204 protein-coding genes and 1 tRNA gene (2 of these 205 running past the window's edge) are annotated in these 230686 nt (G+C 66.7%); 121 read left to right on the forward strand and 84 right to left on the reverse strand.

Going from position 1 to position 230686, the window contains the following annotated elements:
* Together purM and purN are read left to right on the forward strand one after the other, a co-directional pair.
* Positions 1–964: the 3' portion of a phosphoribosylformylglycinamidine cyclo-ligase gene (gene purM / locus IEW24_RS01340; RefSeq protein ID WP_188574693.1), read on the forward strand. Its footprint begins 107 nt before the window's first position; only the last 964 of its 1071 coding nucleotides appear in the window; the start codon falls outside the window, past its left edge; it ends in the stop codon at positions 962–964.
* On the forward strand, positions 961–1614 hold the full coding sequence (purN, locus tag IEW24_RS01345; RefSeq protein WP_188574695.1) for a phosphoribosylglycinamide formyltransferase: 654 nt from the start codon (positions 961–963) through the stop codon (positions 1612–1614). Before purM ends, purN begins: the two co-directional genes overlap by 4 nt.
* Positions 1615–1650: 36 nt before the next feature.
* Here the strand turns inward: purN and IEW24_RS01350 are convergent, their stop codons facing one another.
* The 5 genes from IEW24_RS01350 to IEW24_RS01370 form a co-directional block, all read right to left on the reverse strand.
* Positions 1651–3744: a molybdopterin-containing oxidoreductase family protein gene (locus IEW24_RS01350; RefSeq protein ID WP_188574697.1), complete on the reverse strand. Its 2094-nt coding sequence runs from the start codon at positions 3742–3744 to the stop codon at positions 1651–1653.
* 113 nt (positions 3745–3857) lie between these two features.
* The gene (locus IEW24_RS01355; protein ID WP_188574698.1) at positions 3858–4601 is read right to left on the reverse strand and encodes a TerC family protein; all 744 of its coding nucleotides are present in this window, start codon (positions 4599–4601) and stop codon (positions 3858–3860) included.
* A 163-nt stretch (positions 4602–4764) separates the two neighbouring features.
* A complete protein-coding gene (locus IEW24_RS01360) occupies positions 4765–5463 on the reverse strand; it encodes a TerC family protein (protein WP_188574700.1) in 699 nt (232 codons plus the stop codon).
* 161 nt (positions 5464–5624) lie between these two features.
* The gene (gene ndk, locus IEW24_RS01365) at positions 5625–6047 is read right to left on the reverse strand and encodes a nucleoside-diphosphate kinase (RefSeq protein ID WP_188574702.1); all 423 of its coding nucleotides are present in this window, start codon (positions 6045–6047) and stop codon (positions 5625–5627) included.
* Between the two features lie 135 nt (positions 6048–6182).
* Positions 6183–6791 carry a TetR/AcrR family transcriptional regulator gene (locus tag IEW24_RS01370; RefSeq protein WP_188574704.1) on the reverse strand — a complete coding sequence of 203 codons (609 nt, stop codon included), beginning with the start codon at positions 6789–6791 and terminating at the stop codon, positions 6183–6185.
* 92 nt (positions 6792–6883) lie between these two features.
* On the opposite strand from IEW24_RS01370, the gene IEW24_RS01375 reads away from it, so the two are divergent.
* Entirely contained in the window at positions 6884–7870 is a 987-nt protein-coding gene (locus IEW24_RS01375; RefSeq protein ID WP_188574706.1) for an aldo/keto reductase, read from the forward strand.
* Positions 7871–7898: 28 nt separating this feature from the next.
* Here IEW24_RS01375 and IEW24_RS01380 read toward each other — a convergent pair whose 3' ends face one another.
* The 5 genes from IEW24_RS01380 to IEW24_RS01400 form a co-directional block, all read right to left on the reverse strand.
* Complete coding sequence (locus IEW24_RS01380) at positions 7899–8375, reverse strand: MaoC family dehydratase (RefSeq protein WP_188574708.1); 477 nt, start codon at positions 8373–8375, stop codon at positions 7899–7901.
* Entirely contained in the window at positions 8372–8836 is a 465-nt protein-coding gene (locus IEW24_RS01385) for a MaoC family dehydratase (RefSeq protein WP_188574710.1), read from the reverse strand. The genes IEW24_RS01380 and IEW24_RS01385 overlap by 4 nt, the downstream gene beginning before the upstream one ends.
* Positions 8837–8932: 96 nt before the next feature.
* Complete coding sequence (ychF, locus tag IEW24_RS01390) at positions 8933–10030, reverse strand: redox-regulated ATPase YchF (protein WP_188574711.1); 1098 nt, start codon at positions 10028–10030, stop codon at positions 8933–8935.
* Positions 10031–10147: 117 nt separating this feature from the next.
* Positions 10148–10759 carry an aminoacyl-tRNA hydrolase gene (gene pth / locus IEW24_RS01395; protein WP_188574713.1) on the reverse strand — a complete coding sequence of 204 codons (612 nt, stop codon included), beginning with the start codon at positions 10757–10759 and terminating at the stop codon, positions 10148–10150.
* Between the two features lie 25 nt (positions 10760–10784).
* Entirely contained in the window at positions 10785–11408 is a 624-nt protein-coding gene (locus IEW24_RS01400) for a 50S ribosomal protein L25/general stress protein Ctc (RefSeq protein ID WP_188574715.1), read from the reverse strand.
* 170 nt (positions 11409–11578) lie between these two features.
* Here IEW24_RS01400 and IEW24_RS01405 point away from each other — a divergent pair, with 170 nt between their 5' ends.
* On the forward strand, positions 11579–12598 hold the full coding sequence (locus tag IEW24_RS01405) for a c-type cytochrome (protein WP_244644078.1): 1020 nt from the start codon (positions 11579–11581) through the stop codon (positions 12596–12598).
* A 13-nt stretch (positions 12599–12611) separates the two neighbouring features.
* On the opposite strand, the gene IEW24_RS28965 is transcribed toward IEW24_RS01405, so the two are convergent.
* Together IEW24_RS28965 and IEW24_RS01410 are read right to left on the reverse strand one after the other, a co-directional pair.
* Positions 12612–12746, reverse strand: a complete 135-nt coding sequence (locus IEW24_RS28965; protein WP_280514950.1) for a hypothetical protein — start codon at positions 12744–12746, stop codon at positions 12612–12614.
* Between the two features lie 90 nt (positions 12747–12836).
* Positions 12837–15017, reverse strand: a complete 2181-nt coding sequence (locus IEW24_RS01410) for a primosomal protein N' (protein ID WP_188574716.1) — start codon at positions 15015–15017, stop codon at positions 12837–12839.
* A gap of 143 nt (positions 15018–15160) precedes the next feature.
* On the opposite strand from IEW24_RS01410, the gene obgE reads away from it, so the two are divergent.
* From obgE to IEW24_RS01505, 19 genes are all read left to right on the forward strand, one after another.
* The gene (obgE, locus tag IEW24_RS01415; protein WP_188574719.1) at positions 15161–16198 is read left to right on the forward strand and encodes a GTPase ObgE; all 1038 of its coding nucleotides are present in this window, start codon (positions 15161–15163) and stop codon (positions 16196–16198) included.
* A gap of 27 nt (positions 16199–16225) precedes the next feature.
* Positions 16226–16405 (forward strand): hypothetical protein, encoded by a 180-nt coding sequence (locus IEW24_RS01420; RefSeq protein ID WP_188574720.1) that lies wholly within the window; start codon positions 16226–16228, stop codon positions 16403–16405.
* 127 nt (positions 16406–16532) lie between these two features.
* Positions 16533–17663 carry a glutamate 5-kinase gene (proB, locus tag IEW24_RS01425; RefSeq protein ID WP_210324112.1) on the forward strand — a complete coding sequence of 377 codons (1131 nt, stop codon included), beginning with the start codon at positions 16533–16535 and terminating at the stop codon, positions 17661–17663.
* A 295-nt stretch (positions 17664–17958) separates the two neighbouring features.
* Complete coding sequence (locus IEW24_RS01430) at positions 17959–19191, forward strand: glutamate-5-semialdehyde dehydrogenase (protein ID WP_373870022.1); 1233 nt, start codon at positions 17959–17961, stop codon at positions 19189–19191.
* Between the two features lie 20 nt (positions 19192–19211).
* Positions 19212–19877 carry a nicotinate-nucleotide adenylyltransferase gene (locus IEW24_RS01435; protein WP_188574724.1) on the forward strand — a complete coding sequence of 222 codons (666 nt, stop codon included), beginning with the start codon at positions 19212–19214 and terminating at the stop codon, positions 19875–19877.
* 116 nt (positions 19878–19993) lie between these two features.
* Entirely contained in the window at positions 19994–20374 is a 381-nt protein-coding gene (rsfS, locus tag IEW24_RS01440; protein ID WP_244644080.1) for a ribosome silencing factor, read from the forward strand.
* A gap of 34 nt (positions 20375–20408) precedes the next feature.
* Positions 20409–20891: a 23S rRNA (pseudouridine(1915)-N(3))-methyltransferase RlmH gene (gene rlmH / locus IEW24_RS01445; RefSeq protein WP_188574726.1), complete on the forward strand. Its 483-nt coding sequence runs from the start codon at positions 20409–20411 to the stop codon at positions 20889–20891.
* 248 nt (positions 20892–21139) lie between these two features.
* Positions 21140–22309 carry a murein hydrolase activator EnvC family protein gene (locus tag IEW24_RS01450; RefSeq protein ID WP_244644082.1) on the forward strand — a complete coding sequence of 390 codons (1170 nt, stop codon included), beginning with the start codon at positions 21140–21142 and terminating at the stop codon, positions 22307–22309.
* Positions 22306–23655, forward strand: coding sequence for a S41 family peptidase (locus tag IEW24_RS01455; protein ID WP_188577237.1), 1350 nt, complete (start codon positions 22306–22308; stop codon positions 23653–23655). Before IEW24_RS01450 ends, IEW24_RS01455 begins: the two co-directional genes overlap by 4 nt.
* Before the next feature lie 494 nt (positions 23656–24149).
* Complete coding sequence (locus IEW24_RS01460; protein WP_188574730.1) at positions 24150–24824, forward strand: amino acid ABC transporter permease; 675 nt, start codon at positions 24150–24152, stop codon at positions 24822–24824.
* Positions 24821–25480, forward strand: a complete 660-nt coding sequence (locus tag IEW24_RS01465; RefSeq protein ID WP_188574732.1) for an amino acid ABC transporter permease — start codon at positions 24821–24823, stop codon at positions 25478–25480. Before IEW24_RS01460 ends, IEW24_RS01465 begins: the two co-directional genes overlap by 4 nt.
* Positions 25458–26183, forward strand: coding sequence for an amino acid ABC transporter ATP-binding protein (locus IEW24_RS01470; RefSeq protein ID WP_188574734.1), 726 nt, complete (start codon positions 25458–25460; stop codon positions 26181–26183). Before IEW24_RS01465 ends, IEW24_RS01470 begins: the two co-directional genes overlap by 23 nt.
* Positions 26184–26727: 544 nt before the next feature.
* Positions 26728–27288, forward strand: a complete 561-nt coding sequence (locus IEW24_RS01475) for a F0F1 ATP synthase subunit delta (protein ID WP_188574735.1) — start codon at positions 26728–26730, stop codon at positions 27286–27288.
* Positions 27288–28820: a F0F1 ATP synthase subunit alpha gene (gene atpA, locus IEW24_RS01480; protein WP_188574737.1), complete on the forward strand. Its 1533-nt coding sequence runs from the start codon at positions 27288–27290 to the stop codon at positions 28818–28820. The genes IEW24_RS01475 and atpA overlap by 1 nt, the downstream gene beginning before the upstream one ends.
* A 39-nt stretch (positions 28821–28859) precedes the next feature.
* The gene (locus tag IEW24_RS01485; protein WP_188574739.1) at positions 28860–29732 is read left to right on the forward strand and encodes a F0F1 ATP synthase subunit gamma; all 873 of its coding nucleotides are present in this window, start codon (positions 28860–28862) and stop codon (positions 29730–29732) included.
* 34 nt (positions 29733–29766) lie between these two features.
* A complete protein-coding gene (atpD, locus tag IEW24_RS01490) occupies positions 29767–31203 on the forward strand; it encodes a F0F1 ATP synthase subunit beta (RefSeq protein WP_188574741.1) in 1437 nt (478 codons plus the stop codon).
* A 159-nt stretch (positions 31204–31362) separates the two neighbouring features.
* Positions 31363–31782, forward strand: coding sequence for a F0F1 ATP synthase subunit epsilon (locus IEW24_RS01495; protein ID WP_188574742.1), 420 nt, complete (start codon positions 31363–31365; stop codon positions 31780–31782).
* A 174-nt stretch (positions 31783–31956) separates the two neighbouring features.
* Positions 31957–32898: a LysR family transcriptional regulator gene (locus tag IEW24_RS01500; protein ID WP_188574744.1), complete on the forward strand. Its 942-nt coding sequence runs from the start codon at positions 31957–31959 to the stop codon at positions 32896–32898.
* A gap of 204 nt (positions 32899–33102) precedes the next feature.
* Complete coding sequence (locus IEW24_RS01505; protein WP_188574746.1) at positions 33103–34053, forward strand: DMT family transporter; 951 nt, start codon at positions 33103–33105, stop codon at positions 34051–34053.
* 10 nt (positions 34054–34063) lie between these two features.
* On the opposite strand, the gene IEW24_RS01510 is transcribed toward IEW24_RS01505, so the two are convergent.
* A complete protein-coding gene (locus tag IEW24_RS01510; protein ID WP_188574747.1) occupies positions 34064–35560 on the reverse strand; it encodes a CoA-acylating methylmalonate-semialdehyde dehydrogenase in 1497 nt (498 codons plus the stop codon).
* Between the two features lie 106 nt (positions 35561–35666).
* Between IEW24_RS01510 and IEW24_RS01515 the strand changes: the two genes are divergently transcribed.
* Complete coding sequence (locus IEW24_RS01515; protein WP_188574749.1) at positions 35667–36578, forward strand: LysR family transcriptional regulator; 912 nt, start codon at positions 35667–35669, stop codon at positions 36576–36578.
* An 11-nt stretch (positions 36579–36589) separates the two neighbouring features.
* Here IEW24_RS01515 and IEW24_RS01520 read toward each other — a convergent pair whose 3' ends face one another.
* Positions 36590–37276, reverse strand: coding sequence for a YoaK family protein (locus IEW24_RS01520; protein ID WP_188574751.1), 687 nt, complete (start codon positions 37274–37276; stop codon positions 36590–36592).
* A 244-nt stretch (positions 37277–37520) separates the two neighbouring features.
* On the opposite strand from IEW24_RS01520, the gene IEW24_RS01525 reads away from it, so the two are divergent.
* On the forward strand, positions 37521–38063 hold the full coding sequence (locus tag IEW24_RS01525; RefSeq protein ID WP_188574753.1) for a Dps family protein: 543 nt from the start codon (positions 37521–37523) through the stop codon (positions 38061–38063).
* 90 nt (positions 38064–38153) lie between these two features.
* On the opposite strand, the gene IEW24_RS01530 is transcribed toward IEW24_RS01525, so the two are convergent.
* The 7 genes from IEW24_RS01530 to IEW24_RS01560 all read right to left on the reverse strand — a co-directional run bounded on the left by IEW24_RS01530 (position 38154) and on the right by IEW24_RS01560 (position 54612).
* Positions 38154–38432, reverse strand: a complete 279-nt coding sequence (locus tag IEW24_RS01530) for a hypothetical protein (RefSeq protein ID WP_188574755.1) — start codon at positions 38430–38432, stop codon at positions 38154–38156.
* Positions 38433–38595: 163 nt separating this feature from the next.
* Positions 38596–41394, reverse strand: coding sequence for a malto-oligosyltrehalose synthase (gene treY / locus IEW24_RS01535; RefSeq protein WP_188574757.1), 2799 nt, complete (start codon positions 41392–41394; stop codon positions 38596–38598).
* A complete protein-coding gene (malQ, locus tag IEW24_RS01540) occupies positions 41391–43520 on the reverse strand; it encodes a 4-alpha-glucanotransferase (protein WP_188574759.1) in 2130 nt (709 codons plus the stop codon). The genes treY and malQ overlap by 4 nt, the downstream gene beginning before the upstream one ends.
* Before the next feature lie 19 nt (positions 43521–43539).
* Positions 43540–45681: a glycogen debranching protein GlgX gene (gene glgX / locus IEW24_RS01545; RefSeq protein WP_188574760.1), complete on the reverse strand. Its 2142-nt coding sequence runs from the start codon at positions 45679–45681 to the stop codon at positions 43540–43542.
* 10 nt (positions 45682–45691) lie between these two features.
* A complete protein-coding gene (glgB, locus tag IEW24_RS01550) occupies positions 45692–47938 on the reverse strand; it encodes a 1,4-alpha-glucan branching protein GlgB (RefSeq protein WP_188577239.1) in 2247 nt (748 codons plus the stop codon).
* Between the two features lie 64 nt (positions 47939–48002).
* Positions 48003–51311, reverse strand: coding sequence for a maltose alpha-D-glucosyltransferase (gene treS / locus IEW24_RS01555; RefSeq protein ID WP_210324113.1), 3309 nt, complete (start codon positions 51309–51311; stop codon positions 48003–48005).
* 4 nt (positions 51312–51315) lie between these two features.
* Positions 51316–54612, reverse strand: a complete 3297-nt coding sequence (locus tag IEW24_RS01560) for a maltotransferase domain-containing protein (RefSeq protein ID WP_188574764.1) — start codon at positions 54610–54612, stop codon at positions 51316–51318.
* Between the two features lie 266 nt (positions 54613–54878).
* On the opposite strand from IEW24_RS01560, the gene IEW24_RS01565 reads away from it, so the two are divergent.
* Together IEW24_RS01565 and IEW24_RS01570 are read left to right on the forward strand one after the other, a co-directional pair.
* Positions 54879–56540 (forward strand): alpha-amylase family glycosyl hydrolase, encoded by a 1662-nt coding sequence (locus IEW24_RS01565; RefSeq protein WP_188574766.1) that lies wholly within the window; start codon positions 54879–54881, stop codon positions 56538–56540.
* A gap of 126 nt (positions 56541–56666) precedes the next feature.
* On the forward strand, positions 56667–57134 hold the full coding sequence (locus tag IEW24_RS01570) for a hypothetical protein (protein WP_188574768.1): 468 nt from the start codon (positions 56667–56669) through the stop codon (positions 57132–57134).
* Here IEW24_RS01570 and dmeF read toward each other — a convergent pair.
* Positions 57106–58086: a CDF family Co(II)/Ni(II) efflux transporter DmeF gene (dmeF, locus tag IEW24_RS01575; RefSeq protein WP_188574770.1), complete on the reverse strand. Its 981-nt coding sequence runs from the start codon at positions 58084–58086 to the stop codon at positions 57106–57108. The two genes, IEW24_RS01570 and dmeF, sit on opposite strands and share 29 nt — an antisense overlap.
* Before the next feature lie 54 nt (positions 58087–58140).
* Here dmeF and IEW24_RS01580 point away from each other — a divergent pair, with 54 nt between their 5' ends.
* Positions 58141–58356 carry a hypothetical protein gene (locus tag IEW24_RS01580; RefSeq protein WP_188574772.1) on the forward strand — a complete coding sequence of 72 codons (216 nt, stop codon included), beginning with the start codon at positions 58141–58143 and terminating at the stop codon, positions 58354–58356.
* A 14-nt stretch (positions 58357–58370) separates the two neighbouring features.
* Here the strand turns inward: IEW24_RS01580 and IEW24_RS01585 are convergent, their stop codons facing one another.
* The 10 genes from IEW24_RS01585 to IEW24_RS01630 form a co-directional block, all read right to left on the reverse strand.
* The gene (locus IEW24_RS01585; RefSeq protein WP_188574774.1) at positions 58371–58643 is read right to left on the reverse strand and encodes a metal/formaldehyde-sensitive transcriptional repressor; all 273 of its coding nucleotides are present in this window, start codon (positions 58641–58643) and stop codon (positions 58371–58373) included.
* Positions 58644–58934: 291 nt separating this feature from the next.
* Positions 58935–60224, reverse strand: a complete 1290-nt coding sequence (locus tag IEW24_RS01590) for a hypothetical protein (protein WP_188574776.1) — start codon at positions 60222–60224, stop codon at positions 58935–58937.
* Positions 60225–60387: 163 nt separating this feature from the next.
* Positions 60388–60891, reverse strand: coding sequence for a DUF1993 domain-containing protein (locus IEW24_RS01595; protein ID WP_244644084.1), 504 nt, complete (start codon positions 60889–60891; stop codon positions 60388–60390).
* A gap of 199 nt (positions 60892–61090) precedes the next feature.
* On the reverse strand, positions 61091–62950 hold the full coding sequence (locus IEW24_RS01600) for an ABC-F family ATP-binding cassette domain-containing protein (RefSeq protein WP_188574778.1): 1860 nt from the start codon (positions 62948–62950) through the stop codon (positions 61091–61093).
* Between the two features lie 75 nt (positions 62951–63025).
* Positions 63026–64165 carry an acyltransferase family protein gene (locus IEW24_RS01605; RefSeq protein ID WP_188574780.1) on the reverse strand — a complete coding sequence of 380 codons (1140 nt, stop codon included), beginning with the start codon at positions 64163–64165 and terminating at the stop codon, positions 63026–63028.
* 7 nt (positions 64166–64172) lie between these two features.
* Positions 64173–65651 carry a pyridoxal phosphate-dependent decarboxylase family protein gene (locus IEW24_RS01610; RefSeq protein ID WP_244644086.1) on the reverse strand — a complete coding sequence of 493 codons (1479 nt, stop codon included), beginning with the start codon at positions 65649–65651 and terminating at the stop codon, positions 64173–64175.
* A 603-nt stretch (positions 65652–66254) separates the two neighbouring features.
* A complete protein-coding gene (locus IEW24_RS01615) occupies positions 66255–66905 on the reverse strand; it encodes a ChrR family anti-sigma-E factor (RefSeq protein ID WP_188574784.1) in 651 nt (216 codons plus the stop codon).
* Positions 66902–67480 (reverse strand): sigma-70 family RNA polymerase sigma factor, encoded by a 579-nt coding sequence (locus IEW24_RS01620; protein ID WP_188574786.1) that lies wholly within the window; start codon positions 67478–67480, stop codon positions 66902–66904. Before IEW24_RS01620 ends, IEW24_RS01615 begins: the two co-directional genes overlap by 4 nt.
* Positions 67481–67909: 429 nt before the next feature.
* Entirely contained in the window at positions 67910–68836 is a 927-nt protein-coding gene (locus IEW24_RS01625; RefSeq protein WP_188574788.1) for a response regulator, read from the reverse strand.
* A complete protein-coding gene (locus IEW24_RS01630) occupies positions 68826–72194 on the reverse strand; it encodes a hybrid sensor histidine kinase/response regulator (protein WP_188574790.1) in 3369 nt (1122 codons plus the stop codon). The genes IEW24_RS01625 and IEW24_RS01630 overlap by 11 nt, the downstream gene beginning before the upstream one ends.
* A gap of 464 nt (positions 72195–72658) precedes the next feature.
* Here IEW24_RS01630 and urtA point away from each other — a divergent pair, with 464 nt between their 5' ends.
* The 7 genes from urtA (at position 72659) to IEW24_RS01665 (ending at position 79713) form a co-directional block, all read left to right on the forward strand.
* Complete coding sequence (urtA, locus tag IEW24_RS01635; protein ID WP_188574792.1) at positions 72659–73939, forward strand: urea ABC transporter substrate-binding protein; 1281 nt, start codon at positions 72659–72661, stop codon at positions 73937–73939.
* A gap of 385 nt (positions 73940–74324) precedes the next feature.
* Positions 74325–75251 (forward strand): urea ABC transporter permease subunit UrtB, encoded by a 927-nt coding sequence (gene urtB / locus IEW24_RS01640; protein ID WP_188574794.1) that lies wholly within the window; start codon positions 74325–74327, stop codon positions 75249–75251.
* Positions 75252–75261: 10 nt separating this feature from the next.
* Positions 75262–76395 (forward strand): urea ABC transporter permease subunit UrtC, encoded by a 1134-nt coding sequence (gene urtC, locus IEW24_RS01645; protein ID WP_188574796.1) that lies wholly within the window; start codon positions 75262–75264, stop codon positions 76393–76395.
* A gap of 15 nt (positions 76396–76410) precedes the next feature.
* On the forward strand, positions 76411–77178 hold the full coding sequence (urtD, locus tag IEW24_RS01650) for an urea ABC transporter ATP-binding protein UrtD (protein WP_188574798.1): 768 nt from the start codon (positions 76411–76413) through the stop codon (positions 77176–77178).
* Between the two features lie 11 nt (positions 77179–77189).
* Complete coding sequence (gene urtE, locus IEW24_RS01655) at positions 77190–77879, forward strand: urea ABC transporter ATP-binding subunit UrtE (RefSeq protein WP_188574800.1); 690 nt, start codon at positions 77190–77192, stop codon at positions 77877–77879.
* Between the two features lie 129 nt (positions 77880–78008).
* Positions 78009–79238: a formamidase gene (gene fmdA, locus IEW24_RS01660; protein WP_188574802.1), complete on the forward strand. Its 1230-nt coding sequence runs from the start codon at positions 78009–78011 to the stop codon at positions 79236–79238.
* Between the two features lie 133 nt (positions 79239–79371).
* Positions 79372–79713 carry an FmdB family zinc ribbon protein gene (locus tag IEW24_RS01665; protein WP_188574804.1) on the forward strand — a complete coding sequence of 114 codons (342 nt, stop codon included), beginning with the start codon at positions 79372–79374 and terminating at the stop codon, positions 79711–79713.
* A 16-nt stretch (positions 79714–79729) separates the two neighbouring features.
* Here the strand turns inward: IEW24_RS01665 and IEW24_RS01670 are convergent, their stop codons facing one another.
* Entirely contained in the window at positions 79730–80086 is a 357-nt protein-coding gene (locus IEW24_RS01670; protein ID WP_188574806.1) for a VOC family protein, read from the reverse strand.
* Positions 80087–80118: 32 nt separating this feature from the next.
* Positions 80119–81096 carry an alpha/beta hydrolase gene (locus IEW24_RS01675; protein ID WP_188574808.1) on the reverse strand — a complete coding sequence of 326 codons (978 nt, stop codon included), beginning with the start codon at positions 81094–81096 and terminating at the stop codon, positions 80119–80121.
* A 399-nt stretch (positions 81097–81495) separates the two neighbouring features.
* On the opposite strand from IEW24_RS01675, the gene IEW24_RS01680 reads away from it, so the two are divergent.
* The 12 genes from IEW24_RS01680 (at position 81496) to IEW24_RS01735 (ending at position 96789) form a co-directional block, all read left to right on the forward strand.
* The gene (locus tag IEW24_RS01680) at positions 81496–82314 is read left to right on the forward strand and encodes a TetR/AcrR family transcriptional regulator (RefSeq protein ID WP_188574811.1); all 819 of its coding nucleotides are present in this window, start codon (positions 81496–81498) and stop codon (positions 82312–82314) included.
* A 287-nt stretch (positions 82315–82601) separates the two neighbouring features.
* Positions 82602–83669 (forward strand): ABC transporter substrate-binding protein, encoded by a 1068-nt coding sequence (locus IEW24_RS01685; protein WP_188574813.1) that lies wholly within the window; start codon positions 82602–82604, stop codon positions 83667–83669.
* A 19-nt stretch (positions 83670–83688) separates the two neighbouring features.
* Positions 83689–84783, forward strand: a complete 1095-nt coding sequence (locus tag IEW24_RS01690; protein ID WP_188574815.1) for an ABC transporter ATP-binding protein — start codon at positions 83689–83691, stop codon at positions 84781–84783.
* On the forward strand, positions 84780–85655 hold the full coding sequence (locus IEW24_RS01695; RefSeq protein ID WP_188574817.1) for an ABC transporter permease: 876 nt from the start codon (positions 84780–84782) through the stop codon (positions 85653–85655). Before IEW24_RS01690 ends, IEW24_RS01695 begins: the two co-directional genes overlap by 4 nt.
* 9 nt (positions 85656–85664) lie before the next feature.
* On the forward strand, positions 85665–86459 hold the full coding sequence (locus IEW24_RS01700; protein ID WP_188574819.1) for an ABC transporter permease: 795 nt from the start codon (positions 85665–85667) through the stop codon (positions 86457–86459).
* Between the two features lie 225 nt (positions 86460–86684).
* Positions 86685–88790, forward strand: coding sequence for a hydantoinase/oxoprolinase family protein (locus tag IEW24_RS01705; RefSeq protein WP_188574822.1), 2106 nt, complete (start codon positions 86685–86687; stop codon positions 88788–88790).
* Positions 88787–90400 (forward strand): hydantoinase B/oxoprolinase family protein, encoded by a 1614-nt coding sequence (locus IEW24_RS01710; RefSeq protein WP_244644087.1) that lies wholly within the window; start codon positions 88787–88789, stop codon positions 90398–90400. The genes IEW24_RS01705 and IEW24_RS01710 overlap by 4 nt, the downstream gene beginning before the upstream one ends.
* 289 nt (positions 90401–90689) lie before the next feature.
* Positions 90690–92807: a hydantoinase/oxoprolinase family protein gene (locus IEW24_RS01715; protein ID WP_188574823.1), complete on the forward strand. Its 2118-nt coding sequence runs from the start codon at positions 90690–90692 to the stop codon at positions 92805–92807.
* A complete protein-coding gene (locus tag IEW24_RS01720) occupies positions 92800–94536 on the forward strand; it encodes a hydantoinase B/oxoprolinase family protein (RefSeq protein WP_188574826.1) in 1737 nt (578 codons plus the stop codon). Before IEW24_RS01715 ends, IEW24_RS01720 begins: the two co-directional genes overlap by 8 nt.
* A gap of 247 nt (positions 94537–94783) precedes the next feature.
* Complete coding sequence (locus IEW24_RS01725) at positions 94784–96028, forward strand: cupin domain-containing protein (protein WP_188574828.1); 1245 nt, start codon at positions 94784–94786, stop codon at positions 96026–96028.
* Between the two features lie 110 nt (positions 96029–96138).
* Entirely contained in the window at positions 96139–96363 is a 225-nt protein-coding gene (locus tag IEW24_RS01730) for a tautomerase family protein (RefSeq protein WP_188574830.1), read from the forward strand.
* Positions 96364–96393: 30 nt separating this feature from the next.
* A complete protein-coding gene (locus IEW24_RS01735) occupies positions 96394–96789 on the forward strand; it encodes a GFA family protein (RefSeq protein WP_188574832.1) in 396 nt (131 codons plus the stop codon).
* Between the two features lie 38 nt (positions 96790–96827).
* On the opposite strand, the gene IEW24_RS01740 is transcribed toward IEW24_RS01735, so the two are convergent.
* The 4 genes from IEW24_RS01740 to IEW24_RS01755 form a co-directional block, all read right to left on the reverse strand.
* On the reverse strand, positions 96828–97199 hold the full coding sequence (locus IEW24_RS01740) for a response regulator transcription factor (RefSeq protein WP_188574835.1): 372 nt from the start codon (positions 97197–97199) through the stop codon (positions 96828–96830).
* A 194-nt stretch (positions 97200–97393) separates the two neighbouring features.
* Positions 97394–98047 carry a response regulator transcription factor gene (locus IEW24_RS01745; RefSeq protein WP_188574836.1) on the reverse strand — a complete coding sequence of 218 codons (654 nt, stop codon included), beginning with the start codon at positions 98045–98047 and terminating at the stop codon, positions 97394–97396.
* Positions 98044–99507, reverse strand: a complete 1464-nt coding sequence (locus tag IEW24_RS01750) for a sensor histidine kinase (RefSeq protein WP_188574839.1) — start codon at positions 99505–99507, stop codon at positions 98044–98046. The genes IEW24_RS01745 and IEW24_RS01750 overlap by 4 nt, the downstream gene beginning before the upstream one ends.
* A gap of 258 nt (positions 99508–99765) precedes the next feature.
* Positions 99766–100563, reverse strand: a complete 798-nt coding sequence (locus IEW24_RS01755; RefSeq protein WP_188574841.1) for an SDR family oxidoreductase — start codon at positions 100561–100563, stop codon at positions 99766–99768.
* Between the two features lie 109 nt (positions 100564–100672).
* Here IEW24_RS01755 and IEW24_RS01760 point away from each other — a divergent pair, with 109 nt between their 5' ends.
* A complete protein-coding gene (locus tag IEW24_RS01760; RefSeq protein WP_188574843.1) occupies positions 100673–101158 on the forward strand; it encodes a winged helix-turn-helix transcriptional regulator in 486 nt (161 codons plus the stop codon).
* 33 nt (positions 101159–101191) lie between these two features.
* Here the strand turns inward: IEW24_RS01760 and IEW24_RS01765 are convergent, their stop codons facing one another.
* The gene (locus IEW24_RS01765) at positions 101192–102256 is read right to left on the reverse strand and encodes a patatin-like phospholipase family protein (RefSeq protein WP_188574845.1); all 1065 of its coding nucleotides are present in this window, start codon (positions 102254–102256) and stop codon (positions 101192–101194) included.
* A 212-nt stretch (positions 102257–102468) separates the two neighbouring features.
* On the opposite strand from IEW24_RS01765, the gene treZ reads away from it, so the two are divergent.
* The 6 genes from treZ to IEW24_RS01795 all read left to right on the forward strand — a co-directional run bounded on the left by treZ (position 102469) and on the right by IEW24_RS01795 (position 109178).
* A complete protein-coding gene (gene treZ, locus IEW24_RS01770) occupies positions 102469–104295 on the forward strand; it encodes a malto-oligosyltrehalose trehalohydrolase (RefSeq protein WP_244644088.1) in 1827 nt (608 codons plus the stop codon).
* 228 nt (positions 104296–104523) lie between these two features.
* Positions 104524–105009 (forward strand): putative pterin-binding protein, encoded by a 486-nt coding sequence (locus IEW24_RS01775; protein ID WP_188574847.1) that lies wholly within the window; start codon positions 104524–104526, stop codon positions 105007–105009.
* A gap of 25 nt (positions 105010–105034) precedes the next feature.
* Positions 105035–106735: a sensor histidine kinase gene (locus tag IEW24_RS01780; protein WP_188574849.1), complete on the forward strand. Its 1701-nt coding sequence runs from the start codon at positions 105035–105037 to the stop codon at positions 106733–106735.
* Between the two features lie 13 nt (positions 106736–106748).
* Positions 106749–107159, forward strand: a complete 411-nt coding sequence (locus IEW24_RS01785) for a response regulator (protein WP_244644089.1) — start codon at positions 106749–106751, stop codon at positions 107157–107159.
* 1 nt (position 107160) lies between these two features.
* Positions 107161–108390 carry an EAL domain-containing response regulator gene (locus tag IEW24_RS01790; protein WP_188574851.1) on the forward strand — a complete coding sequence of 410 codons (1230 nt, stop codon included), beginning with the start codon at positions 107161–107163 and terminating at the stop codon, positions 108388–108390.
* The gene (locus IEW24_RS01795) at positions 108387–109178 is read left to right on the forward strand and encodes a response regulator (protein WP_188574854.1); all 792 of its coding nucleotides are present in this window, start codon (positions 108387–108389) and stop codon (positions 109176–109178) included. The genes IEW24_RS01790 and IEW24_RS01795 overlap by 4 nt, the downstream gene beginning before the upstream one ends.
* Positions 109179–109784: 606 nt before the next feature.
* Here the strand turns inward: IEW24_RS01795 and IEW24_RS01800 are convergent.
* Both IEW24_RS01800 and IEW24_RS01805 read right to left on the reverse strand, forming a co-directional pair.
* Positions 109785–110453: a response regulator transcription factor gene (locus IEW24_RS01800; RefSeq protein WP_188574855.1), complete on the reverse strand. Its 669-nt coding sequence runs from the start codon at positions 110451–110453 to the stop codon at positions 109785–109787.
* Positions 110454–111385: 932 nt separating this feature from the next.
* Positions 111386–111772: a response regulator gene (locus IEW24_RS01805; protein WP_188574857.1), complete on the reverse strand. Its 387-nt coding sequence runs from the start codon at positions 111770–111772 to the stop codon at positions 111386–111388.
* A 293-nt stretch (positions 111773–112065) separates the two neighbouring features.
* On the opposite strand from IEW24_RS01805, the gene IEW24_RS01810 reads away from it, so the two are divergent.
* Positions 112066–112686 carry a protein phosphatase CheZ gene (locus IEW24_RS01810; protein WP_244644092.1) on the forward strand — a complete coding sequence of 207 codons (621 nt, stop codon included), beginning with the start codon at positions 112066–112068 and terminating at the stop codon, positions 112684–112686.
* A 282-nt stretch (positions 112687–112968) separates the two neighbouring features.
* Here IEW24_RS01810 and IEW24_RS01815 read toward each other — a convergent pair whose 3' ends face one another.
* The 26 genes from IEW24_RS01815 to motA all read right to left on the reverse strand — a co-directional run bounded on the left by IEW24_RS01815 (position 112969) and on the right by motA (position 139725).
* Entirely contained in the window at positions 112969–113562 is a 594-nt protein-coding gene (locus IEW24_RS01815; protein ID WP_188574860.1) for a transglycosylase SLT domain-containing protein, read from the reverse strand.
* Positions 113495–115330 (reverse strand): flagellar hook-length control protein FliK, encoded by a 1836-nt coding sequence (locus IEW24_RS01820; protein ID WP_188574861.1) that lies wholly within the window; start codon positions 115328–115330, stop codon positions 113495–113497. The genes IEW24_RS01815 and IEW24_RS01820 overlap by 68 nt, the downstream gene beginning before the upstream one ends.
* Positions 115327–118077, reverse strand: a complete 2751-nt coding sequence (locus IEW24_RS01825; RefSeq protein WP_188574863.1) for a MotC family chemotaxis protein — start codon at positions 118075–118077, stop codon at positions 115327–115329. The genes IEW24_RS01820 and IEW24_RS01825 overlap by 4 nt, the downstream gene beginning before the upstream one ends.
* Complete coding sequence (locus tag IEW24_RS01830; protein ID WP_188574865.1) at positions 118077–119489, reverse strand: MotB family protein; 1413 nt, start codon at positions 119487–119489, stop codon at positions 118077–118079. Before IEW24_RS01830 ends, IEW24_RS01825 begins: the two co-directional genes overlap by 1 nt.
* Positions 119490–119497: 8 nt before the next feature.
* Positions 119498–120193 (reverse strand): hypothetical protein, encoded by a 696-nt coding sequence (locus tag IEW24_RS01835; protein ID WP_188574867.1) that lies wholly within the window; start codon positions 120191–120193, stop codon positions 119498–119500.
* Positions 120190–121875: a flagellar basal-body MS-ring/collar protein FliF gene (gene fliF / locus IEW24_RS01840; RefSeq protein WP_188574869.1), complete on the reverse strand. Its 1686-nt coding sequence runs from the start codon at positions 121873–121875 to the stop codon at positions 120190–120192. Before fliF ends, IEW24_RS01835 begins: the two co-directional genes overlap by 4 nt.
* A 419-nt stretch (positions 121876–122294) precedes the next feature.
* A complete protein-coding gene (locus IEW24_RS01845) occupies positions 122295–123350 on the reverse strand; it encodes a flagellin N-terminal helical domain-containing protein (RefSeq protein ID WP_188574870.1) in 1056 nt (351 codons plus the stop codon).
* A 733-nt stretch (positions 123351–124083) separates the two neighbouring features.
* The gene (locus IEW24_RS01850) at positions 124084–125139 is read right to left on the reverse strand and encodes a flagellin N-terminal helical domain-containing protein (protein WP_188574874.1); all 1056 of its coding nucleotides are present in this window, start codon (positions 125137–125139) and stop codon (positions 124084–124086) included.
* An 810-nt stretch (positions 125140–125949) separates the two neighbouring features.
* Complete coding sequence (locus IEW24_RS01855) at positions 125950–127008, reverse strand: flagellin N-terminal helical domain-containing protein (protein ID WP_188574876.1); 1059 nt, start codon at positions 127006–127008, stop codon at positions 125950–125952.
* A 370-nt stretch (positions 127009–127378) separates the two neighbouring features.
* Complete coding sequence (locus IEW24_RS01860; RefSeq protein WP_188574878.1) at positions 127379–128290, reverse strand: EscR/YscR/HrcR family type III secretion system export apparatus protein; 912 nt, start codon at positions 128288–128290, stop codon at positions 127379–127381.
* Positions 128287–128823, reverse strand: a complete 537-nt coding sequence (locus tag IEW24_RS01865; RefSeq protein ID WP_188574880.1) for a flagellar basal body-associated FliL family protein — start codon at positions 128821–128823, stop codon at positions 128287–128289. The genes IEW24_RS01860 and IEW24_RS01865 overlap by 4 nt, the downstream gene beginning before the upstream one ends.
* Before the next feature lie 18 nt (positions 128824–128841).
* On the reverse strand, positions 128842–129561 hold the full coding sequence (gene flgH, locus IEW24_RS01870) for a flagellar basal body L-ring protein FlgH (RefSeq protein ID WP_188574881.1): 720 nt from the start codon (positions 129559–129561) through the stop codon (positions 128842–128844).
* Entirely contained in the window at positions 129561–130250 is a 690-nt protein-coding gene (locus IEW24_RS01875) for a MotE family protein (protein WP_188574884.1), read from the reverse strand. The genes flgH and IEW24_RS01875 overlap by 1 nt, the downstream gene beginning before the upstream one ends.
* Before the next feature lie 363 nt (positions 130251–130613).
* Positions 130614–131714, reverse strand: coding sequence for a flagellar basal body P-ring protein FlgI (gene flgI, locus IEW24_RS01880; RefSeq protein ID WP_188574886.1), 1101 nt, complete (start codon positions 131712–131714; stop codon positions 130614–130616).
* Positions 131711–132283 (reverse strand): flagellar basal body P-ring formation chaperone FlgA, encoded by a 573-nt coding sequence (gene flgA / locus IEW24_RS01885; protein ID WP_188574888.1) that lies wholly within the window; start codon positions 132281–132283, stop codon positions 131711–131713. The genes flgI and flgA overlap by 4 nt, the downstream gene beginning before the upstream one ends.
* 44 nt (positions 132284–132327) lie before the next feature.
* Positions 132328–133116, reverse strand: a complete 789-nt coding sequence (gene flgG / locus IEW24_RS01890; RefSeq protein WP_188574890.1) for a flagellar basal-body rod protein FlgG — start codon at positions 133114–133116, stop codon at positions 132328–132330.
* Between the two features lie 12 nt (positions 133117–133128).
* Positions 133129–133461 (reverse strand): flagellar hook-basal body complex protein FliE, encoded by a 333-nt coding sequence (gene fliE, locus IEW24_RS01895; RefSeq protein ID WP_188574892.1) that lies wholly within the window; start codon positions 133459–133461, stop codon positions 133129–133131.
* The gene (gene flgC / locus IEW24_RS01900; RefSeq protein ID WP_188577249.1) at positions 133458–133877 is read right to left on the reverse strand and encodes a flagellar basal body rod protein FlgC; all 420 of its coding nucleotides are present in this window, start codon (positions 133875–133877) and stop codon (positions 133458–133460) included. The genes fliE and flgC overlap by 4 nt, the downstream gene beginning before the upstream one ends.
* Before the next feature lie 2 nt (positions 133878–133879).
* Positions 133880–134263, reverse strand: a complete 384-nt coding sequence (gene flgB / locus IEW24_RS01905; RefSeq protein WP_188574894.1) for a flagellar basal body rod protein FlgB — start codon at positions 134261–134263, stop codon at positions 133880–133882.
* Between the two features lie 349 nt (positions 134264–134612).
* On the reverse strand, positions 134613–135065 hold the full coding sequence (locus IEW24_RS01910; protein ID WP_188574897.1) for a BspJ family T4SS effector nucleomodulin: 453 nt from the start codon (positions 135063–135065) through the stop codon (positions 134613–134615).
* Positions 135049–136128 carry a flagellar biosynthesis protein FlhB gene (gene flhB / locus IEW24_RS01915; RefSeq protein WP_188574899.1) on the reverse strand — a complete coding sequence of 360 codons (1080 nt, stop codon included), beginning with the start codon at positions 136126–136128 and terminating at the stop codon, positions 135049–135051. Before flhB ends, IEW24_RS01910 begins: the two co-directional genes overlap by 17 nt.
* Positions 136129–136140: 12 nt before the next feature.
* Complete coding sequence (locus IEW24_RS01920) at positions 136141–137166, reverse strand: flagellar motor switch protein FliG (protein ID WP_244644094.1); 1026 nt, start codon at positions 137164–137166, stop codon at positions 136141–136143.
* A gap of 14 nt (positions 137167–137180) precedes the next feature.
* Positions 137181–137534, reverse strand: a complete 354-nt coding sequence (gene fliN / locus IEW24_RS01925) for a flagellar motor switch protein FliN (RefSeq protein ID WP_188574903.1) — start codon at positions 137532–137534, stop codon at positions 137181–137183.
* A 39-nt stretch (positions 137535–137573) separates the two neighbouring features.
* Entirely contained in the window at positions 137574–137921 is a 348-nt protein-coding gene (locus IEW24_RS01930) for a hypothetical protein (RefSeq protein WP_188574906.1), read from the reverse strand.
* Complete coding sequence (locus IEW24_RS01935) at positions 137902–138831, reverse strand: flagellar motor switch protein FliM (RefSeq protein WP_188574908.1); 930 nt, start codon at positions 138829–138831, stop codon at positions 137902–137904. The genes IEW24_RS01930 and IEW24_RS01935 overlap by 20 nt, the downstream gene beginning before the upstream one ends.
* Before the next feature lie 3 nt (positions 138832–138834).
* On the reverse strand, positions 138835–139725 hold the full coding sequence (motA, locus tag IEW24_RS01940) for a flagellar motor stator protein MotA (RefSeq protein ID WP_188574910.1): 891 nt from the start codon (positions 139723–139725) through the stop codon (positions 138835–138837).
* Between the two features lie 256 nt (positions 139726–139981).
* On the opposite strand from motA, the gene flgF reads away from it, so the two are divergent.
* The 22 genes from flgF to IEW24_RS02050 all read left to right on the forward strand — a co-directional run bounded on the left by flgF (position 139982) and on the right by IEW24_RS02050 (position 162316).
* The gene (gene flgF / locus IEW24_RS01945; protein ID WP_188574912.1) at positions 139982–140704 is read left to right on the forward strand and encodes a flagellar basal-body rod protein FlgF; all 723 of its coding nucleotides are present in this window, start codon (positions 139982–139984) and stop codon (positions 140702–140704) included.
* A 39-nt stretch (positions 140705–140743) separates the two neighbouring features.
* A complete protein-coding gene (gene fliI, locus IEW24_RS01950) occupies positions 140744–142063 on the forward strand; it encodes a flagellar protein export ATPase FliI (RefSeq protein WP_188574914.1) in 1320 nt (439 codons plus the stop codon).
* A gap of 118 nt (positions 142064–142181) precedes the next feature.
* Positions 142182–143483 (forward strand): flagellar hook protein FlgE, encoded by a 1302-nt coding sequence (locus IEW24_RS01955; protein WP_188574916.1) that lies wholly within the window; start codon positions 142182–142184, stop codon positions 143481–143483.
* A 34-nt stretch (positions 143484–143517) separates the two neighbouring features.
* Positions 143518–144939, forward strand: a complete 1422-nt coding sequence (flgK, locus tag IEW24_RS01960; RefSeq protein WP_188574918.1) for a flagellar hook-associated protein FlgK — start codon at positions 143518–143520, stop codon at positions 144937–144939.
* An 8-nt stretch (positions 144940–144947) separates the two neighbouring features.
* Positions 144948–146006, forward strand: coding sequence for a flagellar hook-associated family protein (locus tag IEW24_RS01965; RefSeq protein WP_188574920.1), 1059 nt, complete (start codon positions 144948–144950; stop codon positions 146004–146006).
* Between the two features lie 21 nt (positions 146007–146027).
* Complete coding sequence (flaF, locus tag IEW24_RS01970; RefSeq protein ID WP_188574922.1) at positions 146028–146375, forward strand: flagellar biosynthesis regulator FlaF; 348 nt, start codon at positions 146028–146030, stop codon at positions 146373–146375.
* On the forward strand, positions 146372–146782 hold the full coding sequence (flbT, locus tag IEW24_RS01975; RefSeq protein ID WP_210324115.1) for a flagellar biosynthesis repressor FlbT: 411 nt from the start codon (positions 146372–146374) through the stop codon (positions 146780–146782). The genes flaF and flbT overlap by 4 nt, the downstream gene beginning before the upstream one ends.
* Positions 146783–146851: 69 nt before the next feature.
* The gene (flgD, locus tag IEW24_RS01980; protein ID WP_188574924.1) at positions 146852–147256 is read left to right on the forward strand and encodes a flagellar hook assembly protein FlgD; all 405 of its coding nucleotides are present in this window, start codon (positions 146852–146854) and stop codon (positions 147254–147256) included.
* Entirely contained in the window at positions 147253–147519 is a 267-nt protein-coding gene (gene fliQ / locus IEW24_RS01985; protein ID WP_188574926.1) for a flagellar biosynthesis protein FliQ, read from the forward strand. The genes flgD and fliQ overlap by 4 nt, the downstream gene beginning before the upstream one ends.
* Before the next feature lie 349 nt (positions 147520–147868).
* On the forward strand, positions 147869–149950 hold the full coding sequence (gene flhA / locus IEW24_RS01990) for a flagellar biosynthesis protein FlhA (RefSeq protein WP_188574928.1): 2082 nt from the start codon (positions 147869–147871) through the stop codon (positions 149948–149950).
* A complete protein-coding gene (fliR, locus tag IEW24_RS01995; RefSeq protein ID WP_188574930.1) occupies positions 149947–150702 on the forward strand; it encodes a flagellar biosynthesis protein FliR in 756 nt (251 codons plus the stop codon). Before flhA ends, fliR begins: the two co-directional genes overlap by 4 nt.
* A 56-nt stretch (positions 150703–150758) precedes the next feature.
* Complete coding sequence (locus tag IEW24_RS02000; protein ID WP_188574932.1) at positions 150759–151190, forward strand: hypothetical protein; 432 nt, start codon at positions 150759–150761, stop codon at positions 151188–151190.
* Positions 151191–151242: 52 nt separating this feature from the next.
* Positions 151243–151881 carry a rod-binding protein gene (locus IEW24_RS02005; RefSeq protein WP_188574933.1) on the forward strand — a complete coding sequence of 213 codons (639 nt, stop codon included), beginning with the start codon at positions 151243–151245 and terminating at the stop codon, positions 151879–151881.
* 10 nt (positions 151882–151891) lie between these two features.
* Positions 151892–152356: a flagellar biosynthesis protein FlgN gene (locus IEW24_RS02010; protein ID WP_308468210.1), complete on the forward strand. Its 465-nt coding sequence runs from the start codon at positions 151892–151894 to the stop codon at positions 152354–152356.
* Positions 152353–152868: a hypothetical protein gene (locus tag IEW24_RS02015; protein ID WP_188574935.1), complete on the forward strand. Its 516-nt coding sequence runs from the start codon at positions 152353–152355 to the stop codon at positions 152866–152868. Before IEW24_RS02010 ends, IEW24_RS02015 begins: the two co-directional genes overlap by 4 nt.
* 144 nt (positions 152869–153012) lie before the next feature.
* The gene (locus tag IEW24_RS02020; protein WP_244644096.1) at positions 153013–154572 is read left to right on the forward strand and encodes a methyl-accepting chemotaxis protein; all 1560 of its coding nucleotides are present in this window, start codon (positions 153013–153015) and stop codon (positions 154570–154572) included.
* A 420-nt stretch (positions 154573–154992) separates the two neighbouring features.
* Positions 154993–157749: a hybrid sensor histidine kinase/response regulator gene (locus IEW24_RS02025; RefSeq protein ID WP_188574939.1), complete on the forward strand. Its 2757-nt coding sequence runs from the start codon at positions 154993–154995 to the stop codon at positions 157747–157749.
* Positions 157746–158228, forward strand: coding sequence for a chemotaxis protein CheW (locus tag IEW24_RS02030; RefSeq protein ID WP_188574941.1), 483 nt, complete (start codon positions 157746–157748; stop codon positions 158226–158228). Before IEW24_RS02025 ends, IEW24_RS02030 begins: the two co-directional genes overlap by 4 nt.
* A gap of 29 nt (positions 158229–158257) precedes the next feature.
* A complete protein-coding gene (locus IEW24_RS02035) occupies positions 158258–158641 on the forward strand; it encodes a response regulator (protein WP_188574943.1) in 384 nt (127 codons plus the stop codon).
* Entirely contained in the window at positions 158638–159855 is a 1218-nt protein-coding gene (locus tag IEW24_RS02040) for a protein-glutamate methylesterase/protein-glutamine glutaminase (protein ID WP_210324116.1), read from the forward strand. Before IEW24_RS02035 ends, IEW24_RS02040 begins: the two co-directional genes overlap by 4 nt.
* The gene (locus IEW24_RS02045; protein WP_373870023.1) at positions 159855–160706 is read left to right on the forward strand and encodes a CheR family methyltransferase; all 852 of its coding nucleotides are present in this window, start codon (positions 159855–159857) and stop codon (positions 160704–160706) included. The genes IEW24_RS02040 and IEW24_RS02045 overlap by 1 nt, the downstream gene beginning before the upstream one ends.
* 272 nt (positions 160707–160978) lie before the next feature.
* Positions 160979–162316: a globin-coupled sensor protein gene (locus tag IEW24_RS02050; protein ID WP_188574949.1), complete on the forward strand. Its 1338-nt coding sequence runs from the start codon at positions 160979–160981 to the stop codon at positions 162314–162316.
* Positions 162317–162397: 81 nt separating this feature from the next.
* Here IEW24_RS02050 and IEW24_RS02055 read toward each other — a convergent pair whose 3' ends face one another.
* Together IEW24_RS02055 and IEW24_RS02060 are read right to left on the reverse strand one after the other, a co-directional pair.
* Entirely contained in the window at positions 162398–162925 is a 528-nt protein-coding gene (locus IEW24_RS02055; RefSeq protein WP_188574951.1) for a UCP034077 family protein, read from the reverse strand.
* Positions 162926–163014: 89 nt separating this feature from the next.
* On the reverse strand, positions 163015–163284 hold the full coding sequence (locus IEW24_RS02060; RefSeq protein ID WP_188574953.1) for a hypothetical protein: 270 nt from the start codon (positions 163282–163284) through the stop codon (positions 163015–163017).
* Between the two features lie 493 nt (positions 163285–163777).
* On the opposite strand from IEW24_RS02060, the gene IEW24_RS02065 reads away from it, so the two are divergent.
* Complete coding sequence (locus IEW24_RS02065; protein WP_188574955.1) at positions 163778–164377, forward strand: glycosyltransferase; 600 nt, start codon at positions 163778–163780, stop codon at positions 164375–164377.
* Between the two features lie 19 nt (positions 164378–164396).
* Here the strand turns inward: IEW24_RS02065 and IEW24_RS02070 are convergent, their stop codons facing one another.
* Entirely contained in the window at positions 164397–164606 is a 210-nt protein-coding gene (locus tag IEW24_RS02070; RefSeq protein WP_188574956.1) for a DUF1127 domain-containing protein, read from the reverse strand.
* 443 nt (positions 164607–165049) lie between these two features.
* On the opposite strand from IEW24_RS02070, the gene IEW24_RS02075 reads away from it, so the two are divergent.
* From IEW24_RS02075 to chrA, 4 genes are all read left to right on the forward strand, one after another.
* A tRNA-Gln gene (locus tag IEW24_RS02075) sits at positions 165050–165123 on the forward strand.
* A gap of 351 nt (positions 165124–165474) precedes the next feature.
* A complete protein-coding gene (locus IEW24_RS02080) occupies positions 165475–166233 on the forward strand; it encodes a class I SAM-dependent methyltransferase (protein ID WP_188574958.1) in 759 nt (252 codons plus the stop codon).
* A 158-nt stretch (positions 166234–166391) separates the two neighbouring features.
* Positions 166392–167210, forward strand: a complete 819-nt coding sequence (locus tag IEW24_RS02085; RefSeq protein ID WP_188577255.1) for a chromate resistance protein ChrB domain-containing protein — start codon at positions 166392–166394, stop codon at positions 167208–167210.
* An 11-nt stretch (positions 167211–167221) separates the two neighbouring features.
* Positions 167222–168625: a chromate efflux transporter gene (chrA, locus tag IEW24_RS02090; protein ID WP_188574960.1), complete on the forward strand. Its 1404-nt coding sequence runs from the start codon at positions 167222–167224 to the stop codon at positions 168623–168625.
* Positions 168626–168716: 91 nt separating this feature from the next.
* Here chrA and IEW24_RS02095 read toward each other — a convergent pair whose 3' ends face one another.
* Complete coding sequence (locus IEW24_RS02095) at positions 168717–170369, reverse strand: EAL domain-containing protein (protein ID WP_244644099.1); 1653 nt, start codon at positions 170367–170369, stop codon at positions 168717–168719.
* Between the two features lie 193 nt (positions 170370–170562).
* On the opposite strand from IEW24_RS02095, the gene IEW24_RS02100 reads away from it, so the two are divergent.
* A complete protein-coding gene (locus IEW24_RS02100; protein ID WP_188574962.1) occupies positions 170563–170850 on the forward strand; it encodes a hypothetical protein in 288 nt (95 codons plus the stop codon).
* A gap of 118 nt (positions 170851–170968) precedes the next feature.
* Here the strand turns inward: IEW24_RS02100 and IEW24_RS02105 are convergent, their stop codons facing one another.
* Complete coding sequence (locus IEW24_RS02105) at positions 170969–171220, reverse strand: hypothetical protein (RefSeq protein ID WP_188574964.1); 252 nt, start codon at positions 171218–171220, stop codon at positions 170969–170971.
* A gap of 435 nt (positions 171221–171655) precedes the next feature.
* Here IEW24_RS02105 and IEW24_RS02110 point away from each other — a divergent pair, with 435 nt between their 5' ends.
* Positions 171656–172720, forward strand: a complete 1065-nt coding sequence (locus tag IEW24_RS02110) for a YeiH family protein (RefSeq protein ID WP_188574966.1) — start codon at positions 171656–171658, stop codon at positions 172718–172720.
* A 4-nt stretch (positions 172721–172724) separates the two neighbouring features.
* Positions 172725–173630, forward strand: a complete 906-nt coding sequence (locus IEW24_RS02115; RefSeq protein WP_188574967.1) for a LysR substrate-binding domain-containing protein — start codon at positions 172725–172727, stop codon at positions 173628–173630.
* Here IEW24_RS02115 and IEW24_RS02120 read toward each other — a convergent pair whose 3' ends face one another.
* From IEW24_RS02120 to IEW24_RS02130, 3 genes are all read right to left on the reverse strand, one after another.
* Positions 173631–174326, reverse strand: a complete 696-nt coding sequence (locus IEW24_RS02120) for a fumarylacetoacetate hydrolase family protein (protein ID WP_188574969.1) — start codon at positions 174324–174326, stop codon at positions 173631–173633. It abuts the gene before it with no gap.
* Between the two features lie 167 nt (positions 174327–174493).
* Positions 174494–175150 carry a peptide-methionine (S)-S-oxide reductase MsrA gene (gene msrA, locus IEW24_RS02125; RefSeq protein WP_188574971.1) on the reverse strand — a complete coding sequence of 219 codons (657 nt, stop codon included), beginning with the start codon at positions 175148–175150 and terminating at the stop codon, positions 174494–174496.
* A gap of 121 nt (positions 175151–175271) precedes the next feature.
* A complete protein-coding gene (locus IEW24_RS02130) occupies positions 175272–175586 on the reverse strand; it encodes a hypothetical protein (RefSeq protein ID WP_188574972.1) in 315 nt (104 codons plus the stop codon).
* Between the two features lie 262 nt (positions 175587–175848).
* Here IEW24_RS02130 and IEW24_RS02135 point away from each other — a divergent pair, with 262 nt between their 5' ends.
* The 13 genes from IEW24_RS02135 (at position 175849) to trxA (ending at position 192926) form a co-directional block, all read left to right on the forward strand.
* Positions 175849–176358, forward strand: a complete 510-nt coding sequence (locus IEW24_RS02135) for a GNAT family N-acetyltransferase (protein ID WP_188577259.1) — start codon at positions 175849–175851, stop codon at positions 176356–176358.
* A 143-nt stretch (positions 176359–176501) separates the two neighbouring features.
* Positions 176502–177032, forward strand: coding sequence for an inorganic diphosphatase (gene ppa, locus IEW24_RS02140; RefSeq protein WP_188574974.1), 531 nt, complete (start codon positions 176502–176504; stop codon positions 177030–177032).
* A 236-nt stretch (positions 177033–177268) separates the two neighbouring features.
* Positions 177269–177751, forward strand: coding sequence for a dUTP diphosphatase (gene dut, locus IEW24_RS02145; protein ID WP_188574976.1), 483 nt, complete (start codon positions 177269–177271; stop codon positions 177749–177751).
* A gap of 10 nt (positions 177752–177761) precedes the next feature.
* On the forward strand, positions 177762–178202 hold the full coding sequence (locus tag IEW24_RS02150; protein ID WP_188574981.1) for an RrF2 family transcriptional regulator: 441 nt from the start codon (positions 177762–177764) through the stop codon (positions 178200–178202).
* A 64-nt stretch (positions 178203–178266) separates the two neighbouring features.
* Positions 178267–179253: a cysteine synthase A gene (gene cysK / locus IEW24_RS02155; RefSeq protein WP_188574983.1), complete on the forward strand. Its 987-nt coding sequence runs from the start codon at positions 178267–178269 to the stop codon at positions 179251–179253.
* Positions 179254–179430: 177 nt separating this feature from the next.
* Positions 179431–180246, forward strand: coding sequence for a hypothetical protein (locus IEW24_RS02160; RefSeq protein ID WP_373870024.1), 816 nt, complete (start codon positions 179431–179433; stop codon positions 180244–180246).
* Positions 180247–180459: 213 nt separating this feature from the next.
* Complete coding sequence (locus tag IEW24_RS02165; RefSeq protein WP_188574985.1) at positions 180460–183012, forward strand: sensor histidine kinase; 2553 nt, start codon at positions 180460–180462, stop codon at positions 183010–183012.
* The gene (gene tsaE / locus IEW24_RS02170) at positions 183009–184562 is read left to right on the forward strand and encodes a tRNA (adenosine(37)-N6)-threonylcarbamoyltransferase complex ATPase subunit type 1 TsaE (protein ID WP_188574987.1); all 1554 of its coding nucleotides are present in this window, start codon (positions 183009–183011) and stop codon (positions 184560–184562) included. Before IEW24_RS02165 ends, tsaE begins: the two co-directional genes overlap by 4 nt.
* 17 nt (positions 184563–184579) lie before the next feature.
* Complete coding sequence (locus IEW24_RS02175; RefSeq protein ID WP_188577262.1) at positions 184580–185281, forward strand: nucleotidyltransferase family protein; 702 nt, start codon at positions 184580–184582, stop codon at positions 185279–185281.
* 114 nt (positions 185282–185395) lie between these two features.
* Positions 185396–188443 carry a double-strand break repair protein AddB gene (gene addB / locus IEW24_RS02180; protein WP_188574989.1) on the forward strand — a complete coding sequence of 1016 codons (3048 nt, stop codon included), beginning with the start codon at positions 185396–185398 and terminating at the stop codon, positions 188441–188443.
* Positions 188440–191931, forward strand: a complete 3492-nt coding sequence (gene addA, locus IEW24_RS02185; protein WP_188574991.1) for a double-strand break repair helicase AddA — start codon at positions 188440–188442, stop codon at positions 191929–191931. Before addB ends, addA begins: the two co-directional genes overlap by 4 nt.
* A gap of 96 nt (positions 191932–192027) precedes the next feature.
* Positions 192028–192285 carry a hypothetical protein gene (locus tag IEW24_RS02190; RefSeq protein WP_188574993.1) on the forward strand — a complete coding sequence of 86 codons (258 nt, stop codon included), beginning with the start codon at positions 192028–192030 and terminating at the stop codon, positions 192283–192285.
* Between the two features lie 320 nt (positions 192286–192605).
* Entirely contained in the window at positions 192606–192926 is a 321-nt protein-coding gene (gene trxA, locus IEW24_RS02195) for a thioredoxin (protein ID WP_188574995.1), read from the forward strand.
* Positions 192927–192996: 70 nt separating this feature from the next.
* On the opposite strand, the gene IEW24_RS02200 is transcribed toward trxA, so the two are convergent.
* On the reverse strand, positions 192997–193503 hold the full coding sequence (locus IEW24_RS02200; protein WP_188574997.1) for a flavin reductase family protein: 507 nt from the start codon (positions 193501–193503) through the stop codon (positions 192997–192999).
* Between the two features lie 353 nt (positions 193504–193856).
* On the opposite strand from IEW24_RS02200, the gene IEW24_RS02205 reads away from it, so the two are divergent.
* On the forward strand, positions 193857–194501 hold the full coding sequence (locus IEW24_RS02205) for an invasion associated locus B family protein (RefSeq protein WP_188574999.1): 645 nt from the start codon (positions 193857–193859) through the stop codon (positions 194499–194501).
* A 466-nt stretch (positions 194502–194967) separates the two neighbouring features.
* Positions 194968–196071 carry a DUF2778 domain-containing protein gene (locus tag IEW24_RS02210; protein WP_244644104.1) on the forward strand — a complete coding sequence of 368 codons (1104 nt, stop codon included), beginning with the start codon at positions 194968–194970 and terminating at the stop codon, positions 196069–196071.
* A gap of 100 nt (positions 196072–196171) precedes the next feature.
* Here the strand turns inward: IEW24_RS02210 and IEW24_RS02215 are convergent, their stop codons facing one another.
* On the reverse strand, positions 196172–196903 hold the full coding sequence (locus IEW24_RS02215; protein ID WP_188575001.1) for a GntR family transcriptional regulator: 732 nt from the start codon (positions 196901–196903) through the stop codon (positions 196172–196174).
* Positions 196904–197166: 263 nt separating this feature from the next.
* Here IEW24_RS02215 and IEW24_RS02220 point away from each other — a divergent pair, with 263 nt between their 5' ends.
* The 12 genes from IEW24_RS02220 (at position 197167) to IEW24_RS02275 (ending at position 208160) form a co-directional block, all read left to right on the forward strand.
* Complete coding sequence (locus IEW24_RS02220; RefSeq protein ID WP_188575003.1) at positions 197167–198399, forward strand: alpha/beta hydrolase family protein; 1233 nt, start codon at positions 197167–197169, stop codon at positions 198397–198399.
* 10 nt (positions 198400–198409) lie between these two features.
* Positions 198410–199081: a cysteine hydrolase family protein gene (locus IEW24_RS02225; RefSeq protein WP_188575005.1), complete on the forward strand. Its 672-nt coding sequence runs from the start codon at positions 198410–198412 to the stop codon at positions 199079–199081.
* Positions 199082–199160: 79 nt separating this feature from the next.
* A complete protein-coding gene (locus tag IEW24_RS02230) occupies positions 199161–200045 on the forward strand; it encodes a polysaccharide deacetylase family protein (RefSeq protein ID WP_210324117.1) in 885 nt (294 codons plus the stop codon).
* A gap of 8 nt (positions 200046–200053) precedes the next feature.
* Complete coding sequence (locus IEW24_RS02235; RefSeq protein ID WP_188575007.1) at positions 200054–200770, forward strand: fumarylacetoacetate hydrolase family protein; 717 nt, start codon at positions 200054–200056, stop codon at positions 200768–200770.
* A gap of 1 nt (position 200771) precedes the next feature.
* A complete protein-coding gene (locus tag IEW24_RS02240) occupies positions 200772–201668 on the forward strand; it encodes a polysaccharide deacetylase family protein (RefSeq protein WP_188575008.1) in 897 nt (298 codons plus the stop codon).
* The gene (locus tag IEW24_RS02245; protein ID WP_188575010.1) at positions 201665–202525 is read left to right on the forward strand and encodes a branched-chain amino acid ABC transporter permease; all 861 of its coding nucleotides are present in this window, start codon (positions 201665–201667) and stop codon (positions 202523–202525) included. Before IEW24_RS02240 ends, IEW24_RS02245 begins: the two co-directional genes overlap by 4 nt.
* Positions 202525–203490, forward strand: coding sequence for a branched-chain amino acid ABC transporter permease (locus IEW24_RS02250; protein ID WP_188575012.1), 966 nt, complete (start codon positions 202525–202527; stop codon positions 203488–203490). Before IEW24_RS02245 ends, IEW24_RS02250 begins: the two co-directional genes overlap by 1 nt.
* Positions 203491–203543: 53 nt before the next feature.
* A complete protein-coding gene (locus IEW24_RS02255; RefSeq protein ID WP_188575013.1) occupies positions 203544–204797 on the forward strand; it encodes an ABC transporter substrate-binding protein in 1254 nt (417 codons plus the stop codon).
* Positions 204798–205034: 237 nt separating this feature from the next.
* A complete protein-coding gene (locus tag IEW24_RS02260) occupies positions 205035–205790 on the forward strand; it encodes an ABC transporter ATP-binding protein (RefSeq protein ID WP_210324118.1) in 756 nt (251 codons plus the stop codon).
* Positions 205783–206487, forward strand: coding sequence for an ABC transporter ATP-binding protein (locus IEW24_RS02265; protein WP_188575018.1), 705 nt, complete (start codon positions 205783–205785; stop codon positions 206485–206487). The genes IEW24_RS02260 and IEW24_RS02265 overlap by 8 nt, the downstream gene beginning before the upstream one ends.
* A 12-nt stretch (positions 206488–206499) precedes the next feature.
* Positions 206500–206742, forward strand: coding sequence for a hypothetical protein (locus IEW24_RS02270; protein WP_188575020.1), 243 nt, complete (start codon positions 206500–206502; stop codon positions 206740–206742).
* Positions 206739–208160: an amidase gene (locus IEW24_RS02275; RefSeq protein WP_188575021.1), complete on the forward strand. Its 1422-nt coding sequence runs from the start codon at positions 206739–206741 to the stop codon at positions 208158–208160. Before IEW24_RS02270 ends, IEW24_RS02275 begins: the two co-directional genes overlap by 4 nt.
* Positions 208161–208380: 220 nt before the next feature.
* Here IEW24_RS02275 and poxB read toward each other — a convergent pair whose 3' ends face one another.
* Entirely contained in the window at positions 208381–210108 is a 1728-nt protein-coding gene (gene poxB, locus IEW24_RS02280) for a ubiquinone-dependent pyruvate dehydrogenase (RefSeq protein ID WP_188575023.1), read from the reverse strand.
* 180 nt (positions 210109–210288) lie between these two features.
* On the opposite strand from poxB, the gene IEW24_RS02285 reads away from it, so the two are divergent.
* Positions 210289–211455, forward strand: coding sequence for an FUSC family protein (locus IEW24_RS02285; RefSeq protein ID WP_188575025.1), 1167 nt, complete (start codon positions 210289–210291; stop codon positions 211453–211455).
* 64 nt (positions 211456–211519) lie between these two features.
* On the opposite strand, the gene IEW24_RS02290 is transcribed toward IEW24_RS02285, so the two are convergent.
* Complete coding sequence (locus IEW24_RS02290) at positions 211520–213613, reverse strand: methyl-accepting chemotaxis protein (RefSeq protein WP_188575027.1); 2094 nt, start codon at positions 213611–213613, stop codon at positions 211520–211522.
* A gap of 161 nt (positions 213614–213774) precedes the next feature.
* Complete coding sequence (gene aptA, locus IEW24_RS02295) at positions 213775–215124, reverse strand: omega-aminotransferase AptA (protein ID WP_188575029.1); 1350 nt, start codon at positions 215122–215124, stop codon at positions 213775–213777.
* A 304-nt stretch (positions 215125–215428) separates the two neighbouring features.
* Here aptA and IEW24_RS02300 point away from each other — a divergent pair, with 304 nt between their 5' ends.
* The 5 genes from IEW24_RS02300 (at position 215429) to IEW24_RS02320 (ending at position 220706) form a co-directional block, all read left to right on the forward strand.
* Positions 215429–216850 carry an aminotransferase-like domain-containing protein gene (locus IEW24_RS02300; protein ID WP_188575030.1) on the forward strand — a complete coding sequence of 474 codons (1422 nt, stop codon included), beginning with the start codon at positions 215429–215431 and terminating at the stop codon, positions 216848–216850.
* Between the two features lie 116 nt (positions 216851–216966).
* Complete coding sequence (locus IEW24_RS02305) at positions 216967–217905, forward strand: dihydrodipicolinate synthase family protein (RefSeq protein WP_188575032.1); 939 nt, start codon at positions 216967–216969, stop codon at positions 217903–217905.
* A 95-nt stretch (positions 217906–218000) separates the two neighbouring features.
* Positions 218001–218729, forward strand: coding sequence for an SDR family oxidoreductase (locus tag IEW24_RS02310; RefSeq protein WP_188575033.1), 729 nt, complete (start codon positions 218001–218003; stop codon positions 218727–218729).
* Positions 218730–218767: 38 nt separating this feature from the next.
* The gene (locus tag IEW24_RS02315; RefSeq protein WP_373870026.1) at positions 218768–219874 is read left to right on the forward strand and encodes a DSD1 family PLP-dependent enzyme; all 1107 of its coding nucleotides are present in this window, start codon (positions 218768–218770) and stop codon (positions 219872–219874) included.
* Positions 219875–220340: 466 nt separating this feature from the next.
* On the forward strand, positions 220341–220706 hold the full coding sequence (locus IEW24_RS02320; RefSeq protein ID WP_188575036.1) for a hypothetical protein: 366 nt from the start codon (positions 220341–220343) through the stop codon (positions 220704–220706).
* Positions 220707–220740: 34 nt separating this feature from the next.
* On the opposite strand, the gene mdoH is transcribed toward IEW24_RS02320, so the two are convergent.
* The 3 genes from mdoH to IEW24_RS02335 all read right to left on the reverse strand — a co-directional run bounded on the left by mdoH (position 220741) and on the right by IEW24_RS02335 (position 226516).
* Entirely contained in the window at positions 220741–222918 is a 2178-nt protein-coding gene (gene mdoH / locus IEW24_RS02325; RefSeq protein ID WP_188575038.1) for a glucans biosynthesis glucosyltransferase MdoH, read from the reverse strand.
* Positions 222918–224453: an OpgD/OpgG family glucan biosynthesis protein gene (locus IEW24_RS02330; RefSeq protein WP_188575040.1), complete on the reverse strand. Its 1536-nt coding sequence runs from the start codon at positions 224451–224453 to the stop codon at positions 222918–222920. The genes mdoH and IEW24_RS02330 overlap by 1 nt, the downstream gene beginning before the upstream one ends.
* A gap of 488 nt (positions 224454–224941) precedes the next feature.
* Complete coding sequence (locus IEW24_RS02335; protein ID WP_188575042.1) at positions 224942–226516, reverse strand: FAD-dependent monooxygenase; 1575 nt, start codon at positions 226514–226516, stop codon at positions 224942–224944.
* A gap of 226 nt (positions 226517–226742) precedes the next feature.
* On the opposite strand from IEW24_RS02335, the gene IEW24_RS02340 reads away from it, so the two are divergent.
* On the forward strand, positions 226743–228140 hold the full coding sequence (locus tag IEW24_RS02340; protein ID WP_188575044.1) for a DUF3422 family protein: 1398 nt from the start codon (positions 226743–226745) through the stop codon (positions 228138–228140).
* Positions 228141–228492: 352 nt separating this feature from the next.
* On the forward strand, positions 228493–229341 hold the full coding sequence (locus IEW24_RS02345; protein WP_188575046.1) for an alpha/beta hydrolase: 849 nt from the start codon (positions 228493–228495) through the stop codon (positions 229339–229341).
* A gap of 57 nt (positions 229342–229398) precedes the next feature.
* On the opposite strand, the gene IEW24_RS02350 is transcribed toward IEW24_RS02345, so the two are convergent.
* Entirely contained in the window at positions 229399–230376 is a 978-nt protein-coding gene (locus tag IEW24_RS02350) for a hypothetical protein (RefSeq protein ID WP_188575047.1), read from the reverse strand.
* A gap of 262 nt (positions 230377–230638) precedes the next feature.
* Between IEW24_RS02350 and IEW24_RS02355 the strand changes: the two genes are divergently transcribed.
* On the forward strand, positions 230639–230686 hold the beginning of the coding sequence (locus IEW24_RS02355; RefSeq protein WP_188575049.1) for an MBL fold metallo-hydrolase. 594 nt of this gene lie beyond the right edge of the window; 48 of the gene's 642 nt are visible here — the first part of the coding sequence; its start codon is at positions 230639–230641; its stop codon lies off the right edge, out of view.

Raw genomic sequence — 230686 nt, forward strand, 5'->3', positions numbered from 1 at the left:
TGCCGACGCGGACATCGGCGGCTTCGGCGGCCTGTTCGACCTGAAACGCGCCGGCTTCACCGATCCGCTGCTGGTGGCCGCCACCGACGGCGTCGGAACCAAGCTGAAGATCGCTATCGAGACCAACCAGCACGGCACCATCGGCATTGATCTCGTGGCGATGTGCGTCAACGACCTGATCGTGCAGGGCGCAGAGCCGCTGTTCTTCCTCGACTATTTCGCCACCGGCCGCCTCGCCCCCGACGTGGGCGCGCAGATCGTCGCGGGTGTCGCGAAGGGCTGCAAGGACTCGGGCTGCGCGCTCATCGGCGGCGAGACCGCCGAAATGCCGGGCATGTATGGCGACGGCGACTACGACCTCGCCGGCTTCTCCGTCGGCGCGGTGGAGCGCGACCAGTTGTTGCCGCGCCCCGATGTGGCGGCGGGCGACGTGATCCTCGGCCTGTCGTCCTCGGGCGTGCATTCCAATGGCTATTCTCTGGTGCGCCGCATCGTCGAGCGCTCGGGCCTTGCCTGGGATGCGCCCGCGCCCTTCGCCACCGACCGCACCCTCGGCGCGGCGCTGCTGGAGCCGACCCGCCTCTATGTGAAGAGCGTGCTGAAGGTGCTGCGCGACACCGGTGCCATCAAGGCGCTGGCCCACATCACCGGCGGCGGCATCACCGAGAACCTGCCGCGCGTGCTGCCTGAGGGGACGCTCGCCCGGGTGGATCTGAACAATCTCATCGTGCCGCCGGTCTTCCGCTGGCTCGCCGCCACCGGCAATGTGGCGCCCGAAGAGATGCTGCGCGCCTTCAACTGCGGCATCGGCATGGCCGTGGTCGTGGCTGCACCCGACGCGGAGAAGGTGGCGGACGCCTTCGCCGATGCGGGCGAGACCGTGACCCATCTGGGCGTGATCGAGCCGGGCGAGGGCGCGGCTCACGTCACCTATGACGGCCAGCTTGCCCTGGGTGTCGCATGAGCGGGCGCAAGCGCGTCGCCGTCCTCATCTCGGGGCGCGGCTCGAACATGGCGGCGCTGGTGAAGGCGGCGGAAACCCCCGACTTCCCGGCCGAGATCGCCCTTGTGCTCTCCAACCGTGCGGATGCGGCTGGCCTTGCCTTCGCGCAGGAGCACGGCATCGAGACGCTGGTGCTGAGCCATAAGGACTATGCCGACCGCATCGCCTTCGACGCGGCGCTGGACGCGCATCTGCGGATCGCGGGCATCGAGATCATCTGCCTTGCCGGCTTCATGCGTCTGCTGACGCCGTGGCTGGTGGAGCGCTGGCGCGACCGCATGATCAACGTGCATCCCTCGCTGCTGCCGAGCTTCAAGGGCCTCGACACCCACGCCCGCGCCATCGAGACCGGTGTGCGCTTCCATGGCTGCACGGTGCATTTCGTGCGTGCCGAGATGGACGCTGGGCCGATCATCCTGCAGGCGGCGGTGCCGGTGCAGGATGACGATACGCCGGACGTGCTCGCCGCCCGCGTGCTGGAGCAGGAGCATGTGATCTATCCGCAGGGTCTCGGCCTTCTGGCCGCCGGCCGCCTCGCGGTGGAGCAGGAGCGTGTGTTCGTGGACGGCGCGACGCCGTTGCGCGAGGTGATGATCGCGCCGCAGGTTTGAGCCTGCTGCCGCCCGGCCACAGCCGGGCGGGTCTTTTCAAAGCTTCACCACGTCCACACGGTTGTCGTGGAAGGCCGCGCCGCCAGCCGGGGCCACCGGGTCCGCGCCCGTCAGCGTGTTGATGCCGCGCCCGCCCTGATGGGCGAAGTTTGGGTGGATCTGCTCGGCGATCACCACCCCTCGCCGCACGCCATCGAACAGTTTGGCCTTCAGCGTCACCGCGCCACGCAGGTTGCGGACTTCCACATCATCGCCCTCGGCAATGCCCCGCGCATCCGCATCCTCGGGATGGATGAGCAGCGTCGGCCCGCCCTCGCGCTTGGCCGAGGTGGGCGTCTCGTTGAAGGTCGAGTTGAGGAAATTCCGCGCGGGTGCCGTCACGAGGCGGAAGGGGTGTTCCTCCGTCGGCTCCTCGATGATGGCCCAATGGTCCGGAAATTCCGGCATCTGCTCCCACGGGCCGAACAGGCCGGGGGTGGGGATGGGCGGGCGCTTCCAGTCAGGCTTCAGGCGATAGCGGCCGTCCTTGTGGCCGAAGCCGGAGAGGAAGTGGGCGCTCTCGAACTCCGGCTGCACGTCGAGGAAGCGCTGGGCCTCCAGATTCTCCAGCGAGCCGCGCTGGGAGGCGTTCAGCGTCCAGTCGATCAGTTCGCGCGGGCTCATGGCGAAGCCCGGATGCTCGGCGCCCACCCGGCTGGCGATGGCGCAGATCACGTCGTGATTGGTGCGGCACTCGCCCGGCGGGTCCACGAGTTTCGGGCCGAGCAGCAAGTGCTGGTGGCCGCCGCCCTGATAGATGTCGTCATGCTCGGTGAACATGGTGGCGGGCAGCACGATGTCCGCCTGCCGGGCGGTCTCGGTCATGAACTGCTCATGCACCGCCACGAAGAGGTCGTCCCGCGCAAAACCGCGCTTCACCCGCTCCTGATCGGGGGCGATGCTCATGGGATTGGTGTTCTGGATGAGCATGGCCGTGACCGGCGGTCCGCCAGCCAGCACCTCGGGATCGCCGGTGAGCACCGCGCCGATGCGGGACTGGTCGAGCTGGCGCACCTTGGGGTCGAGGATGTCCAGCCCCTCGATCATGGTTTTCCGCGTGCGGAAGATGCCGGAATTGGAGTGGAAGGCCCCGCCGCCCTCATGCTGCCACGCCCCGGAGATGACGGGGATGGAGGCGATGGCATGCATGTTCACCGCGCCGTTGCGGCTGCGGGAGAGGCCGTAGCCGATGCGGAAGAAGCTTCTGGGCGTCTCGCCCACCAGCTTGCCGAAGGCCTCGATCTCCTCAACCGGCAGGCCGGTGATGGCGGACGCCCATTCCGGCGTGCGCGTCTTCAGATGCCCCTCGAAGTCCGCCACGTCATTGGCATAGCGCTCCAGATAGGCACGGTCGGCGCGTCCGTCGCGGAACAGGATGTGCATGAGCGCGCAAGCCAGCGCGCCGTCCGTGCCGGGGCGGATGAGCAGGGGGATGTCGGCCTGCTCCATGGTGGGGGTACGATAGACATCGACCACCGCGATCTTCGCACCGCGCTCTTTGCGCGCCTTCACCGCGTGGGTCATCACATTGACCTGGGTGGCTACCGCATTGGTGCCCCAGATGATGACGAGATCGGACACCGCCATCTCGCGCGGGTCGGTGCCACCCAGCCGCCCGGTGCCGGCGATGTAGCCGCTCCAGGCGGGGTTCACGCAGATCGAGGAGAAGAAGCGGGAGTATTTCTTGGCATGGGTCAGCCGGTTGATGCCGTCGCGCATCACGAGGCCCATGGTGCCCGCATAGAAATAGGGCCAGACGCTTTCCGCGCCATGGGTCCGCTCGGCCTTCAGCAGCCCCTCGGCCACCCGGTCCAGCGCCTCGTCCCAGGAGATGCGCTCGAACTGTCCGGAGCCCTTGGGGCCGGTCCGGCGCATGGGATGCATGAGGCGCTCGGCGTGCTCGGTGCGCTCCGCATAGCGGGCGACCTTCGCGCAGATGACGCCAGCCGTGTAGCTGTTGTCCTTCGCCCCGCGCACGCGGCCGATGCGCTTGCCCTCCAGCACCTCCACTTCCAGCGCGCAGGTGGACGGACAGTCGTGCGGGCAGGCGGATGCGCGGATCAGCGGCTGGGCGGCAACGTGGGTGTTCATGACGGCTCCTTGGAGGCTTTATAGCTGAAAGCCAACAAGGGTTGCGAGGGGCGGGCGGCCGAAGAGCAGCATGCCCAAAAGGAAAAGGGCGGGCCGAAGCCCGCCCTCCTGTATCAGGCGCTGTGCGAGGAGGCCGTATCCGGCTTCTTGCGCATGACGAGGCCGATGGCGACCACCAGCACCGCGCCGAGCGCGCCGGCCAAATAGTGCGGCAGGGCTGCCGGGCCGATGCCGCCGGGGGCTTCCGCGTCCGGCTTCACCCACTCCGGGTTGAAGCTCTGCAGGTAGCCGATGCTGATGACATCGCCCACCAGCATCTCGCCGGCGATGAAGCCCAGCAGCGCCGCGCCCGCCCACACGAGGACGGGGAACTTGGCGAGCAGGGCCAGCACCAGCTGGGAGCCGGCGACGATCAGCGGAATGGTCAGCAGCAGGCCGAAGATGAACAGCTCGGGATGGCCGCGCGAGGCGGCGGCGATGGCTACCACGTTGTCGAGGCTCATGACCGCATCGGCGATGGCGATGGTGCGCACCGCTGCCCACAGGCTGGTGGAGGCAGCGATATCATGGGCGCCTTCCTCTTCGGTCAGCACCAGCTTGGCGGCGATCCACAGCAGCAGCAGGCCGCCGACGATCTTCAGGAAGGGCACGCCCAGCAGGTAGGAAATGGCGAGCGCGAAAATGATGCGCAGGCCAACGGCGGCACCCGCACCCAGAATGATGCCCCATTTCCGCTGGCCGGGCGGCAGCGACCGGCACGCCAGCGCGATGACCACGGCATTGTCACCGGACAGGAGAAGGTCGATCCAGATGATCTGGAGCAGCGAAAGCCAGAAGGTGGGGTTACTGAAATCCATTCCGCAGTCTCATTGGCACGGATGTTATGGGAAATGTTCGATACCTTACCTAAGGTAATTTCATCAAGCCCGTGTCAGTCCCGTCAGATCTCTGACGAATACGGCAAGTGATGAGGGCTCTCGGCAATGGTCGCGAACATAGCGTGATATGAAGAGAGCAGGATCAGGCGGCCTGATCCTGTCGTCGCAGGCGCATCCGGCCCCAGACCCAGGCCACGCACACAACGAATGCGGCACCGATGAAGGCGGCGGGGTGCAGCCAGTGTTCGGCGACCTCGGGACCACCGATGCGGCTGACGAGGGCATCGTCGGTCAACAGCATCTCGCCTGCCACCCAGCCGAGCAGCGCAGCGCCCGCCCAGACCATGATGGGAAACCGATCAATCAGCGCCATCACCAGCGACGAACCGGCGACAATCAGCGGGATGGAGATGGCGAGGCCGAGGATGAGCAGCAGGAAGTTGCCGTTAGCTACGGCTGCCACCGCCACCACATTGTCGAGGCTCATGAAGACGTCGGCCAATGCCACGGTGCCCACGGCCCGCAGCAGGCTGTCGCTGGCCTGCACGGCTTCCTCGCCGTCCTCGCTGGGCAGGGCCAGGTCGATGGCGATGTAGAACAGGGCGAGCGAGCCGATCACCTTTAGCCACGGCAGGGCGAGCAGGGTCGCCACGAGGCCGGTGAACACGATGCGCAGCGCCACGGCGACGCCGGAGCCGAGAATGATGCCCCACTTGCGTGAGCGTGGCGGCAGCGACCGGCAGGCCATGGCGATGACCACGGCATTGTCGCCGGAAAGCAGAACGTTGATCCAGACGATCTGAAGGAAGGCGATCCAGAATTCGGGCGAGCTAAGCGTCATGCCGGAGGCCTTTCCCTTTGTGCCGTGGGCCGATGGCCCGGCGGGATTAGCTCCTCCTACGTCAGGTCTCGATCCGTCTCAAGCGCAAACAACGCCGGATCGCACGGCGGGTTCGCCGGAAATATCCCGCGCGGCACAGGAATGCCGCGCGGGAGGTATCGTCAGCCGACGATCTCGTTCTGCGCGAAGAACTGCGCGATCTCGACCGCGGCGTTCTCGGCGCTGTCCGAACCGTGCACCGAGTTGGCCTCGATGGACTCGGCGAACAGCTTGCGGATGGTGCCCTCGGCGGCATTCGCCGGGTTGGTGGCGCCCATCACGTCGCGATAGGCGGCAATGGCGCCTTCGCCTTCGAGCACCTGCACCACGACGGGGCCGGTGGTCATGAAGGCGACGAGATCGCCGAAGAAGGGACGCGCGCGGTGCACGGCGTAGAAGGTCTCAGCCTGCGCCGTGGTGAGCAGGATGCGCTTCTGGGCGACAATGCGAAGGCCAGCCTTTTCGATGACCGCATTGACCGCGCCGGTGAGGTTGCGACGCGTCGCGTCGGGCTTGATGATCGAGAAAGTGCGCTCGATCGCCATGATGACCGTCCTGTTTATCTTGAGCTGAAAAGGGACGCGCATTCACGCGCGGTGCGGGGCTCTTAGCAGCCGGGGCGATCTGCGGCAAGGGAAGGGGGGCGAAGGTGGTTGTGGCAGATGGCGTGGCAACGGGCGTCATGTCCGGGCGGAAGGCGCCAGTACCGCGTCCAGGGCCGCCTCCACCACCGTCTCCACGGGAAAAGCCAAGGTGCCGCCCAGCACGCGCGGCCAGAACAGCGGCTCCTTCACCGCGCCGAGGAACTGGGCTGCCGCCAGCGCCGGATCACCCGCACCACGTAGGTGCCCGGCCCGCTGAAGCTCCGCGAAATAGGCCGCCAGTCCGGAGTTCAGATGCTGCTTGCCGGCCTGATGATAGGCGGGGGCGAGTTCCGGGAAGCGCGGCGCCTCGGCGATGAGGAGGCGCAGGAAGGCGATCACGTCCGGTTGATCCCAGTGGGTGATCAGGCGGTCCACATAGGACCGCAGAAGCGTGCGGGGATCGGCGTCCGCGGGCTCGGTAAGGGGCGGAGCGGAGGTGAAGCGGCCCCACACCTCTGCGACCACCGCGCTGAAAAGCTCGGCCTTGCCGGGATAATATTGATAGAGCGTGCGTTTGGAGACGGGCGCGGCGGACGCCACCGCGTCCATGCTCGTGCCGCCGTAGCCGCGCTCCAGAAACAGGACGCGGGCGGCAGCGCGGATGCGGGCGGCGTTGCCACGCCGGTCTGGCTTCAGCGGTGTCATCTTGACAATGTAAACGATCTGGTTTACTTTTCCAGTGCTGGCGACGTCCTGTCCGCCACGCACTTCCCACATGTCGACTTATGAGGCGCACCATGGACCATCGTCCGCTCGGTCGCACTGGCCTTTCCGTGTCCGCTATCGGCCTCGGCTGCATGGGCATGTCCGAATACTATGGCCCCAGCGACGACGCCGTCTCGCTGGGCACCCTCGACGCTGCGCTGGATGCCGGCATCAATTTCCTCGACTCCGCCGACATGTACGGCTGGGGCCATAACGAGCGCCTGCTGGGCGGCTTCCTGAAGGGCAAGCGCGACAAGGTCGTGCTGGCCACCAAGTTCGGAAACGTGCGCGGTCCCAATGGCGAGCGTCTCGGCATCAAGGGCACGCCCGAATATGTGCGCAGCGCCTGCGAGGCCAGTCTCCAGCGCCTCGGCATCGAGACCATCGATCTCTATTACCAGCACCGCGTCGATCCCAAGACGCCCATCGAGGACACGGTGGGCGAGATGAAGCGGCTGGTGGAGGAGGGCAAGGTGCGCTTCCTCGGCCTCTCCGAATGCTCGGTGGCCACCCTGAAGCGCGCTCATGCGGTACATCCCATCTCTGCCGTCCAGACCGAATACTCGCTCTGGACCCGCGATCCCGAGGCCGAGATGTTCTCGGTCTGCGAGGAACTGGGCGTCTCGTTCGTGGCCTACAGCCCGTTGGGCCGGGCGTTCCTCACCGGCGCCGTGACCACGCTGGATGGGCTGGCGGACAACGATTTCCGCCGCAACAATCCGCGCTTCCAGGGGGATGCGTTCGAGAAGAACAAGCGTTTGACGGAGGCGCTGGCCGCCTTCGCCGCTGCCCGCAACGCCACCTCGGCGCAGATCGCTCTGGCGTGGATCCTCAACAAGCAGTCGAACGTGATCCCGATCCCCGGTACCCGGCGGATCAAGTATCTGCAGGAGAATGCGGCAGCCACCGCCATCCGCCTGTCGCCGGCAGAGATCTCCGAACTCGACGCATTGTTCCCGGCCTCTGCGGTGGCGGGCACGCGCTATCCCGAACCGGTGATGGGCAACCTCAACATCTGAGGGCGCGAACCTCTGGAGCGCAGTCAGGTCAGACCGACCGGCGCTCCAGAAAGCCGACGCTGTCGAATTCGATCACCAGATCGCCATGCTGGTTGGTGCCGGTGTTGTGGGCGGTGAGGATGCCCCACTTGGGCCGGCTCTTGCTGACCTGCTTCTCCTTCACCTCGGAGGCATAGGTGATGGTGTCGCCCACATAGACGGGCTTCAGCCAGCGCAGGTTCTTGAAGCCGGGCGAGGGATTTCCGCTGGGCACCGGCAGACCGGCGGCGCGGGCCTCGAGAACGCCCTTCTGCTGGTGGTCGACAAAGCAGCGCATCCATTGCGCGGCGGTGTGCCAGCCGGAGGCGCAGAGCGCGCCGAACAGGCTGCGCTTGGCCGCCTCGTCGTCCACATGGAAGGGCTGGGGGTCGTATTGCGTGGCGAACGCGATGATCTCATCGCGCGTGAAATGGTGGATGCCCAGCACCTCGCGGCTGCCGATGTCGCAATCCTCGAAGAATCTCATGCCAGTCGCGCCCCCGGATTACGCCGCGCGAACATGATGGTCATGGTCTGGTCCATGGCCACGCTGGTCTTGGACTTCAGCAGTTCGAAGCGGAAGGTTACGAGGCCCAGTTCCGGCCGGCTCTTGGACGAGCGGCTCTCCAGCACGGTCCGGCGCAGGGTGAGCACATCGTTCGGCCGCACCGGCTCACGCCAGTTGGTGTCCTGAACGCCGGGCGAGCCCATGCCGGCGGCGCGCAGCAGGAAGCCGTCGCAGATCAGTCGCGTCATGATGGCGCAGGAGTGCCAGCCCGAAGCTGCCAGTCCCCCGAGGATGGAGGCGGCGCCTGCCACTGGGTCGAGATGCATGGGCTGGGGGTCGAAGCGGGTGGCGAAATCGACGATTTCAGCCTCCGTCACTGTGTAGGAGCCGAACGTTTTCGTCTCCCCGACCACGAAGTCTTCCCAATAGATATCGGGCATCCCATCCTCCGGCTTCGCGTCCGATCACAGTCGCAACACAGCCGGAGGTCAAGCCGGGGCGGTGGAGAACGCCCCGGCGGCCACATCATTCAAATGTCAGTTGGCGAAGCGGAAATGCAGCACGTCACCGTCCTGCACCACATATTCCTTGCCTTCCAGCCGCAGACGGCCGGCATCGCGCGAGCCGCTTTCGCCCTTGTACTGGACGTAGTCGGCGTAAGCGATCGTCTCCGAGCGGATGAAGCCCTTCTCGAAATCCGAGTGGATGACGCCGGCCGCCGCAGGCGCCTTGGTGCCCTTGGTGATGGTCCAGGCGCGGGCTTCCTTCGGGCCGACCGTGAAGTAGGTGGCCAGATCGAGCAGTTCATAACCGGCGCGGATCACGCGGTTCAGACCGGGCTCTTCCAGATCGATGGCGTCCAGATACTCGCGCTGCTCCTCTTCGGGCAGCACGGCGATCTCGCTCTCGATCTTGGCCGAGACCACCACCGCCTTGGCGCCTTCCTCGGCGGCGCGGGCGAACACCTGCGCGGAGAGCGAATTGCCCTCCTTGGCCGAGCTTTCCTCGACGTTGCAGACATAGAGCACCGGCTTGGCGGTCATCAGGCCCAGCATGTCGAACAGCTTGCGCTCATCGGCCTTCACCTCGGCGAAGCGGGCGGGCTTGCCGTCGCGCAGCAGCACAAGGGCGCGCTGCATCAGCTCAAGCGTGTCCTTGCCTTCCTTGTCCAGCGTGCGGAGCTTCTTCTCCAGCGCGGTGGCGCGCTTCTCGAGGCTTTCGAGGTCGGCGAGCATCAGCTCGGTCTCGATGATCTCGATGTCGTCCACGGGCGAGATCTTGCCTTCCACGTGGGTCACGTCGCCGTCCTCGAAGCAGCGCACCACATGGGCGATGGCGTCGCACTCGCGGATGTTGGCGAGGAACTGGTTGCCGAGGCCCTCGCCCTTGGAGGCGCCGCGCACGAGGCCGGCGATGTCCACGAAGGTGAGGCGGGTGGGGATGATCTGGCCCGAGCCGGCGATGCCGGCGAGTGTGGTCAGGCGCGCATCGGGCACGGCCACGTCACCGACATTCGGCTCGATGGTGCAGAAGGGGTAGTTCGCAGCCTGCGCCGCCGCCGTCTGGGTGAGGGCGTTGAAGAGAGTGGACTTGCCCACGTTGGGAAGGCCCACGATGCCGCATTTGAAGCCCATGCTGGGTGATCTTTCTCGGGAAGAACGGGATCGGGAATAAGTTGGCGCGATCCATAAAGGGCGCGGCCGCATTTGTTAAGCGCGCGGAGCGTGGAGGTCCCCGGCGCGAAACGACGCTCAGGCCCGCGGGGCGCCCAGCGTCTTCTGGTCGGCGAAGCCCTGCGCGTCCATGAACAGGTGCGCGCGGTTCTGGAATTCCTCGCCCTTGCCGGCGGTGAGCAGGTCGGCGAAGTCCGCGCAGGCGGTGCAGGTGGCATCCACCCATTCGCGCTCGGCCTTGCCGAAATCGTTCAGAACATAGGAATGCACGAGGGCCTTGTCGCCCGGATGGCCGATGCCGAGGCGCACGCGCCAATAGTCATTGCCGCACTGGGCGGTGATGGAGCGCAGGCCGTTGTGGCCGGCATTGCCGCCGCCCTTCTTCACCCGGATCTTGGCGGGGGGAAGGTCCAGCTCGTCATGGAAGACGATGATGCGCTCAAGCGGGATCTTGTAGAATTTGGCGGCTTCGGCGACCGCGCGGCCGCTCTCGTTCATGAAGGTCTCGGGCAGCAGGGCCAGAACCTTCTCGCCGGCGATCTCGCCTTCGCTGACCGCGCCCTGGAAGCGCCGCCGCCAGGGGGAGAGGCGATGGCGGCGGACGATCGCGTCCACCGCCATGAAGCCGATATTGTGCCGGTTGCCGGCATATTTCGGGCCGGGGTTGCCGAGGCCTGCGAGCAGGAACACGGTGCTTCTCCAGCCCGAAAGGTCGTCAGGCCTTGGCGGCTTCGGCAGCGGCGGCAGCCGCTTCGTCAGCTTCCGCTTCCTTCAGGCCCGACGGCGCCACGATGGTGGCGAGGGTGTCGTCGCCCGACACAGCCGATTCCACGCCGGCCGGCAGCTTGATGGCCGACAGGTGGATGGTGTCGCCGAGCTCGCGGCCGGTGAGGTCAACGGTGATGGCGTCGGGGATCGACTCGGCCGGGCAATCCAGCGAGACCGCATGGGCCACGACGTTCAGCGTGCCGCCAGCCTTGATGCCGGGCGCCTTGTCCTGGTTCTCGAAGTGCACGGGCACTTCGACCGTGACGCGCGCACCCTGCGAGACGCGCAGGAAGTCGATGTGCAGCGGCAGGTCCTTGACCGGGTCGAGCTGATAGTCGCGGGGAATGACGCGATGCTTCGTGCCGTCCACGTCGATCTCGAACAGGGTGGTCAGGAAGTGGCCGGCATAGATGATGCGGGTGATCTCGCGATGGTTCACGGAGATCGTCACCGGCTCCTTCTTCTCACCGTAGATCACGGCGGGCACGCGTCCGGCGAGGCGCTCAGCACGGGCGGCCCCCTTGCCGGCCCGGGTGCGCGCCGTGGCCTTCAATTCCTTGATGGCGGTCATGGCTATCGTCCTTGTCTATAACTGGTCTAAAACAGCCAACGGCCGCTCGCGCGGCCGTTCCGGCTTTCCCGTCCGGCACGCCTCCAGGGGGGCGCATGCCATCAGGGAAGGCGGGCTTATAGCGGCCTTGGGGTGGGAAGGCAACAAACATAAGGGGTCGGGGGGCTTCCATGGGGCTGTGGGCAGGGGTGATGCGCACATCGCGCATGGCGGTGGCTGTGTTGGCGTTCGGGGTGCTGGTGCACGCAGAGGCGGAAGCCCAGCCGGCCGCGCGGCAGGTCGCGGTGTGGGACGTGCCCGATGTGGACCTGCTGCCCGATGACGACCTCGGCCGGCTGGTGCGCTACGGGCGCTCCGTGCTGCGGGAGACCTCCGCCCATATCGGCCCGGCGGTTGCCGACCCCGCGATGCGCTTTGCCGGCAACAACATGGCCTGCGGCGATTGCCACCTGAATTCCGGCTTGAAGAAATTCGGCCTGCCGCTGGTAGTGGCGTCCGCCGACTATCCCGCCTACAGCACCCGTCGCGGCGATGAGGCCACACTGGTGGATCGCCTCAATTCCTGCATGACGCGCAGCATGAACGGCCGCCCCATGCCGGCGGACGCACGCCCCATGCAGGCGCTGGTGGCCTATCTCGGCCTGCTGGCGAAACACATTCCGGCGGATGCTCGCATCGCGGGTGGCGGAGCGGGGGCGATGCCCGAGCTGGATCGGTCGGCAGATCCGCAGCGCGGGGCAGGAGTGTTCGCGAGCCAGTGCGCCGAGTGCCACCGCCGCGATGGGCTGGGTGTCCGTCGCAACGCGGCGGATGCCAGCTTCGGCTATGCGGTGCCACCGCTGTGGGGCGACGACAGCTTCAATGATGGAGCGGGCCTTGGCCGGCTCATCACCATGGCCAATTTCGTTCACAACAACATGCCCAACGGCACCGACTGGCAGATGCCGCAGCTGCGCCCCGAGGACGCATGGGACGTGGGCGCCTTCGTGCTCTCCCAGCCCCGGCCACACCGGGCCGGGACCGGCAAGGATTTTCCGGACCTGCTGAACAAGCCGGTGGACACGGCTTACGGCCCCTATGCCGACGATTTCCCCGAAGCCCAGCACAAATACGGCCCCTTCGCGCCCATCCGGGCGGCGGCGGAGAAGCTGAAAGCAGAGAAGGGCAGCGTGCCCAACCCGGATCGCTGATCCCGGGCAGGGCCTATTCCGCCTTGGGGCCGGCGGAACAGGTCTTGGGGGTATCGGTCTTCTGCCAGAAGAAGTCGCCGCAGCGATCGCAGCCGGACACCATGAGGCCGAGGGCTGCCACCAGCGACAGGCGCATCATCATCCGCATCGGCCATTCTCCCGTTCCGTGCGGCGAAGCTATCCCGCGCCGGACGGGGAGGGAAGCGCCCACATGCTTCTACATGAATGAAGCCGGTTCCTACATGAAGCTCATGGGGTCCACGTCGATGGACACCTTGGTGTTGCCCGTGGGGCGGGGAGCCACCTCGCGCCAGGCGCGCAGATAGCCCGACAGGTCGAACCCGCGCGGCGCGCGCACCAGCAGTCGCCAGCGGTGGCGGCCGCGCAGCACCGCGAGCGGCGCCTCCGCCGGCCCCAGCACCCGCACGCCTTCGGCACGCGGCGCACTGGCGGCGAGGCGGCGGGCGTGACCTTCGGCTGCCGGCCCCTCATTGGCGGAGATGACGAGGCTGGCCAGCCGGCCATAAGGCGGCAGATGGGCTTCTTCCCGCGCGTTGATCTCGGTCTCGTAGAAGGCGGTGCGATCACCCTTCACCAGCGCCTGCATCACCGGATGCTCGGGCATGTGGGTCTGGATGAAGCCGCGCCCCTCGGTTGCTCCACGCCCGGCGCGTCCGGCCACCTGATGCACCAGCTGGAAGGTGCGCTCGGCCGCGCGGGGATCACCCTGGCCGAGGCCCACATCCGCATCCACCACCCCCACCAGCGCCAGGCCGGGGAAGTTGTGCCCCTTGGCCACCAACTGGGTGCCGACGATCACATCCACCTCGCCCTTGGCGACCGCGTCCAGTTCCGCCCGCATGCGCTCCATGCCGCCGGTCATGTCGCTGGAGAGCACGAGGCTGCGGGCCTCGGGGAACAGGACCTGCACTTCCTCCTGCAACCGCTCCACGCCGGGGCCGCAGGGCACCATGCTGTCCTTCTCGCCGCAGGCGGGGCAGTTCTCCGGCACCGGCGCGTTATAGCCGCAATGGTGGCAGGTGAGGCGCCGCCGGAAGCGATGCTCCACCAGCCAGGCGGAGCAGGACGGGCATTTCACCCGCACGCCGCAGGAGCGGCACAAGGTGAGCGGCGCATAGCCGCGGCGGTTGAGGAACAGCAGCGCCTGCCCGCCGTCTTCAAGCGTCTGGCCGATCTCGGCCTGCAGGCGGGGCGCGATCCAGCGCCCGCGTGGCGGGCCTTCCTTGCGCAGGTCGATGGGCGCCAGCCCCGGCACCTTGGCGCCGCCGAAGCGCAGTGGGAGGGCGAGGCGCCCGTAGCGTCCACGCCGGGCATTCACTTCGGTCTCGATAGATGGGGTCGCGGAGGCGAGCACGATGGGTGAGGAACTGAAACGCGCCCGCACCACCGCCATGTCGCGGGCGTGATAGGCGACGCCATCCTCCTGCTTGTAGGCAGGGTCGTGTTCCTCATCGACGATGGTGAGGGCCAGATCCCGGAACGGCAGGAACAGGGCCGAGCGCGCCCCGGCCACCACCTGCACCTCGCCCTCCGCCACGCCGCGCAGGATGCGCCCGCGCCTGCGGGTGGAGACACCCGAATGCCATTCGGCCGGGGTGACGCCGAAGCGGCGGGTGAAGCGGTCGAGGAAGGCCTGCGTCAGCGCGATTTCGGGCAGCAGGATCAGGGCCTGCCGGCCGGCGCGGATGCTCTCTGCCACCGCCTCGAAATAGACCTCCGTCTTGCCCGAGCCGGTGACGCCATCCAGCAGATGCACCGAGAAGGCCCGCGCCTTGACCGCCTCCACCATGGCGGCGGCGGCTTCCGCCTGCGGCTCGCTCAAGGTGGGCGTGGCATGATCCGGGTCCGGCGTCTCGGCGGCGGGAGGCGGGGGCAGGACGAGGGTTTCCAGCGCGCCCTCGTCCACCATGCCGTCCACCACCGAGGGGGAGACGCCTGCCTCCCGGGCGGCATCGGTCTTGGCCCGCACGAAGCCGTCGGACATCACGTCCAGCAAACGCCGGCGGGCGGCGGTGAGGCGCTCCGGCGTGTGGCCGGTGGCGCGCACGCCCACTCGTTCGCGGGCCGGGGAGGGGTTCTCCTCGTGGCGCAGGGCCATGCGCAGCACCATGCCGCGCGGCGCCAGCGTATAATCCGCCATCCAGTCGATGAGCTTGATGAGGTCCGGCGGCAGGGCACGATGATCGAGCCGCTTTTTCACCGCCTTGAGCTTGGAGGTATCGACCTCTTTTGCCTGGGCATCGCCGCGGCGCGGCCAGACGCAGCCGACCATGAGCCGCGAGCCGAGCGGCACGGTGACGAGATCGCCGGGCACAAGCGCGAGCCCGTCGGGGACCAGATAGGAATAGGGAGTATCGAGTCCGAGCGGCAGCAGGACATCGACGGTGGAGGCGGTCATGTTCCTCTTTTGGTCTGGCTGAGGGCAAAGGTCAAAGGGGAATGGGTCGCAGCGCGCTGCCACCGCTTCAGGCACTGCCGGAAGGTTGAGCAGTGCCAACGCTGCTCTTGCTTTGCGACACTCCTGCGTCTACGTGCAGGCCCATGAAATTCCTCGATCAGGCCAAGGTCTATGTGCGCTCCGGTGACGGTGGCGCAGGATGCGTCTCTTTCCGGCGCGAAAAATTCATCGAGTTCGGCGGTCCCGACGGTGGGAACGGCGGACGCGGCGGTGACGTGTGGATCGAGTGCGTCGATGGCCTCAACACGCTGATCGATTATCGCTACCAGCAGCACTTCAAGGCCAAGAAGGGCGAGCATGGCATGGGCGCCAACCGCACCGGTGCGCGCGGCACCGATGTGGTGCTGAAGGTGCCCGCCGGCACGCAGGTGCTGGACGAATTCGAGGAAACCATCCTCGCCGACCTCACCGAGGTGGGGCAGAAGCTGAAGCTGCTGGAAGGCGGCAATGGCGGTTTCGGCAATGCCGAGTTCAAGACCTCCACCAATCAGGCCCCGCGCCGCGCCAATCCTGGCCTTGAAGGTCAGGAAAGGTATATCTGGCTGCGTCTGAAGCTCATCGCCGACGCTGGCCTCGTGGGGCTGCCGAATGCGGGCAAGAGCACCTTCCTGTCCGCAACCACCGCCGCCAAGCCGAAGATCGCCGACTATCCCTTCACGACCCTGCATCCCGGCCTCGGCGTGGTGCGGGTGGACGGGCGCGAGTTCGTGCTGGCCGACATTCCCGGCCTGATCGAGGGCGCCCATGAGGGGGCTGGCCTTGGCGACCGCTTCCTCGGCCATGTGGAGCGTTGCCGGGTGCTGCTGCATCTGGTGGACGGCACCTGTGAGCATGCGGGCAAGGCCTACAAGACCGTGCGGCAGGAACTCCTCGCCTATGGCGGCGGGCTGGAGGATCGGGTGGAGATCGTGGCCCTGTCCAAGATCGACTCGCTGACCCCTGAACTGCTGAAGCAGCAGAAGGAGCGCCTGCAGCGGGCGGCGAAGAAGAAGCCTCTGCTGCTCTCGTCCCAGTCGGGGAAGGGCATCCCGGAGGCGCTGCGCGCGCTGCTCGCCGTCATCGACGAGAGCCGCGAGGCCGAGAAGGCTTCGACGAAGAAGAAGGAATGGCAGCCGCTGTAGCGGCTGTCCTCCAGATCGGAATCTCTGATGGCAGAACGGTTTGAGCGCCATAAGCAGCCCTGGACCTACGAGGAGATCCAGAAGCTGCACACCTGCGCCAAGAAGGGCATGTCACTGAAGGCCATCGCGCAGGCGCTGACCCGCAGCGAAGAGTCGGTGAAGATCCGGGCCAAGCTCGACAAGCTGACCATCGCCAAGCTGCGCTGACGGACCGCCCGAGGGAGATGTCGCGGCCTCTGTTCCCGCAGCTCCGCTTGGGCTATCGAGGCGGCCGCATGTGCCGGGTGCCGGGGATGGCCCGACCCCGCAGCCTTGCCCAAGCGAAGATCTGCCCGTGACTCAAGCCGCTCCCGCTCTTTCCGACTTCCGCCGCATCGTCATCAAGGTGGGATCCGCGCTGCTCGTGGATCAGGCGCGGGGCAAGGTGCGGCTGCCATGGCTCACCTCGCTGGCCGAGGACATCGGGGCCCTGCATGCGCGTGGCGCGGACGTGCTGGTGGTCTCTTCCGGCGCCATCGCGCTCGGGCGCACGGTGCTGCATCTGCCGCGCGGCCCCCTGAAGCTGGAGGACAGCCAGGCCGCTGCCGCCGTGGGCCAGATCGCCTTGGCGCGGACCTGGGCGGAAATCCTCGGCCATGAGGACATCACCGCCGGTCAGGTGCTGCTGACGCTGGGCGATACCGAGGAGCGCCGCCGCTACCTCAACGCCCGTTCCACTCTGGCCAAGCTGCTGGAATATCGCGCGGTCCCCGTCATCAACGAGAATGACACGGTGGCCACCAGCGAGATCCGCTATGGCGACAATGATCGCCTCGCTGCCCGCGTCGCCACCATGGCCAGCGCCGACCTGCTGGTGCTGCTGTCCGACATCGACGGGCTCTACACCGCCCCGCCGGCGCAGGATCCCAACGCCCAGCACATCCCCGTGGTGCCGCGCATCACCGGCGAGATCGAGAACATGGCAGGAGCTGCCGGCTCGGAGCTGTCGCGTGGCGGCATGAAGACCAAGATCGAGGCCGGCAAGATCGCCACCTCGGCGGGCACCCATATGGTGATCGCCTCCGGCCACCTGAAGAATCCGCTCCGGCGCATTCAGGACGGGGGGCGCTGCACCTGGTTCCTGGCAGGGGCGACGCCCGCCCGTGCCCGCAAGGCCTGGATCGCCGGCACGCTGGAGGCACGGGGGGTGCTGCATCTCGACGAGGGTGCGGTTGCCGCGCTCCGGCGCGGGGCGAGCCTGCTGCCGGCAGGCGTGAAGAGGGTCGAGGGGGCCTTCGAGCGGGGCGATGCGGTGCTGCTGCGTGGACCGGACGGCAGCGAGATCGGGCGTGGGCTGGTGGCCTATGACCATGACCATGCCGAACGCATCCGGGGCCGCTCCACCGCCGAGATCGAGGCGCTGCTGGGTGTTCCCGGTCGCGCGGAGATGGTCCATCGTGACGACATGGCGCTTGGCGCGGAGTGAATGGCCGGGACAATTTCGCAAGAGTTCCAAATGTCGTCGGGCCCTGTGACCTTTGCAAACCACATGCTAAGGATGCCGTAGCCGGCTGTTCACAAGTCGGGGCGCGCGCCGGTTTCGGTGCGCCTATATAGGGATAGGGTTCATCTGGCCGTTCCGGGTGCATGGCACACGGAGGGACAGGCTCCGGGAACGTGAGAGAGTTTCGCCAATGGCCATGCCGAACGCCGCCCGCCTCTCCGTGGCCGCCAGCGCCTCCGGTGCCGCGCCCGTAGACGTGCCGGCCGTCCTGTCGCAGATGGGGCGGGCCGCCCGCGCTGCCGCGCGGACGCTCGCTCTGGCTTCGGCGGAGCAGAAGACCTCAGCCTTGAAAGCCGCCGCCGCGCACGTGCGCGCCGCCTCGGCCGATATTCTCGCCGCCAATGCGCAGGACATGGTGCGCGCCAAAGCGGATGGCATGAGCGCTGCCTTTCAGGATCGTCTGGCGCTGACGGAAGCGCGCATCGACGCCATTGCCGCCGGCATCGAGATGGTGGCCGGCCTGCCGGACCCGGTGGGCGCGGTCATCGAAAGCTGGACCCGCCCCAACGGACTTCAGATCGAGCGCGTGCGCACGCCGCTGGGCGTGATCGGCGTGATTTATGAGAGCCGCCCCAATGTAACGGCGGATGCCGCCGCACTTTGCGTGCGGGCCGGCAATGCGGTGATCCTGCGCGGTGGCTCGGACAGTCTGGGCTCATCGGCGGCCATTCATCGCGCCTTCGTGGCGGGGCTGGCGGAAGCGGGCCTGTCGCCGGACTGCGTGCAGTTCGTGCCGGTCGCGGATCGCGCCGCCGTGGGGCTGATGCTCGGCGGTCTCGACGGCAATATCGACGTGATCGTGCCGCGTGGCGGCAAGGGGCTGGTGGCGCGCGTGCAGAGCGAGGCGCGGGTGCCGGTGTTCGCCCATCTCGACGGCATCGTGCATGTCTATGTGCATGAGGCTGCGGATCTCGATATGGCCAGGACCGTGCTGCTGAACGCCAAGATGCGCCGGACCGGCATCTGCGGCGCGGCCGAGACTCTTCTGGTGGACGAGGCGGTATCGGCCACCCATCTGAAGCCTCTTGTCCAGACGCTGCTCGATGCCGGCTGCGAAGTGCGCGGCGATGCGGCGGCGCAGGCGGCGGATGCGCGGGTGAAGCCTGCGGTGGATGCCGACTGGGACACCGAATATGAGGACGCCATCATCTCCGTGAAATTGGTGCCCGGCATCGGGGATGCCATCGCCCATATCGAGGGCCATGGCTCCCATCACACCGATTCGATCATCACCGCCGATCAGGCGGCGGCTGACCGCTTCCTTGCCGAAGTGGATTCGGCCATCGTGATGCACAACGCCTCTACCCAGTTCGCCGATGGTGGCGAGTTCGGGTTCGGTGCGGAAATCGGCATCGCGACCGGGCGCATGCATGCGCGCGGGCCGGTGGGAGCGGAGCAGCTCACCTCGTTCAAGTATCGCGTGCACGGCGCCGGGCAGACCCGGCCGTGAGCTGCGAACCGCGCATAGGGATGCCGATGCCCCCGATCAGCACCCGCGCCGCCGTCAGCATGCCCATGGCTTCGCCGGGCATGCGGGTTGGCCTGTTCGGCGGCTCCTTCAATCCGGCACATGCGGCCCATCGGGCGGCCAGCCTGCTGGCGCTGCGGCGCCTCCAGCTTGACCGTATCTGGTGGCTGGTGACACCGGGCAATCCGCTGAAGGACAATTGGGACCTGCCCTCTATCGAGGAACGGGTCGCCTTCGCCCGCCGGATCGCCCACCATCCGCTCATCGACGTCACCGGCGTCGAGGCGACTCTGGGCACAAGCTACAGCTACGAAACCATCTCCACTCTGGTGGAGCGCCTGCCGCGGGTGCGTTTCGTCTGGATCATGGGCGCGGACAATCTGGCCCATTTCGCCCGCTGGCAGCGCTGGCGGGACATCGCCTCCCTGGTGCCCGTCGCGGTGGTGGATCGGCTGGGCGACAGCCTGTGCGCCACCTCCTCCCGCGCGGCGCAAGCCCTTGCGCCGTATAGGGTGCCGGAGCAGCAGGCATCGGCCCTGGCCGATATGGCGCCGCCCGCATGGACCTTCCTGCACGGGCTGAAATCACCCATCTCATCGACCGAGATCCGGGCTGCCCGCCGCAAGCTGGAACCGGCCTCTGCCCAGCCTGAATTCACCATCCCTTGAAATTTGCCGCTTCTGACGGCATTCTGTAGGCGCGATCCCAAGGGCGAGACCTCGTCCGCCCCAGGGGATCGTTGAACTTACCGAGAGGATCCGAGCCCCTGTCTACGACGGCTCTCTTGGCGGCCGCAGACTCCATCGCAGCCGCACCGATCTCGAAGGCGCAGCTTGACGCCGAGGAGATTCTCGCACTCGTTCTCGCCCGTCTGGATGACGAGAAGTCCGAGGAAACCATCTCCATCGACCTGCGTGGAAAAACGTCGATCGCCGATTACATGGTCGTGACCTCCGGCCGCTCCCAGCGGCATGTGGGCGCCATGGCCGAGCACCTCATCGAGGTGCTCAAGGAGGCGGGCGTTCGTCAGATCCGCGTCGAAGGTCAGCCAGCCTGTGACTGGGTACTGATCGACGCTGGCGATGTGATCGTCCATGTCTTCCAGCCCGAAGTCCGCAGCTTCTACAATATCGAGAAGATGTGGTCGGGAACCGCCCGCGCCTGATGGCGCCGGCGTGATCCTGCAAGCCTGACGCGCCATGCGCGTCCTTCTTGTCACTGTCGGCCGGCTGAAAGCCGGGGCCGAGCGGGATCTCGTATCCCGCTATATCGACCGGGCGAAGGCCGGCGGCCGGGCACTTGGGCTCGCCGGCTTCGACACGATCGAGCTTGCGGAATCGGCTGCCCGCCGTCCGGATGACCGGATGGCCGAGGAGGGGCAGGCCATTCTGGCGGCCGTCCCGGCCGGCGCAACGCTCATCGCGCTCGATCCGCGCGGGCGCAATCTCACCAGCGAAGCTTTTGCCGAACGCGTCCGGGCTGACCGTGATGGTGGTGTGCCTGCTGTGTGCTGCGTTATTGGCGGGGCGGACGGGCTGGCGGATGTGGTGCGCAGCCGGGCGGATATCCTGCTGGCCTTCGGTGCAGCGACGTTTCCTCACCAACTGGTGCGGGTGATGCTGGCGGAGCAGGTCTACCGCGCCACCACCATTCTCGCTGGCCATCCTTATCACCGCGCCTGAGCCGCGGGTGGGGCGGGATGCGGCAGATAAAGTGCTGGCGGCGGTTTCTCGGGCCGGATTGGGCCAACCCGGCCGGCTCTATGGTTTACATCTCCTCAACCTCGTGCGGGTAAATGTGGTCCATGCGCGCCCGTACCGGCTGGTTCCTCTGCACCCTGGCGATCTGCGCGGCGGCCGCCGCCGTGCCCTTGCGCGCGCAGGCGCCAGCCCCCACGCCCCCAGCGCCTCGCCCGCGTCCGGCGCCAGCCGTGAACACGGATGCGCTGAACGCGGACATTCGCGGGGCTGCGGAATTTCAGGCGCAGGTCCGGGCCGAACTCGATTCGGTGAAAAGTGACCGGGCCCGCTTCAACCAACTTCTGGTGGATACCACCACGCGCCTGCGGACCGTCGAACAGAAGATTACCGATCTCGAAGGGCGCATCGCGGCGCTGGATGCGAATGCCACGGACATCCGCACATCCCTGCTGAAGCGACGGGATGTGCTGGCCGAAGTGCTGGGTGCGCTGGTCCGCATGGGGCGCAATCCGCCGCCTGCTTTGCTGATGCGCCCTGATGATGCGCTGGACGCCGTGCGCTCCGCGATTCTGCTGGGCGCCCTGCTGCCGGAGATGCGGGTCGAGGCCGAGACGCTGGCGGCTGATCTCGCCGATCTCTCGCGCACCCGCACCGAACTCTCCAATGCCCGCGACACGCTGACGGGACTGCGAACCTCCATGGAAGAGGATCGCAAGCGGTTGTCCACCTACGTGACGGAGCGGCAGCGGCGCGTGACGGAAGGGAATGCAGGGCTTCCGGCGGAAAAAGCGCAGGCCGAGGCGGTCGCGAAGTCCACAGGAGATGTGCACGATCTTGTGACACGGCTGGAGACGGAGGTGGCACCGGCCGCCCGTGCCGCCGTGGAGGCGAGCAAACCACCGGAGCCCGGCAAGACGCAGACGGCCGCGCTTGGCGATGCGGCCCGCATCGCGCCGGCACGCCCCTTTCTGGAGGCTAAAGGCTTGCTGCCGCTACCAGTTGCTGGGGTTCGCCTGCGCGATTTCGGCACCGCCGACGGTCTGGGCGGGACCGATAAGGGCATGACCTTTGCCACCCGCGCGGGCGCGCAGGTGGCGGCACCGACCGACGGTTGGGTGGTTTATGCCGGACCTTTCCGCTCTTACGGACAACTCTTGATCATCAATGCGGGCGGCGGATACCATATTCTCTTGGCGGGCATGGAGCGGATCACCGTCGAGCTGGGGCAGTTCGTACTCGCAGGTGAACCCGTTGCCGTGATGGGCAATGTTTCTCGCTCTCCCGCTGCAGGCTCGGCCTCGGGGCAGCCTCAATTGTATGTGGAGTTCCGCAAAGACGGACTCTCGATAGATCCCGCCCCTTGGTGGGCGGCAACGGACAGTCAGAAGGTGCGCGGATAATGCGTCGTACGTCACTCTTCCTTCTCGGCGTTGCGGCCGGTGCGCTGGTGGCTGTTGCCGCCGTGCAGCCGCGCCTGTTCCTCGGCACTGCCGCCGAGGCCGCCGCTTCAGATACGTATCGGCAGCTCAGCCTGTTCGGCGACGTGTTCGAGCGCATCCGCTCGGACTATGTGGAAAAGCCGGATGACGCGAAGCTGGTGGAGGCGGCCGTCAACGGCATGCTGACCAGCCTCGATCCCCACTCCTCCTACATGGACGCGAAGAGCTTCCGCGACATGCAGGTGCAGACGCGCGGCGAGTTCGGCGGCCTCGGCATCGAGGTCACGATGGAAGACGGCCTCGTGAAGGTCATCGCTCCCATCGATGACACCCCGGCGGCCAAGGCCGGCGTGCAGGCCGGCGACATCATCACCAAGCTGGATGGCGAGCAGGTGCAGGGCCTGACGCTGAACCAGGCGGTGGAGAAGATGCGCGGCGCCGTGAATACGCCGATCACTCTCACCATCGCCCGCAAGGGCGCGGATAAGCCGGTCGAGATCAAGGTCGTTCGCGACACCATCAAGATCAAGGCCGTTCGGTCTCGCATCGAGGATGGCGACATCGGCTACCTGCGCATCACCTCGTTCAACGAGCAGACCTTCGACAATCTGAAGAAGGCCATCGAGGAACAGACCGCCCAGATCGGGCCGGACAAGGTGAAGGGCTTCATCGTCGACCTGCGCAACAACCCCGGCGGTCTGCTCGATCAGGCCATCGCGGTGTCGGATGCATTCCTGGAGCGGGGCGAGATCGTCTCCACCCGCGGCCGCAACGCCGACGAGACGCAGCGCTTCTCCGCCCGCAGCGGCGACCTTGCCAAGGGCAAGCCGGTGATCGTGCTGGTGAACGGCGGTTCGGCCTCGGCCTCCGAGATCGTGGCCGGCGCCCTTCAGGACCACAAGCGCGCCACCATTCTTGGCTCGCGCAGCTTCGGCAAGGGCTCGGTGCAGACCATCATCCCGCTCGGCGGTAACGGCGCGCTGCGCCTGACCACCGCGCGTTATTACACGCCCTCCGGCCGCTCCATCCAGGCCAAGGGCATCGAGCCCGACATCATCCTGGTGCAGGATATGCCGGCCGAGCAGAAGGCGAAGGTCGAAAGCGCGGGTGGCGACACCACCCGTGGCGAGGCTTCGCTGCGCGGCCACCTGAAGAACGGCGACGACGAGCAGACGGGTTCGCCCTCCTACGTTCCGCCGGATCCGAAGGACGACACGCAGCTGAAGATGGCCAAGGAACTGCTGGAGGGCACCGTCAAGAACGCAGCCTTCCCGCCGAACCCCAACAAGACCTCCCAGTCGAACTGACCGGGGCTTTCACTGATCTTCGAGAACCCCGCCGGCTCTGTCGGCGGGGTTTTTCTTTGCGCGGTTGAGAATTGGAAGACCGCCGCTATGCGTGGACGTTGCTGTTCGTTTGGGCATGAAATGCCAATTCTGATTATTTTCTGATCTGATTTGTCGGCTCTCCATTTTCTCGTCCGCCGAAGAGATGGGCGAATGTCGTGTTTTTGGGCGCGTTGCCGCTCGGTGAATGTATTTGGCACGGGGCTTGCTGTGATCGGCGCAGATGCTGGAGAGCCTCAATGCGCAATCGCCACCCATCTCAGCTCGTCGCGGAACCGGGAGCGGGGAGAGGGTGCGCAGCGGCATTCCCTCACATGGGGAACCCGGCGCGGGCGTCTCGCGATGCGCGCGCCCTCCCTGGCAGACTGTTGTAGCCGGCTGGTCTCTGATCCGTGGGTGATGGTGGCGGGGCGGATGCCCTGCCGTGGTGAAGGGCTAACCGGGGCGCCGTGCCAATGGCCTATGTTTTTGATTACGCAGCGATCATCCCCTATGCGCCTTTGATCGCGAAGGGGGTGGGCATCACTGTGGAGCTGACCGTGGTCGGCGGTGTGCTGGGCGTTGGTCTCGGCATCGCCTGCGCCTGGGCGCGCAGCCTCGGGCCTAAGTGGCTGCGCCCTCCGGTGTCGCTCTATGTGGAGATGATCCGCAACACGCCCTTCCTCATCCAGCTGTTCTTCATCTTCTTCGGCCTGCCCTCCACCGGCCTCCAGCTCGGTGAAATGCAGGCGGCCATCCTGGCCATGGTCATCAACCTCGGCGCCTATAGCTGCGAGATCATCCGTGCCGGCATCGAGGCGACGCCACGCGGACAGTTCGAGGCCGGTGCCAGCCTTGCCATGACCCGCATTCAGACCTTCCGCCATGTGGTGCTGATGCCCGCGCTCCAGCGCATCTGGCCGGCACTGACGTCGCAGATCGTCATTGTCATGTTCGGCTCGGCGGTGTGTTCGCAGATCGCGGTGGAGGACATCACCTTCGCCGCCCAGTTCATCCAGGCACGCACCTTCCGGGCGTTCGAGGTCTATATCCTCGCCACCATCCTCTATCTCCTCCTCGCGCTGCTGCTCCGGCAGGTCATGCGCGGGTTGGGCTCGCTCATGTTCCCGCGCCGGAGGGTTGCACGATGATCCAGTTTTCCACCTGGGATATCCTGCGCAACCTGCTGTTCGCGGCTGAGTGGACCATCCTTTTGTCGCTGGTGGCTTTCGTGGGCGGCGGCGCGCTGGGGCTCATCGTCCTGTTCGCCCGCACCGGGCGGAGCACGCTGCTGCGGCGCGTGAGCATCCTCTATATCGAGCTGATCCAGGGCACCCCGCTGCTGATGCAGCTGTTCCTGTCCTTCTTCGGTCTTGCGCTTATGGGCTTCGACGTGCCGCCCTGGTTCGCCGCCGGCCTGTCGCTGACCCTGTGGACCTCGGCCTTTCTCGCCGAGATCTGGCGCGGCTGCGTGGAGGCGATCCCGCGTGGCCAGTGGGAAGCCTCATCCAGCCTCGCCATGACCTATTTCGAGCAGATGCGCCATGTGGTGCTGCCGCAGGCCCTGCGCATCGCGGTGCCGCCCACCGTGGGCTTCTCGGTGCAGGTGGTGAAGGGCACGGCGCTGACGTCCATCATCGGCTTCGTGGAGCTGTCCAAGGCGGCCACCATGATCACCAACGCCACCTTCCAGCCGTTCCTGGTCTATGGGCTCGCGGCGCTCGTCTATTTCGCCTTGTGCTGGCCGCTCTCCAAGAGCAGCCAGATCCTGGAAAGGAAGCTGAATGTCGCTCATCGCAATCACTGAGGTGCGCAAGCGCTTCGGCGACAACGAGGTGCTGAAGGGCATCAATCTCGACGTCGAGGCGGGCGAGGTGGTGGCCATCATCGGCAAGAGCGGCTCGGGCAAGTCGACGCTGCTGCGCTGCATCAACGGGCTGGAGACCATCGATGGTGGCTCGATCATGGTCGCGGGCGCTCACCTTGCGCCTGACGACGCGCACTTAAGAGCGCTCCGGCTGAAGGTCGGCATGATCTTCCAGTCCTTCAACCTGTTCCCGCACCTGACCGCAGGCCGCAACGTGATGCTCTCGCCCATGGTGGTGAAGAAGGTGTCCGCCAAGGAGGCCGAGGCCGAGGCGAGGGCGCGGATGGAGCAGGTGGGGCTCGGGCACAAGTTCGATGCCTATCCGGACGAATTGTCCGGCGGCCAGCAGCAGCGGGTCGCCATCGCCCGGGCCCTGGCCATGCAGCCTTTGGCGCTCCTGTGCGACGAGATCACCTCGGCGCTCGATCCGGAGCTGGTGAACGAGGTGCTGCAGGTGGTGGGCAAGCTCGCCGGGGAGGGCATGACGCTGATGATGGTGACGCACGAGATGCGCTTCGCGCGCGAGGTGTGCGACCGTGTGGTGTTCATGCATCAGGGCCGCGTGCACGAGATTGGCCCGCCCGCAGAAGTCTTCGCCAATCCGAAGACCCCGGAGCTCCAGCAGTTCCTCGGCATGCTCTGAGACGTGAAAGCCGGCAGGGTGAGGTGTGGCTCGCGTCGGATCGAGGCCGGCGGCCGGTCATCCACGATTTTCTCCACAACTGCTGTCTCGGCTGATCGCGTCCGTAACGGGCGGTCAAACGGGCCGGCGGCCCCGGCTTCCGGGGACTGCGCGGATCAGGCGAATCGCATAGGGCCCTTGCGGGCGGGACGGGCGCGAGATGCCGCTAACCTGCCGTAATTCCGTATTTCCGCCCCTAAACGAGGGATTTTCGGCGGCTCCCGCAACGCGATTTCGGGCGGCCGTGGGAATGATGCTGGAGGCGTGTTCTGTTCCCTTTGGGAACGGGCGGCGCAGGCCTTTCGGTCATCCGGTGCGGCAATCCAGCACGGTGTGGGGATTCCGACCGTGTTGCCGCACGAAAGGACGTGTGTTAGGGAACCCGCGACGTCCGGGCTGCGGCATTCAGTGCCGTCTTGGGCCTAAGAAAAATCTTCCCTACAGATCAAGGGCTTGCCGACACCCCGTTCCACTGGGTGGACCGGCTGGGGCAGATCGAAGAGAGGTGCGGCAGGTGCAGACGATCGTGTCAGGCATGGCGGGGCGCTATGCAACCGCTCTGTTCGAGCTGGCCGAGGAGGCCGGTTCCACCGACGCCGTTGCGGCGGATCTGGATCGGATCAAGGCCCTGATCGCCGAGAGCGCTGATTTTCAGCGCCTGGTGAAGAGCCCGGTATTCACCTCCGAGCAGCAGCTCAAGGCCGTTGGCGCGGTGCTCACCGCCGCCGGCATTTCCGGCATCTCGGCCAAATTCGTGAAGCTGGTGGCGCAGAATCGCCGCCTGTTCGCGCTCCCTGGAATTTTTGATGCGTTCGCGGCGCTGGTTGCTGCCAAGCGCGGCGAGACCGTCGCCAAGGTGACGGTCGCCGAGCCGCTGAACGACGCACATTACGCGACGCTGAAAGACGCGCTCGCCCAACAGACCGGTAAGGACGTGAGCCTCGACGTGACCGTCGATCCGTCCATCCTCGGTGGTCTTGTCGTGAAGCTCGGCTCGCGCATGGTCGACGCTTCGCTCAAGACCAAACTCAATTCTATCCGGCATGCGATGAAAGAGGTCCGCTGATGGACATTCGAGCCGCTGAAATCTCCGCGATCCTCAAGGAGCAGATCCAGAATTTCGGTCAGGAGGCGGAAGTCTCTGAAGTTGGCCAGGTTCTGTCGGTCGGCGACGGCATCGCGCGCGTCTACGGTCTGGACAACGTCCAGGCCGGCGAGATGGTCGAGTTCGAGAATGGCACGCGCGGCATGGCGCTGAACCTCGAAATCGACAACGTCGGTATCGTGATCTTCGGTTCCGACCGCGAGATCAAGGAAGGCCAGACCGTCAAGCGCACCGGCGCCATCGTGGACGTTCCGGTCGGCCGTGGCCTGCTCGGCCGCGTCGTGGACGCTCTCGGCAACCCGATCGACGGCAAGGGCCCGATCGAGTCGTCCGAGCGCCGCCGCGTGGACGTGAAGGCGCCGGGCATCATCCCGCGCAAGTCCGTGCATGAGCCCATGCAGACGGGCCTCAAGGCCATCGACGCGCTGATCCCGATCGGCCGTGGCCAGCGCGAGCTCATCATCGGCGATCGCCAGACCGGCAAGACCGCCGTGGCGCTCGACGCCATCCTGAACCAGAAGCCGCTGAACGTGGCCGGCGCGCCGGAGAGCCAGAAGCTCTACTGCGTGTACGTCGCGGTGGGCCAGAAGCGCTCCACCGTCGCCCAGTTCGTGAAGGTGCTGGAAGAGCAGGGCGCGCTGGAATACTCCATCGTCGTCGCGGCCACCGCCTCCGACCCGGCCCCCATGCAGTTCCTGGCGCCGTTCGCCGGCACCGCCATGGGCGAGTACTTCCGCGACAACGGCATGCATGCCCTGATCATCCACGATGACCTGTCCAAGCAGGCCGTCGCGTATCGTCAGATGTCGCTGCTGCTGCGCCGCCCGCCGGGCCGCGAAGCCTATCCGGGCGACGTGTTCTACCTCCACTCCCGCCTGCTCGAGCGCGCCGCCAAGCTCAATGACGAGAACGGCGCCGGTTCGCTGACCGCTCTGCCGGTCATCGAGACCCAGGCGAACGACGTGTCGGCCTACATCCCGACCAACGTGATCTCGATCACCGACGGCCAGATCTTCCTTGAGTCCGATCTGTTCTACCAGGGCATCCGCCCGGCGGTGAACGTCGGTCTCTCGGTGTCGCGTGTGGGCTCCTCGGCCCAGATCAAGGCGATGAAGCAGGTTGCGGGCAAGATCAAGGGCGAGCTGGCCCAGTATCGCGAGCTGGCGGCCTTCGCCCAGTTCGGCTCGGACCTCGACGCCTCCACCCAGAAGCTGCTCAACCGTGGCGCCCGCCTCACCGAGCTGCTGAAGCAGAGCCAGTTCTCCCCCCTGAAGGTGGAAGAGCAGGTGGTGGTGATCTTCGCCGGCACCAACGGCTATCTGGACGGCCTGCCCGTCTCGAAGGTGCGCGAGTTCGAGACCGGCCTGCTGCTGGCGCTCCGTTCGCAGCATCAGGACATCCTCGACACCATCCGCACGTCCAAGGAACTCTCCAAGGACACCACGGCGAACCTGACGAAGGCGCTCGACGCTTTCGCCAAGAGCTTCGCCTGATTGGTGCCCTCGGGCCTCTGACGTGAAGGAACGGGTGCGATGCCGAGCCTGAAAGACCTAAAAAACCGCATCGCTTCGGTGAAGGCGACGCAGAAGATCACCAAGGCGATGCAGATGGTCGCCGCGGCGAAGCTGCGCCGCGCCCAGGTGGCTGCGGAAGCCGCCCGTCCCTATGCGGAACGGATGGAAAGCGTGCTCGGCAACATCGCCTCCGGCATGGTGCAGAGCTCCGACACGCCGCTTCTGCTAGCGGGAACGGGCAAGGACGAGAAGCACCTGCTTCTCGTCTGCACGTCCGAGCGCGGCCTGTGCGGTGCGTTCAACACGTCCATCATCCGCGCGGTGCGCGAGCGGGCCAGCCAGCTCATTGCCCAGGGCAAGGACGTCAAGTTCTTCTGCGTCGGGCGTAAGGGCTATGACCAGCTGCGCCGGATTTATCCGGGGCAGATCGTTGAACTCGTCGACCTGCGCTCCGTGCGCACCCTCGGCTTCACGAACGCTCACGACATCGCCGAGAAGGTCATCGACCGCTTCAACAAGGGCGAGTTCGATGTCTGCACGCTGTTCTATTCGCACTTCAAGAGCGTGATCTCGCAGATTCCGACCGCGCAGCAGATCATTCCCGCCACCTTCCCCGAGAAGGCTGCCGGCGAGAGCGCGGTCTATGACTACGAGCCGGAGGAAAGCGAGATCCTCGCGGACCTCCTGCCGCGCAACGTGGCGGTGCAGGTTTTCCGCGCGCTCCTCGAGAATCAGGCTTCGTTCTATGGCTCGCAGATGAGCGCCATGGACAATGCCACGCGGAACGCGGGCGACATGATCAAGAAGCAGACGCTGATCTACAACCGGACGCGTCAGGCCATGATCACCAAGGAACTCATCGAAATCATCTCCGGCGCCGAAGCGCTCTGACGGCAGCGCGGTCAAGGACAAAGGACCTACGAAAATGGCGAACAAGAACGGACGCATCACCCAGGTCATCGGCGCCGTCGTCGACGTGCAGTTCGATGCGCATCTTCCGGAAATCCTGAACGCGCTGGAAACCACCAACCAGGGCAACCGCCTTGTGCTCGAGGTGGCGCAGCATCTCGGTGAGAACACCGTCCGCACCATCGCCATGGACTCGTCCGAAGGTCTGGTGCGTGGCCAGGTCGTGACCGACACCGGCCTGCCGATCATGGTGCCGGTGGGCGAGGCCACCCTCGGCCGCATCATGAACGTCATCGGTGAAGCCGTGGACGAGCTGGGCCCGGTGGTCGGCGAGACCACCCGCGCCATCCATCAGCCGGCCCCGTCCTACGCCGACCAGTCCACGGAAGCCGAGATCCTCGTCACCGGCATCAAGGTGGTGGATCTGCTGGCTCCCTACTCCAAGGGCGGCAAGATCGGCCTGTTCGGCGGCGCCGGCGTGGGCAAGACCGTGCTCATCATGGAGCTCATCAACAACATCGCGAAGGCGCACGGCGGTTACTCCGTGTTCGCCGGCGTGGGTGAGCGCACCCGCGAGGGCAACGATCTCTATCACGAGATGATCGAGTCCAAGGTGAACGTGGACCCGCATGAGAACAACGGCTCGTCCGCCGGTTCCAAGTGCGCCCTCGTGTACGGCCAGATGAACGAGCCCCCGGGCGCCCGCGCCCGCGTCGCTCTGACCGGCCTGACCGTCGCCGAGCACTTCCGCGACCAGGGCCAGGACGTGCTGTTCTTCGTGGACAACATCTTCCGCTTCACCCAGGCCGGCTCGGAAGTGTCGGCTCTGCTGGGCCGCATCCCGTCGGCGGTGGGCTATCAGCCTACGCTGGCCACGGACATGGGCGCCCTGCAGGAGCGCATCACCACCACCACCAAGGGTTCGATCACCTCGGTGCAGGCCATCTACGTGCCCGCCGACGATCTGACCGACCCGGCGCCTGCCGCCTCGTTCGCCCATCTGGACGCGACCACCGTGCTCTCGCGCTCGATCGCGGAAAAGGGCATCTACCCGGCGGTGGATCCGCTGGACTCCACCTCGCGCATCCTGTCCCCGCTGGTCATCGGCGAGGAGCACTACAATGTGGCCCGTCAGGTTCAGCAGACCCTGCAGCGCTACAAGGCCCTGCAGGACATCATCGCGATCCTGGGCATGGACGAGCTGTCCGAAGAGGACAAGCTGACCGTGGCCCGCGCCCGCAAGATCGAGCGCTTCCTGTCGCAGCCCTTCCACGTGGCGGAAGTGTTCACCGGTTCGCCCGGCAAGCTGGTCGACCTGGCCGACACCATCAAGGGCTTCAAGGGCCTGGTGGAAGGCAAGTACGACCACATGCCCGAGCAGGCCTTCTACATGGTGGGTTCCATTGAGGAAGCCATCGAGAAGGGCAAGAAGATGGCCGCTGAGGCGGCCTGATCTTCACGCCGGTCGGACCCTTCGGGGTCCGTGCAGAACAAGCCGCCGGACGGGGTCCGGCGGCCGCAAGATAAAGAGGGGCCTTGCCCCTCGGGGCGAGGCTAACGCGCGCCGGAGCCGCTGGTCTTCGGCCGGCATCGCTCAGCTCGGAGACAACAGATGGCCACCTTTTCTTTCGAGCTCGTCTCCCCTGAGCGGCTCGTTTACTCCGGTCAGGTCACCGAGGTGATCGTTCCCGGCACGGAAGGCGAGTTCGGCGTCATGGCCGGCCACGCTCCGTTCATCTCCACGATCAGCGCGGGCATCCTCACCATCAAGGGTGACGGCGCCGAGAAGCGTCTGTTCGTGCGTGGCGGTTTCGCCGAAGCCAACCCGCAGGGGCTGACGGTGCTCGCCGAGCAGGCGACCCCGGTGGAGAGCTTCGATCGCGCCGCCCTGCAGCAGCTCATCAAGGATGCGCAGGAAGACGTGTCCGATGCCCGCACCGACGAGGGCCGCCAGAAGGCCGAGCGCAATCTCGCCGACCTGCAGCAGGTGGCGATGATCCTCGATCTCAACGCCGGCCAGACCGCGCACTGAGCGCATCGCCAGCACTGTTCGGAAGCGGCCCCTTCGGGGGCCGTTTTGCGTTTGGGCTGGTTGTGCTGCTGCCGGGGGCAGGGTTTCGGGCCGTATGGCCCGGCTCTTCGCGTGAGCCTTTCTGCCGATCCCGTCCGGCTCTAATGTCCCGGCGTCCTGAGGAAGGCCATTTCCATGCCCCAGCCCGGCACGCCCACCTTTGACCAGCTTCGCGTCTTCCTCGCCGTGGTGGATGCCGGCAGCTTCACTGCGGCTGCCAGGACGTTGGGCCGGGCGACCTCGGTGGTCAGCTACGCCATAAGCAATCTCGAGGCCCAACTCGGCGTCGCTCTCTTCGATCGCACGCACACCAAAACGCCGGTGCTGACCGAGGCCGGCCGTACCGTGCTGTCCGAGGCCCGCACCGTGGCCAATGGCATGGACGGCCTCCGCGCCAAGGTGAAGGGGCTGATGGAAGGGCTCGAGGCGGAAGTGCACGTGGCGCTGGACGTCATGCTGCCGGCCGCCCGCGTGGTGGATGCGCTGAAGGCCTTCGCGGAAGCGTTCCCCACCGTGACGCTGCGTCTGTACGTGGAAGCGCTCGGTGCAGTGGCGGAGATGGTGTTGAACGGCCGGGCGGTCATCGGCGTCAGCGGCCAGTTGCCGGTGGTCGCGCCGGGGCTTGAGCATATCGACGTGGGCTATGTGGATCTCATTCCCGTTGCCGCGCCGGACCATCCACTGGCTGTGGCCGGCAGGAACGTGCCGGGGGCCGGGCGGGATCATGTGCAACTCGTGCTGACAGACCGCTCGCCTTTGACGGAGGGGGTGGAGTTCGCCGTGGTGAGCAACCGGACCTGGCGGCTCGCCGATGTGGGCTCCAAGCACATGCTGCTGCGGGAGGGCATCGGCTGGGGCAATCTTCCGGAGCCCATGGTGCGGGAAGATCTGGCCGCCGGCCGTCTCGTCCATCTCGATCTGCCGGATCTAAGGGGCGGGCGATACCATCTGCAGGCCATCTATCGCGCCGACATGCCGCCTGGGCCTGCGGGCTCCTGGCTCATCCAACGCTTCCAGCAGCAGGCCTGTAGCGAGGCACATGGCCTCGCAGCGGCGAAGCCGCCCGTCGAGAGCTAGCCTCGCTCTTCGGTGACAAGACGCTGCCTGCGGTTCGCCGGCCCTCGCGTGACCAGAGAGAGAAGCGGCAGCGCAATTTGGAGGTGGCGTGTACCGGAAAATAGGGCAATATTGCTTACCTTACTTTTCCGTGCCGCCGCGCCGACCGGCACCCTCACGGGCGATCGCATCATGCGTGTCGCCTGCGCGCCAAAGAGGCACTCGATGACCGCGCCAGCCACTCCGGCCAATGCCACCTCCCACACGGGCGGTTCTGTTCTGCGCACCTCCACCCGCCTCGGTATCCTCGGCGCCGTGCTGACGGTGATGGTGTGGACCAACTGGATCGTCTCGACGCGTTTCATGATGCAGGCGCAGCATCCGCTTTCGGCGAGCCTTCTGTCCTTCATCCGCTTCGGCACGGCCGCGATCCTGCTGGCCCCTGCGTGGTGGCGCTTCCGCATCTATCCACGCCAGTCACCGCCGCTGGCCCTCCTCGGGCTTATGGCGGCCGGGCTGCCCTATCAGTTCATGGTGCTGTGGGGACTGCATTATGCCCCGGCCAGCGAGGCCGGGCCGCTGCTGGCGGGAACGCTGCCGCTGTTCATCGCGCTGCTCTCCGCGGTCTTCCTGCGCGAGCGCATCACGCTTTACCGGGCCATCGGCGTAGGGCTGATCACGCAGGGGGTCATCGCCGTTCTCGGGCAGGGGCTGTTCGATTTCGCGGCCGGCACCTGGAAGGGGCATCTGGCGATTCTCGCCGCTGCGGGCGCCTGGTCGGTCTACACCATCGCCTTCCGCTACAGCCGGCTCACCGGGCTGGAGGCGGCGGCCTTTGTCGGCCTGTGGTCGGTGATCGTGCTGTTGCCCTTCACAGCCGCCGACATCTGGGTGGAGATCCAGAATGCGCCGGCCGCGACGCTGGCGCACCAGTTTCTGACGCAGGGCCTGCTGGCCGGTGTGCTGGCGCTGCTCACCTATACGACGGCGGTGCGCCATCTCGGGGCCAGCCGGGCGACGGCGCTGACCGCGCTCACACCGCCCATGGCGCTGCTGGTGGGCATGCTGCTGCTGGGCGAGCGCCCCGGCCTGTGGCAGATGGCCGGGTGCGCCTTGATCGTGTGTGGCGTTGTGGCCGCCAGCGGCGTGCTGGGCACCCGCTCGCGGCCGTCCTGATCGCTGTTCGTCAGGCCAGAACGGGCATTACGAACTCGGCCCCGCCGCGCAGTCCGCCGGGCCAGCGCGACGTGGTGGTCTTCACGCGGGTGTAGAAGCCCACGCCTTCCAGGCCATAGACGTTGCGATCACCGAAGATGGACCGCTTCCAGCCGCCGAAGGAGTGATAGGCGATCGGAACCGGGATCGGCACGTTGATGCCCACCATGCCCGCCTGCACGCCGTAATCGAACGCGCGGGCGGCATCGCCATTGGCGGTGAAGATGGCGGCGCCGTTGCCGTACTCATGCTCGTTGACCAGCTTCAGGGCATCGCCCAGCTCCGGCACGCGGACCACACCGAGCACGGGGCCGAAGATCTCTTCCTTGTAGATCTTCATCTCCGGCTTCACGTCGTCGAACAGGCAGCCGCCGATGTAATAGCCGTTCTCGTGGCCCTGCAGCTTCAGGCCGCGACCGTCTACCACCAGCTTGGCGCCTTCGGCCACGCCGCTGTCCACATAGCCGGACACCTTGGCGAGGTGCTCCTTGGTGATGAGCGGACCCATCTCGCTGTCCTTGTCGATGCCGGGGCCGACCTTCAGTGCCTGCACGCGGGGCACGAGGCGCTCCATCAGGGCATCGCCCACACCACCGACGGCCACGGCCACCGACACCGCCATGCAGCGCTCGCCGGCCGAGCCGTAGCCCGCGCCCATGAGCGCATCGACGGTCTTGTCGAGATCGGCGTCGGGCATCACCACGAGGTGGTTCTTGGCGCCGCAAAGCGCCTGCGCGCGCTTACCGTGGGCGCAGGCGGTGCGATAGACATATTCGCCCACCAGCGTCGAGCCGACGAAACTCACCGCCGCGACCTTGGGATGGGCCAGCAGCGTGTCCACGGCTTCCTTGTCGCCGTTGACCACGTTGAAGACGCCCTTCGGCAGGCCGGCCTCGGCCAGCAGTTCGGCGAGGACCAGCGCCGTGCTCGGATCCTTCTCGGAGGGCTTCAGCACGAAGGTGTTGCCGCAGGCGAGCGCCATGGGGAACATCCACATGGGCACCATGGCCGGGAAGTTGAACGGGGTGATGCCCGCGCACACGCCCACCGGGTGGCGCATGGAGAAGGTGTCGATGCCCCGGCCGACCTGATCGGAGAACTCACCCTTCAGCAAATGCGGGATACCGCAGGCGAACTCCACCACCTCGATGCCGCGGATGATCTCGCCCTTGGCGTCGTCAATGGTCTTGCCATGCTCGCGGGTGATGAGGGCCGCGATGCGGTCCATGTTGCGCTCGACCAGTTCCTTGAAGCGGAACATCACGCGGGCACGGGCAGGGGCGGGGGTGGAGGCCCAGGTCGGCAGAGCGGCGGCGGCGGCCTGCACGGCCTCGTTCACCGTCGCGGCGCTGGCGAGGAGGACGGAAGCGATCTGCTCACCGGTCGCCGGATTGAAGGTGGCGGCGCTGCGCTCGCCTGCGGTCGCGCCGATATGGGTGCCGCCGATGTAATGGCCGATGGTGTCCAAGGGTCCGCCTCCTTGAGGGAAATGACGGTCCCCTTTTCGGTCTGGCATAAGCGCTTAGCAAGATTTAAGTTCGCCAAACCATTATGCGAAAATAGGCGTAAGCGACGTGAACTGGGACCATGCCCGTGTGTTCCTTGCCGTGGCCCGGGAGGGCCAGATGCTGGCGGCCGCGCGCAAGCTGGGGCTCGACCACGCCACCGTCACCCGGCGCCTCAACGCGCTGGAGGACGACCTTGGGGCGAAGGTGTTCGAGCGCAGCCCGGCGGGCTGTGTGCTGACGACCGCCGGGGAGACGCTGCTGGGCATTGCCGAGCGGGTGGAGGGGGAGATGGTCAAGGCCCAGTCTTTGCTGGGCAATGCAGACCTGCGCCTGTCAGGCACCGTACGCATCGGCGCGCCGGACGGCTTCGGCACCTATTTCCTGGCCGCCCGGCTGGGGGAATTGGCGGTGCGGCATCCGGATCTGGTGATCCAGCTGGTGCCGCTGCCGCAGACCTTCTCGCTGTCGAAGCGAGAGGCGGACATCGCCGTGGTGCTGGACCGTCCGCGCACCGGCCGCCTCATCGGCCGCAAACTCACCAATTATTCGCTGAGCCTTTATGCCGCCCGCAGCCATCTGGAGCGCCACGGCCCCATCGTCGGCGAGGCTGACCTCTCGGATCGGCTGGCCGTGACCTATGTGCAGGATCTCACCTATTCCACCGGGCTCGACTATATGGAGGCCCTGACCGGCCTCACCGCCCGCCGCTTCGAGTGCGCCAGCGTCGTCGGTCAGATGGAAGCGGTGCGGGCCGGTGCGGGCGTGGGCATCCTGCATGACTATGCGGCGGCGGCCTATCCGGAACTGGTGCCCGTGCTGCCCCACATGCGGTTCGAGCGCAGTTACTGGCTTGCCATGCATGCGGACATGCGCGGACTGCGGCGCATTTCCGAGGTGGAGCAGTTCATCGTCGCCGGCGTGCAGGCTGAGCGCCGGACTTTCGTGGTGCAGCGAGCGGTTGCGGCAACGGCGGGCTGAGCCCGCCGTGCTCAGGGTTTTGCCGCTGGCACCGGCGTGGCGTTCGGCAGCGCGAAGGCCGCCAGCGCGACCAGCGGGGGCAGCAGGAACACCCACATGCCCGACAGCACATAGACCAAAGCGGCAATGCCGCAGCCGATGGCGAAGGCGACGACGTTGAAGGCCAGCTTCTTCAACCGGGCGTGGACTGCCTGACGTTGCGGTTCGGCAACGCCTCGCATCAGGTCGGTGATGTCGACCATGATCTGTGTTGTGCTGCCGGTCATCAGCGTGGATGGCGCGGCGTCCGTGAGATGGGTGCGGTGGATGCCGTTCTGGATCGCCATGGCGGCCACCAGAAGCATGCCGGCCAGCATGGCGGGGGCGGCATCGCTGTTGGGGAAGGGGCCGACGCCGATGAACAGCGCCGCCGCCATCGCCAGAAGCAGAACCTTCAGGCCCATGAGGATTCGCAGGTCGGGCAGCCCGCGTGCCGCAAGGGCAGGGCCGAGCAGGCGGCTCACGATCACGACGACGCAGAAAACGGGCAGGGCCAGCAGCTTGGTCAGCGCACCCGAGGTGCCATGCACCATGGCGGCGCCGAAGGTGACGAAGTTGCCGGTCACGTGGGCGGTGAAAAGCCCCTGAAGGGCCAGGAAGCCGGAAGTGTCCACATAGCCAGCATTGAAGCTCAGGGCCACCGGAAGAGTGAGTTTCATATCGGTTCTCTGCGCCCCCAAAAGTGCGCTTCGCGCTCCCCAAGTGCGGCAACACAGCGCACTTTCGCGCGTCGCGCCAGCGCAACCAAATGCCGCGGCCATTGGGACATTTCGTCATCACAATGCGGCGGATCGAACAATACGGTCTGGCTGACGTTCACTATCGTCGTGACCGCAGGGCGCGCCGCAACCTGCCACAACGGAAATCTCCCGTGCGCGTCCCGCCCATAAGGAGTGACATTCCATGGCCACCAAGCCCGCTGCCAAGCCTGCCGCAAAATCCCGCCGCACCGCGCCGCTCCAGACCCCTAGCAACCTGCCGTCCAATGCCACCAAGGACATCGCGGCGGCGCTCACCACGCTGCTGGCCGATACCTTTGTGCTCTACATGAAGACCAAGAATTTCCACTGGCACATGTCCGGCCCCAACTTCCGCGACTATCATCTGCTGCTGGATGAGCATGGCGACCAGATCTTTGCCATGACCGACGACATGGCCGAGCGCGCCCGCAAGATCGGCGGCACCACGCTGCGCTCCATCGGCCATGCGGCGCGCCTGCAGCGGCTGGAGGACAATGACGCCGAGTATGTCACCCCGCTCGACATGCTCTCCGAGCTGCGCGAGGACAATCTGAAGTTCACCCAGCTCATGCGCGAGGTCCATGATCTGTGCGACGAGCATGGCGATGTGGCAACGGCCAGCCTGCTGGAGAACTGGATCGACGAGACCGAGCGGCGGACGTGGTTCCTCTATGAGATCACCCGCACGCGCGGCGAAGGCGCCTGATCCTTCGCTTGCGTTAAATGAGAAGCCCCCGCCGGGATGCCGGCGGGGGCTTCTGCTCGATCCGGAACTCGCGCGGAGGACGCCGGAGCATCACTCCGGATCTGCGTCATCCTTGCCATGCTTCCGCGTCATCGACGGCGGATCGCTGGCGGGGAAGGATTCGTCCAGTGCCTCGTCCAGCAGGTCGGATTCGGCTTTGTCGTGCGCCTTCTCCTGCGCGCTCTTGGTCCCGATGACCTCAGCGCCAGTGATGTGGGCAGCGGCCGGCGGATCGCTGGCCGGAAAGCTCTCTTCCAGCGCCTCGTCGAGGCGCTCTTCCTGATCGCCAGTATCCTCTGCCGGAGTGGGATGGGGTGCCTTTGCGGTCATCTCTGTCTCCCTCATCGGTTGTCGGCGCAGAGGACCGACGCCTCGCCCATCCGCAGCGCCGATGCTCGCGCGGTTTGGCGCGGGAATGATTGCACGATGCTACGCCAGCATGCACCGGACCTGAAGAGGTAACGCCGCCCATCCCTGCCGGGTTTCCCTTTTGTCACGTCTGGCCCTGTCGCAGAAGCACGGCGACGGGCAGATCCGCGAGAAGCCCGGCCACCCCGACGCCTTCGGCGGAAATGTCGATCGTGCGCCCCGTCAGCACATCGTTGTAAGTGCCGGCGAACTGGGCGGGGACCGCGAGCGTCGTGTCCCTCCACACCTCCGGGGGCAGCAGTGGCATGTCGCTGCTTTCCAGCAAGGGCGCGGCGAGGCGCGAGACGAGCACGATCATCTGCGCCCCTTCGACCTCCCGGGCGAAGGCCAGGGCGTTGTCCTGTCGCGGCCCGCGCACCTCCAGCGCACGATAGGTGCCGGATGTGAACAACTGTGGCACATCGCGTCGTGCATGAAGCAGGCGGCCGATGAGGGCCTGCTTGACGTGCCCATCCCGCCAGCGGGGCAGGAGGCCGGCGGGCGCCGTGGCAGCCGGCGTGGCGAAGGCGGTGGTGCGGGCCTCGTAGTCCACCGGGCGGCGGTTGTCGGGATCCACGAGGCTGAGATCCCAGAACTCCGTGCCCTGATAGAGGTCCGGCACGCCGGGCACCGTATATTTCAGCGCCGTCTGGGCAAGGCTGTTCAGGGCGCCGGCAGGATCAATGCGCCGCACGAAATCGGACAGGATCTTTCGCGCCGGCACACCGTCCGCGCTCTTGAGCAGCGTTTCAAGGAATGCCCGGCTTGCGCTTTCATAGTCTTCATCCGGGAACACCCAGTTGGTGCGGCCCTTGGCCTCCCGCATGGCCTTCAGCTGCCACGCGCTCACGCGCTCGCACAGCTCTTCAAGGCCTTTCGTATCCTCCGGATCAAGCGCATGCGGCCAAGCGCCGATCAGCGTCTGGTAGAGCATGATCTCGTCGGCGCGACCGGGAGCGGGTCCCAGATCCTGCTCGGCGCGGAACGGGGCGCAGGCTCCCATCAGCGCATCCAGCACATCGCGCCAGATGTGAGGCAACTCGCTGATGACGGCGAGGCGCATGCGGCTGTCTTCGCCCCGCTTGTGGTCATGGGTGGCGGTGGCCAGCATGGCGTGCGGCAGGGCTGCGGCGCGGCGTGCTAGATGGTCGTGGAAGGCGGCCACCGGCATGGCGAGGTCGATGGGGTCCGAACCCACCTCATTGCGTGAGATCAGCCGCCCGTAGCGATAGAAAAGCGTGTCCTCCATGGATTTGGCGGCGATGGGCGCGGTGAGCTGCTGGAACTTCGCCAACGCATAGGCCCGCGTGCCGGTCTGCCAGACATCGCCGGTGGTCTCCGGCGTGATGCCGCTGACCCAGCGCGCCAGAAGGTCGAGCACCGGGTGGTCGATGGGCGGCAGCCGACGGCGTGCGTTCTCTGCCGCCCGGCGCAGGAACAGCGTGTCCTGCTGCGTGCGTCCCGCCGTGGTGACGTAGGAGCGATAGACCGGAAAGGCTACGACCAGTTCGTTCAGGGCGCGCCGGAGTGCGGCTTCCGTGATGTCGCGCGTGTCGAGATCGCTCAGAGCAAGCTGGTGTACGGAGCGGGTGGCGGTCTTCATCTCCGCGCCAAAGCCGTCGCGCAGGATCTGGCGGCGGGCGCTTTCCAGCTGCGCGGCATAGGGCGTGCGCTCGCCGGAAGTCTCCTGCCAGATGGTCGTGAGCGCGGTGGCTGCCGCCTCGTTGTGAAGAACAGCTGACACCTCGTCCATGAAGTCATAGCCAGTGGTGCCTTCCACGGGCCAGTCGGCGGGCAGGCGTTCGCCGGGATGCAGGATCTTCTCCACCACCACATAGCCGCCGGGCAGCGCATCCTCCGGCCGCTGGTCCTCCAGCGCCTCCAACTGCCGCCGCAGGCGCTGGCAATAGGCGCCGGGGTCTGCGATGCCGTCCACATGGTCGATGCGCAGGCCGTCGATCAGCCCTTCCGTATAGAGGCGGAAGATGAGGGCGTGGGTCTGGTCGAACACGTCCGCCCGCTCCACCTTCACCCCGGCGAGGCCCGTGATGTCGAAGAAACGGCGCCAGTTGAGGTCGTCATTCGCCGTGCGCCACCACGCCAGCCTGTAGTTCTGGCGTTCCAGCAGGGCATGCAGGCGCGCCTTTCCATCCTCCGTGGTGGCGTCGAAGGCGGCGATGATGGGCTGGAGAAACGTCGCGCCTCCCGCCTCAGCCACGGCCTGCGAAAGCCGTGTCTGCGCACCTGCCACACGGTCCGGATGCGGGGCCGGCGTTGCGGCGATCTCCTCGAACAGCAGCCGGGCCTCGGCCAGTTCCGGCAGCTCGGCGCTGGCGAGCAGCTCCGCATAATTCAGCGGACAGATGGGAAAGATGTGCTCGTGATGGGAGATGTGGAAAGTACCGCGGGTCTCGTCATAGGCAAGCTGGAGCGCGCCTGCGGAAAGCGCCTCGCCATAGGGACGGTCGAGGAAGGGCGCGAGCAGCTTGCCGGTGAGCTGGGGATCAGCCGGTGTCCAGTCCACGTCGAACACTTCCGCATGGGCGCTGGCGCGGCCCCATTCCAGAGTGTCCAGCCACACCCGGTTGTCGGCTCCGCCTACACCCATGTGGTTGGGCACGATGTCGAGGATCAGCCCCATGCCCCGCGCCTTGAGGCCCACGGAAAGCCGCCGCAGGGCCTCCTCGCCGCCGGTCTCGGCATCGAGCGTGGTGTAGTCCACCGTGTCATAGCCGTGCCCGGAGCCCACACGTGAGGTGAGGAGCGGTGATGAGTAGATGTGGCTGATGCCGAGGGCGGAGAAATAGTCGAGCAGGGGGATGGCGTCGTCGAGCGTGAAGCCCTTGTGAAACTGCAGGCGGACGGTGGCACGGGGTGGGATCACGCCTGTCTCCTCTTTTGGCCGGCCGTGTCGGCGTGGCCGTCCCTGCGGGCATCATCGAGTTTCGCGAGACGGGCTTTCACCTCCGGCGCGTCCAGCATCTGCCCGGCTTCGACGGTGAAGCGGCGGCGCCAGTTGGGATGCTCGTCCACCGTGCCGGGCAGGTTGGGCTGCTCGATGAGCCCGAGCGCATCCTCCAGCGGGATCACCACCAGCGGCGCGGGCGTCCTGCCCACATAGGTGATGGCGGCATCCACCACCGGCTCCGTATCGTCGGAGGCGGGCTCCGCACCGGTGCCGATGGCTGTCCATAGCGCCTTGCGATCTGCCTCGCGATTGGTGCGCTCCTGCGCCTCGTCGATGCCTTCGCCCAGCAGGCCGAGCGGCGTGCGCCAGGTGATGTCGCGCCCGCTCCACCAGCCGGCGATGGTGGGCAGATCATGGGTGCCGGTGACGGCGGTTGCGGTGGGGCGATAATCGGCGGCGGCCGTGTAGGACGTGGCGTCGCGCTCGAACCACAGCACTTGCATGCCCATGATGCTGCGTTGTTGCAGCTTCTCGCGGAAGCCCTCGGGCACGGTGCCGAGATCCTCGCCCGTGACGATGGTGCGGTGGCGCTGGCTCTCCAGCGCCACGAGGCGCATCAGATCGTCGAACGGATAGGCGAGATAGGCGCCTTCCGACGGCTTCGCGCCGTCCGGCACCATCCAGAGCCGCATAAGGCCCATGATGTGGTCGATGCGTACGCCCCCCGCATGGGCCATGGTGGCGCGCAGCATGCCGAGGAAGGAGCGGAAGCCGCTCTCCACCATGGCGCGGGGGGAGAAGGCGGAGAGGCCCCACGCCTGCCCGATGGAATTGAGCAGATCCGGCGGCGCGCCGATGGAAAGGCCGATCAGCATGTCCTGCGGCCGGCTCCACGCCTGACTGCCGCCGCCGTCCGAGCCCACGGCCAGATCGCTGATGAGGCCGATGGGCATCCCCGCCGCCCGCGCCGCCGCCTGTGCGTCGGCAAGGCCGCGTGCGGCTGCATATTGCAGGAAGGCGTAGAAGCCCACTTCCGATGCGCTCTTGCGGGCGAAGGCGGCGACTGCCGCGCCGCGCGGGTCCTGGAAGCCCTCGGGCCACGTGCGCCAGTGCCACTTGCCAGGATCGGAGCCGAACATCTTGGCGTGCAGCGCCTCGAAGCGGGCGTGGTCCTCCAGCGCCTCGCCGCCCTCGGCGCGGAAGGCGGCGAAATCCGCCTGCATGTCCGCATGGCGGGGCAGCTCGATCTCATAGAGCTTGCGCAGCACGGCGAGGCGGGCGTCGCCCGCCGCATGCCATTGCACGGTGTCCGCGCGCTCGAAGTTGATCAGCTGGTCATGAAGGTCGAGACTGGCCGCTGCCGCAGCGGCGGCTGCCGGGCCGAACAAAGCAGAGGGATCGGCGTGCAAAGCGTTGAGGAACAGCCGGCTGGACGGCGCATAGGGGCTGAAATGGTGCGTGTCGGCCGAGAAGGGCGCATGCACCGGGCTCAGCACCAGCGCGGAGGCCCCCTGCGCGGCGGCGACGCGGGCGAAATCGGACAGGGCCGTGAAATCGCCAATGCCCCCTTCGCCGAGCACATCCTTGCCGGGTGTGCCTCGCCCCTGTCGACGCAAGGCATAGAGCTGGACGGCGAGCCCCCATAAGCGCGGGTCGCCATCCCCGGTGGCATCGGACAGATCGAAGCAGCGGGCGGGCGCGACGGCGAGCGTGGTCCGTGTGCCGCCGGCCTCGAAGGCGTGATAGCCGGGCATGTCGAAGGCGGGCAGCGTAAGGACACCGCCCTCCACCTCCGCTTCGCCTTCCACGACACCGCCGCCTTCCAGCGTCACGTGCCAGCGCTTGCGGCCAGTGGCGCCGGGCATGTGTACGCGCACCGGGGTGCCGGCATCGGCCGTCACCAGCGGGGGCGTCGTCGCCACGCCCTGCCGGGCGCGGGCCAGACTGTCGGCAAGGTCGCTCTCGGAATCGGCGGGCAGGCCGAGCGCACCGAGGATGGCGCGCAGCGCGTCCGTCGGCACGGTCTGTGGGCGGCCGAAGGCATCGAACCAGGTGGGAGATACGCCGGCGGCGCGGGCAAGATCGCGGAGGCTGTCGTCCATGGTCCCCTCGAAAGACAAGTCAGGCTGACGGCCGCGCCAGTGGCGCGGCGGTGGAGCGGGGCGGCATGTGCGCGGCGAGCAGGCGTACACTGCGGCCCTCGACGATGATGGATTGGGAGATGCCACGCTCCTCGGGAATGAGACCCGTGGCGCTGTCCACCAGCAGCCGCCACGTCAGGGCGGGCGTTGGCAAGGTAAAGGTGACAGGATGTGGCTTGCCGTTCAGCAGCAGCAGCAGCACGTCGAGGCCGAGCCCCTCGGCGGGCCCGGCCCGGCGCAGCGCCAGTGTCTGCCCGCCGTCCGCGTGCCAGCCTTCGCCGATCAGCTCCGTGCCGCTCTCGTCAAACCAGCCGATGTCACGCAGGCCATCGTCCAGTTCCTCGTGGCCGTGCAGGAAGCGCGGGGCACGCAGGATGGGATAGCGGGCGCGGATTTCAGCGAGGCGCGCCACGAAGGCGGTGAGGCTGCGGCCCTGGGGCGTCTGCGCCTGCTCCCAGTCCAGCCAGGAGAGATCGTTGTCCTGGCAATAGGCATTGTTGTTGCCCTGCTGGGTCCGGCCGAATTCATCGCCGGCCAGCAGCATGGGCGTGCCGTGAGAGAAGAAGACAGTGGAGAGCATGGCGCGGGCCACGCGACCACGCGTCTCAATGATCGCAGGATCATCACTCGCGCCTTCCGTACCCCAGTTGGCGCTGAAATTGGCGTCGTGGCCGTCGCGATTGTCCTCGCCATTGGCGAGATTGTGCTTGTGCTCGTATGAGACGAGATCGGCAAGCGTAAAGCCATCGTGCGAGGCCACGTAATTGATGGAGGCCCACGGTTTGCGGAAGCGTCGGTCGAACAGATCGCCCGAGCCGGAGAGGCGGGAGGCGAGGTTTCCGCGCTGGCCAAGCTCGCCGCGCCAGAAGCGGCGCACGCCGTCGCGGAAGCTGTCGTTCCATTCCGCAAAGCCCGGCGGCAGGTTGCCGAGCTGGTAGCCGTCCGGCCCGATGTCCCACGGCTCGGCGATCAGCTTCACATTGGCGAGGATCGGATCCTGCCGCATCACGTCGAAGAAGCCGGATCCGGGATCGAAGCCGTTGCCCTCGCGGCCGAGCGTCACGCCGAGATCGAAGCGGAAGCCGTCCACATGGAAGGCCGTCACCCAGTAGCGCAGGCTGTCCATCACCATCTGCAGCACGCGCGGATGGGAGAGGTTCACCGTGTTTCCGCAGCCGGTGTCGTTGATGTAATAGCGCTCGTCGCCGGGCACGAGCCGGTAGTAGCTGGCATTGTCGAGCCCCCGGAACGACAGGGTCGGCCCCAGCTCGCTGCCCTCGCAGGTGTGGTTGTAGACCACGTCCAGAATGACCTCGATGCCGGCTGCATGCAGGCGCCGGATCGCCGCGCGCATCTCGTGCAGCGATCCGGTGGCGAGATAGGATGGCTCGGGCGCGAAGAAGCCGAGTGTGGAATAGCCCCAATAATTGCGCAGGCCCTTCTCCAGCAGGAAGCGCTCCTGCAGGAAGGACTGAACGGGGAGCAATTCCACGCTGGTGATGCCGATCTTGACCAGATGGTCAATGACGCGCGGATTGCCCAGCGCGGCGAAGGTGCCACGTTCGTGCGCGCGGGCGTCACCCCGCCGCATGGTGTGGCCGCGCAGATGGGTCTCGTAGATCACCGTGTCCGACCATGCCACGATGGGCGAGCGGTCATCGCCCCAGTCTACAGTGCTGCCCACCACCACAGCCTTGGGCATGGCAGCGGCGCTGTCGCGGCGGTCCAGCGAGAGGTCGGCGCGCGGACCGCCGACGCGATAGCCGAACAGCGCATCTGACCAGCGCAGCGGGCCGAAAAGCTGGCGTGCGTAGGGATCCAGCAGCAGTTTCGCGGGGTTGAACCGGTGGCCGCGTGCGGGATCGAACGGGCCGTGGGCGCGATAGCCGTAGATCAGGCCCTCGAAGGCGCCCGGCAGATAGCCGTGCCAGACCTCGTCCGTGCATTCGGGCAGGGCGAGGCGGGCCACTTCGCGCCGGCCCGTAGGCTCGAACAGGCACAGCTCGATCTTCTGCGCATTGGCAGAGAAGACGGCGAAGTTGGTGCCGAGCCCGTCCGGCGTGGCGCCGAGCGGATAGGGCTGGCCCTTCTCCAGACGTTCGGGAATGGGCGGAAGCGTCATGGCGCCTCCCTCACGCCGACTGCGGCGTCAGGAACAGCGTCGAGAGCGGCGGCAAGGACAGCAACAGGCTGAAGGGTTGGCCGTGGCTCTCGTGTCCCTCGGCGGCAACGCTGCCGAGATTGCCTATTCCTGAGCCGCCATAGTCGGAGGCATCCGTGTTCACCGCCTCCGTCCAGTTGCCGCCCACCGGCACGCCAATGCGATAGTCGTGGCGGGGCACTGGAGTCATGTTGCACACCACCAGAACCGGCGGTGCATCGGGCGCATGGCGGAAGAAGGCGAAGACGGAATTGTCGATGTCGTCGCCGATGATCCAGGAGAAGCCGTCCGGCGTGGTGTCGCGCACCGAGAGGGCGGGCAAGGCCGAATAGGTGGCGTTCAGATCCCGCACCAGCTTCTGCATGCCGCGATGGAAGGGTTGATCGAGAAGATCCCACGCGATCTCGCCGTCATGGTTCCATTCGTGTGGCTGGGCGATTTCGCAGCCCATGAACAGCAGCTTCTTGCCGGGATGGCCCCACATGAAGCCGAGATAGGCCCGCATGTTGGCCATGCGCTGCCACTGGTCGCCCGGCATGCGGCCGAGCAGAGAGCCCTTTCCGTGCACCACCTCGTCATGGGAGATGGGCAGGATAAAGCGCTCCGAGAAGGCGTAGACCAGCCCGAACGTCATGTCGTGGTGGTGATAGCGGCGGTGGATGGTCTCGTGACCGATGTACTTCAGGGTGTCGTGCATCCACCCCATGTTCCATTTGAAGGAGAAGCCGAGGCCGCCGACCTGCACCGGCGCGGTGACGCCGGGCCATGCGGTGCTCTCCTCGGCGATTACGACGGCACCGGGCACCTCATTGGCCACCACCTCGTTGAGACGGCGCAGGAAGGCCACCGCCTCCAGATTCTCGCGCCCGCCATGGATATTGGGCACCCACTCACCGGATTTGCGGGAATAGTCGCGATAGAGCATGGAGGCCACCGCATCCACGCGCAGGCCATCGACGTGGAAATGCCGCAGCCATTCCAGCGCGCTGGCGATCAGGAAGCCGGAGACTTCCGAGCGGCCGAAATTGTAGATGAGGGTGTTCCAGTCGTGGTGGAAACCTTCACGTGGGTCGGCATGCTCATAAAGCGCGGTGCCGTCGAATTGCGCGAGGCCATGGGCGTCGCTCGGGAAATGGGCCGGCACCCAATCGAGGATGACACCCACACCGGCCTCGTGGCAGCGGTCCACGAAGCGCGCGAAGGCATGCGGCGAGCCGAAGCGTGACGTGGGTGCGAACTGGCCGAGCGGCTGGTAGCCCCACGAGCCGCCGAAGGGATGTTCCATGATGGGCAGCAGCTCAAGATGGGTGAAGCCCATCTCGGCGGCATAGGGGATGAGGCGGTCGCCCAGTTCCTCCCAGTTGGGGCTGCGCCAGCCATCTTCGTGAATGCGCATCCACGAGCCGGGATGCACCTCATAGATGGAGATGGGCGCTTCCGCTGACTGGCGTTCGGCGCGCGTGTCCATCCACGCCTTATCGCTCCAGTGGAATGGCGTCGGGTCCGCCACCACCGATGCGGTCGCGGGTGGCAACTCGGCAGTCTGCGCGACGGGGTCCGCCTTCAGCGGCAGCAGCGTGCCGTCGCGGGCGAGGATCTCGTATTTATAGCGGGTACCGGGGCCAAGACGAGGGATGAAGATTTCCCAGATGCCCGCGGCCTGACGATGGCGCATGGGGTGGCGGCGGCCGTCCCACATGTTGAAGTCGCCCACTACCGAGACCCGGGCTGCATTGGGGGCCCAGACGGCGAAGCGCACGCCCTGCACGCCTTCCAGCGTGGTGGCGTGCGAGCCCAGCACCTGCGAGAGGCCGAGATGGGTGCCCTCCGCCAGCAGATAAAGGTCGAGATCGCCAAGGATGGGCGCGAAGGAATAGGGGTCTTCGGTCTCGGTGACGGTTCCGTCCGGCCACGTGATCGCGAGCACGTAATGTGCCGGGGCGTCGTCCGCGCGTCCGCGCGGCACGGTGCGCTCGGGCATGCGACCGGCAAACAGGCCGGCCGGGTGGATCTTCTGCAATGGAGCCAGTGGTCGGCCACTGCCGCCTTCGAGCACTTCCACGGCGCTGGCGCCGGGCTGGAAGGTCCGCACCACCACGCCGTTGCTGATGGCATGAAGCCCCAGAACGGTGAAGGCATTGCCGTGGCGGCCCTCTGCGAGGTCGTTCACGTCATTGGTGTCGAGGGCGAGGTCGCTGTCGAAGCGCTCTGCCAGCATCATCGCAAATCTCCGGTGTGAGGCTGTGCGCGGTCGCACACGGACAGGCGGCGCGGACGCCGCCTCATGCGGGTTCCCCTTCCAGTTCTGCGTCTTCTTCCAGCTCCGCTGCGCCTGCGAGGCGAATGGCGAGACCGTGCAGGCCGCGCACCGGCAGCCCGAGCCAGCCGGGGCGGTTGGCTGCCTCGTAGCCGATCTCATAGGCCGCCTTTTCCAGCAGCAGCAGGTCGAGCAACTGGCGGTCAATGGCGGCGAAGGGGCCGCCGCCTTCCACATAGCCGCCGAGGAAGGTGCGTTCCGCCCGCACCTTGAAGCGGCGCAGCAGGTCGATGCGCTGCGTGCCGTGCGCCCAGGACTGGTCGGCCCCGACCATGGCGAGGGTCGCAGCCACATAGTCGATGGACCGTAGGAGGCCCGCCACGTCGCGCCACGGGCTCGCCTTGGCACGTCGTTCCTCGATGGACCGGCGTGGCTCGCCCTCGAAGTCGATAATGTAGGCATCACCGCTGGAAACGAGGATCTGGCCGAGGTGGAAGTCGCCATGGATGCGCGTCAGCGGCGTGCCCTCCACCGCTGCGGAGAGGCGGCGTACAGCAGCCATCAGCGGCTCGCGCACCTCAAGGATGCTCTGCGCAATGGTCTTCGTTTCCTCGTCCGGCCATGCCTCGGTGCCGGCAAGGATGTCGAGGGCGGCGGCGATCTCTCCCGCAATCTCCTCACCCAATGCGACGGCCTCCTCCGCGCTTGCCACATGCGGGTCGAAGTCGGGATTGACGCTCGGGCGAGCCAGCACTTCGTGCAGTTCCGCCAGCCGCCGTCCGAGGCCGCGCAGGAAGGGCGTGATGCCGGAGATGTGCTCCTCGAAACGGCTCTCCGCATCTTCCGGTGCGCCGGAGGTGGAATCCAGCGCGCGGCGCAGTTCATCCAGCGTCCAGACCCAGCCGTCGCCCTGATTGACCACGAAGCCCAGCATCAGGCCGAGCACGGCCGGCGAGCCGTCCGGGGCGAAGCGCACCAGTTCGCCCAGCAGCGGGGCCGTGTTCTGGTAGCCCTGCTCGGTGAGATAGCGCGACATCTCGGATTCAGGGTGCATGCCATAGAGCGTGCGCCGAACCACCTTGATGACCGCCGTGGAGCCGATGGTGATGGTGGAATTGGATTGCTCCGCCGCACTGCGCCTGATCTGCGCATCCTCGGGGATCTCCACCTCGTCCAGCCGGCTGGTGGGCACGAAACGCAGCTCGCCGCCGTCCGGCAGCGGCATGGCAGCCTGCCGCCGCAGCGCCCGCACCAGGGCGTGGGGCAGGGTGTCCGAGGTCAGCGCATCGGTGAGATAGCCCACGCGCCGGCCCTGGCGCACGCGGGTGAGCGCCAGCTGCGCCACAAGAGCGGGGGGCTGCTGGTCCTCCCACACGATGGTGAGCGGCATGGCGTAATGCTCGATGCGCCCGCCCACCTTCACCTCGATGTCGGCGAACTGGAAATCCTTCTCCCGTCCCGGCATGCCGGCGGCGAGGGCGAGGCGGGCACCGGTGATCTTCTCGTTCTTGGAGGCGAACCAGCGGCGGCGGCCGAGATAGGCCGGCAAGGCCTCGGCCTCGATCAGCGCGCGGTTCTTGGGCGAGAGGGCTTCCACGAGGCCGTTGCGGATCACCAGCGTGCTGAATTCGGGCAACTGCTCGGGGGGCGTGTTGTGCCAGCTCGGTTCCGCCACATCCTTGGAGAGCTGGAAGGCATACATGCCATAGGGCGGAATGGTGAGCAGATAGGCGAGACGGCCGATGGGCGGGAAGGGCGTGCCGCCCACCATGGACACCGGCACCCGGTGCTCGAACTCCTGCAAATCCAGCTCAACGGCCTGCAGCGTGTGCGAGAGGTTGGCGACGCACAGGATGGTCTCGTCCTCATACTCGCGCAGATAGGCAAGGACCTTGCGGTTGCCGGGATAGAGCAGGCGGAAGGTGCCGCGCCCGAACGCCTTGGTGCGCTTGCGCACGCTCAGCATCTGCCGGGTCCAGTTGAGCAGCGAATGCGGGTCGCGCAATTGCGCTTCCACGTTCAATGCGTTGAAGCCGTAGAGCGGATCCTGGATCGGCGGCAGCACCAGTTGCTCGGGGTCGGCGCGGGAGAAGCCGCCGTTGCGGTCCGGCGACCATTGCATGGGCGTGCGCACGCCGTCGCGATCGCCGAGATGGATGTTGTCACCCATGCCGATCTCGTCGCCATAATAGATGACGGGCGTTCCGGGCATGGTGAGGAGAAGGCCGTTCATCAGCTCGATGCGGCGCCGGTCGCGCTCCAGCAGAGGGGCGAGGCGGCGGCGGATACCGAGGTTGATACGGGCGCGCCGGTCGGCGGCGTAATAATTCCAGAGATAGTCGCGCTCGCTATCCGTCACCATTTCGAGCGTCAGCTCATCATGGTTGCGCAGGAAGATAGCCCATTGGCACGCTTCGGGGATTTCCGGCGTCTGGCGCAGGATGTCCGTGATCGGGAAGCGGTCTTCCTTGGCGATGGCCATGTACATGCGCGGCATCAGAGGGAAGTTGAACGCCATGTGGCATTCGTCACCGTTCTGGCCGAAATATTGCTGCGTATCTTCCGGCCACATATTGGCTTCTGCCAGCAGCATGCGGTCGCTGTAATGCTCGTCCAGATGGGCGCGGATCTTCTTCAGGATGTCATGCGTCTCGGAGAGGTTCTCGTTCGAGGTGCCCTCGCGCTCGATGAGATAAGGCACGGCGTCGAGCCGCAGGCCGTCCACGCCGATATCCAGCCAGAAGCGCATGACGGAGAGCACGCGCTCCAGCACCTCCGGATTGTCGAAGTTGAGATCCGGCTGGTGCGAGTAGAAGCGGTGCCAGAAATACTGGCCCGCCACCGGATCATAGGTCCAGTTGGATTTTTCCGTATCGAGGAAGATGATGCGGGTGCCCTGATAGCCCTGATCATCATCCGCCCAGACGTAATAGTTGCGCTCGGGCGAGCCCTTGGGCGCGTGGCGGGCGCGCTGGAACCAGGGATGCTGGTCAGAGGTGTGGTTGATCACCAGCTCGGTGATGACGCGCAGGCCGCGCGCATGCGCCGCCTCGATGAAGCGCCGCGCATCCTCCATGGTGCCATAATCGGGCGACACGCCCTCGTAGAGCGAGATGTCGTAACCGTCGTCGCGCCGGGGCGAGGGATAGAAGGGCAGCAGCCACAGCGTATCGACGCCGAGATCGGAAATGTAGTCCAGCTTGGAGATCAGGCCGGGAAAGTCGCCGATGCCGTCATTGTTGGCATCGAAGAACGACTTCACATGCAACTGATAGATCACCGCATCCTTGTACCAGAGCGGATCTAGATCGGAGCGCGAAGCGGCGGCATCCATGGCGTCAGCCCTCCACCCTGGAGAGGCGCCAGATGGCGAAGGGCAAAGCGGCGGGGTCGAGCCGCGCATGCTGCACCTTTCCGGTCCAGCGGAAGCTCGTGTCCGTCATCAGATCCTCCACCTCCACGCTGGCATGGTCCGGCAGATCCAGTTCCCAGAGCGGGATCTCGAAATCCACCTCCTGCGCGGCATGGGGATCCAGATTGACGGCGACAACAAGGAGGTTGTCGCGACTTGGCGTGGCCTTGGCGTAAGCGAGCACGTTGTCGTTCCAGGCATTGAGGAAAAGGACGGACTTGTGGGTGTGCAGTGCCGGGTTTTCCCGGCGGATGCGGTTCAGCCGCGTGATCTCGGCGACGATGTTTCCGGGCGCGGAATAGTCGCGGGCGCGGATCTCGTATTTGTCGGAGGAGGCATATTCCTCCTTGCCCGGCACGGGCTTGGCCTCGCACAGCTCGAAGCCGGAGAACACGCCCCAGAGCCCCGACAGGGTGGCGGCGAGCGCCGCGCGGGTGAGGAAGCCGCCTTGGCCCGAGGTCTGCAAGTAATAGGGGTTGATGTCCGGCGTGGTGACGAAGAAGTGTGGCCGGTAGATGTCGCTCACGGGCGGCTGGCACAGCTCCTCCAGATAGGAGGTCAGCTCCGTCTTGGTGTTGCGCCAGGTGAAGTAGGTGTAGGACTGGGAGAAGCCCACCTTCGCCAGCCGGTACATCATCTTCGGCTTGGTGAAGGCCTCCGCCAGGAACACCGTGTCCGGATGCTTTCCCCGTACATCCGCGATCAGCCACTGCCAGAAGGGCAAAGGCTTGGTGTGCGGATTGTCCACGCGGAACAGCTTTACGCCCTGCTCCACCCAATGCAGCACCACGTCGCGCAGCGCCAGCCACAGGCCGGGCACCGCATCCTTGGCGTAGAAGTCGACGTTGACGATGTCCTGATACTTCTTCGGCGGGTTCTCCGCATAGCGGATGGAGCCGTCCGGCCGATATGCGAACCAGCCGGGATGTTCTGTCAGCCAAGGGTGATCCGGCGCACACTGGATGGCGAAATCGAGCGCGATCTCAAGGCCATGCGCCTTCGCCGACGCCACAAGACGCAGGAAGTCCTCCGCCGTGCCGAGTTGGCGGTGGATGTCCGCATGGCCGCCGTCCTTCGAGCCGATGGCATAGGGGCTGCCGGGATCGTCGGGGCCGGGGGTGAGGGTGTTGTCGCGGCCCTTGCGGTTCTTCTCGCCGATGGGGTGGATCGGCGGGAAATAGAGCACGTCGAAGCCCATGTCGCGGATGCGCGGGAGGTCGGCGATCACGTCCGCGAATGTGCCATGGCGGGTGACATGGCCCGAGGTGGAGCGGGGGAAGATCTCGTACCAGCTGGCAAATCCGGCGCCTTCCCGCTCGGCGTCCACGGCGTAGGTGAAGGCGCTCTGCGTGGCGAAGGGGCGCTCGCGGGTGGCGCGCATGATGCGCACCGTTTCGTCCGCCAGCAGAATTTCCTGCTGACGTTCCTCGGGCGCGGCTGCAAGCTCGGCCTGCAAGGCGCCGAGGGCTTCGGCATGGTCTTCCGGTGCGGTGGCGGCGGCGGCCAGCGCCACGCCCTCACGGATTTCCAGCGAGACGGGCACGCCCGCCTTCACCTTGGCTTCCAGCTCGTGGTGGAACGAGCCGAAGGCATCGCGCCACGCGGCCACCGCATAGAGGTGGCGCCCCATGCGCTCCAGCGGAAATGCGCCCGCATAGCGATCATTGCCCAGAGGCGTCATGGGCACCTCGTTCCAGCCTTCCACATCGGCCGGACGCCACAGCAAGGCGACGGCGATGACGTCGTGCCCATCAGTGACCACATCCGCTTCCACCTCGACCCGTTCGCCGACGATGCGGCGGATGGGGAAGGCGCCGTCATCCACCGCCGGGCTCACCGCCTCGATGGCGAGGCGGGCCACTCGGGCGGCGGCGCGCACATCGGCGGTGGCGCTGCCATCCTCCAACACCGGGGCATGGGGCGCAGCCGTGAAGCGGACCACTTGGCCGATGCCGAGATCAACCGGCGTGCCGGGCGCAAACACTTGCCCGTCCTGGCTCATGTAGCGGCCGAAGCCGAGGGCGCGGGGCAGCACGGAGGCGCTGTCCACGTTGGTGCGGGCATCGGCACGGCCGTTGGCGAGCACCAGAGCGGCCCCATCGCCTTCCGGCCGCACGAAAGCTGCCACGCTCGCGCCCGGCGCGGAGGCGAGACGCCACGGCCCGCCCGCCGCGCCCGAGCGGGCGGCAAGGCGGGCATTGGCGGCGCGAATGGCCGGGCCGAGATCGAAGGGGGCTGCCTCGCGCACGAAAGCGAGATCGGAGGGCGCGCCGCGTGCCGGGTCCAGCGGGTCACGCGCGCCATATTCGAAGCCGGTGGGCACCAGCAGGCCGTCGCCGATGGCGGCGCTGAAATCCAGCGCCCGGCGGTGCAGGACTTCCACATGGCTCGGCGTAAGTCCTTGCGCGGACAGGCGGGGACCGAAGGGCGCCTCGGGGCAGCCCAGCGTCTGGCCGATGGCGTTCAGGCGCGCCAGTTCGTCGGCCATCCAGGGCTTGCGGAAATCCCACCAGGCGGTGGAGGCGAAGGCGCCGTCGAAGCCGGAGCCGGCGAGCGCCGCCACCGCGTCGGCTGGAACGCCCGGCGTCCAGGCGAGAAAGATGGTGTCGGGGCGGGTGAGGCGGCCGGCGCCGATGATCTCCGCCCAGACGGCGGCGGGTGCCCGATGGGGCGCATCGCAGCGGAAGCCATGGACGCCGGCGGCGGTCCACTGGGCTACGAGATCGGCGAAGTGGCGGCTGGCCGCCAGCGCCACGTCGGGCTCATCATAGGCGATATAGGCGGCATCGCGCTGGCGTTCGGCACGGCGGGGGTCGGGAATGCCGTCTTCGGGAGTCCGGGGCAGGAACCATTGTTCTTCAAGGGCCGGCAGCAGGCCGTCCACGGCCACGCGGTCGATCACAAGGTCGAGATAGAGGTCGAGCCCCCGGCTGCGGGCATGGCCCACCAGCGCCGCGAGGCCCTCCACCGCATCGGCCTCGGTGCCGAGGGCGGCGTTCAGGCGGTCGTGGTCGGCGGTCAGGAAGATGTTGCCGCTGCGTCCGGTGGCGAACGGCGGGGCGAGGGCGATGGCATTGAAGCCGAGGCCGGCGGCATGGTCGCAGACGGCGCCGAAGCCATCCAGTCCATCCAGCCAGAGGGGATGGACGAGATAGAGGCGCGGCAAGGGCTTGGCCAGGCCAGCGAGGGGACGGGGGGACAGGGGTTCGCGCAGAATCTGCATGGCTCTCGTCGCGGTTTGGGATGGACACGGGACGAAGAGGCGCGCCACCGCCGGCTTGCGCCGCCGGACGGTCCCTCCTTCAGCCAAAACGCGGCAGTGGGTTAAGGGTTCCAGAGATCGCCGGCGAAAAGCCCAGCTCAAGCCATGGAGGGGGAACCCCTTCATTTCCCGCAGGTTATGCGCTCATCTGGAGGCGGTGGGGCTTGTCGCCCCGGCAAGAGAAAAGCAAAAGCGCCCAGCGGTGGCGCCAAGGCGAGGATGGTCACATGGCGAAGGCAGGTCCGGCGGCCAAGGCCGCGCTGCACACCCGGCCCGAGGAGCCGCTGTGGTGGCAGAAAGGTGTGATTTATCAGATCTATCCGCGCTCTTTCCAGGATAGCGACCGCGATGGGGTGGGGGATCTGGAAGGGATCCGCCGCCGGCTCGATTATCTGGTGGATCTCGGGGTGGACGCGATCTGGATCTCGCCCATCTATCCCTCGCCCATGGCCGACTTCGGATATGACGTGGCCGACTATACGGGCATCCACAAGCTGTTCGGATCACTGGCGGATTTCGACCGACTGATCGCTGACGCCACGGCCCGGAACCTCAAGGTGATCCTCGATCTGGTGCCCAACCATACCTCCGACCAGCACCCCTGGTTCGTGGAGGCCAGGGCGGGAAAGAAGAGCCCGAAGCGGGATTGGTATATCTGGCGCGACCCCGCCGCGGATGGCGGGCCACCCAATAACTGGCTCTCGGAATTCGGCGGAAGTGCCTGGGAATACGACAAGAAATCAGGCCAGTATTATTACCACGCCTTCCTCGCCAGCCAGCCGGATCTCAACTGGCGCAACCCTCAGGTGGCCGCCGCCATCCATGACGCCATGCGCTTCTGGCTGGACCGGGGCGTGGCTGGATTTCGGGTGGATGTGATCTGGCACATGTTGAAGGACAAGGGTTTTCGAGACAATCCGCCCAATCCGGACTTCATCGAGGGACGCAATCCCTACCAGCGGCTGCTGCCCGTCCATACCACCGACCTTGATGAGGTGCATGGGGTGATCGCTGGCCTCCGGAAGGTGGTGGACGCCTATCCGGACCGCCTGCTCATCGGCGAGATCTACCTGCCGGTGGAACGGCTTGCCGCGTACTATGGCGCCAATCTCGATGGTGCCCATCTGCCGTTCAATTTCGCATTGCTGGAGGTGGAGTGGAGCGCCTCCGCCATTGCCGATCTCATTGCCCGCTATGAGAAGAGCCTCCCCTCCGGCGGCTGGCCCAACTGGGTGCTGGGCAACCATGACCGGCCCCGGGTGGCGAGCCGGGTGGGGGAGGATCAGGCGCGGGTGGCGGCGATGCTGCTGCTCAGCCTGAGGGGCACGCCAACCCTTTATTATGGCGAGGAAATCGGCATGCGCACCGTGCCCATTCCCGCCGACAAGGTGCAGGATCCGTTCGAGAAGAACGTGCCCGGCCTCGGTCTCGGCCGCGATGGCGTGCGCACCCCCATGCCATGGGATGGATCGCCCAATGGCGCATTCACCCATGGGACACCCTGGCTGCCCTTGGACACGGAGTTCCCCGAGACGAACGTACAAAGCCAGCGTAACTCATCGCACAGCATGCTGGCGCTCTATCACGCCCTCATCCGCCTGCGGCGCCTGCACAATTGCCTGTCCATGGGCGACTGGCGGCTGATCGCATGTTCAGGGACACTGCTGGCGTATACGCGGATGGACAGGGACAGCACCGTACTTGTCACACTGAACCTCGGCGACGAGCCGCTGCTGGCGACCTTCCCCCCCTCCGTGACCGGCCGCCTCCTCCTGTCCACCTTCTGCGACCGCGACGGCGAGCGGGTGGCGGGGGAGGTATCGCTGCGGGCCAATGAGGGGGTGATGGTGATGCTGGACGCCGGGGTGGAGCTGCCGGCGGCGGGGTGAGGGGGCAAGGCTTCCGGCGCGCGGGCCGAGACTGCATGCATTGCATATTCAAGAGTTGTCATTAAAGATCGACAGGTTTTCTTGGGATTGCTGTTTGTCGCCAATAATCGGGTGGGAGATTATCCAATGCTTGGCATATTGCTGTCTGGCGTCAGGCGCACCGTGCGGACCTGCTCGCGTGCGCCGGGACTGCTGGCAATCGCTCTGGTCGCGGCATCCGTCACTCCGGCCTTCGCCGTCACCTATTATTCCGGAATTCTGCCGGGTGATAGCTGCCGGACACGTCGGGAGATTTCCGTCAAGGATGGCCACGATGGCATCCAGTTCACCAAGTTGCCACGCGGCGAAGCAGGGCTGTTCGTGAAAGCCTATGTTCTTCGCAAGTCAGATGACCGGCTGATCATTTCCATTCCCCTCGGAGCCTGGGCCTGTTTTTATCCGGTAACGGAACCCGACAGCTACTGCTTTGTCGGAAGCGACAGCCCGAACGTCACCGACATTCAGGCCGCATCCTGGCGTAAGGAGTGGCTCGACTGGCTGCCCGAGTGCGAGCAGAAAGCCCGGGCTATGCCGCCCGCGCCACCTCCACGGTGATGTGGGACAGCTCGTGCACATGGGCGAGGCGGGCCTTGTAGTCCGCCGGCTGCTGCGGGGTGGGGGAGAGCAGGGCGATGATGGCGGCGTGGTGGCCCGGCCCCACCTGCCAGACGTGCAGGTCGGTGATGCGGTCCCCGCCGGTTTCCAGCGCGGCGCGGATTTCGGCGGGCACGTCCTCGCCGGGCTCATGGGGCACGGTGTCGAGCAGCACGCCGCCGGTGTCGCGCAGGAGACCCAGCGACCAGCGGGCGATCACCAGCGCGCCCACCAGCCCCATGAGCGGATCGGCCCAGAGCCAGCCATACATGCTGCCCACCAGCAGCGCGGCGATGGCCAGCACCGAGGTCAGCGCATCGGCCAGTACATGCAGGTAGGCGGAGCGCAGATTGTTGTCCTGCCCGGCGTGATGGTCGTGGTCGCCATGCGCGTGGCCGTGATGATCATGCGCGTGACCATGGGAGTGGCCGTGCCCGTGCCCGTGTGGTTCGTCGCGCAGCAGCCACGCGCTGGCGATATTGACCAGAAGGCCGAGCACGGCGACGGCGATGGCCTGCGTGAAGCTGATGGGCGTGGGATCAGCAAGCCGCAGCAGGCTTTCCCAGCCGATCAGCAGCGCCACCAGCGCCAGCACCACGGCGCTGGCGAAGCCGGCCAGATCGCCCATCTTGCCGGTGCCGAAGGAGAAGCGCGGATCGCGGGCATGACGGCGGGCATAGAGATAGGCCAGCGCCGAGATCAGCATGGCGGCGGCGTGGGTGGACATGTGCCAGCCGTCCGCCACCAGCGCCATGGAGCCGGTGAGCGTGCCGGCGACGATCTCCACCACCATCATGCTCGCGGTGAGGGCGATGACCAGCCAGACCTTGCGCTCGTTGCGGCCGTGATTGGCGCCGAGGAAGACGTGTTCATGGGTGTGGGCGGCGATGGGCGAGGCGGGTTCGCCCCGCATCGAAGCCTCCGGCGCGGGATGATGGGCGCCATGGTGGCGATGGTGGTGCCCGCCATGGCTGTGCATGCTGTGCCCATGATCAGCATGATGGTGATCATCATGTCCGTGGTCATCATGCCCGTGCGCGCCATGCCGGTGGCCGTCAGGATCCGCATGGGTGTGGGTTTCGTGGTGGTGCGTCTCGCTCCGGCCGCCGCTGGCAGGTCCGGACCCGGCATCGTCCCGCATGGCCTTGTCTCCCGTGTCGCTGCGGCCGTGATGCCGCCCTAATCCCGCTCCGCGCCTCACTTCATGTAGGTGCGGATGACCTCGATCATCTCCGCGCCGCCCTTGTGGCGCTCGTCCTCGTCCTCGACCTCCAGCACGTGCTCGCGCAGGTGGTCCTCCATCACTTCCGCCGTCAGGCCGTTCATGGCGCCGCGCACGGAGGCGAGCTGGCGCAGGATTTCCGCGCAGGGCGCTTCCGCTTCCAGCGCCCGCTCGATGCCTTCGAGCTGGCCCTTCAACCGGCGCACCCGCGCCAGCAGCTTCGGCTTCTGATGGATGGTGTGGGACATGGCGCCTCGGTCAGATAATATAGGGGGGTATACTATATGGAGCGTGGGGAGGGAAGGGGCTCTGATCAGGCTGGAAGGCAGGGGCTTTCGATGCTTCCGACGCGATGGCTCGGCTTATGGGTAGGCCCGCGTAGCGCGGGACGTGGGAGAGACGCCCGACAGGCGAGCGCGCGATATCCCCTCTCCAACGCTCCTCGCAAGGCGGCGGGCCGTGAGGAGGAGAGCGGTCGATCCTGCCCACTGCCCGACACCCCCGCTTCGGCATCGGCACCGGCGTAGATCAGCCATGATTCAATAGTGAAGCGTACTCAGTTCCGTGTGCAGCTTCTTGCCGCTGGGTACCCGGCCCTTGCTGCCGTCCGGCTGTATCTGGCTCTTGCCGAGATACCAGTCGAGGTGCCGCTTCAGGCCGGCCTCGTCGTCGCTGTCCAGCAACTGACGCAACTTTGCCAGGGCGTCCTTGCTCTCCGCGCTCTTCCACCAGCTCTTCTTCTCATAGGTGTCGAGCGCGTCCTTCACATCGGCAAGGAAGGCGGTGCGGGCGACGCTGATGGTCCAGATGCGCAGCGGATAGCCGCAGGCGTATGTGAAGGTGTCTTCCTCCACCTCTGTCTTGAGGCCGCGCCGGTTGGCGAAGACGCCCGTATTTCCCATGTAGGAGGAGGCGTGCAGCACGTATCCGCCGTTGCGCATGCACATCTTGTTGGTGTCGTTGGTCACGGTGGCGGAACTGATGATGTGGAAGTCCGGGGCCGGGATGCCCTGTTCCTTCAAATGCCGCTGCAGCATGCCGATGTTGTGGTCGAGGCAGATCTCGAATCCGAACGACATCTCCTGCGCCTCGCGCACGGGCAGAACCTTCACCGGGGGCTTCCTGCTGGGAATGAACACCGTTTCGCTGGTGTTGACGGATTCGTAATAGTCGCCGCTCTTGTGATAGGAGTAGACGTTCTGTCCATCGAGAAAAACATAGGCTGTATTGCGCATGTAATACAGGACCTTGCCCCGGTGATGGAAGGTCTTTTTGCCGACGGTCGTGTTGATCTCGGTGCTGCCGGCGATCATGTGCGTGCGATCAGTAGCGCTTGGGCGGAAGAGATCGACGCCCTTGTGGCTAAGGGTGCCGGCCCGCATGCCGGGCAGCTCTTGCTGGCTGTCGAGATCGAAGAAATAGCCCATGTGGTCCAGCGCGCGCTTGCGCCGGTCGGTCAGCTTGTAGTCATCCTCTGCGCGCGCGAATGTTTTCTTCCAGGCGATGGTGCCGGGAATAATCAGGATCTCGGGAAAGGTCTTGCTGATCTGGGCGATGCGCCCCACGGCGCTGTTGCGATCGGGGACGGAGATGGTGCGCTCCACGACCCGGCTATTGGAGACCGACATGGCATTCACCTGCGCCAGATAATATTCCGGCGCCACGAAGATGCCCTTGATCTTCTGGGCCGAGGGCAGCTTCTGGCGGTTCACGTGGGAGCGGAAGGCCGTCAGCGCCCGTTCGAGATCACTGATGCGCTGCTGCATTGCGGACGCGGTGAAATCACCGGCGGGCGTCGCGACCGACCAGAGCCCAACAACAAAATCCATTGCCTTCTCCCCCTGCGCGCGGGCGCATCACGTCATTGCGCATGACGTTGATACCGCCTTAGCTTGGGCGGAACTATAAGGGGATTTTGTGTCTGTCGGCTGCGTATCCGCGCCGTGTCGCCGCTGGGTGCCGGATGCCGGCACCCAGGGCTCTGAAAACGCTTCAGGCCTGAAGGTCGAGGAAGTCCCGCTTGCCGACGGCAACGCCATTCTCCCGCAGGATGGCGTGGGCGGTGGCGAGGTGGAAGAAGAAGTTGGGCACGGCGAAGTTCAGCAGATAGGCATCGCCCTTGAAGCTGCCCAGCGTGGAGAGGCTGATCTCCTTGTCCTCGCTGCCGGCGAAGGCCGCCGGGTCAAGGCCCTGCAGATAGGAGATGGTGTTGGCGATCCGCTCCTGAAGCTCGGGGAAGGTGGTCTCGGTGTCGGGGAACTTCGGGGACGGCGTGCCGGAGAGGCGCTCGCCGGAGAATTTGGAGGTGTCGCTCGCCCGCTGCACCTGCCCGGCCAGCGACAGCATGTCGGGGGCGAGGCGTGCATTCACCAGAATGCCGGGTTCGAACTTGCGCTCGGCAGCGTAGGCGGCGGCCTTCTCCAGTTCCTTGGCGAGGGCGGCGAGCCCCCGGCAGAAAACGGGAACCGAAGCCTGATACATGGAAAGTGCCGTCATAGGTCCTGCCCGTATGCGTGTGTCGCGGTCATATGTGCCGCTTCGCGCTCACAGGTGAGGATCGCCGATGGCAGGCGCAAGTGCAGCTGACGCTTGGTCATGGCGTCAATCTGCGGGCTTGCGGGCGCTGGGCGCCTCTGCGGCACGCCGGAGTGTGTCGCAGAACGCTGGCTCAATAGTGAAACTGGCCTGTGGCCCTTCAGCTCTCCAGCGCTTCCAGCTCGCCGCTGGCTTCCAGCCACTGCTCTTCCGCCGCCGCCATGGCGGCAAGGGCTTCCTCGCGCTGGCGCTGGAGGCGCGCGGCGTCGTTGGGGAATTTCTCGATCTTCGGATCAGCAAGACGCTTGTCGATGGCGGCGATGTCCTTCTCGCCCTTGGCCATCTGCGCTTCCAGATCGCGCACGCGCTTGCGCAGGGCTGCGGAGGCATCGCTCTCCGCATCCTCCTCTACGGCCGGGCCCTTGTCCTTGCGGCCGTCGCCGGTCATGCGGCCGGCCTTGCTCAGCACTTCCGAGCGATACTGGTCGAGGTCGCCGTCATAGGGTTTGACCGCCCCGCCGCCCACCACCCACAGGCGGTCGGCGCAGGCTTCCAGCAGATGCCGGTCATGGGAGACGAGGATCACCGCGCCGGGAAAGTCGTTGATGGCGGTGATGAGGGCGGCGCGGGCCTCGATATCCAGATGGTTGGTGGGCTCGTCGAGGATCAGCAGATGGGGCCCGTGGAAGCAGGCGAGGCCCAGCAGCAGGCGGGCCTTCTCGCCGCCGGAGAGCTGGGACACCTTGGTGTCGCCGGCGGCGGAGGAGAAGCCCATCTCGGCGGCGCGGGCGCGCACGCGGGCTTCCGGGGCGTCCGGCATCAGGCGGCGCACATGCTCCACCGGGCTGTCGCCCACGCGCAGCTCGTCCACCTGATGCTGGGCCAGATAGGCGATCTCCAGCTTGTCCGCCCGCACCACGCTGCCCTTCTGGGGCTGGAGGCGGTCGGCCAGCAGCTTGGCGAAGGTGGACTTGCCGTTGCCGTTCGGGCCGAGGAGCGCGATGCGGTCGTCCTCGTCGATGCGCAGGTTCAGCTTGCTGAGGATGGGCTTGTTCTCCACATAGCCCACGTTCACGTCGTTGAAGACGACGATGGGCGGGGAGAGCAGCTTTTCCGGATGGCGGATGGTGATGTGGGCCGGCGCCTCGGAAATCTCGTCCGCCAGCGGCTCCATGCGGGCCAGCGCCTTGAGGCGCGACTGCGCCTGCTTGGCCTTGGTGGCCTTGGCGCGGAAGCGGGCGACGAAGGCTTCCATGTGGGCGCGCTGGGCTTCCGACTTCTTGCGCGCCTTCTGGTCCAGCAGCAGGCGCTCGCGGCGCTGCCGGTCGAACTGGCTGTAGCCGCCGCGATAGAGCGTCAGCTTGCCGTTGAAGAGGTGGAGGATGTGGTCCACCGACGTGTCCAGCAGGTCGCGGTCATGGCTGATGAGGACCACGGTGCGTGGATAGCTGGCCAGATAATCCTGAAGCCACAATGTGCCTTCCAGATCGAGATAGTTGGTGGGCTCGTCCAGCAGCAGCAGGTCCGGCTCGGTGAAGAGCAGAGCGGCGAGGGCCACGCGCATGCGCCAGCCGCCGGAGAATTCCGAGCAGGCGCGCGCCTGCGCCATCTCGTCGAAGCCGAGGCCGGAGAGGATGCGCGCCGCCCGCGAGGGGGCGGAATGGGCGTCGATGTCCACCAGCCTTATCTCGATCTCCGCGATGCGGTGGGGATCGGTGGCGGTTTCCTTCTCCTTCAGGAGCGAGGCGCGCTCGATGTCGGCGGCCAGCACGCGCTCGATGAGGCTGTCCGGGCCGGCGGGGGCTTCCTGCGCCACCCGGCCGATGCGGGTGCGGTTGGGCAGGCGGACGGTGCCGCTCTCCAGCTCCAGCTCGCCCATGAGCGCCTTGAACAGCGTGGTCTTGCCCGCGCCATTGCGGCCGACGACGCCCACGCGGGCGTTCTCGGGCAAGGCAGCGGAGGCGTGGTCCAGCAGCAGGCGGCCTGCGATGCGCAGGGAGATGTCGTCGAGCACGATCATGATGGGCACCTTCTCGCAGGCGCGAAGGCGAAGGGCAAGGCTGGCGTGCGCAGTTTGGAATGCGGGCGGCGGTGCTCAGAGCGTGGCGAGGCGCGCCCGGCCGCGGGTGCGCAGGGCTTTGAGGCCGTTGAGCGTGGGCCGCTCCACCAGCCAGAGGAACGGCACCGCCAGCGCCAGCGAGGCCGCCGCCACCGCCGCGAACAGCAGGACGAGGCCGGGCGTGCCCATGGGCGCGAGGGCCACATAGGCGGCGCAGGCCGGGCCGACGATCAGCGGCACATGCACCAGATAGAGCGGGAAGGAGAGCTCGCCCAGCTTCTGGAGCAGGGGGCGCTCGAAGAAGCTGCGCAGGGCCGGGGTCATCAGGATGGAGATGACCACCAGCGTCGCTCCCGCCTCGCGCAGGCCGTTGGTGCCCAGGCTGGCGAGGATGGTATCGGTCACACCTGGCCCCGCCGCATGGCCGGAGAGCGGGGCGCCGAGGATGAGACCGACCGCGCCGAGCCCGAGGCCGAGGGCGGCGTGGGGGCGCAACAGGGCGCGGCCCTCGAAGATGAGGGCGCCGGCGCAGAAGGCGGCGAGGCCGATCTCGTCCATCATGATCAGCGCGATCGCGCCGGCCGTGAGGACCAGCATCCGCCAGCGCGGAGGCGTGACCGCATAGCCGATATAGATCATCAGCGAGCCCAGAAGCTCGGTCTTCATGGTCCAGAGCGGGTTGTTGAAGCGCGTGGTGCCTTCGAGGAACACGCCGACCGCGCCTTCCCACATGGCCTGCGACAGCGGCGGGATGGGCGGCTGGTAGGTCCAGCGGAACCACCAGCTTCCGGTCAGCGCATGGGCCTCGCGCACCGCATCGGGGAAGCCCATGAGCCAGCCCCACGCGATCACGGAGGAGATCAGCGCCGGGATGGCGAGGCGCAGGTAGCGCAGGCCCACCAGCAGCGGCGCCTCGCGCCACGAGCGGGGCGCGGAGGCGGCGAGCACGAAGCCTGAGAGCACGAAGAACACCGCCACCGAGAAACGGCCGTTCCAGAGGATCGCGAGCGGGGTGTCGGAGAGCGAGAAGCCGACCCGGCTGTTGGCGAACACCATCGGCTTGAAGGCATAGAGGAAATGGAACAGCACCACCGCGCAGGCCGCGACCCCCCTCAGTCCGTCAAGACACGTCACGCGGTCGGTGCGGGAAGCGGGGGTGGGGGCCTGTGCGGTCAAGGAGGGCTCATGCGGCTGAGGCCGTGGAGGTACGGCGTTGGCCGATATCCAGCACAGCAGCCAGCAGCGTGTCGAGATCGGATGTGCGGGTGCGGTGGTTGACGAGGCAGACGCGGATGGCGGTGCGCCCGTTCAGCGTGGTGGTGGAGGGGGCGGCGATGCCGGCCTCCTGCAGGTCCGCCACGATATCCTTGTTGAGCGCGTTCAGGGCCTTGTCGTCCATGCCCGGCGCGCCCAGATGGCGGAAGCAGACGATGTTGAGGCGGGTGGGGCTGAGGATTTCCAGCTTCGGCTGGGCTTCCACCTTCTCCGCCAGATGGGCCGCCTGCGCGATGTTCTTGTTGACGATGGCGGCGATGCCCTCGAAGCCGTGGCTCTTGAGGGTGAACCACACTTTCAGCGCCCGGAAGGTGCGCGAGAGTTCCGGGCCATAGTCGCAGAACCACGGCTCGCCCGCCGCCAGCCCGCGCTCGGATGAGGCGAGATATTCCTTGCGGCCGGAGAAGGTGGCGTAGTGGGCGCGGCCGTCGCGGATCAGCGCGATGCCGGCGTCATAGGGCACCTGGAACCATTTGTGGAAGTCGAAGCCGATGGAGTCGGCCTCGCGCATGGCGCCGGCCCGTTCGCGATGGGCCGGGCTGAACAGCGCGCCGATGCCGAAGGCCGCATCCACGTGGAACCACAGGCCCTCGCTTTTGGCGATGCCGGCCACGCGGGCGATGTCGTCCGTGGCTCCGGTGTTCACCGTACCGACGGTGGCGGCGACCATGAAGGGCTTCAGCCCCGCCGCGCGGTCGGCGGCGATCATGGCTTCCAGCGCGTCGCAATCCATCTCGCGGTCCGCATTGACCGGCACGAGGCGCAGCGCGTTGCGGCCGAGGCCGATCATGTCGAAGGCTTTCGACAGGCAGGAATGGGCCTCCGAGGAGGTGTAGCCCACCATGCCCTTGCAGGCGACGGCCACACCTTCGCGGCCCACGTCGCCGTCCGCGTGCCTGGTGCGGGCGACGGTCATGGCGATGACGGTGGCCATGGAGGTGCCGGAGGTGAGCAGGCCGCTGGCCTCAGGGGGAAGGCCGGTCAGCTCCTTGCACCAGTCCACGACGGTGCGTTCCAGCTCGTTGGCCATGTGGGCGCGCCCGCCCACGTTGCAGTTCATGAAGGCGGCCATCAGGTCGCCCAGCACGCCCTCGGCGTTGCCGGCGCCATGCACCCAGCCATAGAAGGCGGGCCGCACGTTGCCGACGCCATAGGGCAGCACCTGCGTCTTGAACTGTTCGTAGACCTCGGCCACCGGAGTGGCGCCCTGTGGCATGGGCTCGTGCAGCAGGGCTTTCGCCTCTTCCGGCGGCGGCACCCAGACGGGCGCGTCCAGCGCGCCCTGCAGATGGGCGATGCCGTCATCCACCGCCTGATGGAAGACGGCGCGCAGTGCGCTCCAGTCAGCCGGGTCGAGGGTGGGTTCGCTGACGGTGCGTTCGCTCAAGGCGCGTGTCTCCGTATGGCCCGGCCGGGCACGCATCAGCGGCGGGCGCGGGACAGAATAAGTCGAGGCAAGCTTCGCGCGCGAAGCTTGCCGGGGCGTGGGCTGGCCTGAAGCCGGCGGGGCAGGATGGCAGAAAAGCCCTCTCCCGCTTGCGGGGGAGGGTTGGGAGGGGGCCCGCCGAAGGCGGGAATTTGCGCGCGGTTATGGCATGTCGCGGCGGGTAGGGGCAGTCCCCGGTGGTCCTGCGGTGCGCCCGGTCTGCCCCCTAGCTCTCCCTCGCAAGCGGAGGGCTATCGCATATAGCAATTGCAACGTTTCACATGTTGCCACGGTGGGCCTCTGGCACCTCCCTCCCCCCTTGCGGGGGAGGGTTGGGGCGGGGGGTAATGCCCGCTCCGCAAAAGCAAGATTTCCAAAGCCCCTCGCGCCCGACAGACGCAGCCGCGGTACCCCCCTCTCCAACTCTCCCCCGCAAGGGGGGAGAGGGCGCGTTCCGCGAGAGGGAGAGGGGCCAACCCTGTTCAGCCTGCATATGCGATCCCCCTGCCCGCAAGCGGGAGAGGGGACCTGTCGCGCCACCGGCCTGAGGCCGTGTTCCAGCTGTCAGTTGGTGAAGGGCCGCAGCAGCGCGCCCAAGAGGCCGCGGAAGCGGGGGATGGTGTCCATGGCGATGATGCAGATGCAGCCTTCCTCCTGATCCGCGATCGGCGTGTGCTCCACGGTCTCGTCCGTCTCGCACAGATCGCCGGGGCCGTAACGGCCGGTCTCGTCGAAGAAGGAGCCTTGGAGCACGAAGGTCAGCTCGCTGCCGCCATGTCCGTGTTCCGGCAGTGGCCGGCCGGGGGCGGCCTTGATGAGGCCCACCGTCGCCTTGGGCGCGCCGGGAATGGTCACGGTGCTCCAGTAGACGCCGGGGCTGATCCAGATCCAGCGGCTGGTGGAGCAGCCGGCCAGTGCCTTCGGCAGGCGGATGCCCTCCGGCATGCGGGCGGCATGGCGCACCTGCGGGGCAGGGGCGGGCTCGGGCAGCGGCAGGTCGAGGCTGGCGAAGGCGCGGGTGAGCGAATCCGCTGCCATCTCCGAGGGCGGCATGCCGGTGAGGATCACGCCCGCCGCGTCGTTGAAGAAGGCGAGCCGGCGGCGCGCCTTGGCGGCGACTTCCAACTGGGCGTCCACCAGCAGGCGCAGGCCCGGCTCCAGCGTGCCGGCGGCATAGCGGGCGAGGGTGTCGTCATGGGGGAGATGGTGGGTCATGCCATATCCTCCAGAAGGCTGCGCAGGCGGGTGAGGGCGAGGCGCACGCGCGACTTGGCGGTGCCGAGCGGAATGCCCAGCTCCTGCGCGATCTGCGCGTGCGGCTTCTCCTGGAAGAAGGACAGGCGAACGATATGGGCCTGCTCGGCGGTGAGCGAGGCAAGCGCGGCGCGCACCTTGGTTTCGCGCTCCTGCGCCAGCATGCGCTCCTCGCCGTCCGGCGCATCGTCCGGCGTGTCGTCACTGTCCGAGGGCAGCTGCGCCACCGGGCGCTCGCGGCGCAAAGCGTCGATCTTGAGGTTGCGGGCGATGGTGAAGATCCAGGTGGCCGCGCCCGCCTTGGCGGGATCGAAATAGGCCGCCTTGCGCCAGACGTTGAGCATCGTCTCCTGCGCGATCTCTTCCGCCGCCGTGGCGGAAAGACCGGAGCGCATGAGGAACGTCTTCAGGCGTGGCGCAAAATGCCGGAACAGTGAGGCAAACGCATCGCGGTCCGCACGGGTGGCGATGGCAAGGATCATCTGATTGAACGCATCCCCTTCCAATGGAATCTGTGTGGAGACATCTTCGGTCATGGCCGTCCCCTCCACAGGGCACAGCCCAGCTCCAGCGCAGCCCGCTCCAGCGCACCCGGAGCCCGTGCAGCCCGAGCCTGTGCAGCCCACACGGGTGCATTCGGTTCCGATGCTGCCTGCGTCGGTGCCGGCCGCTCACGGCGGACCTGTCTGGATCTGTTCCGGATCGGGGATGCCCCGGCACGCATGTCCGCGTCCGCATCACGCCATGCGCGATGCTGCGCTTGCGTTGGGGCTACCCAACTCCACTCCGGCATACAACCGTTCGCCTTCAAGACGCTCGCCTTCAAGACGCGCACCCCCGAAAAGGGAGGACCGGGCGGATCCGTGCGCGTCAGCAAAATCCGGTCAATGCCGGTGCCTTCAGAATAGGCGACAGCGCAGCTTTGTCCAAGCGCGGCAAACCGCCTTCCAATGGCCGTTTCCGGCTCACGCAGCCAGCGCGCGCACGGCCATGGCGGCAGCGGCGGCGCGGTTTTCAACGCCCAGCTTGGCGTAGATCTGCTCCAGATGCTTGTTTACCGTACGCGGAGAAAGTCCCAGAATTTCCGCTATGTCGCGGTTGGGCTTGCCTCGGGCGATCCACACCAATACCTCCGCCTCCCGCTGGGTTACGTTCAGCGCCTTTCGCAAGACCTCTTCATCCTTCCCGCGCGCCTCGTCCATGACCCGCAGAAGGACCTCCTGCTGGCCGATCTGACCCACATAGGTCAATTTGAGGCTGCGCCCGGCCGCCGCATCCGCCACCGCCACGCTGTCCGACGGGGTGCCGGGAGCGGCATGGACGCGGGTGAGCCAGTCCAGCACGGCGGGCGGCAGCATGTAGCCCTCGCCGGGGAGGGCCGTGAACAGGCCGCCTATGAGACGGGTCGCCTGCGGCGTGCTCCACAGCACCCGGCCGTCGAGGCTGGCGGACATGAGGAAGCGGCCCGCCGCATCCAGTGCCACCTGCGCGCTCTGGGTCTGGCGGGCGTTGGCCAGATGCACCCGCATGCGGGCAATGATCTCGCCCGGCACCACGGGCTTGGTGACGTAATCCACCCCGCCCGCATCTAGCCCCTTTACGATGTGCTCGGTCTCCGCAAGGCCGGTCATGAAGATGACCGGCACATGGGAGAGGGCTTTCAGCGTCTTCAGCCGCCGGCAGGTCTCGAAACCGTCCATGCCCGGCATCATGGCATCCATGAGGATGACGTCGGGCGTGATCTGCTCCACGAGGGCAAGGGCGTTGGCCCCCTCCACCGCGACCAGCACGGTGATGCCGGCTTCCTCCAGCGCATCGGTGAGCAGGCTTAAGGTCTCGGGGCTGTCGTCCACCACGAGGACGATGTCCCGGCGTTTGGCGCTATGCATCATGGGCGCGCAGAGCCTCCAGAACCGCCATGTAGCGGTTGAGATCGAAGGTGCGCACGATGTCGTTCATCTCCCTGACGAACGGCTCGTGCTCGGGGCTTTCGGTGGCGAGGGCCTGAAGCTTCGCCTGTATGCCCCGCACGTAGCCGATCTGGCCGAGCTTCAGCAGCTCATCCAGATGGCTGGCGGCGGGGGGCTTCGCGGGAGCGGGCGGGACCGCCGGTACATCCGGCGCATCCTGTTGGGTGGTCCATTCCAGATTGAGCTGGACCCGGATCTTTTCGAGCAGCGCACGCAGGTCCACCGGCTTCACGCAGGCATCGTCATGATGGCGCGGCTCGGCATCGCGCACGCCCATCTCGCCTGCATTGGCCGAGATCATGATGATGCGCGCCTCCGGCGCCACCCGCGTGCGCAAGGCGGCGGCGGCCTCCCAGCCGGTGAGGCGCGGCATGGAGACATCCAGCAGCACCAGATCGGGGTCGGTCTGGCCCGCCATTTCGAGGCAGGCCAGCCCGTCTTCCGCCGTGAAGACGATGAAGCCCAGCGGGCGCAGCATCTCGCACATGAGATCGCGATGGGCGGCATCGTCATCGGCCACGAGTACGGTGCGGGCGGGGCCGGCATAACCGGAGATGCGCAGTTCGGCGGGGGCGGCTTCATCCCGGCCTTCGACCTGCGAAAGCAGCAGGCGCACGCGGAAGGTACTGCCTTTGTCCAGCACGCTCCTGAGCGAAATCTCACCACCCATGATCTCGGTAAGCAGCTTGGTGATGGTGAGCCCGAGGCCGATGCCCATGGCGTTGAAGGCGCCGCCGCGCGAGCCGCGCTCGAACGGCTCGAAGATGCGCCCCGTCTCCTCCGGCGCGATGCCGATGCCGGTGTCCTCGATCTCGAATTCGGCCACCTGATTGCGATAGCTGACCCGGAGCGCCACATGCCCCTTGGCGGTGAATTTGATGGCGTTGGAGAGCAGGTTGATGAGGATCTGCCGCAGTCGCTTCTCGTCGGTGTGGACCACGGCGGGCAGGCGGTTCGAGCGCACATGGATGAAGTCGATGCCCCGCGCCTTCGCCTGAAGGCGGAACATGTCCACGATCTGGTCCAGAAGCTCGCGGATGCGCACCTCGTCGCGATAGAGATGCAGGCGTCCGGCCTCGATCTTGGAGATGTCCAGCAGGCCGTCGATGAGGCCGGACAGATGCTCCGATGAGCGGCGGACCACCCGCACCGCATCGCGCCTGTGGGCGGGGATGGTGGGATCGCGCTCCAGCAGCTGCGCATAGCCGAGGATGGCGTTGAGCGGCGTGCGCAATTCGTGGCTGATGCCCACCACATAGCGGCTCTTGGCGAGGTTGGCGGCCTCGGCCACTTCCTTCGCCTTCTGGAGCTTGGCGTCGGTACGCTTGTGGGCCTCGATCTCGCGCATGAGCAGCGTTGTCTGGCGCTGGCTTTCCTCCTGCGCCACCCGGCGGCTCTCCTGCGCCAGCACGAACAGCCATGCGACCACGCCGACGATGATCATCAGCACGAAATAGAGCGTCCACAGCGTGGTCTTGATGGCCTCGCCATGGGCGGGGCTCTCGAACCGCGCGTGGAAATAGATCATGGCGAGGATGCCGCCGATGACGAGCGCGAGGATGGACTGGATCGCCAGATAATGGCCGACGCGGGAGTTCAGCCGCGCCACCACCCTGCCGGGGAGCGCCGCGCCGAGCACGCCGAGGATCTGGTCGGCCATGCGGGCGTCGGTCTTGCAGCGGTCGTGGCAGCGGGCATCCAGCGTGCAGCAGAGCGAGCAGATGGGCCCGGCATAGACCGGGCAATGGGCCATGTCCTCGGTCTCGTATTTGTGCTCGCAGATGCAGCAGCGCACGAGACCCTTGCGCCATTCGGTCTTGGGTTTGCGGGCGGTGTAGTAGCGCCCCTTGGTGGCAAAGGCGATGGCCGGTGCCGTGAGGAAGGAGACGATGAGCGCGATGAAGGGCGCGAACGCCTGCGCCAGCGGGCCGAGGCCGCCGGAATAGGCGATCACCGCCACGCCCGCGCCCGCCAGCACCGCGCCGACGCCCACCGGGTTGATGTCATAGAGATGGGCGCGCTTGAACTCGATGGTGGGGGGCGAGAGGCCGAGCGGCTTGTTGACCACCAGATCCGCCACCAGCGCCGCCACCCAGGCAATGGCGACGATGGCGTAGAGACCCAGCGTCTCGTTCAGCACCTTGTAGATGCCCAGCTCCATGAGCAGGAGCGCGATGGTGACGTTGAACACCAGCCACACCACCCGGCCGGGATGGGAATGGGTGAGGCGGGAGAAGAAGTTCGACCAGGCGATGGAGCCGGCGTAGGAATTCGTCACGTTGATCTTGAGCTGCGAGACGATGACGAACACGCCCATCAGCAGCAGTGCCGCCTGATGGGACGGGATCATGGCGCTGAAGGCGACGAGATACATCTGGGTGGGCTCTGCCGCCTTGTCGAGCGGCACGCCGCTCTCCAGCGCCAGATAGGCGAGGAACGAGCCCACCAGCATCTTGAAGGCGCCGGGGATGATCCACCCCGGTCCGGCGGCGAGCATGCCGCACCACCATTTCATGTTGCGGCCCGCCTGCGCGCGGGGCAGGAAGCGCAGGAAATCCACCTGCTCGCCGATCTGCGCCACGAGGGCGAACACCACGGTGGCGGCGCCGCCGAGGGCATAGAGATTGAAGCTGCCGTCCTTCGGCCCGACGATGCCGTTGAAGTCCATCCAGTGCTGCACCTCCTCGCCGCGATGGGCGATGAGCCAGATCAGCGGCACGATGTGCAGGATGAGCCAGAGCGGCTGGGTCCAGGTCTGGAACCTGCTGATGAAGGTGATGCCATGGGTGACGAGCGGCACCACCACCAGAGCGCTCAAGACATAGCCCACCGCCAATGGCACCCCGAGGCACATCTCCAGCGCCAGCGCCAGGATGGCGGCCTCGATGGCGAAGAAGATGAAGGTGAATGAGGCGTAGATCAGCGAAGTGACGGTGGAGCCGATATAGCCGAAGCCCGCGCCGCGGGTGAGCAGGTCGATGTCCACGCCGAACTTGGCGGCGTAGTAGGAGATGGGCAGGCCGGTGAGGAAGATGATGAGGCTGACGGCGAGGATGCCGGCCACCGCATTGGTGAAGCCGTAGGAGAGCGTGACCGCCCCGCCGATGGCCTCCAGCGCCAGGAAGGAGATGGCGCCCAGCGCGGTGTTGGCGACGCGGAAGGCCGACATGCGCCGCGCGCTCTTGGCGGTGAAGCGCAGGGCATAGTCTTCCAGGGTCTCGTTGACGACCCATTGGTTGTACTGGCGTCGAACCCGGACGATACGCTGTTCCGCCGCCATGGACGTGCGCCCCGTCTGCGAACTGGCTGAAGGGCCCCCTTGGCTCATCGCTCCCCGAACAATTCTTTTTCTGGATTTGAGGCAGGAGAGTAAGGGCCTGCCCTTCGTTTCTTCAAGATATTTAATGTCTGCAATCCAGGCGTGTGTTCTGCGTCTTGTCCTGCCCCCGCACGGCGCCGATCCGGCGTTGCCGCGGGTGTTCCAATGATCAGTATTGGCCGGATGTCCCGTCCAATGGGACATTATGCCTTCGCGCGCGCACGAAAAACCAGCGCACGGGAAAAGCCCGCCCCTGAAACACAGCATAGCCTGCATTGATGCAGCGCATATACGTCAATCGACGTATTGCTGCACTGCCCACCTCCCGTGAAGCATGGGGCATCGCAGGTTCGATCCTGAATCTGCCGGGGCGGGTCCAGTTTAATCAAACAATCTGGTTCCACATTTCCGTGGAGGGAAGAGTCATGTCTTCAAGTGACGACCGTCAGGACAAGATGAGCGCCACGCGACGCGCCGTACTTCAGGGCATGGCGGCCCTGCCGCTTGCTTCGGCTGTTCCGGCGACGACCATGTTCGCCTCCGCCGCGCGGGCCGATACGCCGCCCACGTCTGCGGTGAATACCACCGGCCTTGCCGTGACCGACACGGAAGTGACCGTCGGCATCCTGCATTCGGTCACTGGCACCATGGCCATTTCCGAGACCGGTTCGGTGCAGGCGGAAAAGCTCGCCATCGAGCAGATCAACGCCGCCGGCGGCATCCTCGGCCGCAAGATCAAGTTCATCCAGGAGGACGGCGCCTCCGACTGGCCGACCTTCGCCGAAAAGGCCAAGAAGCTGCTGGTGCAGGATAAATGCGCGTCCGTGTTCGGCTGCTGGACCTCCGCCTCGCGCAAGGCGGTGCTGCCGGTGTTCGAACAGTATAATGGCATGCTGTACTATCCCACCTTCTATGAAGGCCTGGAGCAGTCCAAGAACGTGATCTACACCGGGCAGGAGGCGACCCAGCAGATCATCGCCGGCCTTGACTGGGTGGTGAAGGAGAAGGGCGCCAAGACCTTCTATCTGCTGGGTTCGGACTATATCTGGCCGCGCACGTCCAACAAGATCGCCCGCAAGCACATCGAGAATTTCCAGAAGCTGAAGGTGGTGGGCGAGGAATATTTCCCCCTCGGCCACACCCAGTTCAATTCGGCGATCAACAAGATCAAGCTGACCAAGCCGGACGTGATCTACGCCATCATCGTCGGCGGCTCGAACGTGGCCTTCTACAAGCAGCTCAAGGCGGCGGGCTTCGACCTCTCCAAGCAGACGCTGCTCACCATCTCGGTGACGGAGGACGAGATCCAGGGCATCGGCGGCGAGAACATCGCGGGCGCGTTTGCCTGCATGAAGTACTTCCAGTCGCTCGACAATCCGAACAACAAGGCGTTCGTCGAGGCGTTCAAGAAGACCTATGGCGACAAGATCGTCATCGGCGACGTGACGCAGGCCGCCTATCTCGGCCCCTGGCTGTGGAAGCTCACGGTCGAGAAGGCCGGCTCCTTCGACATCGACAAGGTGGCGGCGGCCTCGGCGGGCGTCGCCTTCGACAAGGCGCCGGAGGGCTATGTGCGCATCCACGAGAACCACCATCTGTGGAGCAAGACCCGCGTCGGCAAGGCGAAGGCCGACGGCCAGTATGAGGTGGTGTTCGAGACCGCCGACCTCGTGCAGCCCGATCCGTTCCCGAAGGGCTATCAGTGAGCGAGCGCTCATAGAGCGGCCCAAAGTTCAGGAACACCGTCATGCCCGGGCTTGTCCCGGGCATCCACGCCGTGCCGACAGAGCAGACCACGGAAGGCTGTCCCCAGCCCAATCCCGTGGATGCCCGGAAGTCGGCAGGAGCCGACTTCCGCAACTAGAAGCCAAAGTCGGAAACATCCGACTTTGGGATCAAGTCCGGGCATGACGGTTCTACTGCTGCAAGAACGGTCCTCTGCTCTGCCCCCTCCCTAACCCTCCCCCGCAAGCGGGAGAGGGGATCTGTCGCGTGGGGCGGGGAGGGCGTGCCCGCACACGTCCTCACGCCGCGCACGCTTTCGCCGACCCCGAAGCACATCACCCCGAAACGATCACCGGGAACCCGCGCATGTTCATGGGATACACGCTCAGTGAGCTTGGCTCGATCTTCGCCATGCAGGCCTTCGCCGGCCTGATCCTGTTCTCGGTCTTCGTGCTGATGTCGCTGGGCCTCGCCATCATCTTCGGCCAGATGGGCGTGATCAACATGGCGCACGGCGAGTTCATGATCCTCGGCGCCTATATGACCTACCTCACCTCCCAGCTGTTCCAGAGCTATCTCCCCGGCCTCTACGGCATCTACTTCTTCGTCGCCATGGGGGTGGCCTTCCTGGTCTCGGGCTCACTGGGCATGCTGGTGGAGTGGAGCATGATCCGCTTCCTCTACAAGCGCCCGCTGGACACGCTGCTCGCCACCTGGGGCCTTTCGCTCATCATGCAGCAGGCCTTCCGCTCCATCTTCGGCGCGCGCGAGGTGGGCGTGGAACTGCCCGAATGGATGATGGGTTCGCTGCCCGTCACCGACACCATTGAGGTCCAGATCAACGGCCTGTTCGTCATGGGCCTCACCATGCTGATCGCCGTCGCCGTCTATCTGCTGATGTTCCGCTCCCGCTGGGGCCTTCAGGTGCGCGCGGTGGTGCAGAACCGCACCATGGCCGGTGCGGTGGGCATCTCCACCGAGCGGGTGGACCGCAACACCTTCGGCCTCGGCTGCGGCATCGCCGGCATCGCCGGCTCGGCCTTCACCATGATCGGCTCCACCGGGCCGACGGCGGGCCAGCTCTACATCGTGGACACCTTCCTCGTGGTCGTCTTCGGCGGCGCCGCCTCGCTGGCCGGCACCATCGCTTCGGCCTTCACCATCTCGCAGGCGCAATCCACCATGGAGTTCTTCATGTCCGGCTCCATGGCCAAGGTGCTCACGCTGCTGGTGGTGGTCGGCATCCTGATGCTGCGCCCCGAAGGCCTGTTCGTCCTCAAGGTCCGTCGCTGAGGAGGCGCTCATGAAGCCCGCAATCGCTCCCGCTTTCTCCCTCGGCCTGAAAGACCTCATCGGCGTCGTCATCCTCGGCCTCGTGCTGGTGGTGCTGTTGCCCCTCGTGCTGGATCCCTTCCGGCTCAACATGGTGGGCAAGTATCTCACCTATGCCTTCGTGGCCGTGGGCCTGGTGCTGTGCTGGGGCAATGCCGGCATTCTCTCCCTCGGGCAGGGCGTGTTCTTCGGCCTCGGTGGCTATTGCATGGCCATGTATCTGAAGCTGGAGGCCTCAACCCCCGAGGCCACCAAGATCCAGTCCACGCCGGGCATTCCCGATTTCATGGACTGGAACCAGCTCACCGAACTGCCCTTCTTCTGGGTGCCGTTCAAGTCGCTGGGGCTTTCGCTCGCCGCGGTGGTTCTGGTGCCGGCTGCGTTCGCGCTCATCATCGCTTATGCGCTGTTCAAGCGCCGGGTGGGCGGCGTGTACTTCGCCATCATCACGCAGGCGCTGGCCGCCATCATGACGATCCTCATCGTCGGCCAGCAGGGCTATACGGGCGGCATCAACGGCATCACCGATCTGCGTACCCTGCACGGCTGGGACATCCGCACCGACAGCGCCAAGACGCTGCTCTATTTCGTCAATGCCGGCCTGCTCATCGGTGTCATCCTGCTGTGCCAGTTCGTGCGCCGCTCCAAGCTCGGCCGCATCCTGGTCGCCATGCGCGACAAGGAGGACCGGGTGCGCTTCTCCGGCTATGACGTGGCCTCCTACAAGATCTTCGTCTTCTGCTTCGCCGCTGCGCTGGCCGGCGTGGGCGGGGCCATGTTCACGCTTCAGGTGGGCTTCATGTCGCCCTCCTTCGTGGGCATCACCCCCTCTATTGAGATGGTGATCTATACGGCGGTGGGCGGGCGCCTGTCCCTGCTCGGCGCGGTCTACGGCACGCTGCTGGTGAACTGGGCCAAGACCTCCTTCTCCGAGAGCTTCCCGGAGCTGTGGCTGTTCGGCCTCGGCGGCCTGTTCATCGCCGTGGTGCTGCTGTTCCCGAACGGGCTCGCCGGCCTCTACCGCGCCTATGTGGAACCGCGCCTCGGCAGCCTGTTCGGCCGCAAGGGCGCGGAGCCCAAGGCCTCTCCCGCCCCCGCCGAGTGAAGGAGGACGCAAGCGATGAACGCGACCCCCATTTCCGATCAGATGGCGCCGGACTTTTTGCTGGCAGTGGAAGGGCTCACCGTCTCCTTCGACGGCTTCAAGGCCGTGGACGACCTCTCCTTCTATGTGGATGAGAACGAGATCCGCGTGATCATCGGCCCCAACGGCGCCGGCAAGACCACGGTGCTCGATCTCATCTGCGGGCGCACCAGGGCCACCGCCGGTTCGGTGAGGTTCAAGAACACCGAACTCACCAGGCTCAAGGAATACGAGATCGTCCGCGCCGGCGTGGGCCGGAAGTTCCAGAACCCGTCCATCTATGACGATCTCACCGTGTTCGAGAATCTGGAGATTTCCTATCCCAGGGGGCGCGGGGTGGTGGGCGCGCTCACCTTCAAGCGCGATGCGGCGGTCAAAGAACGGGTGCAGGAGGTGGCGGAGACCATCTTCCTCGCCGATCACCTCAACCAGCGGGCGGAATATCTCTCCCACGGCCAGAAGCAGTGGCTGGAGATCGGCATGCTGCTGATCCAGGATCCGGAGCTGCTGATGCTGGACGAGCCGGTGGCGGGCATGAGCGTCGCCGAGCGCAAGAAGACCGCTGAGCTGCTGAACAGGATCATCAAGGACCGCTCGGTGATCGTCATCGAGCACGACATGAAGTTCGTGGAGGACATCGCCCACAAGGTGACGGTGCTGCACCAGGGCAAGATTCTCTCCGAGGGGACCATGGCCAAGGTGCAGTCCGACCCGAAGGTGGTCGAAGTCTATCTCGGGCACTGAGGAGCCGCACGATGCTGAACGTCGAGAACCTCGTCGTCTCCTATGGCCAGAGCGAGGTGCTGCACGGCCTCAACTTCAAGGTGGCGCCGAACGAGATCGTCGCCATCATGGGCCGCAACGGCATGGGCAAGACCACGCTCATGAAATCGCTCATGGGCGTGGTGCCCACCAAGTCCGGCACCGTCTCGCTGGGCGAGGGGGACATCACCGCCATGAAGAGCCACCAGCGAGTGGCGAAGGGCATCGCCTATGTGCCGCAAGGCCGCATGATCTTCTCCACCATGTCGGTGGAGGAGAATATCGAGACCGGCCTCGTCGCCCATGGCGAGAACAAGGTGCCGGGCGACATTTACGAGCTGTTCCCGGTGTTGCTGGAGATGCGCAAGCGGCGCGGCGGCAACCTCTCCGGGGGGCAGCAGCAGCAGCTCGCCATCGCCCGCGCGCTTGCCACAAAGCCCAAAGTGCTGCTGCTGGACGAGCCCACCGAAGGCATCCAGCCCAGCATCATCCGCGACATGGCCCGCACGCTGAAGCGCATCCGTGATGAGCGCGGGCTCTCCATCGTGGTGTCCGAGCAGGTGCTCTCGTTCGCGCTCGACATCGCCGACCGGGTGCTGGTGCTGGAAAATGGCGAAATTGTCCACGAAGACTTGCGCGAGAATGTGGATGAGGCGAAAGTCTCGAAGTTCCTCTCGGTGTGATGCAAGTCGCCGGGCACGGTGTCCGGCCGATGTTTCCTTCCCGTTTCACAAAGATGCATTGCAACAATTCTTGCGGTGCAAAAAATGCGCGACGCCAAGCCGTGCTCAACAAGGAAAACGGAGCCGTAGATGACTGACACCCTCATCAAGGTGGATCTCAACCAGTCCGCCTATGACAACGACATGGTGCACAACCGCTGGCACCCGGACATCCCCATGGTGGCCTGGGTGAAGCCGGGCGACGATTTCATCGTCGAGACCTATGACTGGACCGGCGGCTTCATCAAGAACAATGACAGCGCCGACGACGTGCGCGACATCGACCTGTCCATCGTGCACTTCCTCTCCGGCCCCATCGGGGTGAAGGGCGCCGAGCCGGGCGACCTGCTGGTTGTTGATCTGCTTGATATCGGCGCCATGCCGGACAGCCAGTGGGGCTTCAACGGCTTCTTCTCCAAGCAGAATGGCGGCGGCTTCCTGACCGACCATTTCCCGCAGGCCCAGAAATCCATCTGGGATTTCAAGGGCATGTTCACGTCCTCGCGACATGTGCCGGGGGTGAATTTCGCCGGCCTGATCCATCCGGGGCTCATCGGCTGCCTGCCGGACCCGAAGATGCTCGCCACCTGGAATGCGCGTGAGCAGGCGCTCATCGACACCAATCCCACCCGCGTGCCGGGTCTTGCCAATCCGCCCTTCGGCCCCACCGCCCACATGGGCCGCCTCTCGGGCGATGCCAAGGCCAAGGCGGCGGCGGAAGGCGCGCGCACCGTGCCGCCCCGCGAGCATGGCGGCAATTGCGACATCAAGGATCTGTCGCGCGGCTCGAAGATCTATTTCCCGGTCTATGTGGAGGGCGGCGGCCTCTCCATGGGCGATCTGCACTTCTCGCAGGGTGATGGCGAGATCACCTTCTGCGGCGCCATCGAGATGGCCGGCTGGGTGCATCTGAAGGTGGACGTGCTGAAGGGCGGCATGGCGAAGTACGGGATCAAGAATCCCATCTTCAAGCCCTCGCCGATCACGCCCAACTACAAGGACTATCTCATCTTCGAGGGCATCTCGGTGGATGAGGCGGGCGAGCAGCATTATCTCGACGTCCACATCGCCTACCGGCAGGCCTGCCTCAATGCCATCGAATACCTGAAGAAATTCGGCTATTCGGGCGCTCAGGCCTATTCCATCCTCGGCACCGCGCCGGTGCAGGGCCACATCTCGGGCGTGGTGGACGTGCCCAATGCCTGCGCCACCCTGTGGTTGCCCACCGAGATCTTCGACTTCGACATCAACCCCAGCGCCGCCGGGCCGACCAAGTTCCTCGACGGCTCCATCGACATGCCGCTGTCGCCGGATCTCTGATCCGTCGCATCTGAACAAGGGGGGGAGGCAGGTGGTCCGGAGTCCTCCGCTCCGGCCATCATCCCGACGGGGTGGCAGGGCATGCCCGGCCACCCCGGTGCCTGTTTCACGCTTGCCAGCGCCGAGGTCTGACATGCCGGTCTATGATTATATGTGCGAGGACTGCGGTCCGTTCACGCAGATGCACCCCATGAGCGCCTGCGCCGAAGCCCAGCCCTGCCCGGACTGCGCCGGCCTTTCGCCGCGCGCCTTCCTCTCCGTGCCCTATCTGGCGGGCATGGATAGCGCCCGCCGCACGGCGTTCGCCACCAATGAGCGCAGCGCCAACGCGCCCATGAGCACGGGCGAATATGCGGCCAGGAAGCATGGCGCGGGTTGCGGCTGCTGCGGCGGCAAGATGAAGAGCCGCACGAAGACAAGCGCGGGCGGCGCCAAGAGTTTTCCCTCGGCGCGGCCGTGGATGATCAGCCACTGATCAGGTGGGTGGCGGCTCAGCGGTCCGACCAGACCGCCAGTTCGTAGCTGTCCGGATCGGTGAAGTGGAAGCGCCGTCCGCCGGGGAAGGGGAAGATCGGTTTTGCGATCCGCCCGCCGGCGGCTTCCACGCGCGCCTGCGCATCTTCCAGATCGTCCGCGAACAGGATCACCAGCGGTCCGCCCGTGGCGGAAACCGGGGCCAGCGTGGTGAAGCCGCCGGTCAGCCGGCCGTCCTGAAACTCGCAATACTGGGGGCCATAATCGGTGAACGTCCAGCCGAAGGCGCTGCCATAGAAGGCCTTGCTGGCGGCAATGTCGGCGACGTTGAACTCGATATAATCGATCTTGCGATCAGCACCTTTGGTGCTCATGGGTGTCTCCTCCGTTTCGTGCCGGGCCCCGCTCAGGCGAGTGCCGTCTTCAGCCAGTTGGCGATCTGCTGCAGCGTCTCCACGCTCTGGGGAAAGCGCATCACGGTGCCGGCGCCGATGGGGAAGCAGTGGTGCATGTCCGGTGAATGCAGGTGCGTCACCTTCACCCGCGCGGCCGTGAGCTTCTCCGCATAGGCGATGCCGTCATCGCGCAGCACGTCATATTGAGCGGTGGTCAGCAGCGTCTGCGGCAGGGGCGGCAAACGCGGGTTGCGAAGCGGGAAGACGTCGGCGTCCTCCAGCGTGGCGCCGGGGGCATAGAGGTTCCAGAACCAGCGCATGATGTCCGCTTCCAGCCCGTAGCCCTTGGCATTCTCCACATAGGAGGGCTGGCCGGCGGCGGGGTGGTCGGTGGCGGGATAGAGCAGCATCTGCGCCTTGATGGCGGTGCCCTCGCGGGTGCCGCACAGCCGGTTGAGCGCGGCGGCGGCCAGGTTCGCGCCCGCGCTGTCGCCGCCCACCGCGATGCGTGTGGGATCCCCGCCCACCTCGCGCGCATGGTCCAGCGCCCAGCGGATGGCGGTGATGGTGTCCTCCAGGCCCGCGGGGAAGGGGTGTTCGGGGGCGAGACGATAGTCCACCGAGAGGATGAGCGTGTCGGTGGCCCCGCTCAGCAGGCGGCAGAAGGGATCGTGCGTGGCGAGCGAGCCCGCCACCCAGCCGCCGCCATGCAGATAGACCAGCAGCGGCAGCGGGCCCTCGGCGCCGGGCGGGGTGAACAGGCGTCCGATGAGGCCTTCGCCCAGCTCCACGCTGCGGCTTTCCACGCCATTGGGCAGGCCGGGGATGTTGACGCGCGTGCGCAGCGCCTTCAGCAGCACCTCCCGGCGCGCCTCCACCTGTTCCGCCTGCGTGGCGGGCTGGGGCGCATCGGGGGGCGGGGCGAGGCTGTCCAGATAGGCCTTCAGCGCCGGGTCGACGGGACGGGGGGCGGAGTGGGCGGCGTCCATGGTCGGTCCTCCTTGGCGCACGGGCGGTGTCCCTCCAGCATGCACCAAACGGTAAAAGCTTCTCTCAAGAGACCGGCGCGGCCGGCGCGCGAAGCCGTCCGCAAGGTCATGGCGAGAGGGTTTCGGAGCCAAGCGTGTCAGGAACGTGGCAGGGCCGGCTTCGGGATGAAAAGCCGCATTACATCCGTGGTCCCTTCCATCGGCGGCGTTGCAGCACTAGGTTGCGGAGAGGAAACGCCATGCCGGACGGCAAGGACAAGAGCCGCGCATGCGCTGCGGCCACAGGCGATGAGGACCTTCATGAACGCCCCCAGGAAGACGGCCCGGGCCGCCCGTTCCCGGCCGGATCTCGCGACGGCCGGCACGCCTGCCTTCAAGACGCCCGTGAAAAAGACAGCCGTGAACAAGACACCTGTGGTGAAGCTCCCGGCGGCGAAGGCGGCCACGGCCGCTGTGGCGAAACCCGCCAAGGCGGCGCCCGGTCGCGCAACCGCTGCCAAGTCCAAAACCGGAAAATCCGCTGCGGCCCCCGCGCCGACCTCGCAGAGCGCGCGGACCTCGCGCACCAAGCAGCTCATCCTCGATGCCGCCTATGCCGCCTTCGTGGCCCATGGCTTCGACGGCGCCAACATCGAAGCCATCTCGCAGGCGGCCGGCGTCAACAAGACCCTGGTCTACCGGCATTTTTCCAACAAGGACGAGCTGTTCACGGTGGTCCTGGAGAATGCCTATCTGAAGATGCGCGCGGCTGAGAAGGAACTGGCGCTGGACAGCTGCCAGCCGACGGACGCCATAGTGAAGATGATCCGCTTCACCTGGACCTATTACGATACGAATCCCGATTTCCTCTCGCTGGTGGCCACCGAAAACCTGTGCGGCGGGCGTCATCTGGGCACGTCGGCGCGCTTTCCCGCCCATGCCTCGCAGCTTATGCAGACGGTGGAGGCCACCATCGGGCGCGGCATGGCCGACGGCAGCTTCCGAAAGGATGTGAACCCTGTCCAGCTCTGGGTTTCGATTGCCGCCATGTGCTGGTTCTACGTCGCCAACCGGCACACGCTTTCGGCCACGTTCGGCGCCGAAATGCTCACCCCCGCGCACAAGAAAGAGCGGCTGGAGCATATCATCGACATGGTATTGCGCGACCTGACGGGCGAGCCCGCGCCGCGCCCCGCAGTCGTTCAGCGGTCCCGCCGCCGTCGCCGTGAGTTTGCCTGAGAAGAAACGTATTGCATCCGTGAGAAATCCGGGCGTAGAGTAACGATAACGATACAGTTGCTCTCTACCGGCCGGCTCCCCGCCGGCCGCAGCTTCCGCCGCACCTGCGTGGCGGAAAACGACATGTCATGCGCGGCCTTTGCCTCCGGTGTTCCAGCGGGGCGCCCCGCGCAGGAGCCGTGCCGCGTAAAGCCGGAAGTGCCGTTTAGCGCCAGGCGTACTGCGTAAAAAACAAGGGCCGAAAAGGCCCCAAAAGACAATCCAGAGCCAGCAGGGGACCACTCCATATGACGAAGACGTTCGGCCAGTTCCTGAAGGTATGCGCGACGTCCGCGCTTCTTGCTTCCACACTGTTCACGGGCGCCGCCAAAGCGGAGACCAACCTCACCCTCGTGGCCTATCCGGTGCTGTTCCAGGAGAACTACACCAAGGCCGTGATCGAGCCCTTCCTGAAGGCCAATCCGGACATCAAGATCACCTATTTCGCGCAGCCCACGGCGGCGCAGATGCTCGGCACCCTGCGCGCCCAGAAGGCCGCGCCGCAGGCCGACGTGGTGATCATGGACCTTAGCGTCTCCAAGGCGGGCTCCGACGAGGGCCTGTTCGTCACGCTGGACGAAGCAAGCGTTCCCAACATGAAGGATCTGGCCCCCGGCGCGCGGGTGCCGGGCCTCGCCGGGGCGGGCGTGACCTTCGATAATCTCGTGCTCATGTATAACACCGAGCTGGTGAAGGAGGCTCCCACCTCCTGGATGGCGCTGGCCGATCCGGCCTTCAAGGGCAAGGAGGCGATCCCGGCCATGCCGGACATCATCGGCCTCGGCCTCACCGTGGTGCTGGACCGCGCCATGGGCGGCACGGACTATCTCAACAATGTGGACAAGGGCATCGAGGCGCTGATGAAGATCGCGCCCAACGTCCAGACCTGGGATCCCAAGCCCGAAGTCTATGTGCCGGTGGTGAACGGGCAGGCGGCGCTGGGGGTTGGCTGGAACGCCCGCACGCAGCTCAACAACAAGCTCTCCAATGGCCGCATCAAGGCGGTGCTGCCGAAGGAAGGCAGCCTGTTCCAGGCCAATGCCATCAGTCTCGTGGCGGGCTCCAAGAGCCAGGAGGCGGCCAAGAAGTTCATCAATTACGCGCTGAGCGCCGAGGCGCAGGCCCGCTTCACGGAAGCCATGTTCTACGCCCCCACCAACACCAAGGCCAAGGCCCTGATTTCGGAGGAGGCCATCCAGCGCACGGCGCTCGCCAATATGGACCGCATGCAGCCCATGGACTGGGTGGCGCTGGCACCCAAGCGTGATGCCATCAACGAGATGTGGCGCCGCAAGGTGATCCCCCTCAGCCGCTGAGCGAAGGACCATCAGGCCCATGCTGCATGTACCCGTGACTGGTTCGTCCGAAAGCGCCGCCGGAGAGGGCTTCCTCTCCGTGCGCGGGCTCAACAAGCGCTATGGCGATTTCATCGCCGTGGACAATCTCGACCTCGACCTGCCCAAGGGCGAACTGGTGGCCTTCCTCGGCCCCTCCGGCTGCGGCAAGACCACCTCGCTGCGCATGATCGCGGGCCTCGTGCCCGCGACCTCCGGGCGGATCGTGGTCGGCGGGCGCGACCTCACCACGGTCGAGCCCTATCGCCGCGACATGGGGCTGGTGTTCCAGTCCTATGCTTTGTTCCCGCACATGAGCATCGCGGAGAATGTCGCCTTCGGCCTCAAGATGCGGAAAGTGGGGCGGGCGGAGACCGAGCAGCGGGTGCGCGAGGCCATCAGCATGGTCCGCCTCACGGGCAAGGAGAGCCATCGCCCCGCGCAGCTCTCCGGCGGCCAGCAGCAGCGCGTGGCGCTCGCCCGCGCGCTGGTGATCCGACCCTCCATCCTGCTTCTGGACGAGCCGCTGTCGAACCTCGACGCCAAGCTGCGCGACGAGATGCGCAACGAGATCCGCGACATCCAGCAGCGGCTCGGCATCACGGCCATCTTCGTCACCCATGATCAGGCCGAGGCGCTGACCATGTGCGACAAGGTGGCGGTGATGAATGCCGGCCGGCTGGAGCAGCTGGGCACGCCGGTTGAACTCTATGAGAAGCCGCAGTCGCCCTTCGTCGCCAGCTTCATCGGCCGCACCAACCGCTTTGCGGCGGTGGCGAAGAATGGCGCAGCGGAGTTGGCCGGCCTCAGCATTCCCACCCCCGCCGGCATGACCGGCAAGGTGGAGGTGATGATCCGGCCCCACCGCATCACGCTCAGCGCGCCTGCGGATGGCGCGCCGTGCCATGCGGTGGAGGGTGTGGTTACGCGCTCCATCTTCGCTGGCGACATCCTGCAATATGAGGTGGTCGCCCATGGCGCGACCTTCCTGGTGGAGCAGGGCACGGCGGCGCACGAACGGCCGCTGGAGCAGGGCAGCCCGGTGCGGCTGCACTGGCTGATGTCCGACACCTATGTATTCGGGGCTGCCGCATGACGGCGATCGCCCCGACGCTGGAGGCGGCACCGGCTCGGCGGGTAAAAATCCCGCTGGCGGTGATCCTGCTCATCCCCATCACCCTCATCAATCTGATCGGCTTCGTGGCGCCGGTCATCAACCTGCTCAGCTTCTCCTTCCGGGAGGTGCAGGCCACGGGCGCCATGACCGGCGGCTCCAGCATCGCGAGCTGGGTCGCCATTGTCACCGATCCCTTCTATATCGAGCTTCTGGTCAACAGCATCCTCACCAGCCTGCTGATCGTGGTGCTGACGCTGGTGTGTTCCTTCCCCATCGCCTTGCTGCTCCACCGCACCACGGGCTTTGCCCGCACGGTGCTGTTGTTCGTGGTCATCACCCCGCTGCTCACCTCGGCGGTGGTGCGCACCTATGGCTGGATCGCGCTGCTGCTGGACGGGGGCGTGATCAACTCGCTGCTGTCGCTGGCCGGGCTGCCCACGCTGAAGCTCATCTTCAACTCCACCGGCGTGGTCATCGGGCTCACGGAAATCCTGATGCCCTACATGATCCTGTCGCTGCTGGCGGGCTTCAGGCGGCTCGATCCGCGCGTGGAGGAAGCGGCGCTCACGCTGGGGGCGAACCCGTTCCAGACCTTCTGGCGGATCATCGTGCCGCTCACCTTGCCGGGCGTGGCGCTGGGCTCGCTGCTGTGTTTCGTGCTGGCGGTGTCCTCCTTCATCACGCCCAAGCTGCTGGGCGGCGGGCGCGTGTTCCTGCTGGCCACCGAGATCTACGACCAGGCCATGGTGACGCTGAACTGGCCGCTGGCCTCCACGCTCGCCATCATGATCCTCATCGTGTTCGGCGGGGCGCTGTTCCTCTATCTGCGCGCTTTGCGCGCCATTGCGTGAGGGGGCACCATGGAAGACCGTCCCATCTCGCTGACGCTGCGCATCGTCGCCGGCATCATGCTGCTGTTCCTGCTGGCGCCTGTGCTGATCGTGGTGCCGATCTCGTTCAGCGCCGACACCTACATGGCCTTCCCGCCCTCGGGCTGGAGCGTGAAGTGGTATGTCGCCATCTTCCAGGACCCGAAGATGATCAACGCCTTCTGGGTCTCGCTGGCGCTGGCGGTGCTCACCACGGTGCTGTCGCTGGCCATCGGCCTGCCGGCGGCCTATGTGCTGGTGCGGCTGCGGCCGCGCGGCTCGGAGGCCATGGCGAGCTTCTTCACCGCGCCGCTGCTGCTGCCCTCCATCGTGCTCGGCCTCGCGCTGCTGGTGGTGTTCGCCACCTTCGGCCTTCTGGGCACGTTCCAGGGCTTTCTCGCCGCCCATCTGGTTATCACGCTGCCCTATGCGGTGCGGGTGCTCTCCACGGCTCTGTCCACGCTGCCGCGGGCGGTGGAGGAGGCGGCGACCACGCTCGGCGCGCCGCCGCTCTCCGTCTTCTTCCGCGTGACCCTGCCGATGATGCGCAACGCCATCGTGGCGACCTCGGCGCTGGCCTTCCTCGTCTCGTTCGATGAGGTGGTGCTGTCGCTGTTCATGTCCGGCCCACGCATCTCGACACTGCCGGTGGAGATGTATCATCATGTGGAGAACGAGGCGGACCCCATGGTGGCGGCCATCTCGGTGCTGCTGATCGTGCTCACCTTCGCCGTGGTGGTGGTGGTGGACCGCACGGCGGGCCTGAGCCGCACCTTCGTCAAATGACGGGGTGAGATTACGGGGCCGGCGCACCGCGCCGCCCTCAAGCAATGGCCCCGCCTCAGGTCGGGCCGAGTGAGATGTCCAGCGTTCGGGCGGCGGCCTGCCGTCGCCCGCATGCCGGGGCCGCAGGCGGATCATTCACGGGATTCGCAATCTGTCGGCCCCGGCCCTTGTTCGAAGCAAAAAGTAACGGTAACGATACAGTTCAGACTCTCGGGAGAAAAAGCCTTGCCCTCGCATGTGCGTGTCGCCTCCGATGTGGGCGGAACCTTCACTGACAGCATCGCCTATGACGAGGCGGCGCGGCGGATCACCGTTTCCAAGGTGTCCACCACCCCCGCCAACCGCGCCGTGGGCACGGTTCAAGGCCTCAAGAAGGCGCTGGCGCTTCAGGGCGCGACGGGCGCCAGCGTGGACTATGTGGGCCACGGCATGACCACCGCCACCAATGCGGTGATCCAGCGCAAGGGCGCCCGCACCGCCTTCATCACCAATCGCGGCTTCCGCGATCTGCTGCTGATCGGCCGTCAGGACCGTCCGAGCCTGTTCGACATCAACAAGCTGCGCCCGACGCCGCTGGTGCCGCGCGAGCTGTGCTTCACCGCCGGTGGCCGTATGGACGCGCAGGGCCAGGAAGTGGAGCCGCTGGACGAGGCCGATCTGGCCGCCGCCGCCGCGCAGATGAAGGCCGAAGGCGTGGAGGCGGTGGGCGTGCTGTTCCTGCACTCCTACGCCAACCCCACCCACGAGCGCCGCGCCAAGGACGTGCTGGAAAAGCTGCTGCCGGGCGTGATGATCTGCGCCTCGGTGGACGTGCTGGCGGAGTTCCGCGAATATGAGCGGGCGTCCACCACCGTGCTCAACGCCTTCCTGCAGCCGGTGATGGAGGGGTACCTCAAGTCGCTCTCCGCGCTGCTGCAGGACGAGGCGGAAGGCCTTGGCCTGCGCACCTCCGTGCCGATCATGGTGATGGAAGCCTCCGGCGGCCTGATGACGCTGGATTCGGCGCGCGCCAAGCCGGTGCACACCGTGCTCTCCGGCCCCGCCGGCGGCGTGGTGGCGAGCGCCCATGTGGCGGCGCGCGCCGGCGTGCCGGATATCATCACCATGGACATCGGCGGCACCAGCACGGACATCAGCCTGATCCGCGACGGCCGCCCGGAAGTCACCCGCAGCGCCAGCCTCGAAACCGTGCCGATCCGCCTGCCGGTGATCGACATCAACGCCATCGGCGCCGGTGGCGGCTCGATTGCCTGGATCGACGACGGCGGCGCGCTGCGCGTCGGCCCCATGAGCGCCGAGGCCCAGCCGGGCCCGGCCTGCTACGGCCGTGGCGGCACCCGCCCGACCGTGACCGACGCCAACCTGGTGCTCGGCCGTTTCGATGGCGCGACGCGTCTCGGCGGCGACATGTCGCTGGACATGGAAGCGGCCCGCCGCGTGATCGAGGAGGAGGTGGCGAAACCCCTCGGCCTCGATGTGCTGGAGGCGGCTGCCGGCATCCTGCGCGTGGCCCATGCCAATATCGTGCGCGGCATCCGCGTGGTGTCGGTGGAGCGTGGCTATGATCCGCGCGACTTCGCCCTCGTGCCCTTCGGCGGCGCCGGCCCCATGCACGGCACGCCGGTGGCGCGCGAGCTGCGGATGACCAAGATCCTCGTGCCGCCCACCCCCGGCATCCTCTGCGCGCTGGGGCAGCTGGTATCCGATCTGCGTCACGATTTCCTCGAAACCCACATCGCCCCGTACGCCCGCTTCGACGTGGCGGAAGCGGAAGCGGTGGTGGGCCGCCTCATCGCCAAGGGGCATGACCTGCTGGCCGAGGACAACGTGCCCATGGACAAGCGCACCGTGGAGGTGCGCGTGGACGTGCGCTACATCGGCCAGAGCTTCGAGCTCGCCATGCCGCTGGACATGCTCTCGGGTGCGCCCTTCGCGGACGTGTGGGCGAAGCTGCCGGAGCAGTTCCACACCGGCCATCTGAAGCGCTTCGGCCATTCCGATCCCAGGGCGCCGGTGGAGATCGTCGGCTTCGGCGTCACTGCGGTGGGCCATATCGATACGCCGGAACTGCCCATGGTGCCGGAAGGCACGGCGGTGCCACCCGCCGAGGCCCTGATGGGTGAGCGGCAGATCTACTTCGAGGCGGTGGCGGCCGGCGAGACCGGGCAGTTCTACACCTCGCCCGTCTATGCCCGCGACAAGCTTCTGGCCGGCAACATCGTGACCGGCCCGGCGGTGATCGAGGAAGTCTCGGCCACCAGCGTTCTCTATCCCGGCGACCGTGCTACGGTTCACGTGTCGGGCAGCATTCTCGTCGAGGTGACGCCGTGAACGTCCAGACCCAGAACATCCAGAGCGCGCCCGCGCGCGGTTTCGATCCCATCACGCTGGAGGTGCTGCGCAACGCGCTGGAAGCGACCGCGCAGGAGATGGGCACGGTGCTGAAGCACACGTCCTTCTCGCCCAACATCAAGGAGCGCATGGACGCCTCCTGCTCCATCTTCGACGCCCGCGCCCAGCTGGTGGCGCAGGCCGAGCATGTGCCCGTGCATCTGGGCGCCATGCTGCGCGCGGTCGGCCCCACCATCGACGTCATCGGCCATCTGGAGCCCGGCGACGTGGTGGTGGTGAACGACCCCTATCCGGGCGGCGGCCATCTGCCGGATATCACCCTCATCTCGCCGGTCTATGCCGGTGAGCGGCTGATCGCCTATGTGGCGAACCGCGCCCACCATTCGGACGTGGGCGGCATGGAGCCGGGCTCCATGCCCGCGAAATCGGTGGAGCTGTTCCAGGAGGGCCTGATCATCCCGCCCGTGCGCCTGTTCAAGCGCGGCGAGATGCAGGACGACATCATGCGCTTCATCCTCGCCAACGTGCGCACGCCTGCGGAGCGGCGCGGCGACCTGAACGCGCAGGTGGCGGCGCTTCGCATCGGCGAGCGGCGCATCGCCGAGATGGCGGAGACCTACGGCACGCAGCTTCTCGTGGAAGGCTTCGACGCCATCCTCGATTATGCCGAGCGCCGCATGCGCCGCCGCCTCGCCGAGCTGCCGGATGGCGTCTATGAGGCCGAGGACTGCCTCGACGAGGACGGCACCGATCCCGAGCCCGTGGTGGTGAAGGTGAAGGTGACGGTGAAGGACGACACGCTGGCGCTGGATTTCGCCGGCTCCGCCCGCCAGCGGCGCGGCAACATCAATGTGGTCGCCCCGCTCACCCATTCGGGCGTGTTCTTCGCGGTGAAGATCCTGTCCGATCCGTCCATCCCGGTGAATGCCGGCACCTTCCGCCCGGTGGACATCAAGATCCCCAAGGGCTCCTTCCTGGATGCCGAGCATCCCGCCGCCGTGTGCGCGGGCAATACGGAGACGACGCACCGCGTTGCTGACACGGTGCTGAAAGCCTTCGCCCAGATCGCGCCGGATCGCATTCCCGCCGCCAGCCAGGGGACGATGAACCTCATCTCCATCGGTGGCCGCGATCCGCGCAACGGCCAGACCTACACCTATATCGAGACCATCTGCGGCGGGCAGGGCGGGCGACCGCGCGGGCCGGGCATGAGCGGCGTCCAGTGCAACATGACGAACACGCTCAACACCCCCATCGAGGCGCTGGAGATCTCCTATCCGCTGCGCGTGGAGCGCTACGAGCTGCGCGACGGCTCCGGCGGCGAGGGGCAGCATAATGGCGGCGACGGTGCGATCCGCGCGCTGCGCATCCTCGACCATGATGCGCGCGTCTCGGTGCAGACCGACCGCCGCCTGTTCGCGCCCTATGGGCTCGGCGGCGGCGCGGACGGCACCTGCGGCCAGAACTGGATGGCGAAGGCCGACGGCACCCGCGTGAACCTGCCCGGCAAGGGCTCTCTCACCCTCACCAATGCAGAGGTGGTGGTGGTGGAGACCCCCGGCGGCGGCGGCTGGGGCGCCAAGGGCTGAGGCTGGGGTCTGGTTGAGTAGATGGTCAGAGGTCTGACGGCTCCCTCCCCCCTTGCGGGGGAGGGGTGGGGAGGGGGGTAATGCCCTCTCCACATCGCTTCTTTTGAAACATGGCGGGGCAAAGTGTGTCCGCTGCACCGGGCGGCGCTGTCATACCCCCCTCCCTATCCCTCCCCCGCAAGGGGGGAGGGGATCTGTTGCGCGGCGGAAAGGGCGAGCCTTCCGACCCAAATAATGCATGGTCGTGGCATGGGTTGCGACCTGTTCCCGGAACTGGGATTGAGCAGGCATGAGCACGCAAGACAGCAAGGTCCGCGTCGCCGCCGATATCGGTGGCACCTTCACCGATATCGCGCTGATCCGTCAGGATGGCCGCGTCGCCACCCGCAAGGTGCCCTCAACGCCGGACGATTACGGGCGCGGCGTGGTGGACGGCGTGCATCAGATCCTCGCCGCCGAAAAGCTCACCCCCGCCGATGTGGGCGAGGTGCTGCATGCCTGCACAGTCGCCACCAACGCCATTCTGGAAGCCAAGGGCGCGCGCACCGCGCTGCTGACCACGAAAGGCTTTCGCGATGTGCTGGACATGCGCCGCATCCGCGTGCCACGCCTTTACCAGCCGCTCTACAAGAAGCCGCCCGTCCTCGTGCCCCGCCGCCTGCGGCTGGAAATCACCGAGCGCATGGACTGGCGCGGCGAAGTGCTGACCGAACTGGACGAAGCTTCGGTAACGGCTGCCATCGACCTGCTGGTCGATGAGAAGATCGAGGCGGTGGCGGTGTGCCTGCTGCACTCCTATGCCAATCCCGCCCACGAGCGGCGCATCGGCGAGATGCTGAAGGAGCGCCTGCCCGGCGTGTTCGTCTCGCTCTCCGTGGATGTGCTGCCCGAGATCCGCGAATATGAGCGCACCTCCACCACGGCCATCAATTCCTATGTCGGCCCGCCGGTGCGCAATTATCTGGAGAGCCTTGTTGCGCGGCTGACCAGCGACGGCCTACCCCAGCGCCTGTTCATGATGCATTCGGCCGGCGGCATCGTGGATGCCCGCACCGTGATGCGCCGCCCGGCGCAGATCGTGGAATGCGGCCCGGCGGCGGGCGTGCTCTCGGCGCGGCATGTTGGCCATCTGGCAGGCTATGAGGACATCATCTCCTTCGACATGGGCGGCACCACCGCCAAGGCCTCGCTGATCGAGGCCGGCGAGCTGCACCGCACCGATGATTACGAGGTGGGCGGCGGCATCTCGCTGTCCTCCAAGCTCGCCAAGGGCGGCGGCTATGCGCTGAAGCTGCCGGTGATCGACATTTCCGAAGTGGGCGCGGGCGGCGGCAGCATCGTGTGGATCGACCGCGCGGGCGCGCTGAAGGTCGGCCCGCACAGCGCCGGCGCCATGCCGGGGCCGGCCTGCTATGACGCGGGCGGCACGGAGGCTACCGTCACCGACGCCAATGTGGTGCTGGGCTTCGTCAATTCCACGGCGCTGGCCGGCGGCTCGCTGAAGATTGACGGGCGGCTCAGCTACAAGGCGGTGGAAGAGAAGGTGGCCAACCCGCTCGGCCTCTCGGTGGAGGATGCGGCCTATGGCATCCACGAGCTGGCCACGACCGTGATGACCCGCGCGGTCAAAAGCGTGACCACCTATCGCGGCCGCGATCCGCGTGATTTCACTTTGTTCGCCTTCGGCGGCAATGGTGGCATCCATGCGGTGACGCTGGCCTCGGCGCTGGGCGTGGGCAAGGTGGTGGTGCCCCCCGGCGCGGGCGTGTTCTCGGCGCTGGGCCTGCTTTATGCCGACGTGGAGACCAGCGCGGCGGGCGCCTGCCTGCGGCGGCTGGACACCGTGCCGCTGGATCAGGTGGAGGCGCAGTTCGCGGGCCTTGAGGCGCAGGTGGCAGCGGAGCTGTCGCAGCCGGCCGAGAAGATCGCCATGACCCGCTTTGCGGACTTCCGCTATGCCAGCCAGGCGTTCGAGCTGATGCTGCCCTTCGGCAGCGATGCGGCGGCGACCGATGTGGCTGAGCTGCACCGCCGCTTCGAGGCCGAGCACGAGCGGCTCTATGGCTATCGCCTGCCCGGGAGCGGGGTGGAGATCGTGACCCTGCGCGTCACCGGCCGCCTCATGGGCGAGGAGAGCGTGCGGGCGAAGCACGGCGTGCCCGCGTCCGACGCGGGCGTCACGCGAAACGTCTATTTCTCCGCCCGCTATGGCCGGGTGGAGACCCCCGTTGTGGGGCGCGGCGCGCTCGGTGCCGCGCCGCGTCAGGGACCGCTGATCATCGAGGAATATGAGGGCACGACGGTGGTGCCGCCGGACTGCACGGCGGCGCTGGATGCGGACGGCAATATCGTCATCACCCTGCCGGCCCCGGCCGGCGTGCGCACCGAGAGGCACGAATATGCGTGAGATCGATCCCGTCCGCCTCGAAGTGCTGAAGAACGCCTTCGACACCATCGCCGACGAGATGGCGCTGATGCTGATGCGCGCAGCCCATTCGCCCATCGTGCGCGACAGCATGGATTTCTCCACGGCGCTCTGCGACACGCAGGGCCAGACGCTGGCGCAGGGCGTCACCACGCCCATGCACCTCGGCAGCTTCTACGATGCTATGAAGCATCTGATGAAGAAGTTCGAGGGCCGCATCCGTGAGGGCGACATCTTCATCGGCAACGACCCCTATGCGGCGGCGGGCCAGCACCTGCCGGACATCTATATCGTCGAGCCCATCTTCCATGAGCACAAGCTCATCGCATGGGCGACCACGGTGGCCCACCATGCGGATGTGGGCGGCATCGTGCCGGGCTCCAATGCGCTTGGAGCCACCGAGATCATCCAGGAGGGCATCCGCCTGCCGTTCCTGAAGCTGGCGGATGCCGGCGTGCATGACGAGGGCATCTGGGAGATCCTCGGCCTCAACGTACGCGTGCCGGATCTGGTGCTGGGCGACGTGAAGGCGCAGATGGCCGCCTGCACCGCCTGCCGGCGCTCCTTCCTCGAACTGATCGCTCGCTACGGCACGGACGAAATCCAGTTCTATGCCGACGAGCTGCACAATTATGCCGAGCGGCTGGGGCGGGCCGAGATCGCCGAGATGCCGGATGGCGTCTATCACTTCACCGATCATCTGGATGGCCTCGGCGAAGACCCCGAGCCCATCGTCATCCAGATCAATCTCCACATCACCGGCGACACCATCACCGTGGATCTCACCGGCTCCTCATTGCAGGTGCCGGGCGGGGTGAATACGCCGCTGCCGTTCACCAAGGCCAGCGTCTACACCGCGCTGCGCTCGGTGATGAAGTCGGAGATCCCCAACTGCCACGGTTTTGAGCGCGTGGTCACTGTCACCGCGCCCAAGGGCACGGTGGTGAATTCGGTCTATCCCGCCCCCTGCGGCGCGCGCGGCATCACCGGCTATCGGGTCATCGATGCCATGTTCGGCGCGCTGGCGCAGGCGCTGCCGGAGCGGGTGACGGCGGACGGCATGGGCGGCTCCTCCGTGCCCACCTTCGGCGGCTGGCACGAGGGCAAGCCCTTCGTCTTCAGCGAGACGGTGATGGGCACATGGGGCGCCTCCGACAGCCATGACGGGCAGGTGGGCGTGCCGCATATGGGCGCCAATCAGGCCAATGTGCCGGTGGAGATGATCGAGGCCAGCTATCCGCTGCGCATCCGCGAATACGGCATCGTGGCCGATACCGGCGGGCCGGGCCGGCATCGCGGCGGCAATTCCTTCGTGCGCGAATATGAATTCACGGCCGAGGAAGGCATCGTCTCCCTGCGCTCCGACAAGAAGGATTTCCTGCCGCATGGCCTGTTCGGCGGTCTGCCGGGCAATGGGCCGGTGAGCGTGCTTACCCGCGCAGCGGGCGGGCAGGAGGTGCTCCCCGTTCTGGCGACGAAGCCCTACCGCATCCGCAAGGGCGATGTGTTCCGCCACGTCTCGCCCTCGGGCGCGGGCTATGGCGATCCGCTGGAGCGGCCGCCGGAGGATGTGGCGGCGGATGTGCGGGAGGGGCTGATCACCCCCGCCCATGCGCTCACCGGCTTCGGCGTGGAGCTGATCGACGGCGCGGCGGACCTGTCGTCCACCAAAGCGCTCCGCGCGGGCATGCGGGCGGCGCGCACCGCCTGAGGCACGGCCGACCGGCACATCATCGCGCGGGGGCGGGATGGTGCGGCAGCCGGGCGGGGCGCGGATGATGTCAGGGCCGTCCGCGCCCTTTTCCGGCCATCACGGCTGACCGTGGCCGCGTGCCAATCCGGAATACGCAGCCGGCCGCAGCCTCCACTCTCCCGAACCGTCGCACAGGCCGGGCTCGCGCCGGGCGGTGCGAAAGAAGAGGACGCCGCTCCGGCGCCCCCGTCCGGGAGACATGACCATGGATGACCTGTCCCGCCGTTCCCTGCTGGCGCTGAGCGCTGCCGGCGGGGCTATGATCGCCGGAGCCGCGCAGGCGGCGACCTTCGGCAACCCCGATCAGCCGCCGCAGGGCGCGATCAATTCCACCCCCGCCGCTCTGTCCGAGCCGGGGCCGCAGAACAAGGTTCTGGCGGATCAGATCCCCTCGTTCCAGAATCCGCCGGCCACCGATGTGGGCGACATGCCCATGCTGTGGTCGTCCTTCAACCTCATGGCCAAGCGTGTGCAGGGCGGCGGCTGGGCGCGGCAGATGACCGCCACCGAATTCCCCGCCGCCAAGGAGGTCTCGGGTGTCAACATGCGCCTCGGGCCGGGCGGCATCCGCGAGATGCACTGGCATCTGGCCGGTGAGTGGGCGCTCATGACCAACGGCCGCTGCCGCGTGACCATGCTGGATCAGGACGGCCGCGCCTATGTGCAGGATGTGAGCGCGGGCGACCTGTGGTTCTTCCCCGCCGGCTGCCCGCACTCGCTGCAGGGGCTGGGGCCGGAGGGCTGCGAATTCCTCATCGTGTTCGACAATGCCTACCAGTCCGAGTTCAACACTTTGCTGCTCACCGACTGGATCGCCCATACTCCGCCGGACATTCTGGCGAAGAATTTCGGCGTGCCGGCGGAGGCTTTCAGCAAGATTCCGCTGAATGACCTCTGGATCTTCCAGGGCAAGGAGCCGGGCGCGCTCTCCATCGATCAGGCGGCGGTGGCCTCGGGCGGCGTGCCGCCTCAGCCGTTCACGTTCTCACTGGGCGGTTCCAGGCCGGTGAAGGAAGGGCCGGGCGGCAAGGTGCAACTGGCCGACAGCCGTACCTTCAAGGTGTCGCAGACCATCGCCGGGGCCATCGAGACCATCCGGCCCGGCGCGCTCCGGCGCATGCACTGGCACCCGAATGCGGACGAGTGGCAGTACTGGATCAAGGGCCAGGGGCGCATGACGGTGTTCAACGCCGGCCCGCGCGCCCGCACCTTCGATTTCCAGGCCGGCGACGTGGGCGTGGTGCCGAAAAGCCAGGGCCATTACGTCGAGAACACCGGCAGCGAGGACATCCAGATGCTGGTGATCTTCAAGGCGCCGGAATATCAGGAAGTGGACCTGTCCGACTGGCTGACCCATGCCCCGCCGGAACTGGTGGCGCAGCATCTGAACATCGACCCGCAGCTCATCGCCCGCTTCCCCAAGGACCAGATCGGCATCATGCCGGGCTGATGATCTCCCAATCCATGGCCGCCGCCCGGATTGCTGTGCAATCCGGGCGGAACGTGTTTTAAGAGCGGGTCTGCCCGCCTGTCCGGGCGTTTCGAGAGAATGGGCCTGCCATGCCGCACGTGGTCATCCAGCAGTTCAAGGGACGCAGCGAGGACGAAAAGCAGGCGCTCGCCGATGCGGTGGCAAAGGCCATGGTCGCGGCCGGCGTCAAGGACGCGGCCATCTCGATCGCCATCGAGGAGGTGGAGCCGAGCGCGTGGGGCGGCGTCTATGATCGCGACATCGCGCCCGTGATGGACAAGCTCTACAAGAAGCCCGGCTACGAGCGCCCCTGAGGGCGCCATCATCACTGGGGAACTGGTCCGATGCTGAAGGGTCGATGCCATTGCGGGGCCATCCACTTCCGGATTTCCGCCGCGCCGGTGCATGCCGCCATCTGTCATTGCAGCGACTGCCGCGGGCAGTCGGGCGCGCCCATGCTGGCGTGGGCCATGGTTCCGGCCGGCGCGCTCACCGTGGAGGGGGAGCCGGCCGTCTATAAATCCTCGGAGAGCGGGCGCCGGTCATTCTGCGGCGCCTGTGGCACCGGCCTGTTCTTCGTGAATGCGCCGCTGGAGCAGATGGGCATGATCCAGGTGCGGATCGCCGCGCTGGAGACGCCCGAGGCGGTTGCTCCCAGGTTGCAGGTCCAGGTCGCCGAGCGGCTGGAGTGGATGACGTCGCTGGACGATCTCGCCAGCTTCGAGCGCTTTCCCGGCTGAGATATGCCCCGTCCGGGTGACGGACGGCGGCGGGCGCGTCAGTTTGCCTGCGCGCCGCCCGTGCTGAGCGCGCGGTCAATGCATTCGATCATGGTGTGACCGTCGAACGGCTTGGCGAAGAAGCCGAAGGCGCCGGCGGCGTCGGCCTGACGACGGATGCGGTCTTCGGGGAAGGCTGTGATCAGGATGACCGGCGTGGCATGGCCGCGCGCGTTCAAGTGGCGCGTGAGGTCGATGCCGCTCATGCCGGGCATCTGCACATCGCTGATGACGCAGTCGGCTGCGCCCAGCAGCGGGGAGCCGAGGAAGGCCTCGGCGGACTCGAAGCAACTGGCGCCGAAACCGAGCGAGCGGACCAGCGACTGGGTCGCGGTGCGGACGGATTCGTCATCGTCGATGATCACGATCATCGGGGGAAGGGACACGGTTTACACCTCGTAACACTGGAGCCGCGCACCGAACGGCGCGGCCAACGTGAGGACAGTGGTACGCCTTCCCGGCGGTGAAACGAATTATACGCAGGTGTACATCGGTGCGGTTTCGTATGGCCTGCCCATGATTTACGGCATTCCGCAATGGCTGACGCAGGGGCAGATGGCGGCCCTTATTTCGCAGGGCCGAGGCCCAGCGCCTCCGCCATCCGCACCAGATCGGCCAGCGTGCGGGCGCCCATCTTCCGCATCACGTGGCCGCGATAGATCTTCACCGTGATCTCGCTGAGGCCCACCTCGCCGGCCACCTGCTTGTTCATGAGGCCTGCCGTCACCAGCGCCATCACTTGCTTCTCGCGCTGGGTCAGCGTGTCGTGGAGCGCCTGCAGGCCGGAGGCGGCCTGCCGCTCGGCCCGGCGTTCGCGGTCCAGCTCCAGCGCGGCCGTCACCGCGTCCAGCATGTCCTGATCGCGGAAGGGTTTGGTGAGGAAGTCCACCGCCCCGGCCTTCATGGCCCGCACCGACATGGGGATATCGCCGTGCCCGGTCATCATGATCACCGGCATCTCAAGCCCGGACCTGGCGAGCTGGGCCTGGAAGTCGAGGCCGCTCACCCCCGGCAGGCGCACGTCGAGCACGAGGCAGCTGGGCGCGTCGGGCAGGGGGGCGGCCAGCAGTTCCGCCGCCGAGGCGAACAGCGCCACCTTCAGCCCGACGGAGCGGAACAGGCCGGACAGCGCCTCGCGCAGGGCCGCATCGTCGTCCACGATCACCACCACGGGCTCTTCCGTCCCGGCGGGGGGCTTTGGCTGCGGCGTCCGGCTCAAGCGGCTGTCTCCCGATTCAACGGCAGATATAGGGTGAAAGCGAGCCCGCCGTCGCCCCCCGGCGCGGCGTTGATGCGCCCGCCATGGGCCTCGACGATGGAGCGGGAGATGGACAGGCCCATCCCCATGCCTTCGGCCTTGGTGCTGTAGAAGGCGTTGAACAGCAGCGCCAGCTGCTCGGGCGGCACGCCGGGTCCGGTGTCGGCCACCTCGATCACCACGTGCGGGCCGTCCTCATCCTGCGCCGTGCGGGTGGTGATGGAGAGGCCGCGCCGTGTCTCGTCCACGCTCTCCATGGCCTGCATGGCGTTGAGCGCGAGGTTGATCAGCACCTGCTGCAACTGCACCCGGTCGCACATGAGGGAGGGCAGGCCGGTGCCGAGGCCCAGCGTCAGCGCCACCTTGTGGGTGGCGATCTCGCGCTCCAGCAGCAGCAGCGTGTCGTCCACCAGCTCGTTCACCTCGGTCCAGCCGTGCTTCTGGTCGCCCCGGCGGGCGAGGGCCCGCAGGCGCGCCACCACCTCGCTGGCGCGCCGGCCATTGCTGATCATGCGCTGGACCGTGGCGGTGGCTTCGCCGATGTCCGGCACGGCCCGGCCGAGCCAGCGCAGGCAGGCTTCGCCATTGGTGATGATGGCGGCCAGCGGCTGGTTGACCTCATGGGCGATGGAGGCGGTCAGCTCGCCCAGCGTGGTGATGCGCGTCACGTGCGCCAGTTCCGATTGCGCCTCGTGGAGGGCGTCTTCGGTGCGCTTGCGCTCGGTGATGTCGCTGTTGGTCTCCATCACCGCCATGGCCCGCCCGCGATCGTCCCGTTGCAGGGCCCAGCGGCTCATGGCGACGACCTCGGTGCCGTCGCGCCGGGTGTGGCGCAGCTCGCCATGCCAGCGCCCGGTGCGGTCGAGCTGGCGCTGGATCTCCACCGGGGAGCTGGGAAAGACGGTGGCGAGCAGTTCCGCCGCCTTGCGGCCCATGGCCTCTTCCGCAGTCCAGCCGTAGATCTCCTGCGCGCCCTGGTTCCAGTAGCGGATCACGTCGGACGTATCGCGCACGAAGATGGCGTCGCGCGTCAGGTCCAGCAGGGCCGCCTGCTCCCTCAGGGCGTGGGTGGCCTGCTGGTTCTTCAGGGTGAGCAGGGTGGCCACCGTGATGGCGGCGATGCTGACGCCGCAGCGCATGGTGGCGGCCACGTCATAGGAATGGCCGTGGCTGATGATGTAGCTGGCCAGCGTCAGCGCGAAGCAGGCGGCACCCACCGCCAGCAGGCCGCGCCGTTCCAGGAAATTGGCGGAGAACAGCACGATCAGCACGTAGAGCACGGCGATCGCCATATCGAGCGGCGAATAGGTGTCGATCATGAAGATCGCCGCCGCGAGGCAGGCCACCATCAGGGGCGCGAGCCAGACCGGCCCGGTCGCTGTGTCCCGATCGTTGGAACGGACGTTTTCCCACCTCGACATTCCGGCACCTCGGCATGGGGCGCCGTGGACGGCGCCATCGCTGATCCATCCGCTCGGCGGAAGGATCGCGCCGGAGGCGGGGCATCCAGCGCAGCTAGAGGTTTCCGGCGGCCGTTTCTATCACGATCGAATGCCTTTCCGCGCGGGCGGAACAGCCTCTGCCGCTGCGTCACCATACCAATGTATAGACGAAGACCGCGCGCCGGGTGGTCCCGGCGCGCGGTTTGAGGGCAGGCGAGGGGCCTTAGCCCACGTTCGTCAGCGTGCCTTCATGGCCTTCACTTCCGCGGCGCGGGCGGCATAGGTCATGTCGTTGAACATCTTGAAGAAGGTCGCGTGCTCGCCGTTGCGCTCGGCGAACCGCTGCCGGTGGACGCGCTCCACCAGGATTTCCTCGGCGTCCGGCTGGGCCTCCAGAAGCTGCATGGTCTCGGCGAGGTAATCGGCCAGCGGCATGGCCATGGGGTCCTTGGCCTGCCGCTCGCCCATCAGCTCGGTCTGCACATAAGGCGGGGCCAGCTCGATCACCTGCACGCCGGTCTCGCGCAGTTGGTAGCGCAGCGCCTGGCTGTAGGCGTGGATCGCCGCCTTGCTGGCGGAATAGGTGGGGGTGAGCGCCAGAGGCAGGAAGGCAAGGCCCGACGTCACGGTGAGGATGGTCGCCTGCTGCTGGCGGATGAGGTGCGGCAGCAGGGCCGCATTCAGCCGGATGGGGCCGAGCAGGTTGGTGGCGATGGTGGCCTCCGCATCCACGAGCGAGACCGGATCGGCGGTCAGATCCTCGTTGCGCATGATGCCGGCGATGTGCAGCACGCCGTTGAGGCCGGGATAGGCCGCCAGCAGCTTTTCGGTGAAGGCGGGGATGGTGGCGCCGTCCTCGATGTCCAGCACCATGGTCTTCATGCCGGGAAAGGCTGCTGCCGTCTCCTCCAGCACGGAGGCGCGGCGGCCGGCGATGATCACGGTGTTTCCGCGCGCGTGAAATTCGGCGGCGAGGCCCCGGCCGATGCCGCTGCCGCCGCCGGTGATCAGAAGGGTGTTTCCGCTCAGCTTCATGGTCGTGCCCTCACGCTCGGTTGCGATGGGCTTGGAGGTACGCCTGACACGCACTATAATGAAGAAGGCACCTGAAAGATTTATACTCACCAAAAAGAGAGTGTCGTCCATGTCGGAAGCTTTGCAGGCGCGGGTGCGCGGGGACACGCTGGGTGAGACGCCCGCGACGGCGGCTGGCAGCCCCCCTGTCTCAGCTGCCGTGCCCGTGTCCCGCCACGCGACCTATCCCACCCACCTTGACCCTCGCATCGAGGCGCTGGTGAAGGATCTGATCGGCCGGGTGGCCGACAAATGGACCCTGCTGCTGCTGGAAGTGCTGGAAGAGGCGGGCGGCCCGCTGCGCTTCACCCGCCTGTCCGAGCGGGTGGAGGGGATCAGCCAGAAGATGCTGACCCAGACCCTGCGCCAGATGGAGCGGGACGGGCTGGTCCACCGCAAGATCTATCCGGTGATCCCGCCCAAGGTGGAATACAGCCTCACGCCGCTCGGCCACAGCCTTGGCGAGGCCTTCTGCGGGGTCTGGATCTGGGCCGCGCATAATCTTGATGCGGTGGAAGGCGCCCGGTCGGCGTTCGACGCGCGGGAGACGGAATAGGCCCCCTCCCGCCCATGTGCCGGCGCGGCCCGTTCAGGCCGTCCCCCAGAAAGCCTTCATCTCGGCGGCGTCGGCGAGGCCGCGCTCATAGCCGTTCTGGAGGCAGGGGCTGATCCACTTGGGATCCATGAGGCTGTCCACATAGGTCACGCCCGGCAGCAGACCCACCACCTTCAGCTTCGTCTGCGTGCCCTGCGCTTCCAGATCCTTCACCTCCTGCTGGAGCGTGTTCGGCAGGCCGGCGATCCGCAGGCCGATCTTCACCGCATCCGCGCTGCCGTCGGTGAGAGAGATGACGAGCGCCTTCTTCACCCCGGCCACCACGTCCGCATGGGTGCTGGTCTGGCAGATGCCGCCGTCCATGCAGAGGCGGTCCTTCAGCCAGGTCGGCCCCATGGAGCCCGGCAGGGAGGAACTGGCCGCGCAGGCTTCGTTGATATGGATGCCGGCGGATTGGGAGACGATGACGCGCTCGCCCGTGTAGCAGTCGTTGGCGGTGGTATGGAGCTTGGGCGAGGGCCATGCCTCCTCGCCGATCAGCCGCTTGACCGTGGTGTAATAATCCGAGGGGCCGGCGGGGTTGCGGGCGGCCATGGCAGCGCGGCCGATGGAGGAAATCACCTCCGGCGTGGCCTCGGTGGCGGCATTGGCGATGTGGCGGGCGCGCAGCTGGCTGGGATTGGGCGCCATGGTCGGGATCAGCATGGCGAACAGCTTCGGGAAGTCGCCGAGCAGGTCGAGTTCGCTGCGCAGCCGCCACAGATGGCCGCCGGTGAGCGCCGCGCCCATGATCGAGCCTGCCGACGTTCCGACGACGATGTCGGCCTCCGCGAGGTCCACGTCCTTCGATTTCAGGGCATGGAAATAGCCGGTCATCCATGAGGCGAGATAGGCGCCGCCGCCGCCGAGCACGAGGCCGCGTGCCTTGCCGGTGCCGAGCTTCGGCGCATAGGGGATGGGATGGGCGAGACCGTCGTTCCAGTCGCCACCCGCAGCGGCGGGCGCTGCCGCCGGTGCCGGTTGGGCGAGGGTGGGCGATGCCTGCGCGGCAATGACGGAAGCGACCCCCGCCGCGAGAAAGTCCCGACGCTTCAGCATGGCATCCCCTTGATCCACGCGGTTGATCCCTGCCGCATCACACGCCGCCGTGGCCGGCCAGCTTCTGTTCAGCCTAACTTGAGCGCGGCCTGCAAGACAGCTGTTTCGCCGGACACTCGGCCAAACCGCCCGGCCTCTCGGCGGAACCGCCACGCTTGAGCGGTGTTGACTTCGATGGTGCCCGCTCGGGCGTAACCATCCGGGGTAACTGCATGACATCTTCCGCCCAGTCCGCCTCTCCCGCGCGTGATGAGGTGCGTGCCCGTGCGCACGTCATGCCTTTCGGCGCGGCGATCACGCGCGGGGGCGTTCATTTCCGCCTGTGGGCGCCGGACGTGGAGAAGATCGACCTGCATCTGATCGACGGGCCCGTGCTGCCCATGTCGCGGGAAGAAGGCGGATGGCATCATCTCGTCAGCGCCGAGGCGAAGGCCGGCACGCGCTATGCCTTCCGCCTGCCGGACGGGCTGGAGGTGCCGGACCCCGCCTCGCGCTATCAGCCCAGCGACGTGCATGGCCCGAGCGAGGTGCTCGACCCCTCCACCTATCCCTGGCGGGACAATGACTGGCGCGGCCGCCCCTGGCACGAGGCGGTGATCTACGAGATGCACGTGGGCACCTTCACCCCCGAGGGCACCTTCGCCGCCGCCGCGCAGAAGCTGGACGCGCTGGCGGAACTGGGCATCACGGCGGTGGAGATCATGCCGCTGGCGGATTTTCCGGGGCGCCGCAACTGGGGCTATGACGGCACGCTGCTGTTCGCGCCCGAGGCCGCCTATGGCCGGCCGGAAGACCTGAAGGCCTTCGTGGAGGCCGCCCATGCGCGCGGCATCATGGTTCTGCTGGACGTGGTCTATAACCACTTCGGGCCGGACGGGAATTACCTGCCCGTCTATGTGCCGCGCTTCTTCACCGAGCGGCACCACACCCCTTGGGGTGCGGCGGTCAATTATGACGGCGCCGACGCGCTGCCCGTGCGCGCCTTCGTCATTCACAACGCGCTCTACTGGATCGAGGAGTTCCACCTCGATGGGCTGCGGCTGGATGCGGTGCAGGCCATCAAGGACGACAGCGGCGAGCATCTGCTGGACGAACTGGCCCGCCACCTGCGCACGGACAATCCCGACCGCCCGATCCATCTCATTCTGGAGAATGAGGAGAATGACGCCGCCCGGCTGGAGGGCGACCTGCCGCACACCTTCACCGCCCAGTGGAACGATGATCTGCACCACGTGCTGCACACGGCGGTGACGGGGGAAGCCGAGGCCTATTACGGCGACTATGCCGGCGACATGGACAAAAGGCTGCGGGCGATTGCCGAGGGCTTCGCCTTCCAGGGCGAGATGATGCACCATCGCGGCTCGGAGCGCGGCACGCCTTCCGCCCATCTGCCGCCCACCGCCTTCGTCTCCTTCACCCAGAACCACGACCAGATCGGCAACCGCGCCTTCGGCGAGCGGCTCAGCGCGCTCGCGCCGGCCCCTGCCGTGCGCGCGGCGAGCGCGCTGGTCCTGCTGGCGCCCCAGATCCCCATGCTGTTCATGGGCGAGGAATGGGCCGCGAGCAGCCCGTTCCTGTTCTTTTGTGACTTCACCGGCGATCTGGCCGATGCGGTGCGCAGGGGACGGCGGGCGGAATTCGCCAAATTCTCGGCCTTCCGCGATCCGGCGCGGGCCGCCGCCATCCCCGATCCGCTGGATGTGTCCACCTTCCGGGCCTCGACGCTGGACTGGTCGGAGATCGCCAGGGCGCCCCATGCGGAGGTCCGGGACTGGTATCGCCGCATCCTGGCGGTGCGGCGGGAGAAGGTGGTGCCGCTGATTCCGGCCATCACCGCAGGCGGCGCCGGGCGGATCGTACGGGGGCAAGGCATCGAAGTGCGCTGGCAGGCCGGAGGCAAGGAACTGGAGTTGATGGCGAATCTGTCCGCCGATCCGGTCGCGGGCTTTGCCCCGTCGACCGGCGAGACCCTCTGGACGGAAGGCTGGTTCGATGGCGAACGGGCCGGGCCATGGTCCGTCAGGTGGACCCTGCGTTAGTCCGGTAGGGGGTAGTAGGTATCTTCATAGTTCCAAAATGGAATGAAACAGCCCATCCCACCACCAATGTGGAGCGATTTCGACGCAGGCGGTGCAAGGCCCTATGCCAATCTCCCGCTGCGTACGGTGGGGCTGAGGGGGCGGCTTCGTCGGGGTTGGCATCTGCAGCGCTGCGTCTCCCCGCGTGATGGAGCGGGTTTGGTGCGAGCCGTAAATGTGGGGATAACCTTGGTCCTGTGGGCCGCGCTGTGCGTGGTCTGCGCGTCGGATCATGCGGCCGCGCAGGGATCGAGATACCCGCTGCGAGTTTCTTTTGTGAATGGTGCCGGCGACCTTTTGTCAGAGGCGACGCTCGACCTCGCAGGCCTCGACCGGCTGCCGCAAACGCGGGTCGCCACCACGACGCCTTGGACCCACGGGGTTCAGGTCTTCACCGGTCCATCGCTGGCGGTGCTGGCGCGCCTGAATACGCATCGGGTCCGGGAGGTACGGGCCTATTCGCTCGGCGACTGGTCTGCCACCATCCCCGCTTCCGACTGGCGCGGCCAGAGTGTGATCTTGGCCTCGCGGCTGAATGGCGACACTATGCGGGTGCGGGACAAGGGTCCTTATTGGATCATGTACCCGATTGATGATAGGCGGGACCTCGATACGCAAATGTATCAGGCCCGCATGATCTGGCAGGTCAAGGCACTTGAATTTGTCGTTGAATAGTCGATCTCGTTCGTGGACCCGGCTGATGCCGGCTGCGCTGATCGTCACGACGCTCGGCCTCTTCCTGGCCACCGGCATGCTTTACGTGTCGCAGAACCAGCATCGGGCGCTGTTATCCGCCACGGTGCGGTCCTCGGGCTGGGTCGCCTATCAGGCCCAGCTGGAATACGTGAAGACCCAGAATCAGTTCGAGGTGACGACCCTGCGCCTCAACCGGCGCAGCCTCGACGAGTTGCAGTTCCGCCTGGAGCTGCTGCGTTCGCGCCTGCCGCTGCTCTACGATTCCGACGAGGGCCGGCTGCTGCAGGAGGTGGCCGCGCAGAAGGACGTGCTCCAGCATTACGAGGGCGTGCTGGATTCGCTCATCGACTCGCTGCCCAATCTCTCGCCCGACGCTCCCGCGACCCTGCCGGCCCTGCGCAGCGCCTTCTACGAGATCGAGCCCCTCGGCCGGGTGCTGCAACGGGTGCTGATGCAGTCCGTGGCCTATAATGAGGAGATCTTCCGCCGCGAGCGGGAGGTGGCGGCCAGCCCTGCCGTGGTGCCGTTCGCACTGCTGTTCGTCTCCGGCACCTGCCTCGTGGCCATCCTGTTCATGGACGGCCGCCGCGACCGGCTGCGCCTTGCGGAGGTGGAAGCGGCGAAGTCCGAGGTCACGGCCGTGCAGGACAATCTGCGGGCGATCATCGAGGCCATGCCACTCGGCACCATCATCGTCGATCCCGACGGGGATCAGGTACGCTTCATCAATCCCAGCGCGCAGACGCTGGTGGACCCATCGCCCCAGCATCCGGAATGGAAGCGGCTGATCCGCCTCGCCTTCGAGACCGCCTCCGACGCCAACGGGCGTCCCACCGGCTCCATCTCCATGGCCTTCACCAAGCCCAATGGCGAGATCGTCTCGCTGCGCGGCATGGTGGGCAGCGTGATCTGGGAGGGACGGCCGCAGATCCTGATCCTGCTGTCGGACACCAGCGGCACCCGCAATGCCGAACTCCAGCTCATGCAGGCGGCCAAGCTCTCCACGCTGGGCGAGATGGCCACCGCCATCGCCCACGAGCTGAACCAGCCGCTGGCGGTGATCAAGATGGCGGTCGCCAATGCCCGCCGTCTCGTATTGAGCGAGGCGGATTCGGAAGCCATCACCAGCAAGCTGGACCGCATCGGCACCCAGGTGGACCGCGCCAAGCGCATCACCGATCAGGTCCGCCGCTATGCCCGCATGCCGTCCGACCAGACGGCGAGCTTCTCCTGCCGCACGGCGGTGGAACTGGCCTCCGGCTTCGTGGCCGAGCAGTATCGTGCCGCCGGCATCCGCATGTCGCTGGAGATGGACATCTCGCCCGACCTGATGCTGAGCGGCGACCAGACCATGTTTGAGCAGGTGATCGTCAACCTGCTGGTCAATGCCCGCGACGCCTATGACAACAAGAAGCACGACACCAGCCAGGCGCAGGTGACAGTCCGGGCCCGCACCACGGGACCGGATGTGATCATCGCGGTGGAGGATGGCGCCGGCGGCATCCGGGAGGACGTTCTGGGCCAGATCTTCGATGCCTTCTGCACCACCAAATCCGCCGACAAGGGCACCGGCCTCGGTCTCTCCATGGCCCGCAACGTGGTGCGCGACATGAACGGCACCATCGTCGGCGCCAATGTGGAAGGCGGTGCCTGCTTCACCATCACCTTGCCGGTGGGGCGGTCCCAGGCGCAGGACGTGGCATGACGCAGGATTTGGCATGACGATTGAGCGGTCCATCCTGATCGTCGACGATGAGACGGAACTGGCGGAAGAGCTGGGCGAGTTCTTCGTCTCCATGGGCTGGCAGGCGCGTGTGTGTTTCACCGCGCCGGCGGCCTATGCTGCGTTGCAAGAAGGATTAGCGCCCGACTGTCTGCTGACAGATCTGCGTATCGCCGACCATGACGGCGCCGAGCTGGTGGCGCAGGTGCGGCAGATGCCAAAGGATTTGCAGCCGAAGGTTGTTGCCATTATTACTGGACATGTGGTCAGCGAGACCGAGGCGGCGGACTTCAACGCGGATTATCTTTTCGTGAAGCCCGTCGATCCCGTCCTGGTCATGGAGGTGGTCGAACGGCTCCTTTCCGACGCCACGGCGTCGGATCGTGAGGCAATGCTCAGGGGATAAGATGCCGCACGCCAAGGCCGTGCTTGTCCTGGATGATGAACAGGAGCTGCGGGACGATGTGGGCCGGTTCGTGGCCGACGCCGGATTCACCGTGGAGACAGCCGGTGAGGCCACCAGCCTCAGTGATGCGGACCTCGTATCGTTCGATATTGTTCTGCTCGACATCGCCATGCCCGACGCGGACGGCCTCGCCGTCATCGAGCGTCTGAGCACGCTCGCGCTGCGCGGGCCGGCTCCCGGCATCCTGCTCATTTCCGGCCGCGGCGAGGACATGCTGCAAACGGTAGCCGCCGTGGCCCGCCGCGCCCATGTGGATGTGGTCGGCGTGCTCCAGAAGCCGTTCGAACCCGACGACCTGCTGGCCCTGCTGCAAGGCTGGAGGCCGCCGGCCGCGCGCGGTGCGGCCAAGCAATGGAGCGTGGAGCAGATCAGGCCCCAGCTCGCGCAGGCCGTTGCCACACGCACGCTGGGTGTGGCTTTCCAGCCCAAGGCCGGCAGCGGTCATCTGGGCTTTTCCGGCGCCGAGGCCCTGCTGGCGGGCCACCTGCCGGTGATCGGGCCGGTGTCCCCGGAACTGATCGTGGAGGCCGCCTCCACTGATCTCGACCTGCTGATGGCGCTGAGTCTCGAAGTGGTACGCCTCGCCGCCGAAGGGTGCCGGTCCTGGTCGGAAGAGGGCTGGCGCGGCCCGGTGAGCATCAATCTGCCGTTCGACGTGCTGGGCGTGCCGGACGTGATCGACCATCTGGAAGCGACCCTGCGCGACGCGGGCCTTGCCCCCTCGCAGGTGATCTTCGAGCTGATGGAGGACGCCATCTACGATTCGTCCGCAGCCTCCCTGTCCGTTCTGGCGCGCCTGCGACTTGCGGGCTTCGGGCTTTCGCTGGACGATGTCGGGCGCCGGCAAAGCGGGCTGCTCCAGCTCGCTAACCTGCCGATAACAGAGGTCAAGATAGATTTGCAGCTGTTGGCGCAGGCTCGGCTCTGGGCGAAGTCGCGAAGCATTTTCGCGTCCATCGCCGAACTGGGCCAGCGCCTCGGGCTGTCCGTGGTGGCCGAAGGGGTGGAAACGCCGGAGGACCTGCTTTTCATCCGCAAGCTTCCTGTTGATTATGTTCAAGGCTATCTCGTGTCCCGCAAACTCCCACTTCCGGACCTGCTCTCCATGCTGACGGCAAGTTCCTCCCGGGGTGCCCTGGTTCCCCCGCATGTCGCGGCCCCGCTATCATGACGGGCGAAACCAACAACGCCCCGCGCGTCCTGCTGGTGGATGACGATCCCGACGTGCTCATCGAGCTGAGCGAAGGGCTCGCTGCCCTTGGCCTGCCCTCGCTGACCGCTGAAACGGCGGTTGAGGCACTCGACATCGTGCAGCGGAACGAGGATCTCCAGGTCATCGTCACCGACTTGCAGATGCCCCGCATCGACGGCATCGAGCTGTTGCAGAAGCTGGCCGTGCGCCGGCGGCAGAAGCCGATGGCGGCCATCGTCATCACCGGCCATGCCTCGCTGGACCGGGCGGTGGGCGCGCTGCGCCTGCATGCGGTGGACTTCCTGCAGAAGCCGCTGTCGGCGGAGGAGGTGGCCCACGCCATCAACCGCGCGCTGTCGCTGGTGGAGGACGAGACCGCCGCCGCCAGCAACGGCTCTGCCCCGGCCACCCTGACCACGGCGCGGCCGAACTATCTGAAGGCGCTGGTCTCGGCTCGTGCCGACCGCGATTCCATCTTCCAGGCCGGCCTGTTCTCCGATCCGGCATGGGACATGCTGCTGGATCTGGCGGTGGCGGAAGCCACCAACCGGCCGATCTCGGTGACGAGCCTGTGCATCGCGTCCGGCGTGCCCACCACCACGGCCCTGCGCCGGATCGACGATCTGAAGGAAGCGGGCCTGCTCGACCGCGTGCCCGATCCCGGTGATCGCAGGCGCATTCTGGTGAAGCTCACCAGCATGGGGCGGGAGCGCATGGAAGCCTTCGTGCAGCGCCAGGCGGCGCGGCTGGGCCTCAAGCTCGACTGAGATTTGAGCAAGGGCGGCGCGGCTGCGGCAGATGCCGCGCCCGTCGGTCCGGGTCGGGGCCTGTGAAACGGCTGTCCGCGTGGACTGGATCAGGCCGTGGCGGCGTTCAGGCGCTTGCCTTCAGGGCACGGCGGCCCTGCGAGGGCGTGGCTCTTAGGCAATATCCGCAGACCTGCCTGCGGTTCTGCGACAGGGATTGCGGCAAGCCGATCTCCTGGAGCGGTTTCGTGTTGCCATGAAGCATACGAACGCTCGGGGCGCGGCCCCTATCGACACAGTCGTTTCAGAATTGGCGGCACCCGGCGGCTTCGCTCTTGGCGGCTTCGCTGGGGTGCTCTGCGCTCGGCCGCTTCGCGTTCGGCGATCCGGAGCGTGTGATCGGGAATGTCCTGCGGCGGACGCCCCAGAGCGTTTCCGTGTTTCATGGAAACGCAGAAACACTTCAACTCATTGATAGAGACTGTCTTGTCGCTTGGATTGCGAAGCAATCAAAGCCCCACATGCTTCATCGCGGCAAAGAGGCGGGGGGACGCTGGCCCCCCGGCCTGTTGTGCACCCTTCGCGGCAGGCTGGAATGCGGAAGCCTGCCGGGGCAACGGTCGTTGATCAGCCGACGAACTGGTAGCCGATGTAGCGCTTGGCGTCGATCACGTCCTCGCCGAGCTTCAGGCGCAGCTTCTTGCGCAGCTTGCTCATGTGGCCTTCGATCACGCTCTCGTCCACGTCGTCATTGAAGATGCCGTAGATGGTGTTGAAGATCTGGGTCTTCGTCACGCGGCGGCGGCTGTTCTTGACGAGATACTCGAGGATGTGGCGCTCGCGGCGGGGCAGGGGCAGCGGGGTGCCATCCACTTCTGGGTCGCGGCCATCGAAATAGACCTGCAGGCGGCCGTTGGTGGCCGGGCCGGTGGCGGAGTTCACACGACGCCACACGGCGTCGGAACGGGCCACGATCTCGCGGACATGGACGGGCTTGCGGACCACGTCGTCGATGCCGGCGGTGAATAGTTCCAGCGTCTGCTGGAGGGAGCGGATGTCAGCCAGCGCGATGATCGGGGCGGGGCTGTGGGTGCGGATCATCTCCGGGAACTGCGGACGGGTGTCGAAGTCGCCCAGCAGGAAGCCCTGCACGGCACTGATGTCCTGGTCGGAGGCTGTGTTCAGCCATTCCTTGAATTCGTTGCAACCCAGACCCAGCGAGGAGAAACCCTCACGAGAAAAGCTGGAAACGTATCCTTCAGTGACCGTGGCGCGGTGATCGACGACGACGTACATATCTGCATCCCCCGTACAGGCGCTGCGTTGCAGCAAGCCGTATCAGCAGTTGAAAACGAAGACCGGAAATTGCGGGTTCGGACTTCGTTGACAAACGGTTACTGACCAAGGGGGAAGGCAGCAATCTCAATAGATTCACGAATGGACCCAGATTCCTTCCAGATTGGGCCGAGTTTGCCCCGCGCGGAGCCATTTTCATTTTGCACCGCCACAAAACCTTAAAAAATCAAACGATTTCGTGCGAATTTACCACCGCAGGAAACATTCCATGCGGAAGTTCACGTCCAGATTGACGCCGAATTGGGCTGAATTGGGTGGGAACAATGGCTCGATTGGGCACAGGAAAAAGCGTCCCGCAAGCTTGATGCGCTAGATATCGGCTCGCTGCCCCTCCCGCGTCCCGCGGTCGGCATGTCCCTTGTTGCTCTCCTCCCTGCACATTCGACCTACGGTCATACCGGAGCCGGGAATCGGCTGCCGGTCGCCGGGACGGGGTGGTGGATCTTGGGTCCACCTTCCATGACCGTCTCGTTACACGATTGTACATCGCCTCGGTGCAACCAGATCACTTCGTCGGGCGGTAGCATATTCACGACTACGTGTGGCGGTGCGACGCGCTTCCTGCGCGGTGCGGAAACGGCCGTTGCGCGGCGTTTCGGGTTCGCCCGGTCCTTCCGCTGGCCCGGCCGTTGTCGGCCGCCCTGGGGCGCGCCCGCCGGACCTGATCCTCAATCACAGTGTGGAAGGCGGATCGGTTCAGGGGCCTGAAATGCGTTCGGGCCGGACGCGATGTGCGTCCAGCCCGAATTGTGAACCCTGCCTATGGATCTGCGTTGCCGCAGACACGCACCTATCTCTGCACCCTTCTCTTGCGAGAACGCGGGAGCGGCCATGCGCCGGCTCCGGGTCCGGGCGGCAATGCCGCACCGGTCTCAGGCGTGCTCGAAGACGGTGTCGATCTTGCCCTTGAGCGTCTGCGCGTTGAACGGCTTGACGATGTAATTGCTCACGCCCGCCTTCTTCGCCGCGATGACGTTCTCGGACTTCGCTTCCGCCGTCACCATGATGAAGGGGATGTCGCTAAGGTCCGCATCGTCACGCACGCGCTTCAGCAGCTCGTAACCGGTCATGGGCTCCATGTTCCAGTCGGAGATCACAAGGCCGTACTTGCGCTCCTTGAGCTTGGCGAGGGCTTCGGTGCCGTCGGACGCCTCATCAACGTCTTCAAAGCCGATCTGCTTCAATAGGTTACGAATGATCCGGACCATCGTCTTGTAATCGTCGACGACAAGGACCGGCATTGTAAGGTCAACCGCCATGGCACACTCCGTTAGCGGGCAATAAGGTCGATACTAACCGTGAGGTGACTCATCGGCTGGGCTCATTCTTTCTAGCTGGCAGCACCTTGCGCCAGGCTTGCAGCTCAAGACAAGGGGGTCTTTCCGATGCAGCTGGGCTTGAATTATAGAAGAAGACACAAATCGTCGACTGCCCTGTGAAGGAGGTTCGGATGTCGGTTAGCCGGCGGCCGTTTCGTATTGAGGCTTCGGACCGTATGACTAGCGTCTTAGAGGCTGCTGCGCCTGTGCCCAGCGGCACTATCGGAAACAACGTGGAGGGTCAACTTGACCGTATCCTCTCCGAGATCGGAGAGGTGCGGGGCGAGATTGTCAAACTGCGCGAGAAGGAGGCGGTTGCGGATCGCGAGCGAGACCGCAACCTGCTGTGGGCTGAGATCGAGTCCATTCAGGACGCGATCAAGAACACCAAGAAGGAAATCGCCACGCTGCATTCCGAAGGAACGCGCGGCGAGAGCCTCTTCCGGGCGACCAACGAGCTGGAAGCGGTGGTGCAGGACACGGAGGAGGCCACCGAGGCCATTCTCTCCGCGGCCGAGACCATCGATGCGTCCATCGCCGTTCTGGTCGACCGGCTGTCGGGTGAAGACCTGACGGTGGCCGAGGAGATCCAGGCGCAGACCATCAAGACCTTTGAGGCCTGCAATTTCCAGGACATCACCGGCCAGCGCATCGCCAAGGTGGTGAAGCTGCTGCTGTTCATCGAAGAGCGTGTGCACCGCATGACCGAGATCTGGGGCGGCCCGGACATGGTGGCGCAGAGCGCGGGCGTGCCGACGGCACGTGAGGGCGATGAGGCACTGCTTAACGGCCCGGCGCTTGCCGACGACGTGGGCGTGGTGTCGCAGGACGACATCGACTCGCTCTTCCGCTGATACACCTTCACCGGCAGTCGAGAACGGGCTGGCGCCATTGGCGCCGGCCCGTTTGCTTATGGGGACATGGAAAAGATGCGGGGCTCCCCTGGACGGGCGAGCCCGTGCCGCGTGCGGCGGCCCGCCTTCCTTCCGGTGCCAGAACGGCCAACGCCGCCGTGGCGGCCACGGCGGCGTTGTGTCGGGTACATATATATAATGTGTATGCGCGCCGCTCTGTTCGGCCGTGAGGTCAGCCCCGGCGGTGGACGGCCGGGACGGGAATAAGGTCGCGCGGGAAGATCAGGCGTCGCAGAACTGCTTGGCGCTCGGCGTCCAGGCACCGACCCCGGCGGCCACGAGATTCTTCATGACGCGGCAGACATAGCGCTTCTGCGCCACGTCATTATTGGGCCCCGCATTGTAGCGCGCGGCGGCCATGGTCCAGGTGCCGTGGCGCTTCTTCAGCTCCTGCAGGAACTTGGCCGCCTGCTCCACATTCTGGCGAGGGTCGAACATGGCTTCCAGCGAGGGGAATTCCTTGTGGTGCCAGTACCAGTTCGCCTGCATGCAGCCGATGTCGATCAGCTTCACGCCGCGCCCGTTGGCCTCACGGAAAATGGCGAGGGCCTCGGCCAGCGTCTTCGGCTGGACGTCCTTGCCCTCGATATACATGGTGAACGGGTGCATCTTGCCGTTCACGCCGGTCTCGGTGAGGCCCACCGCATAGAGGATGGGCAGCGGGATCTGGTACTTGGCCGAGGCGCGGACCAGTTCCTTCTCGCAGGCGTCCGGCTGAGCGGTCAGCGGGGCTGCGGAGCTGGCGGTGCTAAATGCGGAAGTCGCGGAAATCGCTGCCAGCGTCAGCAGCGCTGCTGCGGCTGCTCGCTTGATCATTTCGGGCTCCGTTCTGCTCGTTCTCGTCCTGCTGGCCACGGCCCTGCTGGTCGGAGAAGTTCTGGTCCTGCCCGTCCGCCTGCTGGGCGGAGGCTTCGGGCTGGGCGAAGGGGCGGCCGGCATCCTGGCCGGTGAGCTGCATGGAGCCACCGCTGTCGATGCCGACGATGGTGATGCTGTCGGCCGAGATGCCCGAAGCGGACAGCAGCGCGGAGAGCGCATCGCGGTCGCGCTCCAGCAGGCGGGCGGTCTCGGGATTGCTGGCGCGCAGCTGGATCTCCAGCCCGTTGCCGGACAGGCGCATGCGCACGTTCACCGTGCCGAGATCATCGGGCTTGAGCTGGATCTGCAACAGGCGGACGGGGCCGGCCAGCGCCTCGGTGGAGGCGGTGTTGGCGCCGGCCACCGGTGCGCCCTGCTGGCCCATGGTGTTCGCCTCGGCGGCGATGGCCGAGCCGATCTGCTGCAGCGTGGGCAGGTTCTGGGTGGCGACCCCGCCGTGGGCTATGCCGGCCGTGCCGGTGACGGGCATGGCGGCCGCTTCACTCTCCTGCCGTGCGGCAGTGGCATTGGCGGACACACCCTGGCTCACGTCGGTGCGGGCGGCCTCGCGTGTGGTCTGGGTGGTGTGGAGCCCGGCGCCGGTGTCGCTGCGCTCACGGTTGGTGTTCTCGCGGCTGCGGCCATCGGTGGTAGCGGCGCGGGCGACAGTGCGGGGCGTATCGATTTCACCGGCGGCCGCCTCGGCGGCGAGGGCTTCGGTGTCAGCGGATGCCTGCGCGGTCGCGGTCGCGGTCGTGGCCGAGCGCACGCCGGTCTGGCTCACGGTCCAGGGCTGGCTTTCGGTCGCGGTGCGGCCGGTGGCGGCGCGTCCCGTCTTTGCCGTCTCGGCGGCGAGGCTGAAGGCGGTGGCGTCGGTCTGCGCCTCCTCCGCCGGCGCGCTGCCGCCATTGAGGCCGAGCGTGCGGATGGGCGCGAAATGGGTCTCGCGCGACAGCACGTTGATCTGCAGATCGCGCTTGGCGCCGGTGGCGGCGCTGTCGTCCTCGGCCGCCACCAACTGGGTGGCGGCGGCGGCCTGCTCGCCGCCTTCCTCCTGAACCGAGCCGGCATCTTCCTTAGCGGGAAGCAGCGTGGCGAGATTGATCACCGGATTGGCAGCGGCGCCCGCCTGCGCATCCGCGCTCTGCTGGCCTTCCGCCTTTTCGGCGAGGGCGGCCTTCAGGCCGTCGCCGGTCAGGGACACGTCCTCGGCGATGTCGCCGCCCGCGCCGACGCCGGTCTCGCCGCCCTCACGGCCGAACAGCAGGGCAGTCAGGCCCTCCATGCGGCGCGAAACGGCCTGGGATTCCATCTGGCGGTTGGTGGCGGCACGGTCGCGGGCCTGCTTGAGGCGCTTTTCTTCCGTCAGATCCTTGGTGGCGTCCGTATCGGCCTGCTTGTCGGCGGCGGCAGCTTCCTCGTCGGACTTGCCATCGCTGCCGGCACCATCCTCCGAGGTCTCCGTGCGCTGGCGCGCAAGCTCGGCCAGCGTATCGGCGAGCGAGCGCTGGGCGCTCTCCGACTTGGCCGGCTGCGCGGTGTTCGCGGTGTCGGCCGGCTGATCGGAGCCGGAGGTGCTGGCGGCCTGCCCGCTGTCCTTCTTGGACTGCGAGAGATCCTTGAACACATCGTTGAAGCCGCTGTCCGAATCCGCCGACTTGGCGGAGGAGGAGGACTCACTCGCGCGCGTGGTGGGGAGAGCGGCGGTGACGTTGATCGCGCTCATCGCGGAGCATCCTTCAGCATGGCGTCCACATTGCCCATCGCGCCCTGGGCGCGGCTGACGAGCGCGCTGCCGGAGGAGCCTTCGTCGAACAGTGGAGCGACCTTGGGCGCGGCGGGCGCCACCGGAGCGGGGGTATTCTGCGCCATGGCCAGCGGCGCGGCGGGAGCGGGCTGAGGCGCGGCCTGCGCCACGGCCGGCTGGGGCCGGGGCGTGGCGGCCGGCGCGGCGGCGGCCTGCTCGGCGGCGGGCAGGCGGGGCGGCAGGGCCGGCGTGCCGTTGGCAGGCACGGTCAGCTTCATGGGATCGGCCTTGGGCGCCGGCTTGGCGGCGACCGCCACCTTCTTCACCGTCTCACCGGCGGACTTCACCAGCTCGGCGGTAGTGATGGCGGCGTTGAGCAGCAGAATATCTTCTTCCGGCAGGCGGGAGCGCTCGGCGCCGCGCAGCTCGGCCAGCGCCACGTCCACTTCCGTGGAGGAGGCGGCACGCACGGCGCTGCGATAGACGCGGGCGCGCTCGGCGTCGGAGGAGAGCGCGGGCGCCTCGGCCAGCACCTTGTCGGCGGAGGCGTGGGCGGCGTGCAGCTTGCCCTGATTGAGGGCGCCGCGCGCCACCATCAGATAGATGTCGAGGCGGCTGTCCCGATCGAGCGGCGCCAGCAGCGCCACGAGGCGGGAGAACTGCTTGGGATCGTTGACGAACTCCATGCGCGTCAGGGCCGCCGCGAAGCGCTGGCGGAAGTTGCCGGCATAGACCGAGTGGCGGAAGCGGAACAGATACTGGCGCGAGAGCTGCTCGAACTGCTTGAGATCGCCGAGCTGGGCGGCCACGAGGATCTCGCGGCGCAGGGCGGCTTCCTCCACCAGAGTGCCGGGCATCAGCAGGCGGGCCACGTCCAGCATGGCCATGGCCTTCTTCGGATCCTTGGCGACGGTGACGGCTGCCTGCGCCATGGCGATCTGGCCGCCGAGCGCATCCGGCAGATGCATGGCGTTGATCTCGCTGAGGTAGCGCTCGGCATCCTCCTGACGGCCTTCCACATAGGCGAGCGCGCCCTGCAGCAGGCGCTCATCCACCGCCGGCAGCGGGTTGAGCTTCAGGAGCTTGCGCAGTTCGGCCGGGCCGCCGCCGCTGAGGAAGAAGATGACCGCCGCACGGGCGTTGCGCGGATCCTGCCAGACATGGGGATCGGCATTGTTGAAGGCGGTCTCGATCTCGACGATGAGCGTGCGCTGATTTTGCAGCGCCTCGGTGTCGCCATTGGCGATCCGGTCCTGCAGGCGCTGGAGGCGGCGCACCATCTCATACGGCGGGGGGCCGCTGGGGCGCTGCACGCGGGTCACGTCCGATGCCGCGTTGTGCGCCGGGGCCGGGTTCGCGGCGCCAGGCGCCGCATCATTCTGGGCCACGCGCACGGGAGAGGGGCCGGCGTGGGCGGCGGTGGGCGAAACCGCCGAGACGATGCCGGCGATGGCCGACGTCACCGTCGGGAGGCGGCTCATCATGGCGTCGGAAGCCTGCGCCGGGTCCACCGGCAAGGCGGGCGGCTGCAACTGCGCATTGCGCTGCGCGGTCGCGGCAGCGGCGGCAACCTGCGCGGCCTTGACGTCCTCAATGCCCTTCAGGCCGGCGGCCTCGGTCTGGGAGAGGATGGCCGCGCTCATGGCTTCCGGCGACATGGTGCTGCGGGCTTCGCCCAGCGCCACTTCGGGCATGGGATCCACCGGGGCGACCTGCGCGACCGGGGCGGGCGCGGGAGCCGGAGCGGCAACGGGGGCAGGCGCGGGCGCAGCCGCCGGCACGGGAGCCGGGGCGGCGAGCTGCGGCTGGGCGCTGGCGAGCGTGACGGGGCGGGCCGCCGGCAGGGGCACGGCAGCTGCCGGCGTGGGGGCGAGGGCCGGCTGGGCGGCGGCGGTCTGAACCGGCGCGGCCTGTGCCGAGGTGGTCTGGGCGACGGGCGCGGGCTCGGCGGCGGGCGCCGGGCGGCGGCTCATGGTGCCGGCAATGGCGATGGTGCGCACGGGCCGGGGCTCGACGCCGGGCGCCTGCGCGGGCGTGACATGGGCCGTGGGGAAGGTGATGGCCGGGCTGTCCACGGGCGGGATGAGCGCATCGGTGGGCGCCTGGGCGACGACGGGGGCCGGCGGCGCCACGGGCGAAACCGAGACGGTCTTGATCTGCGGGGCAGGCTTGGACTCGGCAGCAGCTTGAGCCTGCGTCGCGGCCACGGGCTGAGCCGCCTTGGCCTGCGCGGCCTTGGCTTCGGCGGCGGCCTTCACGGCGGCGGCGATCTGGGCCTGAGCTGCGGTCTTGTTGGCTTCGGCGGCCGTGGCGGCCTCGGCGGCGGCGCGGACTTCAGCCTTCGCGGCCGGGAATTCGAGCAGCAGCAGCGCGGGTTCGGCGGCGGCCACCGGCGCCGGGGCGGGCGCGATCCTGGGGCGGCGCTGCGGCAGGGGAACTTCGGCCACCATCGCCTGCGGCTCGGGCAGGGGGGCGATGCCGGAGGCGGCCTGCGGCGCGGTGCCTGCGGTGGCCGTAGCGGCAGCGGTCTGTGGGGCGATGGCGGGACGGGCGGCGGGCAGGGGCGCTGAGGCCCCCTCGTCGACCGGCGTTTCCGCCACTGCCTGAGACTGGGACTGCGGCTTCAGGAAGCCGAAGAGGTCGAATCCCTCTGCGTGCGCTGATGTGCCGGCGAGGAGGGCTGCCAGCGAAACGGCGGCAAGGGGAGAGATCAGACCGTGGCGCATCAGTTGGGTACTCGCAGCACGATTTCTATTCGGCGATTCTCCGCAGCATAGGGTTCGGAGCTGTTCTTGAGCTTGCGGTCCGCGAAACCCTCGATCTTGGTTACCCGCTGTTCCGGCAGACCGCCGCGCACCAGCATGTAATAGGCCATGTGGGCGCGGGCGGTGGACAGGCGCCAGTTGTCATAGGTGTCCGAACGGTAGGGGCGGCCATCGGTATAGCCCTGCACCACCACCTCGCCGGGACGCTTGGCCACGGCGGTGGAGATCCGCTCCATGGCGCGCACGAGGCGGCCGTCCGGCACGGCCGAGCCCACCGGGAACATGGAGTAGTTCTGGTCGTCGGTCAGGCTGATGACCAGACCCTCGGCGGTGGCGCGCACCTCCACATGGGGGGCGGCACCGGTGCCGATGGTGCTCTGCACGGCGGCCAGGACTTCGCCTTGCAGGCGCGCCGCATCGGCCTTCGCGGCGGCGGAGCCCGGTTGCAGGGCGCCGGACTGCGCGGTGCCGGGCTGGGTCACGCCGGCCTGCGCGGTGCCCTTGGACTGATCGCCCTTGGCAGCTTCGCCCTTGGCCTGGTCGCCACGCGCGGTATCGCCCCGGGCCTGAGCCCCCTTCGGGGCCTCGCCCTGCGCCTGCGTGCCCTGCTGGACATCGCCCATGCCGGGATTCTGCTTGGTCGGATCCGGCTTCTGGGTGGCGGGGTTGGGGGCGCCGCCGGCAAAGGCGACGGCGTCGGGAACGGGCGCCACCGGAATGGCGTCGCTGCCTTCATTGGCGAACTCGCCGCCGCCGCGCGCCGAGACGCGGGCGTCCGGCCGGTTAGCGGTGGGCGCGTTCAGGCTCTGCGGCCCCTGCCGCTCGCTGCGCAGCTTCTGCGCCTGATTCATCTGCCAGTAGACAGGATCGAAGGGATCGCGGGTGGCGTCACCGGCGGTGTTGCCGGGCTTGCCGGTTTCGCCCACGGCGGCGTCCGGCGTGCTCATGTCGGCGGGATCGGCCTCGCCGGCGAGCTTGGACAGCACCGCATAGGGATCCTGGAAGGCCGAGCGGTCGCGGTCGCCATTCTGTGTGTCGGAGCCGGGGCCGGTGCCCACGCCCGCGGTCTGCTTGAGGGCCGAGTGCTCCTTGCCGTCCGCCGAGGTGCCTTCCGGCTTGATCTCCTCGGGGTCGTTGAGGCCCTTGCGCTCGGTCATGCTCTCGGCGAGATGCACCGGGTTGAAATAGCTGGCGATCGCCTTGCGCACGTCCTTATCGGTGACGTTGATCAGCCACATGATGAGGAAGAAGGCCATCATCGCCGTCATGAAGTCGGCGTGGGCCACCTTCCAGGCGCTCGAGTGGTGTTCGTGCTCCTCTTCCTCGTGGCGCTTGATGATGATCAGTTCGGGATGGTCGGCCTTGTCGGACATGGCGCGCCTCAGGCCAAAGCTTCACGCAGCCGTGCGCTCCAGGCGCCCAGCTGGGTCTCGATGATGGTGTCGTTTGCGGTCACGCGCACATCCACCTCGGTGGTGGGCACGAATTCGATGCCGGCTTCGCCGCAGCGATTGCGCAGCTGGTCCAGCAGATCCTGCGGGCCGGCAATGCGCAGCATCGGCGCATGGGCGTCCGAGAGCAGGCGGGCGATCTGGGCAATGAGATCCTCGGTGGCCTTGGCGCGCACGGCTTCGCCCAGGAACGGCAGCAGCAGGCGGCCGGTGGCATTGGCGATGCGCTCTTCCATCTCGGCCAGCGCGGTCTTGAGGCTCTCGCCGAGAACGGTGGCGCTCTCGGTGGTCCATTGCTGGCGCACCAGCTCAAGGTGGGATTCGAAGGCGGCGGCATCGCGGGCGCGCTCGGCCTCGAACTCGATGCGGGCGGCCTCGCGGGCTTCGGCCTTGGCGGCTTCCACGGCGGCGGCCAGAACCACGGCCGGATCGGGCGGAGCTTCCTTGACCGGGCGGGCAGGCGTGCCGTCGGCCTTGGGCTTGGCCTCAACCTTGGGCTTGGGCTCGTAGAGCGGCTTCATGGGCCCGACGGCGCCGGGCCTGTGGAATTCGGAAGGGGCGGGGGTCGGCTTGCCGCCGGCCTCGCCGAACTGGGCGATGTGCTGCTTCAGAAGAAGGGCGCTCATGCCTTGGTTTCCTGGTGCAGCCACTGCCGGAGGATCGCGGCAGCCTGCTCCTCGTCATACTCGACAATCTGCTCAAGCCGACGCTGGGGCGAACGGTTCACCTTGGAGGTGACGTCGCCGATCAGGTTGACCGGGCCACCATCGCTGCCGGTATAGCCCTGCAGCGTGGTCACGCCATTGAGCGTATCGGGGTTCTGCAGCGCCTGCGGCGACATGGCCACATCGGGCGGCAGGTCGTTGGCCGGGGCCGCCAGCATGGCTGCCTCGATGGCTTCCGCCTCGTCGGGCTCCGGACGGGCCAGGATGGCGCGCAGGGCGGGCCGCAGGCCGAACCAGATCAGCAGCACGGCGACAACCAGGATGGTCAGCGCATTGACCAGCGTTCCGGCCTGGCGGAACAGCAGCTCGGACCAGGTGAGCGGCGGCACCGGCTCCATGTTGTTGCCGCCATCGGCGAAGGGCACGGCCACGACCTTGAGCTTGTCGCCGCGATCCTTGTCGAAGCCGGCAGCGGAGGAGACGAGCTGCTCGATCTCGTAGGTCTGGGTCTCCAGCGGCGGGGCATCCTTGGCGCCGGTCAGGCGTTCCTTGTTCACCAGAACCGCGATGGAGAGGTTCTGGATCTGGAAGGCGTCGCGCACGGTCTGCGTGGTCCGCGAGGACAGTTCGAAATTGGTCAGCTCCTCGCGGCGCTGGTTGTTCTCGTTGTTCTCGGCGCCCTGCTGGGGCTGGTTCGGCGGCGGCGGGATGTTCTGCGCCACCGTGGTGTTGGGCTGCGAGGAGCGGTTCTGCGACTGGCCCTGCTCACGCACCACGCGGGTCGAGCGCTCGGCCTTGGAGGCCGGGTCGAAGGTGGTTTCCTGGACGGTGGAGCGATCGGTGTTGAGGCGCGAGGAGACGCTGATCTCGAAGTTGCCGATGCCGAGATAGGGAATGAGGGTGCGGCGGATCTTCTCTTCCGTCTCACGGTTCACCTGCTCCTGCAGCGCCACCTTCTTGCCCGAGCCGGCATTGGTGCCGTCCTCGTTGGAGGTGAGCACGGCGCCCTCGGTGTTGAGGACGGTGACATTCTCCATCTTCATGCCGGGGATGGCCGATGCCACCAGGTGGCGGATGGCCTGGGCGGTGGAGCTGTCGGCGGAATTCTCGGTGCGGATGACCACGGAGGCGGAGGCCGACTGCTGGTCGCGGCGGAACGAGCCGCGATCGGGCAGCACGATGTGCACGCGGGCGGCCTTGATGCCGTTCATGGTCTGGATGGTGCGGGCGATCTCGCCCTCCAGCGCGCGGACCTTGGTGATCTCCTGCATGAAGGAGGTCAGGCCGAAGGAGCGGACGTCGTTGAACAGCTCGTAGCCGGAGTTGGAGCTCTGCGGCAGGCCCTTGACCGCCAGCAGCATGCGGGCACGCGCGGTGTCGGAATGGGCGACGAGGATGGAGGTGCCGTCGGCGGAGACGTCGAAGGGGATGCTGGCGTCCTTGAGGGCGCTGCCCATGCGGCCGACGTCGTCGCGGCTGAGATTGGTGTAGAGGGGTTCGCGCTCTGGCTGGCTCAGATACATCGCGCCGAGACCGATCACCGAAACCACGGTGAGCGCGATCAGCGCGAGAGCCACCAGGCGGCGGGCGCCGAGCTGGCGAAGGTTGGACAGAAGCCGCTCAAGCTGCTCGCGGGCATTCATGCGCAACGCCTCTTGGGTAATTGCCTTCAGGGGGGAACCGACTGGGGTCGAGGGTCCCGGGACGGAGATGGCGCGCAGAGCCACGGGAGCTCAACGCGTCTTCCATCGGCAATCTCTCCGGTCAACCTTGCACGGGCGTTGCAGAACCGAAATCCCACATCCCGTGGGGGTGCGACCCCTTGTGCGGTATGGCTTTGCAGCGGATATCGGACGGCTGTTGCAAACAAAAAAACCGCGCCCCGTGGGGCGCGGCCTGTGCTGGATACCGCACCGGCTGATCGCCGGCCGGCAGGTGTGGAGCGTAGCCACCACACCTGGAACCTCTCGATGAACCGTCCCCATCGCCACCCATCCGGGCGCCGCCTTGCTGCGGGAGTTCCGGGCCGCCTAGGCGGCCCGGGCTCGCGATGGATCAGATATCAACGAAAGAGGGTCATGATGTTGGAGGTCGAGGAGTTCGCGATCGAGAGCGACTGCACGGCCAGCTGCTGCTGGGTCTGCAGGGCCTTCAGCTTCGTGGACTCTTCTTCCATGTCCGCATCGATCAGCGAGCCGATCGAGGAGGTGTTGATGTCGATCAGCGACTGGGCGAAGGACTGCTGGGACTCGAGGCGGGTCTCGGTGGTGCCGAGGGCGACCGCGCCGCTCCGGATGCCAGCCATCGTGGCGTCGATGAGCTTCATGTAGCTGTCGATCTTGGCCAGATCGGCCTTGCTGCCGGTCAGTTCCGAGATGTCGATGTCGGAGATGGACAGGGTCTCGGTCACAGTGGCGCCGTCAATGGTGCCGCTGAGCGTGTACTCGGTGTCCATGAAGCCCTTGAGGCTGCCGGCGGCGGTCGCGACGGTGACCGTGAGGTCAGCATCGGTGGACGCCGTCGTGGCCACGAGGGTCACAGCCTTGTCGATGGTGGACGAGCTGCCCGTGGACGTGCCGCTGGTCTTGGCATCGTACAGGGTGAAGGCGCCCGTATCGAGATCGGCGGTGCCGACGCTCACCACGCCGTCATTGCGCGAGAAGTTGGCCAGGAGGCTCTTCTCGGCATTGTAGCCGGCGGCGGACGAGTCGACCGACAGCCAGTTGGAGTCGTTCACCACGGCGCTGTTGGAAGCGGATTCGATGTCCGACAGGGCCGCCGCGATATCCTTCTGGTAGGACGCGCGATCGGTGCTGGAAGACTTGGCGCTGACCAGGGCTTCCTTGATGGTCTGCAGCGCGTTGAGAACCTGATCGATACCGGTGGAGGAGGTCTTCACCGAGGACAGATCGAGGTTGATCGCGTCCTTCACCGCGCCGAGAGCGCCGTTATCCGACGTCAGGGTGGTGGAGATGTTCCAGTAAGCAGCACCATCGGCAGCGCCGTTGATCTTCTTACCGGTGGAGACGCGGTCATTGGTGGTGTTGAGGTCGTTGTTGATGGACCGCAGCGTCGCAAGAGCAACGGTGGCGGCATTGTTGGTGATGATGCTGGTCATGGTTGCATGTCCCTCAGTTGAAAATAAAACTGATTTTTAGGGGGACATTCCGGTCTAAATACCGGCAGATGACGGAGCGGCTTCATGCCTTTGACTGATGATTTGTTGGGATCATCGATGCTCTAATTGAGCGGTCAATCCGTCATGGGTTGAACTATATACGAGTTTTTCATTCCGTCTCGCGCTTTTTTGATGAGTCTCGGGGTATTTTAAATATTGCGTACGATTTTTTATTTCATAGCTGACGTCGTAATTTAAAATAGCGAGCTATAAATATGATTAAATATTTGATTCAAAAATTCAATTTTTGAGTGTGATTCTCTATTCTTGGCTATGCGCCTCTCTGTGTGAGGAAAGTGCGACATAATGTCGATGATGCGGTAGCGGCCACCGGGCGGTAGCTGGCATCTGCTGTTGATCTGTCCCGGAACATACGATGCCGTGGCGGGCGGGGTGGCCGGAGGCAGGCCCTGATCCGCGCGGGCCGTGCTGACGATCAGCCTCGAACGGGCGGGTCGGGCTCACCCGCCCAACGTTGCTCAATAAAAAGGCCGCACCCGGAAAAGGGTGCGGCCTGTACGCGGTGCCGGCAGGATACGCGCCGGCGGGCGTGGAAAGACCCACCACGGTCGGTCCCCTTGTTGAACCTTCGCCATCGCCACCCAACGGGGCGCCGCCTTGCTGCGGAAGTTCCGGGCCGCCTAAGCGGCCCGGGCTCGCGATGCATCAGAACTCACTGGAAGAGAGTCATGATGTTGGAGGTCGAGGAGTTCGCGATCGAGAGCGACTGCACGGCCAGCTGCTGCTGGGTCTGCAGGGCCTTCAGCTTGGTGGACTCTTCCTCCATGTCCGCATCGACCAGCGAGCCGATCGAGGTGGTGTTGATGTCGATCAGCGACTGGGCAAACGTCTGCTGGGACTCCAGACGGGTCTCGGTGGTGCCGAGAGAGGTCTGGCCGCTGGCAATCCCCGACATGGTGGCGTCGATGATCTTCAGGTAGGTGGCGATCTTGGCCAGATCGGCATCGCTGCCGGTCAGTTCCGAGATGTCGATGTCGGCGATGGAGAGCGACTCGGACACAGTGGCGCCGTCAACGGTGCCGCTGATGTCGTAGGTCGTGTCCATGAAGCCCTTCAGGTCGCCGGCATTGGTGCCGACGGAGACCGTCAGGTCGCCATCCTTCGACGCCGTCGTGGCCACGAGGGTCACGGCCTTGTCGATGGTGGAGGAGCTGCCGGTCGAGGTGTTGGCGGTGGCCGCGTCGTACACGGTGAAGTCACCGGTATCGAGAGCGGCGGTGCCAACCGTGACCACGCCGTCATTGCGCGAGAAGTTGGCCAGGAGGCTCTTCTCGGCGTTGTAGCCGGTCGCCGAGGAGTCGGTCGACAGCCAGTTCGAGTCGTTGACCACGGCGCTGGAAGCGGCGGAGTCAACGTCGGAGATGGCGGCGGCGATGTCCTTCTGGAGCGAAGCGCGGTCGGCGCTGGCGCTCTGGGCGCTGACCAGGGCTTCCTTGATGGTCTGGAGGCTCGTGTAGATCTGATCCAGGCCGGCAGAGCTGGTCGACACCGACGACAGGTCGAGGTTGATGGCATCCTTCACCGCGCCGAGAGCGCCGTTATCCGACGTCAGGGTGGTGGAGATGTTCCAGTAGGCGGCGCCATCGGCGGCAGAATTGATCTTCTTGCCGGTGGAGACGCGGTCGTTGGTGGTGTTGAGGTCGTTGTTGATGGACCGCAGCGTCGCGAGAGCAACGGTAGCGGCGTTGTTGGTGATGATGCTGGTCATGGTCGTATGTCCCTCAGAAAAACTGAATATAAGGGGACATCCCGGTCTGGTGGCCGGTGATGGCAGAGCGGCATCATGCCTTTGACTGAAGATCGTGAGAGTCTTCGTGGCTCTAAATCGAACCGTCAATCTGCCATGTGATGAACTGTATCTATTAATTTCGATAAGAGTCGAAGTTTATTGAATCGAATTGTTTCCAATTGACCGTTTGTATTTCCAGATACGAATCAATGTTTCCGAGCTTAAGCTTGTGTTTCTGATACGCGCGGGCGTTGGCATTTGCGTTTTTCAGGTTGTGCGGGAGGGGTTGGTGGAAGTGCCGATAAGTCTCTGATCCAAAATGAAAATCAGAACTTCACCCGTGTCGCTCTATCGCGATGCGGTGGTGTTGCGCGGCGGCTGCGGCAGGGTGTGGATCCGTGCGGGGCAGGCGTGCGTGCCGGGTGCGGAGCGCTCCGGACGTATCAAGGCCTGCGGCGCGTGCGGGATGCCGGATGGTGGCGGAAAATCAGCGCTGCCATGGGCTGGCGCGGGCATGGCCGCATGCGTGGAGGGCCGTATGCCTGCAAGGCCGTGTCCGGTGTCCGGCGGCCTCGGGTTTCCCAGCGCTGCTGAATAAAAAAAGCCGCGCCCCGGGAAGGGGCGCGGCCTCTGTTGGGTGCCGGCAGATTACGCGCCGGCGGGTGTGGAAAATACCCACCACACCTGGAACTCTTGGTTGAACCCTTCCCATCGCCGCCCATTCGGGCGCCGCCTTGCCGCGGGAACTACGGGCCGCCTAGGCGGCCCGAGCTCGCGATAGATCAGATATCAACGGAAGAGGGTCATGATGTTGGAGGTCGAGGAGTTCGCGATCGAGAGCGACTGCACGGCCAGCTGCTGCTGGGTCTGCAGGGCCTTCAGCTTCGTGGACTCTTCTTCCATGTCCGCATCGACCAGCGAACCGATCGAGGAGGTGTTGATGTCGATCAGCGACTGAGCGAAGGACTGCTGGGACTCGAGGCGGGTCTGGGTGGTGCCCAGGGCCGTCGCGCCGTTGTTCAGGCCAGAGATCGTGGCGTCGATGATCTTCATGTAGGTGGCGATCTTGGCGAGATCGGCTTCGCTGCTGGTGAGAGCAGAGATGTCGATATCGGCGATCGAGAGCGAGTCGGTCACCGTGGCGCCGCCGACCGTGCCGCTGATCTCGTAGGTCGTGTCCATGAAGCCCTTCAGGTCGCCGGCGGACGTGCCGACGGAGACGGTGAGGGCGCCAGTGCCGGCCGAAGCCGTCGTGGCCACGAGGGTCACGGCCTTGTCGATCGTGGTGGACGTGCCGGTCGAGGTGCCGTTGGTGGCGGCGTCGTACACGGTGAAGTCACCGGTGTCGAGCGACGCGGTGCCGACGGTCACCACACCATCCGAGCGCGAGAAGTTCGCGAGCAGGTTCTTGTCGGCATTGTAGCCGGCCGCGGAAGAGTCGGTCGACAGCCAGTTGGAGTCGTTCACCACGGCGCTCGAGGCGGCCGAGGAGATGTCCGAGATGGCGGCGGCGATGTTCTTCTGCAGCGAAGCGCGGTCCGCGTTGGCGCTCTGGGCGCTAACGAGGGCTTCCTTCATCGTCTGAAGGCTCTTGCGGATCTGGTCGAGGCCAGTCGAAGAGGTCTTCACCGACGACAGGTCGAGGTTGATCGCGTCCTTCACCGCGCCGAGAGCGCCGTTGTCCGACGTCAGGGTGGTGGAGATGTTCCAGTAAGCAGCACCATCGGCAGCGCCGTTGATCTTCTTACCGGTGGAGACGCGGTCGTTGGTGGTGTTCAGATCGTTGTTGATCGAACGCAGGGTCGCGAGAGCGACGGTAGCGGCATTGTTGGTGATGATGCTGGTCATGGTCGTATGTCCCTCAGTTTGAACAAGACTGAATTTTGGGGGACATTCCGGACTGGATACCGGAGATGGCAGAGCGGCTTCATGCCTTTGACGGGGGATCCCTCGGGATCGCCAGCGCTCTTGATCGAGCACGTCAATCTGTCATGGGAACCAGTATACAGCGCAAGCTGTCGTAGAGCTTGCAATTTTTTAGCTTAGCCGGCGATTTTGCCCCGAGCTGGCTATGTTTTCCGTTTTATCTATTTGAAAAATAACGAGAAAAATTTTTCGAAATTTCTGGATGTTTCTTCGTACCTCCCCAAAGACAAAAGACCGCGCCGGGGTGGGCGCGGTCTTTTGCATGCAAGGGAAATCGCCGGTTTCGGAGCGGCTACATATAGGAGCGCACCAGGCCGCTCACGAGCAGGTTCCAACCGTCGATCAGCACGAAGAACAGGATCTTGAACGGCAGCGACAGCACCACGGGCGACATCATCATCATGCCCATGGACATGACGAGGGTGGCCACGATCATGTCGATGATCAGAAACGGCAGGATGATCAGGAAGCCGATCTCGAATCCGCGCCGCAGCTCGGAGATCATGAAGGCCGGGATCAGGATGCGCAGTTCGATCTTCTGTTCCGGCCGGTCGTTCTGGGCTTCCGGCGTGCCGGGCACGAAGTTCGGCTGGGTCTGCGGCGCCGTCTCGGGGTCGTTGGCGGAAGGGCGGCCGGTGGCGGCGGCGATGTCCGCGAACAGCCGCAGATCCTTGGGCCGCACCTGCGAGAGCATGAACTGCCGGAACGGCTCGGTGATGCGGCCGTAGGCTTCCTCTTCGGTGATCTGCCGCTCAGTGAGCGGGCGGATGCCCTCGTTCCAGGCGCGGTCGAAGGTCGGGCCCATCACATAGAAGGTCATGAACAGTGACAGGCTGATCAGCACCAGATTGGCCGGCGTGCTCTGCAGGCCGAGGCCCGAGCGCAGGAAGGACAACGCGATCACGAAGCGGGTGAAGCTTGTGACCATGATCAGCAGGCCGGGCGCGATCGACAGCACGGTCAGCAGCGCGACCATCTGGATGATGCGCCCGCTCACCGCGCCACCGCTGTCGCCCAGAAGGGCGTCGAGCGAGGGCAGCTGCACGTTGCCCGGATTGGTGGTCGTCGTCTGGGCGTAGACGAGGCCGGCGGAGACGGTGAGGCCGATGAGGGCGAGGAGCAGAGGGCGCAGGAAGGCGCGCAGCCGCGCTCCTCCGGCCGGGCGGTGCGCCTCGGCCGGGGTCGTCTTGGCGAATGGGGTCATTGCACTACCAGCGTTTCGACGATCAGTTCGTCCACCCGGCCCTCGCTGCGTACGCGGGCTCGCTCGTTCATGTCCTCGCGCAGCTGCTGGAGAGCGCTCGGGCCCTCAAGCTGGCTGAGGGTGAGGGTGCGCAGGTAGGCCATCAGGTCTTCGCGCAGGGTCGACTCGGTGAGAGCCGGATTGGGCAGGGCGCCGTTCTTGAACACGAAGGCGGCTTCCACGCGCACCCAGGTGTTGGCGGGGGAGGCGAGGTTCACCACCACAGGCTTCAGCGACTGCATCATGGTGTTGCCGGCATAGAACAGCGGCGTGCTGGGCGCCGGCTCATCCTTGGCCTTCTGCGTCACCACGCGCTCGACCGTATTGGCGAGCTGGATGCCGAGGCCGCCGCCGGTGGCGACAGCCAGAACGGTGAGGAGAAGCAGGGCGAGGGCGACGGAGCCGCGGCCTGCGGAACCGCCGGCGGCTGCCGACACGAGGCCGGCGAGCGCCTTCCTCTTCGGCGGGTTGTCTTCGAGTGCTGCGTTGGCCATGAGACCCCCCACGGCCCGTCAGTAAGGCGACACGGCGTCGAAGACGCGCTGCCCCCAGGCCGGCTGCTGCACGTCGTTCAGACGCCCGCGGCCGCCGTAGGAGATGCGCGCTTCGGCGATCTTGTCGTACGGGATGGTGTTGGCGCTGGACACGTCCAGCGGGTTGACGATGCCGCCCACGGTGAGCACGCGGACCTCGTAATTGATCAGGATCTCCTGCGAGCCGCTGACCACGAGATTGCCGTTCGGCATGACTTCGGTGACGACGGCGGCCAGCGACAGGCGGATCTTCTCCGAGCGGTCGATGGTGCCCTTGCCCGAGGTGCTGGTGTCGCCGCTGAGGCCGAGGCTGGCATCACCCGCGCCCACATTCGCGCCCTTGCCGAGGCCGGACAGGTTGAGGGCGGCGGTGATGCCCTGGTTGCTGGACGATGTGCGCGAGCGGTCGGTGTTGTTGTCCACCTCGGCCTTGTCGTCGATGGAGAGCGTCACGCGGATCACGTCGCCGATCTGGCTGGCGCGCACGTCGCGGTAGAGGCTCTTGCTGTTCAGATCCCAGGTGGAGCGGAAGGTCCGCTCGTTGGGCTTCTGGAACGGCACGGGCACGGGCATGCGGTTGGCTTCCAGGCCCTGTCCCACGGGCGTCAGCGTCGGGCCGTAGGCCAGGCTGTCGTAGGGGTTGGTCTGGCAGGCGCCCAGCATCAGGGCGCCGGCCGTTGCCAGAATGGCGGGCTTCATCAGGAACGTCCTTCCGCTTGGGCACGCCGGCTGATGCCGACCATAGTGTTGGTGAGGGAGGCCGCGCGGGCCGGTTCCATCTCGTTCAGGATCGCGCTCGCCGAGCGCGGGTTGAGCTTGGCCAGCACCGCGGCGGCGGCCTCGTCGGCCATCACCGAGATCTGCGCGGCGGCCGCATCGGGGCGCATCTGCGAGATGACGGCGATCAGCGATTCGTCGGCCTTCTTGAGGAAGTTCTCGCGGCGCTGCAGCCAGTCCTGATATTCGGCGCGCTTGGCTTCGAGCTGGGCGATGCGCTGCTCCAGCTCCTTCTCCATGGCCGCGAGGGCGGCGGCCTGCCGGGCGAAGCGCGCATCCGCCGCCACGTTGGCGATGTTGCGGCAATAGGCGAGGGCGTTGTCGTCGCGCGGATCGGCGGCCTGCACGGCGGCCGGAGCGGGCGCGGCCTGCTGGGCGAAGGTCTTGGGCGCGAGGGCGATGAGGGCGAGCACGGCGCAGGACAGCGTGCCGAACACGCGGGCGGCGCTGGGCGACAGGGCCGGGGCGCGCATGGCGCCGGCGATGCCGGCCCGCAGCAGGGCAATCTCATGCTTGAGGTCGCAGATGCGCACCCAGGCGATGGCGCCCGCCAGCAACGCACCGGATGCGATGCCGACCGCATACACGGCGATCAGGGGCCACAGGGACATTGGGGCGGACATCACGGAGCCTCCATGCACAGCGACAATGCGAATGATGCGATGAGGCGCCCGGACAGGGCGATCGCGGACGACGGCAGGTTCTGGCCATCGATGCGATCCGGCGGGAGGGCACGGGGGTCCCGTGATCCCGGCGCAGCCATCATGGCCGCTCGAATGCCCAGGGGGTACATCGGCATCTTCCTCTAATCCCCGGCGGGGCGCCGCGGGTAGCGACACGTCCGCCGGAGTGGGGCTGTCCGAACCGGAGGCGGGAAGTCATCTGCCCGTGCCGGCCGGAGCAACGCCCCGAAACACATTGTCTGTGTTAACGGGTGATGCTTGCGCCACGCTGACGTGCGTGGCGGCGCCTTTTTACTGCACCACCAGCTCGGCCTGGAGGGCGCCGGACGTCTTGATGGCCTGCAGGATGGCGATGATGTCCGTGGGCTTGAGGCCCAGCCGGTTCAGCCCGCGCACGAGGGTCTGCAGGTCGGTGCCGCGCACCACGGCCAGATGGCCGCCGGCCTCGTCGGCCTGGATGTCGGTGCGGGGCACAACCACGGTCTCGCCATTGGAGAAGGGGTTGGGCTGCGACACCACCGGGGTCTCGGTCACGCGCACGGTCAGGCTGCCCTGGGTCACGGCGACGGTGGAGATCTGCACGTTGCGGCCGATCACGACCGTGCCGGTGCGCTGGTCCACCACCACCTTGGCGGGGGTGTCCACCTCGATGCCCAGTTCGCCGATCTCGGCGAGGAAGCGGGCGGGATTGATCTGCGGCGGGCGCTGCACCACCACGGTGCGCAGATCGCGCTCGCGGGCCAGCGGCTTGCCGTAGCGCGCCCTGGTATAGGCATTGATGGCGTCGGCCATCAGGGATGCGGTCTTGAAGTCGGGATTGGTCAGGTCGAACATCAGTTCGTTGAGATCGCGCAACTGACCGGGGATCTGGCGTTCCACCAGCGCACCGTTGGGGATGCGGCCGGAGGTGGGCACGCCCTGCGTCAGCGTCTCGGCCTGGCCCTGCACGTTGAAGCCGGACACGGCGAGCTGGCCCTGCGCGACCGCATAGGTCATGCCGTCGGTATTGTTGAGCTGCGTGATCAGCAGCGTGCCGCCCTTCAGCGAGGTGGCATCGCCGATGGAGGAGACGGTCACGTCGATGCGCGAGCCGATGGCGGCGAAGGCCGGCAGGTTGGCGGTGACGATCACCGCCGCCGTGTTGCGCGCCCGCAGCGGGTTGCCCACCACGTTGATGCCCATGCGGTCGAGCATGGCCTGGAGGGCCTGCTCGGTGAAGGGCGAGTTGCGCAGCGTGTCGCCGGTGCCCTGGAGGCCCATGACGAGGCCGTAGCCGATGATCTGGTTGTCGCGGATCCCCTGGATGGAGGAGATGTCCTTGATCCGCGTGAGGGCCATCGCCTGGCTCGCGAACAGCGCGAGGACGAGGCCAAGAAGGATGCGGGCGATCATTGGGCGCTGATCCGAACCGAGCCGTCTGCCTGCACGGTGCCGGCGATGGTGAGGCCGGAGTCCAGGTTCTTGAGGCGGATGACGTTGCCGACCGTGCCGTTCTCCAGCGCCATGGCGAAGCCGGAGATGGTCAGGCCACCTTCCTGCAGCACGACGGGGGCGAGGCTGTTGCGGTTCACCACCTGCGGATCGCCATAGGAATTGACGGCGATGGGGACGCCGGCGGGCAGGCCGCGGCGCGCGATCTTGCCGATCAGCACTTGCCGCGAGGTGGCCACCGCCACGCGATCGGTGGGGCTGGTGGTGAACACACGCTCGGTGAGCATGGAATCATTGATGGTGTCGCCGGGATAGATCGGCACCACCGGCACCGGCAACGTGAAGTTGCCGGTGATCTGGGGGATCGGGGCCGCCTGCTGGGGCTCATTGCCACGAGCCGCAGCCTCGGCCGCTTCCGCCGCGGCGACGCGGGCGGCGATGCTGAGCCCGCCGTTATCGGCGGCTGCGGCCGGCAGGCTCGCTGCGGCGAGGCCCGCCATGACGGCGAGCGCGGCGAGGATCGTGCGCATGGCGGTTCTCTTGTCCGATGGCGGGGTGACGGCGCCAGGCGCCGTCAGCGGATGCCCTTGGAGACCGTGCTCGCCATTTCGTCGGCGGCCTGGATCACCTTGGAGTTCATTTCATAGGCGCGCTGGGCGGCGATCAGCTCGGTGATTTCCTTCACCGGATCGACGTTGGACGCCTCCAGATAGCCCTGCTGGATGGTGCCGAAGCCCACGTCGCCGGCAACGCCGCCGATCGGGGCGCCGGAGGCCTGCGTCTCGCGATAGAGGTTGCCGCCGAGCGGCTCGAGGCCGCTCTCGTTCGCGAAGTTGGTCAGCACCAGCTGGCCGAGCAGCTGCGGGTTGGCCTGGTTCGGGATCTTGGCGTAGACCTGCCCGCTGGCATTGATCTGGATATCGGTCGCATTCTGCGGGAACTGGATGGCCGGGTTCACCGTGTAGCCGTCGGAGGTGACGAGCTGGCCGGTGGCGCTGCGGTTGAACGAGCCCGCGCGGGTATAGACCGTCTGGCCGTCCGGCGTGGTGATCTCGAACAGGCCGCGTCCGTTGACCGCGATATCGAGCGTATTGCCGGTCTGGGTCAGCGAGCCCTGGGTATGCAGGTTGCGGATGCCGACCGTGCGCACGCCGAGGCCGAGCATGGCGCCCTCGGGAATCACCTCGCCGCCGTCCACGTTGGGAATGCCCTGCGGACGCTCGGTCTGGTACAGAAGGTCGGCGAATTCGGCGCGCGCGCGCTTGAAGCCCGTGGTGTTGATGTTCGCGATGTTGTTCGCGATCACTTCCACATTGGTCTGCTGCGCATTCATGCCGGTTGCGGCGATAGCGAGTGCTCTCATGATGCAGACTCCTCAGATCGCCATACGGCTGACTTCTTGATAGGCGGCGACAACCTTGTCGCGCACCGCGAGGGCCGTCTGCAGGGTCTGCTCGGCGGACATCACCGCCTCGACCACCTGCTGGACGGATGCCTTGCCCTGAATGCCGGAGATGGCCGTCGCTTCACCCTTGCGCAGGGTGCCGATGGCTTCCGACGAGACGGAGGCGAGGACTTCGGAGAAGTCGGGTTCCTTGACGCCACCCAGCGACGGCACGCCGGAAGTCTCCGACGTGTTGAGGCGGTTGGTGGTCAGAGAATTGGGCGTGCGGACGCTCGAAGCGAGCGAAGTGATGCTTTCGATCATGACTGCGACCTCAACAGATCGAGCAGCATGGCCCCCATGGAACGGGTCTGCTTGATCATCTGGAGATTGGCTTCGTAGGTGCGGCTGGCTTCGCGCATGTCGGCGAGTTCAACCATCATGTTCACGTTGGGCAGCTTGACCATGCCCTTGGAATCGGCCGCCGGATTGCCGGGATCGTATTCCTGGATGAAGGGGCTCTTGTCGACGCCCGTGGCCTTCAGCTTCACGCTGGAGGAGCCGATGGTGCGGTCGAGTTCGGCCTCGAACTGGACGGTCTTGCGGGAATAGGGATCGGCGCCGGGCGTCGTTCCGGTGGAGCGCGAATTGGCGAGATTCTCGGACACCACCCGCATGCGCGTGGCCTGTGCCTGCAGGCCGCTGCCCGCGATCTGGCCGGCTGCCTTGAGGGGGTCGATCATCAGGTATTCCTCACGCTGGTCATCATCATGCGGTGGAAGGAGCGCACGATGTTGGTGTTGAGGGTGAAGGCCTTGTTCACTTCCGCAGCCTTCAGCATCTCCTGATCGAGATTGACCGAGTTGCCGGAGGCGGTGACTTCCCAGCTGTCCTTGGTGCCGTTCTTTGTGGTCTGGGCACCGGCGAAGGGAACATCGATATGCCCTTCGCTGGTCTTCTGCATGGTCAGGCGGGTCTGGTTCATGACCGCCGAGAAAGGCTCGACGTCCCGGGCCTGATAGCCGGGCGTATTGGCGTTGGCGATATTGCCCGTGATGGTGGCCTGCCGGACAGACGCCCACTGGGTCTGACGCGAGGCAAGGTCGAACAGGTACAACGGATCCAACGGGTCCTCCTGGATCATCTCGGGCGCAGCTTATGAGGCAAACCTTGCACGGGGCTGGCAGCAGGATCACCGGTTGCAAAGCGGGGATCCGGAGTGGCGCGGAGGGATCGTCACGCGCTCGGAAGGCTGGCGTTTGCGTGTTTCATGGAAACACAGAAACACTCCAACTCATTGATAGAGAACGTCTTGTTGCTTGGCTTGCGAAGCCGTCAAAGCCGGACATGCTCTAGCGAAACGCGGCAGGAAGCGGGCGGGACGGGTGCCGCGCGCGGGCAGGCGCAGGCCGCGCGGATCGCGCGGAGCTTGGCTTTGGTGCAGGCGGCCCGGCGATGGCGCCGGCCGCGCGGGGTCAGGCCGGCAGGCGGCTGTCCTGCAGGACGTCCTGGAAGCGGCGCAGCGCGGCGTCGGTATCCGCGACCTGATCGGAGAAAACGACGCCTTCGACCGCCACGCCGATACCCTTGCCGTCCAGCTCGATGCGGAAATAGACGGTCAGGTCCGGATGGACCATTTCCATGTCGAGCGACACCACGGGCGGCTCGCCCCAGTCGAACGAGATGGAGGCGTTATGGCCGTAGCGCAGCAGGTCCGGCCGCAGCGACAGCTCGGCCGAAGAGGCGATCAGGTCATTGATGTTGCTGTCCTGATGCGTGTGCACATAGCCGATAATCACGCTGGCATTGGTGTAGAATAGCTCGCTCAGGAAAGGGCGCAGGCATTCGGCCAGCGCGCGCTCATAGACCAACATTCCGAGTTCGCCCACGGTGTCCCGGTTCAGGAAGGCGTTATTTGCTCTGTGCATGAGAGCCTCGCGAATAGATGAAGTATAGGATTTTGGCGACTGGCCGATAAAACTCTTGCGGGATCCACTGATCCACCTGCACCGCATCGTACATGGCGCGGGCAAGCGGCTTGTCTTCGATGATCGGAATATCGTGCCGCTCCGCGATCTCGCGGATCTTGAGCGCGATGAGGTCCGTACCCTTCGCAACCACCAGCGGCGCACCGCCCTTCTGGCGATCATAATACATGGCGATAGCGTAATGTGTCGGATTGGCGATGACCAGCGAAGCCTTGGGCACCGCGCTGATCATGCGCTGGCGGGCGCGCTGCATGGCCAGCGAGCGCATGCGCGCCTTGACCATGGGGTCGCCTTCGGCCTGCTTGTGCTCGTCCTTCACTTCCTGCTTGGACATGCGCAGTTCGGCGCGCCAGTGGAAGCGTGACCAGACGAGGTCCAGTGCCACCAGAACGATGGTGGCCACGCACACCGCCGAAACCAGACGCACCGCCAGCGACAGCATCACCGAGGGCAGCAGCAGCGGCTCGCTGTACATGGCGTTGATGACGCGCCCCTGCTCGGAATAGAGCAGCACGCCGCAGATGATGGCGATGGCCAGGAACTTGAAGGTGGACTTGCCGAACTCGATGAAGCCCTGCTTGCCGAAGATGCGGCCCGCCCCGCTCACCGGATTGATCCGGGAGAACTGCGGCTTGATGCGCTCCAGCACGAGGCGGGGCGTGTTCTGGAACAGCGAGGCGATGAGGCCGGCGGCACCCAGCACCAGAACGGCGGGCAGCAGCACCTGACCCATGAGCATCAGCACGCCCCAGCCGAGAGACACCGCGTCCTCGGTGGAGTTGAGCCTGAAGCCGGCCGGGTCGTCGAGGAAGTGCGTCAGTTCGGTGGTCAGCACGCGGACCGGATTGATGACGAAGAAAGTCAGCACCGCGAGTATGCCGAGCATGCCGGCAAACAACGCAGCTTCCCTCGAGAAGGGGACGTTGCCCTTCTCGAGGGCATCGGAGATCTTCTTCTCCGATGCTTCTTCTGTTTTGCTTTCCTTGTCGGTATCGTCAGCCATTCCGACTTTCCGCTATCGGACGTAGGGTTCGTCGTCGTTGCCGGTATTGATCTCGATCTCGCCACGGCCCGCCATATCGAGGGCCATGTCGGTGATCGTCCGGCGGGCGTCTGCCACCTCCTTCTGCGCGGCGGGCTCGCCGCTGGACAGTTCCTGCTCCACCATACGCCGCACGCGCGAGCCGAGCGACTGCAGGATGATCTCGCGGAACTCGACCTCGGTGCCCTTGAGCGCCAGGATGAGCTTGTCGTTCGGCACCTGATCGAACAGGGCCGTACGCGCCTTGGGGGTCAGCTTGACGATGTCGTCGAAGGTGAAGAGCAGGCCCTTCAGGATTTCGGCCGACTTCGGACGGGTCGCGGCGAGCGAGGAGAGCACCATCTCCATGTCCTCGCGCTCCATCTTGTTGATGATGTCGGCCATGCGCGCATGCGGATCGGCGCCGGCATTGCGCGAGAAGTTCATCATGAAGTCCTCATGAATGGTCTTCTCGATCACCTGCATGGTGGCATCGACGATGGGCTTGAAGGTCAGCATGCGCCGCATCAGGCCGTTGCGCTTGTCGGCCGGGATGTGGCTCATCACCTTGGCGGCGCAGGACGGGCGCACCTTGGAGAGGATCAGCGCCGCGGTCTGCGGATGTTCCTTCATGATGTAGGTGGCGAGGATGTTCTCGCTCACCGTGGAAATGCGATCCCAGATCGAATGATTGGCTGCGCCCAGCAGCTCGTTCATGATCTCGGCGATCTGGTCCGGCGGCAGCACGCCGGAGAGCAGGCGCTCCACGTCCTGCGCGGTGCCCACGAGGTTGGCGCCGACCACGAAGCTGGTGGCGAATTCCTCGATCAGGTTTTCCACCGTCTGGGTGGACATGGGCCGCAGATCGGCGATGGCGCGCGTGACGAGCCGGATTTCCTCCGGCTCGAAGTGCTTGAGGATGCGGTTGGCCATGGGGGTGCCCATGGTCATGAGCAGCGCCGCCACCTTGTCGGTGCCGTGCAGCGGCTTGGACTTACCCGTAAGAGGAAGAGGCGCCATGGCTCCAGCCGCCATCAATTATTGTCCGAACCCGACGGTCCGACGATTTCGGTCAGTGTGACGCCGAAGCGCTGGTTGTCGTCTTCCACGACCATCACTTCGCCACGGGCGATGATGCGGCCGTTCACGACCACGTCCACGGGCTCGCCCACGCGGTGGTCGAGGGGGACGATGGCGCCGCGGCCGAGCTTCATCAGATTGGCCACCGGCATGCTGGCGGAGCCGAGCACCACCTGGAGCAGCACCGGGATGCGCATCACCGATTCGAGGCCACGGCCGTTGCCGATGGTCTCTTCCTTCTCGCTCAGGGACTTGGCGAACAGGGCCTCGTCCTGGGCGGCTTCCTTGCCCTGGTCATCGCTGGCCATGGTGAACTCCTGTCAGAGAATGGGGGGATCCGGCCGGTATCACGCGCGCTGCGGCAGCGCGGCGACGTCGGCGGAGCGCTCGATCTCGCCGTCCCGCACGAGGCGGGTGCGGCGGGCGGCGGCGTTGCGGCTGTCGATCTCGGCGATGGCCGCGTGGGCCTGTTCGATCTTGCCGCCGAGCGAGAACAGCAGTTCCCGGCCGTCGGTGTTGAGCGCCGCGATCGCCTGATGGGCGGTGATGAGAGCGGCGGAGCTCTCCTTCAGGATGCGCTCGTAATGGGCCTGATGGGCCTCAAGCGCCTTGAGCTTGCGATAGACGACCACCACGCAGGCGGTGGTCATCACGAGCGCGACCAGAAGCACCAGGTCAACGGGGAAGGATATCATCGAGGAACTCCTGGTTCTGGTTGATCTGGTCTTCCACCCGCAGCACGTAGGAGCCCTCGGCCTGGCCGAGATGGCACCAGAACAGCGGCTGGTCGGCGCTCTCAAGCTTCACCATGCTGCGCGGCGAAGCCTGCAGCCGGAGGACCTGGCCCACCTTGAAGTCGGCGATCTCGCCGAGCGGATAGTGTCGCTCCTCGAGGATTGCGCGAACCTGAACCTGCGTGCGGTTGACCTCGTCGCGGATCTGCTTGGTCCAGATCGGATCACGGCCGGAGGTCTCCTGCGGCGTGGTGCGCGAGAGCGCCTGACGCATGGGGGTGAGGGCCGACTGCGGGATGATGACGAACATTTCGCCACCGCGGTTCAGCGCCTGCAGCAGGAACTTGGCGGTCACGGCCAGATTGTTGCGGCGGCCGATGACCGCGAAGTCCATGCGGGTTTCCTGCCGCTCGAACTTGAACTGGGTGTCGCTGACCATGGCGAAGGCGCTGTGCAGCGCCTTCTGCATCTGCTCGAAGATCGCCTGCGCGATGCGCAGCTCGATGTTGGAGAAGCCGCGCTCGTCTTCCACCGGCGGCTCGGAGCCATCGGCGCCGAACAGCGCCTCGATCATGGTGAAGACGAAGTCGCGGTCGAAGCCGACGATGATGTGGCTGTCCCACATGGGCACGTGATAGATGCCCGCGACCGCCATGCCTTCATACATTTCCAGCGCGTCGCCGATACGGCCGGTCTCGATGCTGGAGAGGGAGTAGAAGGCCTGGGAGGCGGCCAGCTGGCGCAGACCCTCGGCGCAGAGCGTGCCGAGGCGGTCGAACACCACGTGCAGCATGGGCATGCGGTCGATCGAGAGACCGGCCGCATCCAGCAGCATGTCGCGGATGTCCTGATGGGAATGGGCGGCGTTCATGGATCAGGCGGCCTGCTGCTGGGGCGGGGCGTTGGACGAGGGCACGTTGGAGATGGCTTCGCTCTCCACTTCGTCGATCGTCGGGCGCTCTTCCTCGGTGATGGTCTTGCGGCCATGCTCCAGGGCGATCTGCGGCAGGGCGCCGTTCATGAAGGCGATCAGCGTCTGCTTCACGATGACGAACGGCTGGCACTGCTTCTCGCGCACCGACTTGATCTTGTGCGCCAGCGGGGAAACGATGGCGTAAGACGAGTAGATGCCGACGAAGGTGCCGATGAGCGCCGAGCCGATGTAGTGGCCGAGGATCTCCGGCGACTGGTCGATGGCGCCCATGGCCTTCACGATGCCGAGCACCGCGGCGCAGATGCCGAGCGCGGGCAGGGCCTCGGCGACGGTGTTCAATGCGCTGTAGGGCTTGAGCTTGGACTTCTTGATGGTGGCAATCTCCTGCTCCATCAAGGCTTCGATCTCGTGCGACTTGGCGTTGCCGATGATGATCAGGCGGGCGTAGTCGCAGATATACTGGGTCAGCTCCTTGTCGCGCAGGATGGTGGGGAAGTGCGCGAACAGGCCGGAGTTGGCCGGATCGTCGATATGCGCTTCCACCTCGTTGCGCGGCTTGGACCGCACTTCACGCATCAGCGCATAGAGCAGGCCGAGCAGCGCCAGGAAGTCCTTGCGCTTCGGGGCGACGCCGGACAGGGCGTGCATGATGGCACGGCCGGTGTCCTTGATGACGCCCATGGGATTGGCAATGAGGAACGTGGAAAAGGCGATACCGCCGATGATCACGTACTCGAAGGGCTGCCACACCACGTCCAAGTGTCCGCCCATGGCCATGAAGCCGCCGAAGGTGGCGGCAAGGCCGAGGACAATTCCGATCAAGACGCTCACAGTGAGGCCTCCCCTGTTGGTCGTCTAACCCTCTAGGTGACGTGCATTGCGCGAAGCTGGATTGTCCTGATCCTTCTGTTGCGTCAGCCAAAGGCAGGCTCGGACAAGCTTGGGATGTGAGGGTCCGCTTCAGGCGCGCAAAGTGTGCCTGCTGCCTGTCGTTTCCGTCGACCGTCCTCAAAGGTCGGGTCCGGGATGGCGGGTTGCCCGTCCCTTTATGCCGGTGCCGCATCGCGCCAGCTCTCCGGAGGCTGACATGTCCAACGGCCTTTATGTGGCCCTTTCCGCTCAGGTGACGACGGAAAAGCGCCTCGCCACTATCGCAAACAATCTCGCGAACATGAATACCCCCGGTTTCCGCGCCGAGGAGGTCAAGTTCGAGAGCATCATGGCGGAGAAGGGGGCCAAGGACATCCAGTTCGCCGGCGTAGGCGAGAGCTATACCTCCCGCAAGACCGGCCCCGTCACCTTCACCAACAGCCCGTACGACGTGGCGATCGAAGGCAACAGCTGGCTGGCCATCCAGACGCCGGACGGCACCGCTTATACGCGCGACGGCCGCCTCAAGGTGCAGGCCGACGGCCGCCTGACCACCGTCAACAATTTCAACATCCTTGATCAGGGTGGCACCGCCATCCTGGTGGACCCGGATCAGGGCACGCTGGCCATTGGTGCCGACGGCTCCATCAACCAGAACGGCAACCGGGTCGGCACCATCGGCATGTACGAGATTCCGGCCAGCGCCAAGCTGACGCGGCATGCCAATGCCTCGGTCATTCCCGACCGGCCGGCGACGGCGGTGCAGGACTTTAATTCCAACGTCATGCGCCAGGGCTATGTGGAAGGCTCCAACATCGACCCGGTCATGGAGATGACCCGCCTCATCACCGTGCAGCGCGCCTTCGAGAGCGCGGCGAGCGCGATCCAGGAGCAGGAGACGGCGCATACGGACGCCATCCGGGCGCTTGGTCCCCAGTGACGCCACTGACTTGAGCCAGAGACGGATCGAGGTCGCCGGATGAATGCCCTGGTGCGATTGCAGGCCGCGGTGGAATCGGCGCTGGAAGATGTGCCGCCGCTGCGCGTGGGCGGCACGGTGCGCGAGGTGACGCCCACCTTCTTCCGGGTGAGCGGGCTGTCCAGCCATCTGCGCCTGGGCGATCGCGTGGGCATCGACCATGAGGGCCGCACGCGGATCGGCGAAGTGGTGCGCGTGGACGATGCCGGCGCCTCCATCAAGCCGTTCGACGAGCGGGTGCCGGTGGGCATCGGCGAGAGCGCCTATCGCGTCGGCACCCTTGGTCTCAGCCCGGATCCGTCCTGGAAGGGGCGGGTGATCAATGCGCTGGGCGTGCCGCTGGACGGCGCCGGCCTGCTGCCGCGCGGTACCAAGCGCATGCCCATGGATGCCGAGCCGCCGCCGGCCATGCTGCGCCAGCGCATCGACAAGCCGGTCAAGACCGGCGTGCGGGTGGTGGATCTGTTCACCCCCATGTGCCTTGGCCAGCGTATGGGCATCTTCGCGGGCTCGGGCGTCGGCAAGTCCACCCTTCTGTCCATGCTGGCCCGCAGCGCCTCCTTCGACACCATCGTGGTGGGGCTGGTGGGCGAGCGTGGCCGTGAGGTGCGCGAATTCCTCGAGGGGCCGCTGGCCTCCAATCTGCATCGCTCCGTGGTGGTGGTTTCCACCAGCGACGAGAGCCCGATGATGCGCCGGCTGGCGCCGCAATCCGCGCTGGCGGTTGCGGAGTATTTCCGCGATCAGGGCGAGTCGGTGCTGCTCATCCTCGACAGCGTCACCCGTTATGCCCATGCCGCCCGCGACGTGGCGCTGGCGGCGGGCGAGCCGGCGGTGGCGCGCGGCTATGCGCCGAGCGTCTTCTCGACTCTGCCCAAGCTGCTGGAGCGCGCCGGGCCGGGGCCGGAGGGCACCGGCAACATCACCGCCGTCTTCTCGGTGCTGGTGGACGGTGACGACCATAACGATCCCGTCGCGGACGCCATCCGCGGCACGCTGGACGGCCATATCGTGCTGGACCGCGCCATTGCCGATCAGGGGCGATTCCCGGCGGTCAATGTGCTGGGCTCCATCTCCCGTCTCGCCGACCACGTCTGGAGCAAGGACGAGCGCGATCTGGTGCGGCGGCTGAAGAGCATGATCGCCCGCTTCGAGGACACCCGCGACCTGCGCCTCATGGGCGGCTATCAGGCGGGCAGCGATGCGGAGCTGGATCAGGCGGTGCAGCTGGTGCCGAAGATCTACGACGCCCTGCGGCAATATAGCGATGCCGCGCCCTCCATCGACTGTTTCACCGAGCTGGCACAGGCCATCCGGTGATCTCCGAGGTTGCCTTCCCTGGGGAGGGTGGCAGCCTCGCACAAGCTAGTCCGTCCATTTTGCCAACGGGTACCAGACACAAGGGCCGAGATGCGCCCGCATCATCAGGAGTTTTTCCATGAGCCTTTATGGATCGCTGCGCACCGCCGTGTCCGGCATGAATGCCCAGTCCAACAAGCTCAGCGCGATTTCAGATAATATCGCCAATTCCAGCACCAGCGGCTACAAGGCCGCCTCGACGCAGTTTTCCACCCTGATCGTCGACGGCAGCGTCTCCGAATATAATTCCGGCGGCGTGAACACGACCATCCGCTACGAGATCTCCACCCAGGGCACCACCACCTCCACCTCGTCCAACACGGACCTCATGGTGTCGGGCGATGGCTTCTTCCTGGTGCAGAACGATGCGGGCGAAGTGTTCCTCACCCGCGCCGGCAACTTCCAGGTGGATGCCAACACCGGCAACCTGGTGAATGCGGCCGGCTACACCCTGCTGGCCTATGACATCAGCGGCGGGCAGGACCCGCAGTCGGTGGTGAACGGCACTGCCAACCTGGTGCCGGTGAACATCGGCAACATCGCGCTGGCCGCCATGCCGACCTCCTCGGGGTCGATCACCGCCAACCTGCCGTCCAATACGGAAGTGACCACGGGCGACACCCCGGCAGACAATTCCAACACGTCCACCTACGACTACAAGTCGTCGGTTTCCACGTACGACAACCTCGGCAACGAGGTGATCCTGGACGTCTATTACACCAAGACCGCCGACGCCGTTGCGGCGGATCCGAGCGCGGTTCCCCCGGTTGTGGCGTCCGACGCCACCTGGGAGATGACGATCTATAATCAGGCGGATCGCACCTCCTCGACGTCTCCCTTCCCGTACTCTTCTGCCGCTCTGTCCTCCCAGTCGGTGACTTTCGGCAGCACGGGCACGATCAGCTCCACCCCCACCGCCACCTTCACTGTGCCCAATGGCGGGGCGGTGACGGTCAATCTGAGCGGGATGACCTCGCTGTCCACCGACTACAGCATGACCGCGCCCATGAACGGCAATGCGCCGAGCGCGGCTTCGGACGTGAAGGTGAATTCGGACGGCACCGTCTATGCCGTGGACGGCAGCGGCAACACCATCAATCTCTACAAGGTGCCGCTGGCGACCGTGCAGAGCCCCGACAATCTGACCCCCGTGTCCGGCAACGCCTATCAGGTGAACCTGAATTCGGGTGCCCTGCAGGTGGGCTTCGCCGGCGACCCCGGCTACGGCGCCATCAAGTCCAACTCGCTGGAAGCCTCCACCGTCGACATCGCCTCGGAGCTGACCGAGATGATCGTCGCCCAGCGCGACTACACCGCCAACTCCAAGGTGTTCCAGACGGGCACCGAGTTGCTCGACGTTCTCATGAACCTGAAGCGTTGATCTTCTCGCTCTCCTGCCGGATCTGGTGACAGCTATGAGTCTTACAGCCGCGTTCAACACAGCGAAGAACTCGCTGAACAATACGTCGACGCAGCTGTCGACATCAGCCCGCAACATCGCAGGCGCGGGCGACACCACTTACTCGCGCAAGAATGCGACGCTCGTCACCGGCGTCGACGGCTCGACCAGCGTTACCGTGAGCCGCGCCACCGATGCGGCGCTGTTCGCCAAGATGCTGGCCGCAACCTCCTCCAGCGCCGAGCAATCGGCGCTGTTGACCGGCCTCACCACCCTCGCCTCGACGGTGGGCGACACCGAGGACGATGCCTCGGTGGCGGCCAAGCTGACCGCTTTCAATACCGCGCTGGACACCTATGCCAACGCGCCTGACGACAACACGCTGGCGCAGGCGGCGATCACGGCGGCGGAAGACCTCGCCACCGCACTGAACACCTCCACGCAGACGGTGCAGAAGGTCCGTCAGGACGCCGATGCCAGCATCGGCACCGCAGTCACCACCGTGAACGACCTGCTGAAGCAGTTCCAGACGCTGAACGACACCGTCGTCTCCGGCACCGTGAAGGGCTTGGACGTCACCGATGCTCTCGACCAGCGCGACGCCGTTCTGGCGCAGCTCTCCGAGCAGATGGGCATTACGGCCGTTACCCGCAGCAACAATGACGTCGCGATCTATACCGACAGCGGCGTCACCCTGTTCGACAAGTCCCCGCGCGAAGTGAGCTTCACCACCACGGCCGCCTATGACGGTACTGTCACCGGCAATGCGGTGTTCGTGGACGGCGTGGCGGTGACGGGTGCCAATGCGGCCATGCCGCTTCAGTCGGGCGCCATCGCGGGTCTGGCGGAGCTGCGCGACGTCGTCACCGTGACCTATCAGGATCAGCTGGACGAAGTCGCCCGCGCCCTGATCGATGCCTTCTCCGAAGGCACCACCTCGGGTCTGTTCACGAACGGCTCCAACACTGCCGTCCCCACCACCCTGACCAAGAATCTCGCTGCGACCATCAGCATCAATTCGGCGGCGGTCGCGGCTGAAGGGGGCTCGCCTCTGGTGCTGCGCGACGGCATCAGTGTCGATTACAACACCGATGATGCCGCGAGCTACTCCGGCCGTCTGACGGCGCTGCAGACCGCGCTCAACGCGCAGCGCTCCTATTCCGGTACGACGTCGCTGACCAACAACGTCAGCCTCGCCAGCTTCGCCTCGAACTCGGTGAGCTGGCTGGAAGGCATGCGCAAGAACACCAACACGCTGGCGGAATCGCAGGCGACGGTGCTCTCGCAGGCGTCCACCGCTCTGTCCAACGCCACCGGCGTGAACACCGACCAGGAGTATGCGCTGCAGCTGGAGCTGGAGCGCAGCTACCAGGGCGCGTCCAAGCTCCTCGGCGTGGTGCAGAGCCTCTACGATTCCCTCTTTGCCGTGATCAAGTGAGTGGTGCCATGAAGAGCAGCTACATCTCCACTCTCACCATGACGATGTCCTCGATGACATCGATCAAGAAGCTTCAGAACGAGATCACCGACAAGAGCACGGAGATCTCCACCGGGCGCTATGCCGATCTCGGCCTGACGCTCGGCGTGCGCACCTCGCTGAGCATCGATCTGCGCAAGGAATACAGCCAGCTCAACGGTCAGCTGGATTCCAACGTGCTGACCCAGGCGCTGATGACCCGCACCCAGACCGGCCTGACGGCGGTTCTGGACTCGGCCAGCACCTATCAGACGACCCTGCTGAGCAGCCAGGCCTCCGCCACCACCGTCACCCAGATGGCGATGGAAGGGCAGGCCTCGCTCTCGAACCTGATCGCCGCCATGAACACCACGGACGGCACGCGCGCCGTCTTCGGCGGCATCAATTCCGGCGAAAACGCCATGAAGGATTTCGAGGACGGCGCGCAGGCCGCCCTGGAACAGTCGTTTGAGGATTACTTCGGCTTCCCGATGACCGACACCGAGCAGATGGGGGAAATCTCCGGCGCTCAGATGGACGCATTCCTGAAGGATAGCGCCACCGGCTTCGCCAGCCTGTTCACCGACGCCAACTGGAGCGGGACGACCGGGCTCTGGTCGAATGCCTCCGATCAGGTGATCACCAAGCAGATCACGTCGACCGAGAGCGTAACGGCGTCGGTTTCCGCCAACAACACAGCCATACGCCAGCTTGCGATGGCATACACAATGATGGGGTATCTGAATATCACATCGTTGAACGATGAAGCGCTGCAGACGGTCATGGACACCGCCCGCGCTAGCCTCAGCTCCGGCATGACCGGAGTGACCAATGCTGCCTCGGCCATCGGTGTGTCCCAGAACCGGACCACCAATGCCACCGATAACCTCGAAAAAACGCTGGACGTGGTGTCGTCGCGTATCACCTCGCTGGAAAGCGTGGATCCAGCCACGGCCAAGACGGAGCTCGATACGCTCACCAATCAGCTCGAGATGAGCTACTCGGTGACGACGAAGCTGCTGTCGCTCACCATCATGGACTACGTCTGAAAATAAAACAGGAGCGCCGCGATGTACAAATTCTCCTACGCGGAAATCTTGGAAGACTCGAGCTCCGAGGCTCGCCTGCGGGAGCGGGACGCCTTCGACCGCGCGCTGGAACTTCTCGCCGCTGCCGAGCAGGCCGGTCCGGCCTCTTCCGAGAGCCGCGCCGCCATGCTGTTCCTGCAGCGTCTCTGGGGCGTACTGATCCGCGATCTGGTGGAGGCCAGCAACGAGCTGGCGCCGAACCTGCGTGCTGATCTCGTCTCCATCGGCCTCTGGGTGATCAAGGAATCCGATCGCGTCCTCAACCAGACGTCACAGAACTTCGCGGCGCTCATCAGCGTCAACCGCAGCATTCGGGATGGTCTGCAATGAGCAAGTCCATGCAGCTCACGCTGCGTCCAGGCGAACGCATCTTCATCAATGGCGCCGTTCTGCGCGTTGATCGCAAGGTGACGCTCGAACTGCTGAACGATGCCACCTTCCTGCTGGAAGGGCATGTGATGCAGGTGGAAGACACCACCACGCCGCTCCGGCAGCTCTATTTCGTCCTGCAGGCGATCCTGATCGATCCCCGCAACGCGGAAGGTGCGCGGCACCTGTTCCACCGCCAGTGGGCGGCGCTGTCGCAGAGCTTCAAGAATGCCGAGATTCTCGCGGGCCTCGACAATATCGCCCAGCAGGTGATCGCCGGGCGCACGTTCGAGGCCCTGCGCACCCTGCGCGGCCTGTTCCCGCTGGAAGACTCCATCCTCAACGGCAATGCCACCAAGGCGGCGTGAGCCTAAACCCGGCGAAGACGGCTTCGCGCAACCTTCGCCGGGCACAAAGGACGCAAAGGAGAGCCGGACATGACGACCGTATCCAGCGTGAACTCGACGACGACCACCACCACGTCGAGCACCACCGCGTCCCAGAACACGGTGGATTACAACCAGTTCCTCCAGCTCCTCGTCGCGCAGCTGAAGAACCAGGATCCCACCGAGCCGATGGACTCGACCCAGTATCTCTCGCAGCTGGCGTCGTTCTCGCAGGTGGAAGCGCAGACCAACACCAACAACAAGCTGGATACGCTGCTCACCTCCACGGCCCTCCAGACGGCGGACAGCGCCATCGGCCGTACGGTGACGAGCGCCGACGGCTCCGTGAGCGGTGTGGTGAAGTCCGTGACCCTGGTCTCGGGCAGCAATCCGGTCGCCACCCTGGCGGACGGCACCACGCTCACCCTCGACTCCGGCGTGACCATCAGCGGATGAACGAGGCCGATGCGCTGGACGTGGTCCGCAGCGCCATCTGGACCATCCTTCTGGCAGCTGGCCCGGCTGTTGCCGCGGCCATGCTGGTGGGCGTGCTGATCGCTTTGATGCAGGCGCTGACCCAGATCCAGGAAGCGACCCTGACCTTCGTGCCGAAGATCGTGGCGGTGCTCGTGGTGTGCGCGATCACTGGCTCCTTCATGGGCAGCCAGATCATGACCTTCACCGAAGAGATCTACGGCCGCATCGCAGGCGGCTTCTAGAGGCGCTTTCGCCTCCGGCCCGGATGGGCCTCTCAAGTCCCGCGCGGCATGTCCGGGCGGGCCATCTCTCCAGGGCGTCGGCACCAGAGCCGGATCGGTTCGGATTGCATCAATCTGACCCGTGAATCCGCCTCTAGTCGTTCATAGAGAACGTCTTTCGATTTCGATTGCGGAGCAGTCAGAATCGAACGTGCTCTAGGCCGGCACTCGCAAATGCAGCCGGACGAGCGTCCGGCCCGCCGCTTCCGCGCAGGAGACGGCGGGATTGCGATCCCAGGCGTCATGAGGACGTCGCGCGCAGAGACAGGGAGCCTCGCCCGCAGGAGCAGAGGCCCCGAGGGCAACAGGCATGACCGACATTTCCTTGTCCGCTACCGAGGCACGCTCACGCCGCGACATTGGCTTCGCCATTGGCGTGGTGTGCATCCTTGGCGTCCTGTTCCTGCCCATCCCGCCGCTGCTCATCGATATCGGCCTCGCGCTCTCCATGGCGCTTTCCGTGCTGATCCTCATGGTGGCGCTGTGGATCAGCAAGCCGCTGGAATTCTCCTCCTTCCCGACCATCCTGCTGATCGCCACCATGCTGCGCCTCGCGCTCGGCGTGGCCAGTACGCGTCTCATCCTCTCGCACGGCGCCGATGGCGTGCATGCGGCGGGCGCGGTGATCGCGGGCTTCTCGCAACTGGTCATGAGCGGCGACTTCGTGATCGGTATCGTGGTCTTCGCCATCCTGATCACGGTGAACTTCCTGGTGATCACCAAGGGCGCCACGCGTATCGCGGAAGTGGGCGCCCGCTTCACCCTCGACGCCATCCCCGGCAAGCAGATGGCCATCGACGCCGATCTGAACGCCGGCCTCATCAACGACAAGGAAGCCCAGACCCGCCGCTCCGAGCTGGAAGAGGAAAGCTCCTTCTTCGGCTCCATGGACGGTGCTTCCAAGTTCGTGCGCGGCGAGGCGGTGGCGAGCTTGATCACCATCGCCGTCAACATCTTCGGCGGCATCATCATCGGCGTCACCCGCCACGGCCTCGCCATCGGCGATGCGGCCGACATCTACACCCGCCTCTCGGTGGGTGACGGCCTGGTCTCGCAGATCCCCGCCCTGATCGTCTCGCTCGCCGCCGGCCTGCTGGTGTCGAAGGGCGGCACCCGCGGCTCGGCGGAAAAGGCGGTGCTCGGCCAGCTCGGCGCCTACCCGCGCGCCCTGTTCGTGTCTTCGGGCCTGATGTTCGCCATGGCCATCGTGCCCGGCCTGCCGATGATCCCCTTCGCCTTCCTGGGCGGCGTGATGGCCTTCGTCGGTTATGCCATTCCCAAGCAGCTCGCCAAGGAGCGTGAGGCGAAGGAAGCCAAGGAAAAGGCCGAGTCCGAGCGCAAGGCGCAGGAGGTCAAGGAATCGGTCAAGGAGCAGCTGAAGACCGCCGAGGTCGAGCTGTGCCTGGACAAGCAACTGGCCGGCCATGTGCTGCGCGCCAATGCCGAGTTCGGCCAGCGCATCGCCAAGATGCGGCGCAAGTTCGCCCAGCGCTACGGCTTCGTGGTGCCGGACATCCGCATCACCGAAAGCCTCAATACGCCGCCCAAGCACTATCAGCTGAAGATCCACGGCACGGTGGTGTCCTCGCAGGAAATGCGCATCGGCGAACTGCTGGTGGTGACAGGCGACGGCAACAAGCCCGATGTGCCCGGCGACGAGGTGCGTGAGCCCGCCTTCGGCATGAAGGCCATGTGGATCGCGGAAGCCTATACGGGCGAAGTGCGGCGCGAGGGCTTCACGCCGGTGGACAATGCCACCGTGATCCTGACGCACATGAGCGAAGTGATCGCCAACAACCTGCCGCAGCTCCTGTCCTACAAGGACATGCGCCTGCTGCTCGATCGCCTCGATCCTGAATACAAGCGCCTGATCGAGGACATCTGCCCCGCGCAGATCTCCTATTCGGGCCTGCAGGCGGTGCTGAAGCTGCTGCTCTCCGAGCGCGTCTCCATCCGCAACCTGCATCTGATCCTGGAAGCCATCGCCGAGATCGTGCCCCACGCCCGCCGTTCCGAGCAGGTGGCCGAGCATGTGCGCATGCGCATGGCCCAGCAGATCTGCGGCGATCTCGCCGACGGCGGCGTGCTGCGCGTGCTGCGCCTCGGCAGCAAGTGGGACCTGACCTTCCACCAGAGCCTGAAGCGCGACGCCAAGGGCGAGGTGGTGGAGTTCGACATCGACCCGCGTCTGGTGGAGCAGTTCGGCACCGAAGCCTCCGCCGTGGTGCGCGACCACATGAAGGAGGGGCAGCCCTTCGTTCTGGTGAGCGCGCCCGATGCCCGCCCCTATGTGCGCATGATCATCGAGCGCATGTTCCCGTCCTTGCCCGTGCTCTCCCATGTGGAGATCGCCCGCGGCGTCGAGATCAAGTCGCTCGGTAGCGTCTCGTGATCCCGCTCCACGATGCGGTGCTGAGCGCCTTTCTGGTGTTCTGCCGGATCGGCGGCTGCATGATGCTGATGCCGGGCTTCGCCGGCCACCGCATGCCGGTGCGCATCCGCCTGTTCCTGGCGGTGGGCATCTCGCTGGCGATCCTGCCGCTGCTGTTCGCCGACATGGCGGAATTCGTCCAGAAGTCGTCCCGCGCCTCGCTGATCCTGGCCATCGCCACCGAGCTGGCCACGGGCGGCATCATCGGCTTCCTGGCTCGCGTCTTCTTCCTGATGCTGCAGACCATGCTGGTGGCCATGGCCCAGTTCATCGGCCTGTCCATGGTGATGGGGCCGGCGGACGACGACGAACAGCTGCCGCCCATCGCCACCCTGCTGGCGCTGACCGCCACCACGATGATGTTCATCACCGATCAGCATTACGAGCTGCTGCGGGGCATCATCGCGTCCTATCGCCAGATCCCCATCGGGGTCGGATTCGGCGGGCGGGGGGCCTTGATGCAGGTCACGGACCAGATGTCCGCCGCCTTGATGCTGGGCATGCGGCTGGCGAGCCCCTTCCTCGTCTATTCGCTGATCATGAATTTCGCCATCGGCCTCATCAACAAGATGACGCCGCAGATCCCGGTGTTCTTCATCGCCACGCCCTTCCTCATGGCGGGTGGCATGCTGCTGCTCTATGCTCTGTCGGACCAGCTTCTGGTCGCTTTCGTCAGCGCGTTCGGTGTGTTCCTGCGGCTGGGGTCGCCATGAGAACGCGGGACCACATGAGGGACGCGCCATGAGGGACGCGCGATGAGGGACGCGACATGAAGGACCGGCTGCGCAAGGCCCGACGCATCGTCGCGGTGCAGGAGCAGGTGCATCGCCAGGCGGAATGGCGTCTGGCGGACATCCACCGGCAGAAGGTCGAGAACGAGCGTTTGCGCGACGAACTCATCACCACATTGAACGGCGACACCTTCGGGCCGCTGCTGGTGGAAGTGGTGGCCAAGCGCCTGAAGGCGGTGGCGGCCGAAAGCCAGCGCATCGCTGCCGAGCAGGAGCGGCAGGACGCGCGGGTGCGCGAGGAAGCCCTGCGTCTCAAGCGCGCGGAGCGCATGAAGGAAAACGTCAACCGCGACGTTGAGCGACATCAGGAACAGCTGATGGTGGCGGGTATTCTGGAAGGTGTGGCGGCCCGGCTCGCCCTCCGGAAGGAAGAAGATGGTACCGCATCAGGGGATGCAAGCCTCACATAAGCCAACGCAAGCAGACTGCCAATCGCCGGATAATCTATCGACGATTGGGCTCATGGCCATCCAACCTCCTTCCGATCTGGTTCTCGACGTGATGCAGGCGGCTGATCCCAGCCGCGCGCAGAAGGTCGCTTCGAACCTGCAGCGCCTCAGCGCGCAGTCATCGGCGGCCTCCGGGGTCTTCGATACCATGGTTGCGGGCGCCGATAACGCCTTCGCGGGTGCTGCGGGCGGCCTTGCCTACGCATCCAGCAGCGTCACGGCGCTGCACAACATGACGACGCTGGCGCGCCGCCCCGGCGCCGAGCAGATGCCCGGCGTCGAGGCTTCCGCCTCCGTGGGCAAGGACAATCCGGCCCGCAAGTTCGAGGCGATGGTGCTGTCCACTTTCGTGGAAAGCATGCTGCCGTCCAAGGCCGATCACGTTTACGGCTCCGGTTATGCCGGCGGCGTGTGGCGTTCCATGCTGGCGCAGAAGATCGGCGATCAGGTGGCCCAGGCCGGCGGCATCGGCATCGCCAAGCAGATCGCCACCCGTCATCCCGATCTCGCGGTGAGCGGCGCCAACAATGCCCATGTCCAGGCGCTCCAGTCCGCCATCGCCACGCAGGCGGCTCAGGCCGCTGCGGCATCGGCGGGCGGCGGCCGCGGTGCCGACGCGTCCGAACCCAAGCTTCCCGACGTTGCCATTTGAGGATTGAAGAATGAGCGACAAGTCCGATTCCGCTGAGAGCCTAGGCTTCTCACTCGCCGCCCAGCTGGCCTGGAGCGAGGCGCAGGCTGATACGCCCGCACTGCCGGCTGCTGCGCCCCAGCCCCCGGCCATGGCCAGCCTGCTCAGCTCGCTGGATCGCCTGGAGACGGTGGTGGACCAGGAGACCGACGCGCTTGCTGCCCGCAAGCCCATCGACCTCCAGGACATCAACCGCCGCAAGAGCCGCAGCCTGCTTGAGCTGAGCCGCGCGGCGCGCTTCCTGCCCGAGACGGTTGAGCCCGAACTTCAGGACCGCCTGCTCGGTCTGAAGCGCAAGCTCCAGCGCAATTGCGAGGTGCTCTCCATGCATCTCGACGCGGCCCGTGAGATCAGCACCATCCTCAACGGCGCGCTGCGCGCCGCCGAGTCGGATGGCACCTACACCACCCGCCTGCTCGGAGGGCGCGAAGCATGATCCGCCTGGTGATCATCGGCGTGTGGGTGTGCGCGGTCACGCTGGCATCGAGCTACGGCGCGGCCTACTGGGCCGCCGGTGCGGGCTTCGGCAAGGCCGAGGAACCCTACCTGCCGGGCCTAGAATACCGGCGCGTGCCCACCATTACCGTGCCGATGATCATCGAGGGTCAGGTCCGCGGCTATGTGATCGCCAAGCTGGTGTTCACGGCCGATGCCGGCACGCTGAAGAAGCTGAGCGTCGATCCGGTGATCTTCGTCACCAACGACGCCTTTGGCGAGATCTACACCAACGGCCGTGTCGAGGCCGGCAAGATCTCGAAGTACAATCTGAAAGACATGATGGACCGCATCAAAGAGAAGGTGAATGCGCGCCTCAACGGTCCGGTCGTGCAGGAAATCCTCGTCGACGGTATCAATTACATAGATAAGAACGACATCCGAACTGTGGCTGGTAACCAGTCGCCTTCGCGTGCGCAACCAGAAAAGGTCGAGGCCAAGTCTGGTCATTGATCTGGTGCAGGGAGTAAACGGGAGAGCGATATGAAGATTGCGGGTAAATTGTACAGTATAGTAGGCGTTCTGGGTTGTACGACGGTCCTCGTCTGCGGCACTGCCCTCTATGCGTTGCGGGAAGAATCCCGTGCAGCCGCCCTTTTGGATACCACGTCCCAGCGGGCCTTCCTCACCGAGCGCCTGAATGGCTCCGTGACCGCCGTGGTCATGGAAGCGCGCGGCATCTATGCCTCCACCGACGTGGCATCCGCCCGGCCGTTCGCAGCGGGTCTGCTGCGCGAGCTGGAGGGTATCGACAAGCTGGTCCAGTCCCTGCGTGAGCGGACCCCTCAGGAGGATCAGGCCGATCTGCAGGCGGTGATCACCGATCTCGCCGGCTTCAAGCAGTTCCGTACCGAGACCGCGCGCCTCGGCATCGAGGTGAACCCCGCCGCCGCCAACGCGCAGGGCAACACCGATGCCAACCGGGCCAATCGCAAGGCGCTTCAGGCGTCGCTTGACAAATTCACCAATGAGATCCGCGCCGATCTCGTGCCGCTGCGCGAGCGCCAGGTCTCCATGCAGGAGAACGCGCGCTTCCTGCTGCTGGGCATCACCGCCATCGGTCTTCTGATCGGCGTGTCAATTGCCCTGTGGATCGGCACCCGCACCATGAGCCAGCCTCTGCGCCGGGCCTCGGAGACGCTGCGCAAGCTCGCCTCCGGCCAGCTCGACGTGAATGTGGAGGCGCGCCGGGCCAATGACGAGATTGGCGACCTGTGGCAGTCCACCGAGCAGCTGCTCGGCGAGCTGCGCCAGGCGGAGCGCCTGCGCGCCGAGCAGAAGGAACTCGCCGCCCGTGCGGAAGGCGAGAAGCGCGAGGCCATGCATGCGCTCGCCAATGAGTTCGACCGCGAGGTCTCCGGCGTGGTGCGCACGGTTGCCGATGCGGTGAGCGTCCTGGAACGCAACGCGGCCACCATGAGCGCCTCGGCGGACGAGACCTCCCACCAGTCCACGGTGGTGGCGGCCGCTGCCGAGCAGGCGACCAGCAACGTGCAGACGGCGGCCTCCGCCGCCGAGGAGCTGGCGGCCTCCGTGCGCGAGATCAGCAACCAGGTGGCCACCGCCGCGCAGGTTGCCGGCGAAGCCACCGGTCAGGCGGAGAAGACGGCCGATGTGGCGCGTGGGCTCTCCGCCAGCGCCACCCGCATCGGTCAGGTGGTGAGCCTCATCACCGACATCGCCTCGCAGACCAACCTGCTCGCCCTCAACGCCACCATCGAGGCGGCGCGGGCGGGGGATGCCGGCCGCGGCTTCGCCGTGGTGGCCTCCGAGGTGAAGTCGCTCGCCGAGCAGACATCCAAGGCCACGGATGAGATCTCCTCGCAGATCTCCGCCGTGCAGGGCGCCACCGACGAGGTGGTCCGCGCTATCGAGACCATCACGGCGACCATCCGGAAGATCGACGACATCTCTTCGGCCATCGCCAATGCCATCGACCAGCAGGGCGCGGCGACCGGCGAGATCGCCGAGAACGTCAGCCAGGCGGCGCAGGGCACCCAGGAGGTTTCCTCCAGCATCACGGGTGTCTCCGCTGCCGCCGCCGAAACCGGGCGCGTGTCGGGAGACATCGTGCACGCCGCCACCGACCTTTCCGCTCAGGCCAACCGTCTGCGCAGCCAGGTCGACACCTTCATCGCGCGGGTTCGCGCAGCCTAGAGCACGTCCGGCTTCGATTGCTCCGCGATCAAGGCCGCAGGACGTTCTCTAAAAGAGTTAGAGGCGGATCCACGGTTCGGATGAAATCTGAACCGACCCGGCTCTAAGGGCTGCGTTCCGCGCCACGAACCGGGAGAAGACAGGCCGTCCGGCGGTTCGCCGACGGGCACCCGTCTTCCCCCAACCCTCCGCGTCGTCCGCCGGTGCCTCTGGTGCCGCCAGGTGACTGGTTCGCCAAGTCCCGGGGCTACCCCGGTGCCGGCGAATGACGCGGGGATGGAGCCGGATCGGATCAGATTGGATCAATCTGACCCGGGAAACCGCCTCTGAATCTTTGATAGAGGACGCGTTTGCGGCTTTGATTGCGATGCAACCAAAGCCGGGCGTGCTCCAAGGAATGCCAGCCCGCTGGAGTGACAGATGGACGACCTGCTGCGCGAGTTTCTGACCGAGACCAACGAGAGCCTCGACGTGGCCGACGTCGAGCTCGTGAAGTTTGAGCAAGATCCCAACAATGCTCAGATTCTGAACAATATTTTCCGTCTGGTTCACACCATCAAGGGTACCTGCGGCTTCATCGGCCTCTCGCGCCTCGCCGCGCTCGCGCACGCCGCGGAAACCCTCATGGACAAGTTCCGTGAAGGCGCCCCGGTGCAGAGCGAGCAGGTCGGCCTGGTGCTCCAGACCGTCGATCGCATTAAGGAACTGATGGCCGAACTCGAGGTCCGCGAGGGCGTCGAGCCGGAAGGCTCCGATCAGGATCTGATCAGCCAGCTGGAGATCATGGCCGAGCACGCCTTCGACGCGGTGCCCGCCGTCGTGGCGCCTCCGCCTCCGCCGCCGAAGGTGCCCGCGAAGGTGCCGCAGCAGCTTGAGCGCGAGATGCTGCCGGGCGAGATCCCGCTCGACGAGCTGGACCGCATCTTCAACGAGACCCCGGTCGATCCGCCGAAGAAGAAGGAAGTGGCGCTCGCCAAGCCCGAGCCCGCAGCGCCCGCCAAGAACACCCTGCCGGCTCCCGCCAAGGCCAAGGAGCCGACCCCCGCGCCGGCAGCGCCCGCCCGCAAGAGCGTGGCGGCGGCCGACGACGAGCACAAGGCGCCCGCCGCCCGTGGCGACGATCACGCCGGCAGCGTCTCCTCGCAGTCGATCCGCGTGAACGTGGGTGTGCTCGAGCACCTGATGACCATGGTTTCCGAGCTGGTGCTGACGCGCAATCAGCTCATGGAGATCGCCCGTCGCCAGGAGGACTCCGAATACAAGGTTCCGCTGCAGCGCCTGTCCAACGTGACGGCGGAGCTGCAGGAAGCGGTCATGCGCACCCGCATGCAGCCGATCGGCAATGCCTGGCAGAAGCTGCCGCGCATCGTCCGCGATCTGGCGCAGGAGCTGGGCAAGCAGATCGAGCTGGAGCAGATCGGCGCCGAGACCGAACTCGATCGCCAGGTCCTCGACCAGATCAAGGATCCGCTCACCCACATGGTGCGCAACTCCGCCGACCACGGCCTGGAGATGCCCGAGGAGCGCCGCGCCGCCGGCAAGCCGGAGAAGGGCACCATCCGCCTTTCGGCCTATCACGAGGGCGGCCACGTCATCGTGGAGATCTCGGACGACGGCAAGGGCCTCGACGTCGCGCGCATCAAGCAGAAGGCGCTCGACAACGGCCTCGCCACCGAGTCCGAACTGGCCAAGATGTCGGACAGCCAGGTGTTCCGCTTCATCTTCGCGGCCGGCTTCTCCACCGCCGCGAAGGTCACGAACGTTTCCGGCCGCGGCGTCGGCATGGACGTGGTGCGCTCGAACATCGAGGTCATCGGCGGTACGGTGGAGGTGCGCTCCAAGCAGGGCTCCGGCTCCACCTTCGTCATCAAGATCCCGCTCACCCTCGCCATCGTGCCGGCGCTCATCGTGGAGGCCGCCAAGGAGCGGTTCGCGGTGCCGCAGAGCGCGGTCATCGAGCTGGTGCGCGTGCAGCCCAATTCCGAGCATCAGGTCAAGCGCCTGAAGGAATCCCCGGTGCTGTGCCTGCGCGAGAAACTGCTGCCCATCGTCAATCTCGGCAAGCTGCTGGGCATGGCGCCGGAAGGCGAGGAGAACCTCGAAGATCTGCTCATCGCGGTGATGCAGGTGGGCAACCAGACCTTCGGCGTGGTGGTGGACGCTGTCTCCCACACCGAGGAAATCGTGGTGAAGCCCATGTCCTCGGTGCTGCGCCAGCTGCCCATGGTCTCCGGCTCCACCATCCTGGGTGATGGTCGCGTGATCATGATCGTCGACCCGGCCGGCCTCGCCCAGGTGGCGGCCAGCCCCGAGGAGGAGCGTACGTCCGAGCTCGCCGCCGATGCGGCCGCCCGCCTGCGCAATCAGGGTGCGACCACCTCGCTGCTGCTGCTCCGCGCCGGTTCCGGCGACGTCAAGGCGGTGCCGCTCTCGCTGGTCACGCGCCTCGAAGAGCTGGAGCTCGAGAAGGTCGAGACCGTCAACGGCCACCCGGTCATCCAGTATCGCGGCGCGCTGATCCCGCTGGTCCATGTCAACGACAAGGTGAAGCGCGGCACCACGGGCACCCAGCCCATGCTGATCTTCTCCGACGAGGGCCGCGTGATGGGCCTCGTGGTGGACGAGATCGTCGACATCGTCGAGGCCCGCCTCGACATGCAGCTGTCCTCGGATGCGCCCGAGGCGCTGGGTGCGGCGATCATCGACGGCCAGGCCACCGAGATCCTCGACGTCGGCCACTTCCTCTCCATCGCCTTCGGCGACTGGTTCGAGAGCCATGACGGGGATGACGACCGCCTCGGCAAGATCCTGCTGGTGGACGACAGCCTCTTCTACCGCAACCTCATCGAGCCGGTGCTCAAGGGCGCGGGTTACGAGGTCGTGACCTGTGCCTCGGCCTTCGACGCCCTCGAAGCCCTGACCGCGAGCCGCTTCACCGCCATCGTCAGCGATCTCGACATGCCCGAGATGGACGGCTTCCAGTTCGCCCGCGCGGTGCGCAGCGAGCCCTCCATCGCCGGCCTGCCGATCATCGCCCTGTCGAGCGACCGCTCGTCCGACAGCATCGATAAGGCCCGCGGCGCCGGCTTCACCGACTATATCGCCAAGTTCGACCGTTCCGGTCTCATCGCCGCGCTGAAGGAATTCGCCGGCACTGCCCATGGAGAGGCGGCATGACCAGCACCAGTCTCGTCATTGCACGACAGGAAACCACCGGAGCGGGTGCTCAGTATGTGACCGTGCGTATCGGGCCGCAGCTGTTCGGTCTGCCGATCGAGATGGTGCACGAGGTGTTCGTGCCCGATCACATCACCCGCGTGCCGCTCTCGACCCCCGAGATCGAGGGCGTGCTGAACCTGCGCGGCCGCATCGTCACCATGATCAACATGCGCACCATGCTGGGCCTGAAGGCCCATGCGGAGAACAAGCGCATGGCGGTCGGCATCGAGCATCACGGCGAATCCTACGGCCTGATGATCGACGAAGTGGGCGAGGTGCTGGTGCTCGAGCCCGGCCGCCGCGAGAGCAATCCCACCAATCTCGACCCCCACTGGGCGGATATCGTGACCGGCGTCTACCGCCTCAAAGGCCAGCTCATGCTCGTTCTTGACGTGGATCTGGCTCTCGGGCGCCTCAACACCGCGCGCGCCGCCTGACCGTCAGGTCGCCAATTCAGGAGAGAACCATGAAGACCTGCCTTGTGGTCGACGATTCCAGCGTGGTGCGGAAGGTTGCCCGGCGCATCCTGGAAGACCTGGCCTTCACCGTGCGCGAGGCGGCCGACGGGCAAGCGGCCCTCGATGCCTGCGACGAAGCCATGCCCGACGGCATCCTTCTCGACTGGAACATGCCGGTGATGGAGGGCCTCGAGTTCCTGCAGATCCTGCGCAAGCGCGAGGGTGGCGATGTCCCGCGCGTGATCTTCTGCACCACCAACAACGACTTCGAGCACATCACGAAGGCGATCGAGGCTGGTGCGAACGAGTACATCATGAAGCCGTTTGATCAGGACATCCTGCGCGAGAAGCTGGAGGAAGTCGGCCTGCTGGAGAAAGCCCCCGCCACATGAGCAGTCCAGCACCGGCCGGGGAACCGGCACACGTTGAAGATCCCATCCGCGTCATGATCGTGGATGACAGCGTCTTCATCCGTGGCATCCTTTCGAACTGGCTTTCCGAATCCGCCGACCTGCGCGTGGTGGCGACCCATGCCAATGGGCGCCGGGCCGTGGACGACGTGCTGAAGTCCCAGCCCGACGTGATCATCCTCGATCTCGAAATGCCCGAGATGGACGGCCTGACGGCGCTTCCCCTCATTCTGGAGAAGAAGCCGAACACCGTCGTGCTCGTGGCCTCGACGCTGACCCGCCGTGGGGCGGAAGTGTCGATGAAGGCCATGAGCCTGGGTGCCGCCGATTATGTGCCCAAGCCCGACGCGGGCCGCGGCATCTCGGCCGCCGACGAATTCCGCCGCGACCTGACGGCCAAGGTCCGCAGCCTCGGCCAGCGTGTGCGCCGCCGTGGCGGCCTGCCGCGCGTGACCGCTGCGGCCGCCGCTGCCGCGCATGCCGCCCCCGCCGCTGCGCCCGCCTCCGTGCGGCCGGTGGCCGAGCGCTCCGCCGTCGAGCGTGCCGCGCCCGCCACTTCGGCGCTGCTGCAGAAGAAGGTCAACGACAAGCGCCGGCCCTATTCCATGGCGCCGGTGAGCATTCTGGCGGTGGGTTCCTCCACCGGCGGTCCGCAGGCGCTGACCCGCCTGTTCACCGACATCGGGCCGAACATCGGCAGCGTGCCGGTGGTGATCGTCCAGCACATGCCGGCCACCTTCACCGCCATTCTGGCGGAGCATGTGGGTCGCGCCGCCGGCCGTCCGGCCGCCGAGGGCGTGGACGGCGAGGTGCTCAAGCCCGGCCACATCTATATCGCACCCGGCGGCAAGCACATGCTGCTGGAGAAGGTGGGCGCCGACAAGGTGATCCGCCTGAACGACGGCCCGCCCGTCAATTTCTGCAAGCCTGCTGTTGATCCCATGTTCGATACGGTTGCGGAGCTTTACGGCCGCAACGTGCTGTCCGTGGTGCTCACGGGCATGGGCAGCGACGGCGCCAAGGGCGCCGGGCGCATCGCCGATGCCGGTGGCAGCGTGATCGCGCAGGATGAAGAGACCAGCGTCGTTTGGGGCATGCCCGGCGCGACCGTCCAGTTGGGGAACGCTTCTGAAGTGCTCTCCATTGGCGAGATCGGTCGCAAGGTGTCCCGCTTGCTCACGGGAGGACGGGCATGATCAGCGCGACCGACTACGACTTCTTCAAGAAGTTCCTGAAGCTGCATTCGGGCCTGATCCTGTCGGACGACAAGCATTACCTGCTTGAGAGCCGGCTGGTGCCGCTGCTGCGCAAGTTCGAGCTTCCGGACTTCTCGCGCCTGGCCGCGAACCTGCGCGACAATGCCAATTCGGTGGTCGCCCAGGCGGTGATCGAGGCGATGACCACGAACGAGTCGCTGTTTTTCCGCGACAAGACGCCGTTCGAGGTCTTCACCACGGTGATGCTGCCGAAGCTGCATGCGGCCCGTCCGCCATCGGCGCCGCTGCGCATCTGGTGCGCCGCCGCGTCCACCGGCCAGGAGCCCTACTCGCTGGCCATGACGCTGAAGGAGAACCCCCACCTCATCGGCACCCGCCGGGTGGAGTTCCTCTGCACGGATCTGTCGAACGAGGTTCTGGAGCGCGCCGCGTCCGGCCGCTACAACCAGTTCGAGGTTCAGCGCGGCCTGCCGATCCAGATGCTGATGAAGTACTTCAAGAAGGTCGACGACATGTGGGAGATCACTCCCCAGTTGAAGACCGGAATGACCTTCCGCAAGCTGAACCTGCTGCATCCCTTCGTGGGGCTCGGCCAGTTCGACATCGTGTTCTGCCGCAACGTGCTCATCTATTTCGATGCGCCCACCAAGACCGATATCCTGAACCGCATCGCCAAGGTGACGGCGCCCGATGGATATCTGGTGCTCGGCGGCGCGGAGACGGTGATGGGGCTGGGCGAGGCCTACCGCCCGCTGCCGAACCAGCGCGGCTTCTATGTGCCCAACGTGCCGGCCCCGGCCAGCATGTCGGCTGCGGTGGCGAGCCGCTGATACGGTAACGCCAGACCGATATCGCGACCTGCGTTTCAACCGCCCGGATCTCGGATCCGGGCGGTTTTTTTGCGTTCCGCGCCGGGATGCGTGTCCCGGCGGCAGGTTGCATCCGTCGTTGCTACCCTGACGAAAGCTTGGGGTGAGACACCCACGCCCATGAGGGTTGCGGCATTTTCGTCGAAGCCCTTGGGACGACGCTCGAAAAACCCCACCTCGAGGTGTGAGCCTGTTCATTCGAACACAGGCACCCACCGGCACGGGATGATCTCATGTCGACAGAAAAAGACTTAAACCAGCGCCTGAGCTTCATCGGGATGGACGCCAAGCTGAAGGCCAATCTGCGCGAGGCGCGCGGGCTGGTGATCGAAGCCATGCCCGAGATCCTGGACGGCTTCTACGATCATCTCATGACCTATCCGGCGATGGCGCGGATGTTCCCGACCCCGGACGTGCGCGTTCACGCCAAGTCCATGCAGATCAAGCATTGGGATGTGATCCTCGACGGCCGCTTCGACCAGACCTATGTGGATTCCGTCTCGCGTATCGGTCGCACCCATGCCCGCCTCGGCCTTGAGCCGCGCTGGTACATCGCCGGCTACAGCCTGCTGCTGGGCGGCCTCGTGAAGGCCATCGAGACCCGCTTCAAGTCCGGCCGCTTCGACAAGACCGCCCCGGCCCGCAAGGCGGGCCTGATGCAGGCGGTGATCACCGCCGCACTGCTCGACATGGATTTCGCCATCTCGGTCTATCTGGATTCCGGCATCCAGACCAAGCAGGAGACGCTGGACCGCATGGGCGAGGCGTTCCGCAGCATCGTCACCACGGTGTCTTCCGCGGCGGGCGATCTGGAAACCACGGCGGACACGCTGGCCCGCATGGCCACCACCACCCGCCAGCTCACCGACACGGTGGCCAATTCCTCGGAGGAGGCCTCTTCCAACGTGCAGTCGGTGGCCACCGCCTCCGACGAACTGGCAGCTTCCATCGCGGAGATCGGCCGGCAGGCGCAGGAATCCTCCCGCATCGCCGGCGAGGCAGTGCAGCAGGCGGAGCGCACCGATGCGCGCATCGGAGCGCTGTCCACCGCGTCCGCCCGCATCGGTGATGTGCTCAAGCTCATCACCGCCATTGCCGACCAGACCAATCTGCTGGCGCTCAACGCCACCATCGAGGCCGCCCGCGCCGGTGAGGCGGGCAAGGGCTTCGCCGTGGTGGCGCAGGAGGTGAAGGCGCTGGCCGGGCAGACCGCCAAGGCCATCGACGAGATCGGCGGTCAGATCAATGCCATGCAGTCCGCCACCAGCGACAGCGTGGCGGCGGTGAAGGAGATCGGCCAAACCATCGAGCGCCTGTCGGGCATCTCGGAGGCCATCGCGCACGCCGTGGAACAGCAGAGTGCCGCGACCTCGCTCATCACCGTCAGCGTGGCCCAGGCGGCGCGCGGCACCGAGGAGGTGGCCACCGCCATCGGCTCGGTGCGCGAGGGTGCCGTGGGCACGGGCTCGGCCTCGGACGAGGTGCTGGGCTCGGCCCGCACGCTCAGCGCCGAGAGCCTGCGCCTCAACCATGAGGTGGAGACCTTCCTGGAGAGCGTGCGCGCCGTGTGACGCCGGACGACTTCAGCTTACAAAGCGAAACGGCCCGGGACTCATGTCCCGGGCCGTTGCCATTTCTGAAGCCTGTTTTGGTCAGATGCCGCGTTGCTTGGGCTGCGGGGCAAGAAAGCGCAGGATCAACGGACGCTGGGCGACGATGGGACCGAAGCGCGGCGTGACGTCCAGCGGCAGGCAGCCGGCGAGGCTGTTGAGCGCTTCGATGACGAAGGCCCGCTGCTCCTCCGGCCCACCGGGCAGCTTGGAGTAGGTGGCCTGCGGCTTGCCGCGCAGGCGGCCCTTGGCATCGACCGCGAAGCGCAGCGTGAGGGTTGCCTCCTCCGGTCCCGCGACGGGTTCGAGGCAAGCCTCGAAATGGGCGTCGAACATCTTCCAGTTATCAAGCGGGCCTTTGGGCGCGACCGGGCGTTCGGCGGAGCGCTCCGGCGTCGGCGGCGTCTTCGGCTGCAGACGCGGGGTCGTCGGCACCGGCATGCGCGGCGGAGCGGCATCCTCGTCCGGCAGCGTTCCGATCGAGGCGAGCCGGACCGGCGCGGCCAGTTGCGCGGCGGGGGCCGGGTTCGCGGCGGATGCGGCCCTGGCCCCGGCGCAGGCCAGAAGCATGGGTGCTGCCGTTGCGAGCGCGAGGGTGAGAGAGCGGATGAGGTGAGCGGACGGAGAAGCGGAGCGACGGCTGGAAGGACGCATGATGGTCAGTTGGTGGTTCGCAGGGGAGGAGGTGAAGACGGCACGGTGCCGCGTTCGAGATGATCCGCCACTTCCGTCAGCGCCTCGGCGAGCGCTCTGAGCTGTTCGGGATTGGCGGAAACCTGGACGGCGGGGGAGGGCAGGCCGGGGCGGGGCTTGCCCACCTCAAGGCGCAGCGCACCCACTTCGCCGCCGAAAAGAGCGGTGGTGAATCCCTGCAGCGGCCACACCTTCAGGCGGCCCTGCTCGTCCTTGTCCCATTCGTCAAAAGCCATGCGCCGGACTTTCCGGTTTGCTGAACGGACCTGAGGCCATCGCCAGAGCAATTCCCGCAGACATGCGTGCGGTTCTGCGAAGGGAATTGCGTTAACCAAGGGGGCTGGAGCGCTTCCGCGCTTCTTTGAAACACGCAGGCGCCCCAGGGAATCACGCGGGCGGCATGGCGGACAGCGGCGGGGGAAATCGACACGCCAGGCGATACGCCGGGCAACCCGGCAGCGCCGTCCGTCCGGGTCTGCAACCCAGGGACGCGGTTCTGCCCTGTCGAGAAGGGGTTTTCCACGCACCGGCCGGCCGAAATGCCGTCCAAGTGCACGAACTGTGCGCCTCTTTCTTGCGCTGAACAATCCGTCATAAGACGATCTCTCGTGCGATACGAAAGATGGGAACAGGTGTGGCGGGAACGGCACAGCATTCCCCGTCGCTCGTATCGACGAACATTTACGGCAACGTTATAGGTGGGGCGGGGATGGGGAGCGCGTCGGCGAATTGATTTCGGTCGTTATTCCAACGAAGGATTCCGAACGCGACCTCGTTCCGGTCCTGTCCGCGCTGGTGGCCGGCGTCACCGGCGGCGTGCTGCGCGAGGTCATCCTTGTCGATGGTGCGTCCACCGACGAGACCGCGACCATCGCCGATGCGGCGGGCTGCACCTTCCTGCCCTCGGTGGGGGATGTGGGGGTACGGCTCAAGCAGGGCGCGGCGCATACGCGCGGGCGCTGGCTGCTGTTCCTCGGGCCCAATGCCATTCTCGATGAAGGCTGGCCGCGCGAGGTGAGCGCCTTTCTGGAAACCATGGAGCGTCGCGGCGGCGCCGACAAGGCGGTGGCGACCTTCCGCCTGTCCATGGACGGCTACGGCTTCCGGCCGCGCCTCGGCGAGGCGATGGCGGCGGCAAAGCTCAACGTGCTGGGCCTGCCCAAGCCGGGACAGGGCCTTCTGATCTCACGGCGCCACTACGACAGGCTGGGCGGCCATCCGCCGGGTGTGTCGGCCGAACGACGGCTCATGGCCCGCATCGGGCGCCGGCGGGTGCACGTGCTGCGCACCCGTGTGCTTCTGGCCGCGCCACGGACGGACGCGGACTGACCTTATCGCTCCGTCCGCCTCAGCGGATGGTGGCGACCACCTGCGGGATGTCCTCGCGGCGGATACCGGCGTAGGCCAGCTCGCTGTCGGACATGCGCGACATGCGCTCATAGGCGATCATCATGCGGCGGGCCTGGCCGAGGGCGGCGAAGGTCTGCGACACGATCTCGGCGAAACGGCCAAAGCCGCGACGGCCGACGGGAAGGGCGGAAGTGGTGAGAGCAGTCATCTCTTTATCTCCTCACCCAAAGGAATAATGGATATCTGTGCGGCGCAACATACACGATTGTGCATGGCAGCAATGCACGTATATGGCGACGCTCCCGCTTGGTTCGCCCAAGGCGGTAAAAAGCTGCACCGGGCAGGCTTGGTGAGATGTGCGGCGGTAATTTAATACACGCCATTCGCGGCGTGGTTGGTCTGGTTGCGATGCGGCATAAGTCCCGGCTCGGCGAGGTCGGACGAGTGCGACGGAATGGGGCGGGGGTGGATGCCGCCGGGGCGGCGCTGAGGCCCTGTTTTCGGGAAACAACAGCCTGGGACGGGGTGTGGAAAAGTTTTGACTCCCCTCTGGACCCTCGGGAATGAATTGCGTATAGAGGCGCTCTCGCAGCCACTTCGGGGTTGCACCGCTCTAAGCGGCGGGGCTTTGCTTCACGGCGAGCCAATGCTTGGGGGATAGTTCAACGGTAGAACCGCGGACTCTGACTCCGTTAATCTAGGTTCGAATCCTAGTCCCCCAGCCACTCATTTAGCCCCACTTCTTCCGTTCCCATGTGGGTCTGGCCGCCTCGGTCGGGCGCGCAGCCGGGAAATCTGTTCTCTTCCCGAGCTTCCGGATGGCGTTCCAGGCGAGCGCAGCATCGCTGGAGAGGTCGTGTTGCCGACATCGCCACCTCGCTACAGAACGAGGCCGCGGGCGCTTTCGCTCTCCCCTCTTGACCATGATCCGGAAAGCGTCGCCGGTGGAGGGCGGGCATCGTCACTCCTGCGACCTTGCGTCATCCGTGCGCGTTGCGGGGCGGTCCGCAATTGCGGTTTCCTCGGGAATGGGCGTAGTCAGCTGAACAGCGTGGGTGGCATTCCGGAGCCTTTGGATGTCCTTGTTCAGTCCCAAGCAGGATAAAGACGCCAACCGGGATCCCATGCCCGCGTTCTGGCGCGCCTGGGGCCAGCAGGAGACCATCGTCCGGCACCGTGGGGAGCCGCGCCGTGACCTCTTTCGCGAACATCCCGTCTGGCTCGCGGTGATGCCTCTGCTGCTGGACGATGCCGCCCGCCCGCTGCGCCGGGTCGCCGACATGGGCAGCGGCACCGGGATCGTGGCTGAGCACTTCGCCCGCCTCGGATATGAGGTCGTCGCCATCGAGGCCGCCGAGAGCCGGGCCGAGATCGCACGCCGCCGTCTCGCACCCTATCCGTCGGCCCGTGTCGTCGTGGGTGATGCTCTCAATCCTCCGCTGGAGGTTGGCGAGGTGGATGCCATCGTCAGCCGGAACCTGATGTGGCTGCTGCCAGATCCACCGGCGGCGGTGCAGGGCTGGCGGAACCTGCTTGCCCCCGGCGGACGGGTGGCCGCGCTGGATGCCACATGGCGCCTGCAACGCTACCGCTTCTCGCGCTTCCTGCCGCGCAAGCGGGGTAACACCGCCCCGCAGACCATGACCCGCCCGACGCCGCTGTCGAACACGCCGACGTCCGAAGCCGCCATGCAGGCCTGGTCCCAGGCGGGGCTTGAGCAGGTGCGGGCGGTGGAGCTGGGATGGCTGAGCGCGGTGAAGGACTATCGCGATCCGCTGCGGCGCATGGCGGACCGGAGCCGCTATTATGCCGTGGTCGGCGACGTTCCCGCCTGAGGCACGCTCCGCATGCCATCGGCTGCGGGCGGGGAGCAATTTCGGTTGCGCGGCAGGTGGCTTTGTGGCTACCGTTTCGGCATGGGGTTCGTCGCGATTACCCCGTGAGGCGGCAGCCGAAAGATCGCGTCCATCTTCCCTCTCCAGGGGTGGGCGCCATGCCGTCAAACACCGAGATCACATCCTCCCAGCTTCAGCGATTGATCGGCCTGCCAAACGCGCCGACGATCATCGACGTCCGCACGGCGGATGACTTCGCCGCCGATCCGAGGCTGATTCCCGCGTCCTTGCGCCGGAACGCCACCGAGGTTTCCTCGTGGGCGAGGGACATCCCGCGCCGGGACATCGTCCTCGTCTGCCAGCACGGCCTGAAGCTCAGCCAGGGGGCCGCCGCATGGCTGCGCGCCGAGGGCATCCGGGCGGAGACGCTGGAAGGCGGCTTCGAGGGCTGGAAGGCGGCAGGCGGCCTGCTGGTGAATACGGCTGTTCTGCCGCCTCGGGACCACACCGGACGGACGGTCTGGGTCACACGCGCCCGGCCGAAGGTGGATCGGATCGCCTGCCCGTGGCTGATCAGGCGCTTTGTAGACCCCGAGGCCCGGTTCCTGTTCGTCGCGCCGTCGGAAGTGGCCGCCGTCGCCGAACGCTTCGGCGCGGCCGCCTTCGACATCGGGGATACGTTCTGGGGGCACCGGGGCGAGCGCTGCACCTTCGACACCATGCTGGAGGAATTGCAGCTCTCCTCGCCCGTATTGAGCCGGTTGGCCACCATCGTGCGGGCCGCCGATACGGATCGTCTCGACCTCTCGCCCCAGGCCGCGGGCCTGCTGGCGGCATCCCTCGGCCTTTCCCGGATGTTCAAGGAGGACCTGGAGCAACTCGATGCCGGTCTGCTTCTGTACGACGCCTTCTATCGCTGGTGCCGTGATGCGACCGAGGAAACGCATAACTGGCCGTCCGGCCCGAAGTCCGCGTGAGGGAGGCGATCATGGCCATCACCACCTCGACGCGCGTCGACACGGACGAACGCCCCATCCCGACGCTGGCCGAAGCCGCCAGGGTCTGGGCGAAGATCGGCCTCCTGAGCTTCGGAGGCCCCGCGGGGCAGATCGCCCTGATGCACAAGGAATTGGTCGAGGAGCGACGCTGGATCGGCGAGCAGCGATTCCTGCATGCCCTCAATTACTGCATGCTGCTGCCGGGCCCGGAGGCCCAGCAATTGGCCACCTATGTGGGCTGGCTGATGCACCGGACGCTCGGCGGCCTGATCGCCGGCATCCTGTTCGTCCTGCCGGGCGCGGTCGTGATGCTCGGCCTCAGCATTCTGTACGCCTCCTACCGTCATGTTCCGCTCATCGAGGCCATCTTCTTCGGCGTGAAGGCGGCGGTGCTGGCGGTCGTCATCGAGGCCCTGCTGCGCATCGGACGGCGGGCCCTGAAAAACCGCTTCATGATCGGGATCGCGGTCGCGGCCTTTATCGGCATCTATGTCTTCGGCCTTCCCTTCCCGCTCATCATCCTGCTGGCCGGGCTGACGGGATGGATGGGCAACCGGCTCGCCCCGGACCTCTTCTCCGGTGGCGGACATCGCGGGAAGGACGGTGTCGAGGATGTCGAGGGCGTGATCGACCTCATGTTCGAGCGCGGCGAACTCGGCCATGCCGATCCCTCATGGGCGCGCTTTTTCCGTGTGGTGGCCATCTGGGTGCCGGTCTGGCTCGGCCCCGTCTTCCTGCTCGTCCTCATGACGGGGACGAGCAGCGTCTGGACGCAGATCGGCACCTTCTTCAGTGCCATGGCGATGGTGACTTTCGGTGGTGCCTATGCCGTTCTGGCCTACGTCGCCCAGGCGGCCGTGGAGAGTTATGGCTGGCTCGCGCCGAGTGAGATGGTCGATGGACTGGGGCTGGCGGAAACGACGCCCGGCCCCCTGATCATGGTGCTGCAATTCGTCGGCTTCCTCGCCGCCTACCGGGCTGCGGGCGCGCTCGATCCCCTGCTGGCGGGCTGCCTCGGGGCGCTGCTGACGACCTGGGTCACTTTCGCCCCGTGCTTCTTCTGGATCTTCCTCGGCGCCCCGTATGTGGAGGCCCTGCGGGGCAATAAGGCCCTGTCGGCGGCACTGACGGCGATCACGGCGGCGGTGGTCGGCGTGGTGGCGAACCTGTCCCTGTGGTTTGCCCTGCATGTGGTGTTTCGGGAGGTCCACCCCGTCGCGTTCCTCGGGATGGCTCCGAGCGTTCCCCGGCTGGATTCGATCGACTGGCGGGCGGCCCTGCTCGCGGCCGCGGCCATGGTCGCCATGCTGCGCTTCAGGGTGGGCATGCTCCCGACGCTGCTGGCCTGTGCGCTGGCTGGCGTGCTGCTGACAAGTGTTCCGGCATCGCTGTGACAGCGGACCGCGATGCAGGTGGCGATATCACCGGCTGGCCCTTTGTAACGGCGGATCGGCGCGTTCCCGTGACGCAATGGCGGCGCAGCCGTCAGGATGTGGCTTCCACGGGGGTGGTGTTGGGAAAACTGAGCAGCGGAACACCACAGCGAGCGCGATTGCGGGCGTGGAAGGTCGCGAACTCCGGGCCGGGCATGGGGCGGGCGAACAGCCAGCCCTGTCCATAATCCACGTCGTGGGCCAGCAGATAGTCCAGCTGCCCCTTCTCCTCGATGCCCTCGGCGACGATCCGGAGGCCGAGGGTCTTGGCCATGTCGATGATGTGGGCCGTCACGGTGCTGGTGGCGGCGTCGCGGTCGATGGTGCTCACGAAGGACTTGTCGATCTTCAGCGCGTCCAGCGGCAGGCTCTGCAGATATTGCAGCGAGGAATAGCCGGTGCCGAAGTCGTCGATGGCAACGATGTGCCCCGCCTTGCGGGCGCGGGCGATGGTGGAGCGGGCGGCCTCGATGTGCAGGAAGCCGCGTTCGGTGGCCTCCAGCCAGATCTGCTCCATGCGGATGCCGGTGCCCTCCAGCGCCGTGCGGATCACGGCCAGCACGCGCCCCGTCCGCAGATCGTCCGCACACAGGTTGATGGCCACATGCAGCGCGGGATCGGCGGCGAGCAGGGGAGCAAGGTCGGCAACGATGCAGTCGATCACCTGATCAGTGATGGGCAGGATGAGCCCGCTTTCCTCGGCCAGCGGCACGAACAGGTCCGGGCGCACGCGCGAGCCGTCGGGGCGGTGCCACCGGACAAGGGCCTCCACGCCGATGCAGGCGCCGGAGCGCAGCTCCACCACCGGCTGATAGTGCACCACGAATTCCCGGTTGCGCACCGCCAGCGCCAGTTCCGCCAACGGTGACAGGCGCCGTCGCGAGAGCCAGATGACGCCGGCGATCAGGCAGAGGGCGCCGATGGCGCCGATCGGCAGCAGGGTCAATTGTTGCTGGCGCAGCCCCTGAAGCATCTCGCTGCGGGGCATGAGGGCGACGGCCGTCCAGTCGCCCCGTTGCGCCATGCCGAACAGGTGGGCGTCGTCGAGCCCGTTGTCGGCATGGGCCATGATCTCGTGCACGAGCGCGGTGTCGGGAACGTTGAGCTGCGCGACGAGGGGGCCGTCCCGTGTCGCGAGGGCGAGGCCCACGCCGGGATCGATGATGATGTCCACGAGCCGCAGCGGGTCGATCAGCACGTTGTAGGCGCCCCGGCCCAGCGCCATCATCTCCTTGTCCGGATAGACGGCGGAGCGCATGCGCAGGGTGACGCCGAGCCCGCCGGGCAGGATGTAGTCGGCGGGCGCGCGCCGGGTGCCCGCCTCGAACACGCCCCACGAGGTGCATTGCAGTACGCCGTCGTGGAAATAACCCACTTCCTCGATGGTGCGGCTGCCGAAGGCCAGGCGGCGCATATGCGCGATATGGGCCGGCGAGCAGGCGGGCAACTGGCTCGCCTCCATGGTGAGCAGGATCTGGCGAGCCTCGGCGATGGACAGGTCCGCGCGGGAGATGGCGCGGCCCGCCAACGTGGCCAGCCGGTGCTGCTCCGCCTTGATGGCGAAGCTCCAGGAGGCGTAGAGCACCGCTGCAATGGGCATGACCGCGCCGACGAAGGCGAGCACCACCGCGCCGGCGATGATGCGCGATCGGCGCAGCTCGGAGACCTGCGGCGGATGGGGGCCGGATGAGGCGTCAGACGACATGGGCAGACACCGCCTTCGCTTCCGCATACCCGCGAAAGGTGCGGAAAGGGTGGTCTGCATCCAAGCATAAACGGGACCATAACCTTGCGCTAACCCTGCCGAGGGCCCGGGCTTCATATCCCCGTTTGCCATAGTGAGCCGGGGAACTGGCAGGCTGCTGCTGCCGTTGCGTCTTTAGGACAAGGAGATGCGTATGACCGAGGCACGTGTGGGACGGATCGGCCATGGCAACAGGCCTGCTGCACCCGCTGCGCCGCTTGGTGGGAGGGACGGTGAACAGGCGCGTGCGGTTTGGCCCGACAAGGTGCGGGAGCCCGATGTGGGGTTCGCGAACGACACATTCGATGACGGGGGGCTGGCGGCCATGACGGCTGCGGATCAGGCGGTGAATCCCGCCACGTTCCCGAGCTGGCGCTTCTGGGCGCTGGTCATTGGCGGCATGGCGATGGTCGGCGCGGCCGCTGTGGTGTCGCTGGCTTAAAGCGCATCGCTGATCCGGGATGGGAAAGCGTAGGGTCGTGCGTGCCGGGGAAGCGGGGCGGCCGGTGCCGCCCCTCATGTCTATGATCGCCGGTCGTCCGGCAGGCATGGTCCGGCCTTCAGGCCGCTTCCAGGGTGGCGTGGTGCGCGGTGGCGCGCAGGGCATCGAGCCAGGTGGCTACGGCGCGCCAGGCGCGCAGCTGCAGATCGGGGCTGATGGCGGCTTCAATCTGGTCCACCAGCAGTTCTGAATAATCGGTGAGGGGATGGCGCACGCTGCGGACCACCTCAATGGCGTCCGCGAGGGAGCGAACCACATGACGCTGCCCGTCCACCCAAAGGTGGAGGGTTGTCTGGAGGGGGGAGGACATGAGCGTTTTCGCTTCTCGTTGATGCAGCCTGGAACTGGATCGGCCCAGATTTCCAATCTGAGCGTTCAATCCATCTCCGAGCATTGGGAGAGGACATTCGAGAACGTCCTCCAGCGGCCGCAGAAGGGGCCTTCGCCACTTGCATGGGCGTCAGCCGGTTGAAACCGGTGGGAGCATGTCCGGCGATCTCAACGCCAAAACGTCAAGCCCCGCCAAAGGTTCCGCACCCGCCGCGATATTTTCGTCACGGCCTCCATGGCAGCCGGGGCTGGGACCGGGCTTGCGTCCTTCCATGAAAATAGAGGTATCCACAGGCCGGTGCGTGTGGTGGCGGCCTCATGCAAAACAATCGATTTTTCAGATTGATTGTAGAAAAATAACTCTCTTGATTGATGATGAAAACGGCCGATGCTGAGCCATGTAAGGAAGGCCATCATGTCCGCACCGCTCAGCAAGTCCGACGCCCCCGCCGCGCACGCGGTCCCGTCCACCCCACATCCGGTTCTGGTTCTTCTGCCCGGCCTCGCGCTTGCCGGCGGTCTGGTGATTATCGCCTATGCGCTGCGGGCGGTGCTGAACGTGGGCATGCTGAGCCCGCTGGTGGTGGCGATCTTCCTCGGCATGGCCTTTCACAATGTCATCGGGACGCCGAAGCGGGCGGTGCCGGGGGTGAAGTTCGCCATGCGGCGCATCCTGCGCGGCGCCATCGTGCTGCTGGGCTTGCAACTCACCTTCACCCAGGTGCGCACCGTCGGGCTCGACGGCATGGCCATCGTGATGGTGACGCTGGTTGCCACCTTCTTCGTCACCCGCTGGCTCGGCCGCCTCGTGGGCGTGGACGCCAAGCTCAGCGAGCTGATCGCGGCCGGCACCGCCATCTGCGGCGCCTCGGCGGTGATCGCCACCAACACCGTCACCCGCGCCTCCGATGAGGACGCCACCTATGCGGTGGCCTGCGTCACCGTCTTCGGCTCGCTCTCCATGTTCCTCTATCCGGTGATCGCGCCGCTCACCGGCTTTGATGCCCATGCCTATGGGCTGTGGGCCGGCTCCTCCATCCATGAGATCGCACAGGTGGTGGCGGCCGCCTTCCAGCAGGGGCAGTCGGCGGGCGAGTTCGGCACCATCGCCAAGCTCAACCGGGTGATCCTGCTGGCGCCCCTCGTGCTGGGGCTGGGCTTCTTCGCCACCCGCAAGGCGCGGGCGATGGGCACGGGCGGCAAGGTGGAGGCCCCGCCGGTGCCGTGGTTCATCCTCGGCTTCCTGGCCATGATCGTGGTGAACAGCTCCGGCATCATCCCGGCCACCGCCACGCCGGTGATCGCCACCGTCACCACCGTGCTGCTGGCCGTGGCGCTGGCGGCCATGGGGCTGGAGACCGACGTGCGCAAGCTGAAGGCGCGCGGCTGGCGCCCGCTGGCGCTGGGCACGCTGTCCTGGCTGTTCATCTCGGTGCTGAGCTTCGGCCTGATCTGGCTGTCCCCGAAGCTGTTCGGATGAGGATATGACGCTCGATCAGCTTCGCGTGTTCGTGGCGGTGGCCGGGCATCTGCACATGACCCGCGCCGCCGAGGCGCTCCACATGACGCAATCGGCGGTGAGCGCCTCGGTGGCCGCATTGGAGCAGTCCTGCGGCCAGCGCCTGTTCGATCGGGTGGGCCGGCACATCGAGCTGACGGCCGCCGGCAGGCTGATGCTGGGCGAGGCGCAGGCCATCCTGAAACGGGTGGGGCAGGCGCGCGATGCGCTGGCCGATCTCGCCGGCCTCGCGCGCGGCACGTTGGCGCTGCAAGCCAGCCAGACCATCGCCAATTACTGGCTGGCCCCGCGCATGCATGCCTTCCAGTGCCATTATCCCAACATCCGCCTGGAGCTGGGCATCGGCAACACCACGCAGGTGGCCGCCGCCGTGCGCGACGGCATCGCCGATCTCGGCTTCGTGGAAGGCGAAGTGGAGGAGCCGCTGATCGTGCGACGGCGCGTGCAGGGCGATGAACTGGTGCTGGTGGTGGCGGCGGATGCGCCGGTGGCCGCCGATCTGCCGGCAGATGCGCCGATCGGCGCGCAGGATCTGGCGCGGATGCCGTTTGTGCTGCGCGAGCCGGGCTCGGGCACGCGGCAGATGTTCGAGGCTGCCTGCCGCCGCATGGGGCTGAAGCCGGCGGCGGTGACGGTGGCGTTCGAGCTGCCGTCCAATGAAGCGGTGCTGAGCGCTGTGGCCGCCGGGGCGGGGGCTACCGTCATTTCCCGGCTGGTGGCCGATGCGGGCCTGCGCGCCGGCACGCTGAAGACGCTGCCGCTGAGCCTGCCGCCGCGCAGCTTCTACGTGCTGCACCATGCGGAGCGGGATCGCTCGCGGGCGGCGGAAGCCTTCGTGGACTTCGTGTGCCGCCCGCAAACGGAAGCATAATCAGGCGAAGGTGATTTCCACTTCGCCCACGCCCGCGACGCCGCCCTTGAGCACGTCGCCGGACACCAGCGGGCCGACGCCGGCCGGCGTTCCGGCGAAGATCAGGTCGCCGGGCTGGAGGGTGAAGAAGGTGGAAAGCGTGGCGATCATCTCCGGCACCTTCCAGATCATCTGGTTGAGGTCGCCGTCCTGCTTCACGTCGCCGTTCACCGAGAGCCAGATGCGGCCGGCCGAGGGATGGCCGATCTTCTCGGCGGGCACGAGGCCGCCGGCCGGAGCGGACTGCTCATAGGCCTTGGCGATGTCCCACGGGCGGCCGAGCTTCTTCTGCACCGCCTGCAGGTCGCGGCGGGTCAGGTCGATGCCGACGCCATAGCCGAACACATGGTCGAGCGCCTTCTCCACCGGGATGTCATCGCCGCCGCTCTTCAGCGCGACGATCATCTCGATCTCGTAATGCACGTCGCTGGAGAGCTTCGGATAGGGAATGGTCGAGCCCGAGGCGACGAGATTGTCGGGGTTCTTCTGGAAGAAGAAGGGTGGCTCGCGATTGGGGTCGTGGCCCATCTCGATGGCATGGTCGGCGAAGTTGCGGCCGACGCAATAGATGCGATGCACGGGAAACAGGGCATCGGATCCCACCACCGGAAGGGTGGGGATGACGGGGGCGGGGATCACATAGGCGGGATTGGCCATGGAAGGGCTCCTCACGAGACGATCCCGCTTAGAGCAATTCGGCCGCGAGTTGAAGGCGGATAACGCCCGCGACGGGCAGACTAAAGTCTGCCGCCGCTTGAAAAATCGCCTGCCTGAAGGTCAGTGATGCACCCGGAGCGGGGCTCCGGGCGCGAGGCATGCCGGGATCACTGCGCAGCGACGCCGACCCCGATGGGGCAGGAGACGCCGGTGCCGCCGAGCCCGCAATAGCCGCCGGGATTCTTCGACAGATACTGCTGGTGGTAGTCCTCGGCGAAATAGAAGGGGCCTCCGTCGATGATCTCGGTGGTGATGGGGTCGAAGCCCTTGGCCTTGAGGGCCTCCCCGTAGCGCGCCTTCACCTCTTCGGCGATGGCCTTTTCCGCCGGGTCGGCGGTGTAGATGCCGGAGCGATATTGCGTGCCGACATCGTTGCCCTGCCGCATGCCCTGCGTCGGATCGTGGCTTTCGAAGAAGAGTTTCACCAGATCGGCATAGGAGATGACGGCGGGATCATAGGCCACCAGCACCGCCTCGGTATGTCCGGTGCGGCCCGAGCACACTTCCTCATAGGTCGGGTTGGGCGTCGGGCCGGCGATATAGCCGACCGCTGTCACCCATACGCCCGGCGTACGCCAGAAGGCGCGCTCGGCGCCCCAGAAGCAGCCGAGCGCGAAGATCGCGGTGCGGAAGCCGTCGGGGTAGGGGCCCTTGAGCGGGTTCTGGGACACATGGTGCAGGCGGGCGGTGGGGATCGTCTCGGGGCGACCCTTCAAAGCGGTATCGGCAGTGGGAAGGTCCAGGGGCTTCTTCAACCAGAACATGGTGCGCTCCTTTTTCTCGACCGCAGATATGGTGTGTGCTGCTCCGCTTTGCGAGGGGGCCCTGGAGCCCTGCCGCAATTCCTTAATCCCGGACGCGCTCGCGCTTCCGGGGGGAATGGCTTCAGGTGGCCTCGAACGGGGAGCGCGCCGGCACCCGGCCGATGGCGAGGCAGATCACGCCCACGAGGCCGAGCAGGAAGAACAGGGGCAGGTTGAGCAGCGGGTTCACCACCGCCGTCCAGGCGACGGGGGACAGCGCGATCACCTTGGCCTGCGCCAGCTCCAGCGTGCCAGGCGACAGCGAGAACCAGGTGCGGGCGGCGGAGGTGAAGACGATGTCGGTGGCGGCGATGGAGCGGGTGCCGTCCACCACCAGCGCCACGAAGGCGCCGGCCATGAGCCAGAAGCCGAGGAAGCGGAACAGGAAACGGATCATGGGCACTCGCTGCGACAGCCGGCTTGACCGCGCGCCGGCCGCCCATCCTTAGGGCCGATCCACCTGCACCGTCCACCCCCGCGTTGTGGGCAAGCGGCATCTCCGTGCGCAGAGGCAAACCGCCACGGCGGCGCTTAAGGATTGATGCCGCTTTGCTTTTTGCCCCACCGCCGGTTCCGGCGGGGGCGTGGCCGGTGGATCGCAGACCATGGCTGTGCGCTTCGCCCTTGAAGAGCGGGCCGCTTCTTGCTTCCATGCGGGGATGACAACGGGCCTTATCGAGATCCGTCGGGCCAAGCCTCAAGATGCCTCGGCACTTGCGGACATCCACGATGCGGCCTGGCGAACGGCCTACCGTGGACTTATTCCAGGCGTCGAACTGGAGAAGATGGTCGAGCGGCGCGGCCCGCTCTGGTGGCAGTCCGCCATCCGGCGCGGCAGCCGCATCTCGGTTCTGCTCGTGGGCGACGAGGTGGCCGGCTACACCAATTACGGCGGCAACCGCGCCAAGAGCCTGCCCTATGGCGGGGAGATCTACGAGATCTATCTGAAGCCGGTCTATCAGGGGCTTGGCTTTGGCCAGCGCCTGTTTTCCGCGGCAAGGCGCGATCTTTCGCTGGCCGGTCTCAATGGCCTCGTGGTGTGGGCGTTGTCGGAAAACACCGGCGCCGTGGGCTTTTACGAGGCGCTCGGCGGTCAGCCGGTCGCAGCCTCGACCGAACGCTTCGGTGGAAAAACTCTGGACAAAACCGCTTTCGGTTGGCAGCGGTAGCGCCGCCGGCAAATCGGCGCTTCCCGAGGCCCGGGTCCGGCCGGACGATCTGTCCAGCCGATGCATCCGCCTCTGTCTCCAACGCGAGAGCGTTTGCGCGCCGGTAGGCCGCGCGGCGCCTCCAGCCTGCAAGTGAGCGCAACATGCGTATCGACGCGATCCCGACCGGCAAGAACGTGCCCACGGAAGTCAACGTGGTGATCGAGGTTCCGATCGGCGGCGAGCCCATCAAGTATGAGATGGACAAGGAGTCCGGCGCCCTGTTCGTGGACCGCTTCCTCTACACCGCCATGCGTTATCCGGGGAATTACGGCTTCATCCCGCACACCCTCTCCGGCGACGGCGATCCGTGCGACGTGCTCATCGCCAACACCCGCGCCATCGTGCCGGGCGCGGTGATCGCGGTCCGCCCGGTGGGCGTGCTGCTGATGGAGGACGAGAGCGGCGTCGATGAGAAGATCATCGCCGTGCCCACCTCCAAGCTGACCAAGCGCTACGAGAAGGTGCAGTCCTACAAGGATCTGGCCGACATCACGCTGAAGCAGATCGAGCACTTCTTCGAGCACTACAAGGATCTGGAGCCCAACAAGTGGGTGAAGATCATCCGCTGGGGCGATGCCGAGGAAGCCCAGAAGCTGATCCTCGAAGGCATCGAGCGCGCCAAGAAGGGCTGAGTCCCAGGGGCTGAGACCCAAGGGCTGAGGTTGGTTAAAGGCCGAGCTTAAGCCTCCATCCAGCCTCGGCTGGGTCGAAAATCGAACCGGGCCGGCGGAAACGCCGCGCCCGGTTTTGTGTATGGCGGGGACATGTCGGCGCACCCTTCGGCCCGTTCTTGGGGCGACTCGGGGGTGAGTGCTAAGCCGGGGACAAGCCGCAGCCTGCGGCCGTGCCATCAGCCCGGAGCCTTCCCATGAGCAACTCGCGCCTGAACGTGGCGGTGGTCCGCCTGCCGCATGCGGAGGGGCTGCCGTTGCCCGACTATGCCACCGCGCTCTCCGCCGGCATGGATCTCATTGCCGCCGTCCCCGATGGCGAGCCGCTCGTCCTGCAGCCCGGCGATTTCCAGCTCGTGCCCACCGGCCTTAGCATCGAACTGCCCGACGGATACGAGGCGCAGGTGCGCCCGCGCTCGGGTCTGGCCTTTAAGCACGGCGTCACGGTGTTGAATGCACCGGGCACGATTGATGCCGATTATCGCGGCGAGGTGAAGGCCCTGCTCATCAACCAGGGGCGCGAACCCTTTGAAATCACGCGCGGATTGCGTATTGCACAGATGGTGGTTGCGCCTATCGTGCAAATAAAGCTGGTAGAAAGTGGGGAATTGGGTAAAACTGCACGCGGCGTCGGTGGTTTTGGCTCGACAGGGCTCGACGGGACGCCCCAATCGAGATAGCCACAGTCCCATGCCGCGTTTATCCGATAAAAGTCTGCTCGCCATCGCCGCCGTCGTGGACGTCGCCGTTCATGCGCGGGGCAATCCCGTGGCGGCCAAGTCCCTGGCCGCCCGTCATGGTCTTCCCCCCCGCCGGCTGGAGCCGGTATTGCAGGCGCTGGTGCATGCCGGCGTGCTGAAGGGGGTGCGCGGTCCGCGCGGCGGCTATGAGCTTGCCCGCGAGCGCCGCCGCGTCTCCGTGGCCGAGATCGTCCGCGTCGTCGAAGGCGCGGAAGAGGAGAAGGAGATCATCCTGCCTCCGCTCGTCCTCGAGGTGGTGCAGCCCGCCGTGGCGGCGGCCGAGCAGACCTTCGACTCCGCTCTCGACACCGTGACCCTGGAAGACCTCTGCCGTGCTGCGGACAACAAGGGGCATGGGTCCGAGCACGACCGCATCGACTTCATCATCTGATCATCCAAACCATCTGACAGGCGCGGGCCCGTGTGCCCGCCGCCGTCCCCGGGAGAAGACCTCAATGGCGCAAAACGCTGCCAAAGCCGCTCCTGCGGCTGCTCACCGCCCCGGCCGCGGGCGCGTGTATGGCTCCATCACCGAGACCGTTGGCGATACGCCCCTCGTCCAGTTGCACCGCCTGCCCGAACTGCGCGGTGTGAAGGCGAACATCCTCGCCAAGCTCGAATTCTTCAATCCCATCGCCAGCGTGAAGGATCGCATCGGCGTCGGCATGGTGGACGCCATCGCCGAAGCCGGCGTGCTCGATCCCGAGACCGTGCTGGTGGAGCCCACCTCCGGCAATACGGGCATCGCGCTGGCCTTCGTGGCTGCCGCGCGCGGCCTGCGCCTCATCCTCGTCATGCCCGAGAGCATGTCGGTGGAACGCCGCAAGATGCTGGCGCTGCTCGGCGCCGAGCTGGTGCTCACCCCGGCCAATCTCGGCATGCGCGGCGCCGTGCAGAAGGCCGAGGAACTGGTGAAGGAACTGCCCAAGGCGGTGATGCCGCAGCAGTTCAAGAACGTGGCTAACCCCGCCGTTCACCGCGCCACCACCGCGGAAGAGATCTGGAACGACACCGAGGGCGGCGTGGACATCGTGGTGTCCGGCGTCGGCACCGGCGGCACCATCACGGGCATCGGCCAGGTGCTGAAGCCGCGCAAGCCCGGCCTCCGCATGGTGGCGGTGGAGCCCGAGGACAGCCCGGTGCTGTCCGGCGGCCAGCCCGGCCCGCACAAGATCCAGGGCATCGGCGCCGGCTTCGTGCCCGAGGTGCTGGACCGTTCCGTGATCGACGAAGTGGTGACGGTCGGCAACCAGACCGCCTTCGACACCGCCCGCGCGCTCGCCCGCTATGAGGGTATCCCCGGCGGCATCTCCTCGGGCGCGGCCATCGCGGCGGCGCTGGAGATCGGCGCGCGCAAGGAGAACGAAGGCAAGACCATCGTCGCCATCGTGCCTTCCTTCGCCGAGCGCTACCTGTCTACGGCCCTGTTCGAGGGGCTCTGAGAAAACGATTGCCGGCCGCTGCCTTGCGCACCGGCCGGCAATTGCGGCTCGTCGCACAGGCGATCACACTCCTTCCATCCGGCCCGCAAGAGGCCGGCCCATGGGAGGATGCCGATGAAGACAAACGGACGCCTTGCCGCCGCGCTGGCGATGGCCCTGCTGGCGCCGCTGGCGCAAATGCCACCGGCTCAGGCCCAGTCCGCCGGCCCCACAGCCGCCAGCCCCGCAACCGCCGCTGCGCCGACTGTCGCCACCAGGCCCAAAGTGACGACGCTGGGGCCGGACTTCCCCAAGAGCGTGCTCTTCGTGGGCAACAGTTTCTTCTATTATAACAACGGCATCCACAGCCAGCTGCTGGCGCTGGAGCGCGCCGCCGATCCGGCCAACAAGGCCGCATACAAGGCGATCATGGTCACGATCGGCGGCTCCGGCCTCGATTGGCACGACATGGAGAGCTACTTCCGCCCCGGTGGCCTCGGCGGGTACAGCTTCGACGACCAGAACAACGTGATCTTCAACAAGCCCGGCAAGCTGGTGGATGCAGCCATCATGATGGACTGCAGCCAGTGCCCCATCCATCCGCAGCTGAAGGGGGCCTTCACCGAATTCGCGGCCAAGGACAGCGCCATCGTGCGCAAGCACGGTGCCCGGCCGATCTTTTTCATGTCCTGGGCCTATGCGGACAAGCCGGAGATGACGGCGGAACTGGCCGAAGCCTACACCGTGGCCGGCAATGCCAATGACGCGCTGGTCATCCCCGCCGGCCTCGCCTTCGCCCGCATGCGCGAGCGCCAGCAGGACCTCAATCTCTATGCGCCCGACAAACGCCACCCGAGCCCTGCGGGCACGTATCTGGCGGTGAATGTGGTGTTCGCCGCGCTGACCGGCCGTTCGCCGGTGGGCAACAGCTATCGGGCCGGCCTCGACGAGGCGACCGCGAAGACGATCCAGACCGTCGCGTGGGAGACGGTGCAGGATTATTACGGCAAATAGCCGCTCCGGCGCGGTCTTAACCGGCCGCGTCGCCCCTTGGGAGCGGTGGTTTCCGGCGTCGTCTTAACGGCCGATTAACCACAAACGGCCTATGGCTGGGCCGTGTCGGTCTTCTAAGCCGGAGTCGCGTCGGCTAGGATCAGACACCTGATTCGCAACGGTGGTCCGGCGTCCCCCACGGGCGCTCTGGCGCAGGTACGAAAGCGGGGGCGCATGGCCGATCGGAGCCGAGTGACCGGCGCGCTGGATCCTGTCCGGGCGGCCATCCGCCCGCTGTGCATCGTCCGCCATCTGCCGGCTGCCCTCCCTTCTGACGTGACCTTGCCCTCCCTCATGTCCTTTGCCCGCCCCACAGGCGCCCTGCGCGCCGCTGCCCGCCTTGTTCCCGCTTGTGCCGTTCTGCTGGGCGCCGGATCCGCTTATGCGCAGGCGGCAACCGCCACGGGTGGCTCGTCGAGCCTGCTTGTGGCGCTGGCCGGCGGGGCCTCGGCGGTGGCGCTCACCGCCGCCGCCATCGCGGCCGTGTCCATTCGGTACCGCCGCCGGGCGGAAGCCGAGCTGAGCCTGCGCGCCGCCGCGCAGCGGGCCGATACGCAGGCCCTGCGGGTGCTGCTGGCGCAGGGCGCGCGCGGCCTCGTGCTGTGGCGCGACGCCGGCTCGCTGGAAGCGCTCGGCGAAGCCATCCCCGCCTTTCCCGATGGTGCCGATGCCGACGCCCTCGCCGATGGCTTGAAGACGTGGCTGGGTGCCGAGGCGCTCACCGCACTCGCCGGCCCGTTGGCTGAGCTTCAGGCTGAAGGCACGCCCTTCGCCTTCGAGACGCGCGATGCCTCCGGCGCGCCGCTGCGGCTGGAAGGCCGGGCGGTGGCAGGCGTGCGTTGCGTGGCTGCCCGTCCCGTGGCGCCGATCCGCACGGTGGCACCGCCGCAGGCTGCGGCGCTCGATGCCTTGTTCGAACTTTCGCCCTTGCCCATGTGGCGGCGCGGACAGGACGGCGCGCTGGCCGCCGTCAACGATGCCTTCTGCCGGGCCTCGCAGAGCGCGGCCCCGGCCCCCGGCGCGCCGCCGGTGGAACTGCTCGATCAGGCCGCCCGTGACGCCGCCGTTGCGGCCCACCGCGCGGGAAAACCCTATGCGGCGCGGGTGCGCGTGGTGGCGGGCGGCAAACGCCGGCTGCTGGATGTCACCGAGGCCGCAGGCGCCTTCGGCGCGGCGGGTCTCGCCATCGACGTGACCGAGGCCGAGGCCGCCCGCGTGGCCCATGAGCAGGCGCTGGCCGCCCATCGCCGCACGCTGGACCAGCTCAATACGGCGGTGGTGATCTTCGGCGGCGACGAACGTCTCGTCTTCCACAACAGCGCCTATGAGCGGCTGTTCGGATTGGACGCCGGTTTCCTCGACCAGAGGCCCTCCGAGACCGAGGTGCTGGAGCGCCTGCGTGCCCAGCGCAAGGTGCCCGAGCAGTCCAATTTCCGCGCCTGGCGCGAGCAGCTGCGCGAGGCCTATCGCGCACTGGAGCCCACCCACGACTGGTGGCACCTGCCCGGCGGCCAGATGCTGAGCGTGATCGCCAGCCCCAATGCGGAGGGCGGTGTCACCTATCTGTTCGAGGATCTGTCCGAGCGCATGGCGCTGGAGAGCCGCTACAACAGCCTCATCCGCATCCAGGGCGAAACGCTGGACGGCCTCGCGGAAGCGGTGGCGGTGTTCGGCTCCAACGGCCGGCTGCGGCTCTACAATCAGGCCTTCCTGCACCTGTGGTCGCTGAGCGCGCAGGCGCTGGGTGAGCGGCCGCACATCGACGCCGTGGCGGCCATGTGCCGGCCCAAGCATGGCGAGAGCGGCGCCTGGGCGCGCATCCGCAACGTGGTAACGGCGCTGGACCATCGCGAGGGCGAGAAGCTTCGTCTTGAGACCGCCGGCAAGCGCGTGCTCGACGGCACCGCGCAGCCGCTGCCAGACGGCGGCACCATGGTCACTTTCCGCGATGTCACCGACAGCGTGCAGGTGGAGCGCGCGCTCATCGAGCGCAACGAGGCGCTGGAAGAGGCGGACCAGCTGAAGAACGCCTTCGTGGGCCATGTCTCCTATCATTTGCGTACGCCACTCAACACTTTGATCGGTTATGCGCACATGCTCAGCGAGGGCGTGGCGGGCGAGCTGAATGCTCGGCAGACCGAATTCCTCAGCCATGTCAGCCAGTCGTCCGACGCGCTGCGCTCGCTCATCGACGACATTCTGGATCTCGCCACCATCGATGCCGGCGCCATGGCGCTCGACCTGTCCGAGGTGGAGGTGCGCGGTACGCTGGAGAGCGCCGCCGATTCCGTGCGCGACCTGCTGGAGGAAGCTGGCGTGACCCTGCGCATCGAGGCTTCCAGCGATCTCGGCAGCTTCGTGGCCGATGGCCGCAGGGTGCGGCAGATCCTGTTCAACCTCTTGTCCAATGCCATCGCGGCGGCGCCCGCCGGCAGCATGGTGGCCCTGCGCGCCGAGCGGCGGGCGGATGGTCTCGTGCTCAGCGTGCGCGATAACGGCCCGGGCATCGCGCCCGAGATGATGGACCGCCTGTTCCAGCGCTTCGAGACCGTGGGCGGCGCCGATGCCGGCACGCGCCACCGCGGCGTGGGCCTCGGCCTCTCCATCGTGCGCTCGTTCATGGAGCTGCATGGCGGCACCGTGAGCCTCGCCCCGGCGCGCGGCGGCGGCACCATCGCTTTGTGCCTCTTCCCGCTCGCCACGCGGCGCCATGAGGCCGCCGCATGAGCCTCGTCTTCGAGCGCGTTCCCGGTCCCGTACCGGCCTTCTCCGTGGTGCTGGACGATCTTGCCGACACCGCCCGCCTCGCCGCCATGCTGGCGCCCTGGCTCTCCACCGGCGACACGGTGGCGCTGTCCGGCGATCTCGGCGCGGGCAAGACGGCGTTCGCCCGCTGCCTCATCCGCGCGCTTTCGGGCGAGCCGGATCTGGAAGTGCCGAGCCCCACCTTCTCGCTGGTGATCGGCTACGAATTCGGGCGCGGCAAGGTGGTGCATGCGGACCTCTACCGCCTGCAGGACCCTGACGAGCTGGAAGAGATCGGTTGGGACGAGCTTGCCACCGACGCCATCCTGCTGGTGGAATGGCCGGACCGCGCCGAAGGGCGCCTGCCCGCGAACCGGCTCGGCATCGCGCTGGAGCTGGCTCCCGATCTCGGCCCCGATGCGCGCCGCGTGGTGTTGGTGGGAGCGGGCGCCTTCGTGGAGCGGCTCGACCGCATGCACGTGGCCGAATTCCTGATCGAGACCAGCGGCTTCTCCGGCGCCGAGCGGCTCTATCTGCAGGGCGATGCCTCCAGCCGCTCCTATGCCCGCCTCGTGCTGGGCGAGAAGAGCGCCGTGCTGATGAACGCGCCCAGGCGCCCCGACGGGCCGCCGGTGCGGCGCGGGCTGCCCTACAGCCGCCTCGCGCATCTGGCCGAGGACGTGCGCCCCTTCATCGCCATGGCGCGGGCGCTGCGTGCGCAGGGGCTTTCCGCACCGGAAATCTATGCTGCCGATCTCGACCGGGGGCTGCTGATCCTGGAGGATCTGGGCAGCGCGGGCGTGGTGACGGGCACCCCGCCCGAGCCCATGCCGGATCGCTACGCCGCCGCCATGGAGCTGCTGGCCTCGCTGCACGGCCGCGCGCTGCCGAGCGTGCTGCACATCGCGCCGCAGGTGGACTATGTGCTGCCCACCTACACGCTGGAAGCCTTCCTCATCGAGGTGGAGCTGCTGCTGGACTGGTATCTGCCGTTCCGGGGCGCGCAGGCGGACAATGTGGTGCGCGAGGAGTTCCTGCTGATCTGGCGCGGGGCGCTCAGCGCGGTCCTGAACGAGCCCCAGACCTGGGTGCTGCGCGACTTCCACTCACCCAATCTGATCTGGCTGGACGAGCGCCCGGGCCTGAAGAAAGTGGGCCTGATCGACTTTCAGGACGCGGTGCTGGGCCCGGCGGCCTATGACGTGGCCTCGCTGGCGCAGGATGCGCGCGTGGACGTGTCCGAGGAGCTGGAAGCAGCCCTGCTGGACCATTATCTGCGCCTGCGCGAGGAAGCCTCGCCCACCTTCGATGCCACCCGCTTCACCCATCTCTACGCTTTGATGGGGGCGCAGCGTGCCACCAAGATTCTCGGCATTTTTGCCCGCCTGAACGCCCGGGACGGCAAGCCGCAATATTTGCGTCACCTTCCTCGTATTAGGCGGTATCTCGCCCGCTGCCTCGCCCATCCGGAGCTTGGTTCGCTCCGGGCGTGGTATGCAGCGGTGCTGCCATCGAAGGAATTCAACTCGTGACGACGCTTTCTCGCGCCATGGTGCTCGCGGCCGGAATGGGGAGCCGCATGCGCCCCCTCACCGATACCCGCCCCAAGCCCCTGGTGGAGGTCTACGGCAGGCCGCTTGTGGACCATGTGCTCGATCGGCTGGAAACGGCCGGCATCAGCGAGGCGGTGGTGAATGTGCACCACCATGCCGACATGCTGGAAGCCCATCTCGCCACCCGCACCGCCCCGCCGCGCCTGCACATATCGGATGAGCGCGGCACGCTGCTGGAGACTGGCGGCGGCATCGTGAAGGCGTTGTCCCTGTTCAAGGGCGAACCCTTCATCGCCATCAATGCCGATACCATCTGGATCGAGGGCGTGAAGCCGAACCTCGTGCGGCTGATGGAGCGTTTCGACCCGGAACATATGGACGCGCTGCTGCTGGTGGCGGGCGCCGCCACCTCGGTGGGCTATGAGGGCATGGGCGACTTCACCATGGATGTGGAAGGCCGCCTCCAGTGGCGGGCCGAGCGCACGGTGGCGCCTTTCGTCTATGCGGGCGCCTGCATCCTGAAGCCGGAGCTGTTCGCGGACGCGCCCGAGGGTCCGTTCTCCCTCACCCGCATCTTCCGCAAGGCCATCGAGGCCGAGCGGCTGCACGGGCTGCGGCTGGAAGGCGTGTGGATGCATGTGGGCACCCCCGATGCCATCCCCGCCGCGGAGGAAGCCATCAGTCGCTCCAGCGACTGAGCGGCGGGCGCCCTCGCGCGCACCGGCCCTTGCGCCTAAACTCTGCCCCTCAAGAATCACCGACGTCTCCGGGACGTCGCGCAGACTGACGCCCTTCGGGGTGGGGCAGGGGGCATGACGCGCGTTTTCACCATCTCCTCTTCCGCGCCCTTCCTCGCGACCCTCGCGCGGGCGCTGCTGGATGGCGAGCTGGTGCCCGGATTTGCCCCGCGCGGCGACCCGCTGGCGCTTGCTTCCGCCACCATCTATCTGCCGACCCGCCGTGCCGGGCGCCTGCTGGAACAGGCGCTGCTGGAAGAGATCGGCGGCGACGGCTTGCTGCTGCCCGGCATCGTGCCTTTGGGTGATGTGGACGAGGATGCGCTGGCCTTTTCGGAAGCCGCCGCCCTGCTTGCCCCGCCCCATGCGGTGGCGAGCGTGCACCGGCGCATCGCGCTGGCCGGCCTCGTCTCGCGCTGGCGCGATGCGCTGGCGGAAGGCGAGGGGCAGGCCATGGTCGCCGCCGGCCCCGCTGCCACCATGGCGCTGGCGGACGAACTCGGCCGCCTGTTCGACCAGATGGTGACGGCGGGCATCCCGTGGTCGAAGCTCGACAGCCTCGTGCCGGAGGAGCACGACCAGTTCTTCGAGATCAGCCTCCAGTTCCTGCGCATCGCCCGCGAGGCATGGGCCGGGCATCTGGAGGAGAGCGGACTGGTGGACCCCGCCGTGCGCCGCGACCGGCTCGTGGAGGCGGAAGAGCGCCGCCTTGCCGCGCTGGGAGTCGAGGCGGGGCCGGTGATCGCGGCCGGCTCCACCGGCTCGCTGCCCACCACGGCGCGGTTGCTGAAAGCCATCGCCAGCCTGCCGCAGGGCGCGGTGGTGTTGCCGGGCCTCGACCTCCACATGGAGGAAACCGCCTTCCAGATGCTGATCGCGGATGCCACCAGCGCGCCGGACCATCCCCAGTTCGGTCTTGCCAAGCTGTTGAACACCTTCGGCATCGAACGCCGCGACGTGACTGAGCTGGGCACCCGCGCGGCCTATGGCCGTGAGCCGCTGCTCAGCGAGGCGCTGCGCCAGTCCGAGACCGCCGAGATGTGGGCGACCCTCGCCGAGCGCCTGCCGGCGGCGGAGCGCGCGGATGCCTTTGCCGGCATCAGCGTCATCCGCGCGCAGGATCCGCGTGAGGAAGCGCTTGCGGTGGCGCTGGAGCTCAGGGACTCGCTCACCCGCCCCGGTGAGCGCGCGGCGCTCATCACGCCCGACCGGGATCTCGCCCGCCGCGTGGCGGCCGAGTTGCAGCGTTTCGGCATCGCCATCGACGATTCCGCCGGTGAGCCTCTGGCCGAGACCGCGCCCGCCCGCCTTGCCCGCCTCATCGCCAAGGCGGTGGCGGAAGGCTGCGCACCGGTGCCGGTGTTCGCGCTGCTGAGCCAGCCCGGCGTGACGCTGGACCTTGAGCCGGACACACTGCGCGAGGCGCTGGCGGCGCTGGAGCTGATCGCTTTGCGCGGTCCCCGTCCGCGCTCCGGCATGGAGGGCTTGAGCGCCGCCGTGGCCGCCTTCGATCCGGCCAAGCTTCATGCCCGCGATCCCCGCCGCCGGGTGGACGACGGCAAGCTGGAGCTGGCGCGTGATCTGGTGGCCCGGCTCGTGGTGGCGCTGGCGCCGCTCTCCGCTCTGGCCGATGGCCCGGCCGTGCCGCTGGCCGATCTGGTGGCCGCCCATGTGGCCGCCTATGAGGCTTTGTGCGGGCCACTCGATCCGCAGGCGGAAGACCCCGCCGAGGCCTCGCTGGCGGAAGCGCTCGGTGAGATCGTGGACGGTGCCGCCTATGGCCCGTCGCTGACGCTGCATGCCTATGCCGATGCCATTTCCGCGCTGCTGGCCGACCGTGTGGTGCGACCGCGCGGGGAGGGGGAGACGCGCATCCGCATTCTCGGACCGCTGGAAGCGCGCATGGTGGCGCTGGACCGGGTGCTGCTGGGCGGGCTCGCGGAAGGTGCATGGCCGCCGGAGACGCGGACTGATCCCTGGCTCAGCCGGCCCATGCGAGCGGAACTGGGGCTGGACCAGCCGGAGCGGCGCATCGGCCTCTCCGCCCACGATTTCGTGCAGGCCTTCGGTGCGCGCGAGGTGGTGCTGACCTATCCCGACAAGGTGGGCGGCACGCAGTCCGTGCCCTCGCGCTTTCTCCAGCGCCTGAAGACGGTGGCCGGTCCCGATCTGTGGCAGGCGGCGGAGGCGCGCGGCGAGGCGTGGCGGCAGGCGGCGGCCCGGCTCGACGACGGCCCCCGCGTGCCGCGCGTGGCCCAGCCCGCGCCCACGCCGCCGCTGGCGCTGCGGCCGCGCAAGCTGAGCGTGACGGAGGTGGAGACCTTCCTGCGCGATCCCTATTCCATGTTCGCCCGCCACGTGCTCTCGCTCCAGCCGCTGGAGCCGCTGGACGCCATGCCCGGCGGCGCCGAGCGCGGCACCGCGCTGCATGATGCGCTGGGCGAGTTCGCGAAGGCCCATCCGGAAGACCTGCCGCCGGACGCGCTTGACCAGTTGCTCAAGTTCGGCCGCACCGCGTTCGAGAAGCTGGAGGTGTTCCCGGCCGAGCATGCCATCTGGTGGGCGCGCTTCGAACGGGTGGCCGCCTTCGTGGTGGAGATGGAGCGCGAGCGCCGCGCCAACCTGCGCCGGGTCTTCGCGGAGGTGGGCGGCAGCATGCCGATCCCGCTGCTGAGCGGCGATTTCCACCTCACCTGCCGGGCTGACCGCATCGAGCTGCGCAATGACGGCCAGCTCGCCATCGTGGACTACAAGACCGGCACCGCGCCCTCGACAAAGCAGGGCGCCACCTTCTCGCCCCAGCTGCCGCTGGAAGCGGCCATGGCCGTGCGCGGCAGCTTCAAGGACGTGCCGGCCGCGACCGTCGCGGACTTCCTCTATGTGGAGCTGAAGGGCGGTGCCGAGGCCGGCAAGGAGAAGGCCGGCGTGGGCGACAAGACCACGGCCACCGACATGGCCGAGGAGGCCTATAGCCGCCTGTTCGAGCTTTTGCAGGCGTTCGAGAACGAGGCGCAGGGCTATCGCGCGCTCGCCGCGCCGCAATGGCGCGGGCGCTATGGCACCTATGATCATCTGGCCCGCGTGCGGGAATGGGCGCTGGGCGCCGAGGAGGCGGGCGAATGAGCGGGCACGCACCAAAGGCGTTCGCCGACACCGCCGCCAAGGCCGAAGCCACGCGCCGGCAGAGCCTTGCCGCCTCGCCGCAGATTTCCGCCTGGGTGTCGGCCAATGCCGGCTCGGGCAAGACGCATGTTCTGGCCCAGCGCGTGATCCGCCTGCTGCTGCAAGGCACAGCTCCCGGGCGCATCCTGTGCCTCACCTATACCAAGGCGGCGGCGGCCAACATGGCCAACCGCGTGCTCTCCATCCTTAGCCGCTGGGCGGCGCTGGATGATGCGGGCCTCGATGTGGAACTTGCCCGCATGGACAACACGCCGCCCACCCCGGTCCTGCGCATTCAGGCGCGGCGGCTGTTCGCGGCGGCGCTGGAAACGCCGGGCGGACTGAAGATCCAGACCATCCACGCCTTCTGCGGCGGCCTGCTGCATCGCTTTCCGTTCGAGGCCGGCGTCGCGGCCGGCTTCCGCGAGCTGGACGATGTGGGTCGCATGGAGCTGATGGCCCGCATCCGCGCCGAGCTGGTGGTGGAAGCGGCGCGCGCGCCCGGCACCCCTCTTGGTCAGGCGCTCACCCGGTTGATGGGCGAGATGTCGGATAGCGGCATCGACGATCTGCTGGAGGCGGCGGTGGCCTCCCGCGCGGCCATCGCCGCGCTGGGCGATGAGCCTTCCGCGCGCGTGGCGCGGGTGGCGGGCGTGCTCGGCATCGCGCCCGGCCTCACCTCGGACGGCATCGAGCGCGAGATGCTGGAGAGCCCGCATTTCCCGCTGGAGCATTGGCCGGATGTGGAGGCGGTGTATCTGACCTCCGACAAGGCGACCGACAAGAAGCGCGGGCTTGCCTTCCGTGCCGCGCTGGAAGCGAAGGAGGCGGCAGGAAAGCTGGCCGCTTATCGCGACGTTTTCTTCAAGGCCGATGGCGATCCGCGCTCGGATAAGGACATGCTCACCAAGGGCCTGCGGGATGCCTATCCGGAGCTGGCCGAGCGGCTGATGCTGGAGCGCGACCGCCTCTCAACCCTCACCGAGCAGTTGCGGGCGGTGCGGGCGCTGGAGCGCACAGACGCGGCGCTGACGCTGGGTGCCGAGGCCGGCCGTCGCTACACCGCCGAGAAGGCCGCGCGCGGCTTGCTGGATTTCGACGATCTTATCGGCCGCACGGCGGACCTGCTGGGCCGCGTGCCGGCCTCCTTCGTCCATTACAAGCTCGATCGCGGCATCGACCATGTGTTGGTGGATGAGGCGCAGGATACGAGCCCCGAGCAGTGGCGCGTGGTGCGCGGCCTCGTCTCGGACTTCTTCTCCGGCGAGGGCGCGCGCGAGGGCGTCAAGCGCACTTTGTTCGTGGTGGGCGACGAGAAGCAGTCCATCTTCTCCTTCCAGGGCGCGGACCCGCGCAAATTCGGCGACATGCGCCTGAAGTTCGCGGGCGAGGCCGGCGAGACCGATTTCAAGCAGATCACTTTGCCCCATTCCTTCCGCTCCGCGCCCGGCGTGCTGGATGCGGTGGATGCGGTGTTCCGGCGCGAGAGCGCCCATGCGGGCCTCACCCTCGACAATGTGGGGCCGGTGCACGAGGCCATCCGCGCCGACGCGCCCGCGCTGGTAGAGCTGTGGCCGACGGTGACGCCGGTGGCCCGCCCGCGCGTGGACGACTGGCGGCGGCCGCTGGATGAGATCGCCGGGGATGACCCGGTGACGCGGCTGGCCGAGCGCATCGCGGCTTTCGTGCGCGAAGGCATCGCAAAGCGCATCGCCATTCCCTCGCGCGGCGGGCGGCCCATGCGGGCGCAGGACGTGCTGGTGCTGGTGCGTCGGCGCGGCCGCCTGTTCGAGGCGGTGATCCGCGCGCTGAAGGAGGCGGGCGGCGGCGTGGATGTGGCGGGTGCCGACCGCCTCGTGGTGGCCGAGCATATCGCCGCGCTCGACCTGATGGCGCTGGGCGATGCGCTGTTCTCGCCCGATGATGATCTGGCGCTCGCCAGCGTGCTCAAGAGCCCGCTGTTCGGGCTCGATGATGACGACCTGCTGACCCTGTGCCCGCGCCGCGAGGGGCGGCTCGGCGATGCGCTGCTGGGCTTTGCGGGAGGGGCCATCTCGGAGCGGCTGGAACGCTGGCGGGAAGAAGCCCGCCTCCTGCGGCCGTTCGATTTCTATGCCCGCGTGCTCGGCCGCGACGGCGGCCGCAAGGCCATGCTCGCCCGCCTCGGCCCGGAAGCCGCCGACGTGCTGGACGAGTTCATGGCACTGGCCCGGACTTACGAAAATCTGGAGGCGGCCACCCTGCCGGGCTTCCTCGCCTTCCTGCGCCGGGGTGGCGCGGAGACCAAGCGCGACATGGAGAGCGGGCGCGACGAGGTGCGGGTGATGACCGTGCACGGCGCCAAGGGTCTTGAATCGCCCATCGTCATCCTCGCGGATACGGTGGACCTGCCGAAAGCGCGCACCGCCGGCGGCCTGTTGCAGGTGACGACCGCCGATGGCGCTATCATCCCCGTGCACGCGCCGCGCAAGGCGGACGACAGCGGCGCGCTGGCCAATGCCCGCGCCGCCGCCACCGATCGCGAGCGCGAGGAATATCGCCGCCTGCTCTATGTGGCGCTCACCCGTGCGGAGGATGCGCTCATCGTCTGCGGTGCCGAGACCCGCGCGGCGGCCAAGGACAAGGACCATGCCCGGCCCGAGGGCTGCTGGTACGAACTGGTGAACGATGCGCTGATCCATGAGGCCGAGCGCGTGCCCGCGCAGGGCTGGGAGGGTGAGGTGCTGCGCTGGCTGAAATCCGGCCCGCCTCTTGTGCCGGCGGCTGATGACCTGCCCGCCGCACAGTCGGTGGCACCTCTCGCGCCGGCGCCGCTCGCGCCGCTGGTGCTGCCGCCCGCTCCCGCGCGCCCGGTGCGCCCCTCCCGTGCCCAGCCCGATGCGGCGGGCAAGCGCCCCGGCGGGGCGTCGGAAGGGCTCGATCCGCGCGTGCGCGGCGATCTGGTGCATCGCCTGCTGGCGGGCCTCGGTGCCCTGCCGGGGGAGCAACGCCGCTCCGCCGGCCTGCGCCTGCTCGACCATGTGGGGGCGGGGCTTGCGGCAGAGCTGCGCGAGGACGTGCTGGCCGAGGTGATGGGCGTGCTGGATCACGCCCCGCTTGAAACCCTGTTCGGTCCGCACAGCGCCGCCGAGGTGCCGGTGGTGGGGCGCCTCAAAGCGGTGGACGGGCGTCTGCTGCCGGTCAACGGGCGGCTGGATCGGCTGGCGGTGTTCGACGACCGGCTGGTGCTGGCCGACTTCAAGACCGACCGCACCCCGCCCCGCACCCTCGACCATATCGGCGAGGGCTATGTGGCCCAGCTGGCGCTCTATGGCGCGGTGCTGGAGAAGGTGTTTCCCGGTCGGGCGCTGGAGGCGCGGCTCGTCTATACGCGCGGCCCGCTGGTGCATGTGCTGCCGGCGGAACGGCTTCTGGCGAAGCGGGCTGAGCTGCTGGCCGGGGTGGCCTGAGGGCTGCCCCTTCCACAGGCCGGGGCGGCCCGGATTGGACCGCGCGGCCCCCGTCTGCGACCATCACTTCCGGAGAGGTGCTCCGGAGGTAAGTGTATGGTGGATCGTCGTTTCCCGCTGTTTGCTTTGGCTGTTGCCGGTCTTCTGGCCCTCTCGGCGGGGAGCGCCGGGGCCGAGGTGCGGTTCGGCAAGAATGTGCGGATCGGCGGCCACGATGCCTCCAACCAGACCTTTAATTCGCAGCGTCGGGGCGAATATTACATCCATCAGGGCAAGCCGAAGAACGAGGGCTGCCGCCGGCGCCAGAACCGTGATGGATCGCGCACCAAGGTCTGCCATCTCCAGCGCAAGTGATCCTTCCGGGCGGGTGATCCACAGACCGGGCGGCCGGGGCATGTCTCCTGCGTGACGGGCGCAGGGCTCCCCTGACGCCGAAGGCCCAGCGGAAGCTCGGGCATGAGGCGGCGAGGGGCTGGTATGTCAGGACGGCGAAGGATTCCCGCATGGCCGGGTGCGGCCAGTCGCCCCCGATCCCGCGTCCGGGAGGGCGCGCCGCGACCGGCGCTACCCCCATCCCATGCGCGTGAGGCTCCTTGACGGGAAGGGGAGGGGCTTCTTACCTTGACGCCAACATTCAGTGGCTGCGGCCACGGATTCCCACGAGGTATATGATCATGGCCATCGAGAAAGTGTCCGACGCGAGCTTCGAGGCCGACGTCCTCAACTCCGATACCCCCGTCGTCGTCGACTTCTGGGCCGAGTGGTGCGGCCCCTGCCGCATGGTGGCTCCGGTGCTCGAGGAGCTCTCCGGCGAGCTCGGCGGCAAGGTGAAGATCGTGAAGCTGAACGTCGACGAGAACCCGGTCACGGCGTCCAAGTTCGGCATCATGTCGATCCCGACCCTGCTGCTGTTCAAGGGCGGCCAGATCGCCTCCCGCCAGGTGGGCGCGGCCCCCAAGGCGAAGCTGGCGAGCTGGATCAACACCGCCGCCTGAGCGCGGATCGGCAGCAAATGTCAAAAGGCGGGCTTCGGCCCGCCTTTTTTATTGCCGTCCTGCCGCGGGCTTAAAGCTCCAGCTTGCGGAAGCCGCGTGCCCAATAGAGCAGGGGCCGAGCCTGCTCGGACAGGCGTGTCGCCACCACGCGGCCGAGCACGATCATGTGGGAATGGCGCTCGATCACCTCTTCCAGCTCGCAATCGAAGCTGGCGAGGGCATCTTCCAGCACCGGCGCGCCGGTGACGAGCTGGCCCCAGCGTCCATCCGCGAACCGCTCTTCCCCGTGCAGGCCCTTCATACCGGCGAAGCGCTCGGCCACCTCCCGCTGCCCGTCCGCCAGCACGTTGACCACGAAGGGCGCGCCCGCGAGCAGGCCGTCGCGCACGGAGGAGGCCTTGTTGATGCAGATGAGCAGCGTGGGCGGATCCACGGCGAACGAGGTGAGCGAACTGGCGGTCAGCCCGGTGCGGGCGGGGGCGGTGCCGGTGGTGAAGACGCTGACCGCGCCGGCCAGATGCCGCATGGCGGCCCGGTAGCCCTCGCTGACCGTCACGAGGGGAGAATCGCTCTGCATGTTCAAGCGGTGCCCCTCACGATGCGGCAGGAAGGGGCGGTTTTGACCGGCATGGAGGAATTCCATTTCAAATGTCGCGCGCCAGCGCGACGGATTCCTGCGAATGTAGGGGCCATCGCGTGCATTTGCGAGGTGAACCGACGCCCGCCCGGCTTGCATACGGCACCCGGTTGCTCCACGAGAAGGCTGTCTTGATCCTGAATGCGCGCGCGTGCTGCGCGTCCTGATTGGCAGTCCCGCTCTCTGCAGCTATCACGGGACGGCCAGAGCCGGATGAGAGAATGGCCTGCGGTTCGGATTGCCTGCAATCAAAACCGCCCGTGCTCTCGTGGGAACGTTAGGGGGAGTATCCGATGTCTTTTGCTTCGCTTTCCGCAGGTCGCCCGATGGTGCGCCTCGCCATCGCCGCCGGCCTTGCCATGGGTCTCTCGGTTTCCGGGGCAGCCTTTGCCCAGCAGCCCGCTGCGCCGGCCAAGCCCGCTGCACCGGCGGCGAAGCCCGCCACCCCCGCCGCCAATGCCCAGAAGCCGGCCCTCGGCCAGGACGAGAGCGGCCCCACCCGCACCACCGCCACTTATGACGACTGGGTCGTGCGCTGCGAGCGGTCCGAGGCGGTGGGCGGTGCCCGCGTGTGCGAGGCCGCCCAGACGCTGCAGATCGGAAATGCCCAGCAGGGCCTGCAGGCGCAGATCGTGTTCGGCCGCCTGACCAAGGAGTCGCCCATGCGCCTCGTGGTGCAGCTGCCCGTGGGTGTGTGGCTGCCGGCCGGCTCCAAGTTCATCTTCGGTGAGAAGCCGCGCACCATTTCCGCCGACTACAAGTTCTGCATCCGCGCCTGCATCGCCGATGTGGACGTGAGCGCCGACGACGTGGTCGCGCTCAGCAAGGAACAGGGCCCGGCGAAGCTGGAGTTCCTCGACCGCAACCAGCAGCCGGTGGCGCTTGAGATTTCCTTCAAGGGCCTCGCTGCGGCGCTGGCCGCCCGCGACAAGAGCTGATCTGCGGAAAAGGTAAACGGGCGGCCCGCAGGGTGCGCCCGCCCGTTTACCTCGCGCTGCGGGAGGCGCACGCAGGTAAAAAATTGGGGTTAACCAAGGCCCTCTGCTCCTGTAGTGTGCAACGCAAGCTGCAAGGCAGCCTGCCCGCGTATGAAGTCGGGCAGGGTGTTGGCAGAAGGCTTTGCGGGATAAACGCCTGTTCGGGCTGAGTCGTTCCGGGCCGAATTGCAAAGTGGACTTTTGGCGGGACAGGGTTCTGTAAGGACGTGTTTCGCCGAAAAGACATTGTCGACGGGGGCGTGGGGGTTTTCGAATTATTTACCGCGATCCGTGCTCATAGGAGCTGGATCAAGGGAAATATCCCAATCCTGGCGTAGGCATTGGACGCACAAGGGTGCCGCTTGGCCGATGAGGCCGGTGACGTCCTGATTGTGACCGGCCTGAAATCAGTCGAGTAGCGCGCATCATGACCTATACGGCCTGGATCGACGACGACGATGCCTACGAGGCACCTGTTGCATCCAAGTCCAAGGTCCGTCCCGTTGTCCGGGGCGGTATCTATGTGGGTTTCGGCATTGCTGCCGCCGCCATCCTGATGGTGGCCATCGGCGGCGGCCATAGCACCGCATCCGTGCCCTCCATTGCTGAGCAGCAGTTGGCTGAGGCCCCTGCGCCCGCGCTGGTGCAGCCGCCGGAGCCCATTCTCGCTTCGCGGACGCATGCCCGCGCCGTGGGCGATGTCTTCTCCATTCCCTCGTCCGGTTCGGTTGCCCCCGAAGGGCGCGACCTGATGTACGGCCCTGCCGTGATGGGCGAGCAGACCGCGCTGATCCGGTCCGAGAGCACCATGGTCGCCGCGCTGGAAGAGCCGCGTGACCCGGAAGCGGTGATCGAATCGTCGGTGCGGGTGGTGCCTCTGCCCTCCGCCAATCCACTGTTCGCCAGCCGCTCGCCCGCCGAGCTGAAGGATCTCGACCACCAGCTGGTGGCGCCGCCCATGCCGACCCGCAATCCGCTGGTGGCCAGCAACCAGCGCCTCGCCGCCATCGAGCCGGCCGAGCGCACCGCGCCCGAGCGTCCTTCCATTGTCGCGCCGATCCCGCCGGGTGCGGAGAGCATGCTGCCGGGGCCGACCGACAAGTTCGCGCTGTATGATATCACCGGCAAGGTGGTCTACATGCCGAATGGCGACAAGCTGGAAGCCCATTCCGGCTATGGCGAGTATTTCGACGACCCGAAGTACGTGCACAAGAAGATGGTCGGCCCGACGCCGCCCAACGTCTACAATCTGCGCATGCGCGAGGCGCTGTTCCACGGCGTGGAAGCCATCCGCATGCTGCCGGTGGGCGACGGCCCCATGTATGGCCGCGACGGCATCCTGACGCACACCTATCTGCTGGGCGCGCGCGGCGATTCGAACGGCTGCATCTCGTTCAAGGACTATCCGAAGTTCCTGGCCGCCTTTAAGCGCGGCGAAGTCACCCGCGTGGTGGTGGTGGCGAGCCTGCCCAAGGGGCCGGAGCCGAACAACCCGCTGCTGGCCTGGCTGTCCAAGGCCGCCGGCCACTGAGCTGCGGGCTACTGGCCCTGCGCCTGATCTGAAAAAGCAAAACGCCCGGTCGCTCTCGCGGCCGGGCGTTTTGCTTTTTGGGCTGACGGGTCCCGCTCGATCAGCGTCCGCGCCGGGGCAGGGGCGAGGGGCGGCCGGAGAGGGCGCGCACGAGACTGGTCTTCACGCTCGCCACATGCTCGCGCATGAGCATCTCGGCGCGATAGGCATCGCACAGCAGGATGGCGTCATAGATGCGGTGATGGTCGTCATGCCGTCGCCGGACATCCATATGGTCGAACGAGACCACGTTGCGGTGGGAGGACTGCGGCACGCTCTGGCACAGGCGCACCATGTCGCCCAGCATGCGGCAGCGGGCGGCGTTGTGGATGGTGTCGTGGAACACGAAGTTCACGGCGCCATATGCGATGCGCTCCTCCTCGCCCAGTTCCTCCTTGGCGAGGATCTGGTCGCCTTCTTCCAGGGCGCGCTCGATGGTGGCGCGCTCCTCATCCGACAGGCCACGCTCGGCGGCGAAGCGCGCGGCCAGCGATTCCAGCATGGCCCGGATCTCATAGGCATCCACGATCTCCGAGGTGCGGAAGCGGCGCACCGAATAGCCCCGGTTGGGCGCGTATTCCAGAAGCCCCTCGCTGGCGAGCGATTGCAGGGCCGAGCGCACCGGCGTGCGCGAGACGCCGAGCGTCTCCGACAGGCGCACCTCGTGCAGGCGCGCGCCCGGCTCAAGGTCGCCGGACAGGACGGCGGCGCGGATGCGATCCGTGACGGAAAGGGAGCGGGTCGCAGTGCCGGAGCGCGGCGGCTCCAGGGGATCGAGGGTGATGTCGGCCATACGGGTCCATGAACTGGGTTTGCGGCAAAAATACCCGCGCCACCCATGCCGGGGCAAGCATACAATTTTCACCGCTCGCCAAAGGTCGCCAAAAGGCGCGGGAACACAGGAAAACACTTACATTGCAGGCCATGAAGCTGAAGAATCAGGCGGGTGGCGATCAAAAATGAGGCGTCAAATGTATACATTTATCGTTGACCCAAATGAGATTGTATTCAAAATCGCAGATGTTACGATCCCCGAGCGTTTATAAGGGTGGTGTCATGGTAGACGTGGTCGACAGCGCGATTGAGCAAATCACCCAGAACCGTCTGCCCCATTACGAGCCCTATGGCTGGCACCACTGGCCGGAGCATCCCTGGCTCGCCTACCAGTTTCGTCGCGGCCTCGGCGAAACGCAGGAAGGCGGCGGCTCCGTCTCCGAAGTGTTCCAGGCCGCCTCCCGCATGATCCCCGGCGATCTGGAGAGCTGGCACAAGGAGTGGATGCACATCGGCGACCGCAACTGGAAGCGCGGTGTCGAGGCGGAAGAGGCGGGCCATATCCGCACCGCCATGAACTGCATGCTGCGCGCCGCCGATTATTACCGGCAGGCCGAGTTCCATCTGGAGCCGAACGACCCGCGCCGCCTGCCGGTGTTCGAGCAGATGGAAGCCTGCTCCAAGAAGTTCATCTCCTACCTGAACCCGCCCGGCTTCGCCGTGGACATCCCCTATGAGGACGGCAAGCCGATCTGCGGCTATTTCGTCCGCGCGCCGTTCCCCGGCGACAAGATGCCGGTGCTCATCTGCATGGGCGGCCTCGACAGCATCAAGGACGAGATGTGGTTCATGCAGGCGCACGGCGCCCTGCAGCGTGGCATTTCCGTGCTCATGATCGACGGCCCCGGCCAGGGCGGCACCCTGCGCCGCCACGGCGTGGTGGCCCGCCCGGACACGGAAGTGGCCATCGGCAAGTGCATTGACTGGCTGCTCACCCGCGACGACGTGGACCCGGCCCGCATCGCGGTCTGCGGTTCCTCGCTCGGTGGCTATTATGCCGCCCGCGCCGGCTGCTACGAGCACCGCCTCGCCGCGGTCATCTCCCATGGCGCCATCTGGGACGTGCACGACATGTGGGGTGGCAAGGGCGAGGACTTCGGTCTCGCGATGCACATCAAGTGGGTGATGGGCGCTTCTTCCATGGCCGAGGCGATGGAGAAGGCCAAGGCCTTCACCCTCGACGGCCATCTGCAGAACATGAAGGCCCCGTACCTCATCCTGCACGGCGGCTATGACGTGCTCACCGTGAGCGCCGCCACCCAGACCCGCGACTATGCGCAGAAGCACGGCGTGAACGTCACCTTCCGCATCGTCGATCCGGAAGAGACCGGCGCCGAGCACTGCCAGCACGACAACCCCACCATCGGCCAGGAAATCCTCGCCGACTGGCTGGCCGACATCTTCGGCATCGACCAGAAGGCGTTGCTGAAGACCGGCTGGAACCCGCTGGTCTGAGGCGCGCATCATGAGCCAGCAAACCCTGCGCCTCGGCGTCGATACGCCCCGCGCCGCCATCGTCGCCATCGACCTGCATCGCGGCCATCTCGACATGGAGGTGGCCACCATGCCCACCTCGCCCGAGGTGGCTGAGCGCGTGATCGCCGCCAATGCGAAACTGTTCGCCTGGGCGCGGGCTTTGGGCGTGCCCGTCGTCCATCTCATGACGTCCTATCGGGATGCGCAGGAGATCGCGGCCAATCCCTTCTGGCGCAGCCGCGCGGAAGATCCCACCGCCACCCGCAAGAATGTGCTGCGGCACAATCTGGAGGGCGGTCCGGGCTGCGTTGTGATGCCCCAGCTGTGGGACGAGAGCGATTTCATCGTCGACACGAAGAAGCGCTACGACTGCTTCATCGCTTCCGACCTTGACTTCATGCTCAGGAGCCACGGCATCAACACGCTGATCATCACCGGCGTGAACACCAATTCCTGCGTGCTCGCCACCACTACCGCCGCCAATGTGCGCGACTATGCGGTGATCGTGGTCGATGACTGCGTGGACAGCATGGATGGCCCGGCACTGCATGAGGCCGGCCTGCTGTGCATCCGCACCGCCTTCGGCTCGGTACTTTCCAGCGCCGAGGTGATGGCCTCCGACGTGCTCGCCGCGGCGGGCACCAGGGGAGCCGCCGCGTGACCATGCGTGCCGCCGCCCGGCGCGGTGATCGCGCGTGGCGGAAAAATGCGTTTCTGATCTGATCGTCTGGGAGGACACCATGGCCATGCTGCCGCGCGATCGCGCTCCTTATTCCGCCATCGTCGATCGCCCGCCGCTGAAGCTGCCGGGCAAGGCCCGCGTGGTGCTGTGGACCATCGTGAACCTCGAAGTGTGGGACATCGCCCGTCCCATGGCGCGGCAGGTCATTCCCGCCCCCACGGGGCAGGCGCTGTTGCCGGACGTGCCGAACTGGAGCTGGCACGAATATGGCATGCGCGTCGGCGTGTGGCGATTCTTCAAGCTCTACGAGCGTCTCGGCATCCGCCCCACGCTCTCCATCAACGCCCGCGTGTGCGAGGATTACGAGCGCGTGGCGGGCCAGGCGCGCGATGCCGGCTGGGAGTTCATGGGCCATGCCTATGAGCAGGGCCCGATCCACAAGGTGGAGGATCAGCGCGGCATGATCCATCGCTCAATGGACATCATCGAGAAGTTCACCGGCAAGCGCGCCAAGGGCTGGCTCGGACCGGGCCTCACCCAGACGCTGGAGACCCCGGACCTGCTCACCGAGGCCGGCGTGAAATATATCGGCGACTGGGTATGGGACGACGAGCCGTCCGTGATCGAGACCGTCAACGGCCCGCTGCACACGCTGCCCTACACCGTTGAGCACAACGACATTCCCATGATGGCGGTGGCCCATCATGAATCGCCTTATTGGCTGCAGCGCCTGAAGGACAGCCTCGACCGGCTGCACGAGGAAGGCGAGGACCGGGCCAAGGTGATGGCGGTGGCGATCCATCCCTATCTGTCCGGCCAGCCGCACCGCATCAAGTATCTCGAAGAATTCTACGCCTATGCCGCCGCCAAGGGCGACGTGCTGTTCTGGAACGGCGAAGAGATTCTCGACTGGTACCAGACAACTCAGGGCACGAAGGCGTGAGTGACGAGATGACCAATACCGTGTCCGCGTATGTGTTCGCCCCGCCGGCGATCGAGAGCCTGCCCGTGGTGGGCAGCGACGCCCGCTTTCCGGTGCGGCGCATCTATTGCGTCGGCCGCAATTATCTCGCCCACATCCGCGAGATGAAGGAGGCGGACGATGAGCGCGATCCGCCCTTCTTCTTCCAGAAGCCGCGCGACAGCCTGGTGCAGGACGGCGCCACCGTGCCCTATCCGGTGGACAGCGAGGACTATCAGTTCGAGATCGAGCTGATGGTCGCCATCGGCGCGTCTGCGAAGAACCTCAAGGTTGCAGAGGCCGAAAGCGCCATCTTCGGTTACGGCGTCGCCCTCGACATGACGCGGCGGGATCGCCAGCGCGAATGCGGCACGAAGAAGCTGCCGTGGGAGCGTGGCAAGGGGTTCGACAAGTCCGCGCCCTGCGGCCCGATCACCCCGAAGGCTTTGAACGGCAAGGTGTCGGAAGGCGCCATCACGCTGACCGTCAATGGCGTCGAGAAGCAGCGCGGCGATCTTGCGCAGCTGATCTGGAACGTTCCTGAAATCGTGGCCAACCTCTCCGCCTCCTATACTCTTGAGCCCGGAGACATCATCATGACGGGGACGCCGGCAGGTGTCGGTCCCGTCCAGCCCGGCGACGTCATCGTCGGCGCGGTGGATGGCTTCGGCACCCTTACTCTCACCGTCGGCGCGCGCGAGGCCTGACATGCTGCCCACCGAGCGGATCTCCTACTCCCCCATCTCCCAGCGGCCCAGGCTCACGCTGCCCGGCGGCAAGCGCATGGCGGTGTGGGTCATCGTCAATGTGGAGGAATGGAACCCCCGCGAGACCATGCCCCGTACGGTGCTGACCCCGCCGGCGGGCGGCTCGCCGTCTCCGGACATCCCGAACTGGGCCTGGCACGAATATGGCAACCGCGTCGGCTTCTGGCGCATGCTGGAGATGCTCGACGAGAACAAGGTCACGCCTGCTCTCGCCATCAACGGCACGGCCATTCCCAGCTACGAGCCCATCGCCAAGGCGGCGCTGGAGCGCGGCTGGGAGTTCATGGGCCACGGCTACACCCAGAAGAACATGCAGAAGGTGGAGAACGAGCGCGAGGACATCGCGAAGACCTCCAAGGCCATCGAGGACTACACCGGCAAGCGCCCGCGCGGCTGGCTCGGACCCGGCCTCACCGAGACCTGGGAAACGCCCGATCTGCTGGTCGAGGCGGGCTATGACTATGTGTGCGACTGGGTGCTGGACGACCAGCCGGTGGTGCTGAAGACCCGCACTGATCCGATCGTCAACATTCCCTACACGCAGGAATGCAACGACGTGGCGATGATGCTGATCCAGCATCACAAGGCGAGCGAGTATTACGACCGCGCCCACGACCAGTTCGAGCAGCTCTATCACGACAGCCGCGACAGCGCCCGCATCATGGCGCTGGTGGTGCACCCCTACATCATGGGCGCGCCGCACCGCATGAAGTACTTCCGCCGCATCATCGAGGAGATCCGCGCCAAGGACGACGTGGCCTTCATGACTGGTGAGCAGATCTACGACTGGTATCTGGGCCAGCGGCCCGACGCATTGAAAGCGGGGACGGCCGGATGAGCGGGCTCAACGCCTTCCAGCTTCTCAACGGGCTGACCTTCGCGGCATTGCTGTTCATCGTGGCCTCGGGCTTCACGCTGATCTTCGGCCTGCTGCGCATCGTCAACCTCGCCCATGGCGCGCTCTATCTGCTGGGCGGGTATCTGGGCTATGCGGCGGCCAGCGCAACCGGCAGCTTCCTCGTGGGCGTGCTGGCGGCCATGGCGGGCGTCGCCGTCTGCGGTCTGATCCTCGACCGGGGGCTTCTGCGCTTCGTGCGCGGCTATGAGCTCCGGCAGGTGCTGCTGACGCTCGGTGTCGCCTTCGTGCTCAACGATATGACGCTGGTGATCTTCGGCGGCGACACCTACACGGTGCCGACCCCGGATTTCCTGAAAGGCGCGGTGCGCTTCTGGGGCCTGTTCTATCCGAAATACCGGCTGTTCGTGCTGGCGCTGGGCGTGGTGGTGTTCATCGCCCTCTGGGTGCTGCTCAACAAGACCCGCCTCGGCGCGCTGATCCGCGCCGGCGTGGATGATCCGGAAATCATCGCCGCCATGGGCATCAACATCCGCAAGGTGTTCCTGCTCACCTTCATGCTGGGTGCGGCGCTGGCCGGGCTCGGCGGCGCGGTGGGTGGGGCCTTCCTCACCCTCTATCCGAGCGCGGATTCGGAAATCCTCGTCTTTTCGCTGGCGGTGGTCATCATCGGCGGGCGTGGCAGCCTCGTGGGGGCTGCCGTGGGCGCGCTCATCGTCGGCATGCTCAATACGATCGGGCAGGTGATGTTCCCCGAATTCGCCTATTTCGTCATCTTCGGACCCATGGCGGCGATCCTCGCCTTCCGCCCGCTGGGCCTGTTCGGGAAGGCGGCCTGATGAGCACTTCTTCTTCCGCCCCCGCCTCCAGCACTCCCGCCCGCGATGGGCTTGGCAAGGTGGCGCTCATCGCCATTGCGGTGGGCGTGCTCGCCTTCGCCGTGCTGCCGCTGCTGGTGCCCACCTATCAGGTGAGCATCCTCACCGAGATCCTGATCTTCGCCGTGCTCGCCATGGCGGTGGACATCCTCGCCGGCTACACCGGCCGCACGCCGCTCTGCCATGGCGCCATCTTCGGGGTGGCCACCTATGTGGTGGTCTACTGGAGCCAGCAGGGCGGGGCGCCCGTCACCGGCCTGCTTCTGGGTGTGGCAGCGGCGACGCTGGTGGGGGCCATCTTCGGCCTGCTCGCCATCCGCACCTCGGGCGTCTATTTCCTTCTGCTAACGCTCGCGCTGGGCATGATCGTGTGGGGCGTGTGCCTGCGCTGGACTTCGGTGACGGGTGGCGAGAACGGTCTGCGCGGTAGCGTGCGGCCGGAGATGCTCGCCGGCCACATGCCCTTCTATTACGCCGTGTTCGCGGTGGTGGGGCTGATCACCTTTATCATGTGGCGCTTCGTGCGCTCGCCTTTCGGCCTGACGCTCCGCGGCATCCGCGACAGCGAAAGCCGTATGCGCGCGCTCGGCTACAATGTGTCGCTGCACCTGTTCCTGGCCTTCACCATCTCTGGCTTCTTCGCCGGCCTGGCGGGCGCGCTCTATGCCATGTTCAACGACTTCGTGAGCCCCTCCACGGTGGCGCTTTCCCAGTCGGTGGAAGGGCTTCTGATGGCCATCACGGGTGGCATCGGCACGCTGTTCGGCGCTTTCATCGGGGCTGCCGCCATCATCGGGCTTGAGAATTTCGTCAGCCAGTACACCGAGCGCTGGCCCACGGTTCTTGGGCTGATGTTCATCCTGATCATGATATTCGCCCCGCAGGGGGTGATCGGGCGGGTGCGCGACCTCGTGCGCCGCCGCTGAATACAAGAACAATAAACACCGCCGACCAGTTTCGAACCGACAGGAGTGGGATTATGGACCGCAGGACATTTCTGAAGACCAGCGTTGCCGCCGCCACGGTTGGCGTTGTCGCCAAGCCCTATATCGCCCGTGCCCAGAGCGGCCCGATCCGCGTCGGCCTGCTTGCTCCGCTCACCGGCGTGGTGGCTGCCGGCGGCCGCGAGATGGTCGACGGCTTCAACATGTATTTCGAGGAGCATGGCGGCGAGCTGGCCGGCCGCAAGGTCGAGGTCATCGTCGAGGACGATGCCGCCAATCCCGACACCGCTTTGCAGAAGGCCCGCCGTCTTGTTGAGCAGGCCAATGTGCACATGCTGGCCGGCAATCTGCTCGCCAACACCGGCCTCGCGGTGGCCAATTATGTGAAGGGCAACGGCATGCCCTACTTCATCCCGATCATCGCCGCCGACGACCTGACGCAGCGCAGCCGCATCAAGAACGTCATCCGCGTTGCCGGCTACACCGCCAGCCAGTTCTCCCGCCCGCTCGCCGACTGGGCCCTCAAGCAGGGCTACAAGAAGGTCGCGACCGTCTCGCAGGACTACACCTTCGGCCACGAGCAGTGCGGTGGCTTCGCCCAGTATTTCACCGAGAACGGCGGTCAGGTGGTCGCCCAGTACTGGCACCCGCTGAACACCTCCGACTTCAGCCCCTATCTCGGCCAGCTGGCCAATTCCGGTGCCGACGTGGTGTTCGCCATGGAGACCGGCGCGGACGCCACCCGCCTCATGCAGCAGTATGCGAGCTTCGGCCTGAAGGGCCAGATCCCGCTGATCGGCGCCATGAACATGACCGACCAGTCGGTCATCCGCACCATGGGCGATGAAGTGGAAGGCGTCATCGTGGCCGCGCACTTCTCGGAAGGCTCCTCGGCGCCGGAGACGCAGGGCTTCGTGTCGTCCTACCAGAAGAAGTTCAACAAGCTGCCCTCGCTCTATGGCTTCTCCATGTACTCGGGCGCCATGTGGATTGACGAGGCGCTCAAGAACATCAAGGGGAATGCGGAGGATCGCGAGGCTTTCATCGCCAGCGTGATGAAGACGGATCTGGCCGGCTCGCCGTTGGGCCAGACGGTGAAGCTCGACAGCTTCGGCAACCCGATCTACGATGTGCACATCCGCAAGGTGGTGAAGAACCGCGACGGCAAGTACTGGAACCGCCCGATCGACGTCTACAACAGCGTCTCGCAGTTCTGGAAGTACGATCCGGCCACCTACATGAAGCAGCCGCCGTATTCCCGCGATTTCCAGGGCATCAAGAAGTCCTGATCGACACTTGGGAGCCGGATCGGGGGCTTTTCCTGATCCGGTCCGGCTCCAGAAATTCCGGGTCGCGCCGAGCCCTGAATGGTACGGTCCGGAGTGCCAGAGCCTCTCGGCTCGACTGGCCGGACGCGCATCCCTTTTCCTCCCCCTCCCCCCTTGTGAAAGGGGATGCGCGCTCGCCGGCGGACCCGACAGGATCGTTTCGGCACGCTGACATCACCGCAAGCCAAGGCCCATTCCGTGACCGATCTGCTGCATCTCGAGGGCATCTGCGTCCAGTTCGGCGGCCTCAAAGCCGTGGACGACGTGACCATCCGCGTGCCCCGTGGCGAGCGCCGGGCGATCATCGGCCCCAACGGTGCCGGCAAGACCACGCTGTTCAACGCCATCACCGGCATGGTGCGCGCCACCTCTGGCCGGGTGATGTTCGACGGTCGCGACGTCACCAGGATGCCGGTGCATGCGCGCGCCGCCATCGGCATGAGCCGCACCTTCCAGATCACCAATCTCTTCCCCAACCTCACGGTGGCCGAGAACATGCGCCTTGCGCTGCGCGGGCTCTCTCCGCGCAAGTTCTCGCTGCTGGGCGGCGGCTCATTGACGGCGGAAGAGCATGCGCGCGCCGACAAGGCGCTGGGCGTCTCGCGCCTGCATGCCCGCCGCGACGTGGTGGTGAAGGAAATGTCCTATGGCGAGCAGCGCCAGCTGGAGCTGGCCATGGCGCTGGTCGCCCAGCCCAAGCTGCTGCTGCTGGACGAGCCCGCCGCCGGCCTCTCGCCCTCCGAGCGTGTCATCGTCTCCGATATCATCCGCGCCTTGCCGCGCGACCTGACCCTCGTGCTCATCGAGCACGACATGGACCTCGTGCTCTCGCTGGTGGACTACGTGACCTGTCTCAACAACGGCAAGATGCTGGTGGAAGCCCCGCCGGCGGAAATCCGCACCAACACGCTCGTTCAGGACGTCTACCTCGGAAAGGCACGCCACCATGCTTGAGGTCGCCGACCTGCATTCCTATTACGGCGACGCCCATGTGCTGCACGGTGCCAGCCTGGAGGTGAAGACCGGCGAAGTGGTGGCGCTGCTCGGCCGCAACGGCATGGGCAAGACGACGCTGATCCGCTCCATCATGGGCCTTACCCCGCCTGATGTGCGTGAGGGCTCCGTGCGCTGGAAGGGGCAGGAGCTGCGCGGCGTGCCCTCGCACGAGATCGCCAAGCGCGGCATTGCCATCGTGCCGCAAGGCCGCCGGCTGTTCCCCTCGCTCACCGTCACCGAGCATCTCACCGTGCTGAAGAAGGCCAGCGCCACCCATGGCTGGACGGTGGCCAAGGCGTTCGAATTCTTCCCCCGCCTTGCCGAGCGGCGGAACAACAGGGGCAACCAGCTCTCCGGCGGCGAGCGCCAGATGCTGGCGGTTGCCCGCGCGCTGATGATCGACCCCGAGCTGATCCTCATGGACGAGCCCTCGGAAGGGCTGGCGCCGGTGATGGTGCAGCATCTGGAGGGCATCATCCTCCAGCTCAAGCAGGCCGGCCTCGGCATCCTGCTGGTGGAGCAGAACCTTTATAGCGCATTGGCGGTGGCGGACCGGGCCTATATCCTGGAAACCGGCCGGGTGGTACATCAGGCCCTTGCTTCCGACATTGCGGAAGATCCCTCGACGCTGACGAAGTTCCTCGGCGTCCACTGACGAGGTGTGCCGATGGCCAACCCTTCCCCGATGGGGACCGCAGCCGAAACCGAAGGGCCGTTCGCGGCGCGCGTGCTCGCCTTGCAGGGTGTGACCATACGGCCGGAGGAGGCGCGGGCGCTGCTCGCGCTCGTCACCCAGCTCAATACGACGGTGGCCAAGGCTGCCGACAGGTCCGTCACCATCGACGCCTGCCCTTGGAGCTTCCCGACCTTGCGCGCGCAAATCGCCGAGCGCGGGGAGGATGAGGCGTGAGCGCGATCCACGAACTGGGCCTCGTCGAGACGGCAAACGCCATCGCCGACGGCTCGATCACGTCGGAAGCTGCCACCCGCACGGCGCTGGACCGGCTGGAGCGGCTCGGCCCCGACTATAACGCCGTGATGGCGCTCGATCGCGAGGGCGCGCTGGCCGCCGCACGCGCGGTGGATGTGGCGCGGGCCAAGGGCGAGGACATCGGCCTCATCGGCGGCGTGCCGCTGGCGCACAAGGATCTGCTCTATCGCGCCGGGCGCGTGTGCACGGGTGGCTCGATCATCCGCAGGGATTTCGTGCCGGACACCACCGCCTCTGTGCTGGAACGGCTGGACGGGGCAGGGGCGCTGGATCTCGGCACGCTGCATCTGGCCGAATTCGCCATGTCGCCCACAGGCTTCAACGCCCATTACGGCCATGGTCGCAGCCCGTGGAACCGCGACTATGGCTCCGGCGGCTCGTCCTCCGGTTCGGGCGCGGCGGTGGCTGCGCGTCTCGTCTCCGGCGCGCTGGGCTCGGATACGGGCGGCTCCATTCGTCATCCCTCCGCCATGTGTGGCGTGACGGGGCTGAAGCCTACCCATGGGCTCGTGCCGCTTTATGGCGCGATGCCTCTGGCGCCGAGCCTCGATACCATCGGCCCGCTCACCCGCAGTGCGGTGGATGCCGCGCGCATGCTCAGCGTGATCGCAGGGCCGGATGTGCGCGATGCCGCCACCCTCTCGGCGCCCGAGCGCGATTATGAGCAGGGGCTCACCGGCGATCTGCGCGGCGTCACCATCGCCGTTCCGCAGGGCTATTATCGCACAACGGCCGATGCGGAAATCCTGAAGCTGATGGACGAGAGCCTCGCCGTTCTGCGCGAGGCGGGGGTCAGGGTGGTCGAGACCACGGTGCCCGACATGGGCACCATCAACGCCCTGATGCAGGTGGTGATGACGGCCGAGGCGGCGGCGCTCCATCGGAAATGGCTGGCCGAGCGGCCGGAGGATTACGGGGCGCAGGTGCGGGCCCGCATCATCCCCGGCTACGCGCTGGCCGCCACGCGCTATGTGGAGGCGCTGATGATGCGCGCCGAAGTGGCGCGCGACTGGCTGAAATGCGCCATGGACGGCGCCGACATGGTGCATGTGCCCACATTGGCCGCGCCGGTGCCGAGCATCGCCGAGACCACCGAGGGCTCGCCGGAGGACATCGCCATCGCCATCGGCCGCGTGACCCATTGCACTCGGGGCATTTCCTATCTGGGCCTACCCTCGCTGTCGGTGCCGTGTGGTTTCACGAAGAACGGCCTGCCGGCCGCCTTCCAGCTTGTGGGCCGCCCCTATGGCGAGCCGGTTCTGCTGCGGGCGGGCGATGCCTATCAGCGCCGCACCGACTTCCACACCCGCCTGCCGCCGGGCTGCGGGGAGGACTGAGGGGGGCGCCCCTCGCCGAAAGCGCACCGCAACCCCCTCTCCCGCTTGCGGGGGGGGTGGGGAGGGGGCCGCGCGGAGCGCGGGAACGCCCTCCGCTTGCCGCAGCCCTGATCAGTTCATCAACAGAAGTTCCGCCCGGCCTGCCCCCTCCCTATCCCTCCCCCGCAAGCGGGAGAGGGGACCTGTCGTGCAGGGGAAGAGCGCGTAACCGTTTAAAAGCTCACCGGAACAGATTGCTCTTTGCCAGTTCCAGCAGCTCGTCGCCGCGACCGTTCATGATGGCCCGCGCCGCATAGAGCGAGAAGCCGATGGCCTGCTCGGCCTTGATGGCAGGCGGCATCACAAGCTCCATCTTGTCGGTCACGACATCCACCACCGCCGGGCCGTCATGGGCGAAGGCGGCTTCCAGCGCGCCCTTCACGTCGGCCGGATCCTCCACCCGTTGGCCATGGATGCCGATGGCCTTCGCCATGGCGGCGAAGTCCGGGTTCTTCAGGTCGGTGCCCACATTGAGGAAGCCGGCCGCTTTCATCTCCATGTCCACGAAGCCGAGCAGGCCGTTGTTGAAGATGACGATCTTCACCGGCAGGTTGAGCTGGCGCAGTGAGAGTATGTCGCCCATCAGCATGGAGAAGCCGCCGTCACCGGAGAGCGAGACCACCTGCCGCTTGGGATAGGCACCCTGCACGCCGATGGCCTGCGGCATGGCGTTGGCCATGGAGCCGTGGATCAATGAGCCGATAAGCCGTCGCTCACCATTCATGGTGAGATACCGCGCCGCCCACACCGTGGTCTCGCCCACGTCCACGCTGAACACGGCGTCCTTCGCCGCCACCTCGTCCACCATCTTCGCCAGATACTGCGGGTGGATGGGTTTTGTGCCCGGTTTGCCCACGGCGAGCGCGTCGAGATCACGGCGCGAGGTCTTGTAGTGTTCCTGCACCTTCTTGAGGAAGGCATCGTCCGTGCGCGGCTGGAGGCGCTGGAGCAAAGCGGTGAGTGTGAGCTTCACATCGCCCACGAGGCCAAGGTCGAGCCGCGTGCGGCGGCCGAGGTTCTCGGGGCGGATGTCGATCTGCACCACCTTGGCGTCGGTGGGATAGAACTGGCGATAGGGGAAGTCGGTGCCCACCATCAGCAGCAGATCGGCCTCGCGCATGGCGTGATAGCCGGAGGCGAAGCCGATGAAGCCGGTCATGCCCACGTCGTAGGGATTGTCATATTCGACAAAGGGCTTTCCCCGCAGCGTGTGCACCACCGGGGCCTTCAGCGCGGCGGCGAGCGCCACCACCTGGTCATGCGCGCCCTCGCAGCCGCCACCGGCGAGGATGGTGATGCGTTTGGCGTCCGCCACCAGCGCGTCGAGCCTGTCGAACTCCGCCAGCGGGGGCACCACGGTCGGGAAGGCGATGTCGGTCCACACCGGCTCGGTGCGGCCCTCGGCGGCGCGCAGGGCCACGTCGCCGGGAATGACGATGACGGCCACGCCCTGCTTCTGGATCGCCGTGCGCATGGCGATTTCCATCACGCGCGGCATCTGCGCCGGGCTCGACACCATCTCGCAGTAATGGCTGCATTCCTTGAACAGGCTTTCCGGATGGGTCTCCTGGAAATAGCCGGAGCCGATCTCGGGGCTGGGAATGTGGGCGGCGATCGCCAGCACCGGCGTGCGGGTGCGGTGGCAGTCGAACAGGCCGTTGATGAGGTGCAAATTGCCCGGCCCGCAAGAGCCGGCGCACACGGCGAGCTTGCCGGTGATCTGGGCTTCCGCGCCGGCGGCGAAGGCGGCCACTTCCTCGTGGCGCACATGCATCCACTTCACCTCGGGGGTGAAGCGCAAGGCATCGGTGAGGCCGTTGAGGCTGTCGCCGACCACGCCCCAGACCCGCTCCACGCCCGCTGCCGCCAGGGTGCGCGCCATCACGTCCGCCACTCTCACTCCGGCCATGGGGCCCTCCTGTTGCTGTCGTCCCAACCTCAACACGCGTAACCGCCCTTGCGATCCCGTTCTTGCCCGTCCGCCCGCCGCCTTGCCGGGCATAAGCCAGCTCCACGACCGCCGGTTGACGTATCATCCTGCCATCGGCAGATGATGCAAGTGCCGCGGCAACGACTGTTGAGCCGGGCCATGGACAAAGCGGCGCAAGGCAAGGCGGGGACAGCCATGGGCGGCGAGGGCACGCGGGCGTGGTGGAAGCGGGCGGAAGGCTGGGCCGAGCCGCCGCTCAAGGCGGCGGAGCGCTATGAGGTCTCGGCGCGGGAGGATCTGGCCGCCTTCACGCTGTTCGGCTATCGCGGCCGGGTGGCGATGCGGGTCACGCTGGGCATTCTGCTGGCCATCGCCATCGCGCATTTTCTGAAGCTGGAAATGCCGGTCTGGGCGGCCATCAGCGTGCTGCGGGTGTTCCAGAACGACCGCACCGCCACGGTGCAGCGCGGGCTGGAGCGGGTGGCGGGCACCCTTGCCGGCGGGCTGATCGCTTATGGCATCATGTTTGGCGGGGCGAGCCACGCCTTCGTCTATATCGCCACCGGCCTTGTCTGCGCGGGCGCGGTCTATGCGCAGGCGGTCAGCCGCTACAGCTACGCGTTCACGCTGGTGGGCTTCACCGTGCCGCTGATGACCTATCACGCGCTCACCTCCAGCGAGCCCATCGGCCATGTCATCCTCATGCGCGGGCTGGAGGTGCTGGTGGGCGTGGCCGTCGCCACCAGCATCGATCTGCTCACCTCGCGCGCCAAGCCGCAGGCACCGCCGAAGCCGTGGTTCGCGGGCATGGATGCCATCTTCCTCGGCCATGCGCTGACCGTGGGTATCGCGGTCACGCTGGTGCCGGTGGTGTGGACGGTGTTCCACCTGCCGGGCTTCGAGCAGACGCCGATCACCGCCTTCATCGTGGTGGGGGCGGCGCGGGAGGGCATCGGCTGGAAGTCGCTGAACCGCTGCATCGGCTGCCTGCTGGGCGCGGCGCTGGGCTTTCTCGGCGTGCTGATGCTGGATGGTAATCTCTGGCTCTGGCTGCTGTTCGTCGCCGCCGGCCTGTTCCTGTTCACGCAGGTCTGCTTTGGCGGCAGCGTGGTGGCCTATACGGGCGCGCAGGCGGGCATCGCCTTCCTGCTGGTGGTGGTGCAGGAGCCCATTCCCAATCTGGATCTGGCGGCCGGGGTGGGGCGCATGTGGGGCATTGCGGGCGGCATCGCCATGGTGATGCTGGTGGGTCTCGCCACCTGGCCCATCCGCCGCCGCATCGCCGAGCGCCTCACGCCCCGCCAAGCGCACGAGATCGCGCACTGATGGACATGAAAACGCCGACCGGAGAGGGCTCCGGCCGGCGCGTCTTCACTGCTGGTGTCGTGCCTCAGGCGGCGCGCACCGTGTCGAGGAAGCGGCGCATCTCCACTTCCAGCTGACGGGACTGGTCGGTGAGGGCGGAAGCCGCGCCGAGCACATGGCCGGCGGCCTCGCCGGTCTCGTCGGCGGTCTTCGCCACCTCGGAGATGTGGCCGGTCACGGTGTTGGTGCCGGAAGCCGCCTGATCCACGTTGCGAACGATCTCGCGGGTGGCGACGCCCTGCTGCTCCACGGCGGCGGAGATGGAGGTCGCCACATCGCTCATCTGGCGGATCTGCGTGCCCACGCCCTCGATCACCGTCACCGCCTCCTTGGTGGTGGACTGGATGGAGCCGATCTGGGTCTCGATCTCCTCGGTGGCCTTGGCGGTCTGGGTGGCCAGCGCCTTCACCTCGGAGGCGACAACGGCAAAACCCTTGCCGGCGTCACCGGCACGCGCCGCCTCGATGGTGGCGTTCAGCGCCAGCAGGTTGGTCTGCTCCGCGATGGAGGAAATGAGCCCGATGACATCGCCGATGCGCGAGGCCGCCTGCGCCAGCTGGCGAATGACGTCACCGGTCTTCTCGGCTTCCACCACGGCGGTGGAGGACATCTTTGCCGACTGCTGCACCTGACGGCCGATCTCGTCCACGGAGGAGCCCAGCTCTTCCGCCGAGGAGGCGACCATCACCACGTTGGTGGAGGCCTCTTCCGCCGCCGCCGCCACGGCGGTGGACTGCTCGGAGGTCTTGCGGGCGGCGCTCGCCATGGTCTGCGCCGTGCCGTGCAACTGGGCGGAGGAGGACGCCACGCTGCCGATGATGCCGCCCACCGCGCGCTCGAAATCGTCGGCGAGCTTCAGCATGCTCTCGCGGCGCTCGGCGGCGACGCGGTGCTCGTTCTCCTTGGCTTCGGCTTCAAGGGCGGCGTTGCGGGCCATCTCTTCCTTGAACACCAGCATGGCCTTTGCCATGGCGCCGATCTCGTCGCGGCGGCTGGTGTTGGGGATGTCGACGGCCAGATTGCCGCTGGCCAGCACCTGCATGGTGTCGGTCAGATGCGAGATGGGCCGGGTCACGCGGCGCACCACCACCAGCAGGCCGGTGACGGCGATGAGCACGGCGGCGACCAGAAGCAGCGTGTAGAGAATGAGGGAGGTGGTGGCCGCGCTGGAGGTGGCCTCGGCGACTTCCGCGAGGCTGTCCACGGCCTGCAGGCCGACGTTGGCGATCTTCTCCAGCGCCGGGATCGACTGGCCGCGCCACTGGTCGGCGGTCACGGTGGGAAGCTGGCCGGAGGACAAGGCGGCACCCACCTGCTTGCGCAGGACATCCACCGGGCCGGTGAAATAGGCGGCCTGCGCGGCGGCGACGGTGGTCTTCAGCACCTCGGGCATATCAGGCGCATTCACGAGGGTCTGCACCTGCTCCCAGCTCAGAGCGGTCTTGGCGTCCATGCCGGCGATGGCGCCGATCTGCTCGGGCGTGAAGGGCTTCTGCGCCCGCAAAGTCGCGCTCATGAGCAGCGAGGCGTCGCCGGCGGCGGCGCGGGTGGCGCCGGCCACGAAGCGGATGACGGTGAAGCGCAGCAGGGAGGGCTGGGCGATGCGGATCTGGCTTTCGATGGCGTCGGTGGCGTCATCCAGCGTGTTCATGACGGTGACGGCTTCGGCCATGAAGCGGGGCAGCAGCTTGGGGTCGCGGCTTTCCAGCGGCATCCGGAGCGCGGCATCCACATCGGCCCGCAGACCCTTGATGGTCTGCACGGCGGAGCGCAACTGCTGCGCCAGCGCTGCGGCTTCCGGGGTGCCGGCGGCTTCCAGGCTGGTGATGGCGGTGGTCAGGGAGGGATCTACCACCGCGCGCCGCTTGGCGATGCTCTCGACGGCGGAGGTCAGCTTGTCGGAGGGCAAGGGAAGCGTCACGCCCACGTCGGCGCGCTCCAGCCGGTAGCTGGCGAAGGCGCGGAACAGGGCATGGTCGGCCTTCACGAAGGTCAGGGCCAGCTCCGCCGCCTGCGAGCGCTGGTAGGCGCTGATGAGGGAGGAGACGCACAGCACCGCAAGAATGGCGCTGGTGAGAGAGAATAAAGCGATCAGAGTTGTCTTGATGGACAGTTTCATAGCTGGCCCCCAAATATATCAGCTCTTCAAATAAGGACGGGGGCTGGTGTCAGGCTTGCTGAAACGGTGGTATCAGAGGGTGCGATGTTGCGCCGCAGCACAATAAAAAGGGCGCCCGGCCGAAGCCGCGCGCCCTTGTACTGTCAGGTTCTTGCGAGAGGTCAGGCGACGTCGCGGATCAGCTTGCGCAGCAGGGACACCATGTCCTTGATCTGCTGCTCAGTGGAGATGAAGGGCGGCGAGAAGGCCAGGCTGTCGCCGGAGTAGCGCATGTAGAGGCCTTCGCGCAGGCCGGCCTCGAACACCGCCAGCGAGCGGGTGCTGGGGCCTTCCGGCGAGGGCGCGAACTCCACCGCGGCGGTGAGGCCGAAGTTGCGCACGTCCACGATGTTGGGCTCGCCCTTGAGGCTGTGGAACTCGGCTTCCAGCAGCGGCTCCAGTTCGCGCACGCGCTCGAACAGCTTCTCTTCCTCGTACACGTCGAGGCTGGCATGGGCGGCGGCGGCGGCCATCGGATGACCCGAATAGGTGTAGCCGTGGCAGAACTCGATGGCCGCCGGCGGGCCGGACATGAAGGCCTCGTAGATCTCCTGCTTGGCGATGACGCCACCCATGGGAATGATGCCGTTGGTGATCGCCTTGGCGAAGGTGATCATGTCCGGGATGACGCCGAGGCGCTGCGCCGCAAACGCCCAGCCGGTGCGGCCGAAGCCGGTGATGACTTCGTCGAAGATCAGCAGGATGCCGTGCTTGGTGCAGATCTCGCGAAGCTTCTCGAGATAGCCGATCGGCGGCACGATGACGGCGGCCGAACCCTGCATGGGCTCCACGATGACGGCGGAGATGGTGGAGGCGTCATGCAGCGCCACGATGCGCTCCAGCTCGTCCGCCAGATGCACGCCCCACTCCGGCTGGCCCTTGGAGAAAGCCATCTGCGAGAGGTTGTGGGTGTGCGGCAGGTGGTCGACGCCGTTCACCATGCCGGGGGCGAACATCTTGCGGTTGGCGACCATGCCGCCCACCGACATGCCGCCGAAGCCGACGCCGTGATAGCCCTTCTCGCGGCCGATGAAGCGGGTGCGCGTGGCCTGGCCGGTGAGCCGGTGATAGCCCATGGCGATCTTCAGCGCCGTATCCACCGCTTCCGAGCCGGAATTGGTGAAGAACACGCGGTTCAGGCCCTCGGGGGCCATGTCAGCGATGCGCTCGGTGAGCTGGATGGTGTTGGCGCTGGCCACCTGGAAGGACGGCGCATAATCCAGCGCGCTGACCTGCTTGGTGACGGCTTCCACGATGCGCGGATGGGCATGGCCCAGCGGCGTGCACCACAGGCCCGAGGAGCCGTCGAAGATTTTCACGCCGTTGGCATTGGTGAAGTAGCAGCCCTCGGCCGCCACCATGGTGCGGTCATTGGGGTTGGACTTGAAGCGGCGGTTGGATGTGAACGGCGCCCAATAGGCATCCACATTGAGCTGCCGGGCGAGTGCGCCCTTGTCAGTCACCTGATCCATTCCAGTCCTCCAGAGCCTTTGCGGCGATTGCGGCTGCGCGGGTGCGCGTGATGCCGGGAAATCCAGATTTTCACCTTAGCGATCCATGCGATTTTGTATATATACAGATCGAAGGAACGGGCCGCATGCTGTAGTGGTGGCGGCACCCATACAGCGCTTGCACTGCTGTGGGTTTGGCCTCATCTTCCTGCGACTAACGCCTTGGGTTGCCTCCGTTTTGTGCCGTTGCCCTTCATCTGGGCTTTACCCGAAGCGGTTATGACCACCCGTGTTATGGGCACTGCATCCTTCGGGGATGGACCTCATGTTGCAGATCGTGGTGGATGCGTCCGCCAAGGTACCACTCGTGACGCAGATCGTCAGCGCCGTCTCGGCCCGCATCGCCGAGGGCGCGCTGCCGTCGGGTTCGCGCCTGCCCTCGGTGCGCCAGCTCGCCGCTTTGTGCGGGGTCTCCACCCTCACCGTCTCCAACGCCTACAACCGCCTCGTGGCCGAGGGCCTGCTGGAGGCCCGGCGGGCCAGCGGCTATTATGTGGCTGCCCGCAAGGCATCGCGCGAGCCGCAGCGCCGGGCGCTGCCGGGCAGCGTGTCCATCGACGCGCTCTGGCTGCTCCAGCGCGTCTATGAGGACGACCCCACCCTGCTGAAGGTGGGTGCCGGCTGGCTGCCGGAGAGCCATCTGTTCACGGACGGGCTGCGCCATGCGCTGGCGGCGCTGGCCAAGAAGCCGGGCGCGGCCGTCTCGCGCTATGGCAATCCGCTCGGCTACGCGCCGCTGCGCCGGGCGATCCAGATGCTGCTGACCCAGCGCGCCATCGATTGCGAGCCGGACCACATCATCCTCACCCACGGCGCCAGCCAGGCGCTGGACATCGCCGCCCGCGCCCTGCTGCAACCCGGCGACACCGCCTTCGTGGACGATCCGGGCTATTGCAATCTCTTCCCCACCTTGCGGCAGCTGGGGGTGAAGATCGTCGGCATCCCCCGCACCACGCAGGGGCCGGACGTGGAGGCGCTGGAGGCGCTGGCGCGGCAGCACCGGCCGCGGGTCTTCTTCACCAACACCGTGCTGCACAATCCCACCGGCACCGGCTGCGCGCCCTCGGTCATCTATCGGGTGCTGCGGGTGGCGGAGGATTTCGACTTCCATATCGTGGAGGACGACATCTTCGCCGGCATGGCCCCCGAGCAGGTGCCGAACATCGCCAGCCTCGACCAGTTCCGCCGCGTCTTGTATGTCGGCTCCTTCTCCAAGACCGTCTCGCCCGCCTTGCGGGTGGGCTATCTGGTGGTGGGCCGCGATCTCGTGGAGCGCATGCTCTATCTGAAGCTGTCCGGCGGCCTCACCTCCTCGGAGATCACCGAGCAGGCGGCCCATGCCATCCTCACCGAGGGGCACCACCGCCTGCACCTCGCCCGCCTGCGCGACAAGCTGGCCGCCGCCCAGAAGGCGGTGTGCGATAACCTTGAGAACGCGGGCCTTTCCGTCTTCCACCGCCCCTCCGGCGGCATGTTCGTCTGGGCGGCCTTGCCGGGGCAGCCGGACATGGCCGAGGTGGCGCAGCGGGCGCTGGAGGAGGGCATCATGCTGGCCCCCGGCGCGCTGTTCAAAGCCGACCAGAAGCCCACCCCCTTCATGCGCTTCAATGTCACTTATGCGGACCACGCAAGGCTTTATCGCTTCCTTGAGCGCGCCAGTGGGAGCATGGTGCAGAATACGGCTTGATCCTCCCATCCCGAAGGGTGGTATACCGGTTGTGCACCACCTTCGTCCCCTTGAGGGGCCTTCGTCCCCCTGGGGTTCCGACCTAGACGCAGTTTTCCGACACGGAGTTTAAGACCATGCGCCTGACAGCCGACGCCAGCGGCCTCTATCCCATCGCGCCGACCCCGTTCCATCCGGACGGCCGCCTGGATGAGGCTTCCCTCGACACGCTGATGGAGCGCTACATCGCTGCCGGCGCCACCGGCGTGACCGTGCTCGGCATCATGGGCGAGGCCCCGAAGCTGGAGCCGGACGAGAGCCTGAACATCGCCGCCCGCTTCACCAAGGGCATGGCCGGCCTGCCGGTCATCGTCGGCGTCTCCGCTCCGGGATTTGCCGCCATGCGCTGGCTGGCCCGCAACTCCATGGACAAGGGCGCGGCCGGCGTGATGATCGCCCCGATCCCGAGCCTGCGCACCGACGACCAGATCCTGAACTACTACCGTCAGGCCATCGAGGCGATCGGCACCGACATTCCCTTCGTCATCCAGGACTATCCGCTCACCCTCTCGGTGCAGATGACCCCCAAGGTCATCCGCCAGATCGTGGAGGAGCATCCCTCCTGCGTGATGCTGAAGCATGAGGACTGGCCGGGCCTGGAGAAGATCTCCACCCTGCGTGGCTTCCAGAAGGAAGGCTCCATGCGGCCGATCTCCATCCTGACCGGCAACGGCGGCATGTTCCTCGACTTCGAGATGGAGCGCGGTGCCGACGGTGCCATGACCGGCTACGCCTTCCCCGAGATGCTCGCCGACGTGGTGAAGCTCCAGAAGGCCGGCAAGCGCGACGAGGCGCATGACCTGTTCGACGCCCATCTGCCGCTGCTGCGCTACGAGCAGCAGCAGGGCGTGGGCCTCGCGGTGCGCAAGTATGTGCTGATGAAGCGCGGCTTCATCGCCTCCGACGCGCAGCGCAAGCCGGGCTCGGCGCTGACCGCCGCCGCGCGGGCCGAGGTGGACTACCTGCTGGCCCGCCTCGCCAAGCATGACTCCCGGGCGCTCGCCAAGGCCGCCTGATCCTGTCAAAAAAGACGCCGCGCGGGAGACCGCGCGGCGTTTTCTTTTGCGCCCATCCTTCCGCGTCCTTCCATTTGCGTAACGGAGCGTTCCCCATGAATCGCGTTGCCCTCGTCACCGGCGCCTCGCGCGGCATCGGCCGTGCCATTGCCCTGCGTCTCGCGAAAGACGGTTTTGCGATTGCGGTCGGCTATGCCGGGCAGAAGGCGAAGGCGGACGAGGTGGTGGATGCGATCACCGCCGCCGGCGGCAAGGCCGTGCCGGTGCAGGCGGACATCGCCAAGTCCATCGAGGTGGAGCGCATGTTCGATCTGGCGGAAGCGGCGCTCGGCCCCATCAATGCGGTGGTCAACAGCGCCGGCATGCTGAAGATGATCCCCATGAAGGATTTTTCCGACGCGGACTTCGCGGCCATCATGGGCGCCAACGTCACCGGCGCGTTCAACGTCATGCGCGCCGCCGCCAACCGCATGCCGGACGGCGGGCGCATCGTGAACATCTCCACCACCGTGGTCGCCACCGCCATGCCGAACTACGGCCCCTATGCCGCCTCCAAGGCCGCCGTGGACCTGATGACCCGCGTGATGGCGGGCGAGATGCGCGGCCGCAGCATCACCGTGAACGCTGTGGCGCCCGGCGCCACCGGCACCGATCTGTTCTATGAGGGCAAGTCGGAAGAATTCATCGCCCGCCTCGCCAAGGCCTCCCCCCTTGAGCGCATCGCCGATCCGGACGACATCGCCCCGGTGGTGGCCTTCCTGTGCAGCCCCGAGGGCGGCTGGGTGAACGGCCAGATCGTGCGCGCCAACGGCGGCGTGGCCTGAGCTTCCAGAACAAGATTTCCGACAGGAGAACACCCGTGCTGCAGCCGCCCCCCGCCGAACCCGGCATGCGCGAGGACGAGGTCGATACCCCGGCCCTCGTGCTCGATCTCGACGCCTTCGAAGCCAATCTCGACACCATGGCCAAGCTGCTGGCGCCCACCGGTGCCAAGCTGCGTGCCCATGCCAAGACGCACAAGAGCGCGGTGATCGCCAAGCTCCAGATGGCGCGCGGCGCGGTGGGCCAGTGCGTGCAGAAGGTGGGCGAGGCGGAAGCCCTCGCCCATGCGGGCATTGGTGACATTCTGGTCAGCAACGAGGTGGTTTCACCGCGCAAGCTGGCGCGCCTCGCGGCGCTCTCCTCCATCGCCCGCGTGCAGGTGTGTGCGGACGATCCGGCCATGGTGCCGGTGCTGGAGAGCGTGGCGGAAGCGGCCGGCGTGCGCCTCTCGGTGCTGGTGGAGATCGAGGTGGGTGCGCGGCGCTGCGGCCTTGAGGCCGGAGCCCCTGCGGGCGAGCTTGCTGCCCACATCGCCGCTTCGAAGCATCTGAGCTTCGGTGGCCTTCAGGCCTATTTCGGCGGCGCCCAGCACAAGCGCCAGCCCGAGGAGCGCCGCTTGGCCATCGCCTTTGCCGGTGCCTGCGTGGAGCGCACGCTCGAAGAGCTGAAGAAGCGCAAGCTGGATTGCCCCATCGTCGGCGGCGGCGGCACCGGCACCTTCCTGCATGAGGCCACCAGCGGCCTGTGGAACGAGATCCAGGCCGGCTCCTACGCCTTCATGGATGCGGACTATGCCCGCAACGTTGAGCCGCCGCCCTTCCGCCATGCGCTGTTCGTGCTGGCGCAGGTGATGAGCGCCCCGGCCGGTGCCGGCCGCGCGGTGGTGGATGCCGGCCACAAGGCCGCCCCCATCGACAGCGGTTTTCCGCAGGTGTTCGCGCGTCCGGACCTCGCCTATATCGGCGCCTCCGACGAGCACGGCGTCATCGAGGCCCGCGACGGCACGCTGCCGGTGCTGGGCGAGAAGCTGCGCCTCATCCCCGGCCATTGCGACCCCACGGTGGACCGCTACGACTGGTATGTGGGCGTGCGCAAAGGCCGGGTGGAGAGCCTCTGGCCTGTCACCGCGCGCGGCATGATGATCTGAGCCATCCGCTCCCGGAGCGGCCGGCGCAGGCCGGCCGTTCCGCTGCATTGCATGCCCATCATCGCGCCAGTACTTCCGAAGTGTTTCGAAAGTAGAGGTGCTTCCCGAGCGTTCCGCCGTGTATCGGAAGGGCCGCGACAGGTGGTCGCCGGGTAGATAGCTTGGGCTCGACCATGGGACGTCCCTCCATCCCGTGCGGGGAAAGTCCAAGGGATGCGGGCTTTGCGCGAGATGGCGCGGTGTGGCGAGGCTAGGCCGGCCACTGATGCTGCATTGCGAAATGGTGCCGAATTGGCACCAAGTCTTTGTCTCTGCTTGGCGGGGGCGGTATGGGGGCGCAGAATACGGGTGCACCCTTCCATCTTATTCCTGTAGGGTGCCCCCGCGCTGGCACGAATCCGCTGGCGATGGGGTCCGCTTTTCGGGATCCGGCATTCCAGAGGGATTGCGTATGCGTCGTTCGGCCTTGACCGTTTTGTTTGCTCTGGCGCTGGCTGCGCCCGCCATGGCGCAGCAGCAGCAATATGCCGGACGTGAACAGGACAGCCTGCGGCGCTGTTTCGACGACGGGGTGCGCAAGCTGACCGAACAGAAAGTGCCGATGGAGGATTATGCGGTGGTGGCCGTGGGTCTCTGCGATGCCCCGATCCGCCTCTATCGCGACTTCGTCGTCTCCTTCGAGACCCGGCGCGGCAACAGTCATCAGGTGGCTCTGGCCCGCGCTGAATCTGCCCTCTCCACGGAATTCCGCCGCGCCCGCGACGCCTTTGCCGCGTACAACCGCAAGAATTCCGAGCGGCGCGATCCCACGCCCGGCGAAGCCGAGGTCTGAACCGGGGCCGAAGCCCCGACCCATTCCGGTCTCCTCAGGCCGCCCGCGCCAGCGCGATCATCCGCTCAAGACCCGCCGCATCGCCCAGCACCGCCGCCTTCTCGCGGGCGGAGAGATGGCTGAGCGCTTCCTCCAGCGTGGTGGCATCCTCGGCCTTGGCGAGGCCCACCAGCCGGTCCACGCTCACATCCCCCTTCAGCCGCTGCCCGCCATAGGGCAGGGAAGCGCGATGGGCGGCGAGCAGCGCCGGATCATGCGCCAGCCGCGAGGCCGCCTCCGACACCGCGCCCTGCGTGGCAAGTTCCGCCACCAGCGCGCGGGCGCGCTCCAGCACGGCGGGCGGGGCCTTCTCCTCGGGAATGCGCAGCAGGCCAAGTTTCGCAAAGCTGGTGCCCCATGAGCGCTTCGCCGTGAGGCTGGCGATGGGAATGGCCAGCACGAGGCCGAGGATGACCGGAAGCATCCAGTAGAACAGCTCCACCGCGATCAGCAGCGCTGCCCCCGCCAGCACGAGGCCGAGGGCGGTCTCCTTCCAGTAGCGGCGGATGGTGTCCTTGAGCGGCACCGAGCCGTCGTCGCGCTGCTGCGGCTGCCAGCCCGCGTCCTTGCCCATGAGGATGCCGGCGACGCCACCCGACTGCACCACCATGAGGATGGGGGCGGCGAGGCCGGAGATGAGCGTTTCCACCAGCAGTCCGCCGAGGGCCGCGAAGCCGCCGCCGAAACCCCGCCGCCGCCGGCTGAAGGCGGTGATGAGGAAGGCGATGAACTTCGGGATCAGCAGCACCACCATGGTGCCCACGAACACATAGGCCGCGCGCACGGGATCCTGCGCCGGCCAGCTCGGGAACAGCGAGGCGCCGCGCGGGAAATAGTCCGGCGGGATGAAGCGCGCCTGCACCGAGATGGCGAGGCCCACCAGCAGCATGCAGAGCCATAGCGGCGAGGTGATGTAGGAGCCGATGCCGGTGAGCAGATGCACCCGGCTGGCGAAGGCAAGGCCGCGCGTCGGCAGCACGGCGGCATGCTGGAGATTGCCCTGGCACCAGCGCCGGTCGCGGATGGCGAGATCGGTGATGGAGGGCGGGCCCTCTTCGAAGCTGCCCTCCAGCGACGGCACCATGTGCACGCCCCAGCCGCCGCGCCGGATGAGCGCCGCCTCAACGAAGTCGTGGCTCAATATGTGCCCGCCGAACGGCGTGCGGCCCTTCAGGTGCGGCAGCCCCGCCTCGCCGGCGAAAGCCTGCGTGCGGATGATGGCATTGTGGCCCCAGTAGTTGCTGTCGGCCCCGTGCCACCACGCGAGGCCATGGGCCAGCAGCGGGCCGTACATGCGGCCCGCGAACTGCTGCACGCGGGCGAACAGCGTGCGCCCGCCGATGATCACCGGCAGGGTCTGGATGAGGCCGACGCCGGGATTGGCCTCCATGGCGGCGGCAAGGCGCACGATGGCATCGCCGGTCATGACGCTGTCCGCATCGAGCACGATCATGCTCTCGTAAGCGCCGCCGAAGCGCGTCACCCACTCGCCGATATTGCCCGCCTTGCGGTCGATGTTCTTCGGCCGTCGGCGATAGAAGATGCGCTCCGCACCCGCTCCACCCGCCGCGATGCGTTCGCGCAGCGCCAGCACGCCGGCTTCCTCCGCCACCCAGATGTCGGGATCGGTGGTGTCGGCGAGAATGAAGACATCGAAATGCTCGGCCTGCCCGGTGTCGCGCAGGCTTTCGTAGGTGGCCTGAAGCCCGGCCAGAACACGGCCGGGCGGCTCGTTATAGGTGGGCATCAGCAGCGCCACGCGCTTGCTGACCTGCGGCAGGGGCGCCGATGGGTCGATGCCCAGCGCGCCACCCTTGCCCAGCATGGCGATGGCCCCGCCGATGGCGCTGGTGCAGGAGAAGGCGATCCAGGCGAACAGCACCACGAAGATGCCGAGCACCACGCCTTCCAGCACGGTCAGCCCACCCACCGAGAGCACCAGATACATCTGCCATGCCGCCACCACCGTCATGGCGAAGGCCCCGCCCATGACGAACAGGCGCCGCAGGAAGAGCGCGGTGGGCTGCGTATCCGGCCGCCGCTCGCGCCTCGGGGCCTGCCGCAGGCTCTGCACCGGCATGGCGAGCGGGGCTTCGGGCGGCAGGAAGGCGCCGGTGGCGCCCAATGCGGGGGGCACGGGCGTTGTTCCGATGGTGAGGTCGGGGCGCTCCATCACGCGGTCCAACGGTAGACCCAGGTCTCGGACATGCGCTCCTGATCCTTCATCACCACCGCGCGGATTTCCACCGGGCTGGTGTTCTTGGGATCAAGAACGAAAGCGAGCCGATAGCCCTTGATGTCGGGATTGGGCTGCAACACCACGCTGCGCACCTCGCCACCGGAGGCGGTCACATCGGCGCGCAGGGCATCGGGCGCGATGCCTTCCAGATTGGGGCCGATGACGTCCAGCACGAACTGTCGGCCGGAGGGCGCAGCCCCCTGCCGGGTGGCGGTGAAGCGGGCGATCTTGGCGTCGTCCGGCCCGTTCCAGCCCCAGTGCATGCGGTAGACGTAATTGTATTCGCCGCCCTTGCGCAGCGGCTCCTTGGGCCGCCAGAAGGTGACGATATTGTCGTGGATCTCCTCCTTGGTGGGGATCTCCAGCAGGATCACCGAGCCCTCGCCCCAGTCGCCGATGGGCTCCACCCACACGCTCGGGCGCTTTTCGTAGCGTGCTTCCAGATCCTGATAGTCGAAGAAGGAGCGCTGGCGCTGCATCAGGCCGAAGCCGCGCGTGTTGGTGTCCATGAAGGACGAGACTTCGAGGCGCTGCGGATTGGTGAGCGGACGCCAGATGCGCTCGCCGCCGCCATTGATGATGGCGAGGCCCTCGTTGTCGCGCACGGCGGGGCGGAAATCGTCCACGTCGTTGCGGTCGTTGGGGCCGAACAGGAACATGGAGGTGAGCGTGCCGAGCCCCACCTGATCCACGTCGCCGCGCGGATAGACGGTCATCTCGGTGGCCATGCTGGTGGTCTCGCCGGGCCGGATGGTGAAGCGGAAGGCAGCCGATGCGCTGGGGCTGTCGAGCAGCGCATGCACCACGCAGCTATCCGCCTGCTTGCCCGGCACTTCCACCCAGAAGGCCTTGAAGATGGGGAATTCCTCGCCGCTCTGATCGCCCGTCTTGATGGACAGGCCACGCGCCGAGGCGCCGTAGATCTGGTCCTTGGCAATGGCGCGGAAATAGCTGGCGCCCTGGAAGACCACCACCTCGTCGTAATACTCTTTCCGGTTCATGGGCGCGTGCAGGCGGAAGCCGGAAAAGCCGAGGTCGAGCTTCGGGTCGGGGGCCGGCAGCTTGTTGTCGAAGCGGAAGTAATCCTGTGAATAGCGCAGCTGGCGTGCCTTGCCGCCTTCCACCAGCGCGATGTCCACGCGGTCGCGGAACAGGAAGCCGCGATGCAGGAGCTGCATCTCGAACGGCAGCTGCTCCTTGCGCCACAGCGAAGCTTCCGGCTTGAAGCGGATGTTGCGGTAGTCGTCGTAGGAGAGCTTGTCCAGCTCGGGCGGCAGCTTGGTGTCGGCGGCCTGATAGGGCTTCTGCGCCAGCTCGCGTGCCATCTGCCGGACGGTGGCCGGCGAGAAGGGCATGCCCTGCGCATCCTGTGCCTTCGCCTCTGCCACCAGAGCCTGCCAGGCGGTGCCGCTCATGGCGGCAAGCAGCGGCAGCGCGGCGGCACCCTTGAGGACGTGGCGTCGATCCATGAATTCTTCCTCGTAACCTGATCCTGAGCCGGATCACGCAAGGCCCCGTGCAGGACGCACGATTGCCAGCGTCCGGAACACAACACGGACGCGTGATTCCGCAACAGGAAGTCCCAAGGTCGAGCTTAGGTTCCATGACGGCGGGGAAGATGACTGACCGGCGGCTGTTCGGCGGCAGTCCCCGAGCATCTTTGTGGCGAAGGGGGGCGCGGGGAGGACAGGGGCGCTGTCCGTGCCGCCTTGTCGGGCAACGTTCCGATCCCGGAACACCGTCATGCCCGGGCTTGACCCCAGCCGGATATTACAGACTTGGGCCTTTGAGTGCGGAAGTCGGCAAAGCCGACTTGGGGTCAAGTCCGGCCATGACGAGCCATAAGTGCGGCGTGTGTGACTGCGCGCCCTCTGCCCCATCCCTGTCCCTCCCCCGCACGCGGGAGAGGGGGACCTGTCGCGCAGGTGGAAAGATGTCGCTGTTGATCAGCGGCTTGTCACGCTTCCGCCATCCGCACCACCTTGTCCAGATAGGCCGCGAGCGGGGTGAGATCATCCGCAGGCCCCCGTGCGGCCACCACCTGATCGGGGCGGATCAGCACCCAGCCGGGCTTCGTTATGCGATAGCGCGCCCGTGCCTTGCCTTCCGGATCGCTGGCCGGCGGCAGGGACACCACCTCCAGATGATCGCCGCAGCCCACGATGGCCGCATCCACCGTGAGCGGAATGGCATCGTTCGGGAACAGCAGCAGCGTGTGCTTCAGCCCGCCGATCAGCGGCCAGAGCGCGGTCGGCGCGCCGGTCGAGGGATCGAGGAAACGCGCCTCCAGCGCTCGCGTGCCCACCTCGGTGCGATGCGGATGACGCGGCGGGTTGCCCAGCGCCACCAGCGGGCCGTCGTGATAGGTGATGGCGGTCTCGGACAGTTCGGTCTGCAACGCCTTCTGGGCGGCGGGCAGATGGCCGATGACGGTCACGGCCATGTCGCGCACGAACTGCGTCACCCTGGAGCCGGCGAAGGCCACATGCAGGCGCTGGGCCGAGCCCTTCACCACATGCTCGGCCACCGGCCGGCGCTCCGGCTCGTAGCTGCCGAGCAGCACCTCCGCATCGCCCCGTCCGCCGAGCACGGACGCGAGCTTCCAGGCCAGATTCACCGCATCCTGAATGCCGGTGTTCATGCCCTGTCCGCCGGCCGGGCTGTGGATGTGGGCGGCATCTCCGGCGAGGAAGGCGCGGCCGACGCGGTAGGTCGCGGCGAGGCGCTCGTTGGTGCGGAACACCGAGAGCCAGGAGGGATCGCGCAACCGGCAGCCGGGCGGGCCGTGCTCGTCCATATAGGTCTGGAGTTCGGCGAGCGTCGGGGCGGTCTCGTCGGAGGCGTCGGGACGGGCGCCGAACAGGCGCCACGTGTCGCCCTCGAAGGGGAACAGCGCAACCGTGGCCCCGCCATGCCACCAGATGTAGATGCTGGCGCGGTCGAGATCGCCGCCGTCGATGCGCACGTCGCCGAGGATGAAGGCCTGCGGCTCCGTATAGCCCTCGAATTCGATGTTGAGCGTGTGGCGCACCGTGGAGCGGGCGCCGTCCGCGCCGACGATATAGGCCGCGCGCACCTCCTCGACGGTGCCGTCCCAATGGATGAGGTTGGCGGTGACGCCGGTGGCATCCTGCGTGAAGCTCTTCAGCTCCACACCGCGCTCGATGCTCCCGCCCAGCTCGCTTAGGCGCTGGGTGAGGATGGCTTCCGTCTCCGATTGCGGCAGCAGCAGCGGGAAGGGGTAGGGGCTGTCGATGCCCTCGCCCACCACGAGCGAGGCGAGCACCTTCGGGCCGTCGCCGATCACCAGCGCCTTCAGCCGCGTGCCGGCGGCCTCGAAGCGGTCCACTACGCCCATGCTGCCCAGCGCCTCGAGGCTGCCGCTCCAAACGGCCAGCGCCTTGGAGACGGCGGCGGGCGCGGTGTTGCGGTCGATGAGGCGCGCCTCGATGCCCATGAGCCGCAGCATGATCGCCAGCGACAGCCCCGTGGGGCCGGCACCGGCAATGAGGACGGGAACGGGCTGCGACATGTTGGCTCTCCCCAAAGGTGGCGCGTGAGGCTTCCGTTGGGGCGCAGAGTAAGTGGGGCGGTAGCTAAGTCCAGCCGATTGTCGCCACCTTGTGGTGCGGTCCCAGCCCCATGCAAGCTTTCCGTTTCCCCCGACGGAGCGGGCAGGGTCGGAGGCGGGGCGGCTTGTGTCAACGCGCGCTTCATGCCAGCACCGTGAGATAATTTTCCAAAAGGCGGCGGGTCAGATGTCGGGTGAGAGCGTTCAGGGTGCGGTCACGGGCGGAACGGCAGGCGAGCGCAAGGCTGAACAGCTCGGCGCCGACCTTGGCCTCGGCGAGGGCCGCACGCTCAGCGCCCATCCGCTGCGCGCGGCGGTGATGGGCGAACTGCACGCCCGCCCCTTCTTCCCCGCCGAGACGCCGCGCCGCTTCCTGCACGTGGCCTTTCTGACCTCGCCGGCGGAAGCGCAGGCCGAGCGCGCCATGGTCACGGAGCTGTGCCACAGCCGCGGCGTGCCGGGGCCGGCGCCGGGGGCGAAATATCACCGCGTGTCCTTCGGCGGCGCCACGCTGCGCTGGGAGTCGCACGCGGAATTCTCCACCTATACGTGGGACATGCCCTCCGGCGAGGCGGTGCCCGGCCAGTTGCCCTTCCACCCCGCAGCGGCGCTGCTGGCGAGCCCGCTCACCCAGCTGCCGCAGCCCGGCCCGCTGCTGGTGGCGGTGGACCTCGACCTCGTCATGGACACCATGGAGGATGCGCAGATCGGCGGCGTGTTCGACCGCGCCAGCCTTGCCCGCTCGGACGTGAATGACGGCCGCGCCGAGATCGCCACCGACTTCAAGCCCGATCCGGCCGGTTTCGTGCGCATTCTGGTGCGCGACCGCGCGCTGGGGGCGGAGGCGGCGGGCGCTTTGGTGCAGCGTGTGCTGGAGATCGAGACCTATCGCACGCTGGCGCTGCTCGGCCTGCCGGAGGCTCAGAAGCTGGCGCCCACCATCTCCAAGATCGAGGCCCGGCTGGCGCAGGTGACGGAGGAGATGACGCGCTCCGTGGGCCTTTCCGACAATCATCGCCTGCTCGATGAACTGGTGGCGCTGGCGGCCGAGCTGGAGGCGGATACGGCGCCCTCGCTGTTCCGCTTCGGCGCCAGCCGCGCCTATCAGGAGATCGTGCGCCTGCGCCTCGCCACCATCCAGGAGGAGGCGGTGCAGGGCTATCCCACCTGGCAGCAGTTCCTCGACCGGCGGATGGCGCCGGCCATGCGCACCTGCCAGTCGGTGGAGGAGCGGCAGGGCAACATCGCCGCCAAGCTGGTGCGCGGCGCGGACCTGCTGCGCACCCGCGTGGATGTGGAGCTGGAACGGCAGAACCGCGATCTGCTCGCCTCCATGAACGACCGCACCCGCCTGCAGCTGCGCCTGCAGCGCACGGTGGAAGGGCTGTCGGTGGCCGCCATCTCCTATTATGTGGCGAGCCTCATCCATCTGATGGCCGAGGGCATCCACGAGAGCGGGGTGGACGCGAAGTTCGGCGTGCACATCAATCCGGGCGCCGTCACCGCCGTCGCGGTGCCGGTTGCAGTGCTAGCGGTATGGTGGGTTGTGCGTCGTGTTCGAAGCGCGCATGGCGAGCATGATTGACGCGGGGGCCGAATACTGGCGAAATGAGGGCAATGGGCAAGGGCCGTCCGGCGTGATCGGAACGTCCACCCTGCACCAAACGACCCCGCCGCCAGCGTAGGCAGTGCGTAGTCATCTGGCGTTCGATCCACAGGCAACCTGCACAGGACAGGGAACCCGGACCGGCGGATGGGGTTTGAGCGGGATGCGGCTACCGGCCGCGTTCCGTCGCCGCTCCAGTGGCCTATCCTTGGCCGCATCTGTGGCCGTACCCATCATGGGGCGGGCATGCCGCATGTTGCTCGACCCTCTGTCAGGCCGGGCGCGGCATGGGTTCGCCGCCTTCAGTCCACCGCAATTCGAGGGGATCCGCATGGACTACGAAGCCGAGTACGACAATCGTGCGCGCGTTCCGAACCATTCCGAGATCATTGCCGACTGGATTGCCCAGTCCGCCCGCCTGCGCGGCGATGTGCCGGCCGCCGATATCGGCGTGCCTTATGGTCCGTCGTCCCGCCAGTCACTCGATATTCTCTGGCCCGATGCCACGCGTCAGGCCCCCATCGTGCTGTTCTTTCATGGCGGCTACTGGCAGCGCCAGCATCCGCGCGAGGTGAGTTTCGTGGCGCAGGGTTGTCTCGCCCACGGGGTGGCCATGGCGCTGGCCGGCTATGATCTTGCCCCGCATGTTCCGGTGGGCAACATCGTGGCCCAGGCACGCGGTGCGGCCGTATGCCTGCATCACCGCGTCAAGCGCCGCATCGTGGTGAGCGGCCACTCAGCGGGCGGGCATCTGGCCGCCGCGCTGACCGCCACCCGCTGGCACGAGATCGACCCGCGCAGCCCCGATGACATGGTGACGGCCGGTCTCGGCCTTGCCGGCGTCTATGAGCTGGCGCCGCTGCTCTCCACCCGCCACAACGAGGCGCTGCGCCTGTCGGAGAGCGAAGCCGACCGGCTGTCGCCGATCCACTGGAGCGTGCCTGCCGGCCGCCGCTTCTCCGCTTATGTGGGGGCCGAGGAAAGCGGCGAGTTCCGCCGCCAGAGCCATGATCTCGCCTCCGCATGGCGGGCGCAGGGCATCGAGGCCGACAGCGTGGAAGTGAAGGGCGCCAACCACTTCACCGTCGTGAACGAACTGGCAGACCCGACCTCGGCCATGGTGGCGCGGCTGGTGGAACTGGCCAACGCCTCGGAAGAGCGCGCCGAACTGGCGGCTTGAGAAATCGCGGGCGCGGCGGGCGGCGTGGGCCGTCCGTCACGCCTGCTGAGCGATGGATCAAGCGATCGTCATGCTGCGGGGAATATAGAAGTAGCCGCCGAACTGCGTATATCGGCCCCGGCTGCATGTCTGCGGGTCGGTGATCAGATGACCGGCGTTGTCATACATCGTTGCCCGGGTTCTTCCGGGCTTGTGACCCCAGCGCCCCCGCGTCAGGCGTCGGTACCAGTGATAATCCCAATGTCGTGCGTTATCCGGATAAGTCACCAGCGCAACCAGCCAGCGTGGTTTCTCAAGGATAGAACAGCAGTCCGACGTGGTTCGGGCTCCGTCCACCATGGCATTCAAAGTCGTTGATGCCAGAGTGTCGTAAAGCGTCATCCCGTTGATCTGACCTGGTTGTGGTCGCGTGTCTGTTCGTCTGTTGCAGGCATACGCATAGCAGTTGTTCCGCCGGATGACATTGGGGTCGTTCCAGTAGTCCGGCATGAACGGCCCGATCTCGGCCCGGCATCCGGCGACACGTAGCTGTCTCAGGTCGGCGTTACGAACATCGGCCCCGGGGGCAATCTCATCGAGGGCGTTCCGCATATCGTCTTCCGGCTCGTCATCCGGCTCGCCTTCGAGCGTTCCGAGCGGTGTATCGCCGGGTTGAGGTTTGCTGTCGGTGGCTCCGGCGTCGGTCGCTGGCATGAAGGGGATTTCGGCGAGTTCCTCCAGCGCGACAGCCGGATGACCGTCGAGAACGGGTGCGGCGGTCAGGAGGCGGCGCGCTATGGCTCGGCTGGCGTCCGGATCGGTTGCCTGGCCATCGCCGATGCGAAAGATGTGAGGCAGGCCATAGTCTTTGGCGCGTGCGCTATCGCCGATCTGGACTTCCAGACCCCGAAAGCCAAGCCGAGATGGGCCTGGAGCGGTGCTGAGAGCGGACCTGCCTGCGGTGAATTCGGCCAGAAGGGCGCGAGCCTGCTCATCCGGAAGTTCCCAGGAGGGATTATGTCGGCCGGAGAACGTGTCGATTTCGATGCGGATCACGATGGGCTCCAGAATGCCGCATGTGTGCATATGCGGATGACGAAAGGGAAAGGGCCCAGGGGCTTTGGCGACCGGGGCGGCTGGTCCACACATGCTGCCGTTGGCGCTCCCGGAATTCTGTACCAACCGCTACTTGAAGCTGGGCGTTTCCCATGCCGGCAGGTGCCGATGGGCGGGTCGTTTCCCATCGGATGAAATTTCCGGGTTCCCGCGCGGCGGCTGGCGCTTTAGGACAGGGAAAACCAGCCGCGTCGGAGTTCCCATGCAGCCGATCCAGATCGCCGTCGTTCCCGTCACGCCCTTCCAGCAG

This window comes from Azorhizobium oxalatiphilum (genome assembly GCF_014635325.1).
In the GTDB taxonomy this organism is placed as follows: domain Bacteria; phylum Pseudomonadota; class Alphaproteobacteria; order Rhizobiales; family Xanthobacteraceae; genus Azorhizobium; species Azorhizobium oxalatiphilum.

Coding starts and splice junctions, on each gene's coding strand:
- purN (WP_188574695.1), top strand. CDS start 961: ATGAGCGGGCGCAAGCGCGTCGCCGTCCTCATCTCGGGGCGCGGCTCG.
- IEW24_RS01350 (WP_188574697.1), bottom strand. CDS start 3,744: ATGAACACCCACGTTGCCGCCCAGCCGCTGATCCGCGCATCCGCCTGC.
- IEW24_RS01355 (WP_188574698.1), bottom strand. CDS start 4,601: ATGGATTTCAGTAACCCCACCTTCTGGCTTTCGCTGCTCCAGATCATC.
- IEW24_RS01360 (WP_188574700.1), bottom strand. CDS start 5,463: ATGACGCTTAGCTCGCCCGAATTCTGGATCGCCTTCCTTCAGATCGTC.
- ndk (WP_188574702.1), bottom strand. CDS start 6,047: ATGGCGATCGAGCGCACTTTCTCGATCATCAAGCCCGACGCGACGCGT.
- IEW24_RS01370 (WP_188574704.1), bottom strand. CDS start 6,791: ATGACACCGCTGAAGCCAGACCGGCGTGGCAACGCCGCCCGCATCCGC.
- IEW24_RS01375 (WP_188574706.1), top strand. CDS start 6,884: ATGGACCATCGTCCGCTCGGTCGCACTGGCCTTTCCGTGTCCGCTATC.
- IEW24_RS01380 (WP_188574708.1), bottom strand. CDS start 8,375: ATGAGATTCTTCGAGGATTGCGACATCGGCAGCCGCGAGGTGCTGGGC.
- IEW24_RS01385 (WP_188574710.1), bottom strand. CDS start 8,836: ATGCCCGATATCTATTGGGAAGACTTCGTGGTCGGGGAGACGAAAACG.
- ychF (WP_188574711.1), bottom strand. CDS start 10,030: ATGGGCTTCAAATGCGGCATCGTGGGCCTTCCCAACGTGGGCAAGTCC.
- IEW24_RS01400 (WP_188574715.1), bottom strand. CDS start 11,408: ATGACCGCCATCAAGGAATTGAAGGCCACGGCGCGCACCCGGGCCGGC.
- IEW24_RS01405 (WP_244644078.1), top strand. CDS start 11,579: ATGGGGCTGTGGGCAGGGGTGATGCGCACATCGCGCATGGCGGTGGCT.
- IEW24_RS28965 (WP_280514950.1), bottom strand. CDS start 12,746: ATGCGGATGATGATGCGCCTGTCGCTGGTGGCAGCCCTCGGCCTCATG.
- IEW24_RS01410 (WP_188574716.1), bottom strand. CDS start 15,017: ATGACCGCCTCCACCGTCGATGTCCTGCTGCCGCTCGGACTCGATACT.
- obgE (WP_188574719.1), top strand. CDS start 15,161: ATGAAATTCCTCGATCAGGCCAAGGTCTATGTGCGCTCCGGTGACGGT.
- IEW24_RS01420 (WP_188574720.1), top strand. CDS start 16,226: ATGGCAGAACGGTTTGAGCGCCATAAGCAGCCCTGGACCTACGAGGAG.
- IEW24_RS01430 (WP_373870022.1), top strand. CDS start 17,959: ATGGGGCGGGCCGCCCGCGCTGCCGCGCGGACGCTCGCTCTGGCTTCG.
- IEW24_RS01435 (WP_188574724.1), top strand. CDS start 19,212: ATGCCGATGCCCCCGATCAGCACCCGCGCCGCCGTCAGCATGCCCATG.
- rlmH (WP_188574726.1), top strand. CDS start 20,409: ATGCGCGTCCTTCTTGTCACTGTCGGCCGGCTGAAAGCCGGGGCCGAG.
- IEW24_RS01460 (WP_188574730.1), top strand. CDS start 24,150: ATGGCCTATGTTTTTGATTACGCAGCGATCATCCCCTATGCGCCTTTG.
- IEW24_RS01465 (WP_188574732.1), top strand. CDS start 24,821: ATGATCCAGTTTTCCACCTGGGATATCCTGCGCAACCTGCTGTTCGCG.
- IEW24_RS01470 (WP_188574734.1), top strand. CDS start 25,458: ATGTCGCTCATCGCAATCACTGAGGTGCGCAAGCGCTTCGGCGACAAC.
- atpA (WP_188574737.1), top strand. CDS start 27,288: ATGGACATTCGAGCCGCTGAAATCTCCGCGATCCTCAAGGAGCAGATC.
- IEW24_RS01485 (WP_188574739.1), top strand. CDS start 28,860: ATGCCGAGCCTGAAAGACCTAAAAAACCGCATCGCTTCGGTGAAGGCG.
- atpD (WP_188574741.1), top strand. CDS start 29,767: ATGGCGAACAAGAACGGACGCATCACCCAGGTCATCGGCGCCGTCGTC.
- IEW24_RS01495 (WP_188574742.1), top strand. CDS start 31,363: ATGGCCACCTTTTCTTTCGAGCTCGTCTCCCCTGAGCGGCTCGTTTAC.
- IEW24_RS01500 (WP_188574744.1), top strand. CDS start 31,957: ATGCCCCAGCCCGGCACGCCCACCTTTGACCAGCTTCGCGTCTTCCTC.
- IEW24_RS01505 (WP_188574746.1), top strand. CDS start 33,103: ATGACCGCGCCAGCCACTCCGGCCAATGCCACCTCCCACACGGGCGGT.
- IEW24_RS01520 (WP_188574751.1), bottom strand. CDS start 37,276: ATGAAACTCACTCTTCCGGTGGCCCTGAGCTTCAATGCTGGCTATGTG.
- IEW24_RS01525 (WP_188574753.1), top strand. CDS start 37,521: ATGGCCACCAAGCCCGCTGCCAAGCCTGCCGCAAAATCCCGCCGCACC.
- IEW24_RS01530 (WP_188574755.1), bottom strand. CDS start 38,432: ATGACCGCAAAGGCACCCCATCCCACTCCGGCAGAGGATACTGGCGAT.
- malQ (WP_188574759.1), bottom strand. CDS start 43,520: ATGGACGACAGCCTCCGCGATCTTGCCCGCGCCGCCGGCGTATCTCCC.
- glgX (WP_188574760.1), bottom strand. CDS start 45,681: ATGACGCTTCCGCCCATTCCCGAACGTCTGGAGAAGGGCCAGCCCTAT.
- glgB (WP_188577239.1), bottom strand. CDS start 47,938: ATGCTGGCAGAGCGCTTCGACAGCGACCTCGCCCTCGACACCAATGAC.
- treS (WP_210324113.1), bottom strand. CDS start 51,311: ATGGATGCCGCCGCTTCGCGCTCCGATCTAGATCCGCTCTGGTACAAG.
- IEW24_RS01560 (WP_188574764.1), bottom strand. CDS start 54,612: ATGCAGATTCTGCGCGAACCCCTGTCCCCCCGTCCCCTCGCTGGCCTG.
- IEW24_RS01565 (WP_188574766.1), top strand. CDS start 54,879: ATGGCGAAGGCAGGTCCGGCGGCCAAGGCCGCGCTGCACACCCGGCCC.
- IEW24_RS01570 (WP_188574768.1), top strand. CDS start 56,667: ATGCTTGGCATATTGCTGTCTGGCGTCAGGCGCACCGTGCGGACCTGC.
- dmeF (WP_188574770.1), bottom strand. CDS start 58,086: ATGCGGGGCGAACCCGCCTCGCCCATCGCCGCCCACACCCATGAACAC.
- IEW24_RS01580 (WP_188574772.1), top strand. CDS start 58,141: ATGGCTGTGCATGCTGTGCCCATGATCAGCATGATGGTGATCATCATG.
- IEW24_RS01585 (WP_188574774.1), bottom strand. CDS start 58,643: ATGTCCCACACCATCCATCAGAAGCCGAAGCTGCTGGCGCGGGTGCGC.
- IEW24_RS01590 (WP_188574776.1), bottom strand. CDS start 60,224: ATGGATTTTGTTGTTGGGCTCTGGTCGGTCGCGACGCCCGCCGGTGAT.
- IEW24_RS01595 (WP_244644084.1), bottom strand. CDS start 60,891: ATGACGGCACTTTCCATGTATCAGGCTTCGGTTCCCGTTTTCTGCCGG.
- IEW24_RS01600 (WP_188574778.1), bottom strand. CDS start 62,950: ATGATCGTGCTCGACGACATCTCCCTGCGCATCGCAGGCCGCCTGCTG.
- IEW24_RS01615 (WP_188574784.1), bottom strand. CDS start 66,905: ATGACCCACCATCTCCCCCATGACGACACCCTCGCCCGCTATGCCGCC.
- IEW24_RS01620 (WP_188574786.1), bottom strand. CDS start 67,480: ATGACCGAAGATGTCTCCACACAGATTCCATTGGAAGGGGATGCGTTC.
- IEW24_RS01625 (WP_188574788.1), bottom strand. CDS start 68,836: ATGATGCATAGCGCCAAACGCCGGGACATCGTCCTCGTGGTGGACGAC.
- IEW24_RS01630 (WP_188574790.1), bottom strand. CDS start 72,194: ATGGCGGCGGAACAGCGTATCGTCCGGGTTCGACGCCAGTACAACCAA.
- urtA (WP_188574792.1), top strand. CDS start 72,659: ATGTCTTCAAGTGACGACCGTCAGGACAAGATGAGCGCCACGCGACGC.
- urtB (WP_188574794.1), top strand. CDS start 74,325: ATGTTCATGGGATACACGCTCAGTGAGCTTGGCTCGATCTTCGCCATG.
- urtC (WP_188574796.1), top strand. CDS start 75,262: ATGAAGCCCGCAATCGCTCCCGCTTTCTCCCTCGGCCTGAAAGACCTC.
- urtD (WP_188574798.1), top strand. CDS start 76,411: ATGAACGCGACCCCCATTTCCGATCAGATGGCGCCGGACTTTTTGCTG.
- urtE (WP_188574800.1), top strand. CDS start 77,190: ATGCTGAACGTCGAGAACCTCGTCGTCTCCTATGGCCAGAGCGAGGTG.
- fmdA (WP_188574802.1), top strand. CDS start 78,009: ATGACTGACACCCTCATCAAGGTGGATCTCAACCAGTCCGCCTATGAC.
- IEW24_RS01665 (WP_188574804.1), top strand. CDS start 79,372: ATGCCGGTCTATGATTATATGTGCGAGGACTGCGGTCCGTTCACGCAG.
- IEW24_RS01670 (WP_188574806.1), bottom strand. CDS start 80,086: ATGAGCACCAAAGGTGCTGATCGCAAGATCGATTATATCGAGTTCAAC.
- IEW24_RS01675 (WP_188574808.1), bottom strand. CDS start 81,096: ATGGACGCCGCCCACTCCGCCCCCCGTCCCGTCGACCCGGCGCTGAAG.
- IEW24_RS01685 (WP_188574813.1), top strand. CDS start 82,602: ATGACGAAGACGTTCGGCCAGTTCCTGAAGGTATGCGCGACGTCCGCG.
- IEW24_RS01690 (WP_188574815.1), top strand. CDS start 83,689: ATGCTGCATGTACCCGTGACTGGTTCGTCCGAAAGCGCCGCCGGAGAG.
- IEW24_RS01695 (WP_188574817.1), top strand. CDS start 84,780: ATGACGGCGATCGCCCCGACGCTGGAGGCGGCACCGGCTCGGCGGGTA.
- IEW24_RS01700 (WP_188574819.1), top strand. CDS start 85,665: ATGGAAGACCGTCCCATCTCGCTGACGCTGCGCATCGTCGCCGGCATC.
- IEW24_RS01715 (WP_188574823.1), top strand. CDS start 90,690: ATGAGCACGCAAGACAGCAAGGTCCGCGTCGCCGCCGATATCGGTGGC.
- IEW24_RS01720 (WP_188574826.1), top strand. CDS start 92,800: ATGCGTGAGATCGATCCCGTCCGCCTCGAAGTGCTGAAGAACGCCTTC.
- IEW24_RS01725 (WP_188574828.1), top strand. CDS start 94,784: ATGGATGACCTGTCCCGCCGTTCCCTGCTGGCGCTGAGCGCTGCCGGC.
- IEW24_RS01730 (WP_188574830.1), top strand. CDS start 96,139: ATGCCGCACGTGGTCATCCAGCAGTTCAAGGGACGCAGCGAGGACGAA.
- IEW24_RS01735 (WP_188574832.1), top strand. CDS start 96,394: ATGCTGAAGGGTCGATGCCATTGCGGGGCCATCCACTTCCGGATTTCC.
- IEW24_RS01740 (WP_188574835.1), bottom strand. CDS start 97,199: ATGATCGTGATCATCGACGATGACGAATCCGTCCGCACCGCGACCCAG.
- IEW24_RS01750 (WP_188574839.1), bottom strand. CDS start 99,507: ATGTCGAGGTGGGAAAACGTCCGTTCCAACGATCGGGACACAGCGACC.
- IEW24_RS01755 (WP_188574841.1), bottom strand. CDS start 100,563: ATGAAGCTGAGCGGAAACACCCTTCTGATCACCGGCGGCGGCAGCGGC.
- IEW24_RS01760 (WP_188574843.1), top strand. CDS start 100,673: ATGTCGGAAGCTTTGCAGGCGCGGGTGCGCGGGGACACGCTGGGTGAG.
- IEW24_RS01765 (WP_188574845.1), bottom strand. CDS start 102,256: ATGCTGAAGCGTCGGGACTTTCTCGCGGCGGGGGTCGCTTCCGTCATT.
- treZ (WP_244644088.1), top strand. CDS start 102,469: ATGACATCTTCCGCCCAGTCCGCCTCTCCCGCGCGTGATGAGGTGCGT.
- IEW24_RS01780 (WP_188574849.1), top strand. CDS start 105,035: ATGCCGGCTGCGCTGATCGTCACGACGCTCGGCCTCTTCCTGGCCACC.
- IEW24_RS01785 (WP_244644089.1), top strand. CDS start 106,749: ATGACGATTGAGCGGTCCATCCTGATCGTCGACGATGAGACGGAACTG.
- IEW24_RS01790 (WP_188574851.1), top strand. CDS start 107,161: ATGCCGCACGCCAAGGCCGTGCTTGTCCTGGATGATGAACAGGAGCTG.
- IEW24_RS01795 (WP_188574854.1), top strand. CDS start 108,387: ATGACGGGCGAAACCAACAACGCCCCGCGCGTCCTGCTGGTGGATGAC.
- IEW24_RS01800 (WP_188574855.1), bottom strand. CDS start 110,453: ATGTACGTCGTCGTCGATCACCGCGCCACGGTCACTGAAGGATACGTT.
- IEW24_RS01805 (WP_188574857.1), bottom strand. CDS start 111,772: ATGGCGGTTGACCTTACAATGCCGGTCCTTGTCGTCGACGATTACAAG.
- IEW24_RS01815 (WP_188574860.1), bottom strand. CDS start 113,562: ATGATCAAGCGAGCAGCCGCAGCAGCGCTGCTGACGCTGGCAGCGATT.
- IEW24_RS01820 (WP_188574861.1), bottom strand. CDS start 115,330: ATGAGCGCGATCAACGTCACCGCCGCTCTCCCCACCACGCGCGCGAGT.
- IEW24_RS01825 (WP_188574863.1), bottom strand. CDS start 118,077: ATGCGCCACGGTCTGATCTCTCCCCTTGCCGCCGTTTCGCTGGCAGCC.
- IEW24_RS01830 (WP_188574865.1), bottom strand. CDS start 119,489: ATGTCCGACAAGGCCGACCATCCCGAACTGATCATCATCAAGCGCCAC.
- IEW24_RS01835 (WP_188574867.1), bottom strand. CDS start 120,193: ATGAGCGCCCTTCTTCTGAAGCAGCACATCGCCCAGTTCGGCGAGGCC.
- fliF (WP_188574869.1), bottom strand. CDS start 121,875: ATGAATGCCCGCGAGCAGCTTGAGCGGCTTCTGTCCAACCTTCGCCAG.
- IEW24_RS01845 (WP_188574870.1), bottom strand. CDS start 123,350: ATGACCAGCATCATCACCAACAATGCCGCCACCGTTGCTCTTGCGACG.
- IEW24_RS01850 (WP_188574874.1), bottom strand. CDS start 125,139: ATGACCAGCATCATCACCAACAACGCCGCTACCGTTGCTCTCGCGACG.
- IEW24_RS01855 (WP_188574876.1), bottom strand. CDS start 127,008: ATGACCAGCATCATCACCAACAATGCCGCTACCGTCGCTCTCGCGACC.
- IEW24_RS01860 (WP_188574878.1), bottom strand. CDS start 128,290: ATGACCCCATTCGCCAAGACGACCCCGGCCGAGGCGCACCGCCCGGCC.
- IEW24_RS01865 (WP_188574880.1), bottom strand. CDS start 128,823: ATGGCCAACGCAGCACTCGAAGACAACCCGCCGAAGAGGAAGGCGCTC.
- flgH (WP_188574881.1), bottom strand. CDS start 129,561: ATGAAGCCCGCCATTCTGGCAACGGCCGGCGCCCTGATGCTGGGCGCC.
- IEW24_RS01875 (WP_188574884.1), bottom strand. CDS start 130,250: ATGTCCCTGTGGCCCCTGATCGCCGTGTATGCGGTCGGCATCGCATCC.
- flgI (WP_188574886.1), bottom strand. CDS start 131,714: ATGATCGCCCGCATCCTTCTTGGCCTCGTCCTCGCGCTGTTCGCGAGC.
- flgA (WP_188574888.1), bottom strand. CDS start 132,283: ATGCGCACGATCCTCGCCGCGCTCGCCGTCATGGCGGGCCTCGCCGCA.
- flgG (WP_188574890.1), bottom strand. CDS start 133,116: ATGAGAGCACTCGCTATCGCCGCAACCGGCATGAATGCGCAGCAGACC.
- fliE (WP_188574892.1), bottom strand. CDS start 133,461: ATGATCGAAAGCATCACTTCGCTCGCTTCGAGCGTCCGCACGCCCAAT.
- IEW24_RS01910 (WP_188574897.1), bottom strand. CDS start 135,065: ATGCACAGAGCAAATAACGCCTTCCTGAACCGGGACACCGTGGGCGAA.
- flhB (WP_188574899.1), bottom strand. CDS start 136,128: ATGGCTGACGATACCGACAAGGAAAGCAAAACAGAAGAAGCATCGGAG.
- IEW24_RS01920 (WP_244644094.1), bottom strand. CDS start 137,166: ATGGCGCCTCTTCCTCTTACGGGTAAGTCCAAGCCGCTGCACGGCACC.
- fliN (WP_188574903.1), bottom strand. CDS start 137,534: ATGGCCAGCGATGACCAGGGCAAGGAAGCCGCCCAGGACGAGGCCCTG.
- IEW24_RS01930 (WP_188574906.1), bottom strand. CDS start 137,921: ATGATATCCTTCCCCGTTGACCTGGTGCTTCTGGTCGCGCTCGTGATG.
- IEW24_RS01935 (WP_188574908.1), bottom strand. CDS start 138,831: ATGAACGCCGCCCATTCCCATCAGGACATCCGCGACATGCTGCTGGAT.
- flgF (WP_188574912.1), top strand. CDS start 139,982: ATGTCCAACGGCCTTTATGTGGCCCTTTCCGCTCAGGTGACGACGGAA.
- fliI (WP_188574914.1), top strand. CDS start 140,744: ATGAATGCCCTGGTGCGATTGCAGGCCGCGGTGGAATCGGCGCTGGAA.
- IEW24_RS01955 (WP_188574916.1), top strand. CDS start 142,182: ATGAGCCTTTATGGATCGCTGCGCACCGCCGTGTCCGGCATGAATGCC.
- flgK (WP_188574918.1), top strand. CDS start 143,518: ATGAGTCTTACAGCCGCGTTCAACACAGCGAAGAACTCGCTGAACAAT.
- IEW24_RS01965 (WP_188574920.1), top strand. CDS start 144,948: ATGAAGAGCAGCTACATCTCCACTCTCACCATGACGATGTCCTCGATG.
- flaF (WP_188574922.1), top strand. CDS start 146,028: ATGTACAAATTCTCCTACGCGGAAATCTTGGAAGACTCGAGCTCCGAG.
- flbT (WP_210324115.1), top strand. CDS start 146,372: ATGAGCAAGTCCATGCAGCTCACGCTGCGTCCAGGCGAACGCATCTTC.
- flgD (WP_188574924.1), top strand. CDS start 146,852: ATGACGACCGTATCCAGCGTGAACTCGACGACGACCACCACCACGTCG.
- fliQ (WP_188574926.1), top strand. CDS start 147,253: ATGAACGAGGCCGATGCGCTGGACGTGGTCCGCAGCGCCATCTGGACC.
- flhA (WP_188574928.1), top strand. CDS start 147,869: ATGACCGACATTTCCTTGTCCGCTACCGAGGCACGCTCACGCCGCGAC.
- IEW24_RS02000 (WP_188574932.1), top strand. CDS start 150,759: ATGAAGGACCGGCTGCGCAAGGCCCGACGCATCGTCGCGGTGCAGGAG.
- IEW24_RS02005 (WP_188574933.1), top strand. CDS start 151,243: ATGGCCATCCAACCTCCTTCCGATCTGGTTCTCGACGTGATGCAGGCG.
- IEW24_RS02010 (WP_308468210.1), top strand. CDS start 151,892: ATGAGCGACAAGTCCGATTCCGCTGAGAGCCTAGGCTTCTCACTCGCC.
- IEW24_RS02015 (WP_188574935.1), top strand. CDS start 152,353: ATGATCCGCCTGGTGATCATCGGCGTGTGGGTGTGCGCGGTCACGCTG.
- IEW24_RS02025 (WP_188574939.1), top strand. CDS start 154,993: ATGGACGACCTGCTGCGCGAGTTTCTGACCGAGACCAACGAGAGCCTC.
- IEW24_RS02030 (WP_188574941.1), top strand. CDS start 157,746: ATGACCAGCACCAGTCTCGTCATTGCACGACAGGAAACCACCGGAGCG.
- IEW24_RS02035 (WP_188574943.1), top strand. CDS start 158,258: ATGAAGACCTGCCTTGTGGTCGACGATTCCAGCGTGGTGCGGAAGGTT.
- IEW24_RS02040 (WP_210324116.1), top strand. CDS start 158,638: ATGAGCAGTCCAGCACCGGCCGGGGAACCGGCACACGTTGAAGATCCC.
- IEW24_RS02050 (WP_188574949.1), top strand. CDS start 160,979: ATGTCGACAGAAAAAGACTTAAACCAGCGCCTGAGCTTCATCGGGATG.
- IEW24_RS02055 (WP_188574951.1), bottom strand. CDS start 162,925: ATGCTTCTGGCCTGCGCCGGGGCCAGGGCCGCATCCGCCGCGAACCCG.
- IEW24_RS02060 (WP_188574953.1), bottom strand. CDS start 163,284: ATGGCTTTTGACGAATGGGACAAGGACGAGCAGGGCCGCCTGAAGGTG.
- IEW24_RS02070 (WP_188574956.1), bottom strand. CDS start 164,606: ATGACTGCTCTCACCACTTCCGCCCTTCCCGTCGGCCGTCGCGGCTTT.
- IEW24_RS02080 (WP_188574958.1), top strand. CDS start 165,475: ATGTCCTTGTTCAGTCCCAAGCAGGATAAAGACGCCAACCGGGATCCC.
- IEW24_RS02085 (WP_188577255.1), top strand. CDS start 166,392: ATGCCGTCAAACACCGAGATCACATCCTCCCAGCTTCAGCGATTGATC.
- chrA (WP_188574960.1), top strand. CDS start 167,222: ATGGCCATCACCACCTCGACGCGCGTCGACACGGACGAACGCCCCATC.
- IEW24_RS02095 (WP_244644099.1), bottom strand. CDS start 170,369: ATGTCGTCTGACGCCTCATCCGGCCCCCATCCGCCGCAGGTCTCCGAG.
- IEW24_RS02100 (WP_188574962.1), top strand. CDS start 170,563: ATGACCGAGGCACGTGTGGGACGGATCGGCCATGGCAACAGGCCTGCT.
- IEW24_RS02105 (WP_188574964.1), bottom strand. CDS start 171,220: ATGTCCTCCCCCCTCCAGACAACCCTCCACCTTTGGGTGGACGGGCAG.
- IEW24_RS02110 (WP_188574966.1), top strand. CDS start 171,656: ATGTCCGCACCGCTCAGCAAGTCCGACGCCCCCGCCGCGCACGCGGTC.
- IEW24_RS02115 (WP_188574967.1), top strand. CDS start 172,725: ATGACGCTCGATCAGCTTCGCGTGTTCGTGGCGGTGGCCGGGCATCTG.
- IEW24_RS02120 (WP_188574969.1), bottom strand. CDS start 174,326: ATGGCCAATCCCGCCTATGTGATCCCCGCCCCCGTCATCCCCACCCTT.
- msrA (WP_188574971.1), bottom strand. CDS start 175,150: ATGTTCTGGTTGAAGAAGCCCCTGGACCTTCCCACTGCCGATACCGCT.
- IEW24_RS02130 (WP_188574972.1), bottom strand. CDS start 175,586: ATGATCCGTTTCCTGTTCCGCTTCCTCGGCTTCTGGCTCATGGCCGGC.
- IEW24_RS02135 (WP_188577259.1), top strand. CDS start 175,849: ATGACAACGGGCCTTATCGAGATCCGTCGGGCCAAGCCTCAAGATGCC.
- ppa (WP_188574974.1), top strand. CDS start 176,502: ATGCGTATCGACGCGATCCCGACCGGCAAGAACGTGCCCACGGAAGTC.
- dut (WP_188574976.1), top strand. CDS start 177,269: ATGAGCAACTCGCGCCTGAACGTGGCGGTGGTCCGCCTGCCGCATGCG.
- IEW24_RS02150 (WP_188574981.1), top strand. CDS start 177,762: ATGCCGCGTTTATCCGATAAAAGTCTGCTCGCCATCGCCGCCGTCGTG.
- cysK (WP_188574983.1), top strand. CDS start 178,267: ATGGCGCAAAACGCTGCCAAAGCCGCTCCTGCGGCTGCTCACCGCCCC.
- IEW24_RS02160 (WP_373870024.1), top strand. CDS start 179,431: ATGCCACCGGCTCAGGCCCAGTCCGCCGGCCCCACAGCCGCCAGCCCC.
- IEW24_RS02165 (WP_188574985.1), top strand. CDS start 180,460: ATGGCCGATCGGAGCCGAGTGACCGGCGCGCTGGATCCTGTCCGGGCG.
- tsaE (WP_188574987.1), top strand. CDS start 183,009: ATGAGCCTCGTCTTCGAGCGCGTTCCCGGTCCCGTACCGGCCTTCTCC.
- IEW24_RS02175 (WP_188577262.1), top strand. CDS start 184,580: ATGGTGCTCGCGGCCGGAATGGGGAGCCGCATGCGCCCCCTCACCGAT.
- addB (WP_188574989.1), top strand. CDS start 185,396: ATGACGCGCGTTTTCACCATCTCCTCTTCCGCGCCCTTCCTCGCGACC.
- addA (WP_188574991.1), top strand. CDS start 188,440: ATGAGCGGGCACGCACCAAAGGCGTTCGCCGACACCGCCGCCAAGGCC.
- IEW24_RS02190 (WP_188574993.1), top strand. CDS start 192,028: ATGGTGGATCGTCGTTTCCCGCTGTTTGCTTTGGCTGTTGCCGGTCTT.
- trxA (WP_188574995.1), top strand. CDS start 192,606: ATGGCCATCGAGAAAGTGTCCGACGCGAGCTTCGAGGCCGACGTCCTC.
- IEW24_RS02200 (WP_188574997.1), bottom strand. CDS start 193,503: ATGCAGAGCGATTCTCCCCTCGTGACGGTCAGCGAGGGCTACCGGGCC.
- IEW24_RS02205 (WP_188574999.1), top strand. CDS start 193,857: ATGTCTTTTGCTTCGCTTTCCGCAGGTCGCCCGATGGTGCGCCTCGCC.
- IEW24_RS02210 (WP_244644104.1), top strand. CDS start 194,968: ATGACCTATACGGCCTGGATCGACGACGACGATGCCTACGAGGCACCT.
- IEW24_RS02215 (WP_188575001.1), bottom strand. CDS start 196,903: ATGGCCGACATCACCCTCGATCCCCTGGAGCCGCCGCGCTCCGGCACT.
- IEW24_RS02220 (WP_188575003.1), top strand. CDS start 197,167: ATGGTAGACGTGGTCGACAGCGCGATTGAGCAAATCACCCAGAACCGT.
- IEW24_RS02225 (WP_188575005.1), top strand. CDS start 198,410: ATGAGCCAGCAAACCCTGCGCCTCGGCGTCGATACGCCCCGCGCCGCC.
- IEW24_RS02230 (WP_210324117.1), top strand. CDS start 199,161: ATGGCCATGCTGCCGCGCGATCGCGCTCCTTATTCCGCCATCGTCGAT.
- IEW24_RS02235 (WP_188575007.1), top strand. CDS start 200,054: ATGACCAATACCGTGTCCGCGTATGTGTTCGCCCCGCCGGCGATCGAG.
- IEW24_RS02240 (WP_188575008.1), top strand. CDS start 200,772: ATGCTGCCCACCGAGCGGATCTCCTACTCCCCCATCTCCCAGCGGCCC.
- IEW24_RS02245 (WP_188575010.1), top strand. CDS start 201,665: ATGAGCGGGCTCAACGCCTTCCAGCTTCTCAACGGGCTGACCTTCGCG.
- IEW24_RS02250 (WP_188575012.1), top strand. CDS start 202,525: ATGAGCACTTCTTCTTCCGCCCCCGCCTCCAGCACTCCCGCCCGCGAT.
- IEW24_RS02255 (WP_188575013.1), top strand. CDS start 203,544: ATGGACCGCAGGACATTTCTGAAGACCAGCGTTGCCGCCGCCACGGTT.
- IEW24_RS02265 (WP_188575018.1), top strand. CDS start 205,783: ATGCTTGAGGTCGCCGACCTGCATTCCTATTACGGCGACGCCCATGTG.
- IEW24_RS02270 (WP_188575020.1), top strand. CDS start 206,500: ATGGCCAACCCTTCCCCGATGGGGACCGCAGCCGAAACCGAAGGGCCG.
- poxB (WP_188575023.1), bottom strand. CDS start 210,108: ATGGCCGGAGTGAGAGTGGCGGACGTGATGGCGCGCACCCTGGCGGCA.
- IEW24_RS02285 (WP_188575025.1), top strand. CDS start 210,289: ATGGACAAAGCGGCGCAAGGCAAGGCGGGGACAGCCATGGGCGGCGAG.
- IEW24_RS02290 (WP_188575027.1), bottom strand. CDS start 213,613: ATGAAACTGTCCATCAAGACAACTCTGATCGCTTTATTCTCTCTCACC.
- aptA (WP_188575029.1), bottom strand. CDS start 215,124: ATGGATCAGGTGACTGACAAGGGCGCACTCGCCCGGCAGCTCAATGTG.
- IEW24_RS02300 (WP_188575030.1), top strand. CDS start 215,429: ATGTTGCAGATCGTGGTGGATGCGTCCGCCAAGGTACCACTCGTGACG.
- IEW24_RS02305 (WP_188575032.1), top strand. CDS start 216,967: ATGCGCCTGACAGCCGACGCCAGCGGCCTCTATCCCATCGCGCCGACC.
- IEW24_RS02310 (WP_188575033.1), top strand. CDS start 218,001: ATGAATCGCGTTGCCCTCGTCACCGGCGCCTCGCGCGGCATCGGCCGT.
- mdoH (WP_188575038.1), bottom strand. CDS start 222,918: ATGGAGCGCCCCGACCTCACCATCGGAACAACGCCCGTGCCCCCCGCA.
- IEW24_RS02330 (WP_188575040.1), bottom strand. CDS start 224,453: ATGGATCGACGCCACGTCCTCAAGGGTGCCGCCGCGCTGCCGCTGCTT.
- IEW24_RS02335 (WP_188575042.1), bottom strand. CDS start 226,516: ATGTCGCAGCCCGTTCCCGTCCTCATTGCCGGTGCCGGCCCCACGGGG.
- IEW24_RS02340 (WP_188575044.1), top strand. CDS start 226,743: ATGTCGGGTGAGAGCGTTCAGGGTGCGGTCACGGGCGGAACGGCAGGC.
- IEW24_RS02345 (WP_188575046.1), top strand. CDS start 228,493: ATGGACTACGAAGCCGAGTACGACAATCGTGCGCGCGTTCCGAACCAT.